Below are 230,686 nucleotides of genomic sequence, written 5' to 3' on the forward strand. Positions count from 1 at the left end.
CAACGCTACCCGCCGTAGCGGCACCACCGGTGGCAACATATTGCGCCCAGTAGTCAAAGCGCGCGGTATTTCCGGAAATGGTGACTTGTTCTGCAGTATCGTTCGCGGTGTTTAAGTTCAGAATGGCTTTACTGGAGTTGAGTAAACCCACCTGGACTTTTTCAGCACCGCCACTGGCTTTGGTCACGGTATTTTTCAAATTACCGGTTTTGGTATCGACATTGGTACTTTGAGCCAGTTCAAAATAGACGCTGGCTACTTTGCCGTTAGGGCAATTCGCGCCGCTCAGGCTAACGTGAAATGGCGTGTCACCTGCCCTCTGACCATCGCTTGTCAGCGCGGTGGTGCTGACGGAAGGCAAATGAACGGTAAAATCTGGAGTGGATGATTCGCCCGTTGCGTCGCCGCCTGTAATGGTACAGGTGGCATCGCTAATTGAGCCGGTAAACGTGATTGTTCCATCTTCTGCCGCTGCAGCGGTACCTGCGCTAATAAGAACGGTAAGCAGTGCAGCTTTTTTCAGCATCTTCATAATTATTCCCTTCTGTAAAATTAAATGCGAGTTGATTATAAAAATGCAGTCTGCTTCTGGATATTGATGTTTTCCTATTTTGTTATTTAGTATTTCTAAATGTATTTAATATATAAATAGAAAGAATGTATTACTTTTAAATATATATTTAAGACATGGACGTCAGGCTGCCGTGGTCGTCCGCGCGGTGGTGGAAAGAGCTTGACTGTTCCCCGCCAGCAGCCATAATTCATCAACAACATGTATTTATTAATGAATCCCTTCCTCGTCGGGCCTAACGACGCGGAGGGGATTTTTTTTCATCATTTCCACTACATCGACTTTAAAAGAGGTCAGGATATGAGCACTTTAGGTCATCAGTACGATAACTCTCTGGTATCTAACGCGTTTGGTTTTTTACGCCTTCCGATGAACTTCCAGCCGTACGACAGCGATGCTGACTGGGTCATCACCGGTGTGCCGTTTGATATGGCTACGTCTGGTCGCGCGGGTGGTCGTCATGGTCCGGCAGCGATTCGCCAGGTCTCAACTAACCTGGCCTGGGAGCACAACCGCTTTCCGTGGAATTTTGACATGCGAGAGCGCCTGAACGTGGTGGACTGCGGTGACCTGGTGTACGCCTTCGGCGACGCGCGTGAAATGAGCGAAAAACTGCAGGCGCATGCTGAGAAACTGCTGGCAGCGGGTAAGCGCATGCTCTCGTTCGGCGGTGACCATTTCGTGACTCTGCCGCTGTTGCGCGCGCACGCAAAGCACTTCGGAAAAATGGCGCTGGTTCACTTTGATGCTCATACCGACACCTACGCGAACGGTTGTGAATTCGATCACGGCACGATGTTCTTCACCGCGCCGAACGAAGGCCTGATCGATCCGAACCACTCGGTCCAGATCGGTATCCGTACTGAATTCGACAAAGACAACGGCTTCACCGTTCTGGATGCAGGCCAGGTGAACGATCGCGGCGTAGACGACATCCTCGCGCAGGTGAAGCAGATCGTAGGTGATATGCCGGTGTATCTGACCTTCGATATCGACTGCCTGGATCCGGCGTTTGCGCCTGGCACCGGTACGCCGGTGATGGGCGGCCTGACCTCCGATCGCGCCATCAAGCTGGTGCGTGGTCTGAAAGATCTGAACATTGTTGGAATGGACGTGGTAGAGGTCGCTCCAGCTTATGACCCGTCGGAGATCACCGCGCTGGCCGCGGCGACCCTGGCGCTGGAAATGCTTTACATCCAGGCGGCGAAAAAAGGCGAATAAGCCACGCGCGTTGTTTAAGCCGGGCAGGCGCAACCGCCTCCCGGCTATCCCCATCAAAACACGTTGAACGGATACTCCACGTAAGCACGGATTTCATCCCCGCCCACGTTATAATCGCTGGCATTGCTGGAGACCCGCAGTACGGAATAGCGCAGGCGCAGCATCAGATCTTTCGCCGGGCCGTCCTGGACTTGGTACTGAATTTGGTTAAACCACTCGTGCTCTTTACCGTTGCTGGTTTCGGCGGTTTTGATGTTATCGCCACGCACGTAGGCTGTGACCCAGCTCAGACCCGGCATGCCCAGTGCGCTGAAATCCAGGCCGTAAGAAGCCTGCCAGGAACGTTCGTCCTCGCCGTTAAAATCTGACCAGTAGGAGTTCGCCAGCCAGATGGTGTTACCGCCGTCACCCACGCCGCCCCGATCGCGATAGCTGCCATAGTGATAACCGGTGCTGCCGCTGCTTTGCTGATACGCGACTTTGAAGGTATGAATATCCCAGATGTAGCTTGCCGCCATGCTCCAGATGGTGTTACTGCGCCCGGTATCAAGGCTATCAGCGTAACCTTGATCCAGACGTGAATTATAGCCATTAAAGTCGAAAATCAGCTGTTGACCGGTGCTGAACGGCTGTTTGAAATTCATGCCCAGGTACTGCTTATTTATCACCTCTTCAACGTGAGAGGCATATAACGCCCCGCTGAACTGGTCGTTGAACTGATAGCTTGCGCCGCCGAAGGAGAGGCTTTTCAGGCCGCTATTGTGGCGATCGTCACTTTTACGCTGCTGATCGGTGAAGTAACCCGCGTTCACTTCGAGGCCGTCTATCTCGCTGGACGTGAGCAGGGCGCCGGTATAGCTTTCATACAGCAGTCGTGAGCTGTCGGCGTTGACGATGGGCAGCGCAGGGCGCTGGTTACCGTAGCTTAGTACGGTATTAGAGATACGCATTTTGGCCGTCGCGCCAAACTTCGCCAGGTCGGATTTTGCACGGCCATCATCTTCCTGTTTAAAGAAATCGATGCCGCCTGCGCCGCTCTTACCCCGGCCACCGTCCAGACGCACGCCATATTGGGCAATGCCATCCACGCCAAAGCCCACCCCCCCTTCGGTGTAGCCAGATTCAAAGGTTGCGATAAGACCCTGGCCCCATTCGGCTTTATCCTGCTGGCCCTGATGATAATCACGGCTGATATACGCGTTGCGTAAAAACAGATCTAAGCGGCTGTCATCAAGAAAACCCTGGCTGTTTGATTGTTGGCTTGCAACGGCGGGTAAGACGGTTAATAAACTTATAGCAACTAACGATAATTCTTTTTTCACGGAGGGAACGTCTCTGTCTTAATATATTAGATGGAATGACTGCGCGTTTGATAATTACCCGAATAGTAAACGATTGCAATAATTATGTGACCAGACGTTTCAGGGGAGAAGCCAGTCATGACATGGGCTTGGGGGCGTTAACGATCTGTGCGGTTAATTTCGCAATTCATGCGAAATAAAAGGGGGGCGAAAATGCCCCCTTATGAAATTATTTAATTCCGTCTGCGGCCATGCGGTCGCGAATATGCTGTGCACGCTCAACAGATGCCGGGTGATCGTCAAACATGGAGCTTTGACGGCCTTCTTCCAGCTTTGCCAGCTTCTCGAAGCTGGTGGCTAAGCCTGACGGATTAATGCCGCGTTTGCGCAACAGATCGTATGAATAATCGTCAGCCTCGGACTCCTGACGCTGGGAAAACTGGGAATTGACCAGTTTCTCACCCATATCGCCAATTTGTGATTGGGACAGGCTACCGACAACGCCGCCAGCAGAGGCTGCGGCTGCGCGAACGGCATTGGCGCCCAGGGCAACCTGCATGCCTTTCTTCACGTGGCCAAGCGCAACGTGACCCATTTCATGACCAATCACCGCTTCAACTTCGTTATCAGTCATCATGTCCATCAGCCCGCTGTATACGCGGATACAGCCGTTCGCCATCGCAAAGGCATTCACGTCTTTCGCCATATAGACTTTATAGTTCACCGGCTGGCCGTTGATATTGTCGCCCAGCGCCGAGGCAATCTTATCCAGACGCTGAGTATAAGTACTGTTAGCCGGAGCAATAGTGGCTTTTGCATCCATATCTTTACAGGCCTGATCGCTCAGCGCTTTCACCTGTGCATCGCTCAGGGAGTAAGCCTGGAAGGCTTCGGCGCCTGAGGTCATCAGTCCATTAGAATCCATATTCTGACAGCCGCTCAGCAGGAGCGTTGCCCCCAGGGCCAGCACTGTTGCACGCATTTTCATTATGTTGCTTCCGTACGCGTTAATCTGAATAAAATCCGAAAAATGTACCGTCAGCGAAGCCGGTGTCGGGCTAAGTATAAGGAATATTTATCGGGGCGGGCGAGCAGATTGCGCAACATGCGAGCATGATCCAGAGATTTCTTAAGCCGCAAAAGAATGGTCCATGTACATGCCCAGCCGCTTGGGTTACATTGTTGGCACTTTTTTCCGGCGTAGCCCAAAACGCGCTGTCGTCAAGGGCATGGCCTTTAACAGTCCGATCTGGAGTTAAAATGTCCTCACGTAAAGAGCTTGCTAATGCTATTCGTGCGCTGAGCATGGATGCCGTTCAGAAAGCCAAATCCGGCCACCCGGGCGCCCCTATGGGTATGGCTGATATCGCTGAAGTCCTGTGGCGTGATTTCCTGAACCACAACCCGCAGAATCCTTCCTGGGCTGACCGCGACCGTTTCGTACTGTCTAACGGCCACGGCTCTATGCTGATCTACAGCCTGCTGCACCTGACTGGCTACGATCTGCCAATCGAAGAGCTGAAAAACTTTCGTCAACTGCACTCCAAAACCCCAGGTCACCCGGAAGTGGGTTACACCGCGGGTGTAGAAACCACCACCGGACCGCTGGGTCAGGGTATTGCTAATGCCGTGGGCATGGCGATTGCTGAGAAAACCCTGGCCGCACAGTTCAACCGTCCTGGTCACGATATCGTTGACCACTTCACCTATGCATTCATGGGCGACGGCTGCATGATGGAAGGCATTTCTCACGAAGTGTGCTCCCTGGCAGGCACCCTGAAACTGGGTAAACTGGTTGCATTCTATGACGACAACGGTATTTCCATTGATGGTCATGTAGAGGGCTGGTTCACTGACGACACGGCTGCTCGTTTCGAAGCCTACGGCTGGCACGTTGTACGTGGTGTTGATGGTCATGATGCTGACGCAATAAAACGTGCAGTAGAAGAAGCGCGCGCCGTAACGGACAAGCCGTCTCTGCTGATGTGTAAGACCATCATTGGCTTCGGTTCGCCGAACAAAGCGGGCACGCATGACTCCCATGGTGCGCCGCTGGGCGATGCGGAAATCGCGCTGACCCGTGAAGCGCTTGGCTGGAAACACCCGGCATTCGACATCCCGTCTGACATCTATGCCCAGTGGGATGCCAAAGAAGCAGGACAGGTTAAAGAAGCGGCCTGGAACGACAAATTCGCTGCCTATGCGAAGGCCTTCCCTCAGGAAGCGGCAGAGTTTACCCGTCGTATGAAAGGCGACATGCCCTCTGATTTCGATGCGAAAGCGAACGAGTTCATTGCCAAACTGCAGGCGAACCCAGCTAAAATCGCCAGCCGTAAAGCGTCTCAGAATGCGATCGAAGCGTTCGGCCCTCTGCTTCCAGAATTCCTGGGCGGCTCTGCTGACCTGGCACCCTCTAACCTGACTCTTTGGTCTGGTTCGAAAGCGATTAACGACGATACTGCCGGTAACTACATCCATTACGGTGTACGTGAATTCGGTATGACGGCTATCGCCAACGGTATCTCCCTGCACGGTGGTTTCCTGCCGTATACCTCTACCTTCCTGATGTTCGTAGAGTATGCACGTAACGCCGTACGTATGGCTGCGCTGATGAAACAGCGTCAGGTGATGGTCTACACCCACGACTCTATTGGCCTTGGCGAAGATGGTCCAACTCACCAGCCGGTCGAGCAGGTTGCATCTCTGCGCGTGACCCCGAACATGAGCACATGGCGTCCATGTGACCAGGTGGAATCTGCCGTTGCGTGGAAATACGGCGTTGAGCGCCAGGATGGCCCAACCGCCTTGATCCTCTCCCGTCAGAACCTGGCGCAGCAGGATCGTAGCGAAGAGCAACTGGCAAACATCGCTCGCGGTGGTTACGTACTGAAAGATTGCGCGGGTCAGCCAGAGCTTATCTTCATTGCCACCGGTTCTGAAGTTGAGCTGGCCGTTGCGGCATGGGACAAACTCTCTGCCGAAGGCGTCAAGGCGCGCGTGGTGTCCATGCCGTCTACCGATGCGTTCGACAAACAGGATGCGGCATACCGTGAATCTGTACTGCCGAAAGCCGTATCTGCGCGTGTTGCCGTAGAAGCGGGTATCGCAGATTACTGGTTCAAATACGTAGGCCTGAACGGCGCTATCGTCGGAATGACGTCTTTTGGTGAGTCTGCTCCGGCAGAGCTGCTATTCGAAGAGTTCGGCTTCACCGTTGAGAACGTGGTCGCTAAGGCGAAAGCATTACTGTAATTCTCATTGTTCTCTACAAAGGGTGCTTCGGCGCCCTTTTTTATTTTCATAACGAATAATTTATTTTTATTGATGAATAATATATAAACCAAATTTCTGTGTTTTTTGTGGTGAATAGATTATTAGTCACTTACCAATATATCTGTATTAGTTTTTCCCTTAATCGTTTGTTACTCTCCTCCACGCTTCACGATTGATGCATTTATATTTATTAATGCTTTCTTTTAACAGATAAGGATATTGTATGAAACTAAAACCATCGATAATTGCGTTGGCGGTTACGTCGTGTTTGTTTTCAGCAAGTGTACTGGCTGAGTTAAAAGCAAATGATGATACCAACAGAATAGAAGGAACCTACAGTAACGCGCTGATGCGTTCAACGGATAACGGTGAAAGCTGGCTTGAACTGGTGGTGAGTGACGGCACTACTGCCGGAACTAATGACGACTTCCCGGGAACCGAGAAAGTTATCGTTGCCAATAAGCTGGCGGATGTTATGTCTACCCCGCTCTATGACAGCACGCAAAGCTACGGCACGCCAAATACGAAAGTTCGTTATAACGGCTATTACTGGACCAACCAATGGTGGGCCAACCCAGGTGAAATGCCAGGCAGTAACGCGGTATGGTTAAAGGGGGCGGCAACACGGCTCGAAGAGAATGTCATTGCCACCTATAACTTCACCCCATGGACGGGGCAGCAGGCAGATGATTATCAGAGCGCTCAGAAAGACAAAGTGGCTAAACAGATAAAAGTGTATGGCTATTATCCTGAGTGGGGCGTTTACGAAGCCCACAATTTCTTCACCACCGATAAAATTGCCTGGGATCAATTAACCCATTTAACCTACGCGTTCGGTGTGGTGAAAAATGGGGTAGTCATTACGCATGATACTGAGAAAGGTCCGCAGTTGATGAAAGAAATAGCCAATGCCAGTAAACAGGCAGGGGTGAAAAATATTTTATCAGTAGGTGGCTGGACTAACTCGGAAGAGGGCGTTTTTGAAGCAGCAACGGCAACGCCTGAAGGCGTCGAAAAGCTGGCGCAAAGTATTGTGGATTACGTCGTCGAGTGGAAATTCGATGGGGTAGATATCGACTGGGAATATCCTGATACCAGCGTTGAAAAAACACAGTTTACCAATCTTATCACCAGTCTGCGTAATAAGCTGGACGCATTGGGCAAACAGAACGATACCTATTACCAGCTCTCTGCCGCAGTTACGGTAAACCATAAGAATATGGGGTATATCAACCCAGCGGTGACGACGTCATTACTCGATTCTGTCAACGTGATGGCCTATGACATTCACGGCGCATTCGATTCTACCACCGGCCATAACGCGCCGTTGTTCGCGAACAGCAAAGATCAGGATCAGAAATTCAATGTCGCCGCTGCAATGAATGAGTATGTGACAACGTGGGGTGTTCCAAAGAATAAACTGACGATGGGGGTTCCTTTCTATGGCCGCGGTTGGGGCGATGTCGAGCCGACCGAAATCGTAAAAGGCCTTCCAGGTCTGTTTGCTGCGGGTAGCGCAACGGTTCATGGCGCCTGGGATGATGAAGATCAGTTTACCGGTACTAATCCGTTCTATGTGCTGCAACAAAAACTCGCCAGCGGTGATTACACTCGTTACTGGGATTCAGAATCGCACGTACCTTATCTCTACAATGCCCGTACCAAAGAATTCCTGACCTATGATGACGAAGCGTCAATCACTGATAAGGTCAATTACATCAAAGACCAGGGCTTTGGCGGTGCCATTATCTGGGATATTAGCGGTGATTCCAGTGACCATACGCTGGGTAAAATCGTCAGTACCTTGATCCAGAAGGACAGCGATGACACCGATGACGGTGATGATAGCGGCGATGAAGGCGATCAAACTAACGTCGTCTCTTATCTGAACCTGAATCTTGGTGCGTCAAAAGGATTGGTTTTTGATGACGCTTCCGCGCGCTTTATTATGTATCCGGGCATTCAGGCTGAAATGGCGTTAAGCGATTTCCAGAATGGCGTGTTCGATATTCGCTTGAATGACCGCTCCGTAGCGACCCTTAATAAGGGTAAAATGACAAACGGTGAGTTTCGTAGTGATGGAAAAACAGTCACAGTGATCACCAACGATCTGACCATTAATGAGGGCGATCTTATTTCCGTTGTTCGTCAGGATGGAGATAAAGAATACATCGACGCGTCAAAAACAGTGACGAGAGAAATGCTCGGACATGCGGTGTTTGATGAGAGTGGGCAGTTAAAAGATGTCTATATTGCTGACGGACCTTCGGTGACAAACGCGATTCAGTTGATGATGGATGGCTATGCTGACTCCCGGTACGAGATTTATCTTAACGATCAATTTGTGGCCCGAGCCGACACCCAAAAAACGGGTAAATGTGTGACGCAAAATATGACTTGCGGCTACAGCGGTGCTCAGAGAGTCTACTACTATACTGATAACAGTGTCGTGGTCCACGTAGACGACAGCATTAAAGTTTACCAGGTCGTCGACGGCAGCAAAACGCTCGTCGCTGCATTGACCGTCCCGCACGGCATCTTCTATTACTGATTGATTTTGCCTTCTGCCCGGGAGAACGCTTTCCGGGCAGTTCACTCACCCATCTCCCAGGCTAAACGGGCCGATTATTCCAAAAAAATGTGACGAACATCATATAGCGTGCGTATTGCGCTGGACACCCATTCCTTTTATTCCGCGTTTCGCTTATTCTTGCTGAAGCGTTTCAGTCGATTAAATGTTCGACAAATGACCAATCAATCGCAGTTTGTGACAGCAAAGATTCCCCTGAGGGCGTCGCTGGATTACTCTTTCAGCCACCTCAATTCAGGGATAGCTTTGCAGGAGATCTATGACCGTACGCGTAGCGATTAATGGCTTCGGTCGCATTGGGCGCAACGTGGTTCGTGCTTTGTATGAATCCGGGCGTCGTGCGGAAATGACCGTGGTGGCAATCAATGAACTGGCGGATGCTGCGGGCATGGCGCATTTACTGAAATATGACACCAGCCACGGACGCTTTGCCTGGGACGTTCGCCAGGAACGCGATCGGCTGTTTGTCGGTGACGACGCGATCCGCGTGCTGCATGAAAGCTGCATTGAAGGGCTGCCGTGGCGTGAACTGGGTGTGGATGTGGTGCTGGACTGTACTGGCGTGTATGGTAACCGGGAACATGGCGAAGCGCATCTTGCTGCAGGCGCAAAGAAAGTCTTGTTCTCCCATCCCGGCAGCAAAGACCTTGATGCCACCGTCGTGTTCGGCGTCAACCAGCATGAGCTGCAGGCCCAACACCGCATTGTTTCTAACGCCTCCTGTACCACCAACTGCATTATTCCGGTCATTAAACTGTTAGACGATGCGTATGGCATTGAATCCGGTACCGTGACTACGATTCACTCCGCCATGCACGATCAGCAGGTTATCGACGCCTATCATCCGGATTTGCGACGCACTCGCGCGGCGAGTCAGTCGATCATTCCGGTCGATACCAAACTGGCTGCCGGGATCACTCGCATTTTTCCGCAGTTCAACGACCGTTTCGAAGCCATTGCGGTGCGCGTACCGACCCTTAACGTCACCGCAATTGACCTCAGCGTGACGGTAAAAAAACCGGTAAAAGCCAGCGCAGTCAACCTGTTGCTGCAAAAAGCGGCACAGGGTGCATTTCATGGTATAGTTGACTATACGGAATTACCGTTGGTCTCAGTAGATTTTAACCACGACCCGCACAGCGCCATCGTCGATGGCACGCAAACGCGAGTAAGTGGTGCACACCTTATCAAGACGCTGGTCTGGTGTGATAACGAATGGGGCTTTGCTAACCGAATGCTCGACACCACGTTAGCAATGGCCGCTCAAGGTTTCAGGTAAGACGCATTGTGCGTCTGCAAAACTTTAAGAATCAACGAGAGGATTCACCATGTCTGTAATTAAGATGACCGATCTGGATCTGGCAGGTAAACGCGTTTTCATCCGTGCCGATCTGAACGTACCGGTTAAAGATGGCAAAGTGACCAGTGACGCGCGTATCCGTGCATCTCTGCCAACCATCGAACTGGCATTGAAGCAGGGCGCTAAAGTGATGGTAACCTCCCACCTGGGTCGTCCAACCGAAGGCGAGTACAACGAAGAGTTTTCTCTGCTGCCGGTTGTTAATTACCTGAAAGACAAACTGTCCAGCCCGGTGCGCCTGGTAAAAGATTACCTGGACGGCGTTGAGGTGGCTGCCGGTGAGCTGGTGGTTCTGGAAAACGTTCGCTTCAACAAAGGCGAAAAGAAAGACGACGAAGCGCTGTCCAAAAAATACGCTTCACTGTGCGACGTGTTTGTTATGGATGCATTCGGTACTGCGCACCGTGCGCAGGCGTCAACTCACGGTATCGGTAAATTCGCCGACGTCGCCTGTGCAGGCCCTCTGCTGGCTGATGAACTGGAAGCCCTGGGTAAAGCACTGAAAGAACCTGCTCGTCCAATGGTCGCTATTGTTGGTGGTTCTAAAGTGTCCACCAAATTGACCGTTCTGGATTCCCTGTCAAAAATCGCTGACCAGTTGATTGTGGGCGGCGGTATCGCCAACACCTTCGTTGCGGCTCAAGGCCATAATGTTGGTAAATCTCTGTACGAAGCAGACCTGGTTGACGAAGCGAAACGCCTGCTGACCACCTGCGATATCCCGGTCCCAAGTGACGTTCGCGTAGCAACCGAGTTCTCCGAAACGGCTACCGCGACCCTGAAATCTGTAAACGACATCAAAGATGAAGAGCAGATTCTGGACCTGGGTGATGCGTCTGCAGAGAAACTGGCTGAAATCCTGAAAAACGCAAAAACGATCCTGTGGAACGGTCCTGTTGGCGTGTTCGAATTCCCGAACTTCCGCAAAGGGACTGAAATCGTAGCTAATGCTATCGCAGACAGCGACGCGTTCTCTATCGCAGGCGGCGGTGATACCCTGGCAGCAATCGACCTGTTCGGTATCTCTGACAAGATCTCCTACATCTCCACTGGCGGCGGCGCATTCCTCGAGTTCGTGGAAGGCAAAGTACTGCCAGCAGTAGCAATGCTCGAAGAGCGCGCTAAGAAGTAAGCCATTTAAGGGCAGGGTTACCTGCCCAACTTTCAGCGCGCTTATAAGAGCACGCACCTTTTCTAACGGCCGAAGATACAGGACTCAGCAACATGTCTAAAATTTTTGATTTCGTAAAACCTGGCGTTATCACTGGTGATGACGTACAGAAAGTGTTCCAGGTAGCTAAAGAAAACAACTTCGCACTGCCCGCAGTAAACTGCGTGGGCACCGACTCTATCAACGCCGTACTGGAAACCGCTGCAAAAGTTAAAGCTCCGGTTATCGTTCAGTTCTCCAACGGTGGCGCTGCGTTTATCGCAGGTAAAGGCGTGAAAACTGACGTGCCTCAGGGAGCGGCGATCCTCGGCGCAATCTCAGGTGCGCACCACGTTCACCAGATGGCTGAACATTACGGTGTTCCGGTTATCCTGCACACAGACCACTGTGCGAAGAAACTGCTGCCGTGGATCGACGGTCTGCTGGATGCGGGTGAAAAGCACTTCGCGGCTACCGGTAAGCCACTGTTCTCTTCTCACATGATCGACCTGTCTGAAGAGTCACTGCACGAAAACATTGAGATCTGTTCTCAATACCTGGCGCGCATGGCCAAAATGGGCATGACTCTGGAAATCGAACTGGGCTGCACCGGTGGTGAAGAAGACGGCGTGGACAACAGCCACATGGACGCTTCTGCCCTGTATACTCAGCCAGAAGACGTTGATTACGCTTACAGCGAGCTGAGCAAAATCAGCCCACGTTTCACCATTGCCGCCTCGTTCGGTAACGTGCACGGCGTGTACAAACCTGGTAACGTGGTCCTGACCCCAACCATCCTGCGTGATTCTCAGGAATACGTGTCTAAGAAACACAACCTGCCGCACAACAGCCTGAACTTCGTCTTCCACGGCGGTTCCGGTTCTTCTGCCCAGGAAATCAAAGACTCCGTAAGCTACGGCGTAGTGAAAATGAACATCGATACCGATACCCAGTGGGCAACATGGGACGGTATCCTGCAGTACTACAAAACCAACGAAGCTTACCTGCAGGGTCAGCTGGGCAACCCGAAAGGCGAAGACCAGCCGAACAAGAAATACTACGATCCACGCGTCTGGCTGCGCGCTGCACAGACTTCAATGATCGCTCGTCTGGAGCAGGCTTTCAAAGAGCTGAACGCGGTTGACGTTCTGTAATTTGAGTCGTTAAATGCCTCGGAAAGGTCCGCAATCGCGGGCCTTTTTTTACGCTTTTTCAATGGCCTGCTCCCTACGTTTTTGTGATCTGTTTGGCAATATCGGCGCTTTTTGTTTACCCTTTACTTACCTGCCTGTCTCCATGGGGGATGGATTTTCGTGATTTGGTTTAGCATAAGGATGGATGAATGGACGATCTCGGTGTAGTAGATGGTATCAACAACGCGGGAACCTGGCTGGTGCGCAACCAGGCATTGCTGCTCAGTTATGCGGTAAATATTGTGGCGGCAATCGCGATCATCATCGTGGGGATGATTGTGGCGCGTATCGTCTCTAACGCATTCAACCGCGTTCTGCTCACGCGTCATATTGATGCGACTGTCGCCGACTTCCTCTCCGCGCTGGTGCGCTATGGGATTATCGCTTTTACCCTGATTGCGGCGCTGGGGCGTGTAGGCGTACAAACGGCGTCCGTTATTGCGGTGCTGGGTGCAGCCGGTCTGGCCATTGGTCTGGCGCTGCAGGGGTCGCTCTCGAACCTGGCGGCTGGCGTACTGCTGGTGACTTTCCGCCCGTTCCGCTCAGGTGAGTATGTGGATCTGGGAGGCATTGCCGGAACCGTACTGCAGGTGCAGATTTTCTCAACCACTCTGCGTACCGTCGACGGCCGTATTGTGGTAGTACCGAACGGCAAAATTATCGCAGGTAATATCATCAACTTTTCGCGCGAGCCGGTGCGTCGTAATGAGCTGATTATCAGCGTGGCATATGACTCAGATATCGATCAGGTGAAGTCGCTGCTTACCACCATCATTGAGTCTGACGAGCGCATACTGAAAGACAAAGAGCAGACCGTGCGTCTGAATGAACTGGGTGCGTCCTCGATCAACTTCGTGGTGCGTATCTGGAGTAAAAGTAGTGATCTGCAAAACGTTTACTGGGATGTACTGGAGCGTATTAAACGCGATTTTGACGCCAACGGTATCAGCTTCCCCTATCCACAGATGGACGTTAACGTTAAAAAGGTGAAAGAAGCCGAGTAATCGCCATTCTTGCAGGCCCGGTAGACGCTACTGTTACCGGGCTTATTCATAAGCTACGCTAATCCCCAATTAATATTATCCATTTCCTCTAATAAACGTCTCGCAGTATAGTCTTGTCTACAGACAGCTTTGTGAGATTTTGTTCATGTTATCCTATTATTTTCAAGGGCTTGCACTAGGGGTGGCTATGATCCTCCCTCTCGGACCGCAAAACGCCTTCGTGATGAACCAGGGGATCCGTCGCCAGTATCATCTGATGATTGCCCTGCTGTGCGCGGTGAGTGATCTGTTACTGATTTGCGCCGGGATTTTTGGCGGAAGCGCGTTGCTGATGCAATCGCCGTGGCTGCTGGCATTGGTGACCTGGGGCGGCGTGGCCTTCCTGGTGTGGTATGGGTTTGGCGCACTGAAAACGGCCATCAGCAGCAATCTTGAACTGGCAAGTTCCGACGTTATGAAGCAGGGGCGCTGGAAAATCATTGTCACTATGCTGGCGGTGACCTGGCTTAACCCGCACGTTTATCTTGATACCTTCGTGGTACTGGGAAGCCTTGGCGGGCAGCTTGATGTTGAACCCAAACGCTGGTTTGCGCTCGGCACGGTCAGCGCATCCTTCCTCTGGTTCTTCGGCCTCGCCATTCTGGCTGCCTGGCTGGCACCCCGTCTGCGCACCGCCAAAGCCCAGCGTATCATCAGTACTCTGGTGGGGCTGGTGATGTGGTTTATCGCGCTTCAACTGGCAAAAGAGGGTATCCATCATGTTCAGGGATTGTTCAACTAATCCTTGTCTTATGGACAACTGAGCAAGAAGCGCTAAGCTTGCTGGCATGCGCTCTGTTAATGGGGCACTCTTCGCAACATGGAGGATTGACAGTGAAGTTTAAGGTGATGGCCCTGACGGCATTAGTAAGTTTAGGTGCGGTGTCGGTGCAGGCGAACGAACTGCCGAATGGCCCGCACATCGTCACTTCAGGCACCGCAAGCGTGGACGCGGTACCGGACGTTGCAACGCTGGCAATTGAAGTGAACGTTGCAGCGAAAGACGCCGCTTCCGCCAAGAAGCAGGCTGACGAGCGTGTTGCGCAATATCTCTCTTTCCTGGAACAGAATGGTGTCGCTAAAAAAGATATCAGCTCTGCTAACCTGCGCACTCAACCCGACTACGATTACCAGAACGGCAAAAGTATCCTTAAAGGCTATCGTGCTGTGCGCACCGTTGAGGTGACGTTACGCCAGCTTGATAAGCTGAATTCGTTGCTGGATGGCGCCCTGAAGGCGGGCCTGAATGAAATTCGTTCCGTCTCGCTGGGCGTTGCGCAACCGGAGAAGTACAAAGACGAAGCGCGTAAAGCAGCAATTGATGATGCAATCCACCAGGCGCAGCAGTTGGCTGCTGGCTTTAACGGCAAGCTCGGCCCAGTGTACAGCGTGCGCTACCACGTTTCCAATTACCAGCCAAGCCCAATGGTGCGTATGATGAAGGCGGATGCAGCTCCGGTTTCTGCTCAGGAAACCTATGAGCAGCCGACTATTCAGTTCGACGATCAGGTTGATGTGGTATTCGAGCTGGATCCGGCTCAAGGACAACAAACCGAGGCGGCAAAGGCGCCGTAATTTGCCCTCACCCTCTCCCCCCGGAGAGGGGATTCATCTTTCAATCCTGTCTCAACACTCTATGCCCAAAGGCCAACAGTGCGTCGGTAACATTGCGCATCATACGGCTTTCTGGCGCAAAGCGGTGCCAGTAAAGCATCCGGCGCTGGTACAGACCCGGAGTTAAATCGATAAGCTCGCCGCTTTTCAACTCTCTCTCAATCTGCAGATGCGGGATCATGCAGCAGGTGGTGCCCTGTCGTGCGAGCTGCACAAAGGCTTCCGACGAGTTCACGATATGACACGGCACGCTGCCCGGCGGCAGGTCAAAATTTTGCTGCAGGAAGGCCTGATGCATATCGTCGAGATGGTCGAAGGCGACGGCCGGAGCCTTAAGCAGCGCGGCGCGGGTCACGCCATTGGGGAAATAACGCTCGGCAAAGGCTTTTGAGCCAACAAACAGATAATCCAGCGCGCCTAACTGATCCACCAGGCAGCTTGGCAGCGCCTGTGGCTGGATACTGACCGCGCCGACCACTTCGCCACGACGCAGACGTTCCTGGGTACGGGTTTCATCTTCCACCTGCAAATTCAGGCGGATAGGGGAGTCGGCCAGTACCGGCGCGAGGGCGGGCAGCAGCCAGGTTGCCAGACTGTCGGCGTTCACCGCCAGCGACAGCAGCAGCGGCGTGGAGCCGGTCTGTTCATCACCCAGCCATTCGTCCTCGAGCAGTTCAACCTGGCGCAGCAGCGCGAGGAGCTTTTGCCCTTGCTCGGTTGGGCGAGGGGGAACGGTACGCACCAGCAGCGGCTGCCCGAACATATTTTCAAGCTGTTTGATGCGCTGTGACACGGCGGACTGAGTAATACAAAGCTTCTGCGCCGCCCGCTCAAAACCTCGTTCACGAATAACCGCATCAAGTGCCTGTAGTGTTCTGTAGTCCGGACGTTTCATTACTCTGGCTTACTCCTTAATTTTGCTTAATCTGCACTATGACACAATTTTCCCTCCGTGGCAGACGAAATCCATCCGACGTGTTCTATAATGCGCCGTAAGTTTTCACACCACAGGCAAAACGATCATGACGCAGGATGAACTGAAAAAAGCAGTAGGATGGGCCGCTCTCCAGTACGTACAACCGGGTACCCTTGTCGGTGTGGGTACAGGGTCAACGGCGGCACACTTTATCGATGCGCTGGGCACGATGAAGGGGCAGATCGAGGGTGCGGTTTCAAGCTCCGATGCGTCCACGGAAAAGCTGAAAAGCCTTGGTATTACCGTTTTCGATCTCAATGAAGTGGACCGTCTCGGAATTTATGTTGATGGCGCGGATGAAATCAACGGCCATATGCAGATGATCAAAGGCGGTGGTGCGGCGCTGACCCGTGAAAAGGTCATTGCCTCCGTTGCGGACAAGTTCATCTGTATCGCCGATGCCTCCAAACAGGTAAATATTCTTGGTAACTTCCCGCTGCCGGTAGAGGTCATCCCAATGGCGCGCAGTGCTGTGGCGCGTGAACTGGTCAAACTCGGCGGTCGCCCGGAATATCGCCAGGGCGTGCTTACCGATAACGGAAACGTGATCCTTGACGTGCATGGTCTGGAAATTCTCGACGCCATTGCGCTGGAAAATACCATTAACGGCATTCCTGGCGTTGTGACCGTAGGTCTATTTGCCAACCGTGGCGCGGATGTAGCGCTGATCGGTACCGCTGATGGCGTGAAAACTATCGTAAAATGATCTGTTGGGGGGCGCACACCCCCCGTTAAAAAAATTTTGAAAAGCTAAATTCGGTGACTTGTATCACGTTTTTGAGCCTCTTTTGCCGATCCTGCCACGTTTGTAAAATTACACAGCATTTTCCTCTGTCATTTTGCCATGTATGACTTCTCTTCAGAGTGCCGACGCAAACGTTCATATTGCTGCAATAGTTTTTTTTGATATGTTGGCTACAGCGGATTTATATCCAGCACAACATCAGTTCAGACAAAACAGGGTCGGGTAAATGGCAAAGGTATCACTGGAGAAAGACAAGATTAAATTCCTGCTGGTCGAGGGGGTGCATCAGAAAGCGCTCGATAACCTTCGCGCAGCAGGGTACACCAATATCGAATTTCACAAAGGCGCGCTGGATACTGAAGAGCTGAAAGCGTCCATCCGCGATGCCCACTTCATTGGCCTTCGATCCCGTACCCAACTGACTGAAGACGTTATCGCGGCGGCGGAAAAACTGGTTGCTATCGGCTGTTTCTGTATTGGCACCAACCAGGTTGATCTGAATGCCGCCGCCAAACGCGGTATCCCGGTCTTTAACGCCCCTTTCTCCAACACCCGTTCCGTGGCGGAGTTAGTAATTGGCGAACTGCTGCTGCTGTTGCGCGGCATTCCTGAAGCTAACGCCAAAGCGCACCGTGGCGTGTGGAACAAGCTGGCATCCGGTTCGTTTGAAGCCCGTGGTAAAAAACTGGGGATTATCGGTTACGGTCACATTGGTACGCAACTGGGTATTCTGGCTGAATCCCTCGGTATGCATGTTTTCTTCTATGACATTGAAAACAAGCTGCCGCTTGGTAATGCCACCCAGGTACAACATCTCTCAGACCTGCTGAACATGAGCGACGTGGTTAGCCTGCACGTGCCGGAAAATGCCTCCACCAAAAACATGATGGGTGCGGAACAACTGGCCCTGATGAAGCCGGGTTCACTGCTGATCAACGCCGCGCGCGGCACGGTTGTAGATATTCCGGCGCTGGCGGATGCGCTTAAGCGTAAGCACCTTGCGGGGGCGGCCATTGACGTGTTCCCGACGGAGCCTGCAACCAACAGCGATCCTTTTACCTCTGTACTGTGCGAGTTCGACAACGTGATCCTGACGCCGCACATAGGGGGGTCGACTCAGGAAGCGCAGGAGAACATCGGCCTGGAAGTGGCGGGTAAGCTGAGCAAATATTCCGACAACGGTTCTACACTCTCAGCGGTAAACTTCCCGGAGGTTTCACTCCCCCTGCACGGCGGTCGCCGTTTACTGCATATCCATGAAAACCGTCCAGGCGTGCTGACCGCCATCAACCAGATCTTTGCCGAACAGGGTGTCAACATTGCCGCGCAGTATCTGCAAACCAACTCGCAGATGGGCTACGTAGTGATTGATATCGAGGCGGATGAAGAAGTGGCCGAGAAAGCGCTGCTGAGCATGAAGGCGATCCCGGGAACCATTCGCGCGCGTCTGCTTTACTGAAACTTTTGCGGAATATAAAAAAACGGTAACTGGGGTTACCGTTTTAACGCCATTCCCACAGCGTTGATGGCGTCACCACCGCTGGTAGCGGCACATCCCAGCTCTCAGTCGGCAATGTGTCTACGCACTGGCAATCATGCGCATATCCCACCGGCTGTAAGCCGTGCTGCTGCCAGTTTTGCAGCGTCCTGTCGTAAAAACCGCCGCCCATTCCCAGACGCTGGCCTTGTTTATCGAAGGCTACCAGCGGCGTAATTAATACCTCCAGCCCGGACAGCGGCAGCACGTCGCGGACGTCGAGTTTGGGTTCGGTGATTTTCAGACGATTGACCACCCGTTCGCTGTGCGGGTGGTAATGCAAAAACAGCAGGTTCCCTTTACTGAACGGATGCAGTACGGGCAGATACACCTTTTTCCCGGTGCGCCAGAGTTGTTCGATCAGCGGTTGGGTATCCAGCTCGCCGTCAAACGACAAAAACAGGGCGACGGTTTTCGCCATCACCACGGGCGGATAGGCCATCATTCGCCCCGCGGCCTGTTGGGCAAAATGGGCTTGCTGTTCGGGGGTTAACGCACGACGACGTTTACGGATTAACTGACGGATGTCCTTGCGTGAAGCAGAAACTTCAGAAAGTAGAGTCATGGTAGTCGGTAGAAGAAAAGAGAGGGAATCTCCGAGATGCCGCCGCAGGCTGTAACCCTTGAACCCTTGGTTCAAGGTGAATGTGTCGTCATAGTTTTAAGGCTTCTCGGACGGACCGAGCATGCTCACCAACCATGGAGCGCCACATTCTTGTGGTATGAAATATCGGCTCAGGGGACTGGCCCGCTTGCGAACATCTCAGAGAAATTTTGTCTTCCCAGTTACTCTACCATAGTCAACTGAGAAGTGTTATTCAAACTTTGGTCCCGGTCTTTCGGGATGGCGACCTTGATCAAGCAACGCCTGTTCAATGGTCTGCTGGAGCATTTTAATGCGCTGCTCCATGCTTGCCGCGTACTCGCGAGTTTTCGCTTTTTCCTGAGTCAGTTCGTAGCTGATGTTCAACGCGGCGATAAACACCAGCTGCTCAGTATTTGTGACTCTAGTGCGTTCTTTAAGATCTTGCAACCGCTGATTCAAATCGTCCGCAGCCTGATTCAAAGCATCCCTTTGTTCAGGCGGACAATTCACTCGCAGTGAACGGCCAAAAATCTGGAGATCGACGGGTTGTGCAGACATGCCACCTTCCTGCTGATTGACTGCGCGGCCTTCGCTCACTGCCCTGGGGGCTGCGAAGGGGCGACACTATAGCTACCCTGATGTGAAGATACAAGCCCTTTTCTGGTATCACCAGGGTCCAAAGTGGTAGCATATCATGAATATTCCCCCTTTGATGACGAATGCTCATGTCTAAACAGAACGAAATGCCTGGTTACAAAGATTTAAACCAGTTACTGAACCAGCAGGGAGTGGGGTTAACCCCTGCCGAAATGCACGGTCTGATCAGTGGCATGCTGTGCGGTGGAAACAGCGATAGCTCATGGCAGCCGCTGCTTCATGACCTGACAAACGAAGGCCTGGCATTTGGTCACGAGCTGGCGGAAGCGCTGCGTAAAATGCACGCCACAACCAGCGATTCGCTTGAAGACGATGGCTTTCTTTTTCAGCTTTATCTCCCTGAAGGCGAGGACGTCAGCGTCTTCGATCGCGCTGATGCGCTCGCAGGTTGGGTAAACCATTATTTGCTGGGTCTTGGCGTATCTCAGCCGAAGCTTGATAAAGTAACGGGCGAAGCGGGTGAAGCAATTGACGATCTGCGTAACATCGCACAACTTGGCTACGACGAGGACGAAGACCAGGAAGAGCTGGAAATGTCTCTCGAAGAGATTATCGAGTACGTACGCGTGGCGTCTCTGTTGTGCCACGATACCTTTACGCGCTCGCAGCCCACCGCGCCGGAAGTCCGCAAGCCGACCTTACATTAAGAAAAATAACGCACAGGAGGGTGTCATGGTTATCTCGAGTCAAGAGTATTCTCGCCGTCGTCAGGCGCTATTGGCAAAAATGCAGCCGGGAAGCGCCGCGCTGATCTTTGCCGCCCCTGAAGTCACGCGCAGCGCCGACAGTGAATATCCCTATCGCCAGAGCAGTGATTTCTGGTACTTCACCGGGTTTAACGAACCGGAAGCGGTACTGGTGCTGATTAAAAGCAATGACACCCACAACCACAGCGTGATTTTCAATCGTGTTCGCGATCTCACTGCCGAAATCTGGTTTGGCCGCCGCTTAGGACAAGAGGCAGCGCCAGCGACGCTCGGCGTTGACCGCGCGCTGGCGTTCAGTGAAATAAATCAACAATTATATCAGCTACTTAACGGCCTTGGCGTGCTCTATCATGCGCAGGGCGAATATGCGTATGCCGATGAGATTGTCTTCACCGCGCTGGATAAACTGCGTAAAGGTTCGCGCCAGAACTTGTCTGCGCCCGCTACGCTGACGGACTGGCGTCCGGTGGTGCATGAAATGCGCCTGTTCAAGTCTGAAGAAGAGCTTAACGTGCTGCGCCGCGCGGGAGAAATCAGCGCCCTGGCGCATACCCGCGCGATGGAAAAATGTCGCCCGGATATGTTTGAATACCAGCTTGAAGGCGAAATACATCACGAATTTACCCGTCACGGCGCACGCTTTGCGTCTTACAACACCATTGTCGGCGGCGGTGTAAATGGCTGCATTCTGCATTACACCGAAAACGAAAGTGAACTGCGAGAGGGCGAACTTGTCCTGATTGACGCTGGATGCGAATACCTCGGTTATGCGGGTGATATCACCCGAACCTTCCCGGTTAACGGTAAATTTTCGCCCGCTCAGCGCGAGATTTATGACATCGTGCTTGAATCTCTCGAAACTGCGCTAGCCCTGTATCGTCCTGGAACGTCCATTCAGGAAGTGACAGGGGAAGTGGTGCGGATCATGATTTCGGGGCTGGTTAAACTCGGCATCCTGAAAGGGGATGTCGATAGTCTTATAACCGAAAATGCCCATCGCCCGTACTTCATGCACGGCCTGAGCCACTGGCTGGGGCTGGATGTCCACGATGTGGGGGCGTACGGGGTTGAACGTTCGCGCGTACTTGAACCCGGCATGGTGATAACCGTTGAACCCGGGCTGTACATCGCTCCCGATGCCGACGTGCCGGAAGCCTACCGCGGGATTGGCATTCGTATAGAAGATGACATCGTGATAACCGCAACCGGCAATGAAAACCTGACCGCATCCGTCGTGAAAAAAGCCGACGACATTGAGGCGCTGATGGCAGCGGCACGCGCATGAGCGTGATCATCGTGGGCGGCGGTATGACCGGCGCTACCCTGGCACTGGCTATTTCGCATTTGACGAACGGAAAACTCCCGGTGCATCTGGTGGAAGCTGTTGCGCCATGGGCAGCCGACCACCCGGGGTTCGATGCCCGCGCCATCGCGCTGGCGCAGGGGACATGCCACCAGCTCGCGCGCATTGGCATCTGGCAGGCGATTGCCGACTGCGCGACGGCAATAAACACCGTTCACGTCAGCGATCGTGGCCACGCCGGCTTCGTCACCCTGGACGCCCGGGATTATCGTATTGATGCGCTAGGGTGTGTCGTTGAACTGCATGATGTCGGGTTGCGCCTGTTCCGCCTCCTGCAGGCGGCGCCGGGCATAACGTTACATTGCCCGGCGCGCGTCGCCAGCGTCAGCCGCAGTGAAGACGCGGTCAGCGTGACCCTGGAAAACGGAACTATCCTTGAAGGCCAGCTTCTGGTCGCAGCGGATGGTTCACGCTCTGCGCTCGGCACACGGTGCGGGGTGGAATGGCGCTCACAGCCCTATGGTCAGGTGGCCGTAACGGCGAACGTATCCACGGCGGGTGCGCACAACGGCAGGGCGTTTGAGCGCTTCACCCCGCATGGCCCGCTGGCGATGTTGCCGATGTCAGAAGGCCGCTGCTCGCTGGTGTGGTGCCATTCACAGGAGAAAGCCGAGGAGGTACGCTCCTGGTCTGATGAACGTTTTTGTAACGAGCTACAGAAAGCTTTCGGCTGGCGGCTGGGGAAGATTACCCATGCGGGTAAACGTTCGGTCTACCCGCTATCACTGACGACTGCATCCCAGTCTATCTCTCATCGTGTGGTGCTGGTTGGCAATGCCGCGCAGACTTTACACCCGATTGCTGGTCAAGGTTTTAATCTTGGCTTACGCGACGTCATGAGCCTGGCCGAGTCCCTGGCGCTGGCGTGGCGTGAGCAAAAAGAGTGTGGCGCGTATTCAATGCTAAGCCAGTATCAGAAGCGACGCCAGGCCGATAAAGAGGCGACCATTGGGGTAACGGATGGGCTGGTGCATCTGTTTGCCAATCGCTGGGCACCGTTGGTTGCGGGCCGCAACCTCGGGCTAATGGCGATGGAGTTATTCATTCCGGCACGTGATGTGCTGGCGCAGCGGACCCTCGGCTGGGTCGCGCGTTAAGGAGTTATCATCGTGCAAAATGTTGATGTCGCCATTGTTGGCGGCGGAATGGTTGGACTGGCGCTGGCCTGTGGATTACAGAGCAGCGGCCTGCGCGTGGCCGTTCTGGAGCAGAAACAGCCTCAGCCCGTAGCGCATGACGCGCCACCGGAACTGCGGGTTTCGGCGATCAATGCGGCCAGTGAAAAGCTGCTGACGCGTATAGGCGTCTGGTCAGATATCCTGGCGCAACGTGCCAGCTGCTATCACGGGATGGAGGTGTGGGATAAAGACAGCTTTGGTCACATTGCTTTTGATGATGAAAGCATGGGTTACAGCCATCTGGGACACATCGTTGAAAACGCGGTGATTCACTCTGCGCTGTGGCAAAAAGCCCAGTCCTGTAGCGATGTTACGCTGATAGCGCCCGCGCAGGTCCAGCAGGTCGCGTGGGGTGAAAACGAAGCGTTTATTACCCTGCAAAGCGGCGACATGATGACCGCCCGTCTGGTGGTGGGCGCCGATGGTGCGAACTCCTGGCTGCGTAACAAGGCGGATATTGCGCTGACCTTCTGGGATTATCAGCATCACGCGATAGTGGCGACGATCCGTACTGAAGAACCCCACGGCGGCGTTGCGCGGCAGATATTCCACAACGACGGCATTCTGGCGTTCCTGCCGTTAAGCGATCCGCACCTGTGCTCAATTGTCTGGTCTCTGGTGCCTGAAAAAGCGCAACTGATGCAGGACGTTACGCCGGGGGCGTTTAGCCAGGCGCTGTGCCTCGCCTTTGATAACCGCCTGGGGCTGTGCACGCTTGAAAGCGAGCGTCTGGTGTTCCCGTTAACCGGGCGTTACGCACGTCAGTTTGCGGCGCACCGCCTCGCGCTGGTGGGCGATGCGGCACATACCATCCACCCGCTGGCCGGGCAGGGCGTTAATCTCGGTTTTATGGATGCGGCTGAACTGGTTGCTGAGCTGCGTCGTTTGCACCGTGAAGGCAAAGACATTGGCCAACAACTCTATCTACGTCGCTACGAGCGTAGCCGCAAACACAGTGCGGTGATGATGCTGGCGGGTATGCAGGGATTTCGCGAGCTGTTTGCCGGGGATAATCCGGCGAAAAAACTGCTGCGCGATATTGGTCTCAAACTCGCCGATACCCTCCCCGGAGTGAAACCTCAGCTCCTTCGTCAGGCGATGGGTCTTAACGATCTCCCGGACTGGCTGCGCTAATATCGATCTCCATCACATTTTATTTTCCCGGCCTTTGCGCCGGGAAACTGCGCTCGTTTGAAATATTCTAATCCCACCTCTATTTTCGCATTAGATAATCTAATCCTGTCATATTCAGGGTGCAGAAATTACGCCCGTTTTCCCACATGAAATATCATTGCATGCTGATAATGTTGTACTCATGTTAATTTTATGCGGGCTTAATCGCAGTTTGCCAGTGAATAACTCTGTAGGCTCCATAGGGTTTTTTGGTCATAAGCTAATGTGATGACCTGTTTTACCTTATGGTTAATCGCCAGTTTCGATGGTAAGTTCAGGTTAAAGAGAACGTTTGCGTCGACGTCCTAAGGTTACGCCGCCGCCGGGTTTCGTGCCCATTTCTGTGTGCGAAACGCACGTTAGCCCCGCTTATTCAACGAGGAAAAGATGGCTCAACAGACTCCTTTGTATGAACAACACGTGTTATGCGGCGCCCGCATGGTGGACTTCCACGGCTGGATGATGCCGCTGCACTATGGCTCGCAAATCGATGAGCACCACGCGGTGCGCACCGATGCCGGCATGTTCGACGTCTCCCACATGACAATTGTCGATCTGCGCGGTAGCCGCACTCGGGAGTTTTTGCGTTATCTGCTGGCCAATGATGTCGCAAAACTGAAAACGCCGGGTAAAGCGCTCTATACCGGCATGCTAAATGCCTCCGGCGGGGTGATTGATGACCTTATCACCTACTACTTCACCGAAGATTTTTTCCGCCTCGTTGTCAATTCCGCCACCCGTGAAAAAGACCTCTCCTGGATAACCCAACACGCTGAACCCTACGCCATCGACATCACCGTGCGTGATGACCTGGCGCTGATCGCCGTGCAGGGGCCAAACGCGCAGGCAAAAGCAGCCTCGCTTTTCAGCGACGAGCAGCGTAAAGCCACCGAAGGCATGAAGCCATTCTTCGGCGTGCAGGCGGGCGACCTGTTTATCGCGACCACTGGCTATACCGGTGAAGCGGGTTACGAAATTGCCATGTCGAATGAAAAAGCGGCTGATTTCTGGCGTGCCCTGGCGGCGGAGGGCGTCAAGCCAGCCGGCCTGGGCGCGCGCGATACGCTGCGTCTGGAAGCGGGCATGAACCTTTACGGTCAGGAGATGGACGAAGGCGTTTCTCCGTTGGCCGCGAATATGGGCTGGACCATCGCATGGGAACCTGCAGACCGCGAGTTTATTGGCCGTGAAGCGCTGGAAATGCAGCGTGAAAAAGGCACTGAACAGCTGGTTGGCCTGGTGATGAAAGAAAAAGGCGTCCTGCGCGGCGAGCTGCCGGTGCGTTTTACCGATGCGCACGGCAACCCTCGCGAAGGCGTGATCACCAGCGGAACCTTCTCTCCGACGCTGGGCTACAGTATTGCCCTGGCGCGTGTTCCGACGGGCATTGGCGAAAAGGCGGTGGTGCAGATCCGCAACCGAGAAATGCCGGTCAACGTGACTAAACCGATTTTTGTTCGCGCCGGTAAGCCGGTCGCTTAATCATTTTTATCAGGAGAACTTCAATGAGCAATGTGCCAGCAGAACTGAAATACAGCAAAGAACACGAGTGGCTGCGCAAAGAGATGGACGGCACTTACACCGTCGGGATCACCGAGCATGCGCAAGAGCTGCTGGGCGACATGGTGTTTGTTGACCTGCCCGACGTGGGCACGACCGTTAGCGCGGGTGATGACTGCGCCGTGGCTGAGTCCGTCAAAGCGGCTTCAGACATCTATGCACCCGTCAGCGGTGAAATTGTTGCCGTAAACGATGCGCTGAGCGATTCGCCGGAACTGGTGAACAGTGAGCCGTATGAAGGCGGCTGGATCTTTAAGATCAAAGCCAGCGACGAAGCACAGGTTGCCGCGCTGCTGGATGCGACCGCATACGCAGCGCTGTTAGAAGACGAGTAAACCTTCTCCCTCTCACCAAAGGTGAGAGGGAGAAAAAACACATTCACTGCACGTTTCAGGAACCATCGCTCATGACACAGACTTTAAGCCAGCTTGAAAACCGTGGCGCCTTCATTGAACGTCATATTGGGCCGGACGCTCAGCAACAGCTGGAGATGCTGAAGACAGTTGGCGCGGATTCATTAAACGCACTGACAGGCCAGATCGTGCCACACGATATCCAGCTTGCCACACCGCCTCAGGTAGCTAAAGCCACCACGGAATTCGCGGCCCTGGCGGAGCTGAAGGCGATCGCCGGTCTCAACAAGCGCTATAAGTCTTACATTGGCATGGGTTACACCCACGTGCAGTTACCGCCGGTTATTTTGCGCAATATGCTGGAAAATCCGGGCTGGTACACCGCTTACACCCCGTATCAGCCGGAAGTGTCTCAGGGCCGTCTGGAAGCGCTGCTGAACTTTCAGCAGGTGACGCTGGATCTGACCGGTCTGGACATCGCTTCCGCTTCCCTGCTGGACGAAGCTACCGCGGCAGCCGAAGCGATGGCGATGGCTAAGCGCGTGAGTAAGCTGAAAAATGCGAACCGTTTCTTCGTGGCGGCGGACGTCCATCCCCAAACACTGGACGTGGTGCGCACCCGCGCGGCAACCTTTGGTTTTGAGGTGCTGGTGGACGATGCGGCCAACGTGCTGGATCACCAGGACGTCTTTGGCGTGTTGCTACAGCAGGTGGGCACAACCGGTGAAGTACACGATTACCGTGCGCTGATGGCCGAACTGAAATCCCGTAAGGTGATCGTTAGCGTAGCGGCTGATTTTATGGCGCTGGTGCTACTAACCGCACCAGGCAAACAGGGCGCGGATATCGTATTCGGCTCTGCGCAACGCTTCGGCGTACCGATGGGCTACGGTGGCCCACACGCAGCTTTCTTTGCTGCGAAAGATGAATTCAAACGCTCCATGCCTGGGCGTATTATCGGAGTATCAAAAGATGCTGCCGGTAACACCGCGCTGCGTATGGCAATGCAGACCCGCGAGCAGCATATCCGCCGCGAGAAAGCGAACTCCAATATTTGTACTTCGCAGGTACTGCTGGCGAACATCGCCAGCCTGTATGCCGTATTCCATGGCCCGGCTGGACTGAAACGCATTGCCAGCCGCATTCACCGTCTGGCCGATATTCTGGCCTGTGGCCTGCAGCAAAAAGGCCTCAAGCTGCGCCATGAATACTATTTCGACACTCTGTGCGTTGAGGTGGCCGACAAAGCAGCCGTGCTGGCCCGCGCTGATGCGGCACACATAAATCTGCGAAGCGATATCCACAACGCAGTGGGTATTACGCTTGACGAAAGTACCACCCGTGAAGATGTTCTGAATCTGTTTAAGGTTCTGCTGGGCGACGCGCACGGTCTGGACATCGACGCGCTCGATAAAGAGGTGGCGTTCGACAGCCTTTCTCTGCAGGCCAGCATGCTGCGTGACGACGCGATCCTCACGCATCCGGTATTCAACCGCTATCACAGCGAAACCGAGATGATGCGTTATATGCACTCTCTGGAGCGCAAAGATCTGGCGCTGAACCAGGCGATGATCCCGCTGGGCTCCTGCACCATGAAGCTGAACGCGGCGGCAGAGATGATCCCCATCACCTGGCCTGAGTTCTCCGAACTGCACCCGTTCTGTCCGGCTGAACAGGCGGAAGGTTACCACCTGATGATCAACCAGCTCTCCGACTGGCTGGTGAAGCTGACCGGTTATGACGCGCTCTGCATGCAGCCGAACTCCGGCGCGCAGGGAGAATACGCGGGTCTGCTGGCTATCCGCCATTATCACGAAAGCCGTAACGAAGGCCACCGTGATATTTGCCTGATCCCAAGCTCCGCGCACGGCACCAACCCGGCGTCTGCCCAGATGGCCGGTATGGAAGTGGTGGTGGTTGCCTGCGATAAAAATGGCAATATCGATTTGATCGATCTGCGTGCCAAAGCCGAAAAGGCGGGGAATAAACTCTCCTGCATCATGGTGACCTACCCGTCGACTCATGGCGTTTACGAAGAGACAATCCGCGAAGTGTGTGAAATGGTGCATCAGTTCGGCGGCCAGGTTTATCTCGACGGCGCGAACATGAACGCGCAGGTCGGTATCACCTCGCCGGGCTTTATCGGCGCCGACGTCTCGCACCTGAACCTGCACAAAACCTTCTGTATTCCGCACGGCGGCGGCGGCCCGGGTATGGGGCCTATCGGGGTGAAAGCGCACCTGGCGCCGTTTGTGCCGGGCCACAGCGTGGTGCAGATTGAAGGTATGCTGACCCGTCAGGGGGCGGTTTCTGCGGCACCGTTCGGTAGCGCCTCGATCCTGCCCATCAGCTGGATGTATATTCGCATGATGGGTGCAGAGGGCCTGAAGCAGGCAAGCCAGGTGGCGATCCTGAACGCTAACTATATTGCGACTCGTCTGAAATCGGCCTTCCCGGTGCTCTATACCGGCCGCGATGGTCGCGTGGCGCACGAATGTATTCTGGATATTCGCCCGCTGAAAGAGCAGAGCGGCATTAGTGAACTGGATATCGCTAAGCGTCTGATCGACTACGGTTTTCATGCGCCAACTATGTCGTTCCCGGTCGCGGGTACCTTGATGGTGGAGCCAACGGAGTCCGAAAGCAAAGCCGAGCTTGACCGCTTTATCGATGCAATGCTGGCTATCCGCATGGAGATCGACCGCGTGCAGGATGGAGAGTGGACGCTTACAGACAACCCACTGGTTAATGCGCCGCACACCCAGAATGAGCTGGTAGCAGAGTGGAACCACGGTTACAGCCGCGAGCTGGCGGTCTTCCCGGCCGGCGTGGCAAACAAATACTGGCCAACCGTGAAGCGTCTTGATGATGTGTACGGCGACCGCAATCTGTTCTGCTCCTGCATACCGATGAGCGAATACCAGTAATCGTGTTGGTTTCGTAACGTACGCTGCCACCCGGCTTTTTGAGCCGGGTGAGTATGTGGATTAGGCGTCCAAACGCGCAGTGGATTCGCTGACGACCGGGTTAGCGCTGGAGGTGGCGCAAGCGATTGTCTGGCTGCTAAGCGAGAAGGCGTCGTACGTGACGGGGAGTGTTATTGAGTTAGCAGGCGGGAAATGAATTAGCCTTACAGCTCACCCTGGCCCTCTCCGCATAGGGGAGAGGGCGGGAAAAATTAAAGCGTCTCGCCGTTGCTGGCAATCACGCCTTTATACCATTCGAAGCTTTTCTTTCGGGAACGTGACATATCGCCCGTACCGTCATCGTGCTTGTTCACATAGATAAAGCCGTAACGTTTGCTGTACTGACCGGTGGTGAAAGAGACACAGTCGATACAACCCCACGGGGTATAGCCCATCAAATCCACTCCGTCGTAGGTAACGGCTTTAATCAGCTCTTCAACGTGCGCGCGAAGATAGTCAATACGGTAGTCGTCGTTGATGCTGCCGTCCTCTTCCACTTTATCGTAGGCGCCAAAACCGTTTTCCACGATGAACAGCGGCTTCTGGTAACGTTCGTACAGTTCGCACAGCGCATAACGCAAGCCCACCGGATCAATTTGCCAGCCCCAGTCGGATGCTTTCACGTGTGGGTTTGGCACACTGCCTTCGAAACCGGAGATAGCATCGCCGGTACCTCCTTCCGCTTTAACGGCGTTCGTCATGTAGTAGCTGAAGCCTAAGTAGTCGCAGATGCCCTCACGCAGGATCTGCTCATCGCCCGCTTCCATTTTGATGGCGAAGCCCCGACGCCCCCACTCGTTCAGCACGTAGGAAGGGTAGTAACCGCGTAGCTGGACGTCGGTAAAGACATAGCGTTCACGCATGGATTCCTGGGCAAACATCACGTCTTCGGGTTTACAGGAGAACGGATAGAGCGCCACCATCGCCAGCATGCAGCCGACTTTCATTTCGGGGTTAATGCGGCGCGCCGCTTTTACCGCCAGGGCGCTGGCCACGAACTGATGGTGCAGCACCTGATACATGGTCTCTTCCGGGTTATCATGTTCGGTATAGACCACGCCGGAGCAGCAGTAACCGAAAAGTGGCGCACGCCAGTTACGCTGGTTATTGATTTCATTGAAGGTCATCCAGTATTTGACCTTACTCTTGTAACGCTCGAAGACCACTTCTGCGAAGCGTACAAAGAAATCGACCACGTTACGGTTGGTCCAGCCACCGTATTCCTGTACGAGATGCAGCGGCATTTCAAAATGGGAAAGGGTGATCACCGGCTCAATATTGTACTTAAGCAGCTCATCAAACATGTCGTCGTAAAACTTCAGCCCCTCTTCATTAGGCTGCGTTTCGTCACCCTTCGGGAAGATGCGAGTCCAGGCGATAGAGGTACGGAAACACTTGAACCCCATCTCGGCAAACAGTTTGATGTCTTCTTTGTAGTGACCATGGAAGTCGATAGCGTCATGGTTAGGGTAGTATTTACCTGCCACCACTTCCTGAGTGATTTCGCGCGGCACGCCGTGAGCGCCACCGGTCAACACGTCACAGATACTCGGCCCTTTACCGCCTTTGTCCCAGCCGCCTTCAACCTGGTGAGCCGCAACCGCGCCACCCCATAAAAAATCTTTTGGTAAGGTCAATTTTTTCATCGCTGCTACTCTCAATATATGACGTATTGCTATCGAGTCTAGCAAAGCGAAATTAAATGTCACGATATAACAAAGGGAGTGAAATGTGATTTGTCACATCAAAAAAACAGGGTGTTTTATTCTGTCAATTTCTTCGCCAGCTTTCGTCCAAGCGACTCAAGAATATAGATGACAGGAATTTGGGTCGTAATATCGTAAACACCGGCAATACGCGTTTGTGGGACATGCCAGGAGAGATTAAAGTCTGCCAGTTTTGCCAGACGAGAGTGTTCGTGGCTGGTAATAGAGAGCACTTTGCAGTGGCGCAGGCTGAACTGACTGGCAAAACGCAGAATTTCCTCGGTTTCACCGGATACGGAGAGCACGATTGCCAGCGCATTTTTAGCCATATCATTAGTGACCGGAAAATAAGGATCGTCAATATGATTGCTGAACTTGCCAATATTTGAGAAGAAGCGAGCACCATATTTCGCAAGCGAGCCGGAGGTCCCTGCTCCAACAAATATAATACGTTCAGACGATAAAATAATATCGACGGCATCATCCAGTAACGCATCAAATTCTTCATTGTTAACGCTTTTGAAGAAGCTAATAATTTCGCTGGCAGCAAAATTCGCCTGCTGAGGTTCGTTCTGTTCTAAATAGAGCTTAAAACGCACGCGGAATTCAGAGTAGCCTTGGCAGTTGAGCTTGCGGCAAAAGCGCAGGATAGTGGTGGTGGAGACCCCGGCCGCATCCGCCAGCTCGCGGATTGTCATGTACATCACCTTATCGCGGTTCTTAATGACATAGTTGTAAACCATCATCTCCAGGTTATTAAGGTTGGCAATGGCGGAATGGGTGAACATGCTCACGGTGGCTAAACTCTCTCTCGAACGTCATGATTGAATCATACCATGTGGACTAACGGGGGAGACGGATTTATGCCCTTGATGTAATAAGTATTCAATGAATAACGCACGCCTGTGCGGTGAATTTTTAAAATAGAGTTGTGATTTTTATAGATAAATTTGTGAATGGCATTTATTTTAGCTGACAGGTGTTCACTGGAATCATTCTCAGTTAGCATAGACGTACGATGATTATACATCTTACGTTTTCCCGGAGTTACTTATGGTGAGAAAGCCATTAATGGCACAGGGATATTCACTGGCTGAGGAAGTAGCCAACAGCATTAGCCACGGCATTGGCCTGGTTTTTGGGATTGTCGGTTTAGTACTGTTGTTGGTGCAGGCGGTAGATTCCAACGCCAGCGCGATGGCCATTACCAGCTATAGCCTGTATGGCGGGAGTATGATCCTGCTGTTCCTGGCATCGACGCTTTATCATGCTATTCCACATCAGCGGGCTAAGATCTGGCTCAAAAAATTCGACCACTGCGCTATCTATCTTCTAATCGCAGGCACCTACACACCTTTTTTACTGGTGGGGCTAAATTCGCCGCTGTCGCGTGGCCTGATGATTATTATCTGGGGCCTGGCGCTGGTGGGGATCCTGTTCAAGCTGACAATTGCACACCAGTTCAAGGTATTATCGCTGGTAACCTATCTGACGATGGGCTGGCTGTCGCTGATTGTGGTTTATCAACTGGCGATAAAGCTGGCGGTGGGGGGCGTGACGCTTCTGGCGGTAGGGGGCGTGGTCTATTCGCTGGGCGTGATTTTTTACGTCTGTAAGCGTATTCCATACAACCATGCGATATGGCACGGCTTCGTGTTGGGCGGTAGCGTCTGCCACTTTTTGGCGATTTATCTGTACGTGGCACAGGTGTAGTTTTTAGGCCCGGTGAGCACAGCGCCACCGGGCGATACAGCATTATTACTCCTCCAGCGAATACGGCAGCGGCTCGATGCTCAGGGTATTCACATCATCACGCACGCGGAACACGCTGTCGGCTTCCATGTCATTATTCATGACGACCTGAACCAGCATGCGACCATCATCAAGCTGCACGGCGGCTAACACGGTACCGGTACGACGCCAGTTCTCGCCCATTTTTAGCTCTAAATCTTCACCCGCTTGTGGAACGCGGCTGGCATGGCCTGCAAGCGTCCACAGGGCGCGTTTGTTCGCTCCACGGAATTTTGCGCGCGCAACCATCTCCTGGCCGGTGTAGCAGCCTTTCTTAAAACTAATGCCACCCAACGCCTGGATGTTAGTGGCTTGCGGAATAAACTGCGCGCTGTTTGCGGCGTCAATCACCGGCAGACCCGCTTCAATATTCAGTGCGAGCCACTGTTGGCTGTTATTAAACTGCGCTTCACCGCGTAGGGTTTCGGTCACGCGCTCGGCGGTGGCGACATCGGTCACCAGCAGGAAACGCTCCGCCGGGTGCTCAAACCACAGGATGGACGTAGCACCTTCGCTAACCAGCGGTTTATCTGCGTCCGGCAGTGCGCCGAAAAGCTTTTTTAGCGCCGCACGAGCCTGAAAACCGGCTACGCCCAGCAGAACATGTTCATCGTCCGCGGCGATGGTCACTTTGGAAAAGACCGCATACTTTTTCAGTTCGGTCAGTTGAGCATCACGCAGGCTACGGCGCTCAATAAAGGCGAATCCGTCCTGACGGCGGAACAGACGCAGGTTGCTCCACATCTTGCCTTTAGGATCGCAGTGCGCGGCGAGAAGATGCTGATGCTCAGTCATCTGGCTGACGTCGGCGGTGACCTGGCCCTGCAGATATTTTTCGGCGTCGGCGCCACTGAGCGTCGCCAGCGCCCAGTCGTCAAGAGTAATAAGCGTCAGCGGCAGTCGCGCAGAGGCGGCGGGCTGGCGAGGAGAAAATGGAGTAAAGGCCATAGTAGTATCCTGGATTGCTTAACGCTTTAATAATGCCTAATGGTAAAAGAGACTCCAGCCATTGCAAGCGCTTTCAGCAGGCCATTTGTGCCCTTGCCCGGTCGTGTGTAGCGCCACGCAAAAAAATGCAATCCTCTGTCTTTGTGGGGTTTATTCTGGATACCTGCTTCAGGTTTGCAATATTCCAGTAAAGAAACGATCGAAAACACGTTACACTACCTAGTGTCCCCGCAGAGAAATATAGAACACTGAACGGGGTGCCGACTGTGCCAAACGTAATGCAGGAAACAGAACATGGATATTAACAACAAGGCCCGTCTTCACTGGGCATGCCGCCGCGGTATGCGTGAGCTTGATATTTCCATCATGCCTTTTTTCGAGCATGAGTATGACAGCTTAAGCGATGATGATAAGCGTCTGTTTGTTCGCCTGCTTGAGTCAGACGATCCTGATTTATTTAACTGGCTGATGAATCACGGCAAACCCGCCGACACCGAGTTGCAACGGATGGTGCAATTAATTCAAACACGGAATCGGGAACGTGGTCCTGTGGCAATCTGATCTTCGCGTCTCGTGGCGCTCGCAGTGGATGTCATTAATGCTCCACGGCGTGGTTGCGGCCTTAGTTTTACTGATGCCGTGGCCGCTTAGCTACACCCCTGTATGGTTGCTTATGCTATCGTTTGTGGTTTTTGACAGCGTGCGTAGCCAGCGTCGAATCAACGCTCGTCAGGGTGAAATCAAATTACTGGTGGATTCTCGTCTGCGCTGGCAGGGCAAGGAGTGGGAGATCGTTGGAATGCCCTGGATGCTCCGCTCAGGCATGATGCTACGGTTACGTAACGCGGGCGGTGGGCGTCGCCAGCATCTTTGGCTGGCCTCAGACAGCATGGATATCGCCGAGTGGCGAGATCTGCGTCGCACCTTTTTGCAGCAGCCGACGCAGGAATGAGGGCGTCAGCTAAATTTCTCTGCCATTTCACCCAGAATTTGTTCGCACCAGTTTTGCAGACGTTCATCGCTGAGATCGTACTGGTTGGTTTCATCCAGCGCGAGCCCGACGAACAGCTGACCATCGGCGATAATCGGCTTTTTGCTGGTGAATTCGTAGCCTTCAGTGGGCCAATAACCAATAAACGTAACGCCTTTTGGTGCCAGCTTGTTGTGTAACATGCCGAGCGCATCCAGGAACCATTCACCGTAACCCAACTGATCGCCCATGCCGTACATGGCGATAATTTTACCGTCGAGGTTAAGCGTATCAAGTTGATCCCAGAGGGCTTCCCAGTCTTCCTGAATCTCGCCAAAATCCCAGGTCGGGATGCCGAGGATCAGCATGTCATACTGCTCCATCAAGGTAATGGCGTCATCTTTCAGGTTATGCAACGTCACCAGTTCCGGGCCGATGATGTCGCGAATTTTTTCTGCCGCCATTTCGGTGTAGCAGGTGCTGGAACCGTAGAACAGACCAATATTCATCGCGTAACAATCTCAATTCTTGCTATGAGTTTATGCGTAGTGTACCAGAAAGTGGTTGCATTCAGGCATAATGGACGGATTGCAGAATGAAAGGGGCTGATGTGGAAAAGGATCTCGCACTCATCGAACAGTTTCTCGATGCGCTATGGCTCGAGAAAAACCTGGCTGAGAATACGCTCAGTGCCTATCGACGCGATCTTACCCTGCTGGTGGAGTGGCTTGCGCACCGGGGACTGTCGCTTGAGAAGGCGCAACGCGACGACCTGCAGGCACTGCTGGGCGAACGTATGGATGGGGGCTACAAAGCCACCAGTTCCGCGCGTTTGCTCAGCGCAATGCGTCGGTTGTTTCAGCACCTTTTCCGTGAGAAATTCCGTGCCGACGATCCCAGCGCGCTGCTGGCGTCGCCTAAACTTCCCCAGAGGCTGCCAAAAGATCTTAGCGAAGCTCAGGTTGAGAGATTATTACAATCGCCCGCCGTTGACCTGCCGCTAGAGTTACGCGATAAAGCCATGTTAGAGCTACTGTATGCTACCGGTTTACGCGTTTCCGAACTGGTCGGCCTGACGATGAGCGACATCAGCCTGCGTCAGGGCGTGGTTCGCGTGATGGGTAAAGGAGACAAAGAACGTCTGGTTCCGCTGGGTGAAGAGGCGGTCTACTGGCTGGAGACGTATCTGGAGCACGGTCGCCCGTGGCTACTGAATGGCGTTTCGATTGATGTCTTGTTTCCCAGCCAGCGCGCGCAGCAGATGACGCGACAAACGTTCTGGCATCGCATTAAGCATTACGCCACACTGGCGGGTATTGACAGTGAAAAGCTGTCGCCGCACGTTTTGCGTCATGCCTTCGCGACGCATCTGTTAAACCATGGCGCTGATTTACGTGTGGTGCAGATGCTACTTGGACACAGCGATCTTTCAACGACGCAAATTTATACCCATGTCGCGACGGAACGCCTGCGGCAGCTACACCAACAGCACCACCCTCGAGCGTGAGTGCCGACGAATCGTTACAGGAACAAATATGAAAAAGACTTTTGCGCTGTTCACCATACTGGCAGCCTCATTTACCGGTTTTGCCCATGCGGATGATGCCGCAATCAAACAGTCTCTGACCAAACTTGGCGTTACCAGCAGCGATATTCAGCCTGCACCGATCGCGGGTTTGAAAACCGTGCTGACCAACAGCGGCGTGCTGTATGTTACCGAGGACGGAAAACACATTATTCAGGGGCCGATGTACGACGTGAGCGGCGCACAGCCGTTAAACGTGACCAATCAGCTGCTGATGAAAAACCTGAACGCGCTGGAAAAAGAGATGATTGTCTATAAAGCGGCGCAGGAAAAACATGTGATTACCGTCTTTACCGACATCACCTGTGGCTACTGCCACAAGCTGCATGAAGAGATGAAAGACTACAACGCGCTGGGGATTACCGTGCGCTATCTGGCCTTCCCGCGTGCGGGTGTGCAGAGCCAGCCTGAGCAGAATATGAAGGCCATCTGGTGTGCTAAAGATCGCAACAAGGCCTTTGATGACGCCATGAACGGTAAAGCCGTGCAGCCGGCTTCCTGTGATATTGATATCGCTAACCATTATGCGCTTGGCGTACAGTTTGGCGTGACCGGTACGCCCGCTATTGTGCTGAGCAACGGCTATGTTGTACCGGGCTATCAGGGACCGAAAGAGATGAAAGCGTTCCTCGACGCGCACCAGAAACAGTTTGGTGGTAAATAATTCGCGTGAAAGCCCCGATAAAACTGCGCCGCCGCGAAGCGGTTGAAACCGCTGATTTACCTGCCGAGCTTTCTCCGCTTTTAAAGCGGCTCTATGCCAGCCGTGGCGTGCGTTCGGCGGACGATCTTGAGCGCAGCGTTAAAGGACTGCTGCCCTGGCAGCAGCTGAACGGTGTCGAAACCGCAGCGGAAATACTCTACAACGCATTTCGCGACAGCACGCGCATTGTGGTAGTGGGGGATTTCGATGCCGACGGTGCGACCAGCACCGCACTGAGCGTGCTTAGCCTGCGTGCGATGGGCTGCGAGAATGTCACTTATCTGGTGCCTAACCGTTTCGAAGACGGTTACGGGCTCAGTCCGGAAGTGGTCGATCAAGCCCATGCGCGCGGTGCGCAATTGATCCTGACCGTCGATAACGGGATCTCTTCTCATTCTGGGGTTGATCATGCTCATGCCCTGGGCATCCCCGTACTGGTTACCGATCACCACCTGCCGGGTGAAACGCTGCCCGCCGCCGAAGCGATCGTCAACCCCAACCTGCGCGATTGTACTTTTCCGTCGAAATCCCTGGCGGGCGTCGGTGTGGCATTTTATTTGATGCTGGCGCTACGCACGCTACTGCGTGACAAGGGCTGGTTTGAATCACGCGGTAAAGCCGTGCCAAATCTGGCCGAGTATCTCGACCTTGTGGCGCTTGGCACCGTGGCGGATGTTGTGCCGCTGGATGCTAACAACCGTATTCTCACCTGGCAGGGTTTAAGCCGTATTCGGGCGGGCAAGTGCCGTCCGGGCATTAAAGCACTGCTGGAAATATCCAACCGCGATCCGCTCAAGCTGGCGGCAAGCGATTTGGGGTTTGCCCTGGGGCCGCGTCTGAATGCAGCCGGCAGGCTGGATGATATGTCCGTTGGCGTGGCGCTACTGCTGTGCGACAACACGGGTGAAGCGCGGGTGCTGGCAAATGAACTGGATGCCCTGAACCAGACCCGTAAAGAGATCGAACAAGGAATGCAGGCCGAAGCGCTGACCCTGTGTGAAAAGCTGGAACGCAACGGTGATACGCTGCCTGGCGGTCTGGCGATGTACCACCCCGAGTGGCATCAGGGCGTGGTTGGCATTCTGGCGTCGCGTATTAAGGAGCGTTTCCACCGTCCGGTGATTGCCTTTGCACCCGCAGGCGACGGTACGCTAAAAGGCTCCGGGCGATCGATACAAGGGCTCCACATGCGCGATGCGCTGGAGCGTCTGGATACGCTTCACCCCGGGCTGATGATCAAATTTGGCGGTCACGCGATGGCGGCAGGGTTATCACTGGAAGAGGCAAAGTTCGCCGAGTTCCAGCGCCTGTTCGGTGAGCTGGTGACCGACTGGATCGATCCGGCCCTGCTGCAGGGCGAAGTGGTTTCCGACGGCGCGCTTACAGCGGCAGAGATGTCGATGGAGGTAGCCCAGATTCTGCGTGATGCAGGCCCCTGGGGACAGATGTTCCCCGAGCCATTATTCGATGGCCGCTTCCGCTTGCTGCAGCAGCGCATCGTGGGTGAACGTCATCTCAAAGTGATGGTCGAGCCTGTCGGTGGCGGCCCGCTACTGGACGGTATCGCCTTTAACGTTGACACCTCTGTCTGGCCAGACCACGGCGTGCACGAAGTTGAGCTGGCGTATAAGCTCGATATTAACGAGTTTCGCGGCAACCGCTCTCTTCAGATCATCATCGACAATATCTGGCCAATTTAGCGTCAGTAAAGCTACAAAAAAGGGTGTGGATTGGGTACAATCCCGCTCTTATCACCGCATTTTGACAAGCTCATAAAAGAAAACAGGCCATGTTTGAAATTAATCCGGTAAAAAACCGCATTCAGGACCTCACGGAGCGCTCTGACGTTCTTAGGGGGTATCTTTGACTACGATGCCAAGAAAGAGCGTCTTGAAGAAGTAAACGCCGAGCTGGAACAGCCGGACGTCTGGAACGAGCCTGAACGCGCGCAGGCGCTGGGTAAAGAGCGTTCCTCTCTCGAAGCCATTGTAGATACCCTCGACCAAATGTCACAGGGGCTGGAAGATGTCTCTGGTCTGTTAGAGCTGGCTGTCGAAGCTAACGACGAAGAAACCTTTAACGAAGCCGTGGCAGAACTCGACGTTCTTGAAGAGAAGCTGGCGCAGCTCGAGTTCCGTCGCATGTTCTCCGGTGAATATGATAGCGCCGACTGCTATCTCGATATACAGGCCGGTTCTGGCGGTACAGAAGCGCAGGACTGGGCGAGCATGCTGGCGCGTATGTATTTGCGCTGGGCAGAAGCGCGCGGCTTCAAAACCGAGATCATCGAAGAGTCTGAAGGTGAAGTGGCGGGTATTAAGTCGATCACCATTAAGATTATCGGTGATTACGCTTACGGCTGGCTGCGTACCGAAACTGGCGTTCACCGTCTGGTGCGTAAGAGTCCATTTGATTCCGGCGGCCGCCGCCACACCTCCTTCAGCTCCGCGTTTGTCTACCCGGAAGTGAAAGACGATATTGATATCGAAATCAACCCGGCAGATCTGCGTATTGACGTTTATCGCGCCTCCGGTGCGGGTGGTCAGCACGTTAACCGTACGGAATCAGCGGTGCGTATTACTCACCTTCCTACGAATACAGTCACGCAGTGCCAGAACGACCGTTCCCAGCATAAGAACAAAGACCAGGCCATGAAGCAGATGAAAGCCAAGCTTTATGAACTGGAAATGCAGAAGAAAAATGCTGAGAAACAGGCGATGGAGGACAACAAGTCCGACATCGGTTGGGGCAGCCAGATCCGTTCTTACGTCCTTGATGACTCCCGCATTAAAGACTTGCGTACCGGGGTTGAAACCCGTAACACGCAGGCGGTGCTGGACGGCAGCCTGGACCAATTTATCGAAGCAAGTTTGAAAGCAGGGTTATGAGGAACCAACATGTCTGAACAACAAGCACAGGGCGCTGACGCGGTCGTCGATCTTAATAACGAACTGAAAACCCGCCGTGAGAAGCTGGCTGCGCTGCGCGAGCAGGGCGTGCCGTTCCCGAACGATTTTCGTCGCGATCGCACCTCAGACCAACTGCACGCAGACTTCGACGCTAAAGATAACGAAGAGCTGGAAGCGCTGAACATTGTCGTCTCTGTGGCTGGCCGCATGATGACCCGTCGTATTATGGGTAAAGCGTCCTTCGTCACGCTGCAGGATGTTGGTGGCCGTATTCAACTGTACGTCTCCCGTGACGATCTGCCGGAAGGCATCTACAACGAGCAGTTCAAGAAGTGGGACCTGGGCGATATCCTGGGAGCAAAAGGTAAACTGTTCAAAACCAAAACGGGTGAACTGTCTATCCACTGCACCGAGCTGCGTCTGCTGACTAAGGCCCTGCGCCCGCTGCCGGATAAATTCCACGGCCTGCAGGATCAGGAAGCGCGCTATCGCCAGCGCTACCTGGATCTTATCTCTAACGATGATTCTCGTAAGACTTTCAAGATTCGTTCTCAGATCATGGCCGGCATCCGCCAGTTCATGGTTAACCGCGACTTTATGGAAGTGGAAACCCCAATGATGCAGGTGATCCCTGGCGGCGCGTCTGCGCGTCCGTTTATCACCCATCATAATGCTCTGGATCTGGATATGTACCTGCGCATCGCGCCGGAACTGTACCTGAAGCGTCTGGTGGTCGGTGGTTTTGATCGTGTGTTTGAGATCAACCGTAACTTCCGTAATGAAGGCATCTCCGTGCGTCATAACCCAGAGTTCACCATGATGGAACTCTATATGGCGTATGCAGATTATCACGATCTGATCGAGCTGACCGAATCTCTGTTCCGTACCCTGGCGCAGGACATTCTGGGCTCCACCGAAGTGCCTTACGGTGAAGAGGTGTTCGACTTCGGTAAACCGTTCGTTAAGCTGACCATGCGCGAAGCGATCAAGAAATACCGTCCGCAAACCGAGATGGCCGATCTGGAAAAATTCGACTCTGCGAAAGCGCTCGCTGAAAGCATCGGTATCAAGGTTGAGAAGAGCTGGGGTCTGGGCCGCATCGTGACCGAGATTTTCGAAGAAGTGGCAGAAGCACACCTGATTCAGCCTACCTTCATCACCGAATATCCGGCAGAAGTGTCTCCACTGGCGCGTCGTAATGACGAGAACCCGGAAATCACCGATCGCTTTGAGTTCTTCATTGGCGGGCGTGAAATCGGAAACGGCTTTAGCGAGTTAAACGATGCAGAAGATCAGGCGCAGCGCTTCCAGGATCAGGTTAACGCTAAAGCAGCAGGCGACGACGAAGCCATGTTCTTCGACGAAGACTATGTCACTGCGCTGGAACACGGTCTGCCGCCAACTGCGGGACTGGGTATTGGTATCGATCGTATGGTTATGCTGTTCACTAACAGCCATACCATCCGTGATGTGATCCTCTTCCCGGCGATGCGTCCGGTGAAATAAGCCGTAAAGTTCTAAAAAAGCCCCGTGCGCTTATTATCGCCTGGGCTTTTTTATTGCCCTGCATAAGCTCTGAGCTTTTCGCGTGCGGTAGTGGCTTCCATCACCATCCACGGACTAAAGGCCCAGGGGGTGGCATCCAGCGCAAGAAATAATGCTTCCAGTTCAACCCACTGATGCTCCATCACTTCGTCGTCATTTATTATGATGTTGTTCGTAACGCGAGCTGCAAATACCGGGCAGATCTCGTTTTCGACAATGCCGGAAGGATCGGTTTTACGATAACGAAACTCCGGCGCAATGTTGGTGATAGCCGAAATTTCAGCCCCCACTTCGAAACGGCAGCGGCGGATAATCGCCTGTTCTATCTCTTCACCCGATTGTGGATGGCCGCAGACGGAGTTTGTCCATACGCCGGGCCAGGCTTTTTTGTTCAATGCGCGGCGGGTAATCAGACATTCGCCTTTGGCATTAAACAGCCAGGAAGAGAATGCCAGATGCAACGGGGTATGCGAGGTATGTGCGGCGTATTTTTCCTGAGTGCCAATCACCATTCCCTGGTCATTTACCAAAATAACGTGTTCTTGAATACTCATTCTTGCTCCAGTAACAACAATGCGGAGGGTTAAGCACCACCAGGATTATTATACAGCATTCTTATACGAACGGTTTGGCCTGCAGAGCGGAAAAGGCTGACCAGTAACAGCTCTGGCTGCTATCATAGTGCGCCATTCACGCTGACCGAGGATCTGTTTTGTTTGCAGGAAGCCTGACGAGAAACCCTGTTGTTGCCATTTTTTTCCTGATACTCACGCTGCTTCTGGCGGGATGCTCGGGAAGCAAATCTTCGGATATGGGCAGCTATTCCGGTGCGGTATATACCGTTAAGCGTGGCGATACGCTATACCGTATTTCGCGCGCGACGGGCACCAGCGTGAAGGATCTGGCGCGTCTTAATAATATTTCGCCGCCTTACACCATTGAGGTGGGGCAGAAGTTAAAGGTGAACGGCAGTGCTTCTTCCAGTAAAAAATCTGCCTCAAAAGGCAAGACCGCCAAAGTGACCCCTTCTTATACGGTGCCGCAGTCTTCATGGCCACCGGTTGGGCAGCGCTGCTGGATCTGGCCCGCCAGTGGTAAAGTGGTGGTGCCATATTCCCTGTCAGAAGGCGGCAATAAAGGTATTGATATCGCGGCGGCTCGCGGTACGCCAGTTTATGCATCCGGTGCCGGTAAAGTGGTTTACGTTGGCAACCAGCTACGCGGGTACGGTAATTTGATCATGATAAAACATGGGGAAGACTACATCACTGCCTATGCCCACAACGATACGATGTTGGTCAACAACGGGCAGAATGTGAAGGCCGGGCAGAAGATTGCGACTATGGGCAGCACCGGCACGGACTCGGTGAAACTGCATTTTCAGATTCGCTACAAGGCGACGGCTATCGATCCGCAGCGTTATCTTCCCGCCCACGGCAGCAAACCGAAGTGCTAAGTGGTTATTTAATCGCCATTTAGTTGCGAAGAGGCTTGTATGAAGAGGCGTAAGGTCTATAATGCCTTACGCACCTCAAAGCGGGCGTAGTTCAATGGTAGAACGAGAGCTTCCCAAGCTCTATACGAGGGTTCGATTCCCTTCGCCCGCTCCAGATCTCTCCCCTTGTTGCAAAACACCGCCAAAAATTTGCTTAATGTGTTTCGCTATCAACAACTTACTTAACATAAGTTGCCTGTGATCGTTCTACCATTGAACGACAATTTACCAACAAGAGGTACACTGTTAGTTGTCACGGATAGTTACTATGGAAGTAAGAGTATAACTATTCGGCGGCGGCAGTTGTAGCCCTCACACCGCGATAGCACAACGTGAAGGAAAAGCCCTAATCCGGGCATTGTCTCTTACACCAGACTGATTACACGCATTTAAGCCCGATGTGCGGTCTTGTGGCTGCGTAAACAGGTGAAAAGTGGCAAACGTACCTGCATACGATATGCAGGCTCTGCCAGCGCTTCGCTCACGCTCCGTAAGGTGCTCTTACCCAGCAATAGTGGACACGCGACTAAGTGAGTAAACTCTCAACCAGAGGTGACTCACATGACAAAACCAGCATCAACCACCAAAAAGCCACGCAAGCAGCACTCGCCTGAATTCCGTCAGGAAGCCCTTAAACTGGCTGAGCGTATCGGTATCGCCGCGGCAGCCCGCGAGCTCAGCCTCTCTATAACTGGCGCTGTAAACAGTAGCAACAGCTCTCATCCTCTGACCGCGAAAATGACTCGCCGCTGAAAATGCCCGTCTCAAACGCCAGCTGGCGGAACAAGCTGAGGAGCTGGCTATCCTCCAAAAGGCCGCGACATACTTTGCGAAGCGCCTGAAATGAAGTATGTCTTTATTGGAAACATCAGGCTGAGTTCAGCATCAAAGCCATGTGCCGTGTACTTCAGGTTGCCCTTAGCGGCTGGTACGTCTGGCATCAGCGTCGTCATCAGATAAACCGGCGTCAGGGGTTGCGGGCGAAAGCTTCACGGAGGTTCAGCCCGGTCAGTTACCGCGAACATGGCCTGCCGGCGTCTGAGAATCTGCTGAAGCAGAACTTTTACACCAGCGGCCCGAATCGGAAGTGGTCCGGTGACATTACGTACTGTGTGCCCGGCGTTCAGGGCTGGCATGGATGCCAAAATGAACCACGAGTCTGTCTGGAATATTGAACCGGTAACTCATGACGAGCGACCCGTCAATTCCACCGGGTGTGACGGTGGAGAACCTGAGCGGCAGTGACCTTCGGCATGCCCGCAGGGTGATGTAACCCGCTGACAACGGGGATTGAGGCGAGAATCACTAAGCCGAGATGATCCCCAGGGTTGAGTGCTGAAAGGCTGAAGAACATGAACCCGTTAATCCGCCTCTGTGGGTTGAAAACGTCACCACGGCCTACGTGATCTGACAGGTCGTGCAGAAGGAACTGGCAGTGATACGTAAGCACTGCCGGTCGAAAGTGTTTTGACATGTATGCGAAACACCGGGGCTGCAGCGTCTGTCACGCCCGCGTACAGCACCAGGTCAGCGAAGCTGTTGCGCCGGATGGCGGCGTAACACAGATGGAACAGGATATTCTGGGGCGTCTGCTGAGTGTCAAAGACCCGCCGGGCTTCACCACACAGTTCCGCCACAGTAAAGCCCATGCCGGGCCGCCGGGCAGCATGGAAGAAATCAGCCGCCCGGACGGCGTGCGCGAGCTGATGCTCCAGAACAGCGAGAAACTGCCGGAAAGTGTTACCGATGGCGAAAGTAAAACCACCCGCTATGAGTACGGCGCATTTGACCTGCTGACCGCTGTTGTGCGCCCCGATGGCGAACGGCTGGAGTGTCGTTACGATAAACTCACCCGCCTGACCGACATCATCAACGCTGAAGGCGAAAGTTACCGGCTGACGTATGACAAAGCCGGGCAGCTTGTCGCCGAAACCAATTTTACCGGGCGCACGCTGACCTACAACTATGATGCTGCCGGGCGCTGCACCCGCACCACCTTCCCGGACGGTACACACCTGAACCGCCGCTATAACGTGACCGACCAGGTGACGGATGAAGAGGTCACGCAGGGTAATAGTGACCGCATCCTCAGTGCCACCACCTTCCGGTACGATACGCTGTGTCGTCTGATAGAGGCGAAAAACGATGACGCCACTGTCACCTATGAATACGATGACGCCAGCCGGATAACAGCCGAAACCATTAATGGCAGACGGACGGAATACAGTCACGACGCTGAACTGGACACGGTGGCGCAGCGTACCACCGCAGGGATTACCGAACGCTTTACCCGTGGTCTTATGGGCGAACTCACTTCGTGGCAGATAGCTGACCATGCGCCGCTCATTTTTGAATATGACCTGCGTGGTCAGGAAATAGCGAGAAAAAGCGAAACCGGGTTTTACCAGACGCAGGGCTATACGCAGACGGGGATGCTGACCACACAGCGGGCTGGCAGCCAGGCAGAACCGGAGGCGAAACACAAAAACATTCAACGCCAGTGGCTGTACGACAAAGCATACAATCTGTCGATGATATCGGACTCGCTGCGGGGGACAATGGTCAACAGCGTGACGGCAAACGACCAGATAAGCCATGCCACCTGGACGGGCAGCAGTAATATGCCGATGAGTGAGGAACGCTTCCTCTACGACAAAAACCTGAATATCACCCGACGCCAGACCTGGGTGAACGAGGTGCCGGAGAGCGAGACACATCAGCAGCAACAGCATGGCCGGGTGGTGTCGCGGGAGCATAAAGGCTGGCGGCATCAGACACTCCGAATCAACCCGGAGACCGGCAAACCGGAGGAAGGGAAGTTTGTGAAGGTGGTGAATGCACACGGCATCACCTGGAAATACGATGTTAACCCGTCTGGTGGAGAAGCTGGTCGATAAAGGCGGTTACCGTCCGCTCACGTGGCGCTACCGCTGGGATGCCAGAAGCCAGCTAACCGGACTGGAAACACCGGAAGGCGAACGCCGGGAGTATAAATATGACCCGTTCGGCAGGCGAATCAGCAAGCGCTGCACCAGCCGGGATAAGCCTGGAACGGACTTTCACTGGAACGGCGACCAGTTGACAGAAGAAATCCCGGTTAACACCGATGGCACGCCGGATGAAGAAAATGCCACTCGCTGGATATATGAACCGGGCAGCTTCACGCCGCTGGCGCGCTATAAGAAAGGACAGCTGCATTATACCATCACGGATATGGTCGGGCGTATTCAGGAGTTGCTGACGGAAGACGGCACGATTGTCTGGCGGGGTAAGCAGCAGCTCTGGGGCCGGGAAGAAGGCCGGAACAAGGAAGATCTAGGCTGTGTCCCTTAATTATATAGTCGTTGATAAAAGAGCCGGATGCAGCCCAGCTTCACCATCGCCAGATAATTTCTCGCCGTTTTGTCGTAACGCGTCGCTATGCGACGGTATTCTTTCAGGCGACCAAAACATCGTTCAACAACGTTGCGATTGCGGTACGCATTACGATAGAGCTGTGAACGCCCATCCAATGCCATTTTCTCATTTGATTTTCGGGGAATGACTGCTTTTATACCTTTGCTTTTCAGTTCGTTGCGTAACGCATGCCCGGAGTACGCTTTGTCGGCCAGTACCGCATGACCACGGCGTTTCACGCTGCCGTTCTGGCGCTGAACACCAATACCGTCGAGAAGACGTTGCGCGAACTGGCTTTCGTGAGCCTGTCCGGGACTCAGCACTATGTTTAACGGGAGACCGTTTCCGTCTGTCGCCAGATGGATTTTGGTGCCAAAACCACCGCGAGAGCGACCCAGCCCATTATCTCCGGCGATATCGGGATGTTTTTTTGAGCCCCGGCAGCACATTTCAACGCCCGGATATTGCTGCCATCCAGCGCCGTAGCAGACCAGTCAACAAGATTGCTGGCATCAAGTAGCGAAAGCAACCTGTTGAAAATAATGTTAATAACACCTGATTTTGACCACCGGTTAAAGCGGTTATAAACCGTTTTCCATGGTCCATATCGTTCAGGTAAATCACGCCACGGAGCCACGGAGCCACGGACCCACGGAGCCACGGAGCCCCGGAACACAACACCCAGAACATACCGTTGATAATTTTTCGATGCTCAGCCCATGGGCGTCCGGCCCGTGGAGATACGGGTTCAGCAGGCAATAAAGGCTGGATGATAATCCATGCTTCATCAGGAAGGTCGTAGCGAGCCATAGTTCAATATGTTGTGGAAACAGACAGTTACTATAGCTCAAACGATTAAGGGACACAGCCTGGAGCCTTTTTTGGGTGCATTTTTTTCATGCCCCAGATGGTCAGTCAGCTCAGCATTGAGCGCTGTTTCGACGGTCAACTTCGTCAGCATACGAGAAAACTGGTTAAGATCAGCTTCGGTTTTAAGACCTTTAGCCAGTTCAGCCGCCAGCGCTTTGAGTTTCTTTTCGTCCATAATTTGCCTGTCTCCGTTGTTGGAGTGAACATATCAAAAACAGGCAGATACACAATTTAAATTACAGTCTTACCCTGCCCGTTGATGATTTTTGCGCCTGTTCCGTCAGGATAAACAACGTAATCCCCAACTCTTGCCCGATTAGCCTCGCTCCCGTCTTCAAGAGTAAATGAGTCGTTGGCGCTGGCGTTCTCAATCTTTCCACCGTTTTGGGTGAATGCTCCAGTGGTGGCAAAACGCCAAATTGCCATTATGAGCAGATGAATAGTGCTCTCTTTTACCTGCGCTTTGATGCTACTACTGGTGAAGCAGAACTCACTAAGGAACTGAATAACTGAAGGCGACCTGTGCTATAACCGTTTAGCAACATAATAACAACAGAGGCAAGGTCGTGGATAAAGAGCTACTGGACGCGGGTTACCGGGCCTACACCGGGGAAAAAATAGACGTCTACTTCAACACGGGGATCTGCAAGCATTCAGGAAACTGTGTACGCGGCAGCGCAAAGCTGTTCAACCTGAAACGCAAACCCTGGATAGTTGCGGATGAAGTGGATGTTGAAACGGTTGTACGTGTGATTGATACCTGCCCAAGCGGTGCGCTGAAGTATCGCCAAAAATAAGCGAGGAACCATGGATATTCTTGAAGGCCATAACGCGTTTTATGTCAACGATGCAGACGGAAAGCAGGTCGCGGAGATTGTCTTCGTGCCGACCGGCGAACATCTGAGCATTATTGAACACACCGATGTCGACGAGAGCCTGAAAGGGCAGGGTGTCGGCAAGCAGCTGGTGGCGAAAGTAGTAGAAAAAATGCGTGCTGAAAAGCGTAAAATTATCCCGCTGTGCCCGTTTGCGAAGCACGAGTTTGATAATACGCGGGAATATGACGATATTCGTGCGTAACGGTGGTGCCCGGCATTACACCGGGCACACAACACTTATCCTACAAACATTACCGACACGCACAGCACCCCGACGATTAACGTCAAAAGATTGCCGATAGAACGGTACGGTTTTAGGGATGGGATCAGGTACGTTGACAGCGTCGGCATGATGAACAGAATCATAGCGATAAGTGGCCCGCTGATGGCGTAAATCATCGAAATCGCATTCGGATTAATGCAGCAGACGATAAAGGTGATCAGCGACACGCCCAGAATCGAAATTGCGCGGTTAAATGCGCGGCTCTTCTTCACGCCTGCCTGGTTAAGCAACGTCTTTACAATCTCCGTTGCCCCCTCTATTACGCCAAAGTAGGTGCCGAGAAACGATTTCGACATCGCAATAATCGCCACGATAATCCCTGAAATGCCCAGCCATGCCGGGGACGAGGGCATCATCGACAGCGCTGACAGGATAGTTACCCCTTCCTCTTTCGCGGCCACAATGTACGACGGCGGAATAGAGAGCAGACAACTGAACACAAAGAACAGAACGCTCAGGCAGATGATCAGGTACGCCACCTTCATGATTTTTTTGCATTTACCCATGGCAGCGTCACCGTATTTCTCGCGACGATCGACGGCAAACGTCGAGATAATTGGGGTATGGCTAAAAGCAAAAACCATCACCGGAATCGAAATCCACACCTGGTGTAACGTATGCTGGTCGAAGGCCATCTGGCTGGTGAGCAGCGACGGCTGCCAGCTTCCGGTCAGATACAGCGAGACAAACAGGAAATAGGCGATCAGCGGAAATACCAAAAATCCCATCACCTTAATGGTGATATGACGTCCCGTCAGGAAGATCAGATTCAGCACCAGCACCACGGCGAAACTGACCAGCATGCGTACGCTGGTATCCACCGTCATGCGCTTCGCCAGCTGTTCGGTAAATGAGTTGGTGATCGCCACCGCGTAGATCAACACCACCACAAAAAAGGCGACGAAATAGAGCGTGGTGATCAGATTACCGATCTTCTTACCGTAGTAGTGAGTGACCGCGCCAGTGATCCCATCGTTACCTTTGGTTTTCGACGACAGAATAAAGTGCGCCAGGGCCCTGTGCGGCCAATAGGTTAAAGGGTAGGCCACAAGGGCGGTAATTAGCAGGACAATCGCGCCTGCAGAGCCAAGTTGTATGGGCAAGAACAGCGTTCCTGCGCCCACGGCGGTGCCATAGAGGGCGAAACTCCAGAGAGTCTCTTCTTTAGTCCAAATTTTCGACATTAGAGCAACGTATCAACTATAAAACCAACAAAAAGGAGTGCAATTTACCATAATTATCAGATGAAGACGCGGGTGCTTCGCAGGAAAATGGCCGGAACGGGCGTCCGGCCAGGGGGGGATTACCTTGCCAGGGCGCGTCGTTGCTGGCGGCGCTTAATAATTTTTTCGCGCAGGGTGTCGTATGCCCAGTTGTAGAACATGGTGTACGGCAGAAAGAAGAGGAAAAACCCAATTTCCAGCGTAAATGCCTGAAGCAGGGTGACGCCCAGTATGGCGGCGACAATCGTCACGCCGATCGCAATAAACCCGCATTCGAACCCCAGCGCGTGCAGGGCGCGTACTTTGGCGGTGCGTTTTACTCGCTGGACGGGCCAGAAACGGTCAAAGCCGAAGTTATAGATGATGTTCCACAGCATGGCCGTGGTGGCCAGAATTATCGTTAATCCGCCCATCTCAACCACCGAGCGCTGCATTAATACCGCCGCCGTTGGGGCGAGGATCGCCGTGGCTATCCCTTCAAAGCAGACAGCATGGAAGATCCGCTCCGGCAGTTTACGTTGGAGTGCATCCTGATGTTGCATAGTGACCTCGTTAATTCGCCGATATGGGCGTTGATGCGGCCTGATTTTATCGCTAAAGCTGATATATTAAAGATGGTATCCATCGATAAAGTAGATAGTTCATGCGCTATTCACCCGAAGCCCTCACCGCGTTTGTCGAGACCGTTGCGGCCGGTTCCTTTTCCGCTGCCGCACGCCGCCTGCGTAAAAGCCAGTCGACCATCAGTACCGCGATTGCAAATCTCGAAGCCGATCTGGGGTTTGAGCTTTTTGATCGTTCTGCGCGCCAGCCGGTACTTACCGTGCAGGGGGAGCAGGTGCTGGGATACGTGCAGTCGATCCTCGCCGCCAGCGCCCGGCTCGATGAACTTGCCGTGTCATTAACGGCGCAAACCGAAGCGCGTCTGACGTTTGTACTTTCTGATACGCTTAACCCGGACGTGCTGGAAGAGTTGTTAAAGCAGTTCGACCAGCGTTTCCCTCATACCGAATTTGAATGTTTGATAGGCGAAGAGGAGGACGTTATCGATCTGCTGCAGAAGGAGCGGGCGCAGATTGGGCTGACGGAGGCTCGCGGCGGTTATCCGACCGATATTGGCGCCACCCGGCTGCCAGTACAAACCCGTATGGCAATTTATGTCAGTGCGGATCACCCTCTGACCGGGCAACACGAAACCCAGGCGGATGAGCTGCACGGCTGGCGTGAGCTGAGGCTGAGCACGTATCTTGAACGTGAGGCCACGCTTGCGCGGGGGCCGGTCTGGTCAGCGCCTAATTACCTGTTACTCCTGAGTATGGCCGTGCAGGGATTTGGCTGGTGCGTATTACCCTGCGCGCTGGTGGACGAATTCGCCGCGGCGAAATCGCTGGTGCAACTGAAAGTTCCAGGCTGGCCGCGCGCGATCGGCATCGATCTGCTGTGGAATAAACGATCGCCCCCCGGCGTCGCCGGAAGCTGGCTGCGGCAGTATCTTCAGGATGCGCGCTAATCCTGTGACTAAACTCACTTTTTGTAAACAATTACATTAATTGTTGATAACAATCCTCTACTATCGACATGTCATTTAACGAAGAGGTCGTGATGAAAGATGTCGTTATAGTGGGTGCGTTGCGTACAGCTATCGGCTGTTTTCAGGGCGCGCTGGCGCGCCACTCGGCTGTTGATCTGGGTAGCGTGGTGGTTAAAGCGCTGGTGGAACGTAGCGGGATCGCAGCACATGAAATCGACGAGGTGATCCTGGGCCAGGTGCTGACGGCAGGCGCCGGACAAAACCCTGCCCGCCAGGCGGCGTTAAAAGGCGGTCTGCCTAACACTGTATCGGCTATTACCATCAACGACGTCTGTGGATCGGGTTTAAAGGCGCTGCATCTTGCTACTCAGGCCATTCAGTGTGGCGAGGCAGATGTCGTGATTGCTGGCGGGCAAGAGAACATGAGCCGTGCGCCGCATGTGCTGACCGACAGCCGTACCGGCGCGCAGCTGGGAAATAGCCAACTGCTCGACAGCCTGGTTCACGATGGCCTGTGGGATGCCTTCAATGACTACCATATGGGCGTAACGGCGGAAAACCTGGCGCGTGAGTACGGCATCAGCCGTGAATTGCAGGACGCCTGGGCGCTCAGCTCACAGCAAAAAGCGCGCGCCGCGATTGACTCCGGGCGTTTTCGCGACGAAATTGTGCCGGTCTGCGCTTTGCGTCAGAACGGTGAGGCTGTCACTGTAGACACCGATGAACAGCCGCGCACCGATGCCAGCGCAGAAGGTCTGGCTAAACTCGACCCGGCGTTTGAAGCGCTGGGGTCGGTCACGGCGGGGAATGCCTCTTCGATTAATGACGGCGCAGCCGCCGTGATGATGATGAGTGAAAGTAAAGCCCTTGAGCTGGGCCTTCCCGTGCTGGCACGTATTAAGGCCTTTGCCAGCGTGGGGGTTGATCCCGCGCTGATGGGAATTGCTCCGGTCTATGCGACCCGCCGCTGTCTGGAGCGGGCGGGCTGGCAACTGTCTGATGTCGATCTGATTGAAGTCAACGAAGCCTTTGCCGCGCAGGCGATCTCGGTCGGCAAAATGCTGGAGTGGGATCCGCAGCGGGTCAATGTGAACGGCGGTGCGATTGCGCTCGGCCATCCTATCGGCGCTTCCGGCTGCCGAATTCTGGTGTCGCTGGTCCACGAAATGAAAAAACGTAACGTTCGAAAGGGGATTGCCACACTCTGTATCGGCGGCGGTCAAGGCGTGGCGCTGGCGATTGAACGCTAAGTAGGGTCTCCTGAGCAATGAACAAACCTTCCACACGGGAGGTTTTTTTTGACAGCTTGAATTATATTCTTACGATTATCAGTTCAACCTCAAGTCTTCAATAATTATTACGCTTCAAATAATACTATTGCTAACCTTCTTAATGTGATCCACTCCCTGTAAATTCACCTTAAAAGCCCTTTTTTGTTGATGGGCTTCACGTCGATCTTTGCCAAAAAAAATGAAACAAATAATTACGATCTTTGTCACTAAAATAATGTTACATAAAAAATAAACTACAGTTCCATAAAAAAGAAACGTTATTTTAATTGAGGTTTTTTATGTTTAAGACATCTCTGGCTCTGGTATCTCTTATTGGCGCATCTTTCGCAGCCCATGCTGTCACTATCGACCTGCGTCATGAATACATCGATAACGGCTCGAACGCAGACCGCGTCTCGGTCTCGCACCGCTTTGCTAACGGCCTGGGTTTTTCTGTGGAAGCGAAATGGAAATCAGGCGGCGATAAAGCCGATCAGCCGTTTGCAGATGTGGTGGGTAATGGCCACGAAGACCAGATTAGCTGGCGCTGGAAGGCCACGGACAATATTGCATTGATGCCAGCATTAACGCTTGAAAGTAATGACAGTCGCACCATTTATAAACCGAACCTGCACGCGCAATATAGCTTTAATAATGGTTTCTACGTAGCAGCGCGTTACCGTTATGAATATACCCGCTACCCGTCAAGCTCGAATAAAGAAGATGATAAAGTCAACCGCGGTGACGCGTGGGTAGGTTGGGTATTAGGTGACTGGCGTACCGAGTTAAACTACGTATACGCGAAAAGTTCAGAAGGAACGATCCGTAATAACAACAAAGATTATTCTAACGAATATAACGCCAAACTGGCCTATAAATGGGATAAAAACTGGGCGCCGTATGTTGAAGTGGGTAACGTCGGCGTGAAAGAAACCGATGAACGCCAGACCCGTTTCCGGTTAGGCGTTGCATACTCCTTCTGATGACTACTACGCCGTATTTACGGACAAAAGATCGGCTTCGTGTGAGCCGGTTTTTTTGTGCCCAGAAAAGGTCCTAAAAAAAAGCCCTCCGGGTGGGAGGGCAAGGCCAGTTACAGAAACACTTACATCATGCATGAAACATGTCGGGTTGCTCGGGGAGTTTCGCGATATAGAGGGCCGGTTTGCCGTCTTTATCGGAACTGTACAGAACCGCTTTCTCATCCGGAGTAAAGGAGGGATGAGGATGCGTAACCTGGCGGCTGTTGGCGACCGTCGCCCAGGAGGTATCATGACGCGCGATGCAAAACCAGGATTTTTTCGCCACGTCAAAGGCATACAGATACGGATCGTTATCGATGGTGTAACCGCGGGTATCTTTTACATCAACCGGCGTCCCGGAGCCGTCGCCCACCAGCAGCGTGCCGTCAAAGTTACTCATCAGATGCGAACAGGCCGGCATTTGCATCAACGTCTCGTTAAGACCGGTATCCGGATTAAAGCGGGAAATGGTGCGACCCTGCTGACCTTTCAGGTAGGAGACATACACCAGCGCAGAGCCATTCGGCACCCAGAACTCGTGCGTGCAGCTTTCACCTTCCGCATGGTCCTTCACTTTGCGCACGTTACTGCCGTCTTCGTTGACCAGCCACATGCGGGCATCGACAAGATCGTGTGGTCCTTCATGGCAGAACGCCACGGTCTGGTCGTCAAATGGACGATAGATAGGATGACCCAGCCAGTTTTTCTCTTCGTGGATAGTTGAGCTGGCACCCGTTTTGAGATCGACACGCAGCAGACGGCAGTGCGGCCCTTTGTGGAAAAAGTCGTGGAAAATTTTCCAGTCGTTTAGCGGCGTCCAGTCACTTTTCGCAATTTCGATGCCGACCAGCTTGGTGCAGTCGCTATTGGCAACCCAGGTCCCGTAACCCACCCACTCATCAGAGACGCGATAGACTTCGCGTTCGACCAGAGTCTGTAAATCCACCTCCAGCAGCGTGCGATCGTTTTTCACATAGTAGAAGGATTTATCATCCGGAGAGAGGAATCCGCCAAAGGTATTATCGCCAGCGCCTTCGGTTAACTGCACGGCTTGTGCGTTCTTTAGATCCAGCAGGTAATAGTTCCAGTGACCGTCGAACTCTCCCGCGAACAGCAGGTGGCTGCCATCGTTAAAAAAGCATTTCTGGTAGAAGTAGTTGCGATGGCAGGTGACTTCCGGCGGGGTCAGGCGGGTGACTTCCACGCCTGTATCCGGATCGCGGCTGACCTCATAGTTCAGCTTAACCCGCATACCTTTAGCCATAGTGCCCTCCTTTGTAGTAAAGATGAGTTAAAAACCGGGTTACAAATTATCAAAACATCGTTTCAGTTTGTGTGACTGAAGGCGCAATTTCTGAGAATCATTGATGAGGATTATGTCGTCCTCGCATTATCGTGATCGGAACACCATTTCCGGCATTAATATGCAGAAAAAGTGAAACGTTGTTTTAAATGTAATTGAAATACGCAATATCAGCGGATATTATGTACTCATCAAGAAAACGGAACGTCGTTTCGTTAATTATCTTTGCCTTAGGCACGATCAATTCTGGAGGTTACCGTGGAGGTCAGACAAAGCATCCACAGTGCGCACGCCAAAATGCTGGATACTCAGGGGCTGCGTAATGAGTTTTTAGTCGAGCAGGTGTTCGACGCCGACAAATACACCATGGTTTACAGCCACATTGACCGCATCATTGTGGGCGGAATTATGCCGGTGGCAAAAACCGTCTGTGTAGGCGGTGAAGTGGGTAAACAACTGGGCGTGAGCTATTTCCTGGAACGACGCGAGCTGGGTGTCATCAACATAGGCGGTCCTGGCACTGTTACCGTGGACGGGCAGTGCTACGAAATCGGCCATCGCGATGCGTTATATGTGGGAAAAGGCGCTAAAGAGGTGGTTTTTGCCAGCATCGACGCCAGCCAACCGGCGAAGTTCTACTATAACTGCGCGCCAGCACACACCACCTATCCCACCAAAAAAGTGACGCCAGCAGACGTTTCCCCCGTGACGTTAGGTGACAACCTCACCAGCAATCGTCGTACCATCAATAAATATTTTGTTCCGGATGTGCTGGAGACGTGCCAGCTCAGCATGGGGCTGACCGAGCTGGCCCCGGGCAACCTGTGGAACACCATGCCGTGCCACACCCACGAGCGCCGCATGGAAGTCTATTTCTACTTCAACATGGATGAGGACGCCTGCGTGTTCCACATGATGGGGCAGCCGCAGGAAACCCGCCATATCGTGATGCACAACGAGCAGGCGGTAATTTCTCCGAGCTGGTCTATCCATTCAGGCGTCGGTACCAAAGCCTATACCTTTATCTGGGGTATGGTCGGTGAAAACCAGGTCTTTGATGACATGGACCACGTCGCGGTTAAAGATCTGCGCTAGTCGCGGGCAGTTAAGCATAAACCTGCCTGTTAGCGACAGGCGCTGAAAGATTAAGGATTAAACATGATTCTGGATACATTTTCTCTGCAAGGCAAAGTGGCTGTCGTTTCCGGTTGTGATACCGGTCTGGGCCAGGGCATGGCGTTGGGTCTGGCGGAAGCGGGCTGCGATATCGTCGGCATTAACATTGTTGAACCTACTGAAACCATTGAGCGCGTAACCGCACTGGGCCGCCGTTTCCTGAGCCTGACCGCTGACCTGCGTAAAATCGATGCTATCCCAGAGCTGCTGGATCGCGCGGTGGCGGAGTTCGGCCATATCGATATTCTGGTTAACAACGCCGGTTTGATCCGCCGTGAAGACGCTATTAACTTCAGCGAGCGTGACTGGGACGACGTTATGAACCTGAACATCAAGAGCGTGTTCTTTATGTCCCAGGCCGCGGCGAAGCACTTCATCGCTCAGGGTAAAGGCGGCAAGATCATTAACATCGCGTCTATGCTCTCCTTCCAGGGCGGCATCCGCGTTCCGTCTTACACCGCATCAAAAAGCGCGGTGATGGGCGTAACCCGTCTGCTGGCGAACGAATGGGCGCAGCACAACATCAACGTCAACGCGATTGCGCCGGGGTACATGGCGACCAACAATACTCAGCAATTGCGTGCTGATGAAGAACGCAGCGCCGCCATTCTTGAGCGTATCCCGGCGGGGCGTTGGGGTCTGCCGAGCGACCTGATGGGGCCGATTGTGTTCCTGGCATCGCCTGCATCTGACTACGTCAACGGCTACACCGTGGCGGTTGACGGCGGCTGGCTGGCGCGCTAGTCCGTCCTCATGACATCACCTCTGCCTGCGGGCGGGGGTTTTTTGCTCAAAAAATGTCAAAGTCCATATTCATAAAGATGGAAAATCCATACCTAAAAATCATAAATGACGGCCATCACAGTTTAATTGCTTTAAAAGCAATGTATTAATCAAAAGAGGTGATTATTAACTATAAGTTGAAATTGTAATGTCCATCACATAACGCTATCTCGCAGTGAAATAATCCATATCTTCACCCGTTCCGGCCTGTCACTTTTCCTCGCTATCTCGTAATTTCAGTTAACGAATGTTGCTGTTCAGGCAGAAAACCATGACATCTATAAATGATTCTACCCTCATGCCCCGCGCATTGCGCGATACCCGCCGTATGAACCAGTTTGTCTCTATCTCGGCCGCCGTCGCCGGTTTATTGTTCGGTCTGGATATCGGCGTCATTGCCGGGGCGCTACCGTTCATTACCGATCACTTTACGTTGAGTAACCGCCTGCAGGAGTGGGTGGTGAGCAGCATGATGCTCGGGGCGGCCATTGGTGCGCTGTTCAACGGCTGGCTCTCGTTCCGCCTCGGGCGCAAATACAGCCTGATGGTGGGCGCTATCCTTTTTGTCGCAGGCTCGGTTGGTTCTGCGTGTGCCAGCAACGTTGAAGTATTATTGCTTTCCCGCGTGCTGCTCGGTGTGGCGGTGGGGATAGCCTCCTATACCGCACCGTTATATCTCTCCGAAATGGCGAGCGAGAATGTGCGTGGCAAGATGATCAGTATGTATCAACTGATGGTGACGCTCGGCATCGTGCTGGCGTTTTTATCCGATACCTATTTTAGCTACAGCGGCAACTGGCGGGCGATGCTTGGCGTGCTGGCGCTGCCCGCGCTGTTGCTGATTGTGCTGGTGATTTTTCTGCCGAACAGCCCGCGTTGGCTGGCGCAAAAGGGCCGTCACGTTGAAGCGGAAGAGGTGCTGCGTATGCTGCGCGATACTTCGGAAAAAGCGCGTGAAGAACTGAACGAAATCCGTGAAAGCCTTAAGCTGAAGCAGGGCGGCTGGACGCTGTTTAAGATCAACCGCAATGTGCGTCGTGCGGTATTCCTCGGCATGTTGCTACAGGCGATGCAGCAGTTTACCGGCATGAACATCATCATGTATTACGCCCCGCGCATCTTCAAAATGGCCGGATTTACCACCACCGAACAGCAGATGATCGCCACGCTGGTGGTTGGGCTAACCTTTATGTTCGCCACCTTTATTGCCGTGTTTACCGTGGATAAAGCCGGACGCAAACCCGCATTGAAGATTGGCTTTAGCGTGATGGCAATCGGTACGCTGATCCTCGGCTACTGCCTGATGCAGTTTGATAACGGTACGGCATCAAGCGGGCTGTCATGGCTCTCTGTCGGCATGACTATGATGTGTATCGCTGGCTATGCAATGAGCGCAGCGCCGGTGGTATGGATCTTGTGCTCTGAAATTCAGCCGCTGAAATGCCGTGACTTCGGCATTACCTGTTCCACCACCACTAACTGGGTGTCAAACATGATAATTGGCGCGACCTTCCTGACGCTGCTGGATTCGATTGGCGCAGCCGGAACATTCTGGCTCTACACGGTGCTAAACGTGGCGTTCATCGGCGTGACATTCTGGCTTATTCCAGAAACTAAAGGCGTGACGCTGGAACATATTGAACGCAAGCTGATGGCAGGGGAGAAGTTAAGGGACATTGGTGTGTAGTTTCACATCACCCCTGACCCGAATCCTCTCCCTTCCAGGGGAGGGTTAGCGCATGGCGCGCTTCAATATACGCTCAGCCTGGCGCTGGAAGTCAACCGCAGCCTCTTCCACGGTTTTCTGACCATAGTCGATGTACTGCAAAGAGGTGCCGAACTGAGCCACAATCTGCGGATCGTCGAAATATGGCGAGACGGAGAGTTTTGCTGGCAAAGACTGCGCCAGACGCAGGCCCGCTACCGACGGATCGTTCTCTTTAATCGTACCGTCTTGCGTCAGGAACTGTACCGCCGCTTTGCTCAGCGGTACGCCGCGCTCCAGACCCAGTGAATCGACACCCTCTTTGCTGTTCAGCAGAAAGTTAATCAGCCTGGCGGCGGCTTCCGGGTTTTTGGTCGATTTACCAATCGACAGCATTTGTGCAGGCTTGAAGAACAGACCCGCATCGGTAGCGCCTGGCAACATCGGGTAGTTACCCAGTTCCAGTTTCGCCGGTGGCTTAAGGTTGTCAGAATATTTATTGATGGTGGAATTCCACATGTAAGTGCCGCCCCATTCGCCCTGGATCCACGGCTTCATCTCATACATGTTGCTTTTGCCAAATGATGCATAGTATTTGGTGTCAGGCATAACGTGGCTATCCACCAGCTTTTTGTAAGTCTGGAAGAACTCCACCCACTGCGCTTTACTGTAGGCGAATTTTTTGCTCTTTTCGTCTACGGCAGGGATGTTGTACTTCTGAATCATGTACGAGTTCAGCAGCGCCAGCGTATCCTGGTGTTCCAGAACCACCGGATAATACTGTTTGCCGAGCTTGCTTTCGAACGTCTTGCCCGCAGCCATTAGCTCGTCCCAGGTTTTCGGGTATTCGATGCCCGCTTTTATCCAGGTCTCGTCGTTGAAGTAGAAGACGCGCGCGGTCACGGAGATCGGAATGCCGTTCAGCTTGCCGTTAACGGTAGTGGATTGCAGCTCTTTTGCATCGAACTGAGTCAGGTCGATCACGTCCTTCATTTTATTCAAATCGTAGAAGCCATCACCGGTTTTCGAGAAGATGGGCAGCCAGTTCCAGTTGGTCTGCATCACGTCTGGCTCAGTACCGCCCGCAATCTGGGTGGTCAGGCGAGAGAGATGACCATCCCAGCCGGTATATTCCGCCTTCACGTTGATATCAGGATTCTGCTTATGGAACTCTTCCAATGCTTTCAGCGTCACCTGGTGACGACCGTTACCGCCCCACCAGGACATACGTAAATCAACATTTTGCGCCATCGATGGCAAAGCGGTGAGGCTAAGGGTCGCGGAGATTGCTGCGCTTAAGAGCACTTTTTTCATTTTTATAACTCCATCAAAGAGAGAGGTTCTGTTCGGTTTTAGCGTCAAAAATATGACACTTGTTCATTTCAAACTTAAAATACACCTTACGGTGAAGACCTTTATCAATCATGGGTTTAGCTTCATCAGAAGGGATTCGGGCAGTCAGTTCGTAGTCCGCCACTTTCAGGTACACAAAGAATTCGTGGCCCATGTTCTCAACGCGTACCATCTCGCCGCTGCAACCGCCGTCCTGGAATGGCTCGTCGGAGAGCGAGACGAACTCCGGGCGTATGCCATAGAAGACCTCCTGGCCCGCGTAAGCAGAGACTTTCTCCTGCTTCTCTGCGTTTAGCGGCATGCTTTCAGAGCCGATGGCGATATGCAGTTGTCCCGCGTTTTCCACCAGTCGGCATCGACGAATATTCATCTCCGGCGCCCCGATAAAGCCTGCCACAAACATATTCTTTGGCTTGTGGTAAAGGTTGTCCGGGGTATCCACCTGCATAATGTGGCCCAGCTTCATCACGCAGATACGATCACCCATGGTCATCGCTTCGGTCTGGTCATGGGTCACGTACACGGTCGTGGCCGGTTTGCCGGATTTTTTAAGCTGCTTGTGCAGGTCAGAAATACGGATCCGCATCGAGGCGCGCAGCTTGGCGTCGAGGTTCGATAAGGGTTCATCGAACAGGAACACGTCCGGTTTTTTCACAATAGCGCGGCCAACGGCCACACGCTGCGCCTGACCGCCGGAAAGCTGGCGTGGCAAACGATCGAGCAGCTCGTCCAGCTCCAGTATTTTGGCCGCTTCGTTTACCTGCGCATCGATTTGAGCCTTCGGCAGCTTGCTCAGCTTCAGGCCGAACGCCAGGTTCTCGCGCACGGTCATGTGGGGATAAAGCGCATAGTTCTGGAACACCATCGCAATCCCGCGCTCTTTCGGCGCGAGGTTGTTCACGATCTTTTCGCCGATACGCACTTCGCCGCCACTAATGGTTTCCAGACCGGCCAGCATGCGCAGGGTGGTTGATTTGGCGCAGCCGGATGGTCCGACGATCACCATAAATTCCCCTTCCGCAATCTTAAGGTCAATAGCATGTACCGCTTTGAAGCCGTTGGAGTACACTTTTTCCAGTTTGTTAAAGATAACTTCAGCCATGATGATTCCCTCTTAACCTTTAATTCCGCTGCTGGTGACGCCCTGCACGAAGTAGCGCTGCGCCAGGAAGAAGACAATGATAGATGGCAGAATAGAGATACTCGCCATTGCCAGAATTTCGTTCCACGGCGCCCCTTCGGTGACGTCGATGGACATTTTCAGCGCCAGTGCAATCGGGTACTTATCAACGCTGTAGACGTAGATCAGCGGCCCGATAAAGTCGTTCATCGACCACATGAACTGAAACAGGGCGACGGAGATGATGGCCGGCTTCAGAATCGGCACCACCACGTACCACAGCACCTGGAAGGAGTTACAGCCGTCAATTTGCGCCGCCTCTTCCATGTCACGCGGTACGCCGCGCAGGAACTGAATCAACATGAAGACGAAGAACCCCTGGGTGGCAAAGGCCAGCGGCAGGTACAGCGGCATATAGCTGTTCAGCATGCCCATTTCACGGAACATCAGGTACTGAGGAATCAGCAGTACGGTGCTCGGCAGCAGCATGGTGGTGATGAGCGTGGCGAACCAGAACTTCTTCCACGGGATCTCGAAGCGGGCAAAGCCGTACGCCACGATGGTGGAGGAGATAATGGTCAGAATCACTTTCGGAATCACATACTTAAAGGTGTTCAGCATGTAATGGCCAAAGTTATACTCGGTTCCCGTTTTCCAGCCGTTTACAAAGCCATCCCACGTCGCATGTGCAGGCCACAGGCTCAGGGTGGTGAAGATCTCATGGTTCGGTTTGAACGACGCCGAAAACATCCACACCAGCGGGTAGAGCATCAGCAGGCCGACAAACAGCAGGATCACATAACGAACGGTGGCGTTAATTTTCTCTTTGCGCAGGGTACGCGCCACTTCACGCTCGGCGATGCTTCTCGCCGTGGAAAGTTGTTGGATATCAGCCATTTTTGCCTCCTTTATCGGCGGAGTAGAACACCCAGTATTTCGAAGACTTAAAGGCGATACCGGCAAAGACCGCGACCACCAGGAACAAGATCCAGGCAAGCGCTGCGCCATAACCCATGTCGAAGTATTTAAACGCGGTGTCGTAGATATAGAGCGAGAACAGGTAGGTGGAGTAGGTTGGCCCGCCGCCGGTTATCACGTAGGGTCCGGTAAACTCCTGGAACGCCTGGGTGGTTTGCATAATGAAGTTGAAGAAGATCACTGGCGTAATCAGCGGCACGGTAACTTTGGTGAACATTTGCCATTTGGATGCGCCATCGATCATCGCCGCTTCATACTGCGATTGCGGAACGTTCTGCAGCGCCGCCAGGAAGATAACCATCGCGGAACCGAACTGCCAGACGCGCAGCAGGGTCACCGACATCAGCGCCAGTGATGGCTCACCCAGCCAGTTCACCGGATCAAAACCCAGCACCCCAATAAAGCTATTAAGCAGGCCATCAATAGCAAACAGCGCGCGCCATAAAACGGCAATCGCGACAGAGCTACCGAGGATTGAGGGAATATAGTAGGCAGTTCGGAAAAATCCGATGCCGCGTAATTTAAAGTTCAGTACAAACGCAATCCCTAAAGCAAATGCGAGCTTTAAGGGAATAGTTAAAAATACGTAGGCAAAGGTCACGCCCATTGATTTCCAGAAGAGCGTGTCCTCGGTAAACATGTAGCGATAGTTTTCGATGCCGTTAAACACCGGCGGGCTCATCAAATCGTAATCCGTGAAGCTGAGGAAAAACGAGGAGACGAAGGGGAAAGCCGTAAAGAGTATCAACCCAATAATGTAGGGTGATATCCACGCTAACCCCAGCAGCTTGTTTTCATTCATACATACCTACCTGGCAATCAATGGTTTAAAACGGAATCTGCTTTTGTAACGATTTCTCAGGCCAACTACCGCGGCGTGAGAAAGCGTGTTCGGTGTAAAGCGTGTCAGTGTTTCTCCATTTCACTTTGTTTTATAACGCTTTTTCAGAGATGTTCCTGTTGCGAGCTGATAGATTTTCAGAAAAGGCGAACCACTACTCTTCAATACTAAAACATCGTTTTATTTTATTTTATTGCTATTTATTTCTGCGTCATTCGCTTAATGATGGAAATGTGATCGCTGTCGAAACGCTGTTTCAATAAAGTGAAGGGTGTGGCATTTTTGACGTTGCCGGGAGGTTTTTTTCAGCGGGAAAATGACGGGATGGAAGGTTAAGTAGAAGATTATTAATAATGTAATTGTCACTATACTCACTACTAATTCTGATAGTTGTACCAGGTTGGACCAATCTCACGTTCAGATAATTCTTACTTTCTTGTATCATCACACCACCAGAACCCATCAGGCAGCACGTTACTGCTCCCTCTTAAGAAGAATGGTTATGTCAGCAATGGATTTTAAAAACAACAGGAACCTCGATTTTCCCCGTTACACCTCAGCCGCTGTAAGCACGAAAGAGATCGACCTTCTGGGATTACTGGGCGTCCTGCTGGCGGCGAAAAAACGCATCTTCACCATTGCGTTTGTCTTCGCACTGGTTGGCCTGACCATCGCTTTCCTGTTGCCGCAGAAATGGACCAGTAAAGCGGTGATCACCGCGGCTGAACAAACGCAATGGAACCCGTTGCGCCAGATGATGGTCACGTTGCAGGTACTTGATGTGGATGCAAAGGTCACGCGTCCTGAGGTATTTAACCTGTTTATTAAAAAATTTCAGTCGCAGTCGCTGCTGGAAGAGTATATACAACGCTCTCCTTACGTGATGTTGCAGCTTGAAAACGCCGAGGTAGACCCCCTTGAGTTGCACCGCGCCGTGGTCAATATCTCAGAAAAAATGAAAGCCACGGACAACACTCAGGCGAAAGACGCGGATAAATCGCCTTATACCTCCTGGACATTGAGCTTCACCGCGCCAACGGCAGAGGATGCGCAAAACGTGCTTGAGGGTTATGTCGACTATATCTCCGGTCTCGTTGAGAAGGAGACGATGGAGAATATTCGTAACCAGATTATCCTGAAAACCAAGGTGGTAGAGCAGCAGTTGGCGCTGGATCGTGTGCGGCTCATTAACGCGCACAACACTAATCTGCAGCGTCTTAACTATTCGCTGGAAGTGGCCAACGCGGCGGGCATTAAGAAGCCGGTCTACAGTAACGGGCAGGCCGTAAAAGATGATCCGGATTACTCCGTCTCGCTCGGTGCTGACGGCATTGCGCAGAAGCTGGAGATAGAAAAGAATCTTAAGGACGTTTCTGAGCTAAACGCCGATTTCCAGAACCGCGAATACTCTCTGGCACAGCTAAAAAAACTGTCCGTGGGCGACGTTAAAGTTGAGCCCTTTAAATACCAGCTTTCACCATCGATGCCGGTGAAAAAAGACGGCCCTGGCAAAGCGCTGATTGTTCTGCTGGCGGCTATTCTTGGCGGCCTGTTTGCCTGCACAGGTGTCCTGCTGCGTGAAGCGATGCTTGCCCGTCTTCCCCTGCCTGAACCGGTGACAGAATAAGCGGGTTGAGACTCAAAGGGCGCTGAAAACAGCGCCCTGGTTTTATTTGAGGAAGTCTTCCCGCACTGGCGTAAAGGTGTCCAGCAGGGTGCCGGGTTTAAGACACACGCAGCCGTGTATCACGTGCGGCGCTTTGTAGAGCGTGTCCCCGGCGGTGACGACATGCTTTTCATCACCAATGGTAAATTCAAACTCGCCGGACAGGATGTAGGTTAATTGTTCATGCGGGTGGTTATGCATTGGGCCAATGGCACCTTGCTCAAAATTCACTTCAACCGCCATCATCTTACCGTCGTGCGCCAGAATACGGCGGGTCACGCCATTGCCCAGATCGTCAAGCGTGGTCTCTTTATGAAAAATAAACATATTGTCTTCCTGTAATTAAGTGAAACGTTGTTTCATTTAATTTATATCACTCAGGGTAAAAAAGAAACGACGAGACAAAGAACTGGAAACACGATCACAAGTTTGCTTCACTGGGATAAACACGTAAGGAGAGATGATGAAAACGATTGGGCTGTTAGGCGGAATGAGCTGGGAATCGACAATTCCCTACTATCGCCTGATTAATGAAGGGGTAAAACAGCGTCTCGGTGGCCTGCACTCCGCCAGCCTGCTCCTGCACAGCGTGGATTTCCATAAAATCGAAGCCTGTCAGTCGAGCGGAGAGTGGGATAAAGCCGGAGAGATCCTCGCCCAGGCGGCGCTTGGGCTGGAACGTGCGGGGGCGCAAGGCATTCTGCTGTGTACCAATACCATGCATAACGTCGCTTCCCATATCGAGGCGCGCTGCGCGCTGCCGTTTCTGCATATTGCCGATGCGACCGGGCGTGCCATCTTTGCATCGGCAATGACGCACGTGGCATTGCTGGGCACGCGCTACACCATGGAGCAGGACTTTTATCGCGGACGGTTAAGCCGTGAGTTTGGTATCGAAAGCCTGATCCCGGACGAGGCTGACCGGACGCGCATCAATCAGATCATTTTCGATGAGCTCTGTCTGGGAACCTTCAGTGAATCTTCCCGGGCGTACTACGTCAGCGTGATTGAGAAACTCGCGCAGCAGGGAGCACAAGGGGTGATCTTCGGCTGTACGGAGATCGGCTTGCTGGTCCCCGTCGAGCGCAGCCCGATACCGGTATTCGATACCGCAGCCATCCACGCCGCCGATGCCGTAGCGTTTATGCTGTCATGAGGCGCTCTGAAGGTTTGATAAACGAAGCGCGACCCGGTGCGCGTGGGCAAGTAAGTGTTCGGTGAAAGCCTCCACCAGCGCTGATGCCGGGCGGTGCAGCGGGCGGATCAGGCTCACGGTGAAGGGGATGGATACGCTAAACGGGCGGATCACAATATCCCTTCCGGCATAATCCAGCGCGGTGAGCGGGTTGACAATCGCCACCCCCACCCCGGCGCGTACCATCGCACAAATTGACGCGGCGCTGTGCGTTTCAACCACCATGCGCCTTTTCACCTGATGCTCGGCAAAAAGTGTATCCAGCAGTTGCCTGTAGCTGTCGGTTTGCGACAGGCTAATATAGTTTTCAGCATGGAAATCCGCAGGGGTGAGCACCTCTTTGCAGGCAAGCGGATGCCCGGTGGGTAACACGCACACTTCATCCAGTGAAAGCAACTCCGTACGTAACGTTCCCGCCGGGGTGGCGAGGGTTTCAGTCAATCCCAGATCGTGGCGCTGCGCCGAAAGCCACTCTTCGAGCAGCGGTGACTCCTGCGGGACGATGGTGAGGTTGACTTGCGGGTAACGGGCCAGAAAAGGCTGCAGTAGCATCGGCAGGAACGACTGTGAAAACACCGGCAGGCAGACAATGGACAGCTCACCCTGACGAAACTCCCGCAGACTCTCCGCCGCGCTGACAATTCTCTCCAGCCCATACCAGGAACGCTGCACTTCTTCAAACAGGCGCAACCCTTGTACCGTTGGGTGCAGCCGTCCGCGCGCGCGTTCAAACAGCTTCAGCCCCAGCACCTTTTCAAAGCGTGCCAGTTCGCGGCTTACCGTCGGCTGTGACGTATGCAGCATTTGCGCGGCTTCGGTGAGATTGCCGGTAGTCATCACGGCGTGAAAAATCTCGATATGGCGGAGGTTAACGGCGGGCATAGGGCACCAGGGAAAGAAACGTTGTTCATATCATTTTTGCATAGACTTACGATAAAACGATATTTTTTATTCTCTTCGCACTGTGGCGTAATCATGAAAACGCCTTTACCCGGAGAAAACGATGCCGCGCCCGCTGAACCAGACCGAGACGGATTTAAATGCCGACAACCTGCTGCGCCTGCCTGCCGAATTTGGCTGTCCGGTATGGGTCTACGACGCCCAGATTATTTGCGAGAAGATTGCCGCGCTGCATCAGTTCGACGTGGTACGTTTTGCCCAGAAGGCGTGCTCCAATATTCATATCCTGCGCCTGATGCGTGACCAGGGCGTAAAGGTTGACTCCGTTTCGCTGGGCGAAATCGAGCGTGCGCTGGCGGCGGGATTTGATCCAACTACCGACAGCGACGCGATTGTGTTCACCGCCGATCTGATCGACGAGGCAACCCTCGCCCGCGTTCATGAGCTGCGGATCCCGGTCAATGCCGGTTCTATTGATATGGTCGAACAACTGGGGCAGGTTTCACCGGGTCACCGCGTCTGGCTGCGCGTGAACCCCGGGTTTGGACACGGGCATAGCCAAAAAACCAATACCGGCGGAGAGAACAGCAAGCACGGGATCTGGTACAGCGATCTGCCTGCGGCGCTGGACGTGCTTCAGCGTTATAACCTCGAGCTGGTGGGCATTCATATGCATATCGGCTCCGGCGTCGACTACGGTCACCTTGAGCAGGTTTGCGGCGCGATGGTGCGCCAGGTTGTTGAGTTTGGCCAGGATCTGCAGGCGATCTCCGCCGGGGGGGGACTTTCCATTCCCTATCGCGAAGGTGAGGAGGCGATCGACACCGATCACTATTACGGGCTGTGGAACGCCGCGCGCGACAAAATCGCCGCTCATCTTGGGCATCCCGTAAAACTGGAGATTGAACCGGGCCGTTTCCTGGTAGCGGAATCCGGCGTGCTGGTATCGCAGGTGCGCAGCGTGAAGGCAATGGGATCGCGCCATTTTGTCCTGATTGACGCCGGTTTCAATGACCTGATGCGTCCGTCCATGTATGGCAGCTATCACCACATTACCGCCCTGGCTGCCGATGGCCGCGATTTAACTCAGGCGCCGCGCGTGGAGACGGTCGTCGCGGGGCCGCTGTGTGAATCCGGCGACGTGTTTACCCAGCAGGAAGGGGGCAAGGTAGAAACCCGCCCGCTGCCTGAAGTAAAACCGGGAGATTACCTGGTGCTACACGATACCGGCGCGTACGGCGCGTCTATGTCCTCTAACTACAATAGCCGTCCGCTGCTGCCGGAAGTACTGTTTGATGGTGGCGTGGCGCGGCTTATCCGCCGTCGCCAAACCATTCAGGAACTGCTGGCTCTGGAATGCTTTTGAGTAAAGTACGGCCCCGTGGTCACCGAGTCGCGTAACACCAGCGTGCCGGTAAAGGGCGGGATCGCTTTCACTGGCTGGTTGTTGGCCAGCCGGATCGCCTGATCGATGGCCGTAACGATCATATTGTCGATCGGCAGATAAACCGACGATAACGCAGGCTCCAGCCATTTTGCGCTGGGGGCATCGTCAAAGCCAAACAGCGAGATATCCTGCGGGATCTTAAGCCCGGCCTGGTGTAATGCTTTGGACGCGCCCAGCGCCATATCGTCGTTACAGGCAAACAGCGCGCTAAAAGTGACCCCCTCGGTAATCAACTCTTTGCACAGCTCATAGCCGCGCGTCATACCCGCATCGCCATATTTTACCCAACGCTCGTCCAGGCGAATGCCGTGTTTTTCCAGCGCTTTCCGGTAGCCCATCAGGCGCGCTTTTCCGGTTGGCGTATGAATTGGCACAGTGATGCAGGCAATCTCCCGGTGGCCCTGAGTTATCAGATAATTCACGGCTTTAAAAGCGGCATCCTGTTGTTCGAAAAAAACGCAGCGATCGGCCGCCAGGCTGACTTCACGGTTGATCACCACCAGCGGGGTTTGCACGGCGTTCATCAACTTGATGATCGCTTTTTCACTCATGTAGCGGGTGTACAGCACGATGGCATCGCATTTGCGATCGGCCAACATTTGCACCGCCTGCTCTTCCTGCTCCGGCGCGTCGTGACCATCGGTCACAATCAATTGCTTGCCGTGCGTTTCGGTCTGCCGCGAGGCCTGCTGCAGAAGGCGACCAAAATAAAACCCGTCAAAGGTAGAAACCACCAGACCAATGCTGTTGCTGGTCTGGTTGGCAAGCGAACGCGCAAGAAAGTTAGGCCGATAGCCCAGCTCTTCCATCGCAGCGAATACCTGCTGGCGCGTGCTCTCTTTAACCTGACCCGTACCGTTCAGCACGCGCGATACCGTGGCCTTCGACACGCCCGCACGCAATGAGACATCCAGCATTGTTGCCATTAGACATTCCTGATTCCACGTAATCTCTGCAGTTTAACACAGACCATAGGGCGCATAAGCGATGCGGGGAGAGCAAAACTCCCTTCACGATCACGCTTTTTGGTAAGGATCCTCAGACCTGAAATAAACGACCGGAAGTGGTATGCCAAAATGGTTAAAAATCACAATCTGGAATACCTCTGGCGGCGTTGAGAGCTTAATCACAGAACCATAGCCTGCATAACGCTATTTTTGGTATGCCAATAGTATCCGGCTGTACACCTTATTTAATAAAAGCCCTTTTACTGAGGTATTACCCTATGGCATTACAGGAAAAACTGATCGACGCTCTGGGCAGTTTCGCCACTAAATTCAACAGCTATCGCTACATCATGGCGATAAAGTCTGCCTTCATTACTTTAATGCCGGTCATCATCGTTGGGGCATTTTCAGTACTGATCTCCAACATGGTGCTGGATCCGAAAAACGGCCTGGCGAGCTTTCAGTCGCTGTCGTTTCTCGCCGCGCTAAAACCGATTACCAGCGCCTTAAACTACGCCACCCTTAACTTCCTCAACATCGGTGCGGTATTTTTGATTGGCGTTGAGCTGGGGCGCATCAACGGCATTAAATCGCTGTTCCCGGGCCTGCTGGCGGTGATTTGCTTTATCTGCGTCACCCCCACTACCGTGGAAATGCTGGTGGACGGTGAGATGCACGTAGTGAAAGACGTGCTGCTGCGTCAGTTCTCCGATACCCGCAGCCTGTTCCTTGGCATGTTTATCGCCATCCTTTCCGTTGAAGTCTATTGCTGGCTGGAAAACCGCAAAGGGTTAAAAATCAGGATGCCGGATACCGTACCGCCTAACGTGGCGGCCTCGTTTTCTGCGCTGATCCCGGCCATTATCACCACCACCGCCATTGCGACCTTTGGTTTTGTGTTCCATCAACTTACCGGCATGTACCTCTACGACGCCGTTTACCAGGTGGTGCAACAGCCGCTGGAACGTGTGGTGCAAAGCCTGCCGGGGATCCTGCTGCTGATGTTTGTTGCCCAGCTGTTCTGGGTCATTGGGATCCACGGCAACCAGATGATCAAACCGATCCGCGAGCCGCTGCTGCTGGGGGCCATCACCGTTAACATGAGCGCGTTTGAGCAGGGCAAAGAGGTGCCGAATATTATCACCATGCCGTTCATGGTTAGGAAAATGAATCATCGTTTTAAAAAATTTCCTGACCATGAACAGCAGTGTCTGCAATGCAGTAATGATGTGCCATCGGGAATGTTATGGCCATAAAATGGCTCTTTCGGCGCGTTTTTAACCTGAAAGCCGTTTTTCAGATGCACTTATCCCGCAGTCTGTTCCTGAAGCCATCGTTTCCGGTCGATTTTATGCTGCCTTTCTGCCACTAACTCCGTGGCGTGCCTCCCGGCCTGAGCGCTGACAAAGCGCAGCCGGGTCCCGCACAGAAGGCATTTGTACGGATCCGTGCGCAGAAATTCTTTCATCAGCGCGGCGAAGCCGGGCTGTTCCGGTTTTTTCCGCGCTTCCATCCCCAGGGCTGCATACACCTTCGGCAGCAAGGTGCCCCGTTTACGGTTAGACAGGAAGCCGTAGTAACGCACCATCTTAAAATGCTTCTCCGGGATATGACTGATATAGCGTCCGATCATCTCCTCCTGGGTCAGCGTCTGCTGCCGGTACTGCTGCGTACGATGGTCGTAATAGTGGTGCACCACCGCGCCGGCGCTGTAGTGCCTGAGCTTCGCCGCCGATACCGGCGGGCGCTTCAGGTAGCGCCCGAGGTATTTGACGCTTCGCCATGCGCCTTTTGTTTTCTTCGCAAAGTGAACCTTCCATCGGCGTCCGTACTGCGCCTGCAGATACCGCTGCCACTGAGTTTTATCGCGGATATGGCCCAGCCCCGGCAGGCTGCCGGGATTAATCAGGTCATAACTGTGGCGCAGCAGCCGGATGACGGCTCCGCGCCAGATTTCCTCCACGGCATGCTTCTTAAAGAAGAGGTCGCGCCATACGCCGTGTTTAATATCAAGCCCGCCGCGGGTAACGGAGAGGTGGATGTGCGGATGCTGGTTAAGTTGTCTGCCGTACGTATGCAGGGCGCAGAAGATACCGACCTCCACGCCCTGTTTGCGGGTCCACCGGAGTATGGCCCGGGTGGCTGCCCGGAACAGTGCATTGAGAAGGGGCCAGTTGCTGTTGAAGAAGGGCCACAGCAGGTGGGGCATGGTGAAGGTGATGTGCTGCCAGTCACAGTCGGGCAGAATATGCTGTTGCTCTGTAATCCACTGTTCCGTGGCTTTATGTCCACACGAGCTGCAGCCTTTTGATTTACAGGTCTGGCAGAAGAAGCGGGAATGTGTACAGTCCGGGGAGGCGCAGCAGTATCGCTTCACCCCCATGGCAGCAGTGCCGCAGGCGAGCATGCGCTCGACACAGAGAACGGTCCACGGGCTGAGGGTGTCACCGTGTTTATCCATATACCTGTTCCAGCCGTCATCAGTGGTGAACAGCAGCTTTGCGGGGCGCGGGATATACATGCGGCGGATTATCGCTCTGCAGTGGCACCGGTATGATAGTGCCAGTCGTCACAGTCATCGGCCCAGTTGTCGGTGTGTTTATCCCACGGTGCGAAGGTCACCGGTAGCATGCCGGATTCTGTGGCGAGAATAAACACATCGGCTGGCATGGACTCAATGACGACATCGCCGTCGGGTGAGTCAGGCGGCTCAAAGCCGCGGATGATACAGACGAGAGGCGGGTCGAAGTGTGTATCGAGGAAAAACTGCGGCCCCAGGTGGACACAGTGACGAATGGCATCCTGCGGTGTGTCGTAAAAAAACTCGTCGGGGTCATCATGGTCGCTTTCCGGGGGCAGGGAGACGAGGAAACGCTTCGGATAATCAGGGCGTGAGAGTCGGGACGAGGGCGTGGGTTTACGCTTTCGGGGGGCTTTGCTGCGGGCCATACCAATGACTTCCTGAGAAAATTAACATGCCGCAGAGTATAAAGCCGGACTCAGGACATGCAAACCATCGGAATCGCGAAGCGATGACGCTCGCCCTGTAAGGGCGCTACGTTCTGGGATGTGTATATGAGCATCGGCGGCTCCGGTCTGACTATCGGCCTGCTGATCGCGGTGATGATTGCGACCAAACGCAAAGAGATGAGAGAGATAGCCAAGCTTTCCATCGGCCCGGGGCTGTTTAACATCAACGAGCCGGTGATTTTCGGTATGCCAATCATGCTCAACCCGATCCTCGCCATTCCTTTCATTATCACGCCGCTGGTCACCGGCTCGATTGGTTACTTTGCCACGGTAACGGGGTTTGCCGGTAAAGCCGTTGTCATGGTGCCATGGACCACGCCGCCGCTGATTAACGCCTGGCTCTCGACGGCGGGTTCAATGGGGGCGGTTATCACCCAGCTAATCTGCATCGTGACGGCGGTACTTATTTACCTGCCGTTTGTGAAGATCGCGTCACGCCGTGCAGAGCAGGCTGCGCTGCAACACGCCACCGACAACGCATGAGGATCTGATGAGCATAAAACAGATTACGATACCGCAGGATTTCATTCTGGGCGCGGCCGCATCGGCCTGGCAGACCGAGGGCTGGAGCGGCAAGAAAACAGGGCAGGATTCATGGATCGATCTCTGGTACAAAAACGATCGCCACGTCTGGCATAACGGCTATGGCCCGGCGGTGGCGACCGATTTTATCAACCGCTTCCGTGAGGATGTCGCCCTGATGAAGCAGGCCGGGCTAACGCACTACCGCACCTCAATCAACTGGTCGCGCTTTTTGACCAACTATGAAAACGCGACGGTGGACGAAGAGTACGCGGCCTTTTATGACGCCCTGTTTGATGAAATGCACCGCCAGGGCATCGAACCGATGATCTGTCTGGAGCATTATGAGCTGCCGGGCGTGCTGCTGGAAACGTATGGCGGCTGGGCGTCTAAGCATGTTGTCGAGCTGTTCGTGCACTATGCGGAAAAAGTATTTGAACGCTACCACGGCGCCGTCACACGCTGGTTTACCTTCAACGAGCCGATTGTGGTGCAGACCCGCGTCTACCTTGATGCGCTGCGCTGGCCGTATGAGCAGGATACCCATAAATGGATGCAGTGGAACCATCATAAGGTGCTGGCGACGGCAAAGGTGGTAAAATTGTTTCATGAGAAAGGGTATCAGGGCACGGTGGGCTGCATCCTGAACCCGGAGGTGACCTACCCGCGCTCGCGTGCGCCGCACGACGTGAAGGCGCATGAGATCTACGATCTGTTCTTTAACCGCGTCTTTCTCGATCCGCTGGTTCACGGCCACTATCCCCAGGCGCTCTTTACCCTGCTGGAGCAGCACCAGGTCGAATGGGACTACACGGCGCAAGAGCTGGCTCTGATTGCCGAAAACACCGTTGACGAACTGGGCATTAACCTCTATTACCCGCACCGGGTCAAAGCGCCTTCGCGCGCCTGGCACCCGCAGACGCCTTTCCACCCGGCGTACTACTACGAGCCGTTCGAGCTGCCGGGACGACGGATGAACACCTCCCGCGGATGGGAAATCTACCCGCGCATAATCTACGACATGGCGATGCGGATAAAAAACGACTACCGCAACATCGACTGGTTCGTGGCAGAAAGCGGAATGGGGGTCGAGAACGAAGCGCAGTTTCGTAATCGTGACGGTATCATTGAAGACACGTATCGTATTGATTTTATTAGTGAGCATCTCTATTACGCGCTGCTGGCGCGCGAGGACGGGGCCAACTGCCACGGCTACATGCTGTGGGCCTTTACCGACAACGTTTCGCCAATGAACGCCTTTAAAAATCGCTACGGGCTGATCGAGATCGATCTGGCCGACAATCGCGCCCGGCGACCTAAAAAATCGGCATCCTGGTTCAGGCAACTGCGCGATGAGCGTGTGCTTACCCTCAGCGTTGACGATGAATGGAAATGAGCCTTCTGGTAAAATAGCGCACAAACTGGCCGGGAGGACGCCCGGCCTGCGCATTCACTGAAAAAACAGGTGGTCACGTGGATAAGGCTGTCATCCTGCCGGAAAAAAAAACAGTATCAGGAAATTGGCGAGGATTTACGGGCGCAAATTATCCAGGGACATTATCCCGTTGGGTCGCGCCTGCCTCCTGAGCGCAACATTGCCGAGACCTACGGCGTGAGCCGTACCATCGTGCGCGAGGCGTTGCTGATGCTTGAACTGCAGGGCACGGTAGATATCCGCCAGGGTTCCGGCGTTTATGTCATGCGCATCCCGCAAGAGCATGAAAACGAAGAAGAGCGTTTTCTCAATAGCGACGTGGGTCCGTTCGAAATTTTGCAGGCGCGCCAGTTGCTTGAAAGCAACATTGCCGCCTTTGCCGCCAAAATGGCGACGCGCGCCGATATCGACAACCTGCGCCGCATCATTGAGCAGGAGCAGCGGGCGATTGCCGCCGATGATAACAGCCAGGACAACAGCAAGATGTTCCACCTGGTGCTTGCGGGCGCAACGCAAAACCAGATGCTGCTGGCGAACGTCGAAAGTATCTGGCATCACATGGACAGCAGCCCACTGTGGCAGCAGTTCAACGTGCACATTGCCAGCCGCGCGTATCGCCTGAAATGGCTTGGCGACCGGCAAACCATCCTTGCCGCACTGCGTCGTCGCGACGTCATGGGAGCCTGGCAGGCGATGTTCCAGCATCTGGAAAATGTGAAAAAGAGTCTGCTTGAGTTATCCGATGAAGATGCGCCAGACTTTGACGGTTATCTCTTTGAGTCGGTACCGATTTTCCAGGGCAAGCTGATGTAAAGACGCTTGCGCTACTTGCCCGCTGTTTCAGACAGCGGTGAGACGGAGTGACGGCGCACCAGGGTTGGACTGAACAGGTGCGTGATATCCGGCGGCTGGCGTTTATCAGCCAGCGCTAACGCCAGTTCCGCGGCCTGTGCGGCCATGGTAATAATCGGGTAACGCACGGTGGTCAGGCGAGGGCGCACATAGCGGGAGATCAGCACATCATCGAAGCCAATCAGCGAAATCTCGCCCGGAACCTCAACGCCGTTGTCGTTTAATACCCCCAGCGCGCCTGCCGCCATCGAGTCGTTGTAGCTGGCCACCGCCGTAAAATTGCGCCCACGTCCTAACAGTTCGGTCATCGCCTGTTCGCCGCCGCTTTCGTCCGGCTCGCCGTAAGCCACCAGCCGGTCGTTACAGGGCAGGCCGTTTTCACGCAGGGCATCGTAATAACCCTGCAGGCGATCCTCGGCGTCGGAAATGGGGTGGTTTGAGCAGAGATAGCCAATGCGGGTATGGCCCTGCTGGATCAAATGGCGAGTTGCAAGCCAGGCGCCGTAGCGGTCGTCAAGCGCCACGCAGCGTTTTTCAAAACCGGCAATAATTCGGTTGATGATGACCATCCCGGGGATCTGCTTCATCAGATGAATCAGGTCTTCATCGGGGATCATTTTGGCGTGGACTACCAGGGCGGCGCAGCGGTGGCGGATCAGCTGTTCAATGGCCTGGCGCTCTTTTTGTTCATTATGATAGCCATTGCCGATCAGCAAAAAATTGCCGGTCTGATAAGAAACCTGTTCAACCGCTTTTACCATGGCGCCAAAAAACGGATCCGAGACATCGCCCACCACCAGCCCGATAGTGTCTGTCGACTGCTGGGCAAGCGCACGCGCGTTGGCATTGGGGTGATAGTTCAGGGTTTCCATGGCGCTTTGTACTGACTGACGTGAGGCATCACTGGCTTTTGGGGAGTCGTTAATGACGCGCGAGACGGTCGCAACGGAAACACCTGCCAGACGAGCCACATCCTTTATTGTCGCCATTAAATACCTTCTTAGTGGGGGTAAGCGGTTACACACTAACTAGTGTTGCGGAAAAGCCGCGTGCATTCAAGGGGCGCCGGGCCGCTCAATCGACAAACGTGACGCAGAACAACCCTGTCAGTGTAATCGTTACACGGGCAGTGATGTCAAACGAAAGCCATTTTGAACCTTTAGTTACACTTTGCCTCAGGCTGTTGCGATTGTCTGATAGCGAGAAGATAAGAGGGATTGTTAGAGTCGAGATCCCAGAGGTATTGATAGGTGGAATCAGCTCCGGTTGATTAACACGATTTACACCAGCCTGCGTTTATTCGCAGGTTTTTTTTTTGCCTCTCCATTCGACCTGTAACAGTGCGAGAGAATATTCATACCTGGTTGCACTTAGGCTCATTCCCTTGCGTTTTACCGCTGGCGCAGACTGGAGTAAATAGCCACAATCAAGATCCCAGAGGTATTGATTGGTGAGAATTCTTAGTACGGATTCGTACTCATCTCTTGCACCAGCCTGCGCGGATGCGCAGGTTTTTTTTCGTCCCTAATTTGCTGTCGCCCCCTAACCACTTCTCGTGTAATCTGCCACCCTTAATACCCGTGACCCTTCACACCGGCTGGCAAAGGGAGTTGAAATGCTTTTTGGGTTCTTCCGCACACTGTTTCGTATCCTCTTTCGTATCCGCATAACGGGTGATGCCCGGGCGCTTTACGGCGAACGCGTGCTCATCACGCCTAATCATGTTTCCTTTATTGACGGCATTTTGCTGGCGCTGTTCTTGCCCGTGCGACCCGTGTTCGCGGTCTACAGCTCCATCAGTCAAAAATGGTACATGCGCTGGCTGGCACCGCTGATTGATTTTGTGCCGCTTGACCCCACAAAGCCGATGATGATTAAACATCTGGTGCGCCTGATTGAGCAGGGTCGTCCGGTGGTTATTTTCCCTGAAGGACGTATTTCGGTAAGCGGTTCGTTGATGAAAATCTACGACGGGGCCGGATTTGTGGCGGCGAAGTCAAAAGCCACCGTGGTGCCGCTACGTATTGATGGGGCAGAACTGACCCATTTCAGCCGACTGAAAGGGCTGGTGAAGCAGCGCCTGTTCCCGAAAATTACTCTACATATTCTGCCGCCGACATCGATACCGATGCCGGAAGCACCCCGGGCGCGTGATCGGCGTAAAATGGCCGGGGAAATGCTGCATCAGATTATGATGGAAGCGCGCATGGCCGTGCGCCCGCGTGAAACGCTGTATGAGTCTCTGCTGTCGGCGCAATACCGTTATGGCGCGAAGAAACACTGCATTGAAGACATCAACTTTACGCCCGATACCTACCGCAAGCTGCTGACTAAAACGCTGTTTGTCGGCCGTATCCTTGAGAAATACAGTAAGCAGGGTGAAAAAATCGGCCTGATGCTGCCAAACGCCGGTATTAGCGCGGCGGTAATATTCGGTGCCGTTTCTCGTGGCCGTATACCGGCGATGATGAACTACACGGCAGGCGTCAAAGGGCTGTCCAGCGCCATCACCGCGGCGCAAATTAATACCGTCTTTACCTCTCGTCAGTTCCTTGATAAAGGCAAACTCTGGCATCTGCCGGAGCAACTAACCCAGGTGCGCTGGGTGTTCCTGGAAGATCTAAAAGCGGACGTGACGACGCCCGACAAGCTATGGATTTTCGCTCACCTGCTGGTCCCACATCTGGCGCAGGTGAAACAGCAGCCGGAAGATGATGCCATTATCCTCTTTACTTCGGGTTCCGAAGGTAATCCGAAAGGGGTTGTCCACAGCCACAAGAGCATCCTGGCGAACGTTGAGCAGATCAAAACCATAGCCGACTTTACGGCGAACGATCGTTTTATGTCGGCGCTACCGCTGTTCCACTCTTTCGGGCTGACCGTCGGGCTTTTCACGCCGCTGTTGACCGGGGCTGAAGTGTTCTTGTATCCAAGCCCGCTGCACTATCGCATTGTGCCGGAGCTGGTCTATGACCGTAACTGCACCGTGCTGTTCGGTACGTCAACCTTCCTCGGCAACTATGCCCGCTTTGCCCATCCGTATGATTTCTTCCGCCTGCGCTATGTGGTGGCAGGGGCGGAAAAACTGCAGGACAGCACGCGCCAGATTTGGCAGGACAAGTTCGGCCTGCGCATTCTGGAAGGGTATGGCGTCACCGAATGTGCGCCGGTGGTCTCTATCAACGTGCCGATGGCGGCGAAACCGGGAACGGTTGGGCGAATTTTACCGGGGATGGATGCGCGTTTGCTGGCCGTGCCCGGCATTGAGGACGGCGGCCGCCTGCAGCTGAAAGGACCAAACGTGATGAACGGTTATCTGCGCGTCGAAAACCCGGGCGTGCTTGAAGTGCCAACGGCGGAAAACGTCAATGGCGAGCTTGAAACCGGCTGGTACGATACCGGTGACATTGTCCGCTTCGACGAGCAGGGGTTCGTGAAAATCCAGGGACGTGCAAAACGCTTCGCCAAAATTGCAGGCGAGATGGTCTCTCTGGAGAGGGTGGAACTGCTGGCGACGGCGGTCTCTGCCGACAAACTTCATGCGACGGTAGTCAAGTGCGATGCCAGTAAAGGTGAGGCGCTGGTGCTCTTCACCACCGACGGCGAACTTAAGCGCGACGCGTTGCTGAAATATGCGCGTGAACACGGCATTCCTGAGCTTGCGGTACCGCGCGATATTCGCTATCTCAAACAGCTTCCGGTGTTGGGGAGCGGTAAGCCCGATTTCGTGACCCTGAAAGGCATGGTTGAAGAGGCAGAGCAGCATAATGCGTGAGTCAGTACACACTAACACTTCGCTCTGCTCGAAGGGCATGCTGGCGGTCATTGCCGCCCAGTTCCTCTCTGCCTTTGGTGATAATGCGCTGCTGTTCGCTACCCTGGCACTGCTAAAAGCCGAGTTTTATCCGGACTGGAGCCAGCCGATCCTGCAGATGGTGTTTGTGGGGGCTTACATTATTTTTGCGCCTTTCGTCGGACAGGTGGCGGACAGTTTCCCAAAAGGCCGGGTGATGATGTTTGCTAACGGTCTGAAGCTTTTAGGGGCGGCCAGTATCTGCTTCGGGATCAATCCGTTTATCGGCTACACGCTGGTGGGCGTTGGCGCGGCGGCCTACTCGCCTGCCAAGTACGGCATCCTTGGCGAGCTGACCACGGGCGATAAACTGGTGAAAGCCAATGGTTTGATGGAGTCATCCACCATTGCGGCCATTTTGCTTGGGTCCGTTGCCGGTGGCGTATTGGCCGACTGGAACGTGCTGGCGGCTCTGGGCGTTTGTGCGGTGGTGTACGGTGGCGCGGTTGTTGCTAACCTGTTCATCCCCAAACTACCGGTGGCGCGTCCGGGGCAATCCTGGCGCTTTACCCCGATGACCAGCAGCTTCTTTAACGCCTGCCGTGTGCTGTGGCGTAACGGGGAAACGCGCTTTTCACTGATGGGCACCAGCCTGTTCTGGGGCGCAGGCGTCACGCTGCGATTCCTGCTGGTGCTGTGGGTGCCGGTGGCGCTGGGGATCACGGACAATGCCACGCCAACCTACCTCAATGCGATGGTGGCCATCGGGATTGTTGTTGGGGCTGGCGCGGCGGCAAAACTGGTGACGCTAGAGACCGTCGCGCGCTGTATGCCTGCGGGTATTTTGATTGGCGTTGGCGTCCTGTTCTTTTCGCTGCAGCACGCGTTATTACCCGCCTATGCGCTGCTGATCCTGATAGGCCTTCTGGGTGGTTTCTTTGTGGTCCCGCTGAATGCACTCCTGCAGGCGCGCGGCAAGCATACCGTTGGAGCGGGAAATGCCATTGCCGTGCAAAACCTCGGCGAAAACATGGCAATGCTGTTAATGCTGGGGCTTTACTCGCTGGCGGTAAAAGTGGGTGTGCCAGTGGTGGGCGTTGGCGTTGGGTTTGGCGCGTTGTTTGCGTTGGCGATTACGGGACTGTGGGTCTGGCTGCGTCGTCGTTGACACCCGACCGGCTTCCACGGCAGAGGGCACAAACCTTAAAAACGGCAACTTCGGTTGTAATGCCGATCAGTTAAGGATCGGTTGACCGATCCAGTGGCTGTGTAAGAATCCGGAAATGCTCACCCGTTTCCGGATTTTTTTATGCACATTGGACAGGCTCTTGATCTGGTATCCCGTTACGATCCCCTGCGTAACCCTCTGACTTCTCTGGGCGACTATCTGGACCCGGAACTTATTTCCCGCTGTCTTGAGGAATCCGGCACCGTCACCCTGCGCAAGCGCCGCCTGCCGCTGGAAATGATGGTCTGGTGCATTGTCGGCATGGCACTCGAATGTAAAGAACCCCTCCATCAGATCGTCAATCGTCTGGACATCATGCTGCCGGGCAGCCGTCCCTTCGTGGCGCCCAGCGCCGTGATCCAGGCACGACAGCGTCCGGGAAGCGAAGCCGTCCGCCGCGTGTTCACGCAAACAGCGCAGCGCTGGCATAACGCCACGCCGCACCCGAACTGGTGTGGCCTGACCCTGCTGGCTATCGATGGTGTGTTCTGGCGCACACCGGACACACCAGAGAACGATGCCGCCTTCCCCCTCCAGACGCATGGCGGAAACCCGGCACTCTACCCGCAGGTCAAAATGGTCTGCCAGATGGAGCTGACCAGCCATCTGCTGACGGCAGCGGCCTTCGGCACGATGAAAAACAGTGAAAATGAGCTTGCCGGGCAACTTATAGAACAAACCGGCGATAACACCCTGACGTTAATGGATAAAGGATATTACTCACTGGGGCTGTTAAACGCCTGGAGCCAGGCGGGAGAGCACCGGCACTGGATGATCCCCCTCAGAAAGGGAGCGCAGTACGAAGAGGTCAGAAAACTGGGCAAAGGCGATCATCTGGTCACGCTGAAAACCAGCCCACAGGCACGAAAAAAGTGGCCGGGTCTGGGAAATGAGATGACAGCCCGCCTGCTGACCGTGACGCGCAAAGGAAAGGTCTGTCACCTGCTGACGTCAATGACGGATGCCATGCGTTACCCGGGGGGAGAAATGGCAGACCTGTACAGCCATCGATGGGAGATCGAACTGGGATACAGGGAGATAAAACAGACGATGCAACTGAGCAGGCTGACGCTGAGAAGTAAAAAGCCGGAGCTTGTGGAGCAGGAACTGTGGGGCGTCTTGCTGGCTTATAATCTGGTGAGATATCAGATGATTAAGATGGCGGGACATCTGAAAGGATACTGGCCGAATCAGCTGAGCTTCTCAGAATCATGCGGAATGGTAATGAGAATGCTGATGACTCTGCAGGGCGCTTCACCGGGGCGAATCCCGGAGCTGATGCGTGATCTTGAAAGTATGGGGCAGCTGGTAAAATTACCGACAAGAAGGGAAAGGGCCTTCCCGAGAGTGGTAAAGGAAAGGCCCTGAAGATACCTCACAGCCCCGAAAAAGGGCCAGCCAGTGTCTTAACTGACTGGCATTACAACGCAGGTTGCCGTTTTGCATTTGTTACGGTGCCGGATAGGTATAGATTTGGTGCACGGCTTCAATCCCGGCTAACACCTCATCGCTCAGGTTCAGATGGAAACTGTCAATGTTAGTTTTCAACTGGTCCAGTGTTGTCGCACCCAGCAGGGTACTGGCGACAAACGGCTGACGACGCACGAAGGCCAGCGCCATCTGTGCCGGGTCGAGACCGTGACGCTTCGCGATATCCACATAGGCCGCAACGGCTTTTTGTGTCTGCTCACCGCTATAACGGGTAAAGCGGCTGAAGAGGGTATTACGCGCTCCGGCAGGCTTCGCGCCGTTCAGGTATTTACCCGTCAGCGTACCAAAGCCCAGGCATGAGTAAGCGAGCAATTCCACCTCCTCATACTGAGTTACCTCCGCCAGACCCACTTCATAGCTGCGGTTCAGCAAACTGTACGGGTTCTGGATGGTGACGATGCGCGGTAGATCGTGCTTATCTGCCAGATGCAGGTAACGCATTACGCCAAACGCGGTTTCGTTAGAGACGCCAATGTAGCGGATTTTCCCCGCGCGCTGACATTCCGTTAGCGCTTCAAGCGTTTCCAGCAGGCTAACAGCAGGCGCGCTGTCGTTCCAGCTATAGCCGAGCTTGCCAAAGCAGTTGGTTGGACGCTGCGGCCAGTGAACCTGGTAGAGATCAAGATAGTCAGTCTGCAGGCGTTTCAGGCTGTCATCCAGCGCGGCGCGGATATTTTTGCGATCGAGGATCTGGTTCGGGCGGATCCCGGCATCACTGTTACGCGAAGGTCCACTGACCTTCGAGGCGATCACCAGCTTTTCGCGGTTGCCGCGTTTTGCCAGCCAGTTGCCAACGTAGGTTTCGGTGAGCCCTTGTGTTTCCGGACGTGGAGGGACGGGGTACATTTCTGCGACATCAATCAGGTTAATGCCCTGGCTGACGGCATAATCGAGTTGCGCATGGGCATCGGCTTCGCTGTTTTGTTCACCAAATGTCATCGTGCCCAACCCCAGTTGGCTTATCTCCAGAGCGCTATGGGGGATACGGTGATAATGCATAGCCGGCTTCCTTTATTAGACATACGAACCGCGTCAGGAACTTCCCGACAAAGGAATATAAACATGGCAGAGGGGAAGCAAAAGGGGAAGAAAAAAATCAAAAAGGCCAGCAAGCCACTGACCTTTAACCGTTATCGTTCAATAATCTGGGAAACGTCGTCGCGGTTAATTTGCATATTGTTACCCTGCTGGTCACGGTAGCTCACCAGTCCGGTATCATCGTCGACTTCGGGTTTGCCATCGGTCAGGATCATTCGTCCATCTTTTGTAGACATGACGTAATCGCTGCTACAACCCGATACCGCAAACGCTAAACCGACGGCTGAAATTAACACTGCCCATTTTTTCATCGTTATCATCCTCATCTGGCTCGTATCAAATCATAGTCTAGTAATAACCTGATATTGCGACAGGAGGAAGTAGTTAAATCTTAAAAACCAGGCAATTGTGTTTAATAGCTCGCAAAATTCGTAAAAAACTAACTTTTTAGTAAAAAATGGCGAGCGAGCAGAGTGCCGGTAAAATTCTTCTTGAGATAGAAGCCGCGGGGCAAAGTCAGTATCGGTTCGCCACGTGTGCCTATCGCCTCGGTGAGGGCCTTGCTGTTTGCGGCTTTGGGACGAAGCTGTAACACTTCGCCATGGCGGGCAGTAATGCGCTCCACCTGCCCAAGCACGATCATATCCATCAGTTCTTCCCAATCCTGACTCAGTTGCCTTTCTTCATCCTCGTCAGGGCTCCAGAGCAGCGGCGCGCCAACACGGCGTTCCGCGAGAGGGATCTGACGTTCACCCTCAACCGGAACCCACAACACGCGCTTAAGTTTATGGCGAACGTGACTGGTTTCCCACGTCACCCCGGTATTACCGGTTAATGGCGCAACGCAAACAAAGGTAGTTTCCAGGGGGTTCCCCAGCCGATCGACAGGGATGGTCTTCAGCTCAACGCCCAGAGCGGCAAAGTCTTGCTCGGGCTTACTTCCCGCGCTTGCGCCAAGCCACAGTTCAAGCAACATGCCGATCCAGCCCTTATCCCGTTTAAGATCTTGCGGGATCGGCAACCTTGCCATCGCCGCCAGCTTGCCAAGTGAGAAGCCCGCCAGACGTTGTGCCTGCTGTAGCAACTCGGTTTCGCTGGAGGGCGGTGAAAGCAAGGGGGTAAGCAAATGCATAATAGTGACCTTTTGATTAAAAAATGAGCTAATAATTTATCCCTTGTGGATAGAGTTTAACTTTTTCTGTACTTATGTTCCATGTCTATGATTTAAATGTTTTTTTAACGTGTTTTGGACTATTGTCCCGGTGTCTGAAAACAGGTTGTTCAAATCTGGTCACTGACAATAAACAGGATCTTACACCATGTTATCCACAGAAAAATGGGATAACTGGGCATAACCCTCACTACTGTTTCCATTTACAGCCTTGACGTGCGATGAAAATCGAATTTTCAGGCAATTGGTGTCTAACTTAGTGGCACAATCTGTGGATAAAACCGATGCTGCTCGATCTTTCATCAGTACTACCATCGCTGATGTGATGATCATCACGTTATCGGGCGGATAATCCGGGGGGATATAGGTAATCTTCTGAAAATAAACGTTTATTATTTTAACCCTCAGCCGGCAGTAAGGGGAGCATTTGAGGTTGTCCATCGGTAATTCCACGCTTCTTCACAAGTATATCCACAGAAAAGGTGAATAAAATTGCCCTTGCTGGCGCTTATCTGTTTATAACTCGGCTGATATTTGTGAGTTATTCCAATGTTATTAGGTTACAAGCCTGAAAGAGAGTGGTTTACCGCCTCCCAGTAGTGTGAAACAATCATTCGCATATCAGGTTTAGTATGGGGTAGTCCGGTGATTGATGACGATGGCTACCGCCCAAACGTAGGAATAGTAATTTGTAATCGTCAGGGGCAGGTAATGTGGGCCCGGCGATATGGTCAGCACTCCTGGCAGTTCCCACAAGGTGGGATCAATTCAGGAGAGTCCCCAGAACAAGCGATGTACCGGGAGCTGTTTGAAGAAGTCGGTCTAAGCCGAAAAGATGTTCGCATCCTGGCTTCGACCCGCAACTGGTTGCGTTACAAGTTACCGAAACGTTTGGTGCGTTGGGACACAAAGCCGGTTTGTATCGGCCAGAAACAAAAATGGTTTCTATTGCAGTTAGTGGGCAACGATTCAGATATCAATATGCAAACCAGCAGTACGCCGGAATTTGATGGCTGGCGCTGGGTAAGCTACTGGTATCCTGTTCGTCAGGTCGTGTCCTTCAAGCGCGACGTTTACCGCAGGGTGATGAAAGAGTTCGCAAGTGTCGTCATGCAGCTTCAGGAGATCCCGCCTAAGCCGCAAAGCGCACCTGCCTGGCGACGTAAAAGAGGTTAAGCTACGCAAATCATGCTCACCCGCTTGCGAGAAATAGTCGAGAAGGTGGCCAGTGCGCCTCGTCTGAACGAGGCGCTGAATATTCTGGTCACTGACATCTGTCTTGCGATGGAAACCGAAGTTTGTTCGGTGTATTTGGCTGACCACGATCGGCGCTGCTATTACCTGATGGCGACGCGCGGATTAAAAAAACCCCGTGGCCGCACGGTAACGCTGGCTTTTGATGAAGGTATTGTTGGCCTGGTTGGACGGCTGGCTGAACCTATCAACCTCGCCGATGCGCAAAAACACCCCAGTTTTAAATTTATCCCTTCCGTAAAAGAGGAACGTTTTCGCGCTTTCCTGGGTGTGCCGATCATTCAGCGTCGCCAACTGCTTGGCGTGCTGGTGGTTCAGCAGCGTGAACTGCGCCAGTATGACGAAAGCGAAGAGTCTTTCCTGGTCACGCTGGCGACCCAGATGGCTGCAATTCTCTCCCAGTCTCAGCTTACTGCCCTGTTTGGACAATATCGTCATACGCGCATTCGTGCGCTCCCGGCCTCGCCGGGCGTGGCGATTGCCGAAGGCTGGATGGATGCGACATTGCCTTTAATGGAGCAGGTGTATGAAGCCTCTACCCTGGATGAGGCCCTCGAGCGTGAGCGCCTGACCGCTGCACTGGAAGAGGCCGCCAACGAATTCCGTCGCTACAGCAAACGCTTTTCTGCGGGAGCGCAAAAAGAGACGGCGGCCATCTTTGACCTCTATTCACACCTGCTTTCCGATGCGCGCCTGCGCCGTGAACTTTTTGCCGAAGTGGATAAAGGCTCGGTAGCCGAATGGGCGGTTAAAAAGGTCATTGAAAAATTTGCCGAGCAATTTGCCGCGCTGACGGAGGGTTATCTGAAGGAGCGGGCGGGAGATTTGCGTTCTTTGGGTCAGCGTTTGCTGTTCCACCTTGATGATACCATTCAGGGTTCGAATGCCTGGCCAAAACGGTTTGTACTGGTCGCGGATGAACTTTCGGCAACGACACTCGCTGAGCTGCCGCAGGACAGGCTGGCAGGCGTCGTGGTCCGCGATGGTGCCGCCAACTCCCATGCCGCTATTATGGTGCGTGCCCTCGGTATTCCTACCGTTATGGGCGCTGATATTCAGCCGTCGGTACTGCACCGACGCACGCTGGTGGTGGACGGATATCGCGGAGAACTGTTGGTCGATCCAGAGCCAGTCCTGCTCCAGGAGTACCAGCGTCTCATCAGTGAAGAAAATGAATTAAGCAAGCTGGTGGAAGATGACGTTAACCTGCCCGCGCAGCTCAAAAGCGGCGAGCGGATCAAGATCATGCTCAACGCCGGATTAAGCCCCGAACATGAAGAGAAGCTCGGCAGCCGTATTGACGGTATTGGACTGTACCGCACTGAAATCCCTTTCATGTTACAAAGCGGCTTCCCGTCTGAAGAGGAGCAGGTCGCGCAGTATCAGGGCATGTTGCAGATGTTTAATGACAAACCCGTTACGCTGCGTACCCTGGACGTCGGGGCGGATAAACAACTGCCGTACATGCCGATCAGTGAAGAAAACCCGTGCCTTGGCTGGCGTGGGATCCGCATCACCCTCGATCAGCCGGAGATCTTCCTGATCCAGGTGCGCGCCATGCTGCGTGCCAATGCGGCAACCGGGAACCTGAGCATCCTACTGCCGATGGTGACCAGTATTGACGAAATTGACGAGGCGCGACGCTTAATCGAACGTGCAGGGCGTGAAGTCGAAGAGATGATTGGCTATGCGATCCCCAAACCGCGCATCGGGATCATGCTCGAAGTGCCGTCAATGATCTTTATGCTGCCGCAACTGGCAAACCGGATCGATTTTGTCTCAGTCGGGACCAACGATCTGACGCAATATATTCTGGCCGTCGACCGTAACAATACGCGCGTTGCCAGTATCTACGACAACCTCCATCCTGGGGTGCTCCGGGCACTGGCGATGATCGCCCGAGAATCGGAGCAGTATGGTCTCGACCTGCGCCTGTGCGGTGAAATGGCGGGGGATTCAATGTGTGTTGCGATCCTGATTGGCCTTGGGTACCGCCACTTATCAATGAACGGCCGCTCGGTGGCGCGTGTGAAATATCTGTTGCGTCATATCGATATTGACGATGCCCGCGATCTGGCTAAGCGCAGCCTTGAAGCGCAGCTGGCGACGGAGGTGCGCCATCAGGTTGCCGCCTTCATGGAACGACGCGGCATGGGCGGCCTGATCCGCGGCGGGCGTTAAGCCGCTTTCGCACTTTCGCGGTGGGAGAAGGCGGGGTCCGGGCGCCAGCATGCACAAGACGGTATACACATCTTTTACATCGCAGGCGCATCCTCCGCGCCTGCCTTATGCTATGATTCGCAACTTTGGAGCCTCTGCCACCTGCAGACGCGCATTTTTACCGCTGTCCACTTTCAGCGGAATAACAAGACCTTGTGGTGACTGATGAACAGTGGTTATCTGCATTTTCCGGAGTTTGATCCGGTCATTTTCTCAGTAGGACCCGTCGCGCTTCACTGGTACGGTCTGATGTACCTGGTGGGCTTTATTTTCGCCATGTGGCTGGCGGGTCGTCGCGCCAGTCGTCCTGGCAGCGGCTGGACGAAAAACGAAGTCGAGAACCTGCTTTATGCCGGTTTCCTCGGCGTATTCCTCGGTGGCCGTATCGGCTACGTGCTGTTCTATAACTTCCCGGTGTTCCTGAGCGATCCGCTCTACCTGTTCCGCGTCTGGGATGGCGGCATGTCCTTCCATGGCGGCCTGATTGGCGTGATCCTGGTGATGGTTATCTTTGCCAAACGCACCAAACGTAACTTCTTCCAGGTGGCTGATTTTATTGCGCCGCTGATCCCGTTTGGTCTGGGAGCCGGACGTCTTGGCAACTTCATCAACGGCGAGCTGTGGGGAAGAGTGGATCCAGGCGTATCCTATACGATGCTGTTCCCGGGCTCGCGCGCCGAAGACATGGCCTTGCTGCCGTCCCATTCTGAATGGCAATCCATTTTCGATACCTACGGTGCTCTGCCTCGCCATATGTCCCAGCTCTATGAACTAGCGCTGGAAGGCGTGGTACTGTTTATCATTCTGAATCTGTTTATCCGCAAACCGCGTCCAATGGGGGCCGTCTCCGGCCTGTTCCTGATTGGCTACGGGGCATTCCGTATCATTGTCGAGTTTTTCCGCCAGCCGGATCAACAGTTCACCGGTGAATGGGTGCAGTACATCAGCATGGGGCAAATCCTCTCCATTCCGATGATTGTGGCGGGTGTCATAATGATGATTTGGGCGTATCGTCGTCGCCCACAGCAACAACTTTCCTGAGGAACCATGAAACAGTATCTTGAATTGATGAAAAGAGTGCTTGATGAGGGCACGCCGAAAAATGACCGTACCGGAACCGGCACGCTCTCTATTTTTGGCCACCAGATGCGCTTCAGTTTGCAAGAAGGCTTCCCACTGGTGACGACAAAGCGCTGCCACCTGCGCTCGATCATTCATGAACTGCTCTGGTTCCTGCAAGGCGATACCAATGTTGCTTATCTGCATGAAAACAATGTCTCCATCTGGGACGAATGGGCAGATGAAAACGGCAACCTCGGCCCGGTGTACGGTAAACAGTGGCGCGCGTGGCCAACGCCGGATGGCCGTCATATTGATCAGATCACCACCGTGATGAACCAGTTAAAAAATGACCCGGACTCGCGGCGGATCATTGTTTCTGCCTGGAACGTGGGTGAACTGGACAAAATGGCGCTGGCGCCGTGTCATGCATTCTTCCAGTTTTACGTGGCTGACGGCAAGCTCTCCTGCCAGCTTTACCAGCGCTCTTGCGACGTGTTCCTCGGCCTGCCGTTTAACATTGCCAGCTACGCGCTGTTAGTTCATATGATGGCGCAGCAGTGCGATCTGGACGTGGGTGATTTTGTCTGGACCGGCGGGGATACTCATCTGTACAGCAACCATATGGAGCAGACGCATCTGCAGTTAACCCGTGAACCACGTGCGCTGCCGAAACTGGTCATTAAACGTAAGCCGGACTCGATCTTTAATTACCGTTTTGACGATTTCGAGATTGAGGGGTATGACCCGCATCCTGGGATCAAAGCGCCCGTCGCCATCTGATACGCCAGATACTTACACAACCGGTGCTTTTTAGCGCCGGTTTTTTTTCGCCACGGGTTTATTTCCCGTGCAGGCATCCAGAAAAATGCAACGTCCTGCAACGGGCAACATATCTCTGGATAACGGCTCGTAACGTACTGATTTGAGGCTCGCTTAACTTCCCGTATTTCGCCACACTCCCGGCATGAACAAAGAAAACGGTTTTACGCTAATCGAAACCCTGGTTGCCATCACGCTGGTGGTGATTCTCAGCGCGACGGGTTTGTATGGCTGGGACAGCTGGCAACGCCAGCAGCGCTTGTGGCAAACCGCCGAACAAGTCCGGGACTACCTGGTGTTTCTGCGCAACGACGCAAATCGTTATAACCACGACCACCTGATAACGCTCCGGCGGCAGGGGGAACACCTTTGTCTTGAGAGCTCAAGGGTGCAAGGCTGTGAGAAGGGCAGTCCCTTTGTATTGCACCCGCTGTGGTCAGAAGTGACGATAAGCGAGATAACCCCTTCATTAGGGTTCTATGGATTAAGGGATACCGCATGGGCAGGAAGGATACGTGTGCAAAGCCGCGCAGGGGAATGGCTGATTATTGTCTCAAATGGCGGGCGAATCAGGATGTGCAGCACGGCCAAAGGCGGTGTTTGTTGATGAAGCAGCGCGGTTTTTCACTGACTGAAGTCCTGATAGCGATGGCGATCGGCAGCCTGTTGCTATTAAGTACCTCGCGTTTCTTGCCCGGTTTACAACAGGCTGTTTTACGCCAGTCAGGCCAGCGGGAGCTTGAAGAGGAGGTATGGCAACGTCTTTTTGCCATCGGCAAAGAGTTCCAGCGAGCAGGATATTGCGCTGGAAAGTGTCAGGGGCAGGCGTTGATCATCGCAGAACAAGGGCGTTGTGCCATTGTCCAATGGGATGCGAACAGCAACGGCAAATGGGACATGTCGGCGTCAGAAAATGAGCGTACGGGCTTTCGTCTGCAAGCGGGGGTACTTGAAAGCCTGCATGGGGCGAGCCATTGCGAGGGGAAGGGGTGGGAAAAACTCACCGATCCGGACAGGGTAATGATCCAGCAGTTTGTGGTCAGTAAAACGGAACATCCAGGGTTTGCGCCAGAGCTTAATATAGCACTGGCTGCCATCCGCAAAGGTGCACAGGGTGACGCTTATCAGGCCCACTATAGCGTCACGGGGTACAACCTTTGAACCCTCAGCGCGGAATGTCATCACTGGCATTGGTACTGCTTTTACTGGTGCTCGGCACGCTTATGCTCGGCGGACTCAACCAGCAACTCAGTTCGTTTAGCGCGCTGGTGGGCGGTGAGAGCCGTTCGGTCCAGGAGCAGGCATCGGTACAGTCAGCGCTGTCGTGGGGACGGGTACAACGCTGGGCGACAGCGCCTCAAGTTCAATGCAAAGCGGGGCCGACCGGGCGAGTTTGCGTGCGGTTACTGAGCGGGGCGAGGGTGTTGCTGATCGCCGGAAGCCGCAACCTCCTGTTGTGGCAACGCGGGGAGATTACGAACGGTCAGATACAGTTTTCGCTTCACGGCTGGAGCGACTTTTGCCCCTTAAAGGAGAGTGCGCTATGCCAGCTACCCTGAGCAGAGAACACGGTTTCAGCATGGTAGAAGTATTGCTGGCAATGATGCTGCTGGTGGTTATCGTAACGGCGCTGTCTGGCTATCACCGGGCGCTGGCGTCACGCTTCTTGATGTTTAATCAGTATCGGCAGCTATGGCACAACGTCTGGAATCAGTCACAACTGAGCGCGCATCCCCTGCCGGAAGGCTGGCAGGTAAACCGAGTGCAGACAATGCAGTCCGGATGTGTCAGCATCACGGTTACAGTTATTTCTCCTCTGGGGCGGCACGGCGCGATGACGCGTCTGCATTGCCCGGTTAGCCAGTAGTCGGGAGCGTCTATGTTAAGGGTCTACCACTCAAATCGTCTGGATGTGCTGGAAGCGCTGATGGAGTTTATTGTTGAGCGCGAGCGGCTTGACGATCCTTTTGAGCCTGAAATGGTGCTGGTGCAGAGCACCGGTATGGCACAGTGGCTGCAAATGTCGTTGTCGCGGAAATTTGGCATTGCGGCGAACATCGAATTTCCGCTGCCTGCGAGCTTTATCTGGGAAATGTTTGTTCGCGTATTGCCGGACATTCCTGAACAGAGCGCGTTCAACAAGCAAAGTATGAGCTGGAAGCTGATGTCGCTGTTACCGGATATGCTTATGCGCGATGAGTTTACCATGCTGCGTCATTATCTGAATGACGACACCGACAAACGCAAGCTGTTCCAGCTGGCATCGCGCACTGCCGATCTCTATGACCAGTATTTAGTATACCGCCCCGAGTGGCTGACTCACTGGGAAGAGGGTGAACTGGTGGAAGGATTACAGGAGGCGCAAATTTGGCAGGCGCCGCTGTGGAAAGCGTTGGTTGAGCATACCGAACAGCTCGGCCAGCCTAAATGGCACCGTGCCAATCTTTATGACCGGTTTATCTCAATACTTGAAAATGCATTGGAGCGCCCGGCCCGGCTGCCGTCACGCGTTTTTATCTGCGGAATATCCGCCTTACCGCCGGTGTATCTGCAAGCGTTGAGTGCCCTGGGCAAGCATATTGATATTCATATTCTGTTTACCAACCCTTGCCGACAGTATTGGGGAGACATCCTCGACGAACGCTGGCTTTCACGGCTGGTGACCCGCCAAAGAAAGCGCCTTTTCGAAGAACGTAGCGTGCCGTTGTTTAAAGACAGCGAAACCGCCGCCCAGCTTTTCAATGACGAGGGAATTCAGGATCTGCCAAACCCGCTGCTCGCCTCCTGGGGCAAGCTGGGGCGTGATTATGTCCATATGCTCTCTGACATCACCGCTTCAGGTGAAGGCGATGTGGATGCGTTTGTTGAGATCCCGCCGGACAGCCTGCTGCACAACATCCAGTTAGATATTCTGGATCTGGAAAACCGTTCTGTAATGGGCGTTACGGCGCAAGAATATGAACGCAGTGACGGTAAACGCGTGCTGGATCCGGACGATCGTAGTATCACCCTTCATGTTTGCCACAGCCCACAACGTGAAGTCGAAATCCTTCACGACCGACTGCTGGCGATGCTGCAGGACGATCCCACGCTAACGCCGCGTGATATCGTGGTGATGGTGGCGGATATCGACAGCTACAGTCCCTTTATTCAGGCCGTATTTGGTAGTGCAACGGGGGAGCGTTACCTGCCCTATGCTATCTCTGACCGCCGTGCGCGCCAGTCTCACCCGGCATTACAGGCATTTGTCTCCCTTCTTTCACTGCCTGACAGCCGGTTTATTTCTGAGGATGTGCTGGCATTGCTTGATGTGCCAGTCCTGGCCGCACGTTTCAATATCAATGAAGAAGGCCTCCGTTACCTTCGTCAGTGGGTTAACGAGTCTGGGGTGCGCTGGGGAATAGATGACGATAACGTTCTGGAGTTTGAACTCCCGCCAACGGGCCAACACACCTGGCGTTTTGGTTTGACCCGTATGCTGCTGGGCTATGCCATGGAAAGTAACCAGGGCGAGTGGAATGAAGTACTGCCCTACGATGAGTCCACCGGGTTAATTGCTGAACTGGTGGGCTATTTAGCCTCGCTGCTGATGCAGCTTAACCGCTGGCGACGTGACCTTATGCAGCCGCGCCCGCTGGCAGAGTGGCTCCCGGTTTGCCGTGAAATGCTCAATGATTTCTTCCTGCCAGACAGTGAAACCGAGGCCGCGATGGCACTCATTGAGAAGCAGTGGCAGGCGATCGTTGATGAGGGTGTCACTTCGCACTATACCGAAGCCGTCCCTTTGTCTCTTCTGCGTGATGAACTGACCCAGCGTCTCGATCAGGAACGCATCAGCCAGCGTTTCCTGGCGGGGCCTGTGAATATTTGCACCCTGATGCCAATGCGTTCTATCCCGTTCAGGGTGGTGTGCCTGCTTGGTATGAACGATGGTATTTATCCACGCGCGCTGGCGCCGCTGGGCTTTGATTTAATGAGTCCGGCCCCGAAACGGGGCGATCGTAGCCGTCGTGATGACGACCGCTATCTCTTCCTCGAGGCGCTTATTTCCGCCCAGAGTAAGCTCTATATCAGCTATATCGGTCGTTCGATTCAGGACAATAGCGAGCGTTTTCCGTCAGTGCTGGTCCAGGAACTGGTGGACTATATCGGCCAGAGCCACTTTTTGCCTGGCGACGAAGCGTGTAACTGTGATGAAAGCGAACAACGGGTGAAGGCGCACATTACCTGTTACCACAGTCGTATGCCGTTTGACCCGGTGAACTACATTGCCAACGAACGCCAGAGCTATGCCCACGAGTGGCTCCCGGCAGCGAAGAATGCGGGGATGGCGACCGGGGACTTTATTCAGGAGCTTGATACACGGCCAATTGAAACCCTGACCTTTGAACAGCTTCAGCGCTTTTGGGCACATCCGGTACGCGCATTCTTCCAGCAGCGCCTGCAGGTTAGCTTCCGTTCTGAAGAGAGCGAAATTCCTGACGCAGAACCTTTCACTCTTGAAGGGCTGGAACGTTATCAGTTAAATCTGCAGCTTCTGAATGCCCTGGTTGAGCAGGAAGATGCCGACAGGCTTTTCCGTCGCTACCGTGCCGCCGGGCAATTGCCTTATGGGGCATTCGGAGAAATTGCCTGGGATGCGCAGTGTCAGGAGATGAAGGCGCTGGCCGATCGCGTTCTTGAGTGTCGGCAGCCTGCTAAAAGCGTGGAAATCGATCTCGACTGTAACGGTATACAGCTTACTGGCTGGCTAACCCAGGTTCAGCCGGATGGGCTTTTGCGCTGGCGGCCAGCTATGTTGAGCGTTTCACAAGGTTTGCAACTCTGGCTTGAACATCTTGTTTTCAGTGCGGGTGGTCATGAAGGTGAAAGCAGAATCTTCGTGCGTAATGAAGGTGGATGGCGTTTCCCGCCAATGGCGGCGGATCGGGCGTTAGATTATTTATCGCTCTATATTGAAGGTTACCGCCGGGGAATGAATAAGCCTCTGCTTTTACTGCCAGAAAGTGGAGGGGCGTGGATAAAAGCCTGTTATGACGTGCAGAATGATGCCATGTTAACGGATGACGTTTCGCGACAGAAGGCGCGGAGCAAATTTGTTCAGGCCTATGAAGGCAATATGATGGTGCGGGGCGAGGGCGAAGATGTCTGGTATCAACGTTTATGGCGAACGCTTGAACCTGAATATTATGAGGTTATCACACAAGAGGCACAGCGCTATCTGTTACCGTTGTTCAAATTTAATCAGTCCTAGGAGCTGTATGAAAATTGCGCAGCATGGGGTGTTCATTTAATATGCACCTTTTATCACGGAGTGATGCACGCAGAAAAGAGTTGCTGGCCTGTCCAGCAGGCAGTTTGTTAATGATGTAGCCGTGATAAAGAGGTCGTGAATGCCAGGCAGCACCTTGTTCAAAGCGTTAGTTTTGTTTGTCGCCCTTTGGGCTCCCGTCACTCAGGCAAACTCCGGTTGGCAACCCATCCAGGAAACTATCCGTAAGAGCGAAAAAGATCCTCGTCAGTATCAGGCCATTCGCCTGGACAACGGCATGACCGTGCTGCTGGTATCCGATCCGCAGGCAGTTAAATCGCTTTCGGCGCTGGTGGTGCCGGTTGGGTCGCTGGAAGACCCTGACGCGCACCCGGGGCTTGCGCACTATCTGGAACATATGACGCTGATGGGGTCCAAAAAATACCCACAGCCAGATAGCCTGGCCGAATTTCTGAAAATGCATGGCGGCAACCATAACGCCAGCACTGCACCGTACCGTACCGCATTTTATCTCGAAGTTGAAAACGATGCGCTGAACGGAGCCGTAGACCGTCTGGCGGACGCTATCGCCGCCCCCCTGCTGGATAAAAAATACGCAGACCGCGAACGTAATGCCGTGAATGCTGAGCTGACTATGGCCCGCACGCGAGACGGTATGCGCATGGCTCAGGTCAGCGCTGAGACCATCAACCCGGCGCACCCCGGTTCACGCTTTTCCGGTGGCAATCTGCAGACGCTGAGCGATAAACCGCACAGTCCGGTACTGGATGCGTTGCATGCGTTTCGCGATAAATACTACTCCGCTAACCTCATGAAAGCCGTCATTTACAGCAACCAACCGTTGCCAGCGCTGGCAAACATGGCAGCACAAACCTTTGGCAGAGTGCCCAATAAAAACATCGACCTGCCGCAGATCACTATCCCGGTGGTGACGGATGCGCAAAAAGGGATTCTCATTCACTATGTGCCTGCGATGCCGCGCAAAGTGTTACGCGTGGAGTTCCGTATTGATAACAACACGGCGCAGTTCCGCAGTAAAACGGACGAGCTGGTGACCTATCTGCTGGGAAACCGTAGTCCGGGCACACTTTCTGACTGGCTGCAAAAGCAGGGGCTGGTGGAAGGAATTCGTGCCGATTCTGACCCTGTCGTGAACGGCAATGGCGGCGTACTGGCGATTTCCGCGACCCTGACGGACAAAGGTCTGGCGCACCGCGACGATGTCGTGGCAGCCATCTTTAGCTATCTCTCTTTGCTGCGTGATAGGGGGATCGATAAACGCTATTTCGACGAGCTGGCACACGTGCTGGATCTCGATTTTCGTTACCCGTCAATCACACGTGACATGGACTACGTCGAATGGCTGGCGGACACCATGATCCGCGTGCCAGTGGAACACACGCTGGATGCGGTCAATATCGCTGATCAATATGACCCCGAGGCACTGAAAGCGCGGCTGGCGATGATGACGCCACAGAACGCACGTATCTGGTACATCAGCCCGAACGAGCCACATAATCAAACGGCCTATTTTGTCGATGCTCCATATCAGGTCGATAAAATCAGCGCCCAAACCTTGGCTGCCTGGCAGAAAAAGGCCGCTGGGATCGCCCTGTCGTTGCCGGAAGTGAACCCGTATATCCCGGATGATTTCACGCTGGTCAACACAGCAAAAGCCTGGCCGCATCCGAAACTCATTGTTGATGAGCCGACGTTGCGCGTGGTTTATACCCCTAGCCGCTATTTCGTCAGTGAGCCAAAAGCCGATATCAGCGTCGTGCTGCGCAATCCGAAAGCAATGGATAGCGCCAGAAATCAGGTGCTGTTTGCGCTTAACGATTATCTGGCCGGTATCGCTCTCGATCAGCTCAGCAACCAGGCCGCCGTTGGGGGGATAGGCTTTTCAACCAACGCCAATAACGGGCTGATGGTGAATGCCAACGGCTATACCCAGCGCTTGCCGCAGCTGTTCCAGGCATTGCTGGAAGGCTATTTTAGCTACACACCAACCGAAGAGCAGCTTGAGCAGGCCAAATCCTGGTATGCCCAGATGATGGATTCTGCTGAGAAAGGTAAGGCTTACGATCAGGCCATTATGCCTGCGCAGATGGTGTCGCAAATTCCGTACTTCCAGCGTGAAGACCGCCGTGCGTTGCTGCCGTCCATTTCATTAAAAGAGGTGCTGACCTACCGTGATGCGCTGAAAACTAATACCCGTCCGGAATTTCTGATTGTCGGAAATATGCGTGAGGATCAGGCGAAAACTCTGGCAGAAAATGTTCGCACGCAGCTTGGCTCGAAGGGCGAAGCGTGGTGTCGCAACCAGGATGTGCTGGTTGAGAAAAAACAAAATGTGATATTTGAAAAAGCGGGCAGCAGCACAGATTCCGCACTGGCGGCGGTATTTGTACCTACGGGCTATGATGAGTTTTCCAGCTCGGCGCAGAGTGCGGTGCTGGGGCAAATCATTCAGCCGTGGTTCTATAATCAACTGCGCACGGAAGAGCAACTGGGCTATGCGGTCTTTGCCTTTTCAATGAACGTCGGCCGTCAGTGGGGGCTCGGCTTCCTGCTGCAAAGCAGTGATAAACAGCCTGCCTACCTCTGGCAGCGTTATCAGGCCTTTTTCCCCCTGGCTGAGCAAAAACTGCGTGCCATGAAGCCGGAGGAGTTTGCGCAGATCCAGCAAGCCGTGATCGCGCAGGTAATGCAGCCCCCGCAGACGTTAAGTGATGAAGCCTCCCAACTCAGCAAAGATTTCGATCGCGGTAATCTTAAATTTGATTCGCGTGATAAAATAGTGGCCGAGATAAAACAGCTGACGCCTCAGAAGGTTGCCGACTTCTTCCATCAGGCGGTGGTTAAACCGCAGGGAATGGCCATTATTTCTGAAGTTTCCGGCAGCCAAAACGGGAAAGCGGAATACGTTAACTCGCAAGGCTGGAAAGTCTGGAAAAGCGTCAGTGCACTGCAGCAATCAATGCCCTGGAGTAAGAAAGAATGACCGATACTGCTGAGTCCCTTGATCCCTTACGTTTACCGCTGCGGGGTGAACGATTGATTGAAGCCTCAGCGGGAACGGGAAAGACCTTCACCATTGCCGCGCTCTATCTGCGTCTGCTGTTAGGACTTGGCGGCAACACCGCTTTCCCGCGTCCGCTTAGCGTGGAAGAACTGCTGGTTGTCACTTTCACCGAGGCCGCCACCGCCGAGCTGCGCGGCCGTATTCGTGCCAATATCCACGAGCTGCGCATCGCCTGCCTGCGCCAGAGCACGGATAACCCACTTTATACGGCCCTGCTGGAAGAGATTACCGATAAACAGCAGGCTGCCCAATGGCTTTTGTTAGCCGAGCGGCAAATGGATGAGGCGTCCGTCTTCACTATTCACGGCTTTTGTCAGCGCATGCTGAGCCTGAATGCGTTTGAGTCCGGTATGCTGTTTGAACAGCAGCTCATTGAGGATGAGTCCGAGATTCGCTATCAGGCCTGCGCAGATTTCTGGCGTCGTTACTGTTATCCGTTACCGCGCGATATTGCCGAGGCTGTACACGCGTTATGGAAAGGCCCTGAAGCGCTTCTGCGCGCCATTGAGCGTTATCTGCAGGGGGAAGCTCCGGTTATTAAATCCCCGCCGCCAGCAGATGAATCTCTCGCCTCGCGCCATGAAAAAATTGTCGCGCAAATTGCTTCGTTAAAGCAAAAGTGGAATGCATCAGTCGGTGAGATTGCGGGAGTAATCGAAAACTCCGGCATCGACAGACGCAAGTTTAACCGGGGTAATCAGGGGAAATGGATAGACAAGATCAGTGCCTGGGCCCAGGAGGAGACGCGCGGTTACCAGCTTCCTGAGGCGCTGGAAAAATTCGCCCAGCGTTTTTTGGTTGAGCGCACCAAAGTCGATGGCATTGTCCCTGAGCATCCGTTGTTTGTTGCCATTGAGGCCCTTCTGGCTGAGCCGTTAACCCTTAACGATCTCATTATCACTCGCGCCATGACCGAGATCCGTGAGGCGGTCTCGCGTGAAAAACGCCGCCGGGGCGAGCTCGGGTTTGACGATATGCTGAGCCGTCTGGATGCCGCGCTGTGCAGCGAAAATGGCGAAGCGCTTGCGAATGCTATCCGTACCCGTTTTCCGGTCGCGATGATTGATGAATTTCAGGATACCGACCCGCAGCAATACCGTATTTTCCGGCGTATCTGGCGAGAACAACCGGACACCGCCCTGTTGCTGATTGGCGATCCTAAGCAGGCTATCTATGCTTTCCGTGGCGCCGATATTTTCACCTACATGAAAGCCCGAAGCGAAGTTGCCGCCCATTACACCCTGGACACCAACTGGCGTTCATCTCCCGGTATGGTTGAAAGCGTCAACGCGCTTTTCAAACGTATGGACGCCGCTTTCATGTTCAAGGAAATCCCCTTTACGCCGGTAAAATTTGCCGGGAAAAATGCCTCCCTGCGCTTCGAGTTTAAGGGGGCGGTTCAGCCAGCCATGCACTTCTGGCTGTTGGACGGTGAAGGCTGCGGCATCGCGGACTATCAGAATGCGATGGCGCAGCACTGCGCGGCACAAATTCGGGACTGGCTTAGCGCGGGCACGCGCGGTGAGGCGGTGCTATGGAAGGGGAGTGAAGCATCCCCTGTTAAGGCATCCGATATTACCGTGCTGGTGCGTAGCCGCCATGAGGCCTCGCTGATGCGAGATGCCCTGACGTTACTGAATATTCCGTCGGTTTATCTCTCCAACCGCGACAGCGTTTTTGAAACTCTGGAAGCGCAGGAGATGCTATGGCTGCTGCAGGCCGTTCAGGCCCCAGAGCGAGAAAGCACGCTTCGCAGCGCGCTGGCAAGCTCTATGCTGGGGCTAAACGCCCGGGATATCGATACGCTCAACAATGATGAAACCGCCTGGGATGCGGTAGTCGAAGAGTTTGTTCACTACCGGGAGCGCTGGCAGAAACGTGGCGTGATGGCGATGCTGCGCGAACTGATCGCGCAGCGTCACATTGCGGAGAATATGCTCGCCACGGCGGGCGGTGAGCGTCGCCTGACCGATATTCTGCACATCAGTGAGCTGCTACAGGAAGCGGGCACGCAACTGGAGAGCGAGCACGCCCTGGTGCGCTGGCTGTCGCAGCACATTGCCGATCCAAACTGTAATGCCTCTGCTCAGCAGATGCGCCTGGAAAGTGATAAACATCTGGTGCAAATCGTCACCATCCACAAGTCGAAAGGGCTGGAATATCCGCTTGTCTGGCTGCCGTTTATCGCCAATTATCGCGTACAGGATCAGGCGTTTTATCACGATCGCGACTCGTTTGAAGCCGTGCTCGACCTCAGCAATGCCGAAACCAGCGTCGAGCTGGCCGAAGCCGAGCGTCTGGCGGAAGATTTACGCCTGCTGTATGTGGCGTTGACCCGTTCGGTCTGGCACTGCAGTCTGGGGGTGGCACCACTCTTTCGCCGTCGTGGCGAAAAGGCAGGGGAGAGCGATTTTCATCTGAGCGCCCTCGGACGGCTCATCCAGCTTGGCGAGCCGAAAGATGCGGCAGGGCTGCGTCAGTGCATTGAATCGCTGTGTGGCGATCATATTGCACTGCTTATCCCGGCATCGCCCGATACTACCCGCTGGCAGATGCCAGAGCAGCCCGAGCCTGAGCTGAATGCGCGTCAGATAGCACGAACCATTGCCGATGACTGGCGCGTGACCAGCTACTCCGGTTTACAGCAGCACGGACAAAGCATCGCTCTGGATCTCATGCCAAAACTTGACGTGGATGCCGCCGGGGCTGGTAGCGTATCGCCAGAACCGCTACTGACGCCGCATCAATTTCCGCGCGGTGCGTCACCGGGCACGTTTTTGCATAGCCTGTTTGAAGAGCTGGACTTCACCCAGCCTGTCTCTGAGGCGTGGGTGCTGCAGATGTTGCAGAGTGGTGGCTACGAGGCGCATTGGCAGCCGGTACTCACCGAGTGGATCCGCACTGTTTTGCACGCCCCGCTGACAGAGCAGGGGATTTCTCTCAGCCAACTGACCGCCAAAGATAAGCAAGTGGAGATGGAGTTTTATCTCCCCATTTCCAGTCCTCTGAAGGCCGATGCGCTTGATGCGCTGATACGCGAGCACGATCCGCTATCAGCCGGTTGCTCGCCGCTCAATTTCCGCCAGGTTCAGGGGATGTTAAAAGGGTTTATCGACCTCGTTTTTCGTCATGAAGGGCGATACTACTTGTTAGATTACAAATCAAACTGGCTTGGCGAAAACAGCGAAGCCTATACCCGGCAGGCGATGATCTCAGCCATGCAAATGCACCGCTACGATCTGCAGTATCAACTGTACTCCCTGGCGCTGCATCGTTATTTACGTCATCGCATTGCCGATTACCGCTATCAGGAGCACTTTGGTGGCGTGATTTATCTGTTCTTACGGGGGGTAGATGCGGCTGACCCGACAACCGGTATTTTCACTACGCGCCCGGATGCGCTATTGATTGAAAAAATGGATAACCTGTTTGCCGCAACTACGGAGGAGGTGATATGACGATGCAGGAACGCTTGCTGGACGCGGTAGAGCAACGCGTGTTACGTCAACTGGACGTCCAGTTCGCGATGATGGTCGCGGATGAGCCCGCCGTGATGCTTGCTGCCGCTATACTGAGCAAAGACGCAGGTGAAGGACACGTTTGCCTGCCGCTTGCGCGTCTGGTGAGAGACGAGAAAATGTCCGCCCCCCTGCAGGCCTGCTTCGCTCTGCTCGGAGAGTCCGTGGACTGGCAGACGGTACTACAGCGTTCCTCCGCCGTGAGTTGCGCAGAGACCCGGACGCCGATTATCCTCATCGGCGAGCGTTTATACCTTAACCGTTTGTGGCGTAACGAACTCACGGTTGCTCGCTTCTTTAGCGAAACTAACGCTCCGCTTCCCTTTGAAGAAGCGCGCCTTCGGCAAACGCTGGATGCGTTATTCACAGCACAAGAGGCCACTGACTGGCAAAAAGTCGCTGCTGCGGTGGCGTTAACGCGGCGTATTTCGGTGATTTCTGGCGGCCCGGGAACGGGAAAAACAACCACGGTGGCAAAACTGCTCGCCGCGCTGATCCAGTTATCGGGCGAGCAAAAGTGCCGTATTCGCCTGGCCGCGCCGACCGGGAAGGCGGCAGCGCGTCTGACAGAATCGTTAGGCGGCGCACTGCATCAACTTCCTCTGACCGAAGCGCAGCGTGTCCTGTTCCCCAACGAAGCCAGCACCCTGCACCGGTTGCTCGGCGCACAGCCGGGTAGCCAGCGCCTGCGTTACCATGCCGGCAATCCGCTGCATCTTGATGTGCTGGTGGTGGATGAAGCCTCAATGATCGACCTGACGATGATGTCGCGCTTGATTGATGCGTTACCGCCGCACGCACGCGTTATATTCCTGGGCGATCGCGATCAGCTTGCCTCCGTTGAGGCCGGTGCGGTGCTGGGTGATATTTGCATGTATGCCAGCCACGGCTACACGTCTGAGCGAGCCAGCGAGCTTTCGCGTCTTACGGGATGTGCACTGGAAGGCGACAGCAACCCTGTGGCGGGAGCACTGCGCGATAGCCTGTGTCTGCTGCAAAAAAGCTACCGTTTCGGCAGTGATTCCGGCATCGGACATCTGGCTGCGGCGGTTAACAGAGGCGATCGTCATAGTGCGCGCGCGGTGTTCGACGGCACTTTCAGCGATATCGAAAAAAAATCGCTGCAAACCGGAGACGCGTATCAGGCGATGCTTGATGATGCCCAACAGGGTTATCAGCATTTTTTAACCTGTGTACAGCAGCAACACCCCCCCGAACAGGTCATTGCGGCATTTGGCGAATACCAACTTTTGTGCGCGCTAAGGGAAGGGCCGTTTGGCGTAAGCGGTCTGAACGACAGGCTGGAGCAGTTACTGGCCCAGAGGCGCAAGGTAGCCCGGTTGCCGCACTCCCGCTGGTATGAAGGGCGGCCAGTGATGATTTCCCGCAACGATAGCGCGCTGGGACTGTTTAACGGTGACATCGGGATTGCGCTAGACAGGGGGCAGGGGCTACGCGTCTGGTTCCTGATGCCGGATGGTCGCGTGAAGTCCGTGCAGCCAAGCCGGTTGCCAGACCATGACACCGCGTGGGCAATGACGGTACATAAATCCCAGGGCTCGGAGTTCAACCATGCGGCGCTGATTCTGCCGACGCAGCTTTCGCCGGTGATGACCCGCGAGCTGATTTACACCGCCGTAACCCGCGCACGCCAGCGCTTGTCGCTGTATGCCGATGAAAACGTGCTGGCGCAGGCCATTGCCGCCCGTACGGAACGTCGAAGTGGGCTAAGCGCGATTTTCGAGACCGCCTGAGTGATAACCCTCGCCACCCGGCGAGGGTTTCAAACTACCCCAGATCGGCCATCAGCACTTTGGAACGGCGCTGATAGTTGTACATCTCTTTCTTACTTTCCGGCAGGGAATCTATATCTACCGGCGTAAAGCCACGCTCCTGGAACCAGTGAATGCTGCGGGTAGTTAAGACGAACAGCTTGCTCAGACCTATCTGGCGAGCCTGCGCCGCCACGCGCTCCAGCAGCATTTCACCACGAGATGAACTTCGGTAGTCAGGATGCACCGCCACGCAGGCCATTTCGCCGATCTTCTCTTCCGGGAACGGATAAAGCGCGGCACAGGCAATGGTCAGGTTATCGCGCTGGATAATCGTAAACTTGTCGATCTCCATTTCCAACTGTTCACGCGAGCGGCGCACCAGGATGCCTTGCTGTTCCAGCGGCCGAATCAGCTCCAGTATGCCGCCGATATCATTGATGGTGGCGCGGCGGATCTGTTCCGCGCTCTCCATCACAATCTGCGTGCCAATACCGTCGCGGGAGAACAGCTCCTGCAGCAAGGCCCCGTCTTCCTGATAGCTGATAAGGTGGCTACGGCGTACGCCGCTGCGACAGGCCTTAACGGCGCCACGCAGAAAGCGGACGGTGCCTGAATGGTAATCGCCTTCGGCTTCCAGCGCTTCGACCCGGGCCTGAGCTTCGTTGGGGAACAGCTCCGGCACAATCATTCCCTCTTCGTTATAGACGCCTTGCGAGGAACAGAACCCGATCATTTTTTCTGCTTTGAGTTTGATGGCCAACTGGGTAGCCACCTCTTCAGAGGTCAGGTTAAAGCTCTCGCCGGTCACGGAGACGGCCACCGGCCCCATCAGTACGATGGCGCCGCTGTCCAGTTGACGGTGAATCGCCTCTTCATCGATACGACGAATACGACCACTGTGACAATAGTCAACGCCATCGTCCACGCCCAGCGGCTGGGAGATGATGAAATTGCCGCTCACAACGTTAATGTGCGCACCCTGCAGCGGGGTATTATTCAGGCTCATCGACAGGCGTGCTGTTATATCGAGCTGAAGTAATCCCGCGGCCTGCTTAACCAGCTCGAGGGTTTTGGCATCCGTTACGCGAGTATGCTTATGGTAAATCGGCTCGTGGTGATGTGCCGCCAGGTTGGCATCGATTTGCGGACGCGCGCCATAAACGACCACCAGACGAATGCCGAGACTGTGCAGCAGGCCGATATCGTTAACGATGCTGGAAAAGTTTTCGTGCTCAATGGCTTCACCGCCGAGCATGATGACAAACGTTTTCCCCCGATGGGCGTTGATATAAGGAACCGAATGGCGGAATCCCTGGACCAGTTCGGTTCTACGTTCCTTCACCATGGCACAACCTTAATGAATGTTTATTCGTAATTTATGTATTTTTATTCGAATTCGGCCGCGTGTGCAAGCCTAAATTTTCTGTGGCACACAGAAAATTATAAGTAATCCGTGCGTTAGCGTAAGATTGTTTACCCTTTTATAGATGACAGTTTATGCGTCATTCGTTAAAGTTTTCGGTCAATTTGGACGTTTTGTATATCAATCAGATTTCTTGCTCGGGAGAAGCATGTCGGGATCCAATTCAGCAATTAGCCGCCGCCGTTTGTTAAAAGGGGCCGGGGCAATGTGGTTGCTCAGCGTCAGCCAGGTGGGTCTTGCCGCCACAAGCCAGGTTGTAGCGGTGCGTGTCTGGCCGTCGTCGACCTATACGCGCGTGACGGTTGAATCCAACCGCGTGCTGAAATATAAGCAATTTGCCCTCAGTAACCCTGAACGCGTTGTCGTGGATATCGAAGGCGTAAACCTGAATTCGGTTCTGAAAGGAATGGCAGCGCAGATCCACAGTGACGACCCGTTTATCAAATCAGCCCGCGTGGGGCAGTTCGATCCGCAAACCGTGCGCATGGTGTTTGAGCTAAAGCAGAACGTTAAACCGCAGCTCTTTGCGCTGGCACCGGTTGCTACCTTTAAAGAGCGTCTGGTGATGGATCTTTATCCGGCCAACGCGACAGATATCCAGGATCCGCTTTTGGCCCTGCTTGAAGATTACAACAAAGGCGATCTCGACCGCCAGGTGCCGCCAGCGCAAAGCGGTCCGAAGCCGGGTAAAGCAGGACGCGATCGGCCGATTGTGATCATGCTCGATCCTGGTCACGGCGGAGAAGACTCCGGAGCGGTCGGTAAATATCACACCCGCGAAAAAGACGTTGTGCTGCAGATCGCTCGCCGTCTGAAGGCATTGATCGACAAAGAAGGCAATATGCGCGCTTACATGACGCGTAATGAAGACGTCTTTATTCCGCTTAAGGTTCGGGTAGCGAAGGCGCAAAAACAGCGTGCGGATCTTTTTGTCTCTATCCATGCGGATGCCTTCACCAGCCGTCAGCCTAGTGGCTCCTCGGTGTTTGCGCTCTCAACGAAAGGGGCGACCAGCACCGCCGCGAGATACCTTGCCGATACCCAGAACGCTTCTGACTTAATCGGCGGCGTGGGCAAGAGCGGCGATCGCTATGTCGACCACACCATGTTTGATATGGTGCAGTCGCTGACCATCACCGACAGCCTGAAGTTTGGAAAAGCGGTATTAGGCAAACTGGGCCGGGTCAATAAGTTGCATAAAAACAGCGTTGAACAGGCGGGGTTCGCGGTACTTAAAGCACCGGATATTCCCTCTATCCTGGTTGAGACGGCCTTTATCAGCAATGTGGAAGAGGAGCGTAAGCTCAAAACCGCTAAATTCCAGCAGGAAGTGGCAGAGTCGATTCTGGCAGGGATACGGGCGTATTTCTCAGACCGGGCGACGCTGGCGCGGCGCGGGTAGTGTTGACGCCGGGTAGCACGCCCGGCAGTTTCACAAACTGCCGATACAAAAAAACACCCGTCAGGGTGTTCATTGTTTTAGAAGTGTTGGTTGCGGGGGCCGGATTTGAACCGACGACCTTCGGGTTATGAGCCCGACGAGCTACCAGGCTGCTCCACCCCGCGGCACCGTACTTCTTATTGTCTAAAATTTGATTGGTTGCGGGGGCCGGATTTGAACCGACGACCTTCGGGTTATGAGCCCGACGAGCTACCAGGCTGCTCCACCCCGCGTCCGTCTTTCTGCGCTGCAGAAGATACTTCATCAAATTTTAATTGGTTGCGGGGGCCGGATTTGAACCGACGACCTTCGGGTTATGAGCCCGACGAGCTACCAGGCTGCTCCACCCCGCGTCCGTGGATGCGCACTATACTCGGTTGGGTTTTTGATGCAACCCCTTTTTCACATAATTCATTATTTTGTATGTGAATTGAACAACATCGCGCTGTTTGGACTATTTTTTGCGCGAAATTTGCCGAACGGCATGCGATCGCATTTCATTACCCCGGGGGGTTTGTTATCTTCATCACGCGGATAAGGGCAATTAAAAGACGAGATATAATGAAAGGACGTTGGGTGAAGTATCTAATGACAGGGGCACTGGTAGCCATTCTTGCGGCCTGCTCTTCCAAACCGACCGATCGCGGTCAACAGTATAAAGACGGGAAGTTATCCCAGCCTTTCTCTCTGGTTAACCAACCTGATGCCGTAGGCGCGCCAATCAATGCCGGAGATTTCTCCGAGCAGGTTTATCAGATCCGTAATGCATCACCACGTTTATATGGCTCCCAGAATAACGTTTATAGTGCGGTGCAGGACTGGCTGCGCGCGGGCGGCGATACGCGCAACATGCGCCAGTTTGGTATTGATGCATGGCAGATGGAAGGGGCGGACAACTTTGGCAACGTCCAGTTTACCGGTTACTACACCCCGGTCATTCAGGCGCGCCACACGCGTCAGGGTGAGTTCCAGTATCCTATCTACCGTATGCCGCCAAAACGTGGCCGCCTGCCGTCTCGCGCCGAGATTTACGCCGGGGCGCTAAGCGAAAACTATATTCTGGCTTACAGCAATTCACTGATGGATAACTTCATCATGGACGTTCAGGGCAGCGGCTATATTGATTTTGGCGACGGCTCTCCGCTTAACTTCTTTAGCTATGCCGGTAAAAACGGCCATGCATACCGCAGTATAGGTAAAGTGCTTATCGACCGTGGTGAAGTGAAAAAAGACGATATGTCGATGCAGGCGATCCGCGAGTGGGGCGAAAAACACAGCGAAGCCGAAGTGCGTGAACTGCTGGAACAGAACCCATCGTTCGTCTTCTTTAAACCGCAGAACTTTGCGCCAGTGAAAGGCGCGAGCGCGGTACCGCTCATTGGCCGCGCCTCTGTCGCCTCCGATCGCTCGATTATTCCTGCAGGTACGACGCTGCTAGCCGAAGTTCCGCTCCTGGATAACAACGGCAAATTTAGCGGTCAATATGAGTTACGTCTGATGGTAGCGCTCGATGTGGGCGGCGCAATTAAAGGCCAGCACTTCGATATTTATCAAGGTATTGGCCCGGATGCCGGACATCGTGCCGGCTGGTATAACCACTACGGGCGCGTTTGGGTGCTGAAGACCGCAGCCAGTAGTGGCAACGTATTCAACGGCTGATTATGGTATTCTGGATCCAATATGGATGAACGTTCAGGGTGAGGAAGAACCTCACCCTTTTTATATCTGAGGTTTTATGTCTGTGGTAATCAGCGATGCCTGGCGCCAGCGTTTCGGCGGCACGGCACGTTTATATGGTGAAAAAGCGCTGCAGTTATTCGCGGACGCGCATGTTTGCGTGGTAGGCATTGGCGGCGTGGGCTCCTGGGCGGCGGAAGCGCTGGCGAGAACCGGTATTGGAGCAATCACGTTGATTGATATGGATGACGTCTGCGTGACGAATACCAACCGTCAGATCCACGCCCTGCGCGATAACGTTGGGCTGGCGAAATCAGATGTGATGGCTGAGCGAATCCGTCTGATTAACCCGGAGTGTCGGGTAACGGTAATTGATGATTTTGTGACGGTAGATAACGTTGCGGAGTATATGAGCAAGGGTTATAGCTACGTGATAGACGCTATTGATAGCATTCGTCCTAAGGCGGCGCTGATTGCCTACTGCCGTCGTTATAAGGTTCCGTTGATCACTACCGGGGGCGCAGGCGGACAAATCGATCCAACGCAGATCCAGGTCGTGGATTTGGCAAAGACCATTCAGGATCCGCTGGCAGCTAAACTGCGTGAACGCCTGAAGAGTGATTTCAGGGTGGTAAAAAACAGTAAAGGCAAGCTGGGCGTCGACTGTGTATTTTCTACCGAGGCGCTGGTTTACCCGCAGGCGGACGGTTCAGTGTGTGCAATGAAAAACACCGCCGAAGGACCAAAACGGATGGATTGCGCTTCCGGTTTTGGTGCGGCCACCATGGTAACCGCGTCATTCGGCTTTGTGGCGGTCTCTCACGCCCTGAAGAAGATGATGGCGAAAGCGCAACGTCAGGCCTGAGCCTGACGCGCCGCATCCAGTACCGCTTCGCTGAGTGCAGTCAACCCCTGATTACGCGAGGCGCTAAGCTGTGCGCGTAAACCCAGTTCGTCAAACAGCACCAGCGGCGAATGAACCTGCAGTTCAGCCGCGCTTTTGCCCTCTACTGCGGTTAGCAGCACTGCCAGCAGGCCGCGAACGATGCGGCCTTCGCTGTCACCGAAGAAATGCATTTTGTTATCATAGACGCTACATCCCAGCCAGACGCGATTCTCGCATCCGGCAATCTCTTTTGCCTGCGCCTTACGCTCATCAGACAGCCCCGGTAACTGCTTGCCGAGAAGGATCAACTGACGGTATTTATCTTCCCACTGCGTAAGCGGCGCGAAGCGTTGTTTTAAGAGCGCTTCTGTGATGACAGAACCAAACGGGTGTTCGGCTAAAACGGTGTGAGTCATTAATCCACCAGGAGTTCAAGGGCGCGGTCAACGGCGGCAATTAGCGCCTCGACATCGCTTTGCGTGTTATATGGGGCAAACGAGGCGCGCAGCGTACCGTTAACGCCGAGCGCTGCCAACAGGGGGTGAGCGCAGTGCTGTCCGGCGCGCAGGGCAATGCCGTACCCGGCCAGTAGGGTGACCATATCGCTATGGTGAATGCCTGCAAAATCAAAGGCTAACAAGCTTGAGTCCTGCACGCGGAATGAGCGAAAGCCCGGGCGCTTTTTCAGTTCTTCCTCGGCAAGCGTTGCCAGGCCCCGGCTCCAGTTTTCAGCCTGAACGATATCGATCTCCGCCAGCCATTCCAGCCCGGCACTCAAGCCAATTACGCCCGCCACGTTCGGCGTGCCGGCTTCAAGGCGATAAGGTACATCCTGTGTTTTATAGCCGTCAAAGGTCACTTCTGTAATCATTTTACCGCCGCCAAGCCATGGCGTCATTTGTGCCAGACGCTCAGGCTTGCCGTACAGCGCACCAATACCGGTTGGCCCGTAAAGCTTATGTCCTGAGAAGGCGTAAAAATCGATATCCAGCGCCTGAACATCCGCCGGGAAATGCACCACGCCCTGTGCGCCGTCGACCATTACCACCATATTATTAGCGTGCGCTATTGCAATGGCCCGAGCCAGGTCCGGGCAACCGCCGGTGACATTGGACATCTGCCCAATGGCCAGCATGCGACTGCGTGGGCTAATTAGCTCGGGTAAACGCGTTACATCCGGCAGATAATCTGCGCCTAGCGGGAGCTTCACAACGCGTGAACCCGTTTGCTCTGCAACCATCAGCCATGGCACCAGGTTGGCGTGATGTTCCGCCTCACTGACGATTATCTCATCCCCCGGTTGCAGCAGCGGGCGCGCGTAGCACTGGGCCACCATATTGATGGCTTCGGTGGTGCCTCGGGTCCAGACGATACTTTTCCCGCTTTCAGCGTTGATCAGACGCGCAACCTGATCGCGTGCGGCTTCATAGCGTGCAGTCAGGCGCTGTGCTTCGGCAAACTGACTACGATGTACATTTCCGGCACTTAAACTGTAGAACGTCTGCGTCGCCTCCATGACCGCCTGCGGCTTGAGGGCGGTAGCAGCGCTATCAAGGTAAACACCGGCATCGGCCAGCGCTGGAAACTGTGCGCGAAATTGCGCAGGAGTGAAAGCGTTCATGGTATTCCTCATTTCGATACAGAGATCGTCGCGCAAAATTCGCAGCAGAGCAAGGACGTTGATATCTATCAGATTCGTCTGCATATCCTGGCGACATTGAAAAAGCAGGTTATGCTAAATAGTGTTAGGTGGATGTTTTAGCCTGTTACTCATCGAGGTTTGAATAGCATTAATTGCTAAAGGAGAATAATCATGAAAAAGACAGCCGCAATCATCTCTGCCTGTGTGTTTACCTTTGCCCTGAGCGCCTGTTCCGGTAATAACTACGTTATGCATACTAACGATGGTCGTTCCATCGTTTCGCAAGGGAAACCGACCACTGATAATGATACCGGGATGATTTCATATAAAGATGCAAACGGGAACAAACAGCAGATCAATCGCAGCGATGTGAAAGAGATGAAGGAAATTCAGCGCTAAGAGTCATAAACAGACAAGCAAAAAAAAGCACCGCAAAAAGGCGGTGCTACATTAATCACTATGGACAGACAGGGTAAATGTACAGGAAGTGAAAAATTGGTAGCGTTGCTACCGTGGTCTGAATTGCAGACCAATTGCAAACACAACAACACAACATCACAACCGTAAGCCAAAAGCCCTTCAGAACACGCATTCCAAAAAACTTTTCGTTCCGGCTCAGGAAGTGCCGCCACTATAGGTATTTGCTGGTAGTTCCTCAACGGACAAATTATAATGGCTCAGATAAAAAAAACTAATAGGTTAAACGTTGTTTCCTATATGTTAAATTTCGTTAACATCTAAGCCAGATAACCATGTCGAAGCGATTGCCACCCCTTAATGCATTACGTGTATTTGATGCAGCAGCACGCCACCTGAGCTTCACCCGCGCAGCCGATGAGCTTTTTGTGACACAAGCCGCAGTAAGTCACCAAATCAAGTCTCTGGAGGATTTCCTGGGCCTTAAACTGTTCCGTCGACGTAACCGATCGCTGTTATTGACGGAAGAAGGCCAAAGCTATTTTCAGGATATCAAAGAAATTTTTTCCCAGCTCACGGAAGCCACGCGTAAGCTGCAGGCGCGCAGCGCGAAAGGTGCATTAACGGTCAGTTTATTGCCCAGTTTTGCCATTCATTGGCTGGTGCCAAGGCTCTCAAGCTTTAACTCAGCTTATCCGGGAATCGACGTTCGAATCCAGGCGGTGGATCGTCAGGAGGACAAACTGGCAGATGATGTGGACGTGGCTATTTTTTATGGTCGCGGCAACTGGCCGGGCTTGCGTGTTGAGAAATTATACGCAGAATATCTGCTGCCGGTCTGTTCGCCGCTGCTGCTGACGGGTGAAAAGGCGCTGAAGACGCCCGCCGACCTCGCAAAACATACTCTGTTACATGATGCTTCTCGCCGCGACTGGCAAACTTATACCCGTCAGTTGGGTCTTACTCATATAAACGTGCAGCAGGGCCCCATTTTTAGCCACAGTGCGATGGTGTTACAGGCTGCGATTCACGGGCAGGGCGTGGCGCTGGCAAACAACGTTATGGCACAGTCCGAAATCGAGGCCGGCCGCCTGGTGTGCCCTTTTAATGATGTTCTGGTCAGCAAGAATGCGTTTTATCTGGTTTGTCATGACAGTCAGGCAGAACTGGGTAAAATAGCCGCCTTCCGGCAGTGGATACTGTCTAAAGCGGCAAATGAGCAAGAAAAATTCCGCTTCAGGTATGAACAATAACTTATGTGTGCTGAGCACGCATCACTTTAGGACCGAATCATGACCAGCCGATTCATGCTGATTTTTGCCGCAGTGAGTGGCTTTGTATTTGTCGCACTGGGTGCCTTTGGTGCGCATGTGTTAAGCAAGTCTTTAGGGGTAGTCGAAATGGGCTGGATCCAGACCGGCCTCGAATATCAGGCATTCCATACGCTTGCCATCTTTGGTCTGGCGGTGGCGATGCAGCGCCGGATCAGCATCTGGTTTTACTGGAGCAGCGTATTTCTGGCGTTGGGGACCGTACTGTTTAGCGGAAGTCTTTACTGCCTCGCGCTGTCACATCTGCGCCTGTGGGCGTTTGTTACACCTGTCGGCGGCGTCAGCTTCCTGGCAGGCTGGGTATTAATGTTTATCGGAGCTATCCGTCTGAAACGCAAGGGCGTTGTTCATGAATAAGGTTGTTTTATATTGTCGCCCGGGGTTTGAGAAAGAGTGCGCCGCGGAAATTACCGATAAAGCAGCAAAGCGCGAAGTGTTCGGCTTTGCCCGCGTGAAAGAGAATGCGGGCTATGTCATCTTTGAATGTTATCAGCCTGATGATGCGGATAAGCTGGCGCGCGAGTTACCGTTCAGCTCTTTGATCTTCGCTCGTCAGATGTTTGTCGCAGGTGAGTTGCTTAAAGATTTACCGCCGGAAGATCGTATCACGCCCGTTGTGGGTATGCTTCAGGGTGTAGTTGAGAAGGGCGGCGATCTGCGCGTTGAGGTTGCTGACACCAACGAAAGTAAAGAGCTGATGAAGTTCTGCCGTAAGTTCACCGTACCGCTGCGTGCTGCGCTGCGTGACGCGGGCGTGCTGACAAATTACGAGACGCCAAAACGTCCGGTGGTGCATATCTTCTTTATTGCGCCTGGCTGCTGCTATACCGGCTATTCGTACACGACCAATAACTCCCCGTTCTTTATGGGTATACCGCGTTTACGCTTTCCGTCAGATGCGCCAAGCCGTTCAACGCTGAAGCTGGAAGAGGCGTTTCACGTCTTTATTCCCGCCGATGAGTGGGATGAGCGTCTGGCAAACGGCATGCACGCGGTCGATCTCGGCGCGTGTCCGGGAGGCTGGACCTATCAACTGGTTAAACGCAACATGTGGGTGGCATCTGTTGATAACGGCCCCATGGCGCAAAGCCTGATGGATACCGGACAGGTTACCTGGCTTCGTGAAGACGGTTTCCGCTATCGTCCAACCCGCAATAACATCTCCTGGATGGTGTGCGATATGGTGGAGAAACCGGCGAAAGTGGCCGCGCTAATGGCCTCATGGCTGGTGAATGGCTGGTGTCGTGAGACCATCTTTAACCTCAAGTTGCCGATGAAAAAGCGCTACGAGGAAGTCTCTCAGAACCTGGCCTATATCCAGCAGCAGATGGATGAACACGGCATTAACGTGGTCATTCAGGCGCGCCAGCTGTATCACGACCGTGAAGAGGTAACGGTGCACATTCGTCGCTGGTGGGCGGCAGTGGGTGGCCGTCGCGACGAGCGATAGTGCGCTGAGGCCCTCTCACCCGTCCCTTCCCCCCTCCGGGGAGCGGGTTAGGGTGAGGGGAATTCAACGCGCTAACCTCAACTGCTGCAAATTCCCGTCCAGCTGTAAGTGTGTTTGTAGCGTTGCGACTTCCCGGCAGATAAAGGCCATCTCTCTGTGCGCCTCCAGCTTCTTACGCCATTTCTCCGGCACCTCTTCAAGCCGGGCGTAAATCCCTTCCAGATCTTCAAAATCCGTCAGTAGCTGTGCGGCACTTTTGGGTCCAATACCCGCCACGCCCGGCACTCGGGAACTGCTGATCCCCGCCAGTCCCCAGTAGTCAGCAAGTTGCCGGGGAGAGACGCCAAATTCACCGGCGATGAATGGCGCATCCAGCCAGCGTTTTTGAAAATAATCGCGGATGCGGATGGTGGGAGAGAGCAACTGGCAGAAGCCTTTGTCGGTCGACACGATGGTCGCCTGATGCCCGGCGCTCGCCACCTTAACGGCCAGCGTTGCCGCCAGATCGTCTGCTTCATTACCCAGCGCGCCCCAGCACGGCACGCCTCGCTGTTCAAAGGAGGCGCGTATTATGGGGATCTCAGCGTGAAGATCGTCCGGCATAGGCGCGCGCCCGGCCTTGTAGTCTGGCAGGCGCTGGTGCCGCCAGCCAGTATTACGCGCTTCGTCATCAAAGACGGCAACCGCGTGGGTAGGTTCACTGTGACGGATAAGCTGTTCCAGCGCGTGCAGGCAGGTGTCCTTGCAGGGCGTGCCTTGTACCGCATGGATACGGCGAATCAAATTGAGCGCGTCGACAATAAGCAAATGAACAGCCACAGATAATCTCCCTTATATCTAATGGGTCAAGGGTAACACTGTCAGCAGGATGAAACGAATAGTGCGGGGTAAAACAGGAATAAGCCTCGCAAAACGAGGCTTCCTGAGAGGCTTAATCGCAGGTGACGATCTTCATCGCCAGGCCACCGCGAGAGGTTTCCCGGTATTTGGCGTTCATATCTTTACCGGTTTCATACATGGTTTCGATAACCTTATCGAGACATACGCGCGGCTCGCTGGTGCGGCGCAGCGCCATACGTGCCGCGTTCACCGCCTTCACAGAGGCGATAGCGTTACGTTCAATGCACGGCACCTGTACCTGGCCCGCAACTGGATCGCAGGTCAGCCCCAGGTTGTGCTCCATGCCAATCTCCGCCGCAATACACACCTGGGCCGGGCTGGCGCCCAATAGCTCAGCCAGACCAGCCGCCGCCATAGAGCAGGCGACGCCGACTTCACCCTGACAGCCCACTTCCGCACCGGAAATGGAGGCGTTCATCTTATACAGCGAACCCATCGCACTGGTGACCAGCAGGTAGCGCGCCAGGGAGTTGGCGTTAACTTCACGGATAAACTTGTCGTAATAGGCAAGCACAGCAGGAACGATACCGCATGCCCCGTTCGTTGGCGCCGTCACCACGCGCCCGCCCGCCGCGTTCTCTTCATTCACGGCCAGCGCGAACATATTAATCCAGTCCACGACCGCCATCGGATCGGTGGTGGTTTTGTCGGCGCTGACCAGCATACGGCGCAGCGCAGCCGCACGGCGCGGTACACGCAGTTTACCAGGCAGAACGCCTTCGGTGGTGCTCCCACGTTCGATACCGCCGCGCATCACATCCCAGACCTGAGTAAAGTGCTGTTCCAGCGCTTCTTTGCTGTGCAGTGCCAGCTCGTTTTTCATCATCAAACCAGAGAGGGAGAGGCCTGTCTCATGGCAATGACGCTGCAAATCCGCAGCGTTTTTATAGGGGTAAGGCACGTCAACAGATGCGTTGTTGTTTTGACCGAAATGATCTTCATCGACGATAAAGCCGCCGCCGATGGAGTAATACGTCTGGCTGTAAACTGCTTTTTCGCCAACCAGCGCGGTGATGCGCATGCCGTTTTCGTGCAGCGACAGGTTGTCCGCATGGAAATTCATGCAGCGATCAACCGGGAACTCAACTTCGTGCACGCCGTTCGCCAGCAGCAAACGACCGTGAGTATTTACGTCCTGGATGAATACAGGGATGGTGTCAATATCCACGGTATCCGGCAGGTTCCCCGCCAGGCCCATGATAATGGCGATATCGGTATGGTGGCCTTTACCCGTCAGGGAAAGGGAACCGTATACATCGACCACCACGCGGGTGATGTCGTGCAAAATGCCGCGTGCAATCAAGTCATCCGTGAATTGTTTACCAGCTTTCATTGGTCCGACGGTGTGAGAGCTTGAAGGACCAATACCGATTTTGAAAATATCGAATACGCTAATCATGATGCGTCCATTGCTATCAGTCAGGGAGAAATGCGCCGCCCGGGGACGGCGCAGGAGGTATTAGTTGAACAGAGAGTAGAAAATGGCAGAGATGGCAATCAGACCCATAACCACAACAAATACGTTGCTGACATGGCCGCTGTATTTACGCATCGCCGACACTTTCTGAATTGCGTACATCGGCATCAGGAACAGAATCATCGCGATAATCGGGCCACCCAGGGTTTCAATCATGCCCAGGATGCTTGGGTTCAGGGTCGCAACCGCCCAGGTGGTGAGCAGCATGAACAGCGCAGTGATTTTGTTCAGCTTGTTGATTTCAATGCTCTTGCCTTTACCGCGCAGAGATTTAATCACCATTCCGTTGAAGCCTTCACGAGCGCCCAGATAGTGCCCGAGGAAGGATTTAGTGATAGCGATCATCGCGATAATTGGCGCCATCCATGCAATCACTGGCGCATTAAAATGGTTTGCCAGGTAGGACAGAATTGAGATGTTCTGGTCTTTCGCGGCCGCCAGGTCCGCCGGGGAAAGGCTCAGCACGCAACTGAAGACGAAGAACATGACGGTCAATACCATCATGCCGTGCGCACGCGCCAGGATGCTGGAGCACTTCTTCTCAGCGTCGTTACCGTACTCTTCACGCTTCGCAACCGCGAAGGAGGAGATGATCGGTGAGTGGTTGAAAGAGAATACCATCACAGGAATTGCCAGCCACAGGGTCAGCATCAGGCCGTTGCCGGTCATGGATGCACTGCTCAGGGAGAGGGTTTCCAGCGCCGCGCCGTTCCACTGCGGGATCAGGTAGCAGGCCAGCACCATCAGGGCAATCACGAACGGGAACACCAGCACGCTCATCGCTTTAACAATCATCTGCTCACCGAAGCGCACGATGGTCATCATGCCGACTATCAGGATCAGGGACAGAATGGCACGCGGTGGCGGCGTCATGTGCAACTGATGCGCGAGAAAGCTTTCAACGGTGTTAGTGATTGCCACGCTGTAGACCAGCAGAATGGGGTAGACTGCGAAGAAGTAGAGCAGGGTGATCAGTTTACCCGCGCCTGCGCCGAAGTGTTCTTCAACCACTTCAGTGATGTCTTCGCCGGGGTTTTTGCCGGAGAGCACGAAACGTGTCAGGCCGCGGTGTGCAAAGAAGGTCATCGGGAAAGCGATGATGGCCATAATGATAAGCGGGATCAGACCGCCTACGCCTGCGTTGATAGGAAGGAACAGTACACCAGCGCCGATTGCTGTGCCGTAAAGGCCAAGCATCCACATGGTATCCGTTTTGCGCCAACCGCTTCGGGAATCAATCGAAGCAACGGTACTGGTTTGAGTGGTTTCCATCTGCATCTCCTGGAGGAACAAAATTGTCAGGTTTTTAGTCAAATACGAAGAAAAAGCGCCTGACGGTAATATGAAAGTCGTTCAGTGACGGTTTTTTAATAATTTTTACCCGTAACTATTGTGGGGCGGAAAGATACATTCAAGTTATGAATCTATCAGTGATCCTGATCGCAATTGCAATAATCCACTTTGGAAGTGGGCATATTTAGACCATCTATCTGTTAAAAAAACGTCAAAGAGAATTTACGGGCGCGAAGGCTAACATTAACAACACGTATTCTAAAAGACGGGTGCATGAGATAGGTGTCTTACGCTGTAAAGAAATAATATTTTAGGATTTTCTGGCAGATAATTAGGGTTAAGGCTGATATTGAGTGGTTTAGAAAACAAGGTAATCGTTTGCGCGGGTCTCAAATTTGTCTGGCAGATAAAAATATCTATGGATGGCAAGCGCAATAAAAAAAGCCAGGTCGCGGGGCGTCGCGTCCTGGCTTTGAGGGCGGACCGGATTATTTGATGATTTCGTAGCAAGGAATATAGGCTGTACCCGGCAGCTTCATGCGGTGTTGAGCCACAAAGCCCTGCAGCATGTCATCCATCCGGCGCATCATCTCCGGATCGCCGTGAATTTTATATGGACCAAACTCTTCAATTGCCCGAATGCCCACCTCTTTTACGTTCCCCGCTACGATGCCAGAGAAAGCGCGCCGTAGATCGGCTGCCAGAACCTCCACCGGTTGATCCGGATAGAGTTTCAGGTTAGCCATATTCGCATGGGTAGGCTCAAAGGGGATCTGCAGATCCGATGCAATACGGATAGACCAGTTAAAGCTATAGGCATCTCCGGTATCGCGACGATTCTCTTTCACCAGCGGCATCGCTTTCTTCATCTGACGCGCCACTTCCGCCGCATCGTCAATAATAATGCGGTAGTGACGACGAGCCGCTTCACCCAGCGTATGCACGATAAACTCGTCCAGCACGCGGAAGTAATCGGCGCTCTCTTTTGGCCCGGTCAGGATAAGCGGCAGAACCTGGTTTTTATTTGCCGGGTTCATCAGAATGCCCAGCAGATAGAGCAGCTCTTCCGCCGTTCCCACGCCGCCCGGGAAGATGATGATACCGTGCGCGATACGAACAAATGCCTCAAGGCGCTTTTCGATATCCGGCATGATGATAAGTTCGTTAACCAGGGGGTTAGGCGGCTCCGCTGCAATGATGGACGGCTCGGTCATGCCGATAAAACGCCCCTCTTTGTAGCGCTGCTGCGCGTGACCCACCGCCGCGCCTTTCATGGGGGCTTCCATCGCCCCTGGGCCACAGCCGGTACAGATATTAAGCTCGCGCAAACCGAGCTGTGTTCCTACCCGGCGGGCGTAGAGATATTCCGTTTCATTAATAGAGTGGCCGCCCCAGCAGACCACCATATTCGGCGCTTCACCGACGTGAAGGGCGCGGGCGTTACGCAGAATAGAAAACACCAGATTGGTGATATGAACGGAGCTTTCCAGGTCGAGATGGGGGAAGCGACCAGCGTTGCTGATCTGTCCGTTAACAAAAAGAATATCGCGCAGCACGGCAAACAGGTTGGCCTGAAGCGAGCGGATAATGCGCCCGTCGACGAAAGCATCTTCCGGCGGGTTGATAACTTCCAGCTTCACGCCGCGCTCACGCCGCAATACGTTGATATCAAAGCTTTCGAAGCGAGACAGCAGCTCCTGGCTGTTATCGGTCAGGCTTCCGGAGTTCAGTACAGCAAGTGAACAGTTACGAAACAGTTGATAAAGATCGCTACTGGCCGTGCGTTTAAGCATGTCCACTTCCAGCTGCGATAACATATCCATTGAGCCAAGCGGGCTAATATGTGTAATCAAGTGAGCTCCTTACGGGACGAATATCGTCTTTCCCTGTTGATTACAATAGCCCTGGCCGATGGCGTTTCACAACTAAAAGCGCGTAATTAACCGCGCATAATATGAAAATATTTAGGTTATTGACGCACCAGTCGACCCATCGCAGGCGCAAAATCGCTGTTCGTACGCCACGGGTTAATATCCAGGCCGCCGCGGCGGGTATAGCGTGCGTATACGCTTAGCGCTTCGGGCTGGCAGAAACGCTGGATATCATTAAAGATGCGCTCTACACACTGCTCGTGAAATTCGTTGTGATGGCGGAACGACACCAGATAACGCAGCAGTTTCTCGCGGTCTATTTTTGCGCCCCGATACTGGATCTGTACGGAACCCCAGTCTGGCTGATGGGTGATCAGACAGTTGGATTTCAGCAAATGGCTGACCAGCGTCTCTTCGACCACGTTTCCGCTCGCCGCATTTTCAAGGTAATCGGTACTGAACGTATAATTATCGATCTCAATATCCTGAGTGTCGATACAGTCGCCGCTGAAGTGGGCAATAGGCTGCCCTTCCAGCTCATGCAGACGGTACAGTGCAACCTTCACTTTGCCCTGCGCGCAGGCGCTTAAATCCCGCTCCAGCGTGTGCAGGACATCGTCCCAGCTGTCGAATCTCGTCTGGTTATAGCTATTGAGATACAACTTAAAGCTTTTGGATTCGACCAGGTTAACGCTGGCGTAATCCAGCTCAACATGGCCTACCGCCACCTGCGGCAGACCGCGGGCGTTGAGCCAGGAGAGCTCGTACAAGGTCCAGATATCTGCGCCGACAAACGGCAGCGCACCGGCATGCAGGCCCAGCGGATCGCGGTTCAGACTGCGGGGCACGCCTTGTAGCAAACTGGCGTCGTAGGTATCGCGGTAATCAGTCGATTTACCCAACGTTAAGCCCGTTAACGCCTGATGATTTTCGTAAGACATGTTTCATAACCACTTTGCAGGTACACTTGTGGGCTGAGTTTATCCTGTCTTACACAAAGAGAGAAATCGGTGGATATCCAAACTGCAAATGCCCTCACGACCCTCACGACCCGCTACTGCGATGCATGGCATGAAAAACAGGGCACATGGCCGCAAAGCGCGGACCTATACGGCGTGCCGTCACCGTGCATTATCTCTTCTGTGGATGATTATGTTATCTGGCAACCGAAACCGTTTACGGGCGAACAGAATGTAAATGCGGTTGAGCGGGCAATGGACATTGTGGTACAACCTGCGGTTCATGCGTTTTATACCACGCAGTTTGCAGGGGATATGACCCTGCGCTTCGCTGGCATGGCGCTGACATTGCTGCAGACCTGGAGCGAAGAGGATCTGCAACGCGTACAGGAAAACCTGATTGGTCATCTGGTAACGCAAAAACGCCTTAAGCTTTCTCCGACGCTCTTTATCGCCACGCTGGACAGCGAACTGGATGTGATTTCCGTTTGCAATCTGTCCGGTGAAGTATTCAAAGAGACCATCGGTACCCGCAATCGCGATGCTCTCGCTCCTTCACTTGCGGATTTCCTTGCCCAACTTAAGCCGTATCTGTAATCGATCATCCTATAGACTTTGTGAGACATCTCTTACAAGGTTTGTGAGAGATCGCCGAAACATTAAGTAATACCTCATCACGCCGGGAGTAATAATATGCAATTTTTCAATGCCTTAAGGCGATAATATTTTCTTCTGACCATGATGTGATATCTTTAACCCTTCTGTGAGTGGGTTGTAAGCCGAAGCGGAATAGCGGATTCTATCTCCGTCGACAGGACGCCGACACGAAAAACGAACATCAGGATGATGGCGTTTTTCACACAGGACTCGTCAGGATGGCGCTACAGGAAGGCTTCAGGAAGAAGCAATAAGGACAACGCAGGACGCGTTAAGGACACCTCCAGGATGGAGAATGAGAGCCGGTCAGGATGGTCGGCGGGTCAGGATGGCCAGGACGTTTCAGGGTGAAACAGTCACGTCAGGATGATGTGAGCAGGATGCAAAGGTCTGCGGATGACCACGCCCTCGGGCATCAGGAAAAGTTGTCACGGATGAGCAGGGAGCACGATGTGTAGCTGGAATGCTGCGAAACGAACCGGGAGCACTGTTGATACAGTGCTCCCTTTTTTTATTTCTGTCTTTCGCAATGCTATGCTGCGCGCCGTTCACATTTTCAGTTGAGGTTCCTATGACGCAACACGATAGCGTTCGTGCTCAATTGCACGCCATCGAAGCACTTTTGCGCCAACATCAGCTGTGGCAGGAAACTGCGCCGCAGCCGGAAGCGTTAGCCAGTACGCAACCCTTCTGCCTGGATACGCTGGAGCCGTTTGAGTGGCTGCAGTGGATATTGGTTCCCCGTATGTGCGCGCTGCTCGAAGGCGGCCACCCGTTGCCACAGGCCTTTGCTGTCTCTCCTTATTATGAAATGGCCCTCGATGCAACGCACCCCGCGCGCGATATATTGCTAGCCGAGCTGCAAAGGCTGGATGCGCTGTTTGCAGGTGATGGAGGATGACGCTTGAAATCCTTTACCAGGATGAGTGGCTGGTCGCAGTGAATAAACCGTCGGGCTGGCTGGTGCACCGCAGCTGGCTGGATCGCGATGAAAAAGTGGTGGTGATGCAAACCGTGCGCGACCAGATTGGTCAGCACGTGTATACCGTCCATCGCCTCGACAGGCCCACCTCCGGCGTATTGTTAATGGGCCTTTCCAGCGAAGCAGGGCGTTTGCTTTCACAGCAGTTTGAGCTACACCAGATGCAGAAGCGCTACCACGCGATTGTGCGCGGCTGGCTGACGGACGCCGCCCGGCTTGATTATCCGCTGGTGGAGGAACGGGACAAAATCGCCGATAAATTTTCCCGCGAGGACAAAGGTCCACAGCCTGCCGTGACCGATTATCGCGGTATGGCAACCACGGAAATGCCGGTGGCAATCAGCAAATTCCCGACCTCCCGCTACAGTCTGGTTGAGCTTTTGCCCAAAACCGGACGTAAGCACCAGCTTCGTCGGCATCTTTCGCATCTGCGCCATCCGATTATCGGCGATAGCAAGCACGGTGATTTGCGTCAGAATCGCAGCGCGGCAGAACACTTTGGCTGCCATCGTCTGATGCTGCACGCGAGTGAACTGAGCCTGACCCATCCGTTTACCGGCGAACCACTGACTATTCGCGCAGGGCTGGATGAGGTCTGGATGCAGGCGTTGTCACAGTTTGGCTGGCTGGGGCAACTCCCCGAAAATGAAAGGGTTGAGTTTGTATCGGGCAACGTTCAGGATGAGTGGCAAGCGTAATCATTAAGGAAGCACATCATGGCTGACGTAGGTATTTTTGTCGGAACAATGTACGGAAACTCGCTGCTGGTGGCGGAAGAGGCCGAGGCGATCCTCGCCAGTCTGGGCCATAAAGCCACGGTCTATGAAGATCCTGATCTGTCCGACTGGGAAAAATACAAAGGCAAGTACAGCCTGGTGGTGACCTCAACCACAGGGCAAGGCGACCTGCCTGATAGCATCGTGCCGCTTTTCCAGGGGATTAAAGACCATCTCGGCTACCAGCCGGACGTTCACTACGGCATTATCGCCCTCGGTGACAGCGCTTATGCCAATTTCTGTGGTGGCGGTAAGCAGTTTGACGCGCTTTTGCAGGAACAAAGCGCCCGGCGTGTCGGCGATATGCTGCTGATTGATGCCGGTGAGCATCCGGAGCCGGAAAGCCAGTCGAACCCATGGGTTGCGCACTGGGCAACGCTGCTAAAATAGCCCATTACCTCCCTCCCGCAGCGTATGAATTACAGGCCGGGCCAGGCGAAGCCGCCACCCGGCAACAAACCTTCAATTCCGTGAAGTACCTTCCAGTGAATTGGGCTTTTGCCCCAAAGAACTTCTCTCTCACCCTTCAATGTTGTGTCGATGCACGGTGAGTGACAGCCTCACTCCTTCATATACTTTTCCCGTCAGTTACCTAAAAGGCAGTGCTTCACTCTAAAACGGCCCGTAGCCGTACCAAAACTGCTAAACACTAACCTCATTCTGATGACCCTACAGGTGCTGTACAGAATGAACTGGCGAGAGCCAGGATTCAGGAGTGCAACAATGAGTACATTAAGCCAGGCGGCAAGCAGCGCTGAGAAGCGCACAAATGCACGCTACTGGATAGTGGTGATGCTGTTTATCGTCACATCCTTTAACTACGGTGACCGCGCCACACTGTCGATTGCCGGCTCTGAAATGGCAAAAGATATCGGACTCGATCCGGTCGGCATGGGTTACGTCTTCTCTGCGTTTTCATGGGCCTATGTTATCGGTCAAATCCCGGGCGGCTGGTTGCTGGATCGCTTCGGATCCAAACGCGTCTATTTTTGGTCCATTTTTATCTGGTCGATGTTTACCCTGCTGCAGGGCTTCGTCGATATCTTCAGTGGCTTCGGTATTATTATCGCGCTCTTTACCCTGCGCTTCCTGGTGGGCTTAGCGGAAGCGCCCTCCTTCCCCGGTAACAGCCGGATTGTAGCAGCCTGGTTTCCGGCGCAGGAGAGGGGAACGGCGGTGGCAATTTTTAACTCCGCCCAATATTTCGCGACGGTGATCTTCGCGCCGATAATGGGCTGGCTGACGCACGAAGTCGGCTGGTCGCACGTCTTCTTCTTTATGGGCGGGCTTGGGATCGTCATCAGCTTTATTTGGCTAAAAGTGATCCACGAACCGAACCAGCACCCTGGGGTGAATAAAAAAGAGCTGGAATACATTGCAGAAGGCGGGGCGCTGATCAATATGGATCAGAAGAAAGCAAAAGAGAAAGTGCCTTTTAGCCAGAAATGGGCGCAAATCAAACAGTTGGTTGGCTCGCGCATGATGATCGGCATCTATCTTGGCCAGTACTGCATCAACGCCTTGACCTACTTTTTCATTACCTGGTTCCCGGTTTATTTGGTGCAGGCGCGCGGCATGTCGATACTGAAAGCGGGGTTTGTGGCTTCTGTTCCGGCGGTCTGCGGTTTTGTCGGCGGCGTGCTGGGCGGCGTAATATCCGACTGGCTGATGCGTCGCACCGGTTCACTGAATATCGCCCGTAAAACCCCCATTGTGCTCGGCATGCTCCTCTCAATGACCATGGTGTTCTGTAACTACGTCAGCGCTGAGTGGATGATTATCGGCTTTATGGCGATGGCGTTCTTCGGTAAAGGGATCGGGGCTTTAGGGTGGGCAGTAATGGCGGATACCGCGCCGAAGGAGATAAGCGGCCTGAGCGGCGGTCTGTTCAATATGTTCGGCAACATTTCCGGGATTGTCACCCCTATTGCAATCGGCTATATCGTCGGTACCACGGGCTCGTTTAATGGCGCGCTGATATACGTAGGCGTGCATGCTCTGGTGGCGGTATTAAGCTATCTGGTGCTGGTGGGGGATATCAAACGTATTGAACTCAAACCTGTTGCGGAGCGTGGATGATGACGACCCAATCAAGCCCCATCGTTACGGACATGCAGGTGATTCCGGTGGCCGGACAGGACAGTATGCTGCTCAACATTGGCGGCGCGCATAACGCCTGGTTTACCCGTAACATCGTGGTACTTACCGACAGCGCCGGCAACACCGGCGCAGGTGAAGCCCCGGGCGGAGAGGTGATTTACCAGACGCTGGTTGACGCGATTCCACAGGTGGTGGGCCAGGAAGTGGCTCGTCTGAACAAGGTGGTTCAGCGGGTGCATAAGGGCAATCAGTCGGCTGATTTTGATACTTTCGCTAAAGGCGCCTGGACATTTGAGTTACGCGTAAATGCGGTTGCCGCACTGGAAGCGGCACTTCTCGATTTACTGGGCAAGGCGCTGAATGTCCCGGTCTGTGAACTGCTGGGGCCAGGCAAACAGCGTGATGCGGTGACGGTGCTGGGTTATTTGTTCTACATTGGCGATGGTAGCAAAACCGATCTGCCTTACCTGCAGCGTTCTCCGGGCAACCACGAATGGTATCACCTGCGCCACCAGGAGGCGCTCTCGGGCGAGGCTGTAGTACGCCTGGCCGAAGCCGCGCAGGATCGCTACGGTTTTAAGGATTTCAAACTGAAGGGCGGCGTACTTCCCGGCGAGCAGGAAATCGAAAGCGTGTGCGCGCTGAAAAAACGCTTCCCGCAGGCGCGCATTACCGTCGACCCTAACGGGGCGTGGCTTCTGGATGAGGCTATCGGCTTGTGCAAAGGGTTGGGTGATGTGCTGACCTATGCGGAAGATCCCTGTGGCGCCGAGCAGGGTTTCTCCGGTCGTGAAGTGATGGCCGAGTTCCGCCGCGCCACCGGGCTGCCAGTTGCCACCAATATGATTGCCACAAACTGGCGGGAAATGGGCCATGCGGTGATGTTGAACGCGGTCGACATTCCGCTTGCTGACCCGCATTTCTGGACTCTCTCTGGCGCTGTGCGTGTGGCGCAGTTGTGCGATGACTGGGGCCTGACCTGGGGCTGTCACTCCAATAACCATTTTGACATTTCACTGGCGATGTTTACCCATGTAGGCGCTGCGGCGCCAGGTACGCCGACCGCCATCGATACCCACTGGATTTGGCAGGAGGGAGAAGCCCGCCTGACCAAAAATCCGCTGCAGATTGAAAACGGCAAAATTGCCGTACCTGACGCGCCAGGGCTGGGCGTGGAGCTTGACTGGGATCGGATCCACAAAGCGCATGAGGCGTATAAAAAGCTGCCAGGTGGTGCGCGTAACGACGCGGGCCCGATGCAGTATCTTATCCCCGGCTGGACATTTGACCGTAAGCGCCCTGTTTTTGGACGTCACTACTGAAAGGATTAAACCATGAGCAACTTTACTACCCCTGTTGTCACTTCCATGCAGATTGTGCCAGTTGCGGGCCATGACAGCATGCTGATGAACCTGAGCGGTGCCCATGCGCCATTCTTTACCCGCAATATTGTGATCGTCAAAGACAATTCCGGCCATACCGGCGTGGGTGAAATTCCAGGCGGCGAGAAGATCCGCAAAACGCTGGAAGACGCCATTCCGCTCGTGGTGGGCAAAGCGCTGGGTGAATATAAAAACATTTTAAACCGCGTCCGTAATACTTTTGCCGATCGCGATGCCAGCGGACGTGGCCTGCAAACGTTCGACCTGCGCACCACTATTCATGTGGTGACCGGTATCGAAGCCGCGATGCTGGATTTATTAGGCCAGCATCTGGGAGTTAACGTTGCCTCACTGCTGGGCGATGGCCAGCAGCGTAGCGAAGTCGAAATGCTGGGCTATCTGTTCTTTGTTGGCAATCGTAAGCTGACGCCGCTGCCCTATCAGAGCCAGCCAGAAGAGAAATGCGACTGGTACCGTATTCGCCACGATGAAGCAATGACGCCGGACGCGGTGGTGCGTCTGGCAGAAGCCGCATACGAAAAATATGGCTTTAACGATTTTAAACTGAAGGGCGGCGTGCTGGCAGGCGAAGAAGAAGCCGAGGCGATTTCCGCACTGGCAAAACGTTTCCCACAGGCGCGCGTCACGCTGGATCCAAACGGCGCATGGTCGTTAGAGGAAGCGATCAACATTGGCAAGCAGCTAAAAGGGGTACTGGCGTATGCCGAAGACCCGTGTGGAGCAGAACAAGGTTTTTCTGGCCGCGAAGTGATGGCGGAATTCCGTCGTGCCACTGGTTTGCCCACGGCGACGAACATGATTGCCACCGACTGGCGTCAGATGGGGCATACCTTGTCTCTTCAGTCAGTGGATATCCCGCTGGCTGACCCTCACTTCTGGACGATGCAAGGCTCGGTGCGCGTGGCACAAATGTGCCATGAATTCGGTCTGACCTGGGGCTCACACTCTAACAACCACTTCGATGTGTCACTGGCGATGTTCACCCACGTGGCCGCCGCTGCACCGGGTAACATCACGGCTATCGACACCCACTGGATCTGGCAGGAAGGCAATCAACGCCTGACCAAACAGCCGTTTGAAATCAAAGGCGGTATGGTACAGGTTCCTTCAACGCCAGGCCTCGGCGTTGAGCTGGATATGGATCAGGTTATGAAAGCTCATGAGCTGTACCAGAAGTACGGTCTGGGGGCGCGCGACGATGCGACGGCGATGCAGTATCTCATCCCGGACTGGACTTTTAACAACAAACGCCCTTGCATGGTGCGTTAAGCGACTCGCCGGTTCCTGAGGGAATCGGCATTTTCGAGTGCCCGGTGGGTGTATGCTTAACGTAGTAATCATGCGTAAGGATGGCTTATGAAAATTGTTATCGCACCGGACTCGTATAAGGAAAGTTTGAGTGCGCTTGAGGTCGCGTCAGCGATAGAGTGCGGTTTTCGCGAAATATTTCCCACGGCGCAATACGTCAAACTGCCGGTCGCAGATGGCGGAGAAGGAACGGTAGACGCCATGGTGGCGGCAACTCAGGGAAAAATTGTCCGTGTCCCGGTGACGGGGCCGTTGGGCGAGCGCGTGGACGGTTTTTACGGTCTCTCCGGTGATGAACAGAGCGCGTTTATTGAAATGGCGGCGGCGAGCGGTCTGGAACGGGTCGCCCCTTCGCAACGTAATCCTCTGAAAACAACCTCGTGGGGCACCGGCGAACTCATCCGCCATGCGCTGGATGTCGGCGTTAAGCATATCATCATTGGTATTGGCGGTAGTGCTACCAACGACGGTGGCGCCGGTATGGTGCAGGCGCTGGGGGCAAAACTACTGGATGCCAACCAGCAGCCCCTTGGCCAGGGCGGTGGCGCACTGGCTACTCTTGCGCATATTGATGTAAGCCAACTGGATACACGTCTGGCGGATTGCCGTATTGAGGTGGCCTGTGACGTCACCAACCCGCTCATCGGAAAAGAGGGGGCGTCTGCGGTGTTTGGGCCACAGAAAGGGGCCACGCCGGAGATGATTGTTACTCTGGATAATGCGCTGGCATGGTATGCAAAAATCATCGCCCGGGATCTGGATATCGATGTGATTAACCTTGCGGGTGGCGGCGCGGCAGGGGGAATGGGGGCGGCGCTGTATGCTTTTTGTGGGGCGCAGCTTCGTCAGGGAATAGAAATCGTCACCGACGCGCTGCATCTGTCCGACCTGGTTGCCGATGCGGATTTAGTTATCACGGGTGAAGGGCGCATCGACAGCCAGACTATTCACGGTAAAGTACCGGTTGGTGTGGCAAAAGTGGCCAAACGTTTTAACAAACCGGTTATCGGGATTGCGGGCAGCCTGACGGCGGATGTTGGCGCAGTGCATGAACAGGGTATCGACGCGGTGTTTAGCGTCATTTACACTATCTGTTCGCTGGAAGACGCGCTGGAAAATGCCCGCGATAATGTGCGCATGGCCGCGAGGAATATCGCGGCAGTATTGAAAGTGGGGCAGGAGATGTAGTCCCCCTCGCCCCTTTGGGGAGAGGGGCCGCGCCACCGGACTATCACATCAGCCTGCCAACACTTTCGTCGCTTCTCTTGTCACGTTATCCATCTCATCCAGCAGTTCCAGAAACTCAGGTTCAAGCTCTGATGCCGGTGATCCGGCGCGTAACTGCTGCTCCAGCAACTGGCAGAGATTTTTCAGCCTCGGCACGCCGCTATAACCGCAGCTACCGTGAAGTTTATGGATCGCTTCCAGCAACCCTTCAGGGCTTTCCCCCACCAGTTGCTCTTCGACCTTATTACGAATTTCCGGCAGGAACGTGACCAGCATTTGCAGCATCTCGCGTGCCAGATCGGCTTTACCCGCAGCCTGGCGCAGCGCGAGCTGCCAGTCAAAGGTGGCATCATGATTCGCACTCGCCTCAGCAGGCTCGGCTGTTATCGTATACGTTCCGCCGATATGGCCCGGCTTATAGCGTACCAGCAGGCTATGCAGCTTCTCTTCGTCGATAGGTTTTGCCAGATAATCATTCATTCCGGCACTGAGTAACTTCTCTTTCTGACCGGCCATTGCGTGTGCCGTTACCGCAATTACTGGCGTCTGCTGTTGATGCGGAAGCTGGCGGATGAGTTCGCAGGCGCGAATACCATCCATACCTGGCATCTGGATATCCATCAAAATCAAATCGAACTGCATCTGTTTAGCCTGTTGGACCGCCTGAGCGCCGCTATTGCACAGCTCAACGTGTTGAACCTGATCCTCAAGTAATACGCCAATGAGCTTTAAGTTTGCCGGGTTATCGTCTACCGCCATCACGCTCATGGGCATTCTTTTTTCATTGTTCACCAGCGGCAGGGCGTGCTGGCTCAGACTGCAATATTCCGTCAGCGCAGGCAGCAATCGCGTGGCGGTCAGCGGTTTGAGCAGACAGGCGGCCGCTCCGTCATTTTTGAGTTCTTCCGCATTGATTTGAGCATGGCATGGCAGCGCCAGCAGCAGGTAATCGGTCATCGATGCGGCTTTCGCCAGACGCTCCTGTTGCATGGTGAGTTCACCGGTAAAGGTGACCGGGATCCCCATCAGCAGAATATCGTAATGCTCAACGGCCAGCGCAGAAAATGTTGAGCTGTAAACTATCTCCAGCGGGGTGGTGCTCAGGACATCCAGCGTACTCTGCGCCGCTGCCGCGTTAGGCTCAACGTAGGCCAGACGCAATCCTTTCAGACAGTCCGTGACCGGGCCATCGGTAAGTACGTTCGGATTAAGATCAAGATTAATATGGAACCAGAATGTGGAACCCCGGTTTGGCTGGCTGTGGAAGGAGATATCTCCACCCATCTCTTTTACCAGTTTTTGGGTGATAACTAACCCCAGACCCGTGCCGCCATGACGCCTTGAAATACTCGCATCTGCCTGTCGGAATGCCTGGAACAGACGGGATTGATCGCGCTCCGGTATGCCAATGCCGGTATCGCGGATCTGAACTTCTACCTGCACCTTGTTATTACTGATGGCGCGTTTTTCGATCAGAATATCGATATTGCCGTTTTCGGTAAATTTTATGGCGTTACCGACCAGGTTAGTAATGACTTGCTGCAAACGCAGCGGATCACCGATGACGTTATCCGGCACATCGTTTTTAATGGTCAGCGTCAGCTCCAGACCTTTGTCGTGCGACGAGTGCGCAAGTAACGTTACGACCTCATCAAGCGTACTGCGCAGCGGGAACGGAATACTTTCCAGAATCAGCTTGCCGGCCTCCAGCTTGGAGAAGTCCAGCACGTCGTTAATGATGGCCAACAGGTTATTGGCTGAACGTTCAATAGTGTGCAAGTGATCGCGCTGGGTCGGGTTAAGCTCGCTTTTCAGCGTCAGACGGGTGAAGCCTATCACCCCGTTTAGCGGCGTACGCAGTTCGTGCGACATATTCGCCAGGAACTCAGACTTAATACGGGCTGCTTCCTGGGCGCGCTTTTTCGCCAGATCCAGCTCGACGTTCTGGATCTCCATCTGCTCCAGCGTTTCACGTAAATCAGAGGTGGCCTGATCGACGTTATGTTGCATCTCTTCGTGATACGCCGCCAGCGACATCGCCATTGAGTTGATGCCATTTTTCAGCATATCCAGTTCGCCGAGCATAAAACCTTCAACTCGGCTGTCGAGTTGGCCCCGTCGGATGCGGTCAACGGTATTGACCATGTTGCGGATTGGTCCGGTCACATCGCGCATCAGTCGCCAGCCGAAGATAAGCGCGATCCCAATACAGAACAGCATCATCACGCCGGAGATAAAGATCTCTTTGTATTGCTGCAATCGTACCGACTTGAGATCCAGCTCCAGCGCCACATATCCCAGCATATTGCTGCTGGACTTGGCGTCGGATTGCACGGACTCATCAGGCGAATAACTTTCCGAGATAATAGGCGTTCGCAGGATCATGATATCGCCCCGCCGCAGCACGGTAAGCTGGCGGGGGAACGGCGTGCCATCAGGAATTTTTAGGGCCGTAGGGTCAAGATGGAAATTTGAGGTAACAAACAGGCGGTTATGCTCATCGTATACGGAGATTACGCGTACAATCTCCGAGTGACGGCGATGCAGTACACTGATCAATTGACCAATAGATTCTCGATTTTGCAGGTTCATCCCATACTCGCTTGAGACGGCCAGCGGTTCGATAATGCTGGCACCAGCATCTTCCAGTTGTCGCTGCAAATCGTTATAGCGGTGTACGACAAAGAAGATGCTCAGCAGCAAACCGATAAGCACGGTGGGGGCGAGGATCAAAATCATCATGCGTGCGCGCAGGCTGTAGTTGGTCATGGAGTTCCGTTATGGGACAATTAGGCGAATGATGTTTATGTGAGAAAATTTCCGGCAATGGCGCAATTCTACTCTGCAAAGCGACGCGTGACGACGCGTCAGATCATAACTATTGAAGCGACAGACCTTGATTCCTTTGGCCAGGGGGTAGCTCATCACAATGGTAAGACTGTGTTTATACCCGGTTTGTTGCCTGAAGAACGAGCAGAAATTACGCTGACGGAAGATAAACGCCAGTATGCGCGCGGCCAGGTAAAGCGTCGGTTAAGCGACAGCCCGGAGCGTGTCGCGCCTCGTTGTCCGCATTTTGGCGCGTGTGGCGGCTGTCAGCAACAGCATGCCAGCGTTGTATTACAGCAAAAAAGCAAAAGTCGCGCCCTGTCGCGCCTGCTAAAGCATGATGTTAACGAGATAATAGCCGACCAGCCCTGGGGCTACCGTCGCCGGGCGCGTTTGAGCCTAAACTATGACCCCAAAACCGCGCGGCTGGAGATGGGTTTTCGTAAAGCCAGTTCCAGCGAAATTGTCGATATCACGCACTGCCCCATTCTGGTGCCTCAGCTTGAGGCGTTGCTCCCGGATGTCCGCCGTTGCCTTTCCGGGCTGGAGGGCATCCGCCATTCTGGACACGTCGAACTGGTGCTGGCAAATAATGGTCCACTGATGGTGTTGCGCCATACCGCGGCGCTGTCGAAAAAAGACCGTGAAAAACTGGAACGCTTTTCGCATTCTCACGCGCTGGCGCTTTTCCTCGCCCCCCAAAGCGAGATACTTGAGCAGCTTAACGGAGAAGCCCCATGGTATGCGTCAAACGGGCTACGCTTAACGTTCAGTCCGCGTGATTTCATTCAGGTAAACGATGGCGTCAATCAACAGATGATTGAAAAAGCATTGACGTGGCTGGATGTAAAAAAGAGTGACCGGGTGCTGGATTTGTTCTGCGGTATGGGCAATTTCACGCTGCCACTGGCCCAGAAAGCGGCAAGCGTGGTTGGCGTGGAAGGCGTCGAGGCGCTGGTGAGCAAAGGGCAGGAGAATGCGAAACAGAACGGCTTGCAAAATGTGACATTCTTTCATCAAAATCTTGAGCAAGATGTTACTCAACAGCCATGGGCGAAACAGGGGTTTGATAAAATTCTGCTCGATCCTGCGCGTGCGGGTGCTCCTGGCGTAATGCAGCATATTATTAAACTCTCGCCGAAGCGCGTGGTCTATGTTTCCTGTAACCCGGCAACGCTTGCCAGGGATAGCGTTGCATTACTTAGCGCGGGTTACCAAATTCAGCGTCTGGCAATGCTTGACATGTTCCCGCACACTGGGCATCTGGAATCGATGGTGGTGTTTGAACACATCTAATATGTTTGGCTTGTCGACTTCGACAGGCCCTGGTCCCTAAAGGAGAGGACAATGGTTGCGGTAAGAAGTGCACATCTCAATAAAGCTGGTGAATTTGACCCGCAGAAATGGATCGTAAGTCTGGGAATTTCCAGCCAGCAGTCGTGTGAACGCTTAACCGAAACCTGGGGCTATTGTCTGCGCACTACGCAGGGGCATCCGGATGCTGAGCTGCTGCTGTGGCGCGGCATCGAAATGGTCGAAATTTTATCCATGCTGAACATGGATATCGAAACGCTGCAAGCGGCGCTTTTATTCCCGCTCGCCGATGCCGACGTGGTGTCGGAAGAGGTGCTACGTGAAAGCGTAGGTAACCCCGTGGTGGCGCTTATCCACGGCGTGCGCGATATGGCTGCTATCCGTCAACTGAAAGCCGCGCAAACGGATTCAGTCTCCTCTGAACAAGTCGATAACGTTCGTCGGATGCTGCTGGCGATGGTAGATGATTTCCGCTGTGTGGTCATCAAGCTGGCTGAGCGCGTTGCGCACCTGCGCGAAGTCAAAGATGCGCCCGAAGACGAGCGCGTGCTGGCCGCCAAAGAGTGTACAAATATCTATGCGCCGCTGGCCAACCGCTTAGGCATTGGTCAGTTGAAATGGGAGCTGGAAGATTACTGCTTCCGCTACCTGCATCCTGCGGAATACAAGCGTATTGCCAAACTGTTGCATGAACGCCGTATCGATCGCGAGCACTATATTGATGAGTTTGTCGGCGGTTTGCGCCAGTCGATGAAAGAAGAGAACGTGCGCGCCGAAGTGTATGGCCGACCAAAACATATCTACAGCATCTGGCGCAAAATGCAGAAGAAACATCTCGCCTTCGACGAGCTGTTCGATGTGCGCGCCGTTCGTATTGTGGCCGAACGTCTGCAGGACTGCTACGCCGCTCTGGGAATAGTGCACACCCACTTCCGGCACCTGCCAGATGAATTCGATGACTATGTGGCGAACCCGAAACCTAACGGTTACCAGTCCATACATACGGTGGTGCTGGGGCCCGGCGGCAAAACGGTTGAAATTCAAATCCGTACCAAACAGATGCACGAAGATGCCGAGCTCGGCGTAGCCGCCCACTGGAAATACAAAGAAGGCACTTCAGGAGGCACGCGCTCAGGCCATGAAGACCGCATTGCCTGGCTGCGTAAGCTGATTGCTTGGCAGGAAGAGATGGCCGATTCCGGCGAAATGCTCGACGAAGTGCGCAGCCAGGTCTTCGACGACCGCGTCTATGTCTTCACTCCGAAAGGCGACGTTGTCGACCTGCCCGCAGGGTCAACGCCGCTCGACTTTGCCTACCACATCCACAGTGATGTCGGGCACCGCTGCATTGGCGCGAAGATTGGCGGGCGAATTGTTCCGTTCACCTATCAGTTGCAGATGGGAGACCAGATTGAAATCATCACTCAGAAACAGCCAAACCCAAGCCGCGACTGGCTTAACCCAAACCTGGGATACGTCACGACCAGCCGTGGACGCTCAAAAATTCACGCCTGGTTCCGTAAGCAGGATCGTGACAAGAACATCCTTGCAGGTCGGCAGATCCTGGATGACGAGCTGGAGCATATCGGCATCAATCTGAAAGAAGCAGAAAAATTCCTGCTGCCGCGTTACAACTTTAACGAGCTTGACGAGCTGTTAGCGGCCATTGGCGGAGGGGATATCCGCCTGAATCAGATGGTGAATTTCCTTCAGGCGCAGTTTAACAAGCCAAGTGCGGCAGAGCAGGACGCGGCAGCGCTGAAGCAGTTACAGCAGAAGACCTATGCGCCACAGCAGCGCAGCAAGGACAATGGTCGCGTGGTCGTCGAAGGCGTAGGCAACCTGATGCACCACATTGCCCGTTGCTGCCAGCCGATTCCGGGTGACGATATTGTCGGTTTTATTACTCAGGGGCGGGGCATCTCGATTCACCGCTCTGACTGCGACCAGCTTGCGGAACTGCAATCCCATGCGCCGGAACGCATGGTCGATGCGGTCTGGGGTGAGAGCTACTCTGCAGGGTATTCGCTGGTGGTGCGCGTGACGGCTAACGATCGCAGCGGTCTGCTGCGCGACATTACGACCATTCTTGCCAACGAGAAGGTCAACGTGCTTGGCGTGGCCAGCCGCAGCGATACCCGCGAGCAGCTCGCCACAATTGATATGACCATCGAAATCTACAACCTGCAGGTGCTGGGTCGCGTGCTTGGCAAACTCAACCAGGTGCCGGATGTGATTGACGCGCGTCGCCTGCACGGCGGTTAACGTCACTCACTTTGATCGGCCGGGTATGGCTTTGCCGCCACCCGGCTTGTTTTTTTAACGGATAAGATAATGACTCAAATCGACCGCCTGCTCGGCATCATGAAACGTCTGCGTGACCCGGAAAATGGCTGCCCGTGGGACAAAGAGCAGACTTTCTCGACCATCGCCCCGTACACTCTTGAAGAGACCTATGAGGTGCTGGACGCCATCTCACGCGAGGATTTCGACGACCTGCGCGGTGAGCTGGGCGACCTGCTTTTCCAGGTCGTATTCTATGCGCAGATGGCGCAGGAAGAAGGGCGCTTTAATTTTGAGGATATCTGCGCTGTCGTCAGCGACAAGCTGGAGCGTCGCCATCCGCACATCTTTGGCGAGGCTAGCGCGGGAAACAGTAACGAAGTCTTAACCCGCTGGGAGCAGATTAAAAGCGCCGAGCGAGCCGAGAAATCACAGTACTCTGCCCTGGATGACATTCCGCAAAACCTGCCTGCGCTCATGCGCGCACATAAAATCCAGAAACGCTGCGCTACCGTGGGTTTTGACTGGACTTCGCTTGGCCCGGTGCTGGACAAAGTGCATGAAGAGATCGACGAAGTGATGCATGAAGCGCAACAGGCCGTTGTCGATGAAGCGAAGCTGGAAGAGGAGATGGGTGATCTGCTGTTCGCTACCGTCAATCTTTCGCGCCACTTAGGGGTCAAAGCGGAAACCGCATTGCAAAAAGCCAACATAAAATTTGAACGCCGTTTTCGCGAAGTTGAGCGTATCGTTGCCTCGCGTGGCCTGCAAATGACCGGTATAGACCTCGATGCAATGGAAGAGGTCTGGCAGGAAGTAAAACGCCAGGAAACTGATCTCTAACGGAATTTTGCGATCAAGCGCCATTTGTGTGATTTTTTAAATGACAAGCGCTTGATTTGCGTCAAAAACATTTGCACAAAAGAGGCTATTTTCTCACTCCTTATGTTTGTCATTGCCTGGAAAGGGGACGGAGAATGAAAGTTTGTGGCGCTCGTCGTGTTCGGGTATACTACTTTCCCGTCCTGGTTATTCCATCGTTTCACCCTAACTTCTCAGGTTCAGCATGACAACGAACTATATTTTTGTGACCGGCGGGGTCGTATCCTCTCTGGGTAAAGGCATTGCCGCAGCCTCCCTCGCAGCCATACTTGAAGCCCGTGGCCTCAATGTGACCATGATGAAACTGGATCCGTACATCAACGTTGATCCGGGCACCATGAGCCCAATCCAACACGGGGAAGTGTTCGTTACTGAAGACGGCGCTGAAACCGATCTGGATCTTGGCCACTACGAGCGTTTCATTCGTACCAAAATGACCCGTCGCAATAACTTCACGACAGGCCGTATTTACTCCGACGTTTTGCGTAAAGAGCGCCGTGGTGACTATCTCGGCGCAACCGTTCAGGTTATCCCACACATCACTAACGCGATCAAAGAACGCATCATTGCGGGTGGCGAAGGCCATGACGTGGTGTTAGTCGAAATTGGCGGTACCGTAGGTGATATCGAATCCCTGCCGTTCCTGGAAGCGATTCGTCAGTTGGCGGTTGATATTGGTCGTGAACACGCGTTGTTCATGCACCTCACGCTGGTGCCTTACATGGCGGCGGCAGGTGAAGTGAAAACCAAGCCTACGCAGCACTCCGTTAAAGAGCTGCTCTCTATCGGTATCCAGCCTGATATCCTGGTCTGTCGTTCCGATCGCGCCGTTCCGGCCAATGAACGTGCGAAGATTGCATTGTTCTGTAACGTGCCTGAAAAAGCCGTTATTTCAATGAAAGACGTCGATTCAATTTATAAAATCCCGGGCCTGTTGAAATCACAGGGCCTGGACGATTATATTTGTAAACGATTCAGCCTGAACTGTCCGGATGCTAACCTGTCTGAATGGGAACAGGTTATCTATGAAGAAGCGAATCCGGCTGGTGAAGTGACTATCGGTATGGTCGGCAAATACATTGAACTGCCGGATGCCTATAAGTCGGTGATCGAAGCGCTGAAGCATGGTGGTCTGAAGAATCGCGTCTCCGTGAACATCAAGCTGATTGATTCGCAGGATGTTGAAACGCGCGGCGTAGAAATTTTGAAAGATCTTGATGCTATCCTTATCCCTGGCGGCTTCGGCTACCGTGGTGTAGAAGGCAAGATCGCTACCGCACGCTATGCGCGTGAGAACAATATACCCTACCTCGGCATCTGTCTGGGTATGCAGGTTGCGCTGATCGAATTCGCGCGCAACGTAGCGGGAATGGAAAACGCGAACTCTACGGAATTTGTGCCAGACTGTAAGTACCCTGTAGTGGCGCTTATTACGGAATGGCGCGACGAAGAAGGTAACGTCGAAGTCCGTAGTGAGAAGAGCGATTTGGGTGGCACCATGCGTCTTGGCGCGCAGGCGTGCCAGCTCTCTGACGATAGCGTGGTTCGCAAACTGTATGGCGAGCCAACCATCACTGAACGCCATCGTCACCGCTATGAAGTCAACAACATGTTGTTGAAACCTATTGAAGCTGCGGGTCTGCGTATTGCAGGCCGTTCCGGGGATGATCAGTTAGTCGAGATCATCGAGGTTCCTAACCATCCGTGGTTCGTCGCCTGCCAATTCCACCCGGAATTTACTTCAACGCCGCGTGACGGGCATCCGCTGTTTGCCGGCTTTGTGAAGGCCGCCAGCGATTACCAGAAGCGTCAGGCGAAGTAAAAAAGTTAGAACGGCAACGCGTACCCTGGGTACGCGTTGTTTGTCTGGAGTTTTAGTTTAACTTGTACTGAGGAAAATCTAATGTCCAAAATCGTTAAAGTCATCGGTCGTGAAATCATCGACTCCCGTGGTAACCCGACCGTTGAAGCCGAAGTTCACCTGGAAGGTGGTTTCGTCGGTATGGCGGCTGCGCCATCAGGTGCTTCTACCGGTTCCCGCGAAGCGCTGGAACTGCGCGATGGCGACAAATCCCGCTTCCTGGGTAAAGGCGTACTGAAGGCTGTTGGCGCTGTAAACGGTCCTATTGCTCAGGCAATCCTTGGCAAAGACGCCAAAGACCAGGCTGGCATCGACAAGATCATGATCGATCTGGACGGTACTGAAAACAAATCTAACTTCGGTGCTAACGCAATCCTGGCCGTTTCTCTGGCCAACGCTAAAGCAGCTGCGGCTGCTAAAGGCCAGCCACTGTTCGAGCACATCGCTGAACTGAACGGCACCCCAGGTAAATACTCCATGCCAGTACCAATGATGAACATCATCAATGGTGGTGAGCACGCAGATAACAACGTTGATATTCAGGAATTTATGATTCAGCCAGTCGGCGCGAAATCCCTGAAAGAAGCAGTACGCATGGGTTCTGAAGTGTTCCATAACCTGGCTAAAGTTCTGAAAGCCAAAGGGATGAGCACGGCTGTTGGTGACGAAGGCGGCTATGCGCCAAACCTGGGTTCTAACGCAGAAGCACTGGCAGTTATCGCTGAAGCGGTTAAAGCAGCAGGCTACGAGCTGGGCAAAGACATCACTCTGGCGATGGACTGCGCAGCATCTGAATTCTACAAAGACGGCAAGTATGTGCTGGCTGGCGAAGGTAACAAAGCGTTCACCTCTGAAGAGTTCACTCACTTCCTGGAAGACCTGACCAAACAGTACCCAATCGTTTCTATCGAAGACGGTCTGGACGAGTCTGACTGGGCTGGCTTCGCTTACCAGACCAAAGTACTGGGCGACAAAATCCAGCTGGTTGGTGACGATCTGTTCGTAACCAACACCAAAATTCTGAAAGAAGGTATCGAGAAAGGCATCGTTAACTCCATCCTGATCAAATTCAACCAGATCGGTTCTCTGACCGAAACTCTGGCTGCGATCAAAATGGCGAAAGACGCTGGCTACACCGCAGTTATCTCTCACCGTTCTGGCGAAACTGAAGACGCGACCATTGCCGACCTGGCTGTGGGTACCGCTGCAGGTCAGATTAAAACCGGTTCTATGAGCCGTTCTGACCGTGTTGCTAAATACAACCAGCTGATTCGTATCGAAGAAGCGTTGGGCGAAAAAGCACCTTACAACGGTCTGAAAGAGATTAAAGGCCAGGCATAATCGCCTAAGCCTTAAAATGAAAATGCCAGTCGAAAGACTGGCTTTTTTTTAGCTCAATATTCTGGTTACCCCATCGGTAGCGAACATCAGAGCATCATCTGCACCAACTCTGAATCCAGATGCTTGCGGTGATTCATCTTCAAAGGTAGAAGGCTCAAATTTGAGCTACAGAATGTCGGCTTTGTTTCCGTTCAACCCTCAGTCCGAAGCCCTGATGGGTACATCATTATCCTCGCCGTGGTTGATTAACCGGGCGCCATAGTTTTACTCCGATGCAACAATAGTGCAGACGCTCTGGGTCAATGCTGTTAATTTGCCAGGCTGCAGTAAATGCCGTGTCTGTTGCCTTTCAAAACTATAAGCCAGCAGAAATAAGGGTCAGGAGAATCAACGCCTTCAGGTGAATCTGATTGGTAGCATTCCTGCCAGATGTCGGCAAACAACGTCTGCCACGTTGGACCGCTTTTATTTATCTGTCATGATTACTTCCTCATCTTCATGTCCGTCAAGCGGGAATTGGGGATAAACTGCTCAGTCAGTAAAGGATTATCTCTTTTTAAAGAGTTTTGCAATATTCCCTGAAGAATAAAAAATGGCAATACAGAGAATAATGTTAATAACCACCTCGGAGCTTTCGGCTAATCTGTAATAACCGAGGATAAGGCTGACAATCAACATCATGCAGGATGTCAATAAAAGCCATGCAATGAAGGAGATCAGTGGCTTAAACCGTGAACCGTTATTTTTCCATGTGATAATACGCACCATAATGAGTAGGCAGGACAGCATATTAATAATGCAAAGCGGATTAGCGATTTTCATTGTTTGAACGTTCCTTCTCGTTAGTGTTTACCATTTTCCCGGAAATTTTTTTATTAAATCCCATCAGCAGACGTACGGCAGTTACGGCGGTAACAGTAGCGCCAATCGCCGGGGGGATATTCACTGTGATATCGAGATAGCGGGATAGTAGCGTGGATAATACCGAGGCTGTGCAATCTGATGAAATAGTACCGATGATCATAGATGCTGAAAATAAAGCCAGTCTTGCCCAGAGCGTAAATTCATTTATAGATATTACAAAGATTACGCTGCCAGAAAAAGCGCCCACCAATACCCAGGGGGAGTGGTGGGCTAAAAGCAGGTGCAGCGAAGTGGCCGCTTTAGTTAATAAAGGTGACATACTGTTCTCTCCAAATCAGGACTGACTGGATTGAACCATTCTGATGTGAATTCGGTGTGCAAAAAATGAACGCATTCATGCGAATTATGATTGTGCGGCGAAGCGTAGACCCTTAAAATAGTTAAGCCTCGAAATTCAAAGGGGCGGGTGGCATCATGGGACAAGCGCAAGCGATGGGTTAAGCTATTATAAATACATAGCTTAATTAAGCCTTTTTTATTTGTTATATCCCTCAAGCTTTAGCAAAAACGCTGCGAAAATAGTTCTCATTTTGTTAATTGTTTCTGTAATTGTTTGAAAATGATCATTTTTTTACTCAATATGCATTGCATAATCATAACGCTTTGAAAAAGATCGTTTTTTTCTAATAAGTAACATCGATTTTATAAGATTTATGCTAGATTAAATCGGTACCGTAAACGGATGGGATAGTTTATGTTTATTTCAAAAAAAATGCGCTACTTCATTGTAATAATGGAAAAAAAGAGCTTTAGCAGCGCGGCAGAAGCGTTGTATATCACCCGCTCTCCTCTGAGCAAGATGATCACAGAGATTGAGACTTTTTTGGGCGGTAAGTTGTTTGAGCGTAAGCATAATGTACTTGAACCCACACCACTTGCCTGGGAAATCTACTTTAAGTGCAAGCCGCTCTACGATAAACTGTGTGCCTTAACCAGTGAATACAGTCAAAAAAATGATGCATGTTTTCCTGAAGTCGTATTTGATATAACGGTGCCAGATAATTTTTATAAAACGTTGAAAATGATTTCAGAGTCAGAATCGCAGAACATATTCTTTAAACGAAAGGTGCTTTCTTATGATGAGATTTTGACACTGAAAGAGAATCAGAGTAACTGGTTGGTGTCATTTCGGGATCTTGGCGCCTGTGCTGGCGTGAATAAAGAGCAATGGGAAGGCAGCGATCTCGTACTGCTTTATTCGCAAGCGCATTATCGTGAAACGCAGCAATATCCTCCACTGTATATCTGGAAAGAAAACCAGACAGAGTTTCTTAAAGAGCGCTTCACCTATGCCGTAAAGGATGTCCTGCCTGAACCTCGTTTTATTGAACACAATTACGATATCCCTACACTGCTGTATTTAGTCAAAGAAGGGAAAGGGATGGTGCTATTCTCCCATAAAATTGCTGCAATGTATAAATTAGAGGGGGTCAACATGCTAACCATTAAAAACTACCATAGTAAATGGTATGTATATTCCTGTGCCACGAGCAGTACAGTGCATCAGTTAGCGGACTTCAAAAAAATCTTAAATAAATTTTTATAATGGCGTCAATGTAAAGTTACCAGCCTGTTTTAACTGACTGGTAACACAATAATCTTACTGTTAAGTTGCTAAACAATTTTTTATTTTTAATTACGCTTTTTTTGTAATATATAAATGTTTTTGTTACTCCATTGATATGTTATTTGAATAATTTATCGATCTTAAGTAAGGCAAACAGGAAAATAGGGTATAAAAGTCTCCTGTGGTTTTTTTCACCCTATTTTCCTCTCAAAGCACCGATGGAGCATGATCCGCAGGCGGGGATCTGCGATACTTACCCATTATTCCCTTAACAGAGTTGACTATGCAGTACCCGATTAACGAAATGTTCCAGACCCTACAAGGCGAGGGTTACTTTACCGGCGTTCCCGCTATCTTTATCCGTTTGCAGGGATGCCCGGTTGGCTGTGCCTGGTGTGATACCAAACATACGTGGGATAAACTTGCAGATCGGGAAGTGTCGCTGTTTAGCATTCTGGCGAAAACCAAAGAGAGCGATAAGTGGGGGGCTGGGGGGGCAGAAGATTTGCTGGCCATCATTGGCCGCCAGGGATGGACCGCGCGTCACGTGGTGATCACCGGCGGTGAACCCTGCATCCACGATCTGATGCCGCTGACCGAGCTGCTCGAAAAAAACGGCTTTAGCTGCCAGATTGAAACCAGCGGTACCCATGAAGTGCGCTGCTCTCATACTACCTGGGTAACGGTATCGCCAAAAGTGAATATGCGCGGCGGCTATGATGTACTGTCCCAGGCACTCGAACGTGCGGATGAAATTAAACATCCGGTAGGCCGCGTGCGCGATATTGAAGCACTGGATGAACTGCTGGCGACATTGAGCGATGAAAAGCAGCGCGTCATTGCCCTCCAGCCCATCAGCCAGAAAGACGATGCCACTCGTCTGTGCATTGAAACCTGTATCGCCCGTAACTGGCGTCTTTCAATGCAAACGCACAAGTATCTGAATATTGCCTAAAAAATAAGCCCGGTGGCGTTAACGCTTACCGGGCTTATCCGCTTTAGCCATTGAGATCATTCCCCGCGATATACGCAGCCTGCGGTGCAGGTCTCTTTGATAGTCACTGCGCTTAGCAGCGGTACCAGCGGCTTCATCTGATCCCAAATCCATTTTGCCAGCACTTCGCTAGTCGGGTTTTCAAGGCCCGGAATGTCATTCAGATAGTAGTGATCAAGACGGTCATAAGTGGGCTTGAAGGCGGCCTTCAGCTCGGCGAAATCCATGATCCAACCCGTATAGGGATCGACTTCACCGGTTATCTCAAGACGCACCATAAACGAGTGTCCGTGCAGGCGGCCACATTTATGCCCTTCAGGAACGTGCGGAAGACGATGGGCGGCTTCGAAGATGAAATCTTTAAACAGTGTGGTGGACATCATGAACTCTCAAATAATGCGGAAAAAACCGCCACATAGTACCGGAAAGTCCATTTTTTATCATTAACTAAAACAGACTTTACCATTGCCTTAACAAAAAGGGCAATTTTCTGCATTTTTTTAAGTTATATTTCAAAGGATTAGTTAATCGTTTTTATCGTTAAGATCGACAACTAAAACAGGTTAGTTCATTTGGTTATTTATTATTTCCATCCCTTCTTTAATTGTTATTATCACCGCCGTTAACCTTATCTTCAGTTTGGATTTATTCGCTTAAAGTCCGCTTTGCTACTGGAACATAACGACGCATGACAACACAGGCCTCCCCTTCAAATTTGCTTCCCCTCAACCCGGAGCAACTGGCGCGCCTTCAGGCGGCCACCACCGATTTCTCACCCACTCAGCTTGCCTGGGTGTCCGGCTATTTCTGGGGAATGCTCAACCAGCAGCCGGGGGCTATCGCAGCAGCGCCCGCCGCAGCGGCTGAAATTCCTGCCATTACGCTTATCTCCGCCTCGCAAACTGGCAACGCCCGCCGCGTGGCAGAGGCGCTGCGTGACGATCTGCTTGCCGCCAAACTGAACGTGAATCTGGTGAACGCCGGGGATTATAAATTCAAACAAATCGCGTCAGAAAAACTGCTGGTAGTCGTGGCCTCCACGCAGGGTGAAGGTGAGCCCGCTGAAGAAGCGGTTGCGCTGCATAAGTTTTTATTCTCGAAAAAAGCGCCCAAACTGGAAGGAACCGCGTTTGCGGTGTTCGGCCTGGGGGATACGTCCTACGAATTCTTCTGCCAGTCCGGGAAAGATTTTGACAGCAAACTGGCGGAGCTGGGCGGTGAGCGCCTGCTGGACCGCGTTGATGCGGATGTAGAATACCAGCCTGCCGCCGCCGAATGGCGGGCGCGCATTGTTGATGTACTGAAAGCGCGCGTTCCGCAAGAGGCGCCTGCGCAAGCCGCCATCACCGCAACGGGTACCGTGAATGATATCCACACCAGCCCGTACACTAAAGAGGCGCCGCTGACGGCGACCCTCGCCGTGAATCAGAAGATCACCGGGCGCGACTCAGAGAAAGACGTTCGCCATATCGAAATCGATCTGGGTGATTCCGGTCTGCGCTATCAGCCGGGGGATGCGCTGGGCGTCTGGTATCAGAACGATCCTGTCCTGGTCAAAGAGCTGGTCGAGCTGCTGTGGTTAACAGGCGATGAGCCGGTCATCGTGGAAGGTAAAACGCAGCCGCTCTCTGAAGCGTTGCAGTGGCATTTCGAGCTAACGGTAAACACTGCCCATATCGTAGAGCATTACGCCACCTTAACGCGCAGCGAATCCTTGCTGCCGCTGGTGGGTGATAAAGCGAAGTTGCAGCATTACGCCGCCGCCACGCCGATTGTCGATATGGTGCGGTTCTCGCCGGCACAGCTGGACGCCGATGCGCTTATTGGCCTGCTGCGTCCATTGACGCCGCGTCTGTACTCCATCGCCTCTTCGCAGGCTGAGGTGGAGAGCGAAGTGCACGTCACCGTGGGTGTGGTGCGTTATGACATTGAAGGCCGTGCGCGTGCCGGTGGGGCATCCAGTTTCCTCTCTGACCGTGTAGAAGAAGAGGGCGAAGTGCGCGTCTTTATCGAACATAATGACAACTTCCGTCTGCCAGAGAACCCGCAAACGCCGGTCATCATGATTGGTCCTGGCACCGGTATCGCGCCGTTCCGTTCATTTATGCAGCAGCGTGCGGCTGAGGACGCGCCGGGCAAAAACTGGCTATTCTTTGGTAACCCGCACTTCACCGAAGATTTCCTCTACCAGGTTGAGTGGCAGCGCTATATCAAAGAGGGCGTGCTCTTGCGTATCGATCTGGCCTGGTCCCGTGACCAAAAAGAAAAAGTCTACGTACAAGATAAACTGCGCGAACAGGGCGCAGAGCTGTGGCGCTGGATCAATGACGGCGCCCATATTTATGTCTGCGGCGACGCCAATCGCATGGCGAAAGACGTTGAGCAGGCTTTGCTGGACGTGATTGCCGAATTCGGTGGTATGGATGCCGAAACGGCGGATGAATTTTTAAGTGAGCTGCGCGTAGAGCGCCGTTATCAGCGAGATGTCTACTAATGAGCGAAAAACATCCTGGCCCACTGGTGGTCGAAGGCAAACTGACGGATGCCGAACGCATGAAGGTAGAGAGTAACTACCTGCGTGGTACCATTGCCGAAGATTTGAATGACGGCCTGACCGGCGGTTTCAAAGGCGATAACTTTTTGCTGATCCGTTTCCACGGCATGTATCAGCAGGACGACCGCGACATCCGCGCCGAGCGCGCCGAGCAGAAGCTGGAGCCGCGTCACGCGATGCTGCTGCGCTGCCGTCTGCCGGGTGGGGTGATCACCACCAAACAGTGGCAGGCGATCGATAAATTCGCCGCCGATAACACGATTTACGGCAGTATCCGTCTGACCAACCGTCAGACCTTCCAGTTTCACGGCATTCTGAAGAAGAACGTCAAGCCGGTACACCAGATGCTGCACTCCGTTGGGCTGGACGCGCTGGCGACCGCCAACGACATGAACCGTAACGTGCTCTGCACCTCGAACCCGTATGAGTCCGAGCTGCATGCAGAGGCCTACGAGTGGGCGAAGAAGATCTCTGAGCATTTACTGCCGCGCACCCGCGCTTATGCGGAGATCTGGCTCGATCAGCAAAAAGTCGCCACCACTGACGAAGAACCGATCCTCGGCCAGACCTATCTGCCGCGTAAGTTTAAAACCACGGTGGTGATCCCGCCGCAGAACGATATCGATCTGCACGCTAACGATATGAACTTCGTGGCGATTGCGGAAAATGGCAAGCTGGTCGGCTTTAACCTGCTGGTGGGCGGCGGTCTCTCCATTGAGCACGGTAATAAGAAAACCTACGCCCGTACCGCGAGCGAGTTCGGCTACCTGCCGCTTGAACACACGCTGGCCGTGGCGGAAGCGGTGGTGACAACCCAGCGTGACTGGGGTAACCGTACCGATCGTAAAAACGCGAAAACCAAGTACACCCTGGAACGGGTAGGCATAGAGACGTTCAAAGAAGAAGTAGAGCGTCGCGCAGGTATCAAATTTGAACCGATCCGCCCTTACACATTCACCGGCCGTGGCGATCGTATTGGCTGGGTGAAGGGTATCGACAATAAATGGCACCTGACGCTGTTTATCGAAAACGGTCGTATTCTTGATTATCCGGGCCGTCCGCTGAAAACGGGTCTGCTGGAAATAGCTAAGATCCATAAAGGCGAGTTTCGTATTACCGCCAACCAGAACCTGATCGTCGCCGGTGTGGCGAATAGCCAAAAGGCGCAGATTGAGAAACTGGCGCGCGATCATGGATTGATGGAAGCGGTCAAACCGCAGCGTGAAAACTCAATGGCCTGCGTGTCGTTCCCCACCTGCCCGCTGGCGATGGCGGAAGCCGAACGTTTCCTGCCGTCGTTTACTGACAAAGTGGAAGCGATTCTGGAAAAACACGGTATGCCTGAAGAGCATATAGTGATGCGCGTGACTGGCTGTCCGAACGGCTGTGGCCGCGCGATGCTGGCCGAGCTGGGTCTGGTTGGTAAAGCGCCCGGCCGCTACAACGTGCATCTTGGCGGCAATCGTATGGGAACCCGTATTCCGCGAATGTATCGCGAAAACATCACAGAGCCGGAAATTCTCGCTTCCATTGACGAACTGGTCGGGCGCTGGGCGAAAGAGCGCGAAGCGGACGAAGGTTTCGGTGACTTTACGGTGCGTGCGGGCATTATTCGCCCGGTGCTGGATCCCGCAAGAGATTTCTGGGAGTAACCATGAGAGGTAATTATGTCCGTACTCGATCTAAACGCCCTTAACGATCTGCCAAAAGTTGAGCGCATTCTGGCGCTGGCAGAAACCAACGCTCACCTGGAAACGCTGGACGCCGAAGGGCGTGTGGCGTGGGCGCTGGAAAACCTGCCGGGTGACTACATGCTCTCGTCGAGTTTTGGTATTCAGGCGGCGGTCAGTTTGCATCTGGTGAATCAGATCCGCCCGGACATTCCGGTGATTCTAACCGATACCGGCTACCTGTTCCCGGAAACCTACCAGTTCATCGACGAACTAAAGGACACGCTCAACCTGAACCTGAAGGTTTACCGGGCAACGGAAAGCGCGGCCTGGCAGGAAGCACGCTATGGCAAACTCTGGGAGCAGGGCGTTGAGGGCATTGAAAAATACAATGAGATCAACAAAGTCGAGCCGATGAACCGGGCGTTAAAAGATCTGAATACACAGACCTGGTTTGCTGGCCTGCGTCGCGAGCAGTCCGGTAGTCGGGCTACGCTGCCAGTGCTGGCGGTGCAGCGCGGGGTGTTTAAAGTGCTGCCGATAATTGACTGGGACAACCGAAAGATTTACCAGTATCTGCAAAAACACGGGCTGAAATACCATCCGCTATGGGATCAGGGCTATCTGTCGGTGGGCGATACCCACACCACCCGTAAATGGGAACCGGGAATGGCGGAAGAGGAGACGCGGTTCTTTGGGCTTAAGCGCGAGTGCGGGCTCCACGAAGGGTAATGTCTTTACCGCTTACCCCGGACCGTACACCCCTGTGGGGAGAGAGAGGCCGGGGTGAGGGAAGAATTACCGCACTACGCTTTCCCCGCTTTCGCCAGCTCTTTCACCAGCGGCAACATCACTTTCACCACATCACGGCTGCGGTGCTCAATCCTTTGCGGGAGCGTGCTATCAATGTGCTGCTGATTATCCAGTCTCACATCGTGCCAGCTTGTCCCGTCCGGAAACGCTTTTGATTTGGCGCGCTGCTGATAGCCATCTTTTTTACCCAGACCCCAGTTAGTTGCCTCGACGTACAGCACCGGAATGCCCGCTTTGTCGAATACTTCGCCATCGTTACAGCAGCCCGTCCCTTGGGGATAATCCGGGTTAGTACCGGGATTGGTTGTTGCATACACCCCATGGCTGCGGGCAATCGCCAGCGCCCGGTCTCTCGTAAGCTTACGCACGCTGCCCGGCGTGTTCTGACCGCTATTGAAATAGAGCTTGTCGCCCACGATCAGGTTATCAAGATTGATAACCAGCAGCGTATTTTTCTTCTCTTCAGCGCTCATACGCTTGAGGAGATCCTTTGCGCCGAGTTGTCCCTCTTCCTCACCGCTGGTGGCGACGAAACGAATACCGTACCTGGTTGGGATATTTTTCATGCGTTCGGCCAGTTCGAGCATCACCCCTACACCCGCCGCGTTATCGTCAATTCCCTGAAGCGTCAGCCCACCGAGATTATTATCGGTGTCGGTATCGCTCATCGGGGCGAAGGTATCCAGATGCGCCATGATGATAATCTGCTGGGCTGATTTACCTTCGTGCGCGGCGATAACGGTACTCCCCGTCACGTTGTGCCAGTTTTTGGTCTTATTACGCGATGTATAGATATAGCGGCTGTGGAAGGCGCGGATATCGCTCTGGTAACCCATATCCGCAAACTGCTGGCGAATATAGTCTGCAGAGAGCATTTCGGCTGGCGTACCGGTCATGCGGCCAGGAAAGAGCGTAGCAATATGCCGCGCCTGCTGCGTGGCGAATTCACCATACGGTTGATTTTTTGCCTGAGCCGGTAGGATAAAGCAAACGCCGATTGCCAGGGCTGCAATTCGGTGGCGCATTGCGCAAAACATAGTGAGTCCTTAAAAAAAGAGCAAATTTTTAACCCGCATAGTATGAAACTGTGATCGTGCTTACACAATTTGATTCGCGCTTAACCGCCCGAAATTTCGCGTGTTAAGCACTTTTTGATATTTGCTTTTTCAGCGCGTTATTCCATTGAGTAACTACTCATTCCAATTCGTAATTTCATTCGCTATGAGCAGCCCCCTATAGTCCCATTATTCCTGGTTGTTAGTGAGTTGTTGCTTGTGGACTATCTGCCGCTGTTTGCTGCGATTAAAGAGAGAGCTGTGCTAGTGGTGGGGGCGGGTGAAACTGCCGATCGCAAAATCGCCTTCCTGCAACGTGCAGGCGCCCGGGTGCAGGTCGTCAGCGAAGCCGATTTCGTGGAATCGCAAATCGACAGCGTGGTGCTGGTGATTGCCGCAACCGAAAACCGTGAGCTCAACCGCCGGGTTTCTGACGCCGCGCAGGCGCGTCATCGCCTGGTGAACGTGGTAGACGATCAACCGCTGTGCTCTTTTATCTTTCCGTCGATTGTCGACCGCACTCCGCTGCTGGTGGCGATCTCTTCCGGCGGTACCGCGCCGGTGCTGGCACGCGTGTTGCGGGAAAAAATTGAAGCGCTGCTGCCAACAAGCCTCGGGCGCATGGCTGAAAAAGCCAGCTACTGGCGCAATCACCTAAAAACGCGGTTGACCAGCGTCACTGAACGGCGTCGCTTCTGGGAGCGTGTCTTCCGTGGCCGCTTCGCCAGCCTGATGCAGGCCGGTAATGAAACGGCAGCGCAGAAAATCCTTGAAGACGAGCTGGATAACCCCGGTAGTACCCGCGGCGAGATAATTCTCGTCGGGGCAGGGCCAGGCGATGCTGGTTTGTTGACGCTGCGCGGTCTGCAGGTACTTCAGGATGCGGACGTCGTGTTCTATGACCATCTGGTTACCGACGGCGTACGGGAGCTTATCCGTCGCGACGCGGAGCAAATCTGCGTCGGCAAACGGGCGGGCGAACACTCCGTGGCGCAGCATGACACCAATCAAATGCTGGTTGCCGCAGCAAAAGCGGGGAAAACCGTAGTGCGTCTGAAAGGTGGCGATCCTTTTATCTTTGGTCGTGGTGGTGAAGAGCTGCAGGCGGCAGCCGACGCGGGTGTCCCGTTCCAGGTGGTACCAGGCATCACGGCCGCCTCGGCGGTAACGGCTTATGCCGGTATTCCGCTCACCCATCGCGATTACGCCCAGAGCGTGACCTTTGTGACCGGCCACTATAAGGCTGAAAGTACGCCGTTTGACTGGTCGCTGCTTGCCCAAAGCCGACAAACGCTGGCGATTTATATGGGCACGATGAAAGCTGCGGACATCAGCGAACAACTGATTCAACACGGCCGCGATGCGACGACGCCGGTTGCCGTGATCTCCCGCGGTACGCGCGTCGATCAGCATGTCGCCATCGGCACCTTACATGAGCTTGCACACCTTGCGAAAGATGCGCCCATGCCCGCCCTGATCGTGGTGGGAGAAGTGGTGCAACTGCACAGCACGCTCGCCTGGTTTCAACATACAACAGACGCGGAAGGCTTTGGTTCTTCTGTGGTGACTCTGGCTTAAGGAACGGTTATGGACCAAAAACGACTGACTCACCTGCGGCAACTCGAAGCGGAAAGTATCCATATTATCCGCGAAGTGGCTGCCGAGTTCTCTAACCCGGTGATGATGTATTCCATCGGCAAAGATTCCAGCGTGATGCTGCATCTGGCGCGAAAAGCATTTTATCCGGGGACGCTGCCGTTTCCGCTGCTGCACGTGGACACCGGCTGGAAATTCCGCGAAATGTACGAATTCCGCGACCGTACCGCGAAAGCTTACGGCTGCGAACTGCTGGTGCATAAAAACCCGGAAGGGGTGGCGATGGGCATCAATCCGTTTGTGCACGGCAGCGCCAAACACACCGATATCATGAAAACCGAAGGGCTGAAGCAGGCGCTGAACAAATACGGTTTTGATGCGGCCTTCGGCGGCGCGCGCCGTGACGAAGAAAAATCCCGTGCTAAGGAGCGCATCTACTCCTTCCGCGACCGCTTCCACCGTTGGGACCCGAAAAACCAGCGCCCGGAACTGTGGCATAACTACAACGGCCAGATAAATAAAGGCGAAAGCATTCGCGTCTTCCCGCTCTCCAACTGGACCGAGCTGGATATCTGGCAGTACATCTATCTGGAAAACATCGAGATCGTTCCGCTGTATCTGGCGGCTGAACGTCCGGTGCTGGAGCGTGACGGCATGTTGATGATGATCGATGACGATCGCATTGACCTGCAGCCGGGAGAAGTTATCAAAAAACAGATGGTGCGTTTCCGCACCCTCGGCTGCTGGCCGTTGACTGGCGCGGTGGAATCCAGCGCGCAGACGCTGCCTGCGATCATCGAAGAGATGCTGGTGTCGACCACCAGCGAGCGACAGGGTCGCATGATAGACCGCGACCAGGCAGGCTCCATGGAGCTGAAGAAACGTCAGGGTTATTTCTAAGGAGCCGCCATGAACACGACTATTGCCCAACAAATTGCCGATGAAGGCGGTGTTGAAGCCTACCTGCACGCGCAACAGCACAAAAGCCTGCTGCGTTTCCTGACCTGCGGCAGCGTCGATGACGGGAAAAGCACTCTGATTGGCCGTCTGCTGCATGACACGCGACAGATTTACGAGGACCAGCTTTCTTCCCTGCACAATGACAGTAAGCGTCACGGCACTCAGGGCGAAAAGCTCGACCTGGCGCTGCTGGTCGATGGCCTGCAGGCGGAGCGCGAGCAGGGTATTACCATTGATGTGGCCTATCGCTACTTCTCCACCGAGAAGCGCAAATTTATTATTGCCGACACCCCGGGGCATGAGCAGTACACCCGTAACATGGCGACGGGCGCCTCTACCTGTGAGCTGGCGATCCTGCTGATCGACGCCCGTAAGGGCGTGCTGGATCAAACCCGTCGCCACAGCTTTATCGCTACGCTGCTGGGGATCAAACATCTGGTGGTGGCGGTAAACAAAATGGATCTGGTGAACTTCAGCGAAGACAAGTTCGATGAGATCCGCCAGAGTTACCTGACCTTTGCCGAACAGCTGCCGGGCAACCTGGATATCCGCTTTGTGCCGCTCTCCGCGCTGGAAGGCGATAACGTGGCGTCCCAGAGCGCTAATCTGCCGTGGTACAGCGGCCCGACGCTGCTGGAAGTGCTGGAAACCGTGGAGATCCAGCGCGTGGTTGAGACTCAGCCGATGCGTTTCCCGGTGCAGTACGTTAACCGTCCGAACCTCGATTTTCGCGGTTTCTCCGGCACCCTTGCGTCTGGCTCGATGAGTGTCGGGCAGCGTGTGAAAGTGCTGCCATCCGGCGTGGAATCTGCCATTGCCCGCATTGTCACCTTTGATGGCGATCTTCAGGACGCGGGCGCAGGGGAAGCCGTGACGCTGGTGCTAAAAGATGAAATTGATATCAGCCGGGGCGACCTGCTGGTGGATGCCCATGAAACGCTGGCCGCAGTGCAGGGCGCAGCCGTGGATGTGGTGTGGATGGCCGAGCAGCCGCTTTCAGCAGGGCAAAGCTACGACATCAAAATCGCGGGTAAGAAAACCCGTGCCCGCGTGGATGGCATTCAGTTCCAGGTGGATATCAACAATCTGACCCAGCGTGACGTTGCCGAACTGCCGCTGAACGGTATTGGCCTGGTGGATCTGACCTTCGATGAACCCCTGGTGCTGGACCCGTACCAGCAGAACCCGGTCACGGGTGGGATGATCTTTATCGACAGGCTGACTAACGTCACCGTAGGTGCAGGCATGGTCCGTAAGCCAAACGAACGGGCGGCAACCGTTTCTGAATTCAGCGCCTTTGAGCTGGAGCTGAACGCGCTGGTTTGCAAACACTTCCCGCACTGGGGCGCGCGCGATCTGTTGGGAGGCAAGTAATGGCCGCTCATGATGAGAACGTCGTCTGGCATCCTCATCCGGTGACCGTCACGGCACGTGAGCAACTTCACGGCCATCGCGGCGTGGTGCTGTGGTTTACCGGGCTGTCTGGCTCCGGTAAATCCACCGTCGCGGGCGCGCTGGAAGAGGCGTTACATCAGCAAGGGGTAAGCACTTACCTACTGGATGGAGATAACGTGCGCCACGGCCTGTGCAGCGATTTAGGCTTTAGCGACGACGACCGCAAAGAGAACATTCGCCGGGTAGGCGAAGTCGCCAGCCTGATGGCGGATGCCGGGCTGGTGGTGCTGACCGCGTTTATCTCGCCTCACCGCGCCGAGCGCCAGATGGTGCGTGAACGCGTCGGGCACGATCGTTTTATCGAAGTGTTCGTGGACACCCCGCTGGCGATCTGTGAAGCACGCGACCCGAAAGGACTCTATAAAAAAGCGCGTGCGGGCGAGTTGCAAAACTTTACCGGCATTGACGCGGTGTACGAAGCGCCTGTATCCCCGGAAATTCACCTGGAAGGTGAACAATTGGTAACAAATTTAGTAAGCCAATTATTAGACCTGCTCAGGCAGGACGATATCATCAGATCCTGAGGCGGTATCGTTCGGGGATATTCACCCGAGCGATGAGTCATGCTCACAGGATTAGCTATGCGCAACAGTGAAAACTACATTATTACTACCGGGTCGGAGCCGCTAACTCCTGACGACGAGACGACCTGGTCCCTCCCGGGGGCCATTGTCGGCTTCGTCTCGTGGTTACTAGCGTTAGGCATTCCTTTTCTGCTCTACGGCGGTAACACGCTGTTCTTCTTCCTCTACACCTGGCCCTTCTTCCTGGCGTTGATGCCCGTAGCGATTGTGATTGGTATTGCGCTGCATTCCCTTTTTAATGGCAGACTTTTGTACAGTACGGTGATCACTATCCTCACCGTTGTGATCATCTTTGGACTGCTGTTTTTATGGTTGATGGGCTAACCTACGACATAATTAAAACCCCAGAGTAGAGTCCAATGAAAAGTTATGGGATGATGAAGCCGTTTTTTCAGGGGGCAGGATGGGTAAACTAACGCTGCTGTTGCTGGCTTTGCTGGTCTGGCTGCAATATTCGCTGTGGTTCGGTAAGAACGGGCTGCACGACTATAGCCGGGTGAGTGATGACGTAGCGGCTCAGCAGGCAACAAATGCCAAACTTAAGGCGCGTAACGATCAACTTTTTGCTGAAATTGATGACCTCAATGGCGGCCAGGAGGCGATTGAAGAACGTGCACGCAATGAACTCAGTATGACTAAGCCGGGCGAAACCTTTTATCGTCTGGTTCCGGATGCGTCTAAACGCAATCAGGGCTCAGCACAAAACAATCGATAATCAGGCCCAGGATTACGACATGGCAGTAACTTTTTCGGACGTATGCGCCGTGGTGCCGGCCGCAGGTTTTGGTCGGCGCATGCAGACAAAATGTCCCAAGCAGTACCTCTATATTGGCTATAAAACGATCCTTGAACACTCTGTGGCGGCGCTGTTGGCGCATCCCCGGGTAACGCACGTCGTGATTGCCATAAGCCCGGGTGATGAACGTTTCGCGCAACTGTCGCTGGCGAACCATCCGCAGATAACCGTTGTGGATGGGGGCGCCGAGCGTGCCGACTCCGTGCTGGCAGGTATTCAGGCCGCCAAAGGCGCACAGTGGGTGCTGGTACATGACGCGGCGCGCCCTTGCCTGCATCAGGACGACCTTACGCGTCTGCTTGCCCTTAGTGAAACCAGCTCAGTGGGCGGTATTCTGGCCTCTGCGGTGCGCGATACTATGAAGCGTGCTGAGCCGGGCAGGCAGAGCATCGCTCACACCGTGGATCGCGTCGATCTCTGGCACGCGCTGACGCCACAATTTTTCCCCCGTGAACTCCTCCACGACTGCTTAACGCGCGCTCTCAGAGAGGGGGCAATCATTACGGACGAAGCTTCCGCGCTGGAGTATTGCGGTTATCACCCTGTGCTGGTTGAAGGACGTGCTGACAACATAAAAGTGACGCGCCCGGAAGATTTACAGCTTGCGAAATTTTATCTTACCCACCCTGACTGTAAGGAAAAAGATTAATGCGTATAGGACATGGTTTTGATGTACACGCCTTTGGCGGAGAAGGCCCTATTGTGATTTGCGGCGTTCGGATCCCCTATGAAAAGGGGCTGATCGCGCATTCTGACGGCGATGTGGCGCTGCATGCGCTAACCGACGCGCTACTGGGCGCCGCCGCGCTGGGTGATATTGGCAAGCTTTTCCCGGATACCGATCCGGCATTTAAAGGTGCAGACAGCCGCGGGCTGCTGCGTGAAGCCTGGCGCCGTATTCAGGCCAAAGGGTATACCCTCGGCAACGTTGATGTGACGATCATCGCTCAGGCACCTAAAATGATGCCGCATATTCCGCAGATGCGCATATTTATTGCCGAAGATCTGGGTTGCCATATGGACGATGTCAACGTGAAAGCCACCACCACCGAAAAGCTCGGTTTTACCGGCCGTGGCGAAGGCATTGCCTGTGAAGCGGTAGCGCTACTGGTGAAGGCGGATAAATGACAGCGTTCGACTGCCTGACCTACCTGCACGGTAAACCACAAGGTCAGGGCTTGCTCAAAGCCAGCCCGGAAGATTTTGTGGTTATAGAAGATTTAGGATTTGAGCCAGACGGTGAAGGCGAACATATTCTTATCCGTATTCTGAAAAACGGTTGCAACACTCGGTTTGTGGCTGAAGCGCTGGCAAAATTCCTGAAAATTCACCCCCGTGAAGTGAGTTTCGCCGGGCAGAAGGACAAACATGCCGTTACCGAACAGTGGATCTGCGCCCGGGTGCCAGGCAATGCAATGCCGGATTTAAGCAAGTTTGAGCTTGAAGGCTGCAAAGTGCTGGAGTACGCCCGGCATAAGCGCAAATTGCGTTTGGGGGCGTTGAATGGCAATAATTTCACGCTGGTACTGCGTGACGTGACCGATCGCGTGGATGTTGAACATCGACTCAATGCCCTCTGCGCGCAGGGCGTACCGAACTATTTCGGTGCGCAACGCTTCGGTATCGGTAACAGCAACCTGCAGGGCGCATTGCGTTGGGCACAAAGCAATGCCCCGGTGCGTGACCGGAATAAACGCAGTTTTTGGTTGTCGGCGGCCCGCAGCGCGTTGTTTAATCAGATTGTGAGCGAAAGACTGAAAAAACCAGACGCGAATCAAGTTGTTGTCGGCGATGCGCTACAATTAGCGGGGCGCGGTAGCTGGTTTGTGGCAACGGCCGAAGAACTGGCCGATGTGCAGTCGCGCGTAGACGCCAAAAGCCTGATGATCACCGCCGCGTTGCCCGGCACGGGCGACTGGGGAACGTTGGGGGACGCGCTGGCTGCGGAGCAGGCAGCCGTGGCTGATGCACAAGAATTACTATCATTGCTGGTACGGGAAAAAGTTGAAGCAGCACGCCGCGCGATGCTGCTCTATCCGCAACAGCTGAGCTGGAACTGGTGGGATGACGTTACCGTTGAGTTACGCTTCTGGCTACCGGCAGGTAGCTTTGCCACCAGTGTCGTGAGGGAACTTATCAACACGCCGGGTGATTATGCGAATATTGCTGAGTAACGATGACGGGATCCATGCGCCAGGCATTCAGACGCTGGCACAACACCTTCGTGAATTTGCGGATGTGCAGGTCGTGGCTCCCGATCGTAACCGCAGTGGGGCGTCTAACTCTTTGACGCTGGAGTCGTCGCTTCGCACGCTAACCTTTGACAATGGCGATATTGCCGTACAGATGGGCACGCCGACCGACTGCGTATTTCTGGGCGTGAATGCGTTAATGCGTCCGCGCCCGGATATTGTCGTCTCCGGAATCAATGCCGGGCCAAATCTCGGCGACGACGTGATCTATTCCGGCACCGTGGCGGCCGCCATGGAAGGGCGTCACCTTGGTTTCCCCGCGCTGGCGGTATCCTTAAATGGTCATCAGCATTACGATACGGCGGCGGCGGTAACCTGTTCCATTCTTCGCGGGCTTGCTCGCGAACCGCTGCGTACCGGACGCATCCTCAATATCAATGTGCCGGACCTCCCGTTGAGTGAAATTAAAGGCATCCGCGTAACGCGCTGTGGTAGCCGTCATCCGGCCGATCAGGTTATCCCTCAGCAGGATCCGCGTGGCAACACGCTTTACTGGATTGGCCCTCCTGGCGAAAAATGTGACGCCGGGCCGGATACAGATTTCGCCGCCGTTGACGAAGGGTACGTTTCCGTAACGCCGCTGCACGTGGATTTGACCGCCTACAGCGCGCATGACGTGGTGTCTGGATGGCTGGATCGTGCTGGAGTGAACACGCAATGGTAAGTAAACGTGTACAAACTCTTCTGGAACAACTCCGCGCTCAGGGGATCACTGACGAGCGCGTGCTGGAGGCCCTCGCCCAGGTTCCCCGCGAAAAGTTTGTAGACGAGGCGTTTGAACATAAAGCGTGGGAAAACGTCGCTTTGCCGATTGGCCAGGGGCAAACTATCTCCCAGCCTTACATGGTGGCGCGCATGACCGAGCTGCTGGAGCTTACGCCAGAATCTCGCGTGCTGGAAATTGGCACCGGGTCGGGGTATCAAACCGCGATCCTGGCGCATCTGGTTCACCACGTTTGCTCAGTCGAGCGAATTAAAGGTTTACAGTGGCAGGCGCGTCGCCGCCTGAAACAGCTTGATTTACATAATGTTTCGACCCGTCACGGTGATGGCTGGCAGGGCTGGAAGGCGCGAGCCCCGTTTGATGCCATTATTGTGACGGCCGCACCGCTTGAAATCCCGGCAGCGCTGTTGTCGCAGATGGATGAAGGCGGCATTCTCGTCCTGCCTGTTGGCGATGAACATCAGCTCTTAAAGCGTGTTCGTCGGCGTGGCGGCGAGTTTATTATCGATACCGTTGAAGCCGTGCGCTTTGTGCCTCTGGTTAAGGGAGAGTTGGCCTGAGACTCGGAATTTTCCAGGATTATTAAGGTAAATTCAGCGTATGGTGAGGCGCGAAAGGTTCGTGCCGTTACGGTTATTTTAAGTCACTGGTAGTTAATACATTCCTGGGGGATAAATGAGCGCGGGAAGCCCTAAATTCACCATCAGCCGTGTTGCGGCATTATCACTGGTTTCGCTATGGCTGGCGGGTTGTTCAAATTCTGGTAATCCGCCTGCGCCCGTCAGTTCCGTCGGCGGAAGCAGCAGCTCGGGCAACACGTCCAGTGGAATGCTGATTACGCCACCTTCGACCGCGGGCGCGACACCGGCGCAGCAAATTCCGCCGATCCAGCCTGTTCAGCAGCCGGTCATGCAGCCAACTCAGATTCAGCCAGTACAACAACCTGTTCAGACCGCAAATGGCCGCATAGTGTATAACCGCCAGTATGGGAACATTCCGAAAGGGAGTTATACCGGAGGGAGCACGTATACCGTTAAACGCGGCGACACGCTGTTTTACATTGCGTGGATCACCGGGAACGATTTCCGTGACCTGGCGCAGCGAAATAACGTGCAGGCCCCGTATGGACTGGAAGTCGGCCAAACGCTACAGGTTGGTAACGCGACGGGTACGCCGCTTACGCCTGGCAACACCGTTTCAGCGGCCGATGTAACCGCGCAAAATAACAGCGTAATGCCTGCGCAAAATTCCAGCACGGCTGTTGCTTCGCAACCTGTAATTACGTATTCTGAGGATTCAGGTGATCAGAGTGCTAACAAAATGTTGCCTAACAATAAAGGTGCTGCGACAGTTGCGACAGCTGCGACTGCTGTCACAGCGCCTGTTATAGCACCTGTGGTTAGCTCTATCGTACCGACTGCCAGCAGTACGTCTACCAGTTCGCCTATTTCTGCATGGCGCTGGCCAACTGAGGGCAAGATTATCGAGAACTTCTCTTCTTCCGAGGGGGGAAATAAAGGGATTGATATCGCAGGAAGTAAGGGACAGGCTATCATCGCGACCGCAGATGGACGCGTTGTGTATGCCGGTAACGCACTGCGCGGTTACGGTAATCTTATTATCATAAAACATAACGATGATTACCTGAGTGCCTACGCCCATAACGATACGATGCTGGTCCGGGAACAACAAGAAGTTAAGGCGGGGCAAAAAATAGCTACCATGGGTAGCACCGGAACCAGTTCTACACGCTTGCATTTTGAAATTCGTTACAAAGGGAAATCCGTAAACCCGCTGCAGTATTTGCCGCAGCGATAATTTGACGAGGCATGCCAGCCAGGGTGTCTCGTTCAGGGATCACGGGTAGGAGCCACCTTTATGAGTCAGAATACGCTGAAAGTTCATGATTTAAATGAAGACGCGGAATTTGATGAGAACGGATCGGAGGCTTTTGATGAAAAAGCCTTAGTAGAAGAGGAACCCAGTGATAACGATTTGGCTGAAGAAGAGCTGTTATCGCAGGGCGTCACACAGCGTGTACTGGACGCGACTCAGCTATACCTTGGGGAGATTGGATACTCTCCACTGTTAACAGCCGAAGAAGAAGTCTATTTCGCACGTCGTGCTTTGCGTGGAGATGTTGCCTCGCGCCGCCGCATGATTGAAAGTAACTTGCGTCTGGTCGTGAAAATTGCCCGCCGTTACGGCAATCGTGGTCTGGCTCTGCTGGATCTGATTGAAGAGGGTAACTTAGGTCTCATCCGCGCAGTTGAGAAGTTTGATCCGGAACGTGGGTTCCGCTTCTCAACCTACGCGACCTGGTGGATTCGTCAAACCATCGAACGGGCAATTATGAACCAAACCCGTACGATTCGCCTGCCGATCCACATCGTCAAAGAGTTGAACGTTTATCTGCGAACCGCGCGCGAGTTGTCCCATAAACTGGACCACGAGCCAAGCGCAGAAGAGATTGCCGAGCAACTTGATAAACCGGTTGATGATGTAAGCCGTATGTTGCGTCTCAACGAGCGCATTACTTCTGTTGACACCCCGTTGGGTGGCGACTCCGAAAAAGCGCTGCTGGACATCCTGGCCGATGAAAAAGACAACGGCCCGGAAGATACCACGCAGGACGATGACATGAAACAGAGCATCGTCAAATGGCTGTTCGAATTGAACGCCAAACAGCGTGAAGTGCTGGCACGCCGTTTCGGTTTACTGGGGTATGAAGCTGCGACACTGGAAGACGTCGGCCGTGAAATTGGCCTGACCCGTGAACGTGTTCGTCAGATTCAGGTAGAAGGTCTGCGTCGTCTGCGTGAAATTTTGCAGGGGCAAGGACTGAATATCGAAGCGCTGTTCCGCGAATAAGCAACCCTTCGTCAAAAAGGCTCGTCGTGAGACGGGCCTTTTTCTTTTGTGTTATGGCTGCGCTGTTTCGTGCAGCACAGGTCAATTTCACGGCTTCCACCCTGGCCTAATCCGTTTTCGATGGCAATGTGCGCATCGATGCTCTTGTTCATAAGGTGTCACCGTTTCGCCTTCGTCATCATTTTGCCAACTAACGCCGTAAACTGCTCTCGCTCTTCTGTCGTTAAGCGTCCCAGGAATGCCTCATCAACGCGATTCCCCACCGGTTTACAGTCCTTAAGTAGTGCCTCACCCGTGGGTGTCAGAAAGACGAACCGGCGGCGTTTGTCGGCCGGGTCGTGCTCGCGTTTTACCAGCCCGCGCGCCTCCATCCTGCTCAGCATTTCTGCCAGTGTCGCTTTAGTACTTACCGCAACTTCAGTGAGTGCCACCTGTTCAATGCCGGGATGTTCGGCAATAGACCGCATCACCGCATACTGCGGCTTAGTCAGTTCCGGCAGGGCATGTTGCCACTGGGCAGTATGCTGTTGAAAGAGCTGACGCAACAGGTGGAACGCTTCTTGTCTCAGTTCCATGAACACTCCGACGGATAAATTCTCTCCCTATGATAGCCGCTAATGCCGCTGAGTTTAACGCGGCGTTTTTTAGCTATTAGTGTGATCGTGTGCGAACAATCTTGTCAGACAAAGGATCCAGGCGTAATTTAATTAAGATGTTCGTGTACGAACGAATTGATTGAGGTGTTAATGAGACTGATTGTTGGAATGACCGGGGCGACAGGTGCTCCCCTGGGCGTGGCGTTGCTTGAGGCTCTGCGCGAAATGCCGGAGGTTGAAACCCATCTGGTGATGTCCAAATGGGCGAAAACCACGATTGAACTGGAAACCCCCTACACCGCGCAGGATGTTGCCGCGCTGGCTGACGTCGTTCACAGCCCCGCCGACCAGGCTGCCACTATCTCCTCTGGCTCATTCCGCACTGAAGGCATGATCGTTATCCCGTGCAGCATGAAAACGCTGGCGGGTATCCGTGCCGGCTATGCCGAAGGGCTGGTAGGCCGTGCGGCAGACGTTGTGCTCAAAGAGGGGCGCAAGCTGGTGCTGGTTCCCCGAGAGACGCCGCTTGGCACTGTCCATCTTGAGAACATGCTTGCTCTTTCCCGCATGGGCGTGGCAATGGTGCCGCCCATGCCCGCGTATTACAACCACCCGCAGACCGCCAATGATATTACTCAGCATATTGTCACCCGTGTGCTGGACCAGTTTGGTCTGGAACATAAAAAGGCACGGCGCTGGAACGGCCTGCAGGCGGCCAAACATTTTTCACAGGAGAATAAAGATGGCATTTGATGATTTGAGAAGCTTCCTGCAGGCGCTCGATGAGCAAGGGCAACTGCTGAAAATAGAGGAAGAGGTTAACGCAGAACCCGATCTGGCGGCAGCAGCCAACGCCACGGGACGTATTGGCGACGGTGCGCCTGCGCTATGGTTCGACAACATACGTGGATTTACCGATGCCCGAGTGGTGATGAATACCATTGGTTCATGGCAGAACCACGCTATCTCCTTGGGGCTACCGGCCAACACCCCGGTGAAAAATCAAATTGACGCATTTATTCGTCGCTGGGACACCTTCCCGGTCGCGCCGGAACGACGCCCCAACCCGGCATGGGCGGAAAATATGGTGGACGGTGAGGACATTAATCTGTTCGACATTTTGCCGCTGTTCCGCCTGAACGATGGGGACGGCGGTTTCTACCTCGACAAAGCGTGCGTCGTCTCGCGCGATCCGCTTGATCCTGACCATTTCGGCAAACAGAACGTCGGTATTTATCGGATGGAAGTGAAGGGCAAGCGCAAGCTGGGCCTGCAGCCAGTACCGATGCATGATATCGCTCTGCATCTGCATAAAGCGGAAGAGCGCGGTGAAGATCTGCCCATCGCGATCACCTTGGGCAACGATCCGATTATTACGCTGATGGGCGCAACACCGCTGAAATACGATCAATCCGAGTATGAAATGGCCGGTGCGCTACGGGAAAGCCCGTATCCCATTGCGACCGCGCCGTTAACCGGTTTTGATGTGCCCTGGGGTTCCGAGGTGATTCTGGAAGGAGTAATCGAAGGCCGCAAACGTGAAATCGAAGGGCCATTCGGTGAGTTTACCGGACACTACTCCGGCGGCCGTAACATGACCGTTGTGCGTATCGATAAAGTTTCTTATCGCACCAAACCGATTTTCGAGTCGCTCTACCTGGGGATGCCCTGGACCGAAATTGATTACCTGATGGGCCCGGCCACCTGCGTGCCGCTCTACCAGCAGTTGAAAGCAGAGTTCCCGGAAGTGCAGGCGGTGAATGCGATGTACACCCATGGACTGCTGGCGATTATCTCTACCAAAAAACGTTACGGTGGTTTTGCCCGTGCGGTGGGCCTGCGTGCCATGACCACGCCACATGGTCTGGGCTACGTCAAGATGGTGATTATGGTTGATGAAGATGTCGACCCGTTCAACCTGCCGCAGGTGATGTGGGCGCTCTCATCCAAGGTTAATCCGGCGGGCGATCTGGTGCAGTTGCCGAATATGTCGGTACTGGAACTTGACCCCGGCTCCAGCCCGGCAGGCATTACCGATAAGCTAATTATCGATGCCACCACGCCTGTTGCACCGGACAACCGTGGCCATTATAGCCAACCGGTACAGGATCTACCTGAAACCAAAGCCTGGGCCGAAAAACTGACTGCAATGCTGGCCGCCCGTCAATAAAGGAGGAAAAGATGATTTGTCCACGTTGTGCCGATGAGCATATTGAAGTGATGGCGACATCACCTGTACAAGGGGTCTGGACGGTTTACCAGTGCCAGCACTGTCTGTATACCTGGCGTGATACCGAACCGCTGCGCCGTACCCGCCGCGAACACTACCCTGAAGCGTTTCGTATGACGCAAAAGGATATCGATGAGGCGCCACAGGTACCGACCATTCCGCCGTTGTTATAGACCAACGTTGTTAGTGTTTACACCCTCTCTTCGGGCTATACAGTCCAAAAGAGAGGGGCATCAGACCGCACAGGTCTAGACCAGGCTCTTCAACCGATAAACCCACTCCAGCGCCTGACGCGGTGTCAGTGAATCCGGGTCGAGATTCTCGAGCGCTTCAAGGGCGGGCGACGTCTCATCGGCTGGTGCCAGTAATGACATCTGCGTTCCATCTACCTGCGTGGCCGCCGCATTTGGCGACAGGTTTTCAAGCTCTCGTAATTTCTGACGCGCGCGCTTAATGACCTCTTTCGGCACGCCTGCCAGCGCCGCGACCGCCAGGCCGTAGCTCTTGCTTGCTGCACCCTCCTGAACCGTGTGCATAAAGGCGATGGTGTCACCGTGTTCCAGCGCATCAAGATGGACGTTGGCTACGCCTTCCATTTTTTCAGGCAACTGCGTTAGCTCGAAATAGTGGGTGGCAAACAGCGTCATGGCTTTAATTTTATTCGCCAGACTCTCAGCACATGCCCACGCCAGTGACAGACCGTCATAGGTTGAGGTCCCACGTCCAACTTCATCCATCAGCACCAGGCTATTTTCCGTGGCGTTATGCAGGATATTAGCGGTTTCGGTCATTTCTACCATAAACGTTGAACGCCCGCTCGCCAGGTCGTCGGCGGCCCCTACGCGGGTAAAAATGCGGTCGATTGGGCCAATTTCCACTTTTTGCGCCGGGACATAACTGCCGATGTACGCGAGGAGGGCAATAAGCGCGGTCTGGCGCATATAGGTACTTTTACCGCCCATATTTGGGCCGGTAATAATGAGCATTCTTCGCTGCGGCGACAGGTTCAGCGGGTTAGCGATGAACGGCTCGTTCAGCACTTTTTCCACCACCGGATGGCGGCCTTCGATAATGCGAATGCCGGGCTTGTCCGTGAAGGTTGGGCAGGTGTAGTTCAGCGTTTGGGCGCGCTCTGCCAGGTTTGCCAGCACATCCAGTTCAGCCAGCGCACCTGCGCTTAACTGGAGGTCTGCAAGATGCGGCATGAGCATATCGAACAGCTCTTCATAAAGCTGTTTCTCCAGTGCCAGGGCCTTGCCCTTCGAGGTGAGAACTTTGTCCTCATACTCTTTCAGCTCCGGGATAATGTAGCGCTCGGCATTTTTCAGCGTCTGGCGACGAACGTAGTGGATAGGCGCCATATGGCTCTGCCCACGGCTGATCTGGATGTAATAGCCATGAACGGCGTTATAACCTACTTTCAGGGTGTCGAGGCCCAGACGCTCGCGCTCGCGAATCTCCAGCTTATCAAGATAATCCGTTGCGCCGTCTGCCAGCGCGCGCCATTCGTCAAGCTCTTCGTTATAGCCGGGGGCAATCACGCCGCCATCGCGCACCAGAACCGGAGGCGCGTCGATGATTGCGCGTTCAAGCAGGTCGCGAAGCTCGCTAAACTCACCCATTGTTTCACGCAGTGTCTGGACCGGACCGCTATCGATATCTGCCAACTGGGCGCGCAGTTCCGGTAGCTGCTGGAAAGCATGACGCATACGCGCAAGGTCGCGAGGGCGTGCCGTGCGCAGCGCCAGCCGGGCAAGAATACGCTCCAGATCGCCTACCTGGCGCAGGACGGGCTGCAGCTCGGCATAGCGCTCCTGTAAGGCGGCAATGGTCTGCTGGCGGCTGGTCAGGATAGCGGTGTCGCGTACAGGCATATGCAGCCAGCGTTTCAGCATACGGCTGCCCATAGGGGTCACCGTGCTGTCGAGCACCGAGGCAAGGGTATTGTCGGCGCCGCCAGCCAGATTCTGGGTGATCTCAAGATTACGACGCGTGGCAGCATCCATGATAATGCTGTCCTGCTGGCGCTCCATGGTGATGGAACGGATATGCGGCAGGGACGTGCGCTGGGTATCTTTTACGTACTGTAGCAAACACCCCGCGGCACACAGCCCGCGCGGGGCGTTTTCTACGCCAAAGCCAATCAGGTCACGCGTGCCAAACTGAAGATTCAACTGCTGGCGCGCGGTGTCAATTTCGAATTCCCACAGCGGGCGACGGCGCAAACCGCGACGACCCTCAATAAGCGCTGTTTCTGCAAAGTCTTCGGCATAGAGTAATTCTGCCGGGTTCGTACGCTGCAGTTCGGCTGCCATGGTATCGCGATCGGCGGGTTCGCTCAGGCGAAAACGCCCGGAGCTGATATCCAGAGTGGCGTAGCCAAAGCCTTTGCCATCCTGCCACAGCGCCGCCAGCAGGTTATCCTGGCGCTCCTGCAGCAGGGCCTCGTCGCTGATAGTACCCGGCGTAACGATGCGCACAACTTTGCGTTCAACCGGCCCTTTTGAAGTAGCAGGATCACCGATCTGTTCACAGATGGCGACTGATTCACCCTGATTAACAAGCTTTGCCAGGTAGTTTTCAACCGCGTGATGCGGGATGCCTGCCATGGGGATCGGCTCGCCCGCCGATGCCCCACGTTTGGTCAGTGAGATGTCGAGCAACTGCGACGCACGTTTGGCATCGTTATAAAACAGCTCGTAAAAATCGCCCATACGGTAAAACAGCAGGATTTCCGGATGTTGCGCTTTCAGCTTCAGATACTGCTGCATCATGGGGGTGTGGTCTGATAGATCCTTGCTTGCAGACTCTTGCATATTGATTTTACTCGTTTTTTAAGTCTTCTGAGTACTCATGTTGCCCCAGGCGAAACCCCTTTGAGCTCACATAAACCCATAAATTTGTATACCAGAGTATTCTCGCTACTATCTGGTATACACACTTGAACTGCTGGTATACATTGATGAAAATGACACTCAATCAGTCGATTATAATCAATAAGTTATCTATCGACGTGAAACCGAGCCTTGATTCGCAAGGCAGAGTAGTCTACTTACCCAATCCAGAGCGAAAACCGTATCTTATCACTGATAATCACCGGGATTCACCAGTTGGTTTTGGTGTCAAAATCAGTGCAACGAAAAAGACCTATATCGTTCAGCGACGAGTCTCTTCTCCTGGCAACCGCCCTAAGACGGGGGAAAATCCCCATCTGAGGTTATCAGGTCTACAATTGGCAATGTCTCTGATTTCGCTAATATCGATCAAGCCCGCGAGGTTGCTCGCAATTTAGTTCAAACCATGAAGTTGACCAAAAGGAACCCTAACAAGATAAAACGGGAGTCCGATGCTTCTGAACTCACTATCAGTCAAGTTTTTGCTCAATACCGCCAGCATCTGCTGGGTAGAGCGAAACCAGCTAAACCCAACACCTTGGCTGTATTAGATAAAGCAGAGAACAGGCTTTCTGAGTGGGCTGGTTTGCGAGTTTGTAATGTGTTCGATATCGTCATTGATGGTTATGATATTTATGAAATGATATTGTCGCTATTACCATCCAATATATCTATGATATATGGTTTTCCACGAGGGTAGGTAATAATTACACAGCTGATTGGAATTTTTTAGAGAAGTGAAAATATCGGAACAAACTCATCCATTGTGCTTGTTCCGATTATATATTATTTTCATTTTATACTTGGTTGATTCACAACCTTAAATATAAACAGTGACTAATTAATCAGTACGATTCATATATATGGCTGACACATGCCCCACAAACTTTTCGTCCAATTTTAGCGATTTTCTCCCTTGCTTCTTGCTCAGTAGCACATGTAAAATGGTTTTCTTTACTATCTGATTTGTCCATTTTTTTGCATATGGATTTTGCCTTTGAATTACATTTATATTTTGAATCTTTCGGGTACATATCCCCTTCAAAAAGGTGAAGTTCTCCGGAATCTTTATTTTCTTTAAGTGTGTAAGCTTTCATATATATATATCTTATTTGATAACAATACCCTTTCGGGTTAAAAGTAAGCGTACAGCGCGAACCGTCTGGTCATAATCTGATGTATTCGACAAAGTGGTGTCCACCAAATAAGTAGTGGGAACCAAAGTGTCAGATATGCAGAAAAATGTGACCCCCGGCAGGCGTAAGGGCTGCCCTAATTATTCTCCTGAGTTTAAGCAGCAGCTCGTTGCTGCCTCCTGCAAACCCGGAATATCCATTTCAAAACTGGCGCTTGAAAACGGCATCAACGCCAATTTGTTATTTAAATGGCGCCAGCAGTGGCGCGACGGAAAGCTACTGTTACCTTCCTCAGAGAGTCCTCTGCTACTTCCTGTGACTCTCGATGCCACTGCCGTACAGCCAGAATCGCTCGCAGAAGACCCGGGGCTCAGTATCAGCTGTGAGGTAACGTTCCGGCACGGGACGCTTCGCCTCAACGGCACTGTCAGCGAAACGTTCCTGGCTCTGCTGATACAGGAACTGAAGCGATGATCCCGCTACCTTCAGGTACTAAAATCTGGCTGGTTGCCGGTATCACCGACATGCGTAACGGCTTCAACGGCCTGGCCGCAAAGGTGCAGACCGCGCTGAAAGATGACCCGATGTCCGGCCACGTCTTCATCTTCCGGGGACGCAGCGGCAGTCAGGTCAAACTGCTCTGGTCCACCGGTGACGGGCTGTGCCTGCTGACAAAGCGACTGGAACGTGGTCGCTTCGCCTGGCCCTCAGCCCGCGATGGCAAAGTGTTCCTGACGCCGGCGCAGCTGGCGATGCTGATGGAAGGTATCGACTGGCGACAGCCAAAGCGGTTACTGACGTCCCTGACCATGTTGTAGCGCTCTTTATCCTGGTTGTCGCAGAATAAGCCTGGTAAAATACGGGCTTATGAACGACACCTCTTCTGACGACATCCTTCTGCTGAAACAGCGCCTGGCCGAACAGGAAGCGCTGAACCGCGCCCTGCTGGAAAAGCTGGCCGACCGGGAACGCGAAATAGACCATCTGCAGGCGCAACTGGATAAGCTGCGCCGGATGAACTTCGGCAGTCGTTCCGAAAAGGTATCCCGCCGTATCGCGCAGATGGAAGCTGACCTGAACCGGCTGCAGCAGGAAAGCGATACGCTGACCGGTCGGGTTGATGATCCGGCGGTGCAGCGCCCGCTGCGTCAGACCCGCACCCGCAAACCGTTCCCTGAGTCACTCCCCCGTGATGAAAAGCGGTTGTTACCCACAGAGTCCTGTTGCCCGGAGTGCGGTGGTTCGCTGAGCTACCTGGGTGAGGATGCCGCCGAACAGCTGGAGCTGATGCGCAGCGCCTTCCGGGTTATCCGGACAGTACGTGAAAAGCATGCCTGCCGTCGGTGCGATCGCATCGTTCAGGCCCCGGCGCCTTCGCGCCCCATCGAACGGGGTATCGCCGGACCGGGGCTGCTGGCCCGCGTGCTGACCTCAAAGTATGCAGAGCACACACCGCTGTATCGCCAGTCGGAGATCTATGCCCGCCAGGGTGTGGTGTTGAGTCGTTCTGTACTGTCGGGCTGGGTGGATGCGTGTTGTCGTCTGCTGGCACCGCTGGATGAAGCCCTTCAGGACTATGTCCTGACCGACGGCAAACTCCATGCTGACGATACGCCTGTCCCGGTGCTGTTGCCGGGTAATAAGAAGACGAAGACCGGGCGCTTATGGACGTACGTTCGCGACGACCGCAACGCCGGCTCAGCGCTGGCCCCCGCAGTGTGGTTCGCTTACAGCCCGGACAGAAAAGGTATCCACCCTCAGACCCATCTTGCAGGCTTCAGTGGCGTACTGCAGGCTGATGCCTACGCCGGGTTCAACGAGCTCTACCGCGACGGTCATATAAAGGAAGCCGCGTGCTGGGCCCATGCCCGGCGTAAAATCCATGATGTTCACGTTCGCACTCCCTCAGCGCTCACAGATGAAGCGCTGAAACGGATAGGCGAGTTGTATGCCATCGAAGCGGATATCAGGGGAATGCCAGCAGAACAGCGGCTTGCTGAACGCCAGTTAAAAACGAAAGCGCTTCTTAAATCACTGGAAAACTGGCTGCGTGAAAAAGTGAAAACCCTGTCGCGACACTCAGAGCTGGCAAAAGCGTTCACCTATGTACTGAACCAGTGGCAGGCGTTGACATACTACGCAGACGACGGCTGGGCTGAAGCCGATAACAATATCGCTGAAAATGCGCTGCGGACGGTCAGTCTGGGGCGTAAAAACTGGCTGTTCTTCGGCTCAGACCACGGTGGTGAGCGGGGAGCGCTGCTGTACAGTCTGATCGGGACGTGCAAACTGAATGGAGTAGCTCCAGAACGTTACCTTCACCATATCCTTGACGTCATTGCTGACTGGCCGGTAAACCGGGTTGGTGAACTGCTGCCGTGGCGGATCACACTGCCTGCCGAATAACCCATCCTCGTCACGTCAATACGGTTCGCGCTATACGCTTACGGTTAAAAATACCATAAATATTTTACGATTTTGCAATTGGCTGATCAATATGTTTATTCTATATAGAGTTGACTTTATGCGTATTTTTGTTATTAAAAATGTAAGATTATTAAATAATAACTGAGGGGTGATATAATGGTTTCGTTAATAAATAAAGCTGTAAATAAATATAATCATTGGTGGAATAAAAAGAACTATCGGAGCAAGTTGTCTTGATTGCCCTTATTCCGATTGTATATGGAGTTTGGTTAATAATTACTACTTAGTGAGTTAATAACTTAATTCTGAAAACTCGCTTGTTTTAAGATGCGAGTTATCTACGTTCTTGACGGATTTACCTACGAGTACTAATAATAAAGCAACAATTGCAATGCAGGCGAAGATAACGTATTTCTTCGCTTTTAATTGATCTGAAAAGTGAGCTTTCCGATATTTGGCTATAATAAAAAAGAATGCAACTATTAAAATAATCGCCCAGATTAAGTAGTTTTGAATAAAGAAATTAAAATACTCTGCATATAGTCCTAACTTATTGCTGAAATCCATAACTATCCACCTCTGATTAATATGTAATATTTATATCAGTCATAAAGCCACTTTCCTGCTTTCGCTGATTCGGAAAACATTCTGATTGTTAAAGGCTGGCGAGTTCGTTCTACATCTTCCCGTTTTAATTTAAACCACCGTGTTAGCAGTGGAGTATTTTCCTAAGGAAAATAATACGGCCATTTAACTTCTGATAAATCTACATTAAATTTTTTTTCAAATTTATTCAAAGCTTCATACAGGTCATCACCGGGAGCTTCAAATAAATCAGAGTCAAGTTCTAAAGGGATTTCTTTCCAATGGCTATCTAAATATCCGGGAATTTCTTTTCTGAAGAAATCCAGAACAATGTATTCAACAGTAGTCATTAGAATGGTTCCATTATGCTTGGTATTTACTTTCCGTTTTGCTAAAAAGCCCCGCAGGGCTTTGTTTATGCTGTTGATCGTTCGTTCCAGGCATCAGTATACTGAATATTGCCATCAACAATTCGCCAAGTGATTTTTTCATACTGTAAGCTGACACTTTCAACATGGTTCATTTTATCGTTGACAGCTAATTTAACATTTGGCACACCACAGTTAACACCAGTGATTTTCACATTTTCCATTAAAACAGTGTAGTAGCAAACTTCTTGTCCGGCATCACTGATATGGTAAAAACGGATTTCGGCACTTTTTAAAGTCTGTCCAGTCGCTGCTGCTTTATAAAGATAAGGTGTAGAGCTATCAACTTCCTTTTCAATCATCATGGATGAATGTTGACGAGTGCCAGTGATTTTACCATTGGCATTGTCTACTGGAAGATTGATACCGTGGCTTAACCCAATAATCTCTATACTACCGTCACGATCCTGAACATCGACAGAACCTTTAATGTCTGCACCACCATCATCTTTAAGCCACATATACGGAGGGATTGGCATGTTATTTGTTCCTTATTTTTTTAATTAACTTCATTGTAACTAAATAGATTAAAGTTGTTATAGAAAAAACTGTTATTAAGGACACATAGAAATAAAGATCATAGTAATTGTCAGCACCTATTTCTCCTGAGCCATAAATAAGATGACCAAGCCATGAATAGAACTTGTCACTAATCCAATTTTCAGGAGCACCTAAGGTGCGAGCTATAACAAGAGACAAAAGGATATAAAATATAACTTTCGCAATTCTACGGGCAAGTGTTGTTATAGTCACCAGCTACTACCTCCACCCAGCCACGAGCCATAAGTGACCGCATACATGGAACTTGTATTGGAGCCGTTCTTAGAAGTGCATTTCTGATGAGTGCATAGTCTGAATTATGTGCAATTGTTATACAACCCTCAGAAACTCGACTTGGATGAAGTCTAAACAATCCACGATGGACACCATTGATCCAGGTTCCGTCATCAATGCCCCAATCTTCTTTGTATAGGGCAAACCACTCATCCCGACCAAACTCAGCACCATAGTAAAATTTGTTGTATAGATCTTGTGCCTTAGCTTTAACCCATGAGCCTAGCCCACCTGCTCCTCGCTCTACTATCCAGTATTTTCCCGGCGGTAGTGGTCCGTCACTCGGAATAGCTCCACATGCTCCTTTATTCCGATATACTCCTTTACCAGAGAAAGCCATAAAAACACCCACACCATACAGATTGAAAGGTGCATAGTCTGCCCCGTTCAATATCAATTTTCCGTGTAAGGCCATACTCCTTTTCCTTATGGTATTGTAAATCCTCACAAATATTGTATCTATTGAGTGGAGGTGAGTAAATAACCAATGTGTGGTTTTTTTGTTCCTGAGAGAGTTAGTTATCTGCTTCTATCAAAACACATCCAGAATTACCCAAAATGTATCCCATCAGTAAACTAGACCCTACTTAGTAGAAACTTTGTTCCGCTATTTCAACAATTTAACCATTGAAAAATGGTACTGCTGCATCATGGGGGTGTGGTCTGATAGATCCTTGCTTGCAGACTCTTGCATATTGATTTTACTCGTTTTTTAAGTCTTCTGAGTACTCATGTTGCCCCAGGCGAAACCCCTTTGAGCTCACATAAACCCATAAATTTGTATACCAGAGTATTCTCGCTACTATCTGGTATACACACTTGAACTGCTGGTATATATCGATGAAAATAACATTCAATTAGTCGAATGTAATTAGTAAGGTACCTATCGACGACAAACCAGGTCTTGATTCGCAATGCCGAATAGTCTACTTATCCAATCCAGAGCGAAAACCATATCTTATCACTGACAACCATCGTGATTCACCCGTTCGGTTTGGTGTTAAAATCAGTGCAGCAAAAAAAAAACCTCTTCCATCCAAAGGCGAGTATCATTAGCAGAACAACAGATGATGTGAAGTCGTGTCGAAACCTTATAATGAGTACAGATTACGCATTCGATAGCTGAGGAATAGTGGTGAGCAATGACAAGAAAACGCAGGTGTATTACGTTAAACCGTCCCGCGCCGACATTGCTCGCTCGGTAGCAACATCAACTGCCGTTGAGACAGGAAAATCATCTGCGAAGATTGAAGCATCGCTAGACGCGACGCGCAAAAAGTTCGCCCATCTCCGGCTCGCTGTATAATCATTTCTTAACGCAGCGCTAACCCAATAACACATCGGACCGTAGTCCATTGACATGCCTGCGTGGATAACCAAAACGTATTCGGCTTTGTTTTGCTCCCAGGGTTGATAATCCAGCGGCCTGTCCCCCCTGAACTGTCATCACATCAGCTAAAAGTTGTGATAAACGTCCGTCACCTTCTCGGAATGGATGGAGGAGTACCCGATCTGCATGTGTTACAGCAATAGCCTCTATGAGCTGTTCTTCGCTCATGTTGGTGCATGGCATATATGGGGTAAGGTATTTAGCATCGAATTCCTGTAGTAGCTTTGGCAACGGTACAGAGGGCGTGAAGATAAAGCCCCCTTTACTGTTATTGAGAGTCCTTTCTTACCCGGCCCACTCATAGATGTTCCCCGGCCAGCGGCGGTGCCAGCTCCACAACAAAGCAATGGTTACCTGTCCTGTTGGAAACTGTTCTTCAACAATGGTAAGCGTACAGCGCGAACCGTCTGGTCATAATCTGATGTATTCGACAAAGTGGTGTCCACCAAATAAGTAGTGGGAACCAAAGTGTCAGATATGCAGAAAAATGTGACCCCCGGCAGGCGTAAGGGCTGCCCTAATTATTCTCCTGAGTTTAAGCAGCAGCTCGTTGCTGCCTCCTGCAAACCCGGAATATCCATTTCAAAACTGGCGCTTGAAAACGGCATCAACGCCAATTTGTTATTTAAATGGCGCCAGCAGTGGCGCGACGGAAAGCTACTGTTACCTTCCTCAGAGAGTCCTCTGCTACTTCCTGTGACTCTCGATGCCACTGCCGTACAGCCAGAATCGCTCGCAGAAGACCCGGGGCTCAGTATCAGCTGTGAGGTAACGTTCCGGCACGGGACGCTTCGCCTCAACGGCACTGTCAGCGAAACGTTCCTGGCTCTGCTGATACAGGAACTGAAGCGATGATCCCGCTACCTTCAGGTACTAAAATCTGGCTGGTTGCCGGTATCACCGACATGCGTAACGGCTTCAACGGCCTGGCCGCAAAGGTGCAGACCGCGCTGAAAGATGACCCGATGTCCGGCCACGTCTTCATCTTCCGGGGACGCAGCGGCAGTCAGGTCAAACTGCTCTGGTCCACCGGTGACGGGCTGTGCCTGCTGACAAAGCGACTGGAACGTGGTCGCTTCGCCTGGCCCTCAGCCCGCGATGGCAAAGTGTTCCTGACGCCGGCGCAGCTGGCGATGCTGATGGAAGGTATCGACTGGCGACAGCCAAAGCGGTTACTGACGTCCCTGACCATGTTGTAGCGCTCTTTATCCTGGTTGTCGCAGAATAAGCCTGGTAAAATACGGGCTTATGAACGACACCTCTTCTGACGACATCCTTCTGCTGAAACAGCGCCTGGCCGAACAGGAAGCGCTGAACCGCGCCCTGCTGGAAAAGCTGGCCGACCGGGAACGCGAAATAGACCATCTGCAGGCGCAACTGGATAAGCTGCGCCGGATGAACTTCGGCAGTCGTTCCGAAAAGGTATCCCGCCGTATCGCGCAGATGGAAGCTGACCTGAACCGGCTGCAGCAGGAAAGCGATACGCTGACCGGTCGGGTTGATGATCCGGCGGTGCAGCGCCCGCTGCGTCAGACCCGCACCCGCAAACCGTTCCCTGAGTCACTCCCCCGTGATGAAAAGCGGTTGTTACCCACAGAGTCCTGTTGCCCGGAGTGCGGTGGTTCGCTGAGCTACCTGGGTGAGGATGCCGCCGAACAGCTGGAGCTGATGCGCAGCGCCTTCCGGGTTATCCGGACAGTACGTGAAAAGCATGCCTGCCGTCGGTGCGATCGCATCGTTCAGGCCCCGGCGCCTTCGCGCCCCATCGAACGGGGTATCGCCGGACCGGGGCTGCTGGCCCGCGTGCTGACCTCAAAGTATGCAGAGCACACACCGCTGTATCGCCAGTCGGAGATCTATGCCCGCCAGGGTGTGGTGTTGAGTCGTTCTGTACTGTCGGGCTGGGTGGATGCGTGTTGTCGTCTGCTGGCACCGCTGGATGAAGCCCTTCAGGACTATGTCCTGACCGACGGCAAACTCCATGCTGACGATACGCCTGTCCCGGTGCTGTTGCCGGGTAATAAGAAGACGAAGACCGGGCGCTTATGGACGTACGTTCGCGACGACCGCAACGCCGGCTCAGCGCTGGCCCCCGCAGTGTGGTTCGCTTACAGCCCGGACAGAAAAGGTATCCACCCTCAGACCCATCTTGCAGGCTTCAGTGGCGTACTGCAGGCTGATGCCTACGCCGGGTTCAACGAGCTCTACCGCGACGGTCATATAAAGGAAGCCGCGTGCTGGGCCCATGCCCGGCGTAAAATCCATGATGTTCACGTTCGCACTCCCTCAGCGCTCACAGATGAAGCGCTGAAACGGATAGGCGAGTTGTATGCCATCGAAGCGGATATCAGGGGAATGCCAGCAGAACAGCGGCTTGCTGAACGCCAGTTAAAAACGAAAGCGCTTCTTAAATCACTGGAAAACTGGCTGCGTGAAAAAGTGAAAACCCTGTCGCGACACTCAGAGCTGGCAAAAGCGTTCACCTATGTACTGAACCAGTGGCAGGCGTTGACATACTACGCAGACGACGGCTGGGCTGAAGCCGATAACAATATCGCTGAAAATGCGCTGCGGACGGTCAGTCTGGGGCGTAAAAACTGGCTGTTCTTCGGCTCAGACCACGGTGGTGAGCGGGGAGCGCTGCTGTACAGTCTGATCGGGACGTGCAAACTGAATGGAGTAGCTCCAGAACGTTACCTTCACCATATCCTTGACGTCATTGCTGACTGGCCGGTAAACCGGGTTGGTGAACTGCTGCCGTGGCGGATCACACTGCCTGCCGAATAACCCATCCTCGTCACGTCAATACGGTTCGCGCTATACGCTTACCAACAATGCAGGGGTAGAACTTTTCTAGCAGCACAAGCTCCGCTTCATCCATCTCACCAGGATTATCAATCCCCAGCTTATTTGCCAGGACATGCTCATCGGGGTTTTTCTCATATTGTCCTTCACTGCCTGAGACACGGTATCGGCTCAAGGCAACATTTTGCGCTAAGGAAGAGCTAAAATTATAACGCTGAATGAGTAGGGTGAAATGATAATATAATCAGCGGGTTAGCAATTGTAGTTTCAAGTTCTGAAAGAAAATAATCAGTCTTAATATACCGTTGCATCCTTAGCTTGTGAGCATCTAAATAGGCAATTGAGCTCATGGAGCTATGATATCCCTTTTTTTGATAATATTACGCTCCAAGGCCGTAAGTTCCCTTTAATGTCGCATGAAAAAGTGCGGCGCAGAAAAATGTCAGGATTTTACGAGACGCCCTCCGACATTAATTCAATGACGATTTTTCCATGCTCAACGCCCACCCTCACTCGTGAATTTGTGGTAAAGCCAGCTTGCTCAAGCCAGTCGCCTTTCAGGCTCAGCGCAGCATGGACGCTATAACCTGTTGGGACTTTTGTTTTACGATTTTCATGTCGTCTCCTGAAGTAACCCACTTTTAACTGCCGATAGGGTCTGTTAATGGCCATGTCCTGCATATAACCTCCGTGCGATGCCGGAAATATCGTTGTGTAATTGCTGTATAAAATACCAGTAAAGAGGCGGTAGAGTGGAGTTAATACTGGAAGGAGGATCCAGAAAAAGGAATGCAACAACTGTAATTCAGAATCAAAAGGGGTAATTATTTTTAGCGTCTGTCTGCTGTGCCGTGCAGCAGGAAGGCATAACCAGAGCACCACTAACGCGACCACAAAGAAGCCCGCACCGGCCAGAGCGTGGCCGCCGGACGCAGGGGGAGTAAAGACATGCTACCGGACCTTAAACAATAAAATGTATGTGCTTTTTGCCATGGTAAGGGGAGATCTCAATTTTGTTTTTGACCCGAAAAACGTCCCAGAGAAGATCTTCAGATAAAATTTCCTGCGGGGTTTCCGTAGCCACAATTTCCCCTTTCTGCATCACGATCAGCGAATCACAGAACATCGATGCATGATTAAGATCGTGAATGGCGACGATGCTGGTCAGCGGGAGTTGACTGATCACGGGCATCAACTGCATCTGGTGGTGAATGTCCAGGTGATTGGTGGGTTCATCGAGCAGGATTTCAGTCGGCGTTTGCGCCAGCGCGCGGGCAATATGTACCCGCTGGCGCTCCCCGCCGGATAAATTCAGCCAGCCCTGATCGCTTTTTTCCAGCATATCGACCCTTTCCAGCGCGGCGATAACGGTCTCGTCATCGTGTTGTCTCCAGTTGGAAAACGCGGAGTGATGTGGAATGCGCCCGAGTTTGACCACGTCGCGAACGCGCATATTGGCATCACCGTAGAGCGTTCTGATTGTCGGGTTCATTGCCTGGCCATCCATCACCACGATATGGCCTTTTTTTACCGCGTCCAGTTGGCTGACTGCCGGGTCGCTCTTGAGGAATTTGATTTTTTCCTCGGCGTTGTCCAGCGCCCAGCGGTTGCGATCCAGGTTTGAGACCACGATGACATCCGGGTTCGCTGCAATGATGTTTTCCCAGCCCACGGTGGGCCACTCTGTCTCTGAGGTAATGGTGTTATGGCCACCCAGCACATTAGCGATAAACCCGGAGGCACTGTTTTTACCGCCTACATAGGCATCAGCAGAAGGGGAGGCGCTCGAGAACCAGAAGACAAAGGAGAGATCTTTTTTATTCTTACCAAATTCAGAGCGCAGGGCGTTTTCGCGTTTTTTTAAATCAGCGATTAAGGCGTTACCCCCGGTCCTGTACGTTAAAAATGGCGGCGAAATCCGCAATCTCTTTATAAAGCCAGGTCGTGTGCCACAGTTTTTGACGGCTGCCGCCAGATCTTCTCGCTTCGTGACCTTACTCTCCGGCCCGAGCAGGAGAGGCAGTTGCGAAGGGACAAAATCAGGGTTTTGCGCAAGTATTGATTCAAGAGTAGGGATTTCAATCGTCAGAGGATAAGTGGTTGCCAGCGCAGAACCGAGCGATGCAACCGCCAGGCCCACCGCGCAGAGGATCTTATTCATATAACGGCACCCTTCATTAAAATCATTATAAATGCAAATGAAAATCATTATCGATGAGGGGTTTTATACCGGGAAAAATATATTGTGTCAATGAGGGATAGTTTCGGAGGGTGATAAATAGCGGTGCGAGAACACCGCCGGAATGATCGCTACGCCAGGCTCTCTTTATCAATGCCCAGCCGCTTCATACGCGACAGCAGAGTGGTGCGTTTTAACCCCAGCCGCTGAGCGGCGCCTTTAGGTCCGGCCACCACGCCGTTGGTCTCTTTAAGCACGCGCATAATCAGCTGGTATTCGTCTTCGCCATCCTGCGCCACTTCCGCCGCCGTCACGGACGCTTCCGCCAGTGAGACGTCGGGCAGTGACAGCTGCAGTACGTTGCCGCGCGTCAATAGCACCGCACGCTCAATGACGTTTTCCAGTTCGCGAACGTTGCCAGGCCACTCCATGGAAGAGAGCGTACGTAGCGTCTCGGCAGGGATACTGTCGATATTTCGCCCCATTCTGCGCGCAATCTTAGCGGTGAAGGCTTTGACCAGCAGAGGAATATCTTCCGGGCGCTCGCGCAGCGGCGGCAGGTAGATCGGGAACACGTTCAGGCGATAATAGAGATCGCTTCGAAACTCGCGGTCGGCGACCATTTTTTTCAGGTCGCGGTTTGTTGCCGCAATTAAACGCACATCCGTCTGGATCAGCTTATTGCTGCCGAGACGTTCAAACTCCTGCTCCTGAAGAACGCGAAGCAGCTTTGGCTGGAGCTCCAGCGGCATATCGCCCACTTCATCGAGAAACAGCGAGCTTTTATCTGCCAGTTCAAAACGGCCGAGACGTTGGCTGCTGGCGCCAGTAAACGCGCCGCGCTCATGGCCGAAGAGATCGCTTTCCAGCAGCCCGGCAGGCATGGCGGCACAGTTCATCTTCACCATGCGGCGGCTGTTGCGGTTGCTCAAATTATGGATAGCACGGGCGATCAGCTCTTTGCCGGTGCCGGTTTCGCCGAGAATAAGCACCGTGCTGTCGCTCTGTGCGACCATTTCAACCTGCTTGAGCACGCTGTACATGGCATCGCTGCGACCAATAATTTCGCCAAACTCGCTGTCAACATTGTTGAGTTGTTCGGTCAGGGCCAGGTTTTCATCCACCAGCCGCTCTTTCAGGCGATGGATCTCCTGATAGGCCAGGGCATTATCCAGCGCGATGGAAATACGCTCGGCAATCTGGCGCAGCAGCTTAAGGTTGGCGGTGGTAAACACGCCTTCCTCGCACTGCGCCAGCTTCAGCACGCCAAGCATTGTATTGCCGGACATCAGCGGCAGCAGACACAGGGTCTGAATTTTATTGCCCCAGGTGTTGAACAGCATACGCTCATAAGGTGCCAGCGCATCCTGTTCGTTGAGGTTGAGCAACAGGATCTCTTTGCTTCTGAACACCCGCTCAGAGAGCGTGCCGGCCTCATCGACCTCACTTTGTTCATGGGCCGGGTTGGCCTCATCGAGATAGTGCGTGGAGTAGATATTCAGTTTGCCCTTGCGATGCCCCCGCAGGGCGATACTGATAGCATCGATTTTGAAATAGTGATGGATCTCTTTCGAGACTTCACTGACCAGTTCATCCATGTCGAGGCGGGAAAGCACCGCGTTAGTAATCGCGACCAGGATGCGAAAGTTATCACGCTCGCGGCTTAGCAGGTCGTAATCGACATTATTGCTGACGCGGCTTTGGATCTGCTCTGCGACGACCGCTGCAATTTGCGTGAACGTATGCAGGCGCTCGTATTCGGCCTCGCTCCAGGGCTGGTCGGTATTGCGGATAAACTCGCAGCCGCCAAAGATATGACCTTCCGCCGCCAGGGGCAGCATGCTGTAGTGGCCGAACGGTTGATATAAGTGACTTTGCGCCAGCATTGGCCAGGCTTGCTCGAATTCATCGAAGTTGCAATGCAGCGCTTCCGGACGGGAGAGAATGCGCCGTACCGGACCATGAGCGAGAAACGTTTCATCTTCATATTCAAAGGATTTGCCGTTATCACGCGTTGAATGATAGCTCGCGCGATGGCTGCCGCTATGCCAGAGCACAATGGCGGCATTATCCGCCAGCGCAGACTGCCTGACCAGCCTCGTCAGAGCATCGCTTAGCGAGCCGAGATCGGGCTGCTGTAAAAGTGTACGCGTGATGTCAAACAGGCCTTGCTGTCCAAGATTGCTCATCGGTGTATACGGCATTATTGCTTTCCAGTAGAAACGGGCAAAAAAGAGAAATTCAATGCTGACCGCTTTTGGCGCGGATCTAACAAATGCGGGGTAACGGTTCCGCGTGCGGAAGATCCAGCGTACGCTTCACGCCATAAAGCCCGGCCAGGCGCACCCCTTTGCGCTCAACCACCTCACCTATGACTGCAGCCTCTCTCCCTAAGGGATGAGCGTGCAGCCGTTCCAGTACGGATTCGGCAGCCGCGCGTTCAACACCCATGACCAGCTTGCCTTCGTTAGCAAAGTTTAGCGGATCGAGGCCTAAAAGCTCGCAAAGCCCACGCACGGCCGGTTTTACCGGGAGGCCGCGCTCGGATAGCTCAATACCATAGCCGCAGCTTGCGGCATACTCATGTACCACGGCATTCACTCCGCCGCGTGTGGCATCGCGTAGCGCTTTCACGCCCGGGATGTTCCGCAAGGTCTGAATGAGCGGGGTGAGTACGGCGCAGTCGCTGCGCAATTCGCCATCCAGGCCCAGACCTTCACGCAAGTTTAAAATGGTCGCCCCGTGACAGCCCAGCGTTCCGCTCACGAGCAACACATCGCCTGGCGCAAGCTGCTGAGCGCCCCAGTGAATGCTGGCGGGAATGGCCCCCATTCCGGCGGTATTAATAAACAGTTTATCAGCCGCGCCGCGCTGAACCACTTTGGTATCGCCGGTGACGATCGCGATCCCCGCCTCGCGCGCGGTCTGCGCCATGCTGTTGACCACTGCGGTGAGCGACTCCATCGGCAGACCCTCTTCGAGGATAAACCCACAGGAGAGATAGCGGGGGAGGGCGCCGCTGACAGCCACATCGTTCGCCGTCCCGCAGACAGCAAGCTTGCCGATATCCCCGCCGGGAAAGAACAGCGGATCGATCACGTAGCTGTCGGTGGAGAATGCCAGCCTGTCGCCCTGGGCGGTAAGCGTCGAGAGGTCAATACGCGCCTGGTCCTCCTGCTCGGCCAGCCAGGGGTTGTTAAAGGCGTTCATAAAAAGCTGGTTAATCAGCTGTTGCATTGCCTGACCGCCGCTGCCGTGCGCCATTTCCACCGTGTTCATACATCACACTCCTGATTGCGGTATTGATACCATGCGGCGCACGCCCCTTCAGAGGAGACCATCAGCGCGCCAAAAGCGGTTTGCGGGTTACAGGTGTTGCCAAATAACGCGCACTGATGTGGTTTGCATTTACCGGTGAGCACCTCGCCGCAGCGGGCGCGCGGATCGTCACAAACCTGTTGCGGCTGCGGGCGGAAATGCGCCTCGGCATCGAACGACCGGTAGGCAGGCGTCAGCCGCACGCCGGAGTCGGCAATCAGTCCCAGGCCGCGCCATTCGCTATCGCCCTCAACGCTAAACACATCAGCAATGGCCCGCCGGGCGAGAAGATTTCCGCCATCAGACACCACGCGGCGGTACTGATTTTCCACGCTGCTCAGCGCCTCTATTTTCTGCTCAACCAGCATGGTAACGCCTTGCAGTAGATCAAGTGGTTCGAAACCTGCCACCACTAATGGGCGGTTGAACTCCCGGGCGATAAAACCGTAAGCCTCGGCGCCGATGACCATGCTCACATGCCCGGGCGCCAGGAGGGCGTCTATGCCATTTCCCGGCTCCTCAAGCAGGCTGCGTAGCGTCGGGATGAGCGTAATATGCTGGCAAAAAAAGAAAAAATTATTGATGTTGCGTGCTTTAGCCTGCTGCAGCGTGATAGCCGTAGCGGGCATGGTGGTCTCAAAACCCAGCCCGAAAAACACGACCTTCCGGGTGGGGTTTTCTTCCGCCAGCTTCAGGGCATCCAGCGGCGAGTAAAGGATACGCACGTCTGCTCCGCGGGCTTTCGCCTGTAAGAGCGAGCCATTTTTTCCCGGTACGCGCATGGCATCGCCAAAGGTACAGAAAATGACGTCAGGATGGCTCGCAATCTCAATACAGCTGTCGATGCGTCCCATCGGCAGAACGCATACCGGGCAGCCGGGACCGTGGATAAACTCGATGTTATCCGGCAGAAGCTGGTCGAGGCCAAATTTAAAGATAGCATGAGTATGGCCACCGCAGACCTCCATAATCCGCAGTGGCCGTTCTGCGCTGTAATTCAGATGTTGCGCACGTGCTTTCAGGTGCCCGATAAGCTGCATCACCTGTTCTGGCGCGCGGTATTCATCAACGTAGCGCATAGCTTACCCCTCCTCGCCAAACAGCAGCGCCCCGACGTCAGGTTCAACGTCGAACATGTTCTGCAGGGCATCCAGGGTATCGCGTGCCTCCGCTTCGTTAATCACGCTCATGGCAAATCCCACGTGAACCAGCACCCATTGACCGAGTCGCGATGCACCGGTTTCATCAGCGCTGCCTACCAGCGTCAGGTCGACGTCGCGCACTATGCCGCAGACTTCAACTTTGGCCTGATTGCCGTCGATGGACTGTATTTGCCCGGGGACGCCTATGCACATCGTTCACGCTCCAGCCAGCTTAGCCAGTGGTCCATGCCATCGCCGCGGGTGGCGGAAACCAGCAGGATCTCAATATCCGGATTCACCTCACGGGCGTAGGCCAGGCATTTATCCACATCAAAGTTCAGGTACGGCAGTAAATCGACTTTGTTGAGCAGCATCAGCGAGGCGGCGGCAAACATATGCGGATACTTCAGCGGTTTGTCTTCCCCTTCGGTCACTGAGAGCACCGCCACTTTATGGCGCTCACCCAGATCGAAGCTGGCCGGGCAGACCAGGTTGCCCACGTTCTCGATAAACAGGATGCCGTTATCCGCCAGCGGCAGGCGCGGCGCGGCCTCGGCAATCATCTGCGCATCCAGATGACAGCCTTTACCGGTGTTGACCTGAATCGCTGGGGTGCCGGTTTCGCGGATACGCGCGGCATCGTTCACCGTCTGCTGATCGCCTTCAATCACGGCGCAGGAGACGCTGCCATTAAGGCGGTTCAGCGTCTGCGTCAATAGCGTGGTTTTGCCCGAGCCAGGGCTGGACACCAGGTTTAGCACCAGGTGTTTACGGGTAGCAAAGCGCGCGCGGTTGTGGGCAGCGAGCTGGTTATTTTTATCCAGCACGTTGATTTCGACTTCCAGCATCTGGCGCTGACTGATCCCCGGCGCATGGGTGCCCGCTTCGCCGTGACCATAGTGCAGATCGCCCGCCTCTGATTGCTGGGGCGCAAAGGTGATGCCGGTTAATGCCCCGACAAGACGAGGTGCAGGGGAAAACGGCGCGGAGCGAAACGCGGAATGAGGACGGTGTTCATCCCCTTCTATATACAGATTGCCTTCAGCGCAACCACAGGTACTACACATAATTTACTCCTTCTCGATTTCGAGACGTTGGATCTGCATGCCGTCATCCGCCACGATGCGAAGGCCGACATGCTGACACTGCGGGCAGCGCTGCACTTTTGATGACAGCAAGGTGACGTACTGCTGGCAATGTTCACACCAGCACTCCGCCTGCTGTTCTTCAATATGCAGCTCGCAGCCTTCTGCCAGCGTGCCGCGGCACACCAGCTCAAAGCAGAAGGTGAGGGCGCTGATCTCGACACAGGAAAAGGCGCCGATCTTCAGCCAGACGCCGGTCACGCGTTTGGCCTTGTTCTGTACCGCCTGCTGTTCGATGAGTTCCAACGCTCGCTGGCAGAGAGTGATTTCGTGCATTACGCCTCCTCAATGAATTGCCCCTGTAATGCAATAACAGTGCCAGCTTGTTTTTACATCGCGAGTGTCGATGTCACCGCTGACGACATGACACGTCGACACCGGCAGATTGACAGCAGGTTTAATACTAAAATCGATGTAAATCAATTGGTTATAAATTGGCATGAAATCTGCTTAACAGCCGCTATCTCCATTAACCGGATACCTTTTATGACTATTTGGGAAATCAGCGCAAAAGCGGATTACATTGCGCAACGCCATCAACAGTTGCAGGACCAGTGGCATCACTACTGCAATTCTCTGGTTCAGGGCATCACCCTGTCGAAAGCCCGACTTCACCATGCCATGAGCTGTGCGGCACAGGGGGATATGCGTTTCGTCCTCTTCGGCCACTTTACGATTTTTGTCACCCTGGCGGACACCTTTAACAGCCACACCATTGAGTACTACGTTGAAACAAAAGAGGGCGAAAAACAGTGCATTGCGCAGGCGCAACTGATGGCCGACGGCATGGTGGATGGGCATGTCAGTAACCGCGATCGTGAACAGGTGCTGGAGCATTATCTGGAAAAAATTGCTCCGGTTTATAACGGTCTCTACACCGCCGTTGAGCGCGACCTGTCGGTCAACCTGCAGCAGCTGATGGATGTCCAGCCCCCGGCTAGCGTGGCCTGATTATTGCGTGTCGAGAAGTGTCGATAAGACAGTTTTTCGTCAAAAATGACTATCACCAGAGGATAACCCGGTGAACCGTTTTGTAATTGCTGATTCGACAGTCTGTATTGGCTGTCGGACCTGTGAAGCGGCGTGTTCGGAAACACACCGCCTGCACGGGCTGCAGTCCATGCCGCGCCTGAGCGTCATGCGTAATGAAAAAGAGTCTGCCCCGCAGCTCTGCCACCAGTGTGAAGATGCGCCGTGCGCGGGCGTCTGCCCGGTGAATGCCATCGAACGCATTGATGGTGTGGTACAGCTTAACGAAAGCCTGTGCATAAGCTGCAAACTGTGCGGCATCGCCTGTCCGTTCGGCGCCATTGAATTTTCAGGCAGCCGCCCGCTGCATATCCCGGCGAACGCCAACTCGCCAAAAGCGCCTCCGGCCCCGCCTGCCCCGGCACGCGTCAGTACGCTGTTGGATTGGGCGCCCGGCGTGCGTGCGGTTGCGGTGAAATGTGACCTGTGCAGCTTTGATGAGCAAGGTCCGGCGTGTGTGCGTACCTGCCCGACGAAGGCGCTGATTCTGGTCAATATTCGCGATATTGCCCGCACCAGTAAGCGTAAACGTGAGCTGACCATCAATAGCGATGTTGGCGATCTTTCTCTGCTTCAGGCTTACAACGAGGGGGCGAAATGAACGCCGTAACGATGATTAACAGCGCAGTGGCCTGGTTTGCTGCCTCGGCAATACTCGCGTTGGTTTTCGCTTTTCATAAAACCCTGAGCGGCTGGATTGCCGGAATTGGCGGGGCGGTGGGGAGCCTGATGGCTCTGGCGGCTGGCGGGGTCGTTCTGATGAACGGACAATCCGCTGAGGCGGTCATACCGTTGATTCGCTATACCGTCCAGCTTACGCCGTTAAATGCCATCTGGCTGCTCACCTTCAGCCTGTGCGGGCTATTTATTAGTCTGTTCAATATTGACTGGCACCGCCATAAAAATACCAAAGCCAACGGCCTGTTGGTTAACCTGCTGATGGCTGCGGCGGTGTGTACCGTTATTGCCAGCAACCTCGGTGCGCTGGTGGTGATGGCTGAAATCATGACGCTGTGCGGCGTATTCCTGACGGGCTGTAGCGCGTCCGGCAAGCTGTGGTTTGCGCTGGGTCGCCTTGGCACGCTGCTGCTGGCGCTGGCCTGCTGGCTGGTGTGGCAGCGCTTCGGCACGCTGGATTTTTCCGCCCTCGACGGCCAGCCGCTGGGTAATGACGTCTGGCTGCTGGGCGTGGTGGGTTTTGGCCTGCTGGCCGGTATCATCCCTCTGCACGGCTGGGTTCCACAGGCGCACGCAAATGCGTCCGCACCTGCTGCGGCGCTGTTTTCCGTGGTGGTGATGAAGGTCGGCCTGTTCGGTATGTTGACCCTAAGCCTCACCGGCGGGCAACCGCCGCTGTGGTGGGGCATTGTGCTGCTGTTAGCCGGTATGGTGACCGCGTTCTTCGGTGGGCTGTATGCGCTAATGGAACACAATATTCAACGCCTGCTGGCGTACCACACGCTGGAGAATATCGGCATCATCCTGCTGGGGCTTGGCGCCGGGATTACCGGGCTGGCGCTCAATCAACCGGCGCTGATTGCCGCCGGGTTTATTGGCGGCTTGTATCACCTTATCAATCACAGCCTGTTCAAAAGCACGCTGTTTCTGGGGGCGGGTAGCGTCTGGTTCCGTACCGGACATCGCGATATCGAAAAGCTGGGCGGTATTGGCAAAAAAATGCCGATGATCTCGCTCGCCATGCTGGTGGGGCTGATGGCGATGGCCGCGCTGCCACCGCTGAACGGTTTTGCCGGTGAATGGGTGATTTACCAGTCCTTCTTCGCGCTGGGGCAGAGCGATGCGTTTATCGCGCGTCTGTTAGGGCCACTGCTGACCGTCGGGCTGGCCATTACCGGGGCGCTGGCGGTGATGTGTATGGCGAAAGTCTACGGCGTGACTTTCCTCGGCGCGCCGCGCACGCGTGAAGCCGAAAACGCCTGCTGCGCGCCAGTCCTGATGGCGACCAGCGTGGTTGCCCTGGCGCTCTGTTGCATCGTCGGCGGCGTTGCGGCGCCATGGCTCCTGCCGATTCTGGAAAGCGCGATCCCGCTGCCGTTGACCACGGCCCATACCACTGTTTCCCAGCCGATGATGGCGCTGCTGCTGATTGCTGCACCGCTGCTGCCGTTTGTATTGATGTTGTTCTTCAAACGCGACCGCCTTGCATCCCGCTCTCGCGGGAAGGCATGGGCGTGCGGTTACGAGCACGACCAATCGATGGTTATTACCGCCCACGGTTTTGCCATGCCGGTGAAAGAGAACTTCGCCGCCGTGCTGAAAATGCGCCACTGGCTGAATCCGGTGGGCTGGGTCCCTGGCTGGCAGAGTGCCGCGGTGCCGGCGCTGTTCCGTCGCCTGGCGGTTATCGAGCTGGCGGTGCTGGTGGTGATTGTGATTTCACGAGGAGCCTGACATGAGTGTGTTACTGGCATTACTTCAGGCGCTGGTGTTATTTGCCATTGCGCCACTGCTTTCCGGGGTGAGCCGCGTAGTGCGCGCCCGGCTGCATAACCGTCGCGGGCCTGGCGTACTGCAGGAGTACCGCGATCTCTTTAAGTTGCTCACGCGTCAGAGCGTGGCGCCGGCTGCGGCTGGCTGGGTCTTCCGCCTGACGCCGTTTGTGATGGTGGGCGTAATGCTGACCATTGCCACCGCACTGCCGGTGGTCACGGTGGGCTCGCCGTTACCGGTGCTCGGTGACCTGATCACGCTTATCTACCTCTTTGCCATCGCGCGTTTCTTCTTTGCGATTGCCGGGCTGGATACCGGTAGCCCGTTTACCGGTCTGGGTGCCAGCCGCGAAGCGATGCTGGGGGTGCTCGTTGAACCGATCCTGCTGCTGGGCTTGTGGGTTGCCGCGCAGGTCGCGGGCTCAACGCATATCAGTTTTATCACCGATACCGTCTACCACTGGCCCGTCGCGCGAACCATTCCTCTGGTTCTGGCCCTGTGCGCCTGTGCATTCGCCACCTTTATCGAGATGGGCAAACTGCCGTTCGATCTCGCGGAAGCGGAGCAGGAACTGCAGGAAGGACCGTTGACCGAATACAGCGGCTATGGTTTTGCGGTGCTGAAGTGGGGCATTAGCCTCAAGCAACTGGTGGTGTTGCAGATGTTTGTTGGCGTTTTCTTCCCCTGGGGGCAGATGACGCACTTCTCGGTGGGCGGTCTGGTGCTGGCTGTGGTGGTGGCCGCGCTTAAGCTGCTGGCTGGCGTGCTGGTGATTGCGCTGTTTGAAAACAGTATGGCGCGTCTGCGTTTTGTGGCGACCTCACGCATCACCTGGGCCGGTTTTGGCTTTGCATTTTTAGCATTCGTCTCCTTGCTGGTGGCGTGATTTAAGAGAGTTTTTATGTCTGAAGAAAAGAAAGGTCAGCAGTATCTCGCTGTGTTGCATCAGGCTTTCCCGGGTGTCGTGCTGGATGAAAGCTGGCAGACCAAAGACCAGATCACCCTCACCGTGAAGGTGAACTATCTGCCGGAAGTGGTGGAGTTTCTTTATTACCAGCAGGGTGGCTGGCTGTCGGTGCTGTTTGGCAATGACGAGCGCCAGCTGTGCGGAAACTATGCGGTGTACTACGTGATGTCGATGGAGCAGGGTGAGAAGTGCTGGATAACCGTGCGCGTTGAAGTCGACCCCAATAAGCCGGAATATCCGTCCGTGACGCCACGCGTACCCGCTGCCGTCTGGGGCGAACGCGAGGTGCGTGACATGTACGGTCTGGTGGCTGTCGGCCTGCCGGACGAGCGCCGTCTGGTGCTGCCGGACGACTGGCCGGATGAACTGTATCCGCTGCGTAAAGACAGCATGGATTATCGTCAGCGCCCGGCCCCCACCACCGACAGCGAAACCTACGAGTTCATCAACGAACTGGGCAGCAAAAAGAACAACGTGGTGCCGATTGGCCCGCTGCACGTCACCTCCGATGAGCCGGGCCACTTCCGCCTGTTCGTGGACGGCGAGAATATCATCGACGCCGATTACCGCCTGTTCTACGTCCATCGCGGCATGGAAAAACTGGCGGAAACCCGCATGGGTTACAACGAAGTCACCTTCCTCTCGGACCGCGTGTGCGGCATCTGTGGGTTCGCCCACAGCACCGCCTACACCACCTCGGTGGAAAACGGCATGGGGATCGTGGTACCGGAGCGCGCGCAGATGATCCGCGCCATCCTGCTGGAAGTTGAACGTCTGCATTCCCATCTGCTGAACCTCGGTCTGGCCTGCCACTTTGTCGGCTTTGACGCCGGATTTATGCAGTTTTTCCGTGTGCGTGAAGCGTCGATGAAGATGGCGGAGATCCTCACCGGGGCGCGTAAAACCTACGGCCTGAACCTGATCGGCGGGATCCGCCGTGACCTGCTGAAGGACGACATGATCCAGACCCGCCTGCTGGCGCAGCAGATGCGCCGCGACGTACAGGAGCTGGTGGATATGCTGCTCAGTACGCCAAACATTGAGCAGCGTACCGTGGGCATAGGTCGCCTTGATCCTGACATCGCCCGCGACTTCAGTAACGTCGGCCCAATGGTGCGCGCCAGCGGTCACGCCCGCGACACCCGCGCCGATCATCCATTTGTCGGCTACGGTCTGCTGCCGATGACGGTACACAGCGAGCAGGGCTGCGACGTAATTTCTCGCCTCAAAGTGCGTATCAACGAAGTGTTCACCGCCCTGAATATGATCGACTTCGGTCTGGATAATCTGCCGGGCGGCCCGCTGATGGTGGAAGGCTTCACCTACATTCCAGGCCGCTTCGCCCTCGGTTTTGCTGAAGCACCGCGCGGGGATGATATTCACTGGAGCATGACTGGCGACAACCAGAAGCTCTACCGCTGGCGCTGCCGTGCGGCCACTTATGCCAACTGGCCAACGCTTCGCTACATGCTGCGCGGAAATACGGTATCCGATGCCCCGCTGATCATCGGCAGCCTCGACCCTTGTTATTCCTGCACCGATCGCATGACCGTTGTCGACGTGCGGAAGAAAAAAAGCCAGGTGGTGCCGTATAAAGAGCTTGAGCGCTACAGCATCGAGCGTAAAAACTCGCCGCTGAAATAAGGACTCATCATGTTTACCTTTATCAAAAAAGTGATCAAAACCGGCGCGGTAACCACCCGTTACCCGCTAGAGCCAATGCCGGTCGATAAAAATTTTCGCGGCAAACCCGAGCATAACCCGCAGCAGTGCATCGGCTGCGCGGCCTGCGTCAATGCCTGCCCATCCAATGCGCTGACGGTGGAAACGGATCTTAAAACCGGCGAGCTGGCCTGGCAGTTCAACCTTGGGCGCTGCATTTTTTGCGGCCGCTGCGAAGAGGTCTGCCCGACGGTCGCGATCCGTCTGTCGCATGAGTACGAACTGGCGGTGTGGAAGAAAGAGGACTTCCTGCAGCAGTCGCGCTTCTCCCTGTGTAACTGCCGCGTCTGCAAGCGTCCGTTTGCGGTGCAAAAAGAGATCGACTATGCGATTGCACTGCTCAAACACAACGGGGATGCCCGTGCGGAAAACCATCGCGAGAGTTTCGAAACCTGTCCGCAATGCAAGCGTGAGAAATGCCTGCTGCCGTCTGACCGCATCGATTTAACCCGACATATGAGAGAGGCCAGCTGATGGAAAACCTACTCGGCCCACGCGACGATAACGGCATGCCGGTGCCGATGACGGTGGACGAATCCATCGCCAGTATGAAAGCGTCGCTGCTGAAAAAAATTAAACGTTCGGCTTACGTTTATCGCGTGGACTGCGGGGGCTGTAACGGCTGTGAGATTGAGATCTTCGCCACCCTGTCGCCGCTGTTTGATGCCGAACGTTTCGGCATCAAAGTAGTGCCCTCCCCACGCCATGCGGATATCCTGCTGTTCACCGGGGCGGTGACCCGCGCTATGCGTTCGCCCGCGCTGCGTGCCTGGCAATCCGCCCCCGATCCGAAAATTTGCATCTCTTACGGAGCCTGTGGCAACAGCGGCGGTATTTTCCACGATCTGTATTGCGTCTGGGGCGGTACCGATAAAATCGTGCCGGTAGATGTTTATATTCCAGGCTGCCCGCCAACGCCCGCCGCGACGCTGTACGGTTTTGCGATGGCGCTGGGCCTGCTGGAACAAAAAATTCACGCTCGTGAGCCGGGCGAGCTGGACAACCAGCCTGCCACTCTTCTGCACCCGGACATGGTGCAACCGCTGCGCGTGAAGGTTGACCGTACGGCGCGCAAACTGGCGGGCTATCGCTATGGTCGGCAGATTGCAGACGATTATCTGCGCCTGCTCAGCCAGGGTGAACTTCAGGTCGCGCGCTGGCTGGAGGCAGAAAACGATCCGCGTCTGAATGAGATTGTGGCTAACCTTAATCTGGTGGTGGATGAGGCGCGTATCCGATGAGTGAAACGGTGGTGTTCAGTCAGCTGAGCCGTAAGTTTATTGATGAGAACGATGCCACGCCGGATGCGGCGCAGCAGGTGGTCTATTACAGCCTGGCAATTGGGCATCACCTTGGCGTGATTGACTGTCTGGAAGCGGCGTTGAGCTGCCCATGGGCGGAATATCTGGCCTGGATCGCCACGCTTGAAGAAGGCAGCGCGGCGCGGCGCAAAATGGAAGGCGTACCGAAATACGGTGAGATTGTTATCGACAGCAATCACATTGCACTGCTGGCCAATGCCTTTGACGCCGCGCTCAACAAACAAACCCCTGAACAGCAGGCATGGAGCAAAACCGTGCTCAGCATGCTGCACGATATTCATCAGGAAAATGCCATCTACCTGATGGTGAGGAGATTACGTGACTGACGTTTTACTGTGTGTCGGTAACAGCATGATGGGCGACGATGGCGCGGGCCCGCTGCTTGCAGAAATGTGTGCTGCCAGGGCGCAGGGCAACTGGGTAGTGATTGACGGCGGCAGCGCGCCGGAAAATGACGTGGTGGCGATCCGCGAATTGCATCCGCAGAGGCTATTGATTGTTGATGCGACCGATATGGGGCTTAATCCTGGCGAAATTCGCCTTATCGATCCCGACGACATCGCCGAGATGTTTATGATGACCACCCACAATATGCCGCTAAACTACCTGGTCGATCAGATAAAGGACGACGTGGGCGAGGTGCTGTTTTTGGGCATTCAGCCGGACATTGTCGGGTTTTATTACCCCATGACGCCGCCGGTGAAAGAGGCGGTGGAGAGGGTTTATTCACGGCTTGCAGGATGGATGGGCAACGGGGGTTTTGAACCTCTCACTCTTTAGGTGAGAGGGAGAGGGGTAAGTACCGGCTACCCGAGATCCGCCCCGTTACTCGCAATCACCTTCTTATACCACCAGAACGATTTCTTGCGCTTTCTGTCCAGGGTGCCGTTTCCGGCATCGTCGCGGTCAACGTAGACAAACCCGTAGCGCTTGCTCATTTCGCCCGTTGAGGCCGCGACCAGGTCAATGCAGCCCCAGGTGGTGTAGCCCAGTAGCGGCACGCCATCCTCTATGGCATCGCCCATTGCGCGGATATGCTCGCGCAGGTAGCTGATACGGTAATCGTCGTTAATCTCGCCGTTAGCGTCAATAACGTCTTTCGCCCCAAGGCCGTTTTCCACCAGGAATAGCGGTTTCTGATAACGGTCATACATCATGTTCATGGTGATGCGCAGGCCCAGCGGATCAATACCCCAGCCCCATTCGCTCACCTGAATATGTGGGTTACGCAGGGATTTCACGATGTTGGCGGCGCTAGTATTACCCACGTTCATCTCCGCCGACGCACAGCGCGAGGCGTAATAGCTAAACGAGACAAAATCGACGGTGTTCTTCAGCAGTTCGTCGTCGCCGGGATCTTTCACAATCACGACGCCTTTTTCGCGGAACACGCGGGCGGAGTAGGCCGGATAGCTGCCCCGCGCCTGCACGTCGATAAAGAACAGGTTCTCGCGGTCTTTCTCCAGCGCCATCCACACGTCTTGCGGCTTGCAGGAGTACGGATAGAAATTACCGCCCGCCAGCATGCAGCCGACCTGGTTTTCCGGGTTCACCTCGTGGGCGATTTTTGTCGCCAGCGCGCTCGCCACCAGCTCGTGGTGGGCGGCCTGGTATTTCACCTGATCTTCGTTTTCACCTTCCTCAAACACCAGACCCGCGCCGGAGAACGGGCTGTGCAGCATGATGTTGATTTCGTTGAAGGTCAGCCAGTATTTCACCAGACCGTTGAACTCTTCGAAGCAGGTACGGGCGTAGCGGGCGAAGAAATCGACCATCTTGCGGTTGCGCCACGAGCCGTATTCCGTCACCAGATGCATCGGCACGTCAAAGTGGCACAGGGTGACCAGCGGCTCAATGTTATACTTTTTGCACTCTTCGAACACCGCCCGGTAAAATGCAATGCCCTTTTTGTTCGGCTGCGGCTCGTCGCCGTTCGGGTAGAGGCGGCTCCAGGCGATCGAGGTGCGGAACACCGTAAAGCCCATCTCCGCCATCAGGGCAATGTCTTCTTTATAGCGATGGTAAAAATCAATCGCCTCGTGGCTGGGGTAAAACTCGTCGTCACGCAACGTGAACCGTTTTTCCTTCCCAATCTTTACCGCCAGACGATTCGCACCGTGGGGGATCATGTCGACCGTCGTCACTCCTTTGCCGCCTTCACGGTAAGCACCTTCACTCTGGTTAGCGGCAAGCGCGCCGCCCCATAAAAATCCTTGTGGAAAAACAGACATTTCTACCTCGCTATAAATTTATGCTTGTGCTGCTTTGGCCTGAACCAGCGCGGTCTGCAGGGTACGCGCTTTTTCGGCGTCGTCCTCGACCGGGATATCTTCAAATCCTAATATCAGGGTCAAAATAAACGAAAGGATGACCGCCAGCCCCATCACGCCGAACACCCAGACGATGGTCATTGGATTGGCCGGATCGAAGAACTGCACGCTGGTAAACAGCCCTGGCGCTGCCATGGAGTGGCTGGCAAGACCTGCCACTCCCGCCACCGCGCCGCAGATAAAGCCGCTGATAAGGCTGGCAATTAGCGGGCGTTTCAGGCGTACCGCTACGCCGTACAGGGCCGGTTCAGAGATACCGGCCATGATGGCAGAAGCCGCTGCCGCTAGCGCCGTCTGGCGCAGTTCCGGGTTTTTGGTTTTCCACGCCACCGCCAGCGATGAACCGCCGAGTGACAGATTGGCGCCAATTTCCGACGGCATCACCATGCCTTCTTTGCCCGTTTCGGCAATGGTTTGAATAATAGTTGGCGTAAACACGCGGTGCATCCCGGTCATCACCAGCAGCGGCCACAGCGCACCCATAATCGCCACCGAGAGCCAGCCAAGATAGCCGTGAATGGTGTACACCAGCGCAGAGATGGCGCTACCGAGCCAGATGCCAAGAGGCCCAATTAGCACGATGGCCAGCGGCGCGGCAATCAACACGATCAGCATCGGCTTGAGGAAGTTTTTGGTAACCGCCGGAGTAATGCGATCGACCCAGCGCTCGATATACGACAGGCTCCAGGTCATCACCAGCGCCGGGATCACCGTGTAGGTATATTTCACTGCCGTCACCGGGATAAAGGCGAACTCAACGTGCTCGCCCTGCGCCGCTTTCGCCATCAGTTCGATAAAGCTCGGATGCACCAGCACGCCCGCAATGGCTATCGCCAGCGATATGTTGGTTTTGAATTTCACCGCCGCCGATGCCGCCACCATCAGCGGCAGGAAGAAGAACGCGCCGTCGCCGATAACGGTCAGAATGGTGAGCGTAGGTGCCCCTTTTTCCAGTATGCCGCTCATCTCAAGGATCATCGCCAGCAGCTTGACCATCGAGCCGCCGATGATCGCCGGGATCAGCGGGGACATAGTGCCGATCAGCGCGTCGAGGATCCCGGCGCCAATGCGGCGCAGAGTTATTTTTTGTCGGCCTTCAGGTAGCGCAGGCTGCAGGTCGGTTGGCAGCAGGTTGACCACTTCCCGGTAGGCCTGGGAAACGGTATTGCCAATGATCACCTGGCATTGGTTGTCATTACGCACCACGCCGAGTACGCCGCTCATGCTCTTCAGGCGCGCGATGTCGGTGAGGGTCTCGTCTTTCAGAACGAAACGCAGGCGCGTCATGCAGTGGGTGACGGCGACAATATTGTCTTTGCCGCCAAGTGCACTGACAACGTCGTTCGCCAGCGCAGCATAATTTTTGGCCATCGGATGTCATCCTGTTAGCGTTGTGAGAAGTGTAAGAAACCGGTTCCACATAATCATTATGAGTTTATGTGAGTGAAGCAAGAGCACCATTTGTGCATTTTTTATATTCGTGATTCCGATCACTATGAGGGGTTAAACGCGTGATATCACCGCTGCGACAATTCTTCGGCGGTGCAGTACACTGCGCTTTATCAGTTTTAAACGGAATCACGACATGACCACGATGCTGGAAGTGGCGAAGCGGGCGGGCGTTTCGAAAGCGACGGTGTCCCGGGTACTTTCGGGGAACGGCTACGTCAGCCAGGAGACCAAAGACCGGGTATTTCAGGCCATTGAAGAGAGCGGATATCGCCCGAATTTGCTGGCGAGAAACCTGGCGACCAGGCGTACCCGGACGCTGGGGCTGGTGGTGACCAACACCCTGTATCACGGCGTCTATTTCAGCGAGCTGCTGTTTCACGCCGCGCGCATGACGGAAGAGAAAGGTCGGCAGCTGATCCTGGCGGACGGCAAGCACAGCGCGGATGAAGAGCGGGAGGCGATCCAATACCTGCTCGATATGCGCTGCGACGCGGTGATCATCTACCCGCGCTTCCTGAGCGTTGAAGAGATGGATGAAATTGTCGAGAAATGTGAACAGCCCATTATGGTCCTCAACCGTCGCCTGCGAAGAAACAGCAGCCAGAGCGTCTGGTCCGATCACAAAGCCTCCAGTCTCGACGCGGTGTCTCAACTGATTCAAAAAGGCCATCGGGATATCGCATTTATTACCGGCTCGCTGGATTCGCCCACGGGGATTGAGCGTCTTTCGGGCTATAAAGCGGCGCTGGCGCAGCACCACATTCCGCTACGTCCAGCACTGATTGCGCAGGGCAAATGGAACCCGGCCAGCGGGGCGGCGGCCGTTGCTGAATTATTGTCTCGCGGCGAAACCTTTACGGCGCTGGTGGCGAGTAATGACGATATGGCGATTGGCGCCATCAAACAGCTGCATGAGCGTGGGATCGTCACGCCGGACAAGGTCTCGGTGATAGGCTTCGACGATGTGGCGATTGCGCCCTACACGGTACCGTCGCTCACAAGCGTTCGCATTCCGGTGACGGAAATGATTAAAGAGACCATCGGTCGCCTGATCTTCATGCTCGATGGCGGTGAATTCAACTATCAGCAAGCCTTCTGCGGCGAGTTGATCCTCCGGGATTCTGTCATTGAGGGTCCATATCGCTGACGTCGACAGCTGTCATCGTCACTTATGACGATGACAGTGCCGCGCTTGTTTAACTTAATTATTATAAATCAATCAGTTAAAAACTGGCACGGTTTATGAATATCTCCGCGCATGACTGTTATGCTGGAGAAGCAGATGAACCGTTTTATAATGACCGATGCCAGTAAATGCATTGGCTGCCGCACCTGTGAAGTCGCATGTGTCGTATCCCACCAGGCAGAGCAGGATTGCGCCGCCCTGACTCCGGAAACTTTCCTGCCGCGTATTCACGTGATCAAGGGCGTGAATATCTCTACCGCCGCCATTTGCCGCCAGTGCGAAGATGCCCCCTGCGCCAACGTCTGCCCTAATGGGGCCATTCAACGCGAAAAGGGGTTTGTCCACGTGATGCAGGAGCGTTGTATCGGCTGCAAAACCTGCGTCGTGGCCTGTCCGTACGGCGCAATGGAAGTGGTGGTCCGGCCTGTGGTGCGCAACAGCGGCATTGGGCTGATCGTGCGCGCGGAAAAAGCCGAAGCCAATAAATGCGATCTCTGCTACCAACGCGAAGCCGGTCCAGCCTGTATGGAAGCCTGCCCGACCCACGCGCTGGTTTGCGTGGATCGCGACAAGCTCGAACAGATGAGCGCCGAAAAACGCCGTCGCGCAGCCTTCGACACATCATCGTCTTTGCTGTTCTGAGTCGTGATGAGCAGTAATGGCGTACAACTGCGGGTACGCGGCAAGGTGCAGGGCGTCGGTTTTCGCCCCTTCGTCTGGCAGCTGGCGCATCAGCTTCAGCTTGCGGGTGACGTCTGCAATGACGCAGAGGGTGTGCTGGTGCGCCTCGCGGGTAATGGGGGAGACTTTACCGCGAGGCTGCGCCAGGACTGCCCACCGCTGGCTCGAATCGACGAGGTCGACATGCAGCCGTTTAGCTGGACCACGCTGCCGGAAGACTTCACTATTCGCCACAGCGCGGGTGGGGCAATGGACACGCAAATTGTGCCTGACGCCGCCACCTGTCCGGCCTGTCTGGCGGAGATGCGCGATCCCCGCGAGCGCCGTTATCGCTACCCGTTTATCAACTGCACCCACTGCGGCCCCCGTTTTACTATTATTCGCGCCATGCCTTATGACCGCCCGGCGACCGCAATGGCTGCATTCCCGCTTTGTACGCCGTGCGAAACGGAGTATAGCAATCCTCTGGATCGGCGCTTTCACGCCCAGCCGGTAGCCTGTCCGGACTGCGGGCCGGAGCTGGAATGGCGCGCGGGAGCGTCGATGGCAACCCGCGAGCAGGCCCTGAAAGCGGCAGTTGAGAGGCTAAAAAGCGGCGGGATCGTGGCCATCAAAGGCCTGGGCGGATTTCACCTCGCCTGTGACGCCCTTAACCCGCAGGCGGTGGCAACGCTTCGGACACGTAAACAGCGTCCGGCGAAACCGCTGGCGATCATGCTCCCGCAGGCAGATGGCCTGCCGGAAACCCTGCGAACCCTTCTGCACTCTCCCGCTGCGCCCATCGTGCTCACGCCAAAAGCGTGGCTGCCTGACTTCCCGGCCGGAATTGCGCCAGGCCTGGGCTGCGTGGGGGTGATGCTTCCCGCGAACCCGCTGCAGCATCTGCTGATGATGGACTGCCAGCGTCCGCTGGTGATGACCTCCGGCAACCTTAACGGGAGGCCGCCCGTTCTCGGTAATCAACAGGCGCTGGACGAACTCGGGGAGATTGCCGACGGTTTTCTGTTGCATAACCGCGACATCCTGCAGCGTATGGATGATTCGGTAATGGATCAGGATGGCGTAATGCTGCGCCGTGCGCGCGGTTTTGTACCGGATGCCATCACGTTACCTGCCGGTTTTACTGATATTCCCGCCATGTTATGTACCGGGGCAGAAATGAAAAATACCTTCTGCATGGTGCGTGGTCGCCAGGCGGTGCTCAGCCAGCATTTTGGCGATCTCAGTGATGAGGGTGTTGAAGGACAGTGGCGCCAGGCGCTGTCGGTGATGCAGGACATGTATGCTTTTCGGGCACAGCACGTGGTGTGTGATGCTCATCCTGGCTACCACGCCCGGCAATGGGCGCAGGAGCAGGCGTTACCCGTCGAAACCGTCCTGCACCATCACGCGCACGCGGCGGCGTGTCTTGCCGAAAACGGCTGGCCGCTTGACGGTGGCGATGTCATTGCCCTGACGCTGGACGGAATTGGCATGGGAGAGCGCGGCGAACTGTGGGGCGGGGAGTGCCTGCGGGTGAACTACGCTGGCTGCGAACATCTGGGGGGGCTGCCTGCGGTGGCGCTACCGGGTGGCGATCTGGCGGCACGCCAGCCGTGGCGCAATTTACTCGCTCACTGCCTGGCGTTTGTGCCTGACTGGCAGCGCTATCCGCAAACCGAGTACGTGCAAGCGCAGAACTGGCCGCTGCTTGCGACGGCGGTTCAGCGCGGCATTAACGCGCCGCTGGCCTCATCGTGCGGACGGCTGTTTGACGCGGTAGCCTGTGCGCTCGGTATCACAACACAACGTTATGAAGGTGAAGCCGCCTGCAGGCTGGAGGCGTTAGCTGCGCAGTGCCCGGGCGTTGACCACCCGGTTACGCTGTCGGTGGATAATTTTGCCCTCTTCTGGCGGCAGTGGCTCTCATGGCAGGCGCAACCCTGCGAGCGAGCGTGGGCATTTCACGATGCGCTGGCGAAAGGGCTGGCGGATTTGGCCGCGTCCCATGCCCGACGCTTATCGCTTTCCACGGTTATCTGCAGCGGCGGCGTGTTGCATAACCGGTTACTGCGCGCGCGTCTGCGGCATTACCTTTCAGCGTTTACGCTTCTTTTTCCTCATAACCTGCCTGCAGGTGACGGGGCTATCTCCTTCGGGCAGGCGGTGGTCGCCGCCGCCCGGTCATGTTCACAAAGGACTTAAAATGTTACGACTCATGCGCAATGAACCTCGTGCAGCGCTTCTGCTGCTGGCTCTGGTAATGGCTAATCTGCTGGCCTGGGGATGGGCATGGCAAACCTTTAGCGGCAGCACGGCGCTGATGGCCGCAAGCCTGCTGGCATGGTGCTACGGTCTGCGTCACGCGGTGGATGCCGACCACATTGCGGCCATTGATACCGTCACGCGTAAGATGATGCAGCAGGGTAAACGCCCGTCTGGCGTGGGGGCGTGGTTTTCGCTGGGACACTCCACAATCGTGGTGCTGGCCTCTATCGCCATTGCTGCAACCGCCACGGCGTTCCAAAAAAATATGGCATGGTTTCACGAGACCGGTAGCCTGATTGGTACCGCCGTTTCAGCGACCTTCCTGCTGGCGATGGCGCTGGTCAATATGGTGATTTTGCGCGGGGTCTGGCGAAACTTCCAGGCGTTGAAAAACGGCCGTGCTTTGCAGGGTGACATCACATTGCCGGCGCAGGGCGGCGTAATGAACTGGCTGTTTGGCAAAACGTTCCGTCTGGTTAACAAGAGCTGGCAGATGTACCTGGTCGGTTTCCTGTTTGGTCTCGGGTTTGATACCGCGACGGAAGTGGGCGTGCTCGGGATCTCTGCCGCCAGCGCGTCAAACGGAATGTCGGTGTGGTCAATTATGATCTTCCCGGCACTCTTCGCCAGCGGCATGGCGCTGGTCGATACGCTTGATAATTTGCTGATGGTCGGGGCCTACGGCTGGGCATTCAACAAACCGCAGCGCAAGCTCTACTACAATATGACCATCACCGGCACCTCTGTGGTGGTGGCGCTGTTTATCGGCGGGCTGGAAGCGCTGGGTCTGTTGATGGACAAATTCGCGCTCAGCGGCGGAGTCTGGGATCTCATTGGTGCGGTCAATGATAATCTTGGCAACGCCGGTTTTGCGGTGGTGGGGCTGTTTGTCGCCTGTTGGTTAGTTTCTATGGTTAATTATCGCTGGCGCGGCTACGACGCGCTGGTGGTGCGTTCCTGAACGGGCGGTAGCCAGGCGCGAGTGAAATCGAGCCAGCCGCCGGCAGTCAGCACAATGTCCTGTACGTTTTCCATCGTGTTAATGCGATAGCGATAGTGAAACAGCGGCGCGCATGCGCCGCTTTCGAGCAGCGCACCAAAGAAAGCGGGCAGATGGTCATTCAGCTTCTCTTCACTCTCGCAGTAAGCCATTAATCTCTGTTTCGCTTCCTGCCAGGGGGCCTCGCCGAGTGAGGTCGCCCAGGCGGGCTCGTCAGTAAACCACTGCGCAAGGGCAAAGCCCGGCAGTTCGCCCGCCAGATAATCCCCCAGCAAGAGATCCGCCTGCGTCAGGGCATTAGGCGTATGCCACGCTTCACGATCTTTCCAGCTTAGGGTTAATTCGCAGCCATGCTTTTTCAGGTGAACCTGCAGCGCGCCCGTCAGTTCGCACAATTCAGGCGTGTGGTAACAGACCAGCGAAAGGGTGGCCGGAAGCGTGACCTCCCGGACGTACTGACATTCTGGTGCTGCAAGACCGGGCAGGATCTCGGTGTGGCACTCAATATCATCCCGGTGGGCGAAGTGCTGACGGTTAATCGCGCCGATCTCCTGGCGCAGCCAGCCGGCCAGCGGCGCGGGTAGCCGGGCGTTAACCATTAACCAGGCGAACCCCCCGCTGATGGACGTAATGGCTTGCTGCGCATTTTGTCCCTTCCCGACGGTGATCCACGCCGGTTTTTGAGCACCTGTGCAGGTTCGCCAGAACTCAATTGCATGCAGCAGCGGATGCGTGGAAAAGTACCAGGGCTGGCGCTCAAGGCGCAAATAGTGCGAGTGATGGTGGGCTATAGCAAAAGGTCCGGCACCGATATCCGGCTGGAGCGGATGGGGCAGACGACAGACGTGATGGGCGAGACGATGCGCCAGCATGGCATCGGGCGTGTTCAGCGTTATTTCCAGACACCAGGGCGCGACAAGCGATGCCTCGCTGATATGCAATAGCCCTGCATTGCGAGCCGGGTCCGCCAGCGCCTGCTGGAGCGCGCTCAGAATATCTTCATCACTCACCGCCTGCCCGTTATGCCAGTGCGCGCCGCTGCGCAGATAAAAATGCCAGCAGCGTCGGTCTTCGCTGGCGTCCCAGTGGTGGGCTAAATCAGCTACCGGATGAGATTGACCAGCAGCATATCGCGTCAACCCCGCGTGTACGGCGCAGATAATATGCTGCTCGGCACGGCGGCGCTGCAGCGCCGGATGAAGCGACGTTAGCGGACGATACCAGGGAATACGCAGCGTTGGCTGGTGCTTAAGCCATTTTCCGCCCAAAAACGGCGTGATGATGTGGTGCAGGCTGGCCGGATCGCCATCTGCCAGCTGCAATGCGCTCTGATAATCCCCTTTCTCCAGGCAGGCATGCATCAACGGTGCGCTAAGCTCGCTGGTGGTCGCCATGCAGTGCAGCGTCGCGCGGTGACCACGACCCGGCTGGGCGCTCCAGCTAAGCCAGCCGCTCTGGGCAAGCTGGCGCAACAGGGTGCGTGCGTGGCGCTCACTGCACAATGCCACCTCCGCAACTTCAGCAATCGTTGTGGGCTTTGGCTGTGCGCCGTAGTGCTGATAAAGCCGTTGATACTGGCGGATTTTCTGAAGCTGGCGCATAGCGGAATACCGTTTCTGAAAAGGGCTCCTGAGAGTGTAGGGGGTTTTGCGGAATAAATAAGGGTGGGATAAATTAAGTATTCCGGTTTTAAAATCCTCTCCTCTCCTCTCCTCTCCTCTCCTCTCCTCTTCGAGGAGAGGGTGAGTCTCTATCAGTTTTCCATTTGCGCCCGAATTTTCAGCGCAATGCTTTCAGCCTGAGGCCCCAGAATAACCTGTGCATTCTGTGTACCCATTTTGAGAATGCCTTTGGCACCCAGTGTCTTCAGCACCGGTTCATCCAGCACGCTGTTGTCAACCAGCGTCAGGCGCAGGCGCGTGATACAGGCGTCAACAATTTTCAGGTTCTGTTTACCGCCCAACGCGGCGATGTACTGGGTGATAGAGTCACTTTGATCGTCTGAATCACCCGTCACCGTGTCGTCATCTTCACGCCCTGGTGTTTTGAGCTTGAAGATGCGAATAGCGAAGCTGAACACCACAAAGTAGATAGCGAAGAACAGGACAATCAGCGGGATCAAGATCCACGGCTTAGTGGCCAGCCCCCAGTTGAGAACGAAGTCGATGAGTCCTGCAGAGAAACCAAAGCCATGCAGTACGCCGAGGCTGTTGGCCACTACCATGCTGACCCCTGCCAGAACCGCATGCAGTGCATAAAGCGCTGGGGCCAGGAACAGGAAGGAGAACTCGATAGGTTCGGTGATACCTGTCAGGAAGGTGGTCAGGGCCACGGAGAGCAGCATCCCGCCCACCGCAGAACGACGTGCTTTTGGCGCAGCAAAATACATCGCCAGCGCAGCACCCGGAAGACCACCCATAAAGATAGGGTACGCCCACGCCATGTAAACGCCCGCATGCGGGTCACCGGCGAAGAAGCGGTTCAGATCGCCGCGGGTTAAATCGGTGGCAATCTGCGTAATGCTGGAACCGTCGATACCCGGTACGGCTCCGCCAACGACCAGACCTTTTACTACGTCAGGCGCCAGACAAATATTGTGCACCGCGCTGGCGGCATCGTAGGTCACTTTCAGGCAGTCGCCAAGGCTAAACCAGAAGACGGAGTGCAGAATGTAGTGCAGGCCAAAGGGGATCAACGCGCGGTTGAGCACGCCATAAATAAACCATCCCGGCTCGCCGCTACGGGAAACCAGCAGACTGAAAGTATCAATACCGTGCTGTACGGAGGGCCAGACGTAGCCGCAGATCCAGGCGATAAACAGGCAGATAAGCCCGGTCATTATCGGTACCAGGCGCTTACCGGCAAAGAAGGCCAGGAAGTCTGGCAGTTTGGTATTCGAGAAGCGGTTATAGCAGTGACCTGCCACCACACCGGCAATGATCCCGGCAAAGAAGGACATGTTAATGGAGGAGTTGATCACCGCCGTGGCTTTGGTGAGCACCAGAAAACCGACGGCACCGGCCAGCGCCGCAGCCCCCGCGCTGTCTTTTGCCAGACCGATGGCAATGCCCAGGGCAAATAGCAACGGCAGGTTATCGAAGATGCCGCCACCCGCGCTGGCAATGAAAGGAATATTAAACACATCAGGCTGACCGAGGCGTAATAATATGGCCGCAACTGGCAGGGTTGCGATAGGCAGCATCAGGGCTTTACCCAGACGCTGCAGATAACTAAAAGCATTCATGAGAAAGGATTCCAAAGAGGACTTAATTCACGAAGGAAAATAACAGGTTTTATATTAATGTGAAAGCGCGAGGAATAAAAATGTGATGAAGGATAAATTAATCTCCTTTATATTTTCTCGGTGAATGTTTTATGTAATTAATAATGATTTGTTGAATGGTTGGTTCCGGTTTTATGCCGGGTAGCGCTGCGCTTTCCCGGCCTGCATAACCCGTCAGTCTCGTTTAGTCGTGCTCAGCGGTAGCATTAATTCGCGCAGGCGTGCTACGCGTGCTTCCGGGCTGAGGTAAAGCCAGCGAAATAAAATACGTTCCGCTTTACGGGATTGTTTAAAATAGTGAGCAAGATAGTTAATTTCTTTACTGAATGTGGCCATCATAATTCTCCGGCTAATTACGCTTTTTCAGGTTAAGCCAGAGTCAGGGATTAAAACAGGTTGATGTTTTTGAGGTGTTCCGTATTTATGCGCGGGCAAATGAAAAAGCCCCGGGACAGCGGGGCGGAGGACAAATAATCCTGACGTTAAGCTAACGTGGCAAAAGACAAAAGATTATGCGGGCAGGGATTTCAACAGCGCGAAAGCCCGTTTCTGTTTTGCTCAGGCTGCGTAGTTGAGATTTCAGCAGCAGATGCATGCCCATATCGGTCAGACGATGCTGTAAGCGACTGCTCACTTCTGCGGGCATAAGCGCGGATAAAATACTTGCCGCGTGGTCGACCAGCATGATGGCTTTACCTGCCCGGCAGAAATCCATTGCCAGCTCGGTGCCAATCAATCCACCGCCGATAATCTGGTTTGTGGTACTCATCCATGCTGTCGGCGGCGATCACCGTCAACGGCACGTGAGCATTCTGTTTGCGGATATTTTTCACCAGCTGACGGGCGGCAAAACCCGAGCCGATGATAACGATGCCGTTGCTCATTTTGCCTCCGTCGCCAGTTCGTCAAAGACCGCTTTCCCGAGGGAACACTCCGGGCAAAGGAAGTTGTCCGGCACGTCGCACCACGGTGAGCCTGGGACAACATCTTGCAGCGGCTCGCCCAGCTCAGCGTCGTATAACGTTGGTGATAATGTCGATTTTATCGCTACGCGCCACGTTGAACATTTTCACCGCCACGATCCGGGTTGGGTTTTCACACCATACCACGCCGTGGAAGGTGGTAATCATCTCCACCGGCAGGTTAAAGCCGAGGATCTCGGTGATTTTTGGCGTCACCAGACGGCTGAACGGAGTCAGAATATTGGCATAGTAGCGCTGGCCGAAGGCGTCGTTACTATTGAGCTGGTGGCGCACGCCGGGATGATTGCTCTTTCTCCGGGCATGGAACAGATTAAAAAAGAGATAGCTATTGTCGCGGCCTCGGATTTGAACGTGCTGATTTCGGTGAAACCGGCACCGGTAAGGAGCTGGTGGTGAAATCGATTCATGAGGCCTCGCCGCGTGCGGTGAATCCGCTGGTGTACCTCAATTGCACGGCGTTGCCCGAAAGCGTGGCGGAAAGTGAGCTATTCGGTCACGTCAAAGGGGCGTTTACCGGGGCCATCAGCAACCGCAGCGGCAAGTTCGAAATGGCGGATAACGGCACGCTGTTTCTTGATGAAATTGGCGAACTGTCACTCTCTTTACAGGCGCAAATTATTGCGCGTATTGCAGTACGGCGATATTCAACGCGTGGGGGACGATCGCAACTTAAGGGTGGACGTGCGCGTGCTGGAGCAGAACCACCGTAGCTGGGCGGCGTGCGCCCGTACGCTGGAAATTGACGTTGCCAACCTGCACAGGCTGGCGAAGCGTCTGGGCCTGAAGGGTTAGATGATCCCGGCCTGGTAGAAATCCTGCAGGTTGATGGCGCCGCACAATCTGCCGCTGTCATCCACCACCGGAGCAGCGGTGATTTTGCGTTTCATTAACACCTCTTTGGCTTCAATGGCGCGGCTGTCGGCGTTCAGCGTCAGCCCGCCTTTCGTCATCGCCTGCGACACCGGCAGTTCCAGCTTGCCGCCACCCACCAGCCAGCGGCGCAGGTCCCCGTCGGTAAAGACACCGTTAACCCGCTCGTTTTCATCACAGACGGCGACCAGTCCCAGCCCGGTGCGGCTCAGCTCCAGCATGGCGTCCATCACGCTGGTGTTGAGTTTAACCTGCGGAATGGCATCCCCGCTGCGCATTAGGTGGTGCACTTTATTGAGCAGACGAGCCCCGAGCGCGCCTGCCGGATGGGAACGGGCGAAATCTTCTTCGTTAAAGCCGCGCGCCTGCATTACGGCCATCGCCAGCGCGTCGCCCATCATCAGGGTGCTTACGGTGCTGGAGGTCGGGGCGAGGTGCATCGGGCAGGCCTCGCGCTCAACGGAAATATCCAGCGTGGCTTTGGCGGCCAGCGCCAGCGGCGAGCGAGCTTTACCGGTCATCGCCAGCAGGGCGACCGATTTTTCCTGCAGACGCGGGATGATGAGATCCAGCTCTTTCGCTGAGCCGGAGTAGGAGATAAACAGCATCACGTCGCGGCTTTCGATCATCCCGAGATCGCCGTGCAGCGCCTCAGCCGGATGAACGAAGAAAGCAGGCGTGCCGGTGCTGGCAAGCGTGGCGGCAATCTTCTTGCCGATGTGGCCAGATTTACCAATACCCGCCACAATCACTTTGCCTTCGCACTGGATAAGGGTATTTGCCGCGCGAACAAAATCTTCGCCCAGGCGGTCCGGCAGGCGACTGGCTTCATGGAGTTCCAGCATCAGGGTCTGGCGGCCTGTGTTTAACAGAAAATCACTCATCTCGTTCTCCGGTTACGATCACATCGATTCCTTTCTCTTCCAGCGCGGTTTTGAACGCCGGATCAATACCTGCGTCGGTAATCAGTTTATCAACGCTTTCCAGGCTACAGACAATGTTGGGGCTTTTACGCCCAAACTTCGAGGAGTCTGCCATTAAAATCACTTCCCGCGCAGCATTGCACATGGCTTTACTGACGCTGAACACCTCGTTGAAGGTGGTTACTCCTGCATTCAGGTCGATACCGTCGGTGCCCATAAAGAGTTTATCAAAGCTGAAGTGATCGAAGGCATTCTCTGCCAGTTGGCCGTGAAAAGATGCCGATTTTTTACGGAACGTGCCGCCGGGCATCAGGATAGTTTGCTCGCTGTCGAATTCCGTCAGGGCGTTGACGATGTGCAGGCTGTTGGTCATCACCGTGATGTTATTAAAACGGCTGAGCAGGGGGATCATCTGCAGGACGGTGCTGCCCGCATCCAGAATAATGGAGTCGCCATCATGGATAAATTTTACGGCGGCGTCGGCAATCAGCGCTTTTTGGCGGGTATTGATCAGCGTTTTATGATCGATAGGTGGGTCGGCCTCGTCTTTGTTGAGCACCACGCCGCCATAGGTTCGAATGACTGCGCCAGAGTTCTCGAGCAATACTAGGTCTTTGCGTATTGTCGTGCCGGTGGTGTCAAAGTAGTGGGCCAGTTCTTCTACCGAGCACTTTCCCTGTTTTTGCAGATGCTCCAGAATAGCCGCCTGCCGCTGACGTGGTTTCATAGGCGCTTCGTTCCTTACGTTGCGAAATGATAATTTCGCAAGCTTATAGCGTTCACAACGAAATTACCCATGTTTCAGTTTAAGCGCTAATGATAGTGCATTCCGACAGAGTGAATCATGGGGAAAGATCACATCGGGCTGCAATTCCTGCAATGCCAGGCCGTTAATTGCCTGGATTTTCGCTGGTCTGGCAAACACGGTCATACCGCGTATGAGCAGTGAATCGCACACCCGGTTTTGATCATCCAGCGCAATCGCGACGACGACCCGCGGTTTGAAGCGGCCGCCGGAACGTCCTACGCCTATGCGTCCTTTCTGACACAGTGCCTCGAACGCGCGGTTAAATTGATGAATTTGCCAGCCGCCCAATGCCAGTTGGCAGCACCAGGCGAGGCCGGCGACGGTAATTAATGCGGTGACCATAAATAGCTCCATTTAATTCCCCCCTTCCCGGAGGGGAGAGGGGCAAAAAAACGCGATCAAAACATCACTTGCCCACCGGTCACGTTGATCGACTGTCCGGTGCAGTAAGAGGCTTTCGGGCTGGCATAAAACAGCAGCATATTCAGCACGTCCTGATAGTCGCACCCGCGCTTGAGCGGGACTTTATCGATGTAATACTGCTCCACTTCGTCAGCGTGAATGCCGAGCTTGGTGGCGTACTGCGGCAACAAGGACTGGAACATCGGCGATTTCAGCAGGTTACCCAGCATCAGCGAGTGAACTGTGATGCCGTATTCGGCCAGATCCAGCGCCAGTGACTGCGTCAGCCCGACGCCGCCAAATTTCGCGGCGCTGTAGCCCGAGTTATGTTTACTGCCCACTTTGCCCGACTTGGAGTTGATCTGAATGATGCGTCCCTGAATGCCGTCGCGGATCATCAGGCGAGAAAACTCGCGTGCGCAAAGGAAGTAGCCGACCAGGTTAACCTGCAGCGAGCGGTCGAAATCTCCCAGTGCGAATTCGCTGATAAACGCCGCTTTCGCTATCCCCGCGCTGTAGACCAGCAGATCGGTACGCCCAAAAATCTCGTCTACGCTGCGGGCGAGCGCCATTACGCTCTGCTCGCTGGTGGCGTCGGCGCCAAATCCGTACGCCCTCCCTTCACCAAACGCGGTGTTGATGGTATCCGCCACGCGGGCGGCTTTCTCACTTTGAATATCAACTACCGCCACGCGGTAACCCTCAGCGGCAAGCCCACGGCAGAGGAACTCGCCTAAGGTTTGTCCCCCACCAATGACAACGGCAACCTGACTCATGTGTCTCTCCTTAATTACGCAACAAAGGTTAATGTGCAGCCCGGGATAATGGCCTGCGGAGCCGGGCCATCCACGTGAACCGTGCCGGGATATTCCGCCCGCAGTTGGCCGTCGAAACGCAGGGTGATGTGGCCCAGCTCGCGCAGGTTTTGCTCGGCCACCGCGCCGACGGCGGTGACGGCATACCGTCTCTCTCCCAGCTCCAGCTGGCTGCCAGCCTTCAGCTCACCCTGCAACTCGCCGTGGCAGTGAATAAAGCAAAATGCTTCTATATCCGCTGGCGCGCCCTCGCGAAAGGTAATCAGCATCTGATCGTTGAGGGCCTCGGCTGCGCTCTGGCCGATACGGGTAATCGTGGTTTGGTAAATCACGCTCATCGCAGGAACCTCTTATTGATAAATAAAGCCGGAGATAAACCAGGCAATCAGCACCGTCGGTGCGCCTGTCAGAAAACGGCTGACCAGTACCGACGGCACGCCTACGCGTAACGTGTCCTGGCGCGCTTCGGCCAGGGACAGCCCAACGGGAATAAAATCGCACGCCGCCTGGGCGTTAATGGCAAACAGGGCGGGCAATGCCAGGTGCGGGGGAATATGGCCCTGGCCAATTTGCACCCCAATCAGCACGCCAATGACCTGCGCAATGACCGCACCGGGGCCAAGGAACGGCGACAGCAGCGGGAAGGAGCAGATCAGCGCCAGCGTTACCAGCCCGAGCGGATGGCTGGCAAGCGGGGCGAGAGCGTGCGCAATCCAGTCGCCCAGGCCGGACGCCATGATGATGCCGATAAGCGCCGACACGAACGCCATAAACGGCAGAATGGTTTTTAGCACCGTATCAATGGTGTCGCGTCCGGACTGAAACAGCACCGCGACTGCGGAGCCCATGCCCATGCCGACCTTCGCCAGCAGGCCGTCGCTCTGCTCGGTGATTTTCCTGCTGGTGTCATAATCGCGCGGGGCGGCTTTCGCCTCGGTTTTCTGCGCGGCAGACGACCCCTCCAGCAGGTGAATGTTGTTCTCCTTTACGGCGGAAACATAAATGTCTTCAATAATGTACTGCGCCAGCGGGCCGGATTTTCCGGTAGAGTGAATATTCACCGTCGGGATACGGCGCTTTGGATAAATGCCGCAGCGCAGCGTACCGCCGCAGTCGATCACCGCGATGCCGATCTCTGCTTGCGGTGGTTCGCCCTCTTTAAAACCATCTACCGCTTCCCAGCCGGTTAATTGGTGTAGCCTGTCAACAATCGCCGGGCGTGTGCCCGCGGTGATATAGACAATCTTCTTGCCCTCAGTGACCTCCAGCTCCAGCGGGCCGCCCCAGCCGCCCGTGCCTTTTTCAATCCGAATGCGGGTCATGATGTCGCTCCTGAAATGCGGACGTTTTGGTCAAGCTGGATGCCCATTTTTTTCTCGAAAATAGCGGTAGTAAGGTCTGTTATCCAGCCGCGGAAGAAGTTGGTCGCCAGGCCAACCAGCAGGTAGCTCACCGCCAGCGGGCCGAGCGGCAGGCCAAGCGTGGTCAGGCCGCTGGCAATGCCGAGGTAGACAAACAGCTCGCCGGGGTTGATGTGCGGGAACAGACCGTTCATCGAGTGGCAACTGTAGGATGCCGCGGCGTAATAACCCGGCTTGTACTTTTCAGGCATAAAACGACCAAGGCTTAAGGTCATCGGGTTACAGAAAACGAAAGTACCGATGCAGGGCAGAACCAGATAACGTGAAATCGGGTTACCGGCGCAGCGCTGGGCGAAGCGCTCAATACGGTGCTGGCCGATGAAGGTGATCAGCGCGTTCATTATGACCAGCAGGCTGATCAGCAGAGGCAAGATCCCGGTCACCATGCCGGTAAACACCTCTCCGCCTTTCTGAAATAGCCCGATGAACCACTCGGCGCCGTGGGTGATGGTTTCTATCATTCTTCTCTCCTCAGGTCTTTTTGTTTGCTCTTACTGCAGCTAATAATAATCAATTTGAAAGGTTTTAAAGTGTTAATAAGATCTCACAATGAAAGAAAAATAGATTGTTTTGAAAGATTGAGGGCGATACAGGAGAGGTTTTGCTTAAAAACAGGCAGATTTATGTTGGCGAGCGTAAAGATTTAGCGGGTGAGGTGAGTAGCGCTTCCTTGAGGTGTTGAGGATGCTTTACCATACTGGGTTCTTATCGAATTCGTTAAATGGATGTCCCATGTTCAAGCGTCGTTATGCAGCGCTGTTGCCTGCGCTTATTCTGCTGTCCGCCTGTAGTAGCAAACCGAAGACCGAAACCGCGCAGCAAACGGTCGGTGCGCCTGCCGGAGGGTTTTTGCTGGAGCCGCAGCATAATAGAATGCAGATGGGGGGCGACTTCGCAAATAACCCCGTAGCCGAACAGTTCATTGACAAAATGGTGAGCAAGCACGGTTTTGATCGTCAGCAACTGCATGAAATTTTGTCTCAGGCGAAACGTCTGGATTACGTGCTGCGCCTGATGGAGCGCCAGGCGCCAACGGCCCAGGCGCCAGCCGGGCCAAATGGCGCGTGGCTGCGCTATCGTAAACAATTTATTACCCCGGACAACGTGCAAAATGGCGTAGCGTTCTGGAATCAGTATGAAGAGGCCCTTAATCGTGCATGGCAGGTTTACGGCGTACCCCCGGAAATCATCGTTGGGATCATTGGCGTAGAAACCCGCTGGGGCCGCGTGATGGGTAAAACCCGTATTCTTGATGCGCTGGCGACGCTCTCCTTCAACTACCCGCGACGCGCCGACTATTTCTCCTCTGAGCTGGAAACCTTCCTGTTGATGGCACGCAATGAACAAGATGATCCGCTGGATCTGAAAGGTTCCTTTGCCGGTGCGATGGGCTACGGCCAGTTTATGCCGTCTTCCTATAAGCAATACGCGGTTGATTTTAATGGAGATGGTCATGTCAACCTGTGGGATCCTGTGGATGCCATCGGCAGCGTGGCGAACTACTTTAAAGCACACGGCTGGACGCCGGGCGGCATGGTCGCGGTACAGGCTAACGGTCAGGCATTCGGCCTGGAACACGGCTTCAAAACCCGATACAGCGTGGCGCAACTGGCGGCGGCAGGCTTAACGCCTTCACAGCCGCTGGCGAATGGTGATCAGGTGAGTCTGCTCCGTCTGGACGTTGGCACAGGCTACCAGTACTGGTTTGGTCTGCCGAACTTCTACACTATTACCCGCTACAACCACAGCACCCACTATGCGATGGCGGTGTGGCAGCTTGGGCTGGCGGTTTCGCAGGCGCGGGTGCCTGCGGCCTCACCGTTTAGTCAGTAATATTCGTTGTCTGCGCCGGTGCGCCTGCATCGGCTTTTTTCTGAAGGCCCCTCGTAAAACCTGAAGCTCATCCCCATATCTGATGAGAAAGTGCTATCTTGTGCTGCACGTATTCCTAAGGCCTGGGGCAATAATGACTGACCATGAATTGATGCAGCTTAGTGAAGTGGTAGGGCTGGCGCTTAAGCAGCGTGGTGCGACCCTCACCGCCGCCGAGTCCTGTACTGGCGGCTGGGTTGCCAAAGTGATTACCGATATTGCAGGCAGTTCCGCCTGGTTTGAACGCGGCTTTGTGACCTACAGTAATGAAGCGAAAGCGCAAATGATTGGTGTGCGTGAATCCACGCTCGAACAGCACGGCGCAGTCAGCGAGCCGGTGGTCATTGAGATGGCTATTGGCGCATTGAAAGAAGCGCGTGCAGATTATGCGATTTCCATCAGCGGTATCGCAGGCCCCGATGGCGGCAGCGACGTAAAGCCTGTTGGCACCGTCTGGTTCGGTTTTGCCACCGTAAAAGGTGAAGGCATCACCCGACGCGAGTGCTTTAGCGGCGATCGCGAAAGCGTCCGTCGGCAGGCAACCGAATATGCGTTAAAAACGCTCTGGCAACAATTTCTACAAAAGACTTGATACTGTATGAGTATACAGTATAATTGCAGTAACAAAACAGAATTCACCCCGGTAAATACGTAACGTATTTGCTGTATGACAGGAGTAATAATGGCTATCGACGAAAACAAACAGAAAGCGTTGGCGGCAGCACTGGGCCAGATCGAAAAGCAATTCGGTAAAGGCTCCATCATGCGCCTGGGTGAAGACCGTTCCATGGACGTGGAAACTATCTCCACTGGTTCGCTTTCTCTGGATATCGCACTGGGCGCGGGCGGCCTGCCGATGGGGCGTATCGTTGAAATCTACGGGCCAGAATCGTCCGGTAAAACGACCCTGACGCTGCAGGTTATCGCCGCGGCGCAGCGCGAAGGGAAAACCTGTGCATTCATTGATGCCGAGCATGCGCTGGACCCAGTCTATGCCCGTAAACTGGGCGTTGATATCGACAACCTGCTGTGTTCCCAGCCAGACACCGGCGAACAGGCTCTGGAAATTTGTGATGCGCTGGCTCGCTCCGGCGCTGTTGACGTGCTCGTAGTGGACTCCGTGGCCGCGTTGACGCCAAAAGCAGAAATTGAAGGCGAAATCGGCGACTCTCACATGGGCCTCGCGGCACGTATGATGAGCCAGGCGATGCGTAAGCTGGCTGGTAACCTGAAACAGTCCAATACGCTGCTTATCTTCATCAACCAGATCCGTATGAAAATTGGTGTGATGTTCGGTAACCCGGAAACCACCACTGGTGGTAACGCGCTGAAATTCTACGCTTCTGTTCGTCTGGATATCCGCCGAATTGGTGCGGTGAAAGATGGCGAAAACGTAGTGGGTAGCGAAACCCGCGTGAAGGTTGTGAAGAATAAAATTGCCGCACCGTTCAAACAGGCTGAGTTCCAGATCCTTTACGGTGAAGGCATCAACTTCTTGGGCGAACTGGTTGACCTGGGCGTGAAAGAGAAGCTGATTGAAAAAGCGGGCGCCTGGTATAGCTACAACGGTGACAAGATTGGCCAGGGTAAAGCAAACGCGATCTCCTGGTTGAAAGAGAACCCGGCTGCGGCGAAAGAAATTGAGAAGAAAGTGCGCGAGCTTCTGCTGAATAATCAGGACTCCAAACCCGATTTCGTGGTTGATGGCGCAGATGCGGAAGACACCAACGAAGACTTTTAATTCTCTCGTTTAACGATGAAGGGCTGCTGATGCGGCCCTTTTTGCATTTCTGAATCAGCAGGATTTTTATGAGCGAACCCACATCACGCCGTCCTGCGTATTCACGCCTGTTGGATCGCGCCGTGCGCATCCTGGCCGTGCGCGACCACAGTGAGCAGGAGCTACGGCGTAAACTCTCAGCGCCCGTGATGAGTAAAAACGGACCCGAAGAGATCGATGCCAGCAAGGAAGACTACGACCGCGTGATTGCCTGGTGTCACGAGCACCGCTATCTGGATGACGAACGTTTCGCCGCCCGGTTTCTTGCCAGTCGGGGGCGTAAAGGATACGGTCCCGCGCGTATTCGCCAGGAGCTCAACCAGAAGGGCATTGGCCGCGAGTCTATCGAAAAAGCGATGCGTGAATGCGACACCGACTGGTGCGAGATGGCGCGAGAACAGGCCGCGCGTAAATACGGCGAACCGCTGCCACAAGCGTTTTCAGATAAAGTCAAAATTCAGCGTTTTTTACTCTACCGCGGCTTTCTGATGGAAGATATTCAGAATATCTGGCGTAATTTTGCCGATTGAACGCATGTGGGATTTTACTTCCCTCTAAAGAAAACTTATCTTATTCCCACTTTTTCAGTAGCTGGTCTGTCCAACGGTTTACAGAGACAGGCTTGCTGCGACATTTCGTTAGCTTGATTTCAGGATAATTATGAGCAAGAGCACCGCTGAGATCCGTCAGGCGTTTCTCGATTTTTTCCATAGTAAGGGACACCAGGTTGTTGCCAGTAGCTCCCTGGTACCGAACAATGACCCGACTCTGCTGTTTACCAACGCCGGGATGAACCAGTTCAAGGATGTTTTCCTTGGTCTCGACAAGCGTAATTATTCCCGCGCCACAACCTCACAGCGTTGTGTGCGTGCGGGCGGTAAACACAACGATCTGGAAAACGTCGGTTACACTGCGCGCCACCATACGTTCTTCGAAATGCTGGGTAACTTCAGTTTCGGCGACTATTTTAAACACGATGCCATTCAATACGCATGGGAACTGCTGACCGGTGAAAACTGGTTCAACCTGCCGAAAGAGCGTCTGTGGGTGACCGTCTATGAAACCGATGATGAAGCGTTCGAAATCTGGGAAAAAGAAGTCGGTATCCCGCGTGAACGTATTATTCGTATCGGCGATAACAAAGGGGCGCCTTTCGCGTCTGACAACTTCTGGCAGATGGGTGATACCGGTCCTTGCGGCCCGTGCACCGAGATCTTCTACGATCACGGCGACCACATCTGGGGCGGTCCTCCTGGAAGCGCAGAAGAAGATGGCGATCGCTATATTGAGATCTGGAACATCGTCTTCATGCAGTTCAACCGTCAGGCTGACGGCACCATGGAGCCACTGCCGAAACCGTCCGTTGATACCGGTATGGGTCTGGAGCGTATCGCGGCTGTGCTGCAGCACGTGAACTCCAACTATGACATCGACCTGTTCAGCACGCTGATCAAGTCCGTGGCAGAAGTGACCGGTGCAACCGATCTTAGCAATAAATCGCTGCGCGTCATCGCAGACCATATTCGTTCCTGTGCGTTCCTGATTGCCGACGGCGTCATTCCGTCGAATGAGAACCGTGGCTACGTGCTGCGTCGTATTATTCGTCGTGCTGTCCGTCATGGCAACATGCTGGGCGCGAAGGACACCTTCTTCTATAAACTCGTTGGGCCTCTGGTTGGTGTGATGGGTTCTGCGGGTGATGAGCTGAAAAGCCAGCAGGTGCAGGTTGAGCAGGTTCTGAAAACCGAAGAAGAGCAGTTTGCCCGTACGCTGGAGCGCGGCCTGGCGCTACTGGATGACGAACTGTCTCAGCTCAAAGGCGACACGCTGGATGGCGAAACCGCTTTCCGCCTGTATGACACCTATGGCTTCCCGGTTGACCTGACGGCTGACGTATGTCGTGAACGCAATCTTAAAGTGGATGAAGCAGGCTTCGAAGCCGCAATGGAAGAGCAGCGCCGTCGCGCGCGCGAGTCCAGCGGTTTTGGTGCTGACTACAACGCGATGATCCGCGTTGATAGCGCATCTGAATTCGAAGGTTACGACAAACTGGAACTCACCGGCACTGTCACTGCGCTGTTTGTTGACGGTAAAGCCGTCGACCACATCAGTGCGGGCCAGGATGCGGTTGTGATTCTGGACAAAACGCCGTTCTATGCTGAATCCGGCGGCCAGGTTGGCGATAAAGGCGAACTGAAAGGCCACCGTTTCAGCTTCAGCGTGAGCGATACTCAGAAATATGGTCAGGCGATTGGTCATCAGGGCAAGCTGGTTTCAGGCGCCCTGAAAGTGGGCGAGGGTGTTCAGGCTAACGTTGATGAAGCCCGCCGTGCGCGCATTCGTCTTAATCACTCTGCAACGCATCTGATGCACGCAGCACTGCGCGAGGTGCTGGGTTCCCACGTTGCGCAGAAAGGTTCTCTGGTTAATGATAAAATCCTGCGTTTCGACTTCTCTCACTTTGAAGCAATGAAACCCGCTGAAATTCGCGCGGTTGAAGATTTAGTCAACGCGCAAATTCGGCGTAACCATCCAATCGAAACCCATATCATGGATCTCGACGCAGCGAAGCAGAAGGGTGCGATGGCACTGTTCGGTGAGAAATATGACGAACGCGTTCGCGTACTGAGCATGGGCGACTTTTCCACCGAATTGTGTGGTGGTACCCACGCATCGCGTACCGGTGATATCGGCCTGTTCCGCATTGTTTCCGAGTCAGGCACGGCGGCAGGCGTGCGTCGTATCGAAGCGGTCACCGGTGAAGGCGCCATTGCCAGCCTGCATGCGCAGAGCGACCAGTTATATGATATTGCGCAACTGCTGAAAGGCGATAGCCATAACCTGAGCGAGAAGGTGCGCGTTGCGCTGGATCGTACCCGCCTGCTTGAAAAAGAACTTCAGCAGTTGAAAGAGCGTGCGGCAGTGCAGGAGAGCGCAAACCTCTCCAGCAAAGCGGTAGAGATTAAGGGCGTCAAACTGCTGGTCAGTGACCTGGCGGGCGTTGAGCCTAAGATGCTGCGTACTATGGTCGACGATCTGAAGAATCAGCTTGGTTCTGCAGTTATTGTACTGGCTACGGTAGCAGAAGGTAAGGTTTCTCTGATTGCGGGCGTCTCTAAGGATGTGACCGACCGCGTAAAAGCAGGGGAACTGATTGGCATGGTCGCCCAGCAGGTAGGCGGCAAAGGTGGTGGTCGCCCGGACATGGCGCAAGCCGGTGGTACGGATGCAACGGCACTTCCTGCGGCTTTAGCCAGCGTAGAGAGCTGGGTAAGCGCGAAACTGTAATAATTACAAAGCACAAGCAGACGCCATAGCGGCAACGTTATGGCGTCTTATTCACTGCGCTATCAATAATGATAAAGTCAGGTTGACTTTGTGTATATCGGCTAAACTTACGTTTAACAGAATGTGATGCCGTGACTGCTTACACTTTACGTGTTTGTCATCGCTTACTTTTTGGCGTTATATGATGGATAATGCCGGGATACAAGAGACCCGACTCTTTTAATCTTTCAAGGAGCAAAGAATGCTGATTCTGACTCGTCGAGTTGGTGAGACCCTCATGATTGGGGATGAGGTCACCGTGACAGTTTTAGGGGTAAAGGGCAACCAGGTACGTATTGGTGTGAACGCCCCTAAAGAGGTCTCTGTCCACCGTGAAGAGATCTACCAGCGTATCCAGGCTGAAAAACAACACCAGCACCACGACCACGATCACGACCGTAACGACTACTGATATTATCGCGTCTCGCTATTCGGCGAGACGCAGTCCTCCCGCAATTTTTCCTGCTTTACGTTACCGTTCTATTTCAAACGCTTCCTTTTTGACCTCTCTTCCCCCTCTGTCTCAACGTAGGCTCCGTTATCGCTCAACAGAACATTGTGAAGATGCTGGCAAAATCCGCTTATAAAACACTCTCTTTGCAGCTTTTACATGCGAATTGCGCGTGATTTGTGCAAACGAAAAAAGCATGTGGAAAATTGTTTGACTTATAAGTCCCAGAAAGTAATATATGCGCCACGCAGCGACGAGAAGCTCTTAACGAGTTACTCGAAGCACTTGAAAGAGGCGTTGTGTGGTGAGGTGGCCGAGAGGCTGAAGGCGCTCCCCTGCTAAGGGAGTATGCGGTCAAAAGCTGCATCCGGGGTTCGAATCCCCGCCTCACCGCCATTTTGCATCCGTAGCTCAGCTGGATAGAGTACTCGGCTACGAACCGAGCGGTCGGAGGTTCGAATCCTCCCGGATGCACCATATTTACCGAGATAACAGCAAAACTGTTATGTCACGGTGTGCGGGTTAACCGCAAGCACCAGGGAGGATAACGTTGCTTCAGCAACGGCCCGCAGGGCGAGGCGATAGCCGAGTAATCCTCCCGGATGCACCATCTATTACTTCGTATCATTTTAGAAGTGATATGAGTATCAAGTAGTACAGTAGTAAACCCAGATGCATCCGTAGCTCAGCTGGATAGAGTACTCGGCTACGAACCGAGCGGTCGGAGGTTCGAATCCTCCCGGATGCACCATATTTTCCCGAGATAACAGTAAAGCTGTTGTGTCACGGTGTGCGGGTTAACCGCAAGCACAGGGAGGATAACGTTGCTTCAGCAACGGCCCGCAGGGCGAGGCGATAGCCGAGTAATCCTCCCGGATGCACCATCTATTACTTCGTATCATTTTAGAAGTGATATGAGTATCAAGTAGTACAGTAGTAAACCCAGATGCATCCGTAGCTCAGCTGGATAGAGTACTCGGCTACGAACCGAGCGGTCGGAGGTTCGAATCCTCCCGGATGCACCATATTTCCCGAGATAACAGCAAAACTGTTGTGTCACGGTGTGCGGGTTAACTGCAAGCACCAGGGAGGATAACGTTGCTTCAGCAACGGCCCGCAGGGCGAGGCGATAGCCGAGTAATCCTCCCGGATGCACCATATTCTCCCTCTTTGTTTATTCCTTCGACGTTTCGTCGGCAATCACACTCTCTGTCAGCGACAAAAAACCTCATTTACGATAAAGTAATGCTTTGTTAATCGGTTAGCGAGAGCACGATGTACGCACAGTATGACGGTTTAATCTTCGATATGGATGGCACAATCCTTGATACCGAGCCCACACATCGCCAGGCCTGGACTGATGTACTGGGGCGTTACGGTATGCGCTTTGACTTCCAGGCGATGGTTGCCCTCAACGGATCCCCGACATGGCGTATTGCGCAGGCTGTGATTGAACTTAATCAGGCCGATCTCGACCCGCACCTGCTTGCGCGTGAAAAAACTGATGCGGTAAAAGCCATGCTTTTAGATACCGTGCGCCCTTTGCCCTTAATCGATGTCGTAAAAGAGTGGCACGGGCGTCGTCCTATGGCGGTCGGTACGGGCAGTGAAAGTGCCATTGCTGAAGCGCTGCTCAGCCACCTGGGCCTGCGCCACTACTTCTCTGTCGTCGTGGCTGCCGATCATGTTAAAAACCACAAGCCTGCACCGGACACCTTTCTGCTTTGCGCAGAACGAATGGGGGTACCCGCAGCAAAATGCGTTGTGTTTGAAGATGCCGACTTTGGTATTCAGGCCGCGCAAGATGCCGGAATGGCGGCGGTGGATGTTCGCTTACTGTGAGTGATGTACTGTCACTTGCTTCATTATTTGCCAGCAGTTTTTTAAGCGCCACGCTGTTACCGGGAAATTCGGAAGTGGTGCTGGTGGCAATGCTGTTGTCCGGCGTCAGTCAGCCCTGGTTGCTTATATTAATAGCAACAATGGGTAATAGCTTTGGAGGGCTGACTAACGTTATTCTTGGTCGTTTCTTTCCACTGCGTGAGAAATCGCGCTGGCAGGAAAAGGCAGTTGGCTGGCTAAAACGCTATGGCGCTGCCACGCTGTTATTAAGCTGGATGCCTGTAATAGGTGATTTACTGTGTCTGCTGGCGGGATGGATGCGCATCTCCTGGGGACCTGTGCTCTTTTATTTATGCCTTGGCAAGGCGTTGCGCTATGTTCTTGTAGCATACGTAACACTGCAGGGTATGACGTGGTGGCACTAATTGGTGGAATGAATACGCGACCTTCAATCGTCAACCATTACAATTATGCTGGGTAACATTACTTTGACAGGCGGGAGGTCAATTTGATCCCGGACGTATCACAGGCGTTGGCCTGGCTGGAAAACCACCCTCAGGCTCTGAAGGGTATTCAGCGTGGCCTTGAGCGTGAAACGCTACGCGTTAACGCGGATGGCAGCTTAGCGACAACGGGTCATCCCGAGGCGTTAGGCTCGGCGCTGACACATAAATGGATCACAACCGATTTCGCCGAAGCGCTGCTGGAGTTCATCACGCCGGTAGAGGGTGATATTGATAAAATGCTGACGCACTTACGCGATGTTCATCGCTATACGGCCCGTCATCTTGGCGAAGAACGTATGTGGCCACTCAGCATGCCGTGTTATATCGAGCAAGGGCAGGATATCGAACTTGCGCAGTATGGCACCTCGAATATTGGCCGTATGAAAACGCTTTACCGCGAGGGACTTAAAAACCGCTACGGCGCGTTAATGCAGACCATTTCTGGCGTGCATTACAATTTCTCTTTGCCATTGGCGTTCTGGCAGGCGAAATGCGGTGAAACGGACAAAGAAGCGATCTCAGCGGGTTATTTCCGTCTGATCCGTAACTACTACCGTTTCGGCTGGGTCATTCCCTATTTATTTGGCGCCTCACCCGCTATTTGTTCGTCGTTCCTGCAAGGGAAACCCACCACACTGCCGTTCGAGAAGACCGGGTGCGGAATGTACTATCTGCCTTACGCAACGTCCCTGCGCCTGAGCGATCTGGGTTATACCAATAAATCGCAAAGCAATCTCGGTATTACGTTTAACGAATTACATGAGTATGTGGCAGGATTGAAGCGAGCGATCAAAACCCCGTCGGAAGAGTACGAAAAAATCGGCCTCGAAAAGGACGGGAAGCGTCTACAAATTAATAGCAATGTGCTGCAAATTGAAAACGAACTGTACGCGCCTGTTCGTCCAAAACGGGTTACCCGCAGCGGCGAAACGCCGTCGGACGCGCTGCAGCGCGGTGGTATTGAGTACATTGAAGTGCGCTCGCTGGACATCAACCCGTTCTCACCGGTTGGCGTAGATGAACAGCAGGTTCGCTTCCTCGATCTGTTTATGGTCTGGTGCGTGCTGGCGGATGCGCCAGAAATGAGTGCTGACGAACTGCTTTGCACTCGCACCAACTGGAATCGCGTGATCCTCGAAGGCCGCAAGCCGGGTCTGACGCTGGGTATTGGCTGTGAAACGGCGCAGTTCCCGCTGCCAAAAGTGGGTAAGGATCTGTTCCGTGACCTGAAGCGCGTGGCCCAGACGATGGACAGCGTCTACGGCGGTGAAGCGTATCAAAACGTGTGCGATCAACTGGTTGAAAGTTTTGATAACCCGGAACGGACATTTTCCGCGCGTATTCTGCGTTCTATGATTGAGCAGGGTATTGGCGGCACCGGGCGTGCGCTGGCGGCGAAATACCGCGACATGCTGATGCAGGAACCGTTAGAAACGCTGAGCGAAGCGGATTTTGCTGCAGAGCGGGACGCTTCCGTTATGCGTCAGAAAGAGATCGAAGCGGCAGATACCGAGTCGTTTGCGGCGTTTCTGGCGAAGCAGGCTTGAACCAAAAGAAAAAGGCCACATTGCTGTGGCCAAAATATACATCTCTGAATTCAGGGATGATGATAACAAATGCGCGTCTTTCATATAGTCAGACGCGCATTCTGTAAAAGAGTTCAGTTTATTTTTAAAAAAAATCACTATCGGAGGTGACGTATGCCGTTATTAGATAGCTTTACCGTCGACCATACCCGTATGGAAGCACCTGCAGTACGCGTGGCAAAGACCATGAACACCCCGCACGGCGACACAATTACCGTATTCGATCTGCGTTTCTGCATCCCTAACAAAGAAGTGATGCCCGAAAAAGGCATTCACACGCTGGAGCACCTGTTTGCTGGCTTTATGCGCGATCATTTAAACGGCAACGGCGTTGAAATCATCGATATTTCTCCGATGGGCTGCCGCACTGGTTTCTACATGAGCCTGATCGGCGTTCCTGAAGAGAAGCGCGTTGCAGATGCGTGGAAAGCGGCGATGCAAGACGTGCTGAAGGTAAAAGAGCAGAACCAGATCCCTGAACTGAACGTTTACCAGTGCGGTACTTACCAGATGCACTCACTGGAAGAGGCGCAGGACATCGCGCGTCACATCATCGAACGTGACGTTCGCGTGAACAGCAACGACGCGCTGGCCCTGCCAAAAGAAAAACTGCAGGAACTGCACATTTAATGCACTTTTGCCCATGATTATGTTCATGGCGACAGCAATCCCTGGCATCAGCAGCATGACTGCGCCCAACTGATACATAGCCAGCGTGACGTCCGGGTGATGCGTTACTCCGGCCAGCGTCGGTCCGGCATGGAAAGGGCGGGATAAGGTTGGTATTGATCGCGGGTGTTTCAGCATGAGGCGCTCCTGTTGTCTTTTCACTATCATGAATCGATTTCAGGAGCGCTGTTTTAGCGGAACAAACAATCGCTGTCGCGTTTTAAACCTGCTTAGTGCGCGCCGCCGCCGCTTCCGGCACCAAACGGCGGTTTGGCAAACCATACCAACCCCAGCAAGACCACGAAGATCCCCGCCGAAACCCAGAAGATTTCGTTTGCCGAGATAATCAGCCCCTGATTGGTGATCTGCTGGGCGATCCAGCCGGACGCCTGCTGCTCCGTCATGCCCATTCCCTGAAGCTGGTTGTACATCTGCTGAGAATTGGGGTTGAACGGATTCACCGCTTCCGTCAGTTGCGCATGGTGTAACGATTCCCGGTTGGTCCAAAGCGTGGTGGTGATTGAGGTGCCAATCGATCCCGCCAGCGTTCGCGTAAAGTTCGACAGGCTTGATGCCGCCGCCATTCGTTCAGGCGGTAATCCCGAGAGCGTGATGGTGGTCAGAGGCATAAAGAAGCACGCCACGGCAAAGCCCTGGATAAACTGCGGCCACGCGGAGGCGCCAAAGCCCATCCCCGGTTCGAACGTATACGCGCGCCAGTAGAAGCACACGGCGTACATGACGAAGCTGAACGTCACCAGCCGACGCATATCAAGCTTATGGGCAAAACGGCCGATTATCGGCGACAGCAGGACGGGTATTAACCCCACCGGCGCAGAGGCCAACCCTGCCCAGGTTGCGGTATAGCCGTATACCTCCTGCAACAGCTGCGGCAGCAGAACAATCGCGCCGAAGTAGAGCATATAGGCGAGGCTAATACACAGGCAGCCGATGGTAAAATTTCGCGACTTAAACAACGACAGGTCGACTATCGGGTTATCGTCGGTTAGCTCCCAGACAATCAGGAAGCTGAGCGACACCACCGCGACAATCGTCAGGATGATAATCTCCCGTGAGTTGAACCAGTCCAGCTCTTTGCCCTGGTCGAGCATCACCTGCAGGCTACCGATACCGAGGATCAATAACGCCAGCCCAACGCCGTCAATACGCCGCTGCTCGGTCCGCGTTTCCCTGCCACGCAGAGACTGCAGCGTCATCATTACCACAAGGGCACCGATTGGAACGTTGATAAAGAAGATCCAGCCCCAGTGATAGTTATCGCTGATATACCCACCGAGAATCGGCCCGCAAATTGGGGCGACAATGACGGTCATTGACCACAGCGCCAGCGCGATAGAACGTTTGGCGGGCGGGTAGTTGTTCAGGAGTAAACTCTGCGACAGCGGAATCAACGGCCCGGCGACAATCCCCTGAATTACGCGGAAGAAAATCAGCATCGTCAGGCTGTTGGACATACCGCACGCCCAGGAAGCGATAACAAAGGCGATGGTTGACCACAGGAACAGCCTCACTTCACCGACGCGTTTCGCCAGCCAGCCGGTGATAGGAATGGAGATAGCATTCGCCACCCCAAACGAGGTAATGACCCAGGTTCCCTGGCTCAACGATGAGCCAAGGTTCCCGGCGATGGTAGGGATCGCCACGTTTGCGATGGTGGAGTCCAGCACCTGCATGAATGTCGCAAGCGAGAGCGCAATAGTCATGATGACCAACTGCGCGCCTTCGAGCGGTTTTTGCGGCTTTTGCTGTTGCATAACGCTCACCTTCGGATTAACCGGCGTTTGCCTTCACGATGTCATCGATCAGCTTGTTGACCGGATCGAGGCTAATTTCACGGGCGTTACTTTCATAAGCCGGGCTGCTTCGTACCTGGCTTGCCAGAATCTGACCCTCGCGGTCAGCGGTATTGACCGTCACCAGCGTAGAGAGACCGATACGCAGCGGGTGGTCGGCTAGCTGTTTCTCATCCAGCTCGATACGCACGGGCAGGCGCTGAACCACTTTGATCCAGTTGCCGGTCGCGTTTTGCGCAGGCAACAGGGAGAAGGCGCTGCCGGTCCCCATATCGAGGCCCACCACCTTACCGGTGTACTTCACGTCATCGCCGTAGATATCGCTGACAACCGTCGCGGTCTGGCCGATACGCATATGGGCAAGCTGTGTCTCTTTGAAGTTCGCATCGACCCACAGATTGTTCGCCGGAACCACCGCCATCAGCGGCGTGGTGGTACTAATCTGTGCGCCAGGCTGCACGGAACGACGTGAGACGTAGCCGGTCATCGGGCTGACAATTTTGGTACGCTGCAGGGCAAGCCATGCGTTACGCACTTCGGTTGCCGCCTGCTTTACCGCAGGCTGATTTTCCAGGCTGGTGCCCAGCACCATCGCCTGGTTGGCGTTGAACTGTTGAGTGGCCACGTCCAGCTGTGCCTGGGCGCGGGTAACCGCATCGCGAGCGTGTTGCAACTCTTCACGGCCAATCAGGTTGGCGGTGCCGAGAGGCACGCGTCGATTCAGGTCGCTTTGTGCCTGCGCCAGTGCGGTTTTTTGCACGTCGATGTTGGCTTGTAGCTGTTTGCTGTTGATCATCAGCTGGCGCGTTTGACGCACGCTGGAGGCTAGCTGTGTCTGCGCTTTTTCAAACGTCTGTTGGGCGTCGGTCGGATCGAGCGTGACCAGTACATCCCCTTTTTGCACAAAGTCGGTATTATCAGCCCAGACTTTCGTCACGCTGCCCGACACCTGCGCCATAATCTGAACCTGGTTCCCTGCCACGTATGCATCGTCTGTTTCTTCAACGTGACGCAATACTAAAAACCAATAGATCCCATATGCCACGGCAATAATAATAAAGAGCAAGGTCAGCAGAAGTAGGGCACTCTTACGTTTGCCTTTCTTGTTGACCGGTTGCTGCGGGGGAGTGTTCTGCGCATTTGCGCTCATTGTTGTTCTCCACGATCTTCTTATTTTCACATCGGCTGAGCCGACCTGTTGTCAGAAAGGCCAGCAGTGTCACGTGCTGGCCTGTCGGTTTTCTTTTTAAATCTGGATTGTTGAGCGTGTCGTCGCGTTAGCGCAGCGCCTCAAGAATAGCACCATCTTGATCCATCTGATCAAGACGGGTCAGCAGCTTGCGAGTAATCTGCTCAAGCTGGTCACGCTCGGAGGTGCTGAGGGCAGACCAGAGTTGGTGCAGACAATTGTGCTGAGGTGGAAGCACCTCACGCAGGAATTCGTGGCCTTTATCGGTCAATTGCAGGTGTAAACAGCGGCGATCGTTGTCGCTTTCACGGCGTTCAATCCAGCCGCGTTTTTCCAGCTCATCGGCAATACGGGTCGCGTTGGTACGGGAAGAGCCCAGCGCGCAGCTCAGCTCAGACGGCTGAATACTGTGGTTTTCCTGAGACTCCAGCGTAATCAACGCCATAAACAACGTCTCGTTAATCCCTTGAGCTTTCAGCATCTTATTACGATTTTCCAGCAGTTTACCCTGCATGTGCATGCACAGGCGGGTCAGCAGGATTTCCTGATACGGGAACTCCTCGTGACGACTGGCGCGGAATTTAAGCATTTGTTCAATGGGCGTGAACGAACTATCCATTTGGGCATAACCTCATTAATTACAGCCGATATAGTAACGACAGTGACAAATAATGTAAATGTATTATTTGTGCGATTACATCCGCCAAATGTATGTCACCATCAGAAAGCGCCGGGTAAATCCGTGACCCGGTGAGCACAAATTGGGTGAAGCGAGGATGTGAGGACGGGGGGCTGAGCTATTCATGCTATTAGTAAATATGTCACCCACATTAAAATTTCTGGGATAAATGATTATGTTTACATTAACAGACTGCACAGTCCCTTAATACCCTAAGGGGCTTAAAGCAATGTAAAACTTAGTGAATTGCGTCCTGACGATGGTAGCCCCGCCACCAGACGAGCAGGTTCAACGCGGCGGCGACTGCCCCTATCGTACACACGCCTGCCCAGCCGGCATGTTGCCATGCCGAGGCGGAGATCAACGATCCCGTAGCCCCGCCAATGAAGTAGCTGGTCATGTAACCGGCGGTAAGGCGGTTACGTGCTTCTGGCTTCACGCGATAAATAACAGTCTGATTGGTGATATGGACCCCCTGGACGGTGAGGTCGAGCAGCAGTATACCGACAATCAGCGCCAGCACCGACGAATGTCCGAACCAGATGGCGGCCCATGAGAGCAACAGCAATACCAGCCCGGCAGACGTGGTCAGGTGGGACTTACCTTTGTCGGCCAGCCCGCCAGCAGGACGCGCACCCAGTGCGCCCGCCGCGCCCGCCAGACCAAACAGCCCAATCATCCCTTCGGAATAGTTAAACGGTGGTGAGGCCAGCAGAAAAGCCATCGATGTCCAGAGAATGCTGAAGTTGGCGAAAGTGAAACACCCCAGCATTGCGCGGGTGCGCAGCAGTTTATCCTGTGTGAAAAGGCTGAAAACGGAGGCCAGAAGCTGCGGGTAGTTCAGGTGGTTCTCCGGTTTCACTTTAGGCAGGCCTCGCCACAGCGCCAGCGCCATGATCGCCATAAGCACGCTTGCCACCCAGTACACGGTGCGCCAGCCGCCCAGGCTTGCCAGTAAACCGGCGACGGTACGCGCCAGCAAAATGCCCAATAGCAGGCCGCTCATGATTGTGCCTACCACTTTGCCGCGTTTTTCCGGCGAGGCGAGCGTCGCGGCCAGTGGGACCAGGATCTGCGCCACCACCGAAAACAGCCCGGTCAGGGCGGTACCGACGATCATCATGGTTAATGACTGACTGCTGGCGGTGATCAACATGCCGCCCGCCGCCAACAGCGTCATTGACACTATCAGCATTCGGCGTTCAAACATGTCGCCGAGCGGGACCAGCAGCAGCAAGCCGGCGGCATAGCCAAGCTGTGCGGCGGTAACAATGAAGCCTGCCGAGCTGGCGGAAAGGTTAAAGGCGCGGGCGATGGTATCAAGCAGAGGTTGCGCATAATAGTTACTGGCGACAGCCAGACCCGTTGCCACGGACATTAAAAGGATCAGGGCCGGGCTAAGCCCGTGAGGTGTTTTAGTCATGAGGTTCAGGAATCGTGAGTGAGGTGATTATTTTCCGGAAACCATAATAACTAATGATTGTGAATGTGGGGGGATTGTTGTGTGTGAGTTTGTGCGGTTTAACCTCTTCCCCCTCAGTCCGGAGGGGGAGGAGGTAAGGGTTATGTTTCTTACTTCTGCGCCTCAAGCGCCTCTTTTACCCAGCCATCGAACTGCTGCTGGTGGGCTTTGATCCAGCCGTCAACGTGGCCTTTCACATCGGCTTCTGAAGATTTTCCTTCGTGCATCATGGCATTTTGAGCGTTGATATCCGCCAGCGGCAGTTTCATCACCGAGAACAGCTTCGCGGCCGCCGGGTTTTTCTCAGCCCAGGCTTTGTTAGCCACAATATGCATGGTATTCACCGGGAAGCCATAGTTCATGCCGTTCGGCAGTTTGGTGTCGATCTCTTTCTGCTCGCCCGGCAGAGAGGAGAACGGTACCTGCAGCCAGACCACGTCTTTACCCGGCTTCAGCACGTCGCTGACCCAGTACGGCGTCCAGGTATAATAAATGACCGGTTTACCCTCTTTAAAGCGGGCAATTGTATCGGCCATCATCGCCGAGTAGTTACCGTGGCTCACATCGACGGTCTTCGCCAGGTCAAAGGCTTTATTCTGGTGGTTAATCACCGCTTCGCAACCCCAGCCAGGCGAGCAGCCCATCATATCGGCTTTGCCGTCGCCGTTGGTGTCGAACAGTCTGGCGATCTTCGGATCTTTAAGCTGTTCAATATTGGTGATGTGATACTTATCGGCAGTTTTCTTGTCGATCAGATACCCCTGCGCTGCGCCGGTCACGAAGGTCCCTTCGCGGTAGAATTTCTTATCACCGCCCGCTGCGGCGTACATATCGTCGTGCAGCGGCTGCCAGTTCACGGCGGTAAAGGTGGCATCACCGGAGGCAATCGAGGTGTAGCCTACGTTGTAATCTACTTCACTGGCGGTATTGACCGTATAGCCCAGTTTTTCCAGCGCACGGCTGACAATCTGGGTCTGGAAGGACTCTTCTGAAATGGTGCTCTGTACCGGCTGCACGGTAATGCCTTTGCCCGGCAGGTCAGCTGCAATTGCGCTGGTGGAGACAAGGGCCGCCAACGTTGTGGAAAAAAGTACGCAATGTCGCATCGTTGCTCCTTATTTTACGAATGGGCGGGTGATGAACCCGACGGGGCCGGTGGTATACCAGCGACGGTTGCCGCGACTGCGGGAATCACGACCGACAGCCTGGGTCAGGCGGTCAAGGATAATGGCGAGGATCACGATGCCGACACCGCCGACGGTCGCCAGCCCCATATCGAGACGGCCAATACCCCGCAACACCATCTGGCCCAGACCGCCAACGGCAATCATCGAGGCGATCACCACCATCGAGAGAGCCAGCATCAGCGTCTGGTTAACGCCCGCCATAATGGTCGGCATCGCCAGCGGGAGCTGAACTTTAAACAGCATCTGGCGCGGGCTGGCGCCGAAAGAGCGCGACGCCTCAATCAGATCGGCTGGCACCTGGTTAATCCCGAGGATTGTCAGACGAATAATCGGCGGCAGGGCGAAGATAATGGTCACTACCACGCCAGGCACGTTGCCAATTCCGAACAGCATCACAATCGGCACCAGGTAGACGAAGGCTGGCGTCGTCTGCATTGCATCCAGTAGCGGACGAATAATCTTCGCTGCCCGTGGGCTGCGCGCCAGCCAAATTCCCACCGGCAAGCCAATGACCACGCAGAAGAGCAGGGCGGTCAGCACCAGCGCCAGCGTGATCATCGCCTGCGACCACGCGCCAATGGCGCCAATGGCAATCAGTGAAATCAGCGTGGCAACTCCCATGCCAGCGCTGCCAATTTGCCAGGCGATCAGGGAGAACAGAATAATGGCGACCGGTGCCGGCATGCCCAGCATCAACTGCTGGAAACCGTTGAGGATATAATCCACCGGGACGCGGATCCCCTGGAACACCGGACGGAAATGGGTTACCACCCAGTCGATCCCTTGCGTGACCCAGCTATCGAGCGGGATCAGCGTTTTGTGGAATGGATCCATGATATTGAAATGTTCTGGCGCAGGCGCAGGTGCGCTGTTCAACCAGTCTGCCGTACCGCCGCTATCGGCGGGTGCTGGCGTGGAACCCCACGCATCGGCAGATTGTGCAGCGCTGTCGGCTGCTTCAGTGGTGCCCCACGGGTTAGTTTGATCGGTCATTGTGTGCCCCCTCGCGATCTAAAGCCTGCAGCAACATGCGTTTTGAGATGATGCCGACGTACTGTTGTTCCTCCCCCACAACCGGTACGGCACAAGGCGCCTGACCTACATGTGAGAGCAACTCGCTGAGCGGCGTTTCGGCATCCACGGCAAGCGGTGAATCGATTAACGCCGCATCGATCCCCAGGTTTTCGCTAAGGGCGGTTTTCAGGGAGTCGATGGAGACAATGCCAACAAATTTATTGCCGCGCTCGACCAGATAACCGTATTCACGGTCTTCGTCCTGCAGCAGCTTAAGCGCGGAGCGCGGGCCGAAACCTGGCGTTTTACGAATGATGCCGTTAGGGGTTCGACGGGCAATATCCTTGGCGCTGAACACCTGGCTAATATCCACGCCGCGAAAGAAAGTACGCACATAGTCATTGGCCGGATTATTCAAAATGTCATCCGGTGTGCCGACCTGTACCACTTCGCCATTTTGCATAATGGCAATACGGTCGCCAATGCGCATAGCTTCATCCAGATCGTGGGAAATAAAGACCACGGTACGCTGATGCTTAGCCTGTAATTTTACCAGTTCATCCTGCATTTCGGTGCGAATTAATGGATCGAGCGCCGAGAACGCTTCATCCATTAATAAAATGTCTGGATTGATCGCCAGTGCGCGGGCTAATCCGACACGCTGGCGCATACCGCCGGAAAGTTCATCCGGATAACCGTGCGCGTAGTTTTCAAGCCCGACCTGACGTAACGCATCGAGCGCTTTTTCTTTACGCTCTTCGGCATTCACGCCGGCTAATTCCATACCAAAGGCGGTATTATCCAGTACCGTCATATGCGGCATCAATGCGAATGACTGGAACACCATCGCAATCTTCTTTCTGCGCACCTCACGAAGCTCGGCATCTGATATTTTAGCGATATCGACACCGTCAATCAGAACCTGTCCGCGGGTGGGTTCAATCAGGCGATTGAGAAGGCGAACCATAGTGGATTTACCCGAGCCGGATAACCCCATGATGACGAAAATCTCGCCTTCTTCAATGGCCAGACTGGCGTCTTTAACGCCAAGCGATAGCCCCGTTTTTTCCAGAATTTGCTCTTTGGTAAGTCCTTTATCAATATATTTGAATGCGCGCTGTGGATGCTCGCCAAATACTTTATAAAGATTTTTCACTTCTAATTTAATTGCCATGCAATAAAAAATGTCCTGTTATTTGTATATGTCGATATGATTACCATGGTAAATAGTTAGCTGGCATTACCCTAACATACTCAGAATCTGAGACAACCCTGCCACGGCGGGTTGTGGTGATTTTTACATAAGCGAAACGGCTGAATTTCCCATGATTAAAGGGCTGAGCAGGCGTTGAATTTTTCTGATTTTTTTGCTTCTGCATCGGAGAATTTCGCCTGAATCGGAGGTATTCAGGCGAATATGACGTGGAAATTACAGTGTAGATGCCATAGAAATATTATGTGGAAATAAAGATGATTTATAGTAAATTAATGAGCGTTAACTTGCGCATTAAAAGTCCCAATCTTCATCCTCAGTTTCTACCGCTTTACCCATCACATATGACGATCCGGACCCGGAGAAAAAGTCATGGTTTTCGTCGGCATTTGGCGAGAGCGCCGCCAGAATGGCCGGATTCACCGCCGCCATTTCCGCCGGGAATAGCGCCTCGTAGCCAAGGTTCATCAGCGCTTTATTGGCGTTGTAGCAAAGGAACGCTTGTACGTCCTCCTCCCAGCCGCTGCCAGCGTAGAGTTCTGCGGTATAGCTCAGCTCGTTATCGTACAGATCCATCAGCAAATCGAGCGCAAAGCTTTTTAGCTCCTCACGCTTAGCGTCGCTGACTTTCTCCAGCCCTTTCTGGTACTTGTAACCAATATAATACCCGTGAACCGCCTCATCACGAATGATCAGGCGAATTAAATCGGCGGTGTTGGTGAGCTTGCCGCGGCTCGACCAGTACATCGGCAGCCAGAAGCCGGAATAGAAGAGAAATGATTCCAGAAACACGCTGGCGATCTTTTTCTTCAGCGGCTCGTCGGCCCGATAATAGTCCAGCACCAGGTTTGCCTTACGCTGCAGCGATGCGCTCTCTTCACTCCAGGCGTAAGCGGCATCGACATCTTTGGTCTGGCACAGCGTGGAGAAAATCGAGCTATAGGAACGGGCATGGACCGCTTCCATAAAGCTAATGTTCGACATCACCGCCTCTTCGTGCGGTGTCAGCGCGTCACGCATCAGCGCAGGCGCGCCGACGGTGTTCTGAACAGTGTCGAGCAGCGTCAGGCCGGTGAAGACGCGGATCGTCAGTTGCTGCTCGCTGTGGCTCAGCGTTTGCCAGGCTGGAATATCGTTCGAGAGGGGCACTTTTTCCGGCAGCCAAAAGTTGCTGGTCAGTCGGTTCCACACCTCCAGGTCTTTATCATCCTGAATCTTATTCCAGTTAACGGCGCTCACGCATGACAGTTTCATCCTTTCTCCTTACAGTGCGCAGGACACGCAGCCTTCAATTTCGGTGCCTTCCAGCGCAAGCTGGCGCAGGCGAATGTAGTACAGCGTCTTAATGCCTCTCTTCCAGGCGTAGATCTGCGCTTTGTTAATATCCCGCGTGGTGGCGGTATCCGGGAAAAACAGCGTCAACGACAGCCCTTGATCCACGTGCTTCGTCGCCTCTGCATAGGTATCGATGATCTTCTCAGGACCGATTTCATACGCGTCCTGGTAGAGGGCCAGGTTCTCATTGGTCATAAAAGGGGCGGGGTAATAAACGCGCCCGGTTTTACCTTCCTTGCGGATCTCAATTTTCGACACAATCGGATGAATGCTCGACGTGGCGTGGTTGATATAGGAGATAGACCCGGTTGGCGGCACGGCCTGCAGGTTCTGGTTATAGATACCGTAGCGCATCACATCGTCGCGTAGCTTAAGCCACATTTCGCGCGTGGGGAGTGTGATACCGGCGCGGGCAAACAGCGCCCTAACTTTCTCCGTTTTCGGCTGCCAGTCACCTTCCAGATACTGGCTGAAATACGCCCCGCTGGCGTAGCGAGACTGCTCAAAGCCCGCGAAACACTGGTTACGCTCGCGCGCCAGCAGCATCGAGGTATGCAGCGCATGCCAGGTGATGGTATAGAAATAGAGGTTAGTGAAATCCAGCCCTTCAGCGCTGCCGTAGGCGATACCTTCCCGCGCCAGATAGCCGTGCAGGTTCATCTGACCAAGGCCGATGGCGTGCGAGGCGGCATTGCCCGCTTCAATGGACGGCACGCTGCGGATGTGGCTCATATCTGATACCGCCGTTAGCCCGCGAATGGCGGTCTCTACCGTGCGGCCAAAATCGGGTGAATCCATCGTATGAGCAATATTCAGCGACCCGAGGTTACAGGAAATATCTCTCCCGATATCCGCATACTCCAGATCCTCGTTATATGCCGAGGCGCTATTGACCTGCAAAATCTCCGAGCACAGGTTACTCATGTTGATGCGCCCGGCTATCGGGTTGGCGCGGTTCACCGTGTCTTCGTACATGATGTACGGATAACCGG

The 230,686-nt window shown here is 54.0% G+C and carries 203 protein-coding genes, 8 tRNA genes, 1 other RNA gene and 16 pseudogenes (2 of these 228 running past the window's edge); 140 read left to right on the forward strand and 88 right to left on the reverse strand.

Annotated elements, in window-relative coordinates; genetic code table 11:
- On the reverse strand, positions 1–532 hold the 5' portion of the coding sequence (locus tag NL510_RS04925; protein ID WP_253382090.1) for a fimbrial protein. 35 nt of this gene lie to the left of the window's left edge; the window shows 532 of its 567 coding nt (coding positions 1–532); its start codon is at positions 530–532; the stop codon falls past the left edge of the window.
- 339 nt (positions 533–871) lie between these two features.
- On the opposite strand from NL510_RS04925, the gene speB reads away from it, so the two are divergent.
- Positions 872–1,792 (forward strand): agmatinase, encoded by a 921-nt coding sequence (speB, locus tag NL510_RS04930; RefSeq protein ID WP_253382092.1) that lies wholly within the window; start codon positions 872–874, stop codon positions 1,790–1,792.
- Between the two features lie 53 nt (positions 1,793–1,845).
- Here the strand turns inward: speB and NL510_RS04935 are convergent, their stop codons facing one another.
- Positions 1,846–3,114 carry an OprD family outer membrane porin gene (locus NL510_RS04935; RefSeq protein ID WP_253382094.1) on the reverse strand — a complete coding sequence of 423 codons (1,269 nt, stop codon included), beginning with the start codon at positions 3,112–3,114 and terminating at the stop codon, positions 1,846–1,848.
- 208 nt (positions 3,115–3,322) lie between these two features.
- The gene (gene loiP / locus NL510_RS04940) at positions 3,323–4,081 is read right to left on the reverse strand and encodes a metalloprotease LoiP (RefSeq protein WP_253382095.1); all 759 of its coding nucleotides are present in this window, start codon (positions 4,079–4,081) and stop codon (positions 3,323–3,325) included.
- 272 nt (positions 4,082–4,353) lie between these two features.
- Between loiP and tkt the strand changes: the two genes are divergently transcribed.
- The 8 genes from tkt (at position 4,354) to NL510_RS04980 (ending at position 15,277) form a co-directional block, all read left to right on the forward strand.
- Positions 4,354–6,345: a transketolase gene (gene tkt / locus NL510_RS04945; RefSeq protein ID WP_253382097.1), complete on the forward strand. Its 1,992-nt coding sequence runs from the start codon at positions 4,354–4,356 to the stop codon at positions 6,343–6,345.
- 244 nt (positions 6,346–6,589) lie between these two features.
- Complete coding sequence (locus NL510_RS04950) at positions 6,590–8,917, forward strand: glycoside hydrolase family 18 protein (RefSeq protein WP_253382099.1); 2,328 nt, start codon at positions 6,590–6,592, stop codon at positions 8,915–8,917.
- 298 nt (positions 8,918–9,215) lie between these two features.
- Positions 9,216–10,235 (forward strand): erythrose-4-phosphate dehydrogenase, encoded by a 1,020-nt coding sequence (gene epd, locus NL510_RS04955; RefSeq protein ID WP_253382101.1) that lies wholly within the window; start codon positions 9,216–9,218, stop codon positions 10,233–10,235.
- Positions 10,236–10,284: 49 nt separating this feature from the next.
- On the forward strand, positions 10,285–11,448 hold the full coding sequence (gene pgk / locus NL510_RS04960; RefSeq protein ID WP_253382103.1) for a phosphoglycerate kinase: 1,164 nt from the start codon (positions 10,285–10,287) through the stop codon (positions 11,446–11,448).
- A gap of 92 nt (positions 11,449–11,540) precedes the next feature.
- Positions 11,541–12,620: a class II fructose-bisphosphate aldolase gene (fbaA, locus tag NL510_RS04965; RefSeq protein ID WP_253382105.1), complete on the forward strand. Its 1,080-nt coding sequence runs from the start codon at positions 11,541–11,543 to the stop codon at positions 12,618–12,620.
- A 188-nt stretch (positions 12,621–12,808) separates the two neighbouring features.
- The gene (locus tag NL510_RS04970) at positions 12,809–13,663 is read left to right on the forward strand and encodes a small-conductance mechanosensitive channel MscS (protein WP_253382107.1); all 855 of its coding nucleotides are present in this window, start codon (positions 12,809–12,811) and stop codon (positions 13,661–13,663) included.
- 145 nt (positions 13,664–13,808) lie between these two features.
- On the forward strand, positions 13,809–14,444 hold the full coding sequence (gene argO / locus NL510_RS04975) for an arginine exporter ArgO (RefSeq protein WP_253382109.1): 636 nt from the start codon (positions 13,809–13,811) through the stop codon (positions 14,442–14,444).
- Between the two features lie 92 nt (positions 14,445–14,536).
- Positions 14,537–15,277, forward strand: coding sequence for an oxidative stress defense protein (locus NL510_RS04980; RefSeq protein ID WP_253382111.1), 741 nt, complete (start codon positions 14,537–14,539; stop codon positions 15,275–15,277).
- A 40-nt stretch (positions 15,278–15,317) separates the two neighbouring features.
- On the opposite strand, the gene argP is transcribed toward NL510_RS04980, so the two are convergent.
- On the reverse strand, positions 15,318–16,211 hold the full coding sequence (gene argP, locus NL510_RS04985) for a DNA-binding transcriptional regulator ArgP (RefSeq protein WP_253382113.1): 894 nt from the start codon (positions 16,209–16,211) through the stop codon (positions 15,318–15,320).
- A 127-nt stretch (positions 16,212–16,338) separates the two neighbouring features.
- Between argP and rpiA the strand changes: the two genes are divergently transcribed.
- A complete protein-coding gene (gene rpiA, locus NL510_RS04990; protein ID WP_253382115.1) occupies positions 16,339–16,998 on the forward strand; it encodes a ribose-5-phosphate isomerase RpiA in 660 nt (219 codons plus the stop codon).
- A 265-nt stretch (positions 16,999–17,263) separates the two neighbouring features.
- A complete protein-coding gene (gene serA / locus NL510_RS04995) occupies positions 17,264–18,496 on the forward strand; it encodes a phosphoglycerate dehydrogenase (protein WP_253382117.1) in 1,233 nt (410 codons plus the stop codon).
- 43 nt (positions 18,497–18,539) lie between these two features.
- On the opposite strand, the gene NL510_RS05000 is transcribed toward serA, so the two are convergent.
- The 3 genes from NL510_RS05000 to zapA form a co-directional block, all read right to left on the reverse strand.
- Complete coding sequence (locus NL510_RS05000) at positions 18,540–19,139, reverse strand: 5-formyltetrahydrofolate cyclo-ligase (RefSeq protein WP_253382119.1); 600 nt, start codon at positions 19,137–19,139, stop codon at positions 18,540–18,542.
- Positions 19,140–19,163: 24 nt separating this feature from the next.
- Positions 19,164–19,347, reverse strand: a non-coding RNA gene (gene ssrS, locus NL510_RS05005) — 6S RNA.
- Positions 19,348–19,388: 41 nt separating this feature from the next.
- Positions 19,389–19,718 (reverse strand): cell division protein ZapA, encoded by a 330-nt coding sequence (gene zapA, locus NL510_RS05010; protein ID WP_253382121.1) that lies wholly within the window; start codon positions 19,716–19,718, stop codon positions 19,389–19,391.
- A 167-nt stretch (positions 19,719–19,885) separates the two neighbouring features.
- Here zapA and NL510_RS05015 point away from each other — a divergent pair, with 167 nt between their 5' ends.
- From NL510_RS05015 to NL510_RS05050, 8 genes and pseudogenes are all read left to right on the forward strand, one after another.
- Entirely contained in the window at positions 19,886–20,464 is a 579-nt protein-coding gene (locus tag NL510_RS05015) for a YecA/YgfB family protein (RefSeq protein WP_253382123.1), read from the forward strand.
- Between the two features lie 31 nt (positions 20,465–20,495).
- The gene (pepP, locus tag NL510_RS05020; protein ID WP_253384753.1) at positions 20,496–21,809 is read left to right on the forward strand and encodes a Xaa-Pro aminopeptidase; all 1,314 of its coding nucleotides are present in this window, start codon (positions 20,496–20,498) and stop codon (positions 21,807–21,809) included.
- Positions 21,806–22,984: a 2-octaprenyl-6-methoxyphenyl hydroxylase gene (ubiH, locus tag NL510_RS05025; RefSeq protein WP_253382125.1), complete on the forward strand. Its 1,179-nt coding sequence runs from the start codon at positions 21,806–21,808 to the stop codon at positions 22,982–22,984. The genes pepP and ubiH overlap by 4 nt, the downstream gene beginning before the upstream one ends.
- A gap of 12 nt (positions 22,985–22,996) precedes the next feature.
- Positions 22,997–24,199, forward strand: coding sequence for an FAD-dependent 2-octaprenylphenol hydroxylase (gene ubiI / locus NL510_RS05030; RefSeq protein WP_253382127.1), 1,203 nt, complete (start codon positions 22,997–22,999; stop codon positions 24,197–24,199).
- A gap of 426 nt (positions 24,200–24,625) precedes the next feature.
- Complete coding sequence (gcvT, locus tag NL510_RS05035; RefSeq protein ID WP_253382129.1) at positions 24,626–25,720, forward strand: glycine cleavage system aminomethyltransferase GcvT; 1,095 nt, start codon at positions 24,626–24,628, stop codon at positions 25,718–25,720.
- Positions 25,721–25,743: 23 nt separating this feature from the next.
- On the forward strand, positions 25,744–26,133 hold the full coding sequence (gcvH, locus tag NL510_RS05040; RefSeq protein WP_253382131.1) for a glycine cleavage system protein GcvH: 390 nt from the start codon (positions 25,744–25,746) through the stop codon (positions 26,131–26,133).
- A gap of 71 nt (positions 26,134–26,204) precedes the next feature.
- Complete coding sequence (gene gcvP / locus NL510_RS05045) at positions 26,205–29,078, forward strand: aminomethyl-transferring glycine dehydrogenase (protein ID WP_253382133.1); 2,874 nt, start codon at positions 26,205–26,207, stop codon at positions 29,076–29,078.
- Between the two features lie 13 nt (positions 29,079–29,091).
- Positions 29,092–29,274: pseudogene (locus NL510_RS05050) on the forward strand (SDR family oxidoreductase); the annotation flags it as partial.
- A gap of 55 nt (positions 29,275–29,329) precedes the next feature.
- Here the strand turns inward: NL510_RS05050 and NL510_RS05055 are convergent.
- Complete coding sequence (locus tag NL510_RS05055; RefSeq protein WP_253382135.1) at positions 29,330–30,763, reverse strand: 6-phospho-beta-glucosidase; 1,434 nt, start codon at positions 30,761–30,763, stop codon at positions 29,330–29,332.
- A gap of 116 nt (positions 30,764–30,879) precedes the next feature.
- Complete coding sequence (locus NL510_RS05060; RefSeq protein ID WP_253384755.1) at positions 30,880–31,611, reverse strand: MurR/RpiR family transcriptional regulator; 732 nt, start codon at positions 31,609–31,611, stop codon at positions 30,880–30,882.
- Between the two features lie 265 nt (positions 31,612–31,876).
- On the opposite strand from NL510_RS05060, the gene trhA reads away from it, so the two are divergent.
- Entirely contained in the window at positions 31,877–32,536 is a 660-nt protein-coding gene (gene trhA / locus NL510_RS05065; RefSeq protein ID WP_253382137.1) for a PAQR family membrane homeostasis protein TrhA, read from the forward strand.
- Between the two features lie 45 nt (positions 32,537–32,581).
- Here trhA and ygfZ read toward each other — a convergent pair whose 3' ends face one another.
- Entirely contained in the window at positions 32,582–33,562 is a 981-nt protein-coding gene (gene ygfZ / locus NL510_RS05070) for a tRNA-modifying protein YgfZ (protein WP_253382139.1), read from the reverse strand.
- 294 nt (positions 33,563–33,856) lie between these two features.
- Here ygfZ and sdhE point away from each other — a divergent pair, with 294 nt between their 5' ends.
- Both sdhE and NL510_RS05080 read left to right on the forward strand, forming a co-directional pair.
- Positions 33,857–34,123 carry an FAD assembly factor SdhE gene (sdhE, locus tag NL510_RS05075; RefSeq protein WP_253382141.1) on the forward strand — a complete coding sequence of 89 codons (267 nt, stop codon included), beginning with the start codon at positions 33,857–33,859 and terminating at the stop codon, positions 34,121–34,123.
- Complete coding sequence (locus NL510_RS05080; RefSeq protein WP_253382143.1) at positions 34,104–34,514, forward strand: protein YgfX; 411 nt, start codon at positions 34,104–34,106, stop codon at positions 34,512–34,514. Before sdhE ends, NL510_RS05080 begins: the two co-directional genes overlap by 20 nt.
- Positions 34,515–34,519: 5 nt before the next feature.
- On the opposite strand, the gene fldB is transcribed toward NL510_RS05080, so the two are convergent.
- The gene (gene fldB / locus NL510_RS05085) at positions 34,520–35,041 is read right to left on the reverse strand and encodes a flavodoxin FldB (protein WP_253382146.1); all 522 of its coding nucleotides are present in this window, start codon (positions 35,039–35,041) and stop codon (positions 34,520–34,522) included.
- A gap of 101 nt (positions 35,042–35,142) precedes the next feature.
- On the opposite strand from fldB, the gene xerD reads away from it, so the two are divergent.
- The 5 genes from xerD to lysS all read left to right on the forward strand — a co-directional run bounded on the left by xerD (position 35,143) and on the right by lysS (position 41,235).
- The gene (gene xerD / locus NL510_RS05090; protein WP_253384758.1) at positions 35,143–36,039 is read left to right on the forward strand and encodes a site-specific tyrosine recombinase XerD; all 897 of its coding nucleotides are present in this window, start codon (positions 35,143–35,145) and stop codon (positions 36,037–36,039) included.
- 28 nt (positions 36,040–36,067) lie between these two features.
- The gene (gene dsbC, locus NL510_RS05095) at positions 36,068–36,781 is read left to right on the forward strand and encodes a bifunctional protein-disulfide isomerase/oxidoreductase DsbC (protein WP_253382148.1); all 714 of its coding nucleotides are present in this window, start codon (positions 36,068–36,070) and stop codon (positions 36,779–36,781) included.
- A gap of 5 nt (positions 36,782–36,786) precedes the next feature.
- Positions 36,787–38,520 (forward strand): single-stranded-DNA-specific exonuclease RecJ, encoded by a 1,734-nt coding sequence (gene recJ / locus NL510_RS05100; protein WP_253382150.1) that lies wholly within the window; start codon positions 36,787–36,789, stop codon positions 38,518–38,520.
- A gap of 89 nt (positions 38,521–38,609) precedes the next feature.
- Positions 38,610–39,708 (forward strand): peptide chain release factor 2 gene (gene prfB / locus NL510_RS05105; RefSeq protein WP_253382152.1). Its coding sequence is split into 2 segments (ribosomal slippage): positions 38,610–38,684 and positions 38,686–39,708, totalling 1,098 coding nucleotides; the frame shifts between segments, so codons are not numbered across the junction.
- Between the two features lie 9 nt (positions 39,709–39,717).
- Entirely contained in the window at positions 39,718–41,235 is a 1,518-nt protein-coding gene (lysS, locus tag NL510_RS05110) for a lysine--tRNA ligase (RefSeq protein WP_253382154.1), read from the forward strand.
- A gap of 50 nt (positions 41,236–41,285) precedes the next feature.
- Here lysS and idi read toward each other — a convergent pair whose 3' ends face one another.
- The gene (gene idi / locus NL510_RS05115; RefSeq protein WP_253382156.1) at positions 41,286–41,828 is read right to left on the reverse strand and encodes an isopentenyl-diphosphate Delta-isomerase; all 543 of its coding nucleotides are present in this window, start codon (positions 41,826–41,828) and stop codon (positions 41,286–41,288) included.
- A 158-nt stretch (positions 41,829–41,986) separates the two neighbouring features.
- On the opposite strand from idi, the gene actS reads away from it, so the two are divergent.
- From actS to NL510_RS05145, 6 genes and pseudogenes are all read left to right on the forward strand, one after another.
- Complete coding sequence (gene actS, locus NL510_RS05120) at positions 41,987–42,730, forward strand: amidase activator ActS (protein WP_253382158.1); 744 nt, start codon at positions 41,987–41,989, stop codon at positions 42,728–42,730.
- 80 nt (positions 42,731–42,810) lie between these two features.
- Positions 42,811–42,884 (forward strand) — tRNA-Gly (locus tag NL510_RS05125).
- 446 nt (positions 42,885–43,330) lie between these two features.
- A pseudogene (locus NL510_RS05130) lies at positions 43,331–43,902 on the forward strand (transposase family protein); the annotation flags it as partial.
- Positions 43,865–44,014, forward strand: coding sequence for a hypothetical protein (locus NL510_RS05135; protein ID WP_253385080.1), 150 nt, complete (start codon positions 43,865–43,867; stop codon positions 44,012–44,014). The pseudogene NL510_RS05130 and the gene NL510_RS05135, both read left to right, overlap by 38 nt.
- A gap of 227 nt (positions 44,015–44,241) precedes the next feature.
- Positions 44,242–45,666, forward strand: a complete 1,425-nt coding sequence (locus NL510_RS05140; RefSeq protein WP_253382160.1) for a hypothetical protein — start codon at positions 44,242–44,244, stop codon at positions 45,664–45,666.
- Positions 45,632–46,102 carry an RHS domain-containing protein gene (locus tag NL510_RS05145; protein ID WP_253382162.1) on the forward strand — a complete coding sequence of 157 codons (471 nt, stop codon included), beginning with the start codon at positions 45,632–45,634 and terminating at the stop codon, positions 46,100–46,102. The genes NL510_RS05140 and NL510_RS05145 overlap by 35 nt, the downstream gene beginning before the upstream one ends.
- Here NL510_RS05145 and NL510_RS05150 read toward each other — a convergent pair.
- The 3 genes and pseudogenes from NL510_RS05150 to NL510_RS05160 form a co-directional block, all read right to left on the reverse strand.
- Positions 46,099–46,975, reverse strand: a pseudogene (locus tag NL510_RS05150) (IS5 family transposase). The gene NL510_RS05145 and the pseudogene NL510_RS05150 sit on opposite strands and share 4 nt — an antisense overlap.
- 61 nt (positions 46,976–47,036) lie before the next feature.
- Positions 47,037–47,210, reverse strand: a pseudogene (locus NL510_RS05155) (IS256 family transposase); the annotation flags it as partial.
- Positions 47,211–47,266: 56 nt separating this feature from the next.
- On the reverse strand, positions 47,267–47,461 hold the full coding sequence (locus tag NL510_RS05160) for a hypothetical protein (RefSeq protein ID WP_253382164.1): 195 nt from the start codon (positions 47,459–47,461) through the stop codon (positions 47,267–47,269).
- 140 nt (positions 47,462–47,601) lie between these two features.
- Here NL510_RS05160 and yjdI point away from each other — a divergent pair, with 140 nt between their 5' ends.
- Together yjdI and NL510_RS05170 are read left to right on the forward strand one after the other, a co-directional pair.
- Positions 47,602–47,832 carry a 4Fe-4S mono-cluster protein YjdI gene (gene yjdI / locus NL510_RS05165; RefSeq protein ID WP_253382166.1) on the forward strand — a complete coding sequence of 77 codons (231 nt, stop codon included), beginning with the start codon at positions 47,602–47,604 and terminating at the stop codon, positions 47,830–47,832.
- 10 nt (positions 47,833–47,842) lie between these two features.
- Positions 47,843–48,115: a GNAT family N-acetyltransferase gene (locus tag NL510_RS05170; RefSeq protein ID WP_253382168.1), complete on the forward strand. Its 273-nt coding sequence runs from the start codon at positions 47,843–47,845 to the stop codon at positions 48,113–48,115.
- Positions 48,116–48,150: 35 nt separating this feature from the next.
- Here the strand turns inward: NL510_RS05170 and NL510_RS05175 are convergent, their stop codons facing one another.
- Both NL510_RS05175 and NL510_RS05180 read right to left on the reverse strand, forming a co-directional pair.
- Positions 48,151–49,380 (reverse strand): amino acid permease, encoded by a 1,230-nt coding sequence (locus tag NL510_RS05175; protein WP_253382170.1) that lies wholly within the window; start codon positions 49,378–49,380, stop codon positions 48,151–48,153.
- A 119-nt stretch (positions 49,381–49,499) separates the two neighbouring features.
- Positions 49,500–49,961, reverse strand: coding sequence for a multidrug/biocide efflux PACE transporter (locus NL510_RS05180; RefSeq protein WP_253382172.1), 462 nt, complete (start codon positions 49,959–49,961; stop codon positions 49,500–49,502).
- Positions 49,962–50,062: 101 nt separating this feature from the next.
- On the opposite strand from NL510_RS05180, the gene NL510_RS05185 reads away from it, so the two are divergent.
- The 3 genes from NL510_RS05185 to NL510_RS05195 all read left to right on the forward strand — a co-directional run bounded on the left by NL510_RS05185 (position 50,063) and on the right by NL510_RS05195 (position 53,204).
- A complete protein-coding gene (locus tag NL510_RS05185) occupies positions 50,063–50,929 on the forward strand; it encodes a LysR family transcriptional regulator (RefSeq protein WP_253382173.1) in 867 nt (288 codons plus the stop codon).
- Positions 50,930–51,021: 92 nt separating this feature from the next.
- Positions 51,022–52,200 carry an acetyl-CoA C-acetyltransferase gene (locus NL510_RS05190; protein WP_253382176.1) on the forward strand — a complete coding sequence of 393 codons (1,179 nt, stop codon included), beginning with the start codon at positions 51,022–51,024 and terminating at the stop codon, positions 52,198–52,200.
- Between the two features lie 320 nt (positions 52,201–52,520).
- Positions 52,521–53,204: an oligogalacturonate-specific porin KdgM family protein gene (locus tag NL510_RS05195; protein WP_253382178.1), complete on the forward strand. Its 684-nt coding sequence runs from the start codon at positions 52,521–52,523 to the stop codon at positions 53,202–53,204.
- A 127-nt stretch (positions 53,205–53,331) separates the two neighbouring features.
- Here NL510_RS05195 and NL510_RS05200 read toward each other — a convergent pair whose 3' ends face one another.
- Positions 53,332–54,507 carry an oligogalacturonate lyase family protein gene (locus NL510_RS05200; protein WP_253382180.1) on the reverse strand — a complete coding sequence of 392 codons (1,176 nt, stop codon included), beginning with the start codon at positions 54,505–54,507 and terminating at the stop codon, positions 53,332–53,334.
- Between the two features lie 297 nt (positions 54,508–54,804).
- Here NL510_RS05200 and kduI point away from each other — a divergent pair, with 297 nt between their 5' ends.
- From kduI to araE, 3 genes are all read left to right on the forward strand, one after another.
- On the forward strand, positions 54,805–55,641 hold the full coding sequence (gene kduI, locus NL510_RS05205; protein ID WP_253382182.1) for a 5-dehydro-4-deoxy-D-glucuronate isomerase: 837 nt from the start codon (positions 54,805–54,807) through the stop codon (positions 55,639–55,641).
- Positions 55,642–55,704: 63 nt separating this feature from the next.
- Positions 55,705–56,466, forward strand: coding sequence for a 2-dehydro-3-deoxy-D-gluconate 5-dehydrogenase KduD (gene kduD, locus NL510_RS05210; protein WP_253382184.1), 762 nt, complete (start codon positions 55,705–55,707; stop codon positions 56,464–56,466).
- A 310-nt stretch (positions 56,467–56,776) separates the two neighbouring features.
- Complete coding sequence (gene araE / locus NL510_RS05215) at positions 56,777–58,192, forward strand: arabinose-proton symporter AraE (protein ID WP_253382186.1); 1,416 nt, start codon at positions 56,777–56,779, stop codon at positions 58,190–58,192.
- A 45-nt stretch (positions 58,193–58,237) separates the two neighbouring features.
- Here the strand turns inward: araE and NL510_RS05220 are convergent, their stop codons facing one another.
- From NL510_RS05220 to NL510_RS05235, 4 genes are read right to left on the reverse strand one after another with little or no spacing between them, the layout of a single operon-like run.
- The gene (locus tag NL510_RS05220; RefSeq protein WP_253382188.1) at positions 58,238–59,524 is read right to left on the reverse strand and encodes an ABC transporter substrate-binding protein; all 1,287 of its coding nucleotides are present in this window, start codon (positions 59,522–59,524) and stop codon (positions 58,238–58,240) included.
- A 13-nt stretch (positions 59,525–59,537) separates the two neighbouring features.
- A complete protein-coding gene (locus tag NL510_RS05225; protein ID WP_253382190.1) occupies positions 59,538–60,665 on the reverse strand; it encodes an ABC transporter ATP-binding protein in 1,128 nt (375 codons plus the stop codon).
- Positions 60,666–60,677: 12 nt separating this feature from the next.
- Positions 60,678–61,580: a carbohydrate ABC transporter permease gene (locus NL510_RS05230; RefSeq protein WP_253382193.1), complete on the reverse strand. Its 903-nt coding sequence runs from the start codon at positions 61,578–61,580 to the stop codon at positions 60,678–60,680.
- On the reverse strand, positions 61,573–62,463 hold the full coding sequence (locus tag NL510_RS05235) for a carbohydrate ABC transporter permease (protein WP_253382195.1): 891 nt from the start codon (positions 62,461–62,463) through the stop codon (positions 61,573–61,575). The genes NL510_RS05230 and NL510_RS05235 overlap by 8 nt, the downstream gene beginning before the upstream one ends.
- A 541-nt stretch (positions 62,464–63,004) precedes the next feature.
- Between NL510_RS05235 and wzz(fepE) the strand changes: the two genes are divergently transcribed.
- Positions 63,005–64,129 (forward strand): LPS O-antigen length regulator Wzz(fepE), encoded by a 1,125-nt coding sequence (gene wzz(fepE), locus NL510_RS05240; RefSeq protein ID WP_253382197.1) that lies wholly within the window; start codon positions 63,005–63,007, stop codon positions 64,127–64,129.
- 42 nt (positions 64,130–64,171) lie between these two features.
- Here wzz(fepE) and NL510_RS05245 read toward each other — a convergent pair whose 3' ends face one another.
- Positions 64,172–64,495, reverse strand: coding sequence for a cupin domain-containing protein (locus NL510_RS05245; protein ID WP_253382199.1), 324 nt, complete (start codon positions 64,493–64,495; stop codon positions 64,172–64,174).
- A 136-nt stretch (positions 64,496–64,631) separates the two neighbouring features.
- Here NL510_RS05245 and NL510_RS05250 point away from each other — a divergent pair, with 136 nt between their 5' ends.
- Positions 64,632–65,324, forward strand: coding sequence for an aspartate/glutamate racemase (locus tag NL510_RS05250; protein WP_253384760.1), 693 nt, complete (start codon positions 64,632–64,634; stop codon positions 65,322–65,324).
- Here the strand turns inward: NL510_RS05250 and NL510_RS05255 are convergent.
- A complete protein-coding gene (locus NL510_RS05255) occupies positions 65,319–66,245 on the reverse strand; it encodes a LysR family transcriptional regulator (RefSeq protein ID WP_253382201.1) in 927 nt (308 codons plus the stop codon). The genes NL510_RS05250 and NL510_RS05255 overlap by 6 nt on opposite strands.
- Before the next feature lie 121 nt (positions 66,246–66,366).
- Between NL510_RS05255 and lysA the strand changes: the two genes are divergently transcribed.
- Positions 66,367–67,629, forward strand: coding sequence for a diaminopimelate decarboxylase (gene lysA, locus NL510_RS05260; RefSeq protein ID WP_253382203.1), 1,263 nt, complete (start codon positions 66,367–66,369; stop codon positions 67,627–67,629).
- Here lysA and NL510_RS05265 read toward each other — a convergent pair.
- Positions 67,599–68,636: a LacI family DNA-binding transcriptional regulator gene (locus NL510_RS05265; RefSeq protein WP_253382205.1), complete on the reverse strand. Its 1,038-nt coding sequence runs from the start codon at positions 68,634–68,636 to the stop codon at positions 67,599–67,601. The genes lysA and NL510_RS05265 overlap by 31 nt on opposite strands.
- 299 nt (positions 68,637–68,935) lie before the next feature.
- On the opposite strand from NL510_RS05265, the pseudogene NL510_RS05270 reads away from it, so the two are divergent.
- Positions 68,936–69,811: pseudogene (locus NL510_RS05270) on the forward strand (PTS transporter subunit EIIC); the annotation flags it as partial.
- Between the two features lie 152 nt (positions 69,812–69,963).
- On the opposite strand, the gene NL510_RS05275 reads toward NL510_RS05270, so the two are convergent.
- Both NL510_RS05275 and NL510_RS05280 read right to left on the reverse strand, forming a co-directional pair.
- Positions 69,964–71,178 (reverse strand): IS91 family transposase, encoded by a 1,215-nt coding sequence (locus NL510_RS05275; protein WP_301308567.1) that lies wholly within the window; start codon positions 71,176–71,178, stop codon positions 69,964–69,966.
- A gap of 8 nt (positions 71,179–71,186) precedes the next feature.
- Positions 71,187–71,606: a hypothetical protein gene (locus NL510_RS05280; RefSeq protein WP_253378013.1), complete on the reverse strand. Its 420-nt coding sequence runs from the start codon at positions 71,604–71,606 to the stop codon at positions 71,187–71,189.
- A gap of 111 nt (positions 71,607–71,717) precedes the next feature.
- Between NL510_RS05280 and NL510_RS05285 the strand changes: the two are divergent.
- The 3 genes and pseudogenes from NL510_RS05285 to NL510_RS05295 form a co-directional block, all read left to right on the forward strand.
- Positions 71,718–72,170, forward strand: a pseudogene (locus NL510_RS05285) (PTS transporter subunit EIIC); the annotation flags it as partial.
- Between the two features lie 7 nt (positions 72,171–72,177).
- Complete coding sequence (locus NL510_RS05290; RefSeq protein ID WP_253382207.1) at positions 72,178–73,605, forward strand: glycoside hydrolase family 1 protein; 1,428 nt, start codon at positions 72,178–72,180, stop codon at positions 73,603–73,605.
- Positions 73,606–73,682: 77 nt separating this feature from the next.
- Positions 73,683–74,457 (forward strand): annotated as a pseudogene (locus NL510_RS05295) (GntR family transcriptional regulator).
- Between the two features lie 11 nt (positions 74,458–74,468).
- On the opposite strand, the gene galR reads toward NL510_RS05295, so the two are convergent.
- Positions 74,469–75,485 carry an HTH-type transcriptional regulator GalR gene (gene galR / locus NL510_RS05300; protein ID WP_253382209.1) on the reverse strand — a complete coding sequence of 339 codons (1,017 nt, stop codon included), beginning with the start codon at positions 75,483–75,485 and terminating at the stop codon, positions 74,469–74,471.
- Between the two features lie 626 nt (positions 75,486–76,111).
- On the opposite strand from galR, the gene aas reads away from it, so the two are divergent.
- From aas to NL510_RS05315, 3 genes are all read left to right on the forward strand, one after another.
- Positions 76,112–78,271 carry a bifunctional acyl-ACP--phospholipid O-acyltransferase/long-chain-fatty-acid--ACP ligase gene (aas, locus tag NL510_RS05305; protein WP_253382211.1) on the forward strand — a complete coding sequence of 720 codons (2,160 nt, stop codon included), beginning with the start codon at positions 76,112–76,114 and terminating at the stop codon, positions 78,269–78,271.
- Positions 78,264–79,457: a lysophospholipid transporter LplT gene (gene lplT / locus NL510_RS05310; protein WP_253382214.1), complete on the forward strand. Its 1,194-nt coding sequence runs from the start codon at positions 78,264–78,266 to the stop codon at positions 79,455–79,457. The genes aas and lplT overlap by 8 nt, the downstream gene beginning before the upstream one ends.
- Before the next feature lie 141 nt (positions 79,458–79,598).
- Entirely contained in the window at positions 79,599–80,885 is a 1,287-nt protein-coding gene (locus NL510_RS05315; RefSeq protein WP_253382216.1) for an IS4 family transposase, read from the forward strand.
- A gap of 81 nt (positions 80,886–80,966) precedes the next feature.
- Here NL510_RS05315 and NL510_RS05320 read toward each other — a convergent pair whose 3' ends face one another.
- The 3 genes from NL510_RS05320 to mutH form a co-directional block, all read right to left on the reverse strand.
- Positions 80,967–82,007 (reverse strand): NADP(H)-dependent aldo-keto reductase, encoded by a 1,041-nt coding sequence (locus tag NL510_RS05320; RefSeq protein WP_253382218.1) that lies wholly within the window; start codon positions 82,005–82,007, stop codon positions 80,967–80,969.
- A 131-nt stretch (positions 82,008–82,138) separates the two neighbouring features.
- A complete protein-coding gene (locus tag NL510_RS05325) occupies positions 82,139–82,357 on the reverse strand; it encodes a YgdI/YgdR family lipoprotein (RefSeq protein ID WP_253382220.1) in 219 nt (72 codons plus the stop codon).
- Positions 82,358–82,485: 128 nt separating this feature from the next.
- A complete protein-coding gene (gene mutH / locus NL510_RS05330; RefSeq protein ID WP_253382222.1) occupies positions 82,486–83,178 on the reverse strand; it encodes a DNA mismatch repair endonuclease MutH in 693 nt (230 codons plus the stop codon).
- A 684-nt stretch (positions 83,179–83,862) separates the two neighbouring features.
- On the opposite strand from mutH, the gene rppH reads away from it, so the two are divergent.
- The 12 genes from rppH (at position 83,863) to recD (ending at position 102,201) form a co-directional block, all read left to right on the forward strand.
- Complete coding sequence (gene rppH / locus NL510_RS05335; protein ID WP_253382224.1) at positions 83,863–84,393, forward strand: RNA pyrophosphohydrolase; 531 nt, start codon at positions 83,863–83,865, stop codon at positions 84,391–84,393.
- A 12-nt stretch (positions 84,394–84,405) separates the two neighbouring features.
- Entirely contained in the window at positions 84,406–86,652 is a 2,247-nt protein-coding gene (gene ptsP / locus NL510_RS05340) for a phosphoenolpyruvate--protein phosphotransferase (protein ID WP_253382226.1), read from the forward strand.
- A 204-nt stretch (positions 86,653–86,856) separates the two neighbouring features.
- Positions 86,857–87,732: a prolipoprotein diacylglyceryl transferase gene (lgt, locus tag NL510_RS05345; protein WP_253382228.1), complete on the forward strand. Its 876-nt coding sequence runs from the start codon at positions 86,857–86,859 to the stop codon at positions 87,730–87,732.
- Positions 87,733–87,738: 6 nt separating this feature from the next.
- Positions 87,739–88,533, forward strand: a complete 795-nt coding sequence (gene thyA / locus NL510_RS05350) for a thymidylate synthase (protein WP_253382230.1) — start codon at positions 87,739–87,741, stop codon at positions 88,531–88,533.
- A 184-nt stretch (positions 88,534–88,717) separates the two neighbouring features.
- Positions 88,718–89,179 carry a prepilin peptidase-dependent protein gene (locus NL510_RS05355; protein ID WP_253382232.1) on the forward strand — a complete coding sequence of 154 codons (462 nt, stop codon included), beginning with the start codon at positions 88,718–88,720 and terminating at the stop codon, positions 89,177–89,179.
- Positions 89,179–89,733, forward strand: coding sequence for a prepilin peptidase-dependent protein (locus NL510_RS05360; protein WP_436299039.1), 555 nt, complete (start codon positions 89,179–89,181; stop codon positions 89,731–89,733). The genes NL510_RS05355 and NL510_RS05360 overlap by 1 nt, the downstream gene beginning before the upstream one ends.
- Positions 89,730–90,131, forward strand: coding sequence for a DUF2509 family protein (locus NL510_RS05365; protein ID WP_253382236.1), 402 nt, complete (start codon positions 89,730–89,732; stop codon positions 90,129–90,131). Before NL510_RS05360 ends, NL510_RS05365 begins: the two co-directional genes overlap by 4 nt.
- Entirely contained in the window at positions 90,116–90,439 is a 324-nt protein-coding gene (locus tag NL510_RS05370; RefSeq protein WP_253382237.1) for a prepilin-type N-terminal cleavage/methylation domain-containing protein, read from the forward strand. The genes NL510_RS05365 and NL510_RS05370 overlap by 16 nt, the downstream gene beginning before the upstream one ends.
- Before the next feature lie 12 nt (positions 90,440–90,451).
- A complete protein-coding gene (recC, locus tag NL510_RS05375) occupies positions 90,452–93,826 on the forward strand; it encodes an exodeoxyribonuclease V subunit gamma (protein ID WP_253382239.1) in 3,375 nt (1,124 codons plus the stop codon).
- 139 nt (positions 93,827–93,965) lie between these two features.
- Complete coding sequence (gene ptrA, locus NL510_RS05380; protein WP_253382241.1) at positions 93,966–96,848, forward strand: pitrilysin; 2,883 nt, start codon at positions 93,966–93,968, stop codon at positions 96,846–96,848.
- Positions 96,845–100,387 (forward strand): exodeoxyribonuclease V subunit beta, encoded by a 3,543-nt coding sequence (recB, locus tag NL510_RS05385; protein WP_253382243.1) that lies wholly within the window; start codon positions 96,845–96,847, stop codon positions 100,385–100,387. Before ptrA ends, recB begins: the two co-directional genes overlap by 4 nt.
- The gene (recD, locus tag NL510_RS05390; protein ID WP_253382245.1) at positions 100,384–102,201 is read left to right on the forward strand and encodes an exodeoxyribonuclease V subunit alpha; all 1,818 of its coding nucleotides are present in this window, start codon (positions 100,384–100,386) and stop codon (positions 102,199–102,201) included. The genes recB and recD overlap by 4 nt, the downstream gene beginning before the upstream one ends.
- 34 nt (positions 102,202–102,235) lie before the next feature.
- On the opposite strand, the gene argA is transcribed toward recD, so the two are convergent.
- Entirely contained in the window at positions 102,236–103,567 is a 1,332-nt protein-coding gene (argA, locus tag NL510_RS05395; RefSeq protein WP_253382247.1) for an amino-acid N-acetyltransferase, read from the reverse strand.
- Between the two features lie 226 nt (positions 103,568–103,793).
- Here argA and amiC point away from each other — a divergent pair, with 226 nt between their 5' ends.
- A complete protein-coding gene (gene amiC, locus NL510_RS05400) occupies positions 103,794–105,047 on the forward strand; it encodes an N-acetylmuramoyl-L-alanine amidase AmiC (protein WP_253382249.1) in 1,254 nt (417 codons plus the stop codon).
- Between the two features lie 87 nt (positions 105,048–105,134).
- Here the strand turns inward: amiC and NL510_RS05405 are convergent.
- The 3 genes from NL510_RS05405 to NL510_RS05415 all read right to left on the reverse strand — a co-directional run bounded on the left by NL510_RS05405 (position 105,135) and on the right by NL510_RS05415 (position 105,439).
- Positions 105,135–105,211: transfer RNA gene (locus tag NL510_RS05405), tRNA-Met, on the reverse strand.
- A 31-nt stretch (positions 105,212–105,242) separates the two neighbouring features.
- Positions 105,243–105,319: transfer RNA gene (locus NL510_RS05410), tRNA-Met, on the reverse strand.
- Positions 105,320–105,362: 43 nt separating this feature from the next.
- A tRNA-Met gene (locus tag NL510_RS05415) sits at positions 105,363–105,439 on the reverse strand.
- A gap of 208 nt (positions 105,440–105,647) precedes the next feature.
- Between NL510_RS05415 and mltA the strand changes: the two genes are divergently transcribed.
- Positions 105,648–106,745 (forward strand): murein transglycosylase A, encoded by a 1,098-nt coding sequence (mltA, locus tag NL510_RS05420; RefSeq protein WP_253382251.1) that lies wholly within the window; start codon positions 105,648–105,650, stop codon positions 106,743–106,745.
- A gap of 76 nt (positions 106,746–106,821) precedes the next feature.
- The gene (gene tcdA / locus NL510_RS05425) at positions 106,822–107,628 is read left to right on the forward strand and encodes a tRNA cyclic N6-threonylcarbamoyladenosine(37) synthase TcdA (protein WP_253382253.1); all 807 of its coding nucleotides are present in this window, start codon (positions 106,822–106,824) and stop codon (positions 107,626–107,628) included.
- Here tcdA and csdE read toward each other — a convergent pair.
- Positions 107,619–108,065 carry a cysteine desulfurase sulfur acceptor subunit CsdE gene (csdE, locus tag NL510_RS05430; RefSeq protein WP_253382254.1) on the reverse strand — a complete coding sequence of 149 codons (447 nt, stop codon included), beginning with the start codon at positions 108,063–108,065 and terminating at the stop codon, positions 107,619–107,621. The two genes, tcdA and csdE, sit on opposite strands and share 10 nt — an antisense overlap.
- Positions 108,065–109,270 (reverse strand): cysteine desulfurase CsdA, encoded by a 1,206-nt coding sequence (gene csdA, locus NL510_RS05435; RefSeq protein ID WP_253384762.1) that lies wholly within the window; start codon positions 109,268–109,270, stop codon positions 108,065–108,067. The genes csdE and csdA overlap by 1 nt, the downstream gene beginning before the upstream one ends.
- Before the next feature lie 192 nt (positions 109,271–109,462).
- Between csdA and NL510_RS05440 the strand changes: the two genes are divergently transcribed.
- From NL510_RS05440 to rlmM, 4 genes are all read left to right on the forward strand, one after another.
- On the forward strand, positions 109,463–109,690 hold the full coding sequence (locus NL510_RS05440; RefSeq protein ID WP_253382256.1) for a YgdI/YgdR family lipoprotein: 228 nt from the start codon (positions 109,463–109,465) through the stop codon (positions 109,688–109,690).
- 353 nt (positions 109,691–110,043) lie between these two features.
- Entirely contained in the window at positions 110,044–110,961 is a 918-nt protein-coding gene (gene gcvA / locus NL510_RS05445; protein WP_253382258.1) for a glycine cleavage system transcriptional regulator GcvA, read from the forward strand.
- 39 nt (positions 110,962–111,000) lie between these two features.
- Positions 111,001–111,396 carry a DUF423 domain-containing protein gene (locus NL510_RS05450; protein WP_253382260.1) on the forward strand — a complete coding sequence of 132 codons (396 nt, stop codon included), beginning with the start codon at positions 111,001–111,003 and terminating at the stop codon, positions 111,394–111,396.
- Positions 111,389–112,489, forward strand: a complete 1,101-nt coding sequence (gene rlmM / locus NL510_RS05455; protein ID WP_253382263.1) for a 23S rRNA (cytidine(2498)-2'-O)-methyltransferase RlmM — start codon at positions 111,389–111,391, stop codon at positions 112,487–112,489. Before NL510_RS05450 ends, rlmM begins: the two co-directional genes overlap by 8 nt.
- Before the next feature lie 63 nt (positions 112,490–112,552).
- On the opposite strand, the gene xni is transcribed toward rlmM, so the two are convergent.
- From xni to queF, 5 genes are all read right to left on the reverse strand, one after another.
- Positions 112,553–113,308 (reverse strand): flap endonuclease Xni, encoded by a 756-nt coding sequence (xni, locus tag NL510_RS05460; RefSeq protein ID WP_253382265.1) that lies wholly within the window; start codon positions 113,306–113,308, stop codon positions 112,553–112,555.
- 112 nt (positions 113,309–113,420) lie between these two features.
- Entirely contained in the window at positions 113,421–114,788 is a 1,368-nt protein-coding gene (locus NL510_RS05465; protein WP_253382267.1) for an L-serine ammonia-lyase, read from the reverse strand.
- A 60-nt stretch (positions 114,789–114,848) separates the two neighbouring features.
- Positions 114,849–116,138: an HAAAP family serine/threonine permease gene (locus tag NL510_RS05470; RefSeq protein WP_253382269.1), complete on the reverse strand. Its 1,290-nt coding sequence runs from the start codon at positions 116,136–116,138 to the stop codon at positions 114,849–114,851.
- 509 nt (positions 116,139–116,647) lie between these two features.
- Entirely contained in the window at positions 116,648–118,012 is a 1,365-nt protein-coding gene (gene ppnN, locus NL510_RS05475; protein WP_253382271.1) for a nucleotide 5'-monophosphate nucleosidase PpnN, read from the reverse strand.
- A gap of 116 nt (positions 118,013–118,128) precedes the next feature.
- On the reverse strand, positions 118,129–118,971 hold the full coding sequence (queF, locus tag NL510_RS05480) for an NADPH-dependent 7-cyano-7-deazaguanine reductase QueF (protein ID WP_253382274.1): 843 nt from the start codon (positions 118,969–118,971) through the stop codon (positions 118,129–118,131).
- Positions 118,972–119,040: 69 nt separating this feature from the next.
- On the opposite strand from queF, the gene syd reads away from it, so the two are divergent.
- The 8 genes from syd (at position 119,041) to NL510_RS05520 (ending at position 127,403) form a co-directional block, all read left to right on the forward strand.
- Entirely contained in the window at positions 119,041–119,586 is a 546-nt protein-coding gene (syd, locus tag NL510_RS05485) for a SecY-interacting protein (RefSeq protein WP_253382276.1), read from the forward strand.
- A gap of 631 nt (positions 119,587–120,217) precedes the next feature.
- Positions 120,218–120,547 carry a YqcC family protein gene (locus NL510_RS05490; RefSeq protein WP_253382278.1) on the forward strand — a complete coding sequence of 110 codons (330 nt, stop codon included), beginning with the start codon at positions 120,218–120,220 and terminating at the stop codon, positions 120,545–120,547.
- Positions 120,544–121,326: a tRNA pseudouridine(65) synthase TruC gene (gene truC, locus NL510_RS05495; protein WP_253382280.1), complete on the forward strand. Its 783-nt coding sequence runs from the start codon at positions 120,544–120,546 to the stop codon at positions 121,324–121,326. The genes NL510_RS05490 and truC overlap by 4 nt, the downstream gene beginning before the upstream one ends.
- Positions 121,327–121,344: 18 nt before the next feature.
- A complete protein-coding gene (locus NL510_RS05500; protein ID WP_253382283.1) occupies positions 121,345–121,794 on the forward strand; it encodes a flavodoxin in 450 nt (149 codons plus the stop codon).
- Between the two features lie 333 nt (positions 121,795–122,127).
- Positions 122,128–123,483 carry a galactarate/glucarate/glycerate transporter GudP gene (gudP, locus tag NL510_RS05505; RefSeq protein ID WP_253382285.1) on the forward strand — a complete coding sequence of 452 codons (1,356 nt, stop codon included), beginning with the start codon at positions 122,128–122,130 and terminating at the stop codon, positions 123,481–123,483.
- Positions 123,483–124,826 carry a glucarate dehydratase family protein gene (locus tag NL510_RS05510; protein ID WP_253384764.1) on the forward strand — a complete coding sequence of 448 codons (1,344 nt, stop codon included), beginning with the start codon at positions 123,483–123,485 and terminating at the stop codon, positions 124,824–124,826. Before gudP ends, NL510_RS05510 begins: the two co-directional genes overlap by 1 nt.
- Positions 124,827–124,838: 12 nt before the next feature.
- A complete protein-coding gene (gudD, locus tag NL510_RS05515; RefSeq protein WP_253382287.1) occupies positions 124,839–126,176 on the forward strand; it encodes a glucarate dehydratase in 1,338 nt (445 codons plus the stop codon).
- Between the two features lie 87 nt (positions 126,177–126,263).
- Positions 126,264–127,403, forward strand: a complete 1,140-nt coding sequence (locus tag NL510_RS05520; protein WP_253382289.1) for a glycerate kinase — start codon at positions 126,264–126,266, stop codon at positions 127,401–127,403.
- Between the two features lie 48 nt (positions 127,404–127,451).
- Here NL510_RS05520 and barA read toward each other — a convergent pair whose 3' ends face one another.
- A complete protein-coding gene (gene barA, locus NL510_RS05525; protein WP_253382291.1) occupies positions 127,452–130,211 on the reverse strand; it encodes a two-component sensor histidine kinase BarA in 2,760 nt (919 codons plus the stop codon).
- Between the two features lie 57 nt (positions 130,212–130,268).
- Here barA and rlmD point away from each other — a divergent pair, with 57 nt between their 5' ends.
- From rlmD to eno, 5 genes are all read left to right on the forward strand, one after another.
- Positions 130,269–131,567: a 23S rRNA (uracil(1939)-C(5))-methyltransferase RlmD gene (gene rlmD, locus NL510_RS05530; RefSeq protein WP_253382294.1), complete on the forward strand. Its 1,299-nt coding sequence runs from the start codon at positions 130,269–130,271 to the stop codon at positions 131,565–131,567.
- Between the two features lie 51 nt (positions 131,568–131,618).
- The gene (relA, locus tag NL510_RS05535) at positions 131,619–133,850 is read left to right on the forward strand and encodes a GTP diphosphokinase (RefSeq protein WP_253382296.1); all 2,232 of its coding nucleotides are present in this window, start codon (positions 131,619–131,621) and stop codon (positions 133,848–133,850) included.
- A gap of 69 nt (positions 133,851–133,919) precedes the next feature.
- On the forward strand, positions 133,920–134,711 hold the full coding sequence (gene mazG, locus NL510_RS05540; protein ID WP_253382298.1) for a nucleoside triphosphate pyrophosphohydrolase: 792 nt from the start codon (positions 133,920–133,922) through the stop codon (positions 134,709–134,711).
- 223 nt (positions 134,712–134,934) lie between these two features.
- Positions 134,935–136,572, forward strand: a complete 1,638-nt coding sequence (pyrG, locus tag NL510_RS05545; protein ID WP_253382300.1) for a glutamine hydrolyzing CTP synthase — start codon at positions 134,935–134,937, stop codon at positions 136,570–136,572.
- Positions 136,573–136,653: 81 nt separating this feature from the next.
- Positions 136,654–137,952 carry a phosphopyruvate hydratase gene (eno, locus tag NL510_RS05550; protein ID WP_253382303.1) on the forward strand — a complete coding sequence of 433 codons (1,299 nt, stop codon included), beginning with the start codon at positions 136,654–136,656 and terminating at the stop codon, positions 137,950–137,952.
- Between the two features lie 546 nt (positions 137,953–138,498).
- Here the strand turns inward: eno and NL510_RS22845 are convergent.
- Both NL510_RS22845 and NL510_RS05555 read right to left on the reverse strand, forming a co-directional pair.
- Entirely contained in the window at positions 138,499–138,774 is a 276-nt protein-coding gene (locus NL510_RS22845; protein ID WP_366518929.1) for a phage holin family protein, read from the reverse strand.
- Positions 138,761–139,135 (reverse strand): putative holin, encoded by a 375-nt coding sequence (locus tag NL510_RS05555; protein WP_253382305.1) that lies wholly within the window; start codon positions 139,133–139,135, stop codon positions 138,761–138,763. The genes NL510_RS22845 and NL510_RS05555 overlap by 14 nt, the downstream gene beginning before the upstream one ends.
- Before the next feature lie 435 nt (positions 139,136–139,570).
- Here NL510_RS05555 and NL510_RS05560 point away from each other — a divergent pair, with 435 nt between their 5' ends.
- Together NL510_RS05560 and queE are read left to right on the forward strand one after the other, a co-directional pair.
- Positions 139,571–140,422, forward strand: a complete 852-nt coding sequence (locus tag NL510_RS05560; RefSeq protein WP_253382307.1) for a LysR family transcriptional regulator — start codon at positions 139,571–139,573, stop codon at positions 140,420–140,422.
- A 304-nt stretch (positions 140,423–140,726) separates the two neighbouring features.
- A complete protein-coding gene (gene queE / locus NL510_RS05565; RefSeq protein ID WP_253382309.1) occupies positions 140,727–141,398 on the forward strand; it encodes a 7-carboxy-7-deazaguanine synthase QueE in 672 nt (223 codons plus the stop codon).
- Positions 141,399–141,454: 56 nt separating this feature from the next.
- Here queE and queD read toward each other — a convergent pair whose 3' ends face one another.
- On the reverse strand, positions 141,455–141,820 hold the full coding sequence (gene queD / locus NL510_RS05570; protein WP_253382311.1) for a 6-carboxytetrahydropterin synthase QueD: 366 nt from the start codon (positions 141,818–141,820) through the stop codon (positions 141,455–141,457).
- Between the two features lie 305 nt (positions 141,821–142,125).
- Here queD and cysJ point away from each other — a divergent pair, with 305 nt between their 5' ends.
- The 3 genes from cysJ to cysH are packed head-to-tail and all read left to right on the forward strand — an operon-like array spanning position 142,126 to position 146,393.
- Positions 142,126–143,931 (forward strand): NADPH-dependent assimilatory sulfite reductase flavoprotein subunit, encoded by a 1,806-nt coding sequence (gene cysJ, locus NL510_RS05575; RefSeq protein ID WP_253382313.1) that lies wholly within the window; start codon positions 142,126–142,128, stop codon positions 143,929–143,931.
- The gene (cysI, locus tag NL510_RS05580) at positions 143,931–145,643 is read left to right on the forward strand and encodes an assimilatory sulfite reductase (NADPH) hemoprotein subunit (protein WP_253382315.1); all 1,713 of its coding nucleotides are present in this window, start codon (positions 143,931–143,933) and stop codon (positions 145,641–145,643) included. The genes cysJ and cysI overlap by 1 nt, the downstream gene beginning before the upstream one ends.
- Positions 145,644–145,658: 15 nt before the next feature.
- Positions 145,659–146,393 (forward strand): phosphoadenosine phosphosulfate reductase, encoded by a 735-nt coding sequence (gene cysH, locus NL510_RS05585; RefSeq protein ID WP_253382317.1) that lies wholly within the window; start codon positions 145,659–145,661, stop codon positions 146,391–146,393.
- 74 nt (positions 146,394–146,467) lie between these two features.
- Here the strand turns inward: cysH and NL510_RS05590 are convergent, their stop codons facing one another.
- On the reverse strand, positions 146,468–147,511 hold the full coding sequence (locus tag NL510_RS05590) for an aminopeptidase (protein WP_253382319.1): 1,044 nt from the start codon (positions 147,509–147,511) through the stop codon (positions 146,468–146,470).
- Between the two features lie 237 nt (positions 147,512–147,748).
- Between NL510_RS05590 and cysG the strand changes: the two genes are divergently transcribed.
- From cysG to NL510_RS05645, 11 genes are all read left to right on the forward strand, one after another.
- On the forward strand, positions 147,749–149,107 hold the full coding sequence (gene cysG, locus NL510_RS05595; RefSeq protein ID WP_436299048.1) for a siroheme synthase CysG: 1,359 nt from the start codon (positions 147,749–147,751) through the stop codon (positions 149,105–149,107).
- A gap of 9 nt (positions 149,108–149,116) precedes the next feature.
- A complete protein-coding gene (gene cysD, locus NL510_RS05600) occupies positions 149,117–150,025 on the forward strand; it encodes a sulfate adenylyltransferase subunit CysD (RefSeq protein WP_253382321.1) in 909 nt (302 codons plus the stop codon).
- Positions 150,026–150,034: 9 nt separating this feature from the next.
- Positions 150,035–151,459: a sulfate adenylyltransferase subunit CysN gene (gene cysN / locus NL510_RS05605; protein ID WP_253382323.1), complete on the forward strand. Its 1,425-nt coding sequence runs from the start codon at positions 150,035–150,037 to the stop codon at positions 151,457–151,459.
- Complete coding sequence (gene cysC, locus NL510_RS05610) at positions 151,459–152,064, forward strand: adenylyl-sulfate kinase (protein ID WP_253382325.1); 606 nt, start codon at positions 151,459–151,461, stop codon at positions 152,062–152,064. Before cysN ends, cysC begins: the two co-directional genes overlap by 1 nt.
- Before the next feature lie 57 nt (positions 152,065–152,121).
- Positions 152,122–152,448 (forward strand): DUF3561 family protein, encoded by a 327-nt coding sequence (locus NL510_RS05615; RefSeq protein WP_253382327.1) that lies wholly within the window; start codon positions 152,122–152,124, stop codon positions 152,446–152,448.
- A gap of 79 nt (positions 152,449–152,527) precedes the next feature.
- Positions 152,528–152,839: a cell division protein FtsB gene (gene ftsB, locus NL510_RS05620; RefSeq protein WP_003862095.1), complete on the forward strand. Its 312-nt coding sequence runs from the start codon at positions 152,528–152,530 to the stop codon at positions 152,837–152,839.
- 19 nt (positions 152,840–152,858) lie between these two features.
- Entirely contained in the window at positions 152,859–153,569 is a 711-nt protein-coding gene (gene ispD, locus NL510_RS05625) for a 2-C-methyl-D-erythritol 4-phosphate cytidylyltransferase (RefSeq protein WP_253382329.1), read from the forward strand.
- The gene (gene ispF, locus NL510_RS05630; protein WP_253382331.1) at positions 153,569–154,048 is read left to right on the forward strand and encodes a 2-C-methyl-D-erythritol 2,4-cyclodiphosphate synthase; all 480 of its coding nucleotides are present in this window, start codon (positions 153,569–153,571) and stop codon (positions 154,046–154,048) included. The genes ispD and ispF overlap by 1 nt, the downstream gene beginning before the upstream one ends.
- The gene (truD, locus tag NL510_RS05635; protein WP_253382333.1) at positions 154,045–155,094 is read left to right on the forward strand and encodes a tRNA pseudouridine(13) synthase TruD; all 1,050 of its coding nucleotides are present in this window, start codon (positions 154,045–154,047) and stop codon (positions 155,092–155,094) included. The genes ispF and truD overlap by 4 nt, the downstream gene beginning before the upstream one ends.
- Positions 155,075–155,836 carry a 5'/3'-nucleotidase SurE gene (surE, locus tag NL510_RS05640; protein ID WP_253382335.1) on the forward strand — a complete coding sequence of 254 codons (762 nt, stop codon included), beginning with the start codon at positions 155,075–155,077 and terminating at the stop codon, positions 155,834–155,836. The genes truD and surE overlap by 20 nt, the downstream gene beginning before the upstream one ends.
- Complete coding sequence (locus NL510_RS05645; RefSeq protein ID WP_253382337.1) at positions 155,830–156,456, forward strand: protein-L-isoaspartate(D-aspartate) O-methyltransferase; 627 nt, start codon at positions 155,830–155,832, stop codon at positions 156,454–156,456. The genes surE and NL510_RS05645 overlap by 7 nt, the downstream gene beginning before the upstream one ends.
- Before the next feature lie 93 nt (positions 156,457–156,549).
- Here NL510_RS05645 and NL510_RS05650 read toward each other — a convergent pair whose 3' ends face one another.
- Positions 156,550–156,681 carry a peptidase gene (locus tag NL510_RS05650; RefSeq protein ID WP_253384768.1) on the reverse strand — a complete coding sequence of 44 codons (132 nt, stop codon included), beginning with the start codon at positions 156,679–156,681 and terminating at the stop codon, positions 156,550–156,552.
- Between NL510_RS05650 and nlpD the strand changes: the two genes are divergently transcribed.
- Together nlpD and rpoS are read left to right on the forward strand one after the other, a co-directional pair.
- Positions 156,623–157,714, forward strand: a complete 1,092-nt coding sequence (gene nlpD / locus NL510_RS05655; protein WP_253384770.1) for a murein hydrolase activator NlpD — start codon at positions 156,623–156,625, stop codon at positions 157,712–157,714. The two genes, NL510_RS05650 and nlpD, sit on opposite strands and share 59 nt — an antisense overlap.
- 60 nt (positions 157,715–157,774) lie before the next feature.
- Entirely contained in the window at positions 157,775–158,767 is a 993-nt protein-coding gene (rpoS, locus tag NL510_RS05660) for an RNA polymerase sigma factor RpoS (protein ID WP_253382339.1), read from the forward strand.
- 11 nt (positions 158,768–158,778) lie between these two features.
- Here rpoS and NL510_RS05665 read toward each other — a convergent pair whose 3' ends face one another.
- Positions 158,779–158,919 carry a hypothetical protein gene (locus NL510_RS05665; protein ID WP_253382341.1) on the reverse strand — a complete coding sequence of 47 codons (141 nt, stop codon included), beginning with the start codon at positions 158,917–158,919 and terminating at the stop codon, positions 158,779–158,781.
- Positions 158,920–158,925: 6 nt separating this feature from the next.
- On the reverse strand, positions 158,926–159,342 hold the full coding sequence (locus NL510_RS05670; RefSeq protein WP_253382343.1) for a MarR family winged helix-turn-helix transcriptional regulator: 417 nt from the start codon (positions 159,340–159,342) through the stop codon (positions 158,926–158,928).
- A gap of 171 nt (positions 159,343–159,513) precedes the next feature.
- Here NL510_RS05670 and NL510_RS05675 point away from each other — a divergent pair, with 171 nt between their 5' ends.
- From NL510_RS05675 to NL510_RS05685, 3 genes are read left to right on the forward strand one after another with little or no spacing between them, the layout of a single operon-like run.
- A complete protein-coding gene (locus NL510_RS05675) occupies positions 159,514–160,116 on the forward strand; it encodes a non-oxidative hydroxyarylic acid decarboxylases subunit B (RefSeq protein WP_253382345.1) in 603 nt (200 codons plus the stop codon).
- The gene (locus NL510_RS05680) at positions 160,106–161,533 is read left to right on the forward strand and encodes a non-oxidative hydroxyarylic acid decarboxylases subunit C (protein WP_253382347.1); all 1,428 of its coding nucleotides are present in this window, start codon (positions 160,106–160,108) and stop codon (positions 161,531–161,533) included. Before NL510_RS05675 ends, NL510_RS05680 begins: the two co-directional genes overlap by 11 nt.
- Before the next feature lie 11 nt (positions 161,534–161,544).
- Positions 161,545–161,766 carry a non-oxidative hydroxyarylic acid decarboxylases subunit D gene (locus tag NL510_RS05685; protein WP_253382349.1) on the forward strand — a complete coding sequence of 74 codons (222 nt, stop codon included), beginning with the start codon at positions 161,545–161,547 and terminating at the stop codon, positions 161,764–161,766.
- Positions 161,767–161,841: 75 nt separating this feature from the next.
- Here NL510_RS05685 and mutS read toward each other — a convergent pair whose 3' ends face one another.
- On the reverse strand, positions 161,842–164,409 hold the full coding sequence (gene mutS, locus NL510_RS05690; RefSeq protein ID WP_253382351.1) for a DNA mismatch repair protein MutS: 2,568 nt from the start codon (positions 164,407–164,409) through the stop codon (positions 161,842–161,844).
- Positions 164,410–164,555: 146 nt separating this feature from the next.
- Here mutS and NL510_RS05695 point away from each other — a divergent pair.
- Positions 164,556–165,082, forward strand: a pseudogene (locus tag NL510_RS05695) (integrase); the annotation flags it as partial.
- Positions 165,083–165,332: 250 nt separating this feature from the next.
- Here the strand turns inward: NL510_RS05695 and NL510_RS05700 are convergent.
- The gene (locus NL510_RS05700) at positions 165,333–165,584 is read right to left on the reverse strand and encodes a hypothetical protein (RefSeq protein ID WP_253382353.1); all 252 of its coding nucleotides are present in this window, start codon (positions 165,582–165,584) and stop codon (positions 165,333–165,335) included.
- Positions 165,585–165,719: 135 nt separating this feature from the next.
- Here NL510_RS05700 and tnpA (NL510_RS05705) point away from each other — a divergent pair, with 135 nt between their 5' ends.
- Genes tnpA (NL510_RS05705) through tnpC (NL510_RS05715) form a run of 3 tightly spaced genes read left to right on the forward strand, consistent with a single transcriptional unit; the run spans position 165,720 to position 168,029 of the window.
- Positions 165,720–166,097, forward strand: coding sequence for an IS66-like element accessory protein TnpA (gene tnpA, locus NL510_RS05705; protein ID WP_253380548.1), 378 nt, complete (start codon positions 165,720–165,722; stop codon positions 166,095–166,097).
- A complete protein-coding gene (gene tnpB / locus NL510_RS05710) occupies positions 166,094–166,441 on the forward strand; it encodes an IS66 family insertion sequence element accessory protein TnpB (protein WP_052908738.1) in 348 nt (115 codons plus the stop codon). Before tnpA (NL510_RS05705) ends, tnpB (NL510_RS05710) begins: the two co-directional genes overlap by 4 nt.
- A 49-nt stretch (positions 166,442–166,490) precedes the next feature.
- Complete coding sequence (gene tnpC, locus NL510_RS05715; RefSeq protein ID WP_253377880.1) at positions 166,491–168,029, forward strand: IS66 family transposase; 1,539 nt, start codon at positions 166,491–166,493, stop codon at positions 168,027–168,029.
- Positions 168,030–168,652: 623 nt separating this feature from the next.
- Here the strand turns inward: tnpC (NL510_RS05715) and NL510_RS05720 are convergent.
- The 3 genes and pseudogenes from NL510_RS05720 to NL510_RS05730 form a co-directional block, all read right to left on the reverse strand.
- A pseudogene (locus NL510_RS05720) lies at positions 168,653–168,985 on the reverse strand (DUF1493 family protein).
- Positions 168,986–169,050: 65 nt separating this feature from the next.
- The gene (locus NL510_RS05725) at positions 169,051–169,542 is read right to left on the reverse strand and encodes an Hcp family type VI secretion system effector (protein WP_253382356.1); all 492 of its coding nucleotides are present in this window, start codon (positions 169,540–169,542) and stop codon (positions 169,051–169,053) included.
- A 248-nt stretch (positions 169,543–169,790) separates the two neighbouring features.
- Positions 169,791–170,312, reverse strand: a complete 522-nt coding sequence (locus tag NL510_RS05730; protein WP_253382358.1) for a DUF2778 domain-containing protein — start codon at positions 170,310–170,312, stop codon at positions 169,791–169,793.
- Between the two features lie 455 nt (positions 170,313–170,767).
- Here NL510_RS05730 and NL510_RS22990 point away from each other — a divergent pair.
- Positions 170,768–170,949 (forward strand): annotated as a pseudogene (locus NL510_RS22990) (integrase); the annotation flags it as partial.
- Between the two features lie 253 nt (positions 170,950–171,202).
- Here NL510_RS22990 and NL510_RS22850 read toward each other — a convergent pair.
- A pseudogene (locus NL510_RS22850) lies at positions 171,203–171,671 on the reverse strand (Fic/DOC family protein); the annotation flags it as partial.
- Between the two features lie 93 nt (positions 171,672–171,764).
- Here NL510_RS22850 and tnpA (NL510_RS05740) point away from each other — a divergent pair.
- The 3 genes from tnpA (NL510_RS05740) to tnpC (NL510_RS05750) are packed head-to-tail and all read left to right on the forward strand — an operon-like array spanning position 171,765 to position 174,074.
- A complete protein-coding gene (gene tnpA, locus NL510_RS05740; protein WP_253380548.1) occupies positions 171,765–172,142 on the forward strand; it encodes an IS66-like element accessory protein TnpA in 378 nt (125 codons plus the stop codon).
- The gene (tnpB, locus tag NL510_RS05745) at positions 172,139–172,486 is read left to right on the forward strand and encodes an IS66 family insertion sequence element accessory protein TnpB (RefSeq protein WP_052908738.1); all 348 of its coding nucleotides are present in this window, start codon (positions 172,139–172,141) and stop codon (positions 172,484–172,486) included. Before tnpA (NL510_RS05740) ends, tnpB (NL510_RS05745) begins: the two co-directional genes overlap by 4 nt.
- A gap of 49 nt (positions 172,487–172,535) precedes the next feature.
- Positions 172,536–174,074, forward strand: a complete 1,539-nt coding sequence (tnpC, locus tag NL510_RS05750) for an IS66 family transposase (RefSeq protein ID WP_253377880.1) — start codon at positions 172,536–172,538, stop codon at positions 174,072–174,074.
- 46 nt (positions 174,075–174,120) lie between these two features.
- Here the strand turns inward: tnpC (NL510_RS05750) and NL510_RS22855 are convergent.
- From NL510_RS22855 to hypA, 9 genes and pseudogenes are all read right to left on the reverse strand, one after another.
- Positions 174,121–174,267, reverse strand: a pseudogene (locus NL510_RS22855) (cell filamentation protein Fic); the annotation flags it as partial.
- A gap of 275 nt (positions 174,268–174,542) precedes the next feature.
- Positions 174,543–174,773 (reverse strand): SymE family type I addiction module toxin, encoded by a 231-nt coding sequence (locus NL510_RS05755; protein WP_253384772.1) that lies wholly within the window; start codon positions 174,771–174,773, stop codon positions 174,543–174,545.
- A 280-nt stretch (positions 174,774–175,053) separates the two neighbouring features.
- Positions 175,054–176,253, reverse strand: a pseudogene (locus tag NL510_RS22860) (ABC transporter substrate-binding protein).
- Between the two features lie 149 nt (positions 176,254–176,402).
- Positions 176,403–178,475 (reverse strand): formate hydrogenlyase transcriptional activator FlhA, encoded by a 2,073-nt coding sequence (gene flhA / locus NL510_RS05770; protein WP_253382362.1) that lies wholly within the window; start codon positions 178,473–178,475, stop codon positions 176,403–176,405.
- A 64-nt stretch (positions 178,476–178,539) separates the two neighbouring features.
- Positions 178,540–179,550 (reverse strand): hydrogenase expression/formation protein HypE, encoded by a 1,011-nt coding sequence (gene hypE, locus NL510_RS05775; RefSeq protein ID WP_253382364.1) that lies wholly within the window; start codon positions 179,548–179,550, stop codon positions 178,540–178,542.
- Positions 179,547–180,668: a hydrogenase formation protein HypD gene (gene hypD / locus NL510_RS05780; RefSeq protein WP_253382366.1), complete on the reverse strand. Its 1,122-nt coding sequence runs from the start codon at positions 180,666–180,668 to the stop codon at positions 179,547–179,549. Before hypD ends, hypE begins: the two co-directional genes overlap by 4 nt.
- A gap of 3 nt (positions 180,669–180,671) precedes the next feature.
- Positions 180,672–180,944, reverse strand: coding sequence for a HypC/HybG/HupF family hydrogenase formation chaperone (locus NL510_RS05785; protein WP_253382367.1), 273 nt, complete (start codon positions 180,942–180,944; stop codon positions 180,672–180,674).
- Complete coding sequence (gene hypB, locus NL510_RS05790) at positions 180,935–181,798, reverse strand: hydrogenase nickel incorporation protein HypB (RefSeq protein ID WP_253382369.1); 864 nt, start codon at positions 181,796–181,798, stop codon at positions 180,935–180,937. The genes NL510_RS05785 and hypB overlap by 10 nt, the downstream gene beginning before the upstream one ends.
- Before the next feature lie 3 nt (positions 181,799–181,801).
- Positions 181,802–182,152 (reverse strand): hydrogenase maturation nickel metallochaperone HypA, encoded by a 351-nt coding sequence (gene hypA, locus NL510_RS05795; RefSeq protein ID WP_253382371.1) that lies wholly within the window; start codon positions 182,150–182,152, stop codon positions 181,802–181,804.
- A gap of 210 nt (positions 182,153–182,362) precedes the next feature.
- Here hypA and hycA point away from each other — a divergent pair, with 210 nt between their 5' ends.
- The 9 genes from hycA (at position 182,363) to hycI (ending at position 190,147) form a co-directional block, all read left to right on the forward strand.
- Positions 182,363–182,827 (forward strand): formate hydrogenlyase regulator HycA, encoded by a 465-nt coding sequence (hycA, locus tag NL510_RS05800; protein WP_253382373.1) that lies wholly within the window; start codon positions 182,363–182,365, stop codon positions 182,825–182,827.
- A gap of 70 nt (positions 182,828–182,897) precedes the next feature.
- Entirely contained in the window at positions 182,898–183,506 is a 609-nt protein-coding gene (locus NL510_RS05805) for a 4Fe-4S dicluster domain-containing protein (protein WP_253382375.1), read from the forward strand.
- A complete protein-coding gene (gene hycC, locus NL510_RS05810; protein ID WP_253382377.1) occupies positions 183,503–185,317 on the forward strand; it encodes a formate hydrogenlyase subunit 3 in 1,815 nt (604 codons plus the stop codon). The genes NL510_RS05805 and hycC overlap by 4 nt, the downstream gene beginning before the upstream one ends.
- 1 nt (position 185,318) lies before the next feature.
- A complete protein-coding gene (locus NL510_RS05815; protein ID WP_253382379.1) occupies positions 185,319–186,242 on the forward strand; it encodes a respiratory chain complex I subunit 1 family protein in 924 nt (307 codons plus the stop codon).
- Positions 186,243–186,257: 15 nt separating this feature from the next.
- Positions 186,258–187,967: a hydrogenase large subunit gene (locus NL510_RS05820; protein ID WP_253382381.1), complete on the forward strand. Its 1,710-nt coding sequence runs from the start codon at positions 186,258–186,260 to the stop codon at positions 187,965–187,967.
- Positions 187,968–187,976: 9 nt separating this feature from the next.
- Positions 187,977–188,519: a formate hydrogenlyase complex iron-sulfur subunit gene (locus tag NL510_RS05825; RefSeq protein WP_253382382.1), complete on the forward strand. Its 543-nt coding sequence runs from the start codon at positions 187,977–187,979 to the stop codon at positions 188,517–188,519.
- The gene (locus NL510_RS05830) at positions 188,519–189,286 is read left to right on the forward strand and encodes an NADH-quinone oxidoreductase subunit B family protein (protein ID WP_253382384.1); all 768 of its coding nucleotides are present in this window, start codon (positions 188,519–188,521) and stop codon (positions 189,284–189,286) included. Before NL510_RS05825 ends, NL510_RS05830 begins: the two co-directional genes overlap by 1 nt.
- Entirely contained in the window at positions 189,283–189,693 is a 411-nt protein-coding gene (locus NL510_RS05835; RefSeq protein WP_253382386.1) for a formate hydrogenlyase maturation HycH family protein, read from the forward strand. The genes NL510_RS05830 and NL510_RS05835 overlap by 4 nt, the downstream gene beginning before the upstream one ends.
- A complete protein-coding gene (gene hycI / locus NL510_RS05840) occupies positions 189,686–190,147 on the forward strand; it encodes a hydrogenase maturation peptidase HycI (RefSeq protein ID WP_253382388.1) in 462 nt (153 codons plus the stop codon). The genes NL510_RS05835 and hycI overlap by 8 nt, the downstream gene beginning before the upstream one ends.
- A 26-nt stretch (positions 190,148–190,173) precedes the next feature.
- On the opposite strand, the gene NL510_RS05845 is transcribed toward hycI, so the two are convergent.
- A complete protein-coding gene (locus NL510_RS05845; protein ID WP_253382390.1) occupies positions 190,174–191,598 on the reverse strand; it encodes a 6-phospho-beta-glucosidase in 1,425 nt (474 codons plus the stop codon).
- 18 nt (positions 191,599–191,616) lie between these two features.
- Positions 191,617–193,068, reverse strand: a complete 1,452-nt coding sequence (gene ascF, locus NL510_RS05850) for a PTS cellobiose/arbutin/salicin transporter subunit IIBC (RefSeq protein ID WP_253382392.1) — start codon at positions 193,066–193,068, stop codon at positions 191,617–191,619.
- A 214-nt stretch (positions 193,069–193,282) separates the two neighbouring features.
- On the opposite strand from ascF, the gene NL510_RS05855 reads away from it, so the two are divergent.
- The 4 genes from NL510_RS05855 (at position 193,283) to NL510_RS05870 (ending at position 198,224) form a co-directional block, all read left to right on the forward strand.
- A complete protein-coding gene (locus NL510_RS05855) occupies positions 193,283–194,296 on the forward strand; it encodes a LacI family DNA-binding transcriptional regulator (protein ID WP_253382394.1) in 1,014 nt (337 codons plus the stop codon).
- Between the two features lie 135 nt (positions 194,297–194,431).
- Positions 194,432–194,977: an electron transport protein HydN gene (gene hydN, locus NL510_RS05860; protein ID WP_253382396.1), complete on the forward strand. Its 546-nt coding sequence runs from the start codon at positions 194,432–194,434 to the stop codon at positions 194,975–194,977.
- 6 nt (positions 194,978–194,983) lie between these two features.
- Entirely contained in the window at positions 194,984–197,200 is a 2,217-nt protein-coding gene (hypF, locus tag NL510_RS05865) for a carbamoyltransferase HypF (RefSeq protein WP_253382398.1), read from the forward strand.
- A gap of 1 nt (position 197,201) precedes the next feature.
- Positions 197,202–198,224, forward strand: coding sequence for a HoxN/HupN/NixA family nickel/cobalt transporter (locus NL510_RS05870; protein WP_253382400.1), 1,023 nt, complete (start codon positions 197,202–197,204; stop codon positions 198,222–198,224).
- Here NL510_RS05870 and NL510_RS05875 read toward each other — a convergent pair.
- The 5 genes and pseudogenes from NL510_RS05875 to NL510_RS05895 all read right to left on the reverse strand — a co-directional run.
- Positions 198,197–199,864, reverse strand: coding sequence for an SgrR family transcriptional regulator (locus NL510_RS05875; protein ID WP_253382402.1), 1,668 nt, complete (start codon positions 199,862–199,864; stop codon positions 198,197–198,199). The genes NL510_RS05870 and NL510_RS05875 overlap by 28 nt on opposite strands.
- Before the next feature lie 152 nt (positions 199,865–200,016).
- A complete protein-coding gene (gene nagE, locus NL510_RS05880; RefSeq protein ID WP_253382404.1) occupies positions 200,017–201,507 on the reverse strand; it encodes an N-acetylglucosamine-specific PTS transporter subunit IIBC in 1,491 nt (496 codons plus the stop codon).
- 213 nt (positions 201,508–201,720) lie between these two features.
- Complete coding sequence (locus NL510_RS05885) at positions 201,721–201,885, reverse strand: hypothetical protein (RefSeq protein ID WP_253382406.1); 165 nt, start codon at positions 201,883–201,885, stop codon at positions 201,721–201,723.
- Between the two features lie 193 nt (positions 201,886–202,078).
- Positions 202,079–202,430 (reverse strand): annotated as a pseudogene (locus NL510_RS05890) (NAD-binding protein); the annotation flags it as partial.
- Positions 202,427–202,766 (reverse strand): annotated as a pseudogene (locus tag NL510_RS05895) (rubredoxin); the annotation flags it as partial. The pseudogenes NL510_RS05895 and NL510_RS05890, both read right to left, overlap by 4 nt.
- A 42-nt stretch (positions 202,767–202,808) precedes the next feature.
- On the opposite strand from NL510_RS05895, the pseudogene NL510_RS05900 reads away from it, so the two are divergent.
- Positions 202,809–203,237, forward strand: a pseudogene (locus NL510_RS05900) (sigma 54-interacting transcriptional regulator); the annotation flags it as partial.
- 80 nt (positions 203,238–203,317) lie between these two features.
- On the opposite strand, the gene gutQ reads toward NL510_RS05900, so the two are convergent.
- From gutQ to srlA, 7 genes are all read right to left on the reverse strand, one after another.
- Complete coding sequence (gene gutQ, locus NL510_RS05905; RefSeq protein ID WP_253382408.1) at positions 203,318–204,283, reverse strand: arabinose-5-phosphate isomerase GutQ; 966 nt, start codon at positions 204,281–204,283, stop codon at positions 203,318–203,320.
- The gene (srlR, locus tag NL510_RS05910; RefSeq protein ID WP_253382410.1) at positions 204,276–205,049 is read right to left on the reverse strand and encodes a glucitol operon DNA-binding transcriptional repressor SrlR; all 774 of its coding nucleotides are present in this window, start codon (positions 205,047–205,049) and stop codon (positions 204,276–204,278) included. Before srlR ends, gutQ begins: the two co-directional genes overlap by 8 nt.
- Before the next feature lie 63 nt (positions 205,050–205,112).
- Entirely contained in the window at positions 205,113–205,472 is a 360-nt protein-coding gene (gutM, locus tag NL510_RS05915; RefSeq protein ID WP_253382412.1) for a transcriptional regulator GutM, read from the reverse strand.
- Positions 205,473–205,528: 56 nt separating this feature from the next.
- Positions 205,529–206,308: a sorbitol-6-phosphate dehydrogenase gene (gene srlD, locus NL510_RS05920; RefSeq protein ID WP_253382414.1), complete on the reverse strand. Its 780-nt coding sequence runs from the start codon at positions 206,306–206,308 to the stop codon at positions 205,529–205,531.
- A 14-nt stretch (positions 206,309–206,322) separates the two neighbouring features.
- Complete coding sequence (srlB, locus tag NL510_RS05925; protein ID WP_253382416.1) at positions 206,323–206,685, reverse strand: PTS glucitol/sorbitol transporter subunit IIA; 363 nt, start codon at positions 206,683–206,685, stop codon at positions 206,323–206,325.
- 12 nt (positions 206,686–206,697) lie between these two features.
- Complete coding sequence (gene srlE / locus NL510_RS05930; protein ID WP_253382418.1) at positions 206,698–207,669, reverse strand: PTS glucitol/sorbitol transporter subunit IIB; 972 nt, start codon at positions 207,667–207,669, stop codon at positions 206,698–206,700.
- A complete protein-coding gene (gene srlA / locus NL510_RS05935; RefSeq protein ID WP_253382420.1) occupies positions 207,666–208,229 on the reverse strand; it encodes a PTS glucitol/sorbitol transporter subunit IIC in 564 nt (187 codons plus the stop codon). Before srlA ends, srlE begins: the two co-directional genes overlap by 4 nt.
- Before the next feature lie 271 nt (positions 208,230–208,500).
- Between srlA and mltB the strand changes: the two genes are divergently transcribed.
- From mltB to luxS, 14 genes are all read left to right on the forward strand, one after another.
- Positions 208,501–209,601, forward strand: coding sequence for a lytic murein transglycosylase B (gene mltB / locus NL510_RS05940; protein WP_253382422.1), 1,101 nt, complete (start codon positions 208,501–208,503; stop codon positions 209,599–209,601).
- Positions 209,602–209,734: 133 nt separating this feature from the next.
- On the forward strand, positions 209,735–210,232 hold the full coding sequence (gene pncC / locus NL510_RS05945; protein ID WP_253382424.1) for a nicotinamide-nucleotide amidase: 498 nt from the start codon (positions 209,735–209,737) through the stop codon (positions 210,230–210,232).
- A gap of 90 nt (positions 210,233–210,322) precedes the next feature.
- Positions 210,323–211,381 carry a recombinase RecA gene (recA, locus tag NL510_RS05950; RefSeq protein ID WP_253382426.1) on the forward strand — a complete coding sequence of 353 codons (1,059 nt, stop codon included), beginning with the start codon at positions 210,323–210,325 and terminating at the stop codon, positions 211,379–211,381.
- A 68-nt stretch (positions 211,382–211,449) separates the two neighbouring features.
- Positions 211,450–211,950, forward strand: coding sequence for a recombination regulator RecX (gene recX / locus NL510_RS05955; protein WP_253382428.1), 501 nt, complete (start codon positions 211,450–211,452; stop codon positions 211,948–211,950).
- Positions 211,951–212,080: 130 nt separating this feature from the next.
- On the forward strand, positions 212,081–214,708 hold the full coding sequence (gene alaS / locus NL510_RS05960) for an alanine--tRNA ligase (RefSeq protein ID WP_253382429.1): 2,628 nt from the start codon (positions 212,081–212,083) through the stop codon (positions 214,706–214,708).
- A gap of 241 nt (positions 214,709–214,949) precedes the next feature.
- Positions 214,950–215,159, forward strand: a complete 210-nt coding sequence (gene csrA, locus NL510_RS05965; RefSeq protein WP_253382431.1) for a carbon storage regulator CsrA — start codon at positions 214,950–214,952, stop codon at positions 215,157–215,159.
- A gap of 342 nt (positions 215,160–215,501) precedes the next feature.
- Positions 215,502–215,594, forward strand: a tRNA-Ser gene (locus NL510_RS05970).
- Between the two features lie 4 nt (positions 215,595–215,598).
- Positions 215,599–215,675: transfer RNA gene (locus NL510_RS05975), tRNA-Arg, on the forward strand.
- 197 nt (positions 215,676–215,872) lie between these two features.
- A tRNA-Arg gene (locus tag NL510_RS05980) sits at positions 215,873–215,949 on the forward strand.
- 197 nt (positions 215,950–216,146) lie between these two features.
- A tRNA-Arg gene (locus tag NL510_RS05985) sits at positions 216,147–216,223 on the forward strand.
- 250 nt (positions 216,224–216,473) lie between these two features.
- Positions 216,474–217,040 (forward strand): fructose-1-phosphate/6-phosphogluconate phosphatase, encoded by a 567-nt coding sequence (gene yqaB / locus NL510_RS05990; RefSeq protein ID WP_253382433.1) that lies wholly within the window; start codon positions 216,474–216,476, stop codon positions 217,038–217,040.
- Positions 217,037–217,465 carry a YqaA family protein gene (locus tag NL510_RS05995; protein WP_253382435.1) on the forward strand — a complete coding sequence of 143 codons (429 nt, stop codon included), beginning with the start codon at positions 217,037–217,039 and terminating at the stop codon, positions 217,463–217,465. Before yqaB ends, NL510_RS05995 begins: the two co-directional genes overlap by 4 nt.
- An 83-nt stretch (positions 217,466–217,548) precedes the next feature.
- Complete coding sequence (gshA, locus tag NL510_RS06000; RefSeq protein WP_253382438.1) at positions 217,549–219,093, forward strand: glutamate--cysteine ligase; 1,545 nt, start codon at positions 217,549–217,551, stop codon at positions 219,091–219,093.
- Positions 219,094–219,246: 153 nt separating this feature from the next.
- The gene (gene luxS, locus NL510_RS06005) at positions 219,247–219,762 is read left to right on the forward strand and encodes an S-ribosylhomocysteine lyase (RefSeq protein ID WP_253382440.1); all 516 of its coding nucleotides are present in this window, start codon (positions 219,247–219,249) and stop codon (positions 219,760–219,762) included.
- Between the two features lie 269 nt (positions 219,763–220,031).
- On the opposite strand, the gene emrB is transcribed toward luxS, so the two are convergent.
- The 9 genes from emrB to nrdE form a co-directional block, all read right to left on the reverse strand.
- Entirely contained in the window at positions 220,032–221,576 is a 1,545-nt protein-coding gene (gene emrB / locus NL510_RS06010) for a multidrug efflux MFS transporter permease subunit EmrB (RefSeq protein ID WP_253382442.1), read from the reverse strand.
- 16 nt (positions 221,577–221,592) lie between these two features.
- Positions 221,593–222,765: a multidrug efflux MFS transporter periplasmic adaptor subunit EmrA gene (emrA, locus tag NL510_RS06015; RefSeq protein ID WP_253382445.1), complete on the reverse strand. Its 1,173-nt coding sequence runs from the start codon at positions 222,763–222,765 to the stop codon at positions 221,593–221,595.
- 127 nt (positions 222,766–222,892) lie between these two features.
- Complete coding sequence (gene emrR, locus NL510_RS06020) at positions 222,893–223,423, reverse strand: multidrug efflux transporter EmrAB transcriptional repressor EmrR (protein WP_253382447.1); 531 nt, start codon at positions 223,421–223,423, stop codon at positions 222,893–222,895.
- A 298-nt stretch (positions 223,424–223,721) separates the two neighbouring features.
- Entirely contained in the window at positions 223,722–224,906 is a 1,185-nt protein-coding gene (locus tag NL510_RS06025; RefSeq protein WP_253382449.1) for an MFS transporter, read from the reverse strand.
- A gap of 149 nt (positions 224,907–225,055) precedes the next feature.
- Positions 225,056–226,051, reverse strand: a complete 996-nt coding sequence (gene proX / locus NL510_RS06030; RefSeq protein WP_253382451.1) for a glycine betaine/L-proline ABC transporter substrate-binding protein ProX — start codon at positions 226,049–226,051, stop codon at positions 225,056–225,058.
- Between the two features lie 9 nt (positions 226,052–226,060).
- Positions 226,061–227,125, reverse strand: coding sequence for a glycine betaine/L-proline ABC transporter permease ProW (gene proW / locus NL510_RS06035; RefSeq protein WP_253382453.1), 1,065 nt, complete (start codon positions 227,123–227,125; stop codon positions 226,061–226,063).
- The gene (gene proV / locus NL510_RS06040) at positions 227,109–228,320 is read right to left on the reverse strand and encodes a glycine betaine/L-proline ABC transporter ATP-binding protein ProV (RefSeq protein ID WP_253382455.1); all 1,212 of its coding nucleotides are present in this window, start codon (positions 228,318–228,320) and stop codon (positions 227,109–227,111) included. Before proV ends, proW begins: the two co-directional genes overlap by 17 nt.
- 333 nt (positions 228,321–228,653) lie before the next feature.
- On the reverse strand, positions 228,654–229,613 hold the full coding sequence (gene nrdF / locus NL510_RS06045) for a class 1b ribonucleoside-diphosphate reductase subunit beta (RefSeq protein WP_253382457.1): 960 nt from the start codon (positions 229,611–229,613) through the stop codon (positions 228,654–228,656).
- 9 nt (positions 229,614–229,622) lie between these two features.
- Positions 229,623–230,686: the final stretch of a class 1b ribonucleoside-diphosphate reductase subunit alpha gene (nrdE, locus tag NL510_RS06050; protein ID WP_253382459.1), read on the reverse strand. Its footprint extends 1,081 nt past the window's final position; only the last 1,064 of its 2,145 coding nucleotides appear in the window; the start codon falls outside the window, past its right edge — the gene reads right to left on this strand; the stop codon is at positions 229,623–229,625.

The sequence above is a fragment of the unidentified bacterial endosymbiont genome (assembly GCF_918797525.1).
Taxonomy (GTDB): domain Bacteria; phylum Pseudomonadota; class Gammaproteobacteria; order Enterobacterales; family Enterobacteriaceae; genus Enterobacter.

What these genes read in the sequence shown, in the direction of transcription:
- speB (WP_253382092.1), top strand. Translation starts at nt 872, where the DNA reads ATGAGCACTTTAGGTCATCAGTACGATAACTCTCTGGTATCTAACGCG.
- loiP (WP_253382095.1), bottom strand. Translation starts at nt 4,081, where the DNA reads ATGAAAATGCGTGCAACAGTGCTGGCCCTGGGGGCAACGCTCCTGCTG.
- tkt (WP_253382097.1), top strand. Translation starts at nt 4,354, where the DNA reads ATGTCCTCACGTAAAGAGCTTGCTAATGCTATTCGTGCGCTGAGCATG.
- NL510_RS04950 (WP_253382099.1), top strand. Translation starts at nt 6,590, where the DNA reads ATGAAACTAAAACCATCGATAATTGCGTTGGCGGTTACGTCGTGTTTG.
- epd (WP_253382101.1), top strand. Translation starts at nt 9,216, where the DNA reads ATGACCGTACGCGTAGCGATTAATGGCTTCGGTCGCATTGGGCGCAAC.
- pgk (WP_253382103.1), top strand. Translation starts at nt 10,285, where the DNA reads ATGTCTGTAATTAAGATGACCGATCTGGATCTGGCAGGTAAACGCGTT.
- fbaA (WP_253382105.1), top strand. Translation starts at nt 11,541, where the DNA reads ATGTCTAAAATTTTTGATTTCGTAAAACCTGGCGTTATCACTGGTGAT.
- NL510_RS04970 (WP_253382107.1), top strand. Translation starts at nt 12,809, where the DNA reads ATGGACGATCTCGGTGTAGTAGATGGTATCAACAACGCGGGAACCTGG.
- argO (WP_253382109.1), top strand. Translation starts at nt 13,809, where the DNA reads ATGTTATCCTATTATTTTCAAGGGCTTGCACTAGGGGTGGCTATGATC.
- argP (WP_253382113.1), bottom strand. Translation starts at nt 16,211, where the DNA reads ATGAAACGTCCGGACTACAGAACACTACAGGCACTTGATGCGGTTATT.
- rpiA (WP_253382115.1), top strand. Translation starts at nt 16,339, where the DNA reads ATGACGCAGGATGAACTGAAAAAAGCAGTAGGATGGGCCGCTCTCCAG.
- serA (WP_253382117.1), top strand. Translation starts at nt 17,264, where the DNA reads ATGGCAAAGGTATCACTGGAGAAAGACAAGATTAAATTCCTGCTGGTC.
- NL510_RS05000 (WP_253382119.1), bottom strand. Translation starts at nt 19,139, where the DNA reads ATGACTCTACTTTCTGAAGTTTCTGCTTCACGCAAGGACATCCGTCAG.
- zapA (WP_253382121.1), bottom strand. Translation starts at nt 19,718, where the DNA reads ATGTCTGCACAACCCGTCGATCTCCAGATTTTTGGCCGTTCACTGCGA.
- NL510_RS05015 (WP_253382123.1), top strand. Translation starts at nt 19,886, where the DNA reads ATGTCTAAACAGAACGAAATGCCTGGTTACAAAGATTTAAACCAGTTA.
- ubiH (WP_253382125.1), top strand. Translation starts at nt 21,806, where the DNA reads ATGAGCGTGATCATCGTGGGCGGCGGTATGACCGGCGCTACCCTGGCA.
- gcvT (WP_253382129.1), top strand. Translation starts at nt 24,626, where the DNA reads ATGGCTCAACAGACTCCTTTGTATGAACAACACGTGTTATGCGGCGCC.
- gcvH (WP_253382131.1), top strand. Translation starts at nt 25,744, where the DNA reads ATGAGCAATGTGCCAGCAGAACTGAAATACAGCAAAGAACACGAGTGG.
- gcvP (WP_253382133.1), top strand. Translation starts at nt 26,205, where the DNA reads ATGACACAGACTTTAAGCCAGCTTGAAAACCGTGGCGCCTTCATTGAA.
- NL510_RS05055 (WP_253382135.1), bottom strand. Translation starts at nt 30,763, where the DNA reads ATGAAAAAATTGACCTTACCAAAAGATTTTTTATGGGGTGGCGCGGTT.
- NL510_RS05060 (WP_253384755.1), bottom strand. Translation starts at nt 31,611, where the DNA reads ATGTTCACCCATTCCGCCATTGCCAACCTTAATAACCTGGAGATGATG.
- trhA (WP_253382137.1), top strand. Translation starts at nt 31,877, where the DNA reads ATGGTGAGAAAGCCATTAATGGCACAGGGATATTCACTGGCTGAGGAA.
- ygfZ (WP_253382139.1), bottom strand. Translation starts at nt 33,562, where the DNA reads ATGGCCTTTACTCCATTTTCTCCTCGCCAGCCCGCCGCCTCTGCGCGA.
- sdhE (WP_253382141.1), top strand. Translation starts at nt 33,857, where the DNA reads ATGGATATTAACAACAAGGCCCGTCTTCACTGGGCATGCCGCCGCGGT.
- fldB (WP_253382146.1), bottom strand. Translation starts at nt 35,041, where the DNA reads ATGAATATTGGTCTGTTCTACGGTTCCAGCACCTGCTACACCGAAATG.
- dsbC (WP_253382148.1), top strand. Translation starts at nt 36,068, where the DNA reads ATGAAAAAGACTTTTGCGCTGTTCACCATACTGGCAGCCTCATTTACC.
- lysS (WP_253382154.1), top strand. Translation starts at nt 39,718, where the DNA reads ATGTCTGAACAACAAGCACAGGGCGCTGACGCGGTCGTCGATCTTAAT.
- idi (WP_253382156.1), bottom strand. Translation starts at nt 41,828, where the DNA reads ATGAGTATTCAAGAACACGTTATTTTGGTAAATGACCAGGGAATGGTG.
- NL510_RS05140 (WP_253382160.1), top strand. Translation starts at nt 44,242, where the DNA reads ATGTATGCGAAACACCGGGGCTGCAGCGTCTGTCACGCCCGCGTACAG.
- NL510_RS05145 (WP_253382162.1), top strand. Translation starts at nt 45,632, where the DNA reads ATGTTAACCCGTCTGGTGGAGAAGCTGGTCGATAAAGGCGGTTACCGT.
- NL510_RS05160 (WP_253382164.1), bottom strand. Translation starts at nt 47,461, where the DNA reads ATGGCAATTTGGCGTTTTGCCACCACTGGAGCATTCACCCAAAACGGT.
- NL510_RS05170 (WP_253382168.1), top strand. Translation starts at nt 47,843, where the DNA reads ATGGATATTCTTGAAGGCCATAACGCGTTTTATGTCAACGATGCAGAC.
- NL510_RS05175 (WP_253382170.1), bottom strand. Translation starts at nt 49,380, where the DNA reads ATGTCGAAAATTTGGACTAAAGAAGAGACTCTCTGGAGTTTCGCCCTC.
- NL510_RS05180 (WP_253382172.1), bottom strand. Translation starts at nt 49,961, where the DNA reads ATGCAACATCAGGATGCACTCCAACGTAAACTGCCGGAGCGGATCTTC.
- NL510_RS05185 (WP_253382173.1), top strand. Translation starts at nt 50,063, where the DNA reads ATGCGCTATTCACCCGAAGCCCTCACCGCGTTTGTCGAGACCGTTGCG.
- NL510_RS05190 (WP_253382176.1), top strand. Translation starts at nt 51,022, where the DNA reads ATGAAAGATGTCGTTATAGTGGGTGCGTTGCGTACAGCTATCGGCTGT.
- NL510_RS05195 (WP_253382178.1), top strand. Translation starts at nt 52,521, where the DNA reads ATGTTTAAGACATCTCTGGCTCTGGTATCTCTTATTGGCGCATCTTTC.
- NL510_RS05200 (WP_253382180.1), bottom strand. Translation starts at nt 54,507, where the DNA reads ATGGCTAAAGGTATGCGGGTTAAGCTGAACTATGAGGTCAGCCGCGAT.
- kduD (WP_253382184.1), top strand. Translation starts at nt 55,705, where the DNA reads ATGATTCTGGATACATTTTCTCTGCAAGGCAAAGTGGCTGTCGTTTCC.
- araE (WP_253382186.1), top strand. Translation starts at nt 56,777, where the DNA reads ATGACATCTATAAATGATTCTACCCTCATGCCCCGCGCATTGCGCGAT.
- NL510_RS05220 (WP_253382188.1), bottom strand. Translation starts at nt 59,524, where the DNA reads ATGAAAAAAGTGCTCTTAAGCGCAGCAATCTCCGCGACCCTTAGCCTC.
- NL510_RS05225 (WP_253382190.1), bottom strand. Translation starts at nt 60,665, where the DNA reads ATGGCTGAAGTTATCTTTAACAAACTGGAAAAAGTGTACTCCAACGGC.
- NL510_RS05230 (WP_253382193.1), bottom strand. Translation starts at nt 61,580, where the DNA reads ATGGCTGATATCCAACAACTTTCCACGGCGAGAAGCATCGCCGAGCGT.
- NL510_RS05235 (WP_253382195.1), bottom strand. Translation starts at nt 62,463, where the DNA reads ATGAATGAAAACAAGCTGCTGGGGTTAGCGTGGATATCACCCTACATT.
- NL510_RS05245 (WP_253382199.1), bottom strand. Translation starts at nt 64,495, where the DNA reads ATGTTTATTTTTCATAAAGAGACCACGCTTGACGATCTGGGCAATGGC.
- NL510_RS05250 (WP_253384760.1), top strand. Translation starts at nt 64,632, where the DNA reads ATGAAAACGATTGGGCTGTTAGGCGGAATGAGCTGGGAATCGACAATT.
- NL510_RS05255 (WP_253382201.1), bottom strand. Translation starts at nt 66,245, where the DNA reads ATGCCCGCCGTTAACCTCCGCCATATCGAGATTTTTCACGCCGTGATG.
- lysA (WP_253382203.1), top strand. Translation starts at nt 66,367, where the DNA reads ATGCCGCGCCCGCTGAACCAGACCGAGACGGATTTAAATGCCGACAAC.
- NL510_RS05265 (WP_253382205.1), bottom strand. Translation starts at nt 68,636, where the DNA reads ATGGCAACAATGCTGGATGTCTCATTGCGTGCGGGCGTGTCGAAGGCC.
- NL510_RS05275 (WP_301308567.1), bottom strand. Translation starts at nt 71,178, where the DNA reads ATGTATATCCCGCGCCCCGCAAAGCTGCTGTTCACCACTGATGACGGC.
- NL510_RS05280 (WP_253378013.1), bottom strand. Translation starts at nt 71,606, where the DNA reads ATGGCCCGCAGCAAAGCCCCCCGAAAGCGTAAACCCACGCCCTCGTCC.
- NL510_RS05290 (WP_253382207.1), top strand. Translation starts at nt 72,178, where the DNA reads ATGAGCATAAAACAGATTACGATACCGCAGGATTTCATTCTGGGCGCG.
- galR (WP_253382209.1), bottom strand. Translation starts at nt 75,485, where the DNA reads ATGGCGACAATAAAGGATGTGGCTCGTCTGGCAGGTGTTTCCGTTGCG.
- aas (WP_253382211.1), top strand. Translation starts at nt 76,112, where the DNA reads ATGCTTTTTGGGTTCTTCCGCACACTGTTTCGTATCCTCTTTCGTATC.
- lplT (WP_253382214.1), top strand. Translation starts at nt 78,264, where the DNA reads ATGCGTGAGTCAGTACACACTAACACTTCGCTCTGCTCGAAGGGCATG.
- NL510_RS05315 (WP_253382216.1), top strand. Translation starts at nt 79,599, where the DNA reads ATGCACATTGGACAGGCTCTTGATCTGGTATCCCGTTACGATCCCCTG.
- NL510_RS05320 (WP_253382218.1), bottom strand. Translation starts at nt 82,007, where the DNA reads ATGCATTATCACCGTATCCCCCATAGCGCTCTGGAGATAAGCCAACTG.
- NL510_RS05325 (WP_253382220.1), bottom strand. Translation starts at nt 82,357, where the DNA reads ATGAAAAAATGGGCAGTGTTAATTTCAGCCGTCGGTTTAGCGTTTGCG.
- mutH (WP_253382222.1), bottom strand. Translation starts at nt 83,178, where the DNA reads ATGCATTTGCTTACCCCCTTGCTTTCACCGCCCTCCAGCGAAACCGAG.
- ptsP (WP_253382226.1), top strand. Translation starts at nt 84,406, where the DNA reads ATGCTCACCCGCTTGCGAGAAATAGTCGAGAAGGTGGCCAGTGCGCCT.
- lgt (WP_253382228.1), top strand. Translation starts at nt 86,857, where the DNA reads ATGAACAGTGGTTATCTGCATTTTCCGGAGTTTGATCCGGTCATTTTC.
- thyA (WP_253382230.1), top strand. Translation starts at nt 87,739, where the DNA reads ATGAAACAGTATCTTGAATTGATGAAAAGAGTGCTTGATGAGGGCACG.
- NL510_RS05355 (WP_253382232.1), top strand. Translation starts at nt 88,718, where the DNA reads ATGAACAAAGAAAACGGTTTTACGCTAATCGAAACCCTGGTTGCCATC.
- NL510_RS05360 (WP_436299039.1), top strand. Translation starts at nt 89,179, where the DNA reads ATGAAGCAGCGCGGTTTTTCACTGACTGAAGTCCTGATAGCGATGGCG.
- NL510_RS05370 (WP_253382237.1), top strand. Translation starts at nt 90,116, where the DNA reads ATGCCAGCTACCCTGAGCAGAGAACACGGTTTCAGCATGGTAGAAGTA.
- recC (WP_253382239.1), top strand. Translation starts at nt 90,452, where the DNA reads ATGTTAAGGGTCTACCACTCAAATCGTCTGGATGTGCTGGAAGCGCTG.
- ptrA (WP_253382241.1), top strand. Translation starts at nt 93,966, where the DNA reads ATGCCAGGCAGCACCTTGTTCAAAGCGTTAGTTTTGTTTGTCGCCCTT.
- recB (WP_253382243.1), top strand. Translation starts at nt 96,845, where the DNA reads ATGACCGATACTGCTGAGTCCCTTGATCCCTTACGTTTACCGCTGCGG.
- recD (WP_253382245.1), top strand. Translation starts at nt 100,384, where the DNA reads ATGACGATGCAGGAACGCTTGCTGGACGCGGTAGAGCAACGCGTGTTA.
- argA (WP_253382247.1), bottom strand. Translation starts at nt 103,567, where the DNA reads ATGGTGAAGGAACGTAGAACCGAACTGGTCCAGGGATTCCGCCATTCG.
- amiC (WP_253382249.1), top strand. Translation starts at nt 103,794, where the DNA reads ATGTCGGGATCCAATTCAGCAATTAGCCGCCGCCGTTTGTTAAAAGGG.
- mltA (WP_253382251.1), top strand. Translation starts at nt 105,648, where the DNA reads ATGAAAGGACGTTGGGTGAAGTATCTAATGACAGGGGCACTGGTAGCC.
- tcdA (WP_253382253.1), top strand. Translation starts at nt 106,822, where the DNA reads ATGTCTGTGGTAATCAGCGATGCCTGGCGCCAGCGTTTCGGCGGCACG.
- csdE (WP_253382254.1), bottom strand. Translation starts at nt 108,065, where the DNA reads ATGACTCACACCGTTTTAGCCGAACACCCGTTTGGTTCTGTCATCACA.
- csdA (WP_253384762.1), bottom strand. Translation starts at nt 109,270, where the DNA reads ATGAACGCTTTCACTCCTGCGCAATTTCGCGCACAGTTTCCAGCGCTG.
- NL510_RS05440 (WP_253382256.1), top strand. Translation starts at nt 109,463, where the DNA reads ATGAAAAAGACAGCCGCAATCATCTCTGCCTGTGTGTTTACCTTTGCC.
- gcvA (WP_253382258.1), top strand. Translation starts at nt 110,044, where the DNA reads ATGTCGAAGCGATTGCCACCCCTTAATGCATTACGTGTATTTGATGCA.
- NL510_RS05450 (WP_253382260.1), top strand. Translation starts at nt 111,001, where the DNA reads ATGACCAGCCGATTCATGCTGATTTTTGCCGCAGTGAGTGGCTTTGTA.
- rlmM (WP_253382263.1), top strand. Translation starts at nt 111,389, where the DNA reads ATGAATAAGGTTGTTTTATATTGTCGCCCGGGGTTTGAGAAAGAGTGC.
- NL510_RS05465 (WP_253382267.1), bottom strand. Translation starts at nt 114,788, where the DNA reads ATGATTAGCGTATTCGATATTTTCAAAATCGGTATTGGTCCTTCAAGC.
- NL510_RS05470 (WP_253382269.1), bottom strand. Translation starts at nt 116,138, where the DNA reads ATGGAAACCACTCAAACCAGTACCGTTGCTTCGATTGATTCCCGAAGC.
- queF (WP_253382274.1), bottom strand. Translation starts at nt 118,971, where the DNA reads ATGTCTTACGAAAATCATCAGGCGTTAACGGGCTTAACGTTGGGTAAA.
- NL510_RS05490 (WP_253382278.1), top strand. Translation starts at nt 120,218, where the DNA reads ATGACGCAACACGATAGCGTTCGTGCTCAATTGCACGCCATCGAAGCA.
- truC (WP_253382280.1), top strand. Translation starts at nt 120,544, where the DNA reads ATGACGCTTGAAATCCTTTACCAGGATGAGTGGCTGGTCGCAGTGAAT.
- NL510_RS05500 (WP_253382283.1), top strand. Translation starts at nt 121,345, where the DNA reads ATGGCTGACGTAGGTATTTTTGTCGGAACAATGTACGGAAACTCGCTG.
- gudP (WP_253382285.1), top strand. Translation starts at nt 122,128, where the DNA reads ATGAGTACATTAAGCCAGGCGGCAAGCAGCGCTGAGAAGCGCACAAAT.
- NL510_RS05510 (WP_253384764.1), top strand. Translation starts at nt 123,483, where the DNA reads ATGACGACCCAATCAAGCCCCATCGTTACGGACATGCAGGTGATTCCG.
- gudD (WP_253382287.1), top strand. Translation starts at nt 124,839, where the DNA reads ATGAGCAACTTTACTACCCCTGTTGTCACTTCCATGCAGATTGTGCCA.
- NL510_RS05520 (WP_253382289.1), top strand. Translation starts at nt 126,264, where the DNA reads ATGAAAATTGTTATCGCACCGGACTCGTATAAGGAAAGTTTGAGTGCG.
- barA (WP_253382291.1), bottom strand. Translation starts at nt 130,211, where the DNA reads ATGACCAACTACAGCCTGCGCGCACGCATGATGATTTTGATCCTCGCC.
- rlmD (WP_253382294.1), top strand. Translation starts at nt 130,269, where the DNA reads ATGGCGCAATTCTACTCTGCAAAGCGACGCGTGACGACGCGTCAGATC.
- relA (WP_253382296.1), top strand. Translation starts at nt 131,619, where the DNA reads ATGGTTGCGGTAAGAAGTGCACATCTCAATAAAGCTGGTGAATTTGAC.
- mazG (WP_253382298.1), top strand. Translation starts at nt 133,920, where the DNA reads ATGACTCAAATCGACCGCCTGCTCGGCATCATGAAACGTCTGCGTGAC.
- pyrG (WP_253382300.1), top strand. Translation starts at nt 134,935, where the DNA reads ATGACAACGAACTATATTTTTGTGACCGGCGGGGTCGTATCCTCTCTG.
- eno (WP_253382303.1), top strand. Translation starts at nt 136,654, where the DNA reads ATGTCCAAAATCGTTAAAGTCATCGGTCGTGAAATCATCGACTCCCGT.
- NL510_RS22845 (WP_366518929.1), bottom strand. Translation starts at nt 138,774, where the DNA reads ATGAAAATCGCTAATCCGCTTTGCATTATTAATATGCTGTCCTGCCTA.
- NL510_RS05555 (WP_253382305.1), bottom strand. Translation starts at nt 139,135, where the DNA reads ATGTCACCTTTATTAACTAAAGCGGCCACTTCGCTGCACCTGCTTTTA.
- NL510_RS05560 (WP_253382307.1), top strand. Translation starts at nt 139,571, where the DNA reads ATGTTTATTTCAAAAAAAATGCGCTACTTCATTGTAATAATGGAAAAA.
- queE (WP_253382309.1), top strand. Translation starts at nt 140,727, where the DNA reads ATGCAGTACCCGATTAACGAAATGTTCCAGACCCTACAAGGCGAGGGT.
- queD (WP_253382311.1), bottom strand. Translation starts at nt 141,820, where the DNA reads ATGATGTCCACCACACTGTTTAAAGATTTCATCTTCGAAGCCGCCCAT.
- cysJ (WP_253382313.1), top strand. Translation starts at nt 142,126, where the DNA reads ATGACAACACAGGCCTCCCCTTCAAATTTGCTTCCCCTCAACCCGGAG.
- cysI (WP_253382315.1), top strand. Translation starts at nt 143,931, where the DNA reads ATGAGCGAAAAACATCCTGGCCCACTGGTGGTCGAAGGCAAACTGACG.
- cysH (WP_253382317.1), top strand. Translation starts at nt 145,659, where the DNA reads ATGTCCGTACTCGATCTAAACGCCCTTAACGATCTGCCAAAAGTTGAG.
- NL510_RS05590 (WP_253382319.1), bottom strand. Translation starts at nt 147,511, where the DNA reads ATGTTTTGCGCAATGCGCCACCGAATTGCAGCCCTGGCAATCGGCGTT.
- cysD (WP_253382321.1), top strand. Translation starts at nt 149,117, where the DNA reads ATGGACCAAAAACGACTGACTCACCTGCGGCAACTCGAAGCGGAAAGT.
- cysN (WP_253382323.1), top strand. Translation starts at nt 150,035, where the DNA reads ATGAACACGACTATTGCCCAACAAATTGCCGATGAAGGCGGTGTTGAA.
- cysC (WP_253382325.1), top strand. Translation starts at nt 151,459, where the DNA reads ATGGCCGCTCATGATGAGAACGTCGTCTGGCATCCTCATCCGGTGACC.
- NL510_RS05615 (WP_253382327.1), top strand. Translation starts at nt 152,122, where the DNA reads ATGCGCAACAGTGAAAACTACATTATTACTACCGGGTCGGAGCCGCTA.
- ftsB (WP_003862095.1), top strand. Translation starts at nt 152,528, where the DNA reads ATGGGTAAACTAACGCTGCTGTTGCTGGCTTTGCTGGTCTGGCTGCAA.
- ispD (WP_253382329.1), top strand. Translation starts at nt 152,859, where the DNA reads ATGGCAGTAACTTTTTCGGACGTATGCGCCGTGGTGCCGGCCGCAGGT.
- ispF (WP_253382331.1), top strand. Translation starts at nt 153,569, where the DNA reads ATGCGTATAGGACATGGTTTTGATGTACACGCCTTTGGCGGAGAAGGC.
- truD (WP_253382333.1), top strand. Translation starts at nt 154,045, where the DNA reads ATGACAGCGTTCGACTGCCTGACCTACCTGCACGGTAAACCACAAGGT.
- surE (WP_253382335.1), top strand. Translation starts at nt 155,075, where the DNA reads ATGCGAATATTGCTGAGTAACGATGACGGGATCCATGCGCCAGGCATT.
- NL510_RS05645 (WP_253382337.1), top strand. Translation starts at nt 155,830, where the DNA reads ATGGTAAGTAAACGTGTACAAACTCTTCTGGAACAACTCCGCGCTCAG.
- rpoS (WP_253382339.1), top strand. Translation starts at nt 157,775, where the DNA reads ATGAGTCAGAATACGCTGAAAGTTCATGATTTAAATGAAGACGCGGAA.
- NL510_RS05665 (WP_253382341.1), bottom strand. Translation starts at nt 158,919, where the DNA reads ATGAACAAGAGCATCGATGCGCACATTGCCATCGAAAACGGATTAGGC.
- NL510_RS05670 (WP_253382343.1), bottom strand. Translation starts at nt 159,342, where the DNA reads ATGGAACTGAGACAAGAAGCGTTCCACCTGTTGCGTCAGCTCTTTCAA.
- NL510_RS05675 (WP_253382345.1), top strand. Translation starts at nt 159,514, where the DNA reads ATGAGACTGATTGTTGGAATGACCGGGGCGACAGGTGCTCCCCTGGGC.
- NL510_RS05680 (WP_253382347.1), top strand. Translation starts at nt 160,106, where the DNA reads ATGGCATTTGATGATTTGAGAAGCTTCCTGCAGGCGCTCGATGAGCAA.
- NL510_RS05685 (WP_253382349.1), top strand. Translation starts at nt 161,545, where the DNA reads ATGATTTGTCCACGTTGTGCCGATGAGCATATTGAAGTGATGGCGACA.
- mutS (WP_253382351.1), bottom strand. Translation starts at nt 164,409, where the DNA reads ATGCAAGAGTCTGCAAGCAAGGATCTATCAGACCACACCCCCATGATG.
- NL510_RS05700 (WP_253382353.1), bottom strand. Translation starts at nt 165,584, where the DNA reads ATGAAAGCTTACACACTTAAAGAAAATAAAGATTCCGGAGAACTTCAC.
- tnpA (WP_253380548.1), top strand. Translation starts at nt 165,720, where the DNA reads ATGCAGAAAAATGTGACCCCCGGCAGGCGTAAGGGCTGCCCTAATTAT.
- tnpB (WP_052908738.1), top strand. Translation starts at nt 166,094, where the DNA reads ATGATCCCGCTACCTTCAGGTACTAAAATCTGGCTGGTTGCCGGTATC.
- tnpC (WP_253377880.1), top strand. Translation starts at nt 166,491, where the DNA reads ATGAACGACACCTCTTCTGACGACATCCTTCTGCTGAAACAGCGCCTG.
- NL510_RS05725 (WP_253382356.1), bottom strand. Translation starts at nt 169,542, where the DNA reads ATGCCAATCCCTCCGTATATGTGGCTTAAAGATGATGGTGGTGCAGAC.
- NL510_RS05730 (WP_253382358.1), bottom strand. Translation starts at nt 170,312, where the DNA reads ATGGCCTTACACGGAAAATTGATATTGAACGGGGCAGACTATGCACCT.
- tnpA (WP_253380548.1), top strand. Translation starts at nt 171,765, where the DNA reads ATGCAGAAAAATGTGACCCCCGGCAGGCGTAAGGGCTGCCCTAATTAT.
- tnpB (WP_052908738.1), top strand. Translation starts at nt 172,139, where the DNA reads ATGATCCCGCTACCTTCAGGTACTAAAATCTGGCTGGTTGCCGGTATC.
- tnpC (WP_253377880.1), top strand. Translation starts at nt 172,536, where the DNA reads ATGAACGACACCTCTTCTGACGACATCCTTCTGCTGAAACAGCGCCTG.
- NL510_RS05755 (WP_253384772.1), bottom strand. Translation starts at nt 174,773, where the DNA reads ATGCAGGACATGGCCATTAACAGACCCTATCGGCAGTTAAAAGTGGGT.
- flhA (WP_253382362.1), bottom strand. Translation starts at nt 178,475, where the DNA reads ATGCCGTATACACCGATGAGCAATCTTGGACAGCAAGGCCTGTTTGAC.
- hypE (WP_253382364.1), bottom strand. Translation starts at nt 179,550, where the DNA reads ATGAACACGGTGGAAATGGCGCACGGCAGCGGCGGTCAGGCAATGCAA.
- hypD (WP_253382366.1), bottom strand. Translation starts at nt 180,668, where the DNA reads ATGCGCTACGTTGATGAATACCGCGCGCCAGAACAGGTGATGCAGCTT.
- NL510_RS05785 (WP_253382367.1), bottom strand. Translation starts at nt 180,944, where the DNA reads ATGTGCATAGGCGTCCCCGGGCAAATACAGTCCATCGACGGCAATCAG.
- hypB (WP_253382369.1), bottom strand. Translation starts at nt 181,798, where the DNA reads ATGTGTAGTACCTGTGGTTGCGCTGAAGGCAATCTGTATATAGAAGGG.
- hypA (WP_253382371.1), bottom strand. Translation starts at nt 182,152, where the DNA reads ATGCACGAAATCACTCTCTGCCAGCGAGCGTTGGAACTCATCGAACAG.
- hycA (WP_253382373.1), top strand. Translation starts at nt 182,363, where the DNA reads ATGACTATTTGGGAAATCAGCGCAAAAGCGGATTACATTGCGCAACGC.
- hycC (WP_253382377.1), top strand. Translation starts at nt 183,503, where the DNA reads ATGAACGCCGTAACGATGATTAACAGCGCAGTGGCCTGGTTTGCTGCC.
- NL510_RS05815 (WP_253382379.1), top strand. Translation starts at nt 185,319, where the DNA reads ATGAGTGTGTTACTGGCATTACTTCAGGCGCTGGTGTTATTTGCCATT.
- NL510_RS05820 (WP_253382381.1), top strand. Translation starts at nt 186,258, where the DNA reads ATGTCTGAAGAAAAGAAAGGTCAGCAGTATCTCGCTGTGTTGCATCAG.
- NL510_RS05825 (WP_253382382.1), top strand. Translation starts at nt 187,977, where the DNA reads ATGTTTACCTTTATCAAAAAAGTGATCAAAACCGGCGCGGTAACCACC.
- NL510_RS05830 (WP_253382384.1), top strand. Translation starts at nt 188,519, where the DNA reads ATGGAAAACCTACTCGGCCCACGCGACGATAACGGCATGCCGGTGCCG.
- NL510_RS05835 (WP_253382386.1), top strand. Translation starts at nt 189,283, where the DNA reads ATGAGTGAAACGGTGGTGTTCAGTCAGCTGAGCCGTAAGTTTATTGAT.
- NL510_RS05845 (WP_253382390.1), bottom strand. Translation starts at nt 191,598, where the DNA reads ATGTCTGTTTTTCCACAAGGATTTTTATGGGGCGGCGCGCTTGCCGCT.
- ascF (WP_253382392.1), bottom strand. Translation starts at nt 193,068, where the DNA reads ATGGCCAAAAATTATGCTGCGCTGGCGAACGACGTTGTCAGTGCACTT.
- NL510_RS05855 (WP_253382394.1), top strand. Translation starts at nt 193,283, where the DNA reads ATGACCACGATGCTGGAAGTGGCGAAGCGGGCGGGCGTTTCGAAAGCG.
- hydN (WP_253382396.1), top strand. Translation starts at nt 194,432, where the DNA reads ATGAACCGTTTTATAATGACCGATGCCAGTAAATGCATTGGCTGCCGC.
- hypF (WP_253382398.1), top strand. Translation starts at nt 194,984, where the DNA reads ATGAGCAGTAATGGCGTACAACTGCGGGTACGCGGCAAGGTGCAGGGC.
- NL510_RS05870 (WP_253382400.1), top strand. Translation starts at nt 197,202, where the DNA reads ATGTTACGACTCATGCGCAATGAACCTCGTGCAGCGCTTCTGCTGCTG.
- NL510_RS05875 (WP_253382402.1), bottom strand. Translation starts at nt 199,864, where the DNA reads ATGCGCCAGCTTCAGAAAATCCGCCAGTATCAACGGCTTTATCAGCAC.
- nagE (WP_253382404.1), bottom strand. Translation starts at nt 201,507, where the DNA reads ATGAATGCTTTTAGTTATCTGCAGCGTCTGGGTAAAGCCCTGATGCTG.
- NL510_RS05885 (WP_253382406.1), bottom strand. Translation starts at nt 201,885, where the DNA reads ATGATGGCCACATTCAGTAAAGAAATTAACTATCTTGCTCACTATTTT.
- gutQ (WP_253382408.1), bottom strand. Translation starts at nt 204,283, where the DNA reads ATGAGTGATTTTCTGTTAAACACAGGCCGCCAGACCCTGATGCTGGAA.
- srlR (WP_253382410.1), bottom strand. Translation starts at nt 205,049, where the DNA reads ATGAAACCACGTCAGCGGCAGGCGGCTATTCTGGAGCATCTGCAAAAA.
- gutM (WP_253382412.1), bottom strand. Translation starts at nt 205,472, where the DNA reads ATGGTCACCGCATTAATTACCGTCGCCGGCCTCGCCTGGTGCTGCCAA.
- srlD (WP_253382414.1), bottom strand. Translation starts at nt 206,308, where the DNA reads ATGAGTCAGGTTGCCGTTGTCATTGGTGGGGGACAAACCTTAGGCGAG.
- srlB (WP_253382416.1), bottom strand. Translation starts at nt 206,685, where the DNA reads ATGAGCGTGATTTACCAAACCACGATTACCCGTATCGGCCAGAGCGCA.
- srlE (WP_253382418.1), bottom strand. Translation starts at nt 207,669, where the DNA reads ATGACCCGCATTCGGATTGAAAAAGGCACGGGCGGCTGGGGCGGCCCG.
- srlA (WP_253382420.1), bottom strand. Translation starts at nt 208,229, where the DNA reads ATGATAGAAACCATCACCCACGGCGCCGAGTGGTTCATCGGGCTATTT.
- mltB (WP_253382422.1), top strand. Translation starts at nt 208,501, where the DNA reads ATGTTCAAGCGTCGTTATGCAGCGCTGTTGCCTGCGCTTATTCTGCTG.
- pncC (WP_253382424.1), top strand. Translation starts at nt 209,735, where the DNA reads ATGACTGACCATGAATTGATGCAGCTTAGTGAAGTGGTAGGGCTGGCG.
- recA (WP_253382426.1), top strand. Translation starts at nt 210,323, where the DNA reads ATGGCTATCGACGAAAACAAACAGAAAGCGTTGGCGGCAGCACTGGGC.
- recX (WP_253382428.1), top strand. Translation starts at nt 211,450, where the DNA reads ATGAGCGAACCCACATCACGCCGTCCTGCGTATTCACGCCTGTTGGAT.
- alaS (WP_253382429.1), top strand. Translation starts at nt 212,081, where the DNA reads ATGAGCAAGAGCACCGCTGAGATCCGTCAGGCGTTTCTCGATTTTTTC.
- csrA (WP_253382431.1), top strand. Translation starts at nt 214,950, where the DNA reads ATGCTGATTCTGACTCGTCGAGTTGGTGAGACCCTCATGATTGGGGAT.
- yqaB (WP_253382433.1), top strand. Translation starts at nt 216,474, where the DNA reads ATGTACGCACAGTATGACGGTTTAATCTTCGATATGGATGGCACAATC.
- luxS (WP_253382440.1), top strand. Translation starts at nt 219,247, where the DNA reads ATGCCGTTATTAGATAGCTTTACCGTCGACCATACCCGTATGGAAGCA.
- emrB (WP_253382442.1), bottom strand. Translation starts at nt 221,576, where the DNA reads ATGCAACAGCAAAAGCCGCAAAAACCGCTCGAAGGCGCGCAGTTGGTC.
- emrA (WP_253382445.1), bottom strand. Translation starts at nt 222,765, where the DNA reads ATGAGCGCAAATGCGCAGAACACTCCCCCGCAGCAACCGGTCAACAAG.
- emrR (WP_253382447.1), bottom strand. Translation starts at nt 223,423, where the DNA reads ATGGATAGTTCGTTCACGCCCATTGAACAAATGCTTAAATTCCGCGCC.
- NL510_RS06025 (WP_253382449.1), bottom strand. Translation starts at nt 224,906, where the DNA reads ATGACTAAAACACCTCACGGGCTTAGCCCGGCCCTGATCCTTTTAATG.
- proX (WP_253382451.1), bottom strand. Translation starts at nt 226,051, where the DNA reads ATGCGACATTGCGTACTTTTTTCCACAACGTTGGCGGCCCTTGTCTCC.
- proW (WP_253382453.1), bottom strand. Translation starts at nt 227,125, where the DNA reads ATGACCGATCAAACTAACCCGTGGGGCACCACTGAAGCAGCCGACAGC.
- proV (WP_253382455.1), bottom strand. Translation starts at nt 228,320, where the DNA reads ATGGCAATTAAATTAGAAGTGAAAAATCTTTATAAAGTATTTGGCGAG.
- nrdF (WP_253382457.1), bottom strand. Translation starts at nt 229,613, where the DNA reads ATGAAACTGTCATGCGTGAGCGCCGTTAACTGGAATAAGATTCAGGAT.